Origin of the sequence: Nocardioides sp. BE266 (genome assembly GCF_031457855.1) — a bacterium.
Lineage (GTDB): Bacteria > Actinomycetota > Actinomycetes > Propionibacteriales > Nocardioidaceae > Nocardioides.
This window is the reverse complement of record NZ_JAURTI010000005.1, coordinates 171876-402561: the sequence shown is the minus strand read 5'-3', so window position 1 is coordinate 402561 and position 230686 is coordinate 171876. Positions and strand designations below refer to the sequence as shown.

218 protein-coding genes and 1 riboswitch (2 of these 219 only partly in view) are annotated in these 230686 nt (G+C 71.1%); of the genes, 117 read left to right on the top strand and 101 right to left on the bottom strand.

Translation table 11 applies throughout. The features are described 5' to 3' along the window. Positions 1 to 435, top strand: the 3' portion of a protein-coding gene (locus J2X46_RS17340) for a TRAM domain-containing protein (RefSeq protein WP_310252742.1). Its footprint begins 759 nt before the window's first position; 435 of the gene's 1194 nt are visible here — the last part of the coding sequence; its start codon lies off the left edge, out of view; the stop codon is at positions 433 to 435. 21 nt (positions 436 to 456) lie between these two features. On the opposite strand, the gene J2X46_RS17335 is transcribed toward J2X46_RS17340, so the two are convergent. Together J2X46_RS17335 and J2X46_RS17330 are read right to left on the bottom strand one after the other, a co-directional pair. Then, complete coding sequence (locus J2X46_RS17335) at positions 457 to 1851, bottom strand: MFS transporter (protein WP_310252741.1); 1395 nt, start codon at positions 1849 to 1851, stop codon at positions 457 to 459. Next, entirely contained in the window at positions 1848 to 3137 is a 1290-nt protein-coding gene (locus tag J2X46_RS17330; RefSeq protein ID WP_310252739.1) for an MFS transporter, read from the bottom strand. The genes J2X46_RS17335 and J2X46_RS17330 overlap by 4 nt, the downstream gene beginning before the upstream one ends. Before the next feature lie 255 nt (positions 3138 to 3392). Here J2X46_RS17330 and J2X46_RS17325 point away from each other — a divergent pair, with 255 nt between their 5' ends. The 9 genes from J2X46_RS17325 (at position 3393) to J2X46_RS17285 (ending at position 14061) form a co-directional block, all read left to right on the top strand. Continuing rightward, on the top strand, positions 3393 to 4172 hold the full coding sequence (locus J2X46_RS17325) for a helix-turn-helix domain-containing protein (RefSeq protein ID WP_310252737.1): 780 nt from the start codon (positions 3393 to 3395) through the stop codon (positions 4170 to 4172). Next, complete coding sequence (locus J2X46_RS17320; RefSeq protein WP_310252735.1) at positions 4162 to 7860, top strand: nitrate reductase subunit alpha; 3699 nt, start codon at positions 4162 to 4164, stop codon at positions 7858 to 7860. The genes J2X46_RS17325 and J2X46_RS17320 overlap by 11 nt, the downstream gene beginning before the upstream one ends. A gap of 1 nt (position 7861) precedes the next feature. Continuing rightward, positions 7862 to 9526 (top strand): nitrate reductase subunit beta, encoded by a 1665-nt coding sequence (narH, locus tag J2X46_RS17315; RefSeq protein WP_310252734.1) that lies wholly within the window; start codon positions 7862 to 7864, stop codon positions 9524 to 9526. Continuing rightward, positions 9523 to 10227 carry a nitrate reductase molybdenum cofactor assembly chaperone gene (gene narJ / locus J2X46_RS17310; RefSeq protein ID WP_310252733.1) on the top strand — a complete coding sequence of 235 codons (705 nt, stop codon included), beginning with the start codon at positions 9523 to 9525 and terminating at the stop codon, positions 10225 to 10227. The genes narH and narJ overlap by 4 nt, the downstream gene beginning before the upstream one ends. After that, on the top strand, positions 10224 to 10961 hold the full coding sequence (gene narI / locus J2X46_RS17305; RefSeq protein ID WP_310252732.1) for a respiratory nitrate reductase subunit gamma: 738 nt from the start codon (positions 10224 to 10226) through the stop codon (positions 10959 to 10961). The genes narJ and narI overlap by 4 nt, the downstream gene beginning before the upstream one ends. Next, a complete protein-coding gene (locus tag J2X46_RS17300) occupies positions 10958 to 11437 on the top strand; it encodes a CBS domain-containing protein (RefSeq protein WP_310252731.1) in 480 nt (159 codons plus the stop codon). Before narI ends, J2X46_RS17300 begins: the two co-directional genes overlap by 4 nt. After that, positions 11434 to 11778, top strand: coding sequence for a cupin domain-containing protein (locus J2X46_RS17295; RefSeq protein ID WP_310252730.1), 345 nt, complete (start codon positions 11434 to 11436; stop codon positions 11776 to 11778). Before J2X46_RS17300 ends, J2X46_RS17295 begins: the two co-directional genes overlap by 4 nt. A 410-nt stretch (positions 11779 to 12188) precedes the next feature. Continuing rightward, positions 12189 to 13685, top strand: a complete 1497-nt coding sequence (locus tag J2X46_RS17290; protein ID WP_310252729.1) for a hypothetical protein — start codon at positions 12189 to 12191, stop codon at positions 13683 to 13685. Between the two features lie 19 nt (positions 13686 to 13704). After that, the gene (locus J2X46_RS17285; protein ID WP_310252727.1) at positions 13705 to 14061 is read left to right on the top strand and encodes a hypothetical protein; all 357 of its coding nucleotides are present in this window, start codon (positions 13705 to 13707) and stop codon (positions 14059 to 14061) included. Here the strand turns inward: J2X46_RS17285 and J2X46_RS17280 are convergent. Then, complete coding sequence (locus tag J2X46_RS17280; RefSeq protein WP_310252725.1) at positions 14058 to 14597, bottom strand: AAA family ATPase; 540 nt, start codon at positions 14595 to 14597, stop codon at positions 14058 to 14060. The two genes, J2X46_RS17285 and J2X46_RS17280, sit on opposite strands and share 4 nt — an antisense overlap. A 150-nt stretch (positions 14598 to 14747) precedes the next feature. Here J2X46_RS17280 and acnA point away from each other — a divergent pair, with 150 nt between their 5' ends. From acnA to J2X46_RS17265, 3 genes are all read left to right on the top strand, one after another. After that, positions 14748 to 17441: an aconitate hydratase AcnA gene (gene acnA, locus J2X46_RS17275; protein WP_310252983.1), complete on the top strand. Its 2694-nt coding sequence runs from the start codon at positions 14748 to 14750 to the stop codon at positions 17439 to 17441. 90 nt (positions 17442 to 17531) lie between these two features. Beyond that, positions 17532 to 18224 carry a DUF3105 domain-containing protein gene (locus tag J2X46_RS17270; protein ID WP_310252723.1) on the top strand — a complete coding sequence of 231 codons (693 nt, stop codon included), beginning with the start codon at positions 17532 to 17534 and terminating at the stop codon, positions 18222 to 18224. 30 nt (positions 18225 to 18254) lie between these two features. Further along, the gene (locus J2X46_RS17265; RefSeq protein WP_310252721.1) at positions 18255 to 18554 is read left to right on the top strand and encodes a thiamine-binding protein; all 300 of its coding nucleotides are present in this window, start codon (positions 18255 to 18257) and stop codon (positions 18552 to 18554) included. Between the two features lie 8 nt (positions 18555 to 18562). Here J2X46_RS17265 and J2X46_RS17260 read toward each other — a convergent pair whose 3' ends face one another. Together J2X46_RS17260 and J2X46_RS17255 are read right to left on the bottom strand one after the other, a co-directional pair. After that, a complete protein-coding gene (locus tag J2X46_RS17260) occupies positions 18563 to 19546 on the bottom strand; it encodes a PQQ-binding-like beta-propeller repeat protein (protein ID WP_310252719.1) in 984 nt (327 codons plus the stop codon). 52 nt (positions 19547 to 19598) lie between these two features. Then, entirely contained in the window at positions 19599 to 20588 is a 990-nt protein-coding gene (locus tag J2X46_RS17255) for a helix-turn-helix domain-containing protein (RefSeq protein ID WP_310252717.1), read from the bottom strand. A gap of 38 nt (positions 20589 to 20626) precedes the next feature. Between J2X46_RS17255 and J2X46_RS17250 the strand changes: the two genes are divergently transcribed. From J2X46_RS17250 to dxs, 7 genes are read left to right on the top strand one after another with little or no spacing between them, the layout of a single operon-like run. Further along, positions 20627 to 21151, top strand: a complete 525-nt coding sequence (locus tag J2X46_RS17250) for an SRPBCC family protein (RefSeq protein WP_310252715.1) — start codon at positions 20627 to 20629, stop codon at positions 21149 to 21151. A 9-nt stretch (positions 21152 to 21160) separates the two neighbouring features. Continuing rightward, on the top strand, positions 21161 to 21565 hold the full coding sequence (locus J2X46_RS17245) for a YjbQ family protein (protein ID WP_310252713.1): 405 nt from the start codon (positions 21161 to 21163) through the stop codon (positions 21563 to 21565). Between the two features lie 3 nt (positions 21566 to 21568). Beyond that, positions 21569 to 22165 carry an N-acetyltransferase gene (locus J2X46_RS17240; protein ID WP_310252982.1) on the top strand — a complete coding sequence of 199 codons (597 nt, stop codon included), beginning with the start codon at positions 21569 to 21571 and terminating at the stop codon, positions 22163 to 22165. A gap of 41 nt (positions 22166 to 22206) precedes the next feature. Then, on the top strand, positions 22207 to 22623 hold the full coding sequence (locus tag J2X46_RS17235) for a hypothetical protein (protein WP_310252711.1): 417 nt from the start codon (positions 22207 to 22209) through the stop codon (positions 22621 to 22623). A 20-nt stretch (positions 22624 to 22643) separates the two neighbouring features. Then, positions 22644 to 23921: an NUDIX domain-containing protein gene (locus J2X46_RS17230; RefSeq protein ID WP_310252710.1), complete on the top strand. Its 1278-nt coding sequence runs from the start codon at positions 22644 to 22646 to the stop codon at positions 23919 to 23921. After that, complete coding sequence (locus J2X46_RS17225; protein WP_310252708.1) at positions 23918 to 24832, top strand: SMP-30/gluconolactonase/LRE family protein; 915 nt, start codon at positions 23918 to 23920, stop codon at positions 24830 to 24832. The genes J2X46_RS17230 and J2X46_RS17225 overlap by 4 nt, the downstream gene beginning before the upstream one ends. A 16-nt stretch (positions 24833 to 24848) precedes the next feature. After that, the gene (gene dxs, locus J2X46_RS17220) at positions 24849 to 26753 is read left to right on the top strand and encodes a 1-deoxy-D-xylulose-5-phosphate synthase (protein WP_310252706.1); all 1905 of its coding nucleotides are present in this window, start codon (positions 24849 to 24851) and stop codon (positions 26751 to 26753) included. A 12-nt stretch (positions 26754 to 26765) separates the two neighbouring features. Here the strand turns inward: dxs and J2X46_RS17215 are convergent, their stop codons facing one another. After that, a complete protein-coding gene (locus tag J2X46_RS17215; protein WP_310252704.1) occupies positions 26766 to 27830 on the bottom strand; it encodes a hypothetical protein in 1065 nt (354 codons plus the stop codon). Next, positions 27827 to 28363 (bottom strand): SigE family RNA polymerase sigma factor, encoded by a 537-nt coding sequence (locus J2X46_RS17210; RefSeq protein ID WP_310252702.1) that lies wholly within the window; start codon positions 28361 to 28363, stop codon positions 27827 to 27829. The genes J2X46_RS17215 and J2X46_RS17210 overlap by 4 nt, the downstream gene beginning before the upstream one ends. Positions 28364 to 28493: 130 nt before the next feature. Between J2X46_RS17210 and J2X46_RS17205 the strand changes: the two genes are divergently transcribed. Then, entirely contained in the window at positions 28494 to 29981 is a 1488-nt protein-coding gene (locus J2X46_RS17205) for an amino acid permease (protein WP_310252700.1), read from the top strand. Positions 29982 to 30143: 162 nt separating this feature from the next. Here J2X46_RS17205 and J2X46_RS17200 read toward each other — a convergent pair whose 3' ends face one another. Beyond that, positions 30144 to 32216 (bottom strand): 3-hydroxyacyl-CoA dehydrogenase NAD-binding domain-containing protein, encoded by a 2073-nt coding sequence (locus tag J2X46_RS17200; protein ID WP_310252698.1) that lies wholly within the window; start codon positions 32214 to 32216, stop codon positions 30144 to 30146. Continuing rightward, positions 32213 to 33412 carry a thiolase family protein gene (locus tag J2X46_RS17195; RefSeq protein WP_310252696.1) on the bottom strand — a complete coding sequence of 400 codons (1200 nt, stop codon included), beginning with the start codon at positions 33410 to 33412 and terminating at the stop codon, positions 32213 to 32215. The genes J2X46_RS17200 and J2X46_RS17195 overlap by 4 nt, the downstream gene beginning before the upstream one ends. 118 nt (positions 33413 to 33530) lie before the next feature. On the opposite strand from J2X46_RS17195, the gene J2X46_RS17190 reads away from it, so the two are divergent. Together J2X46_RS17190 and J2X46_RS17185 are read left to right on the top strand one after the other, a co-directional pair. Further along, entirely contained in the window at positions 33531 to 34475 is a 945-nt protein-coding gene (locus tag J2X46_RS17190) for a PAC2 family protein (protein WP_310252694.1), read from the top strand. Then, positions 34475 to 35338 (top strand): acyl-CoA thioesterase II, encoded by an 864-nt coding sequence (locus J2X46_RS17185; RefSeq protein WP_310252692.1) that lies wholly within the window; start codon positions 34475 to 34477, stop codon positions 35336 to 35338. The genes J2X46_RS17190 and J2X46_RS17185 overlap by 1 nt, the downstream gene beginning before the upstream one ends. Positions 35339 to 35342: 4 nt before the next feature. On the opposite strand, the gene J2X46_RS17180 is transcribed toward J2X46_RS17185, so the two are convergent. Both J2X46_RS17180 and J2X46_RS17175 read right to left on the bottom strand, forming a co-directional pair. Then, positions 35343 to 36224 (bottom strand): MaoC/PaaZ C-terminal domain-containing protein, encoded by an 882-nt coding sequence (locus tag J2X46_RS17180; protein WP_310252690.1) that lies wholly within the window; start codon positions 36222 to 36224, stop codon positions 35343 to 35345. Further along, complete coding sequence (locus J2X46_RS17175) at positions 36224 to 37558, bottom strand: 3-oxoacyl-ACP reductase (protein ID WP_310252688.1); 1335 nt, start codon at positions 37556 to 37558, stop codon at positions 36224 to 36226. The genes J2X46_RS17180 and J2X46_RS17175 overlap by 1 nt, the downstream gene beginning before the upstream one ends. A gap of 129 nt (positions 37559 to 37687) precedes the next feature. Here J2X46_RS17175 and J2X46_RS17170 point away from each other — a divergent pair, with 129 nt between their 5' ends. The 4 genes from J2X46_RS17170 to J2X46_RS17155 all read left to right on the top strand — a co-directional run bounded on the left by J2X46_RS17170 (position 37688) and on the right by J2X46_RS17155 (position 41856). Beyond that, positions 37688 to 38968: an acetyl-CoA C-acetyltransferase gene (locus J2X46_RS17170; protein WP_310252686.1), complete on the top strand. Its 1281-nt coding sequence runs from the start codon at positions 37688 to 37690 to the stop codon at positions 38966 to 38968. 127 nt (positions 38969 to 39095) lie between these two features. Beyond that, positions 39096 to 39665 carry a bifunctional pyr operon transcriptional regulator/uracil phosphoribosyltransferase PyrR gene (pyrR, locus tag J2X46_RS17165; RefSeq protein ID WP_310252684.1) on the top strand — a complete coding sequence of 190 codons (570 nt, stop codon included), beginning with the start codon at positions 39096 to 39098 and terminating at the stop codon, positions 39663 to 39665. Continuing rightward, complete coding sequence (locus J2X46_RS17160; RefSeq protein ID WP_310252682.1) at positions 39662 to 40588, top strand: aspartate carbamoyltransferase catalytic subunit; 927 nt, start codon at positions 39662 to 39664, stop codon at positions 40586 to 40588. Before pyrR ends, J2X46_RS17160 begins: the two co-directional genes overlap by 4 nt. Continuing rightward, positions 40588 to 41856 (top strand): dihydroorotase, encoded by a 1269-nt coding sequence (locus tag J2X46_RS17155; protein WP_310252680.1) that lies wholly within the window; start codon positions 40588 to 40590, stop codon positions 41854 to 41856. The genes J2X46_RS17160 and J2X46_RS17155 overlap by 1 nt, the downstream gene beginning before the upstream one ends. 199 nt (positions 41857 to 42055) lie before the next feature. On the opposite strand, the gene J2X46_RS17150 is transcribed toward J2X46_RS17155, so the two are convergent. The 5 genes from J2X46_RS17150 to J2X46_RS17130 form a co-directional block, all read right to left on the bottom strand. Next, positions 42056 to 43711: a hypothetical protein gene (locus J2X46_RS17150; protein WP_310252678.1), complete on the bottom strand. Its 1656-nt coding sequence runs from the start codon at positions 43709 to 43711 to the stop codon at positions 42056 to 42058. A 1-nt stretch (position 43712) separates the two neighbouring features. Beyond that, positions 43713 to 44375: an RNA polymerase sigma factor gene (locus J2X46_RS17145; protein WP_310252676.1), complete on the bottom strand. Its 663-nt coding sequence runs from the start codon at positions 44373 to 44375 to the stop codon at positions 43713 to 43715. Positions 44376 to 44386: 11 nt separating this feature from the next. After that, complete coding sequence (locus J2X46_RS17140; protein ID WP_310252673.1) at positions 44387 to 45691, bottom strand: hypothetical protein; 1305 nt, start codon at positions 45689 to 45691, stop codon at positions 44387 to 44389. Positions 45692 to 45776: 85 nt separating this feature from the next. Continuing rightward, positions 45777 to 46427 (bottom strand): DUF3060 domain-containing protein, encoded by a 651-nt coding sequence (locus J2X46_RS17135; protein ID WP_310252671.1) that lies wholly within the window; start codon positions 46425 to 46427, stop codon positions 45777 to 45779. A 44-nt stretch (positions 46428 to 46471) separates the two neighbouring features. Then, positions 46472 to 47206, bottom strand: a complete 735-nt coding sequence (locus J2X46_RS17130) for a VOC family protein (RefSeq protein ID WP_310252670.1) — start codon at positions 47204 to 47206, stop codon at positions 46472 to 46474. Positions 47207 to 47250: 44 nt separating this feature from the next. Between J2X46_RS17130 and J2X46_RS17125 the strand changes: the two genes are divergently transcribed. Together J2X46_RS17125 and J2X46_RS17120 are read left to right on the top strand one after the other, a co-directional pair. Further along, on the top strand, positions 47251 to 47673 hold the full coding sequence (locus tag J2X46_RS17125; RefSeq protein ID WP_310252669.1) for a VOC family protein: 423 nt from the start codon (positions 47251 to 47253) through the stop codon (positions 47671 to 47673). A 16-nt stretch (positions 47674 to 47689) separates the two neighbouring features. Further along, on the top strand, positions 47690 to 48142 hold the full coding sequence (locus J2X46_RS17120; protein ID WP_310252667.1) for a hypothetical protein: 453 nt from the start codon (positions 47690 to 47692) through the stop codon (positions 48140 to 48142). 4 nt (positions 48143 to 48146) lie between these two features. On the opposite strand, the gene J2X46_RS17115 is transcribed toward J2X46_RS17120, so the two are convergent. Continuing rightward, positions 48147 to 49391: an acetyl-CoA hydrolase/transferase C-terminal domain-containing protein gene (locus J2X46_RS17115; protein WP_310252665.1), complete on the bottom strand. Its 1245-nt coding sequence runs from the start codon at positions 49389 to 49391 to the stop codon at positions 48147 to 48149. 169 nt (positions 49392 to 49560) lie between these two features. Here J2X46_RS17115 and J2X46_RS17110 point away from each other — a divergent pair, with 169 nt between their 5' ends. The 23 genes from J2X46_RS17110 (at position 49561) to J2X46_RS17000 (ending at position 75138) form a co-directional block, all read left to right on the top strand. After that, on the top strand, positions 49561 to 51189 hold the full coding sequence (locus J2X46_RS17110; protein WP_310252663.1) for an ABC-F family ATP-binding cassette domain-containing protein: 1629 nt from the start codon (positions 49561 to 49563) through the stop codon (positions 51187 to 51189). 117 nt (positions 51190 to 51306) lie between these two features. Beyond that, a complete protein-coding gene (carA, locus tag J2X46_RS17105) occupies positions 51307 to 52503 on the top strand; it encodes a glutamine-hydrolyzing carbamoyl-phosphate synthase small subunit (RefSeq protein ID WP_310252662.1) in 1197 nt (398 codons plus the stop codon). 1 nt (position 52504) lies between these two features. Continuing rightward, on the top strand, positions 52505 to 55864 hold the full coding sequence (carB, locus tag J2X46_RS17100) for a carbamoyl-phosphate synthase large subunit (protein ID WP_310252661.1): 3360 nt from the start codon (positions 52505 to 52507) through the stop codon (positions 55862 to 55864). Next, complete coding sequence (locus tag J2X46_RS17095; protein WP_310252660.1) at positions 55861 to 56910, top strand: quinone-dependent dihydroorotate dehydrogenase; 1050 nt, start codon at positions 55861 to 55863, stop codon at positions 56908 to 56910. Before carB ends, J2X46_RS17095 begins: the two co-directional genes overlap by 4 nt. Next, a complete protein-coding gene (locus J2X46_RS17090; protein ID WP_310252658.1) occupies positions 56907 to 57737 on the top strand; it encodes a hypothetical protein in 831 nt (276 codons plus the stop codon). Before J2X46_RS17095 ends, J2X46_RS17090 begins: the two co-directional genes overlap by 4 nt. Continuing rightward, positions 57734 to 58570, top strand: coding sequence for a nitronate monooxygenase (locus J2X46_RS17085; RefSeq protein ID WP_310252656.1), 837 nt, complete (start codon positions 57734 to 57736; stop codon positions 58568 to 58570). The genes J2X46_RS17090 and J2X46_RS17085 overlap by 4 nt, the downstream gene beginning before the upstream one ends. Beyond that, a complete protein-coding gene (gene pyrF, locus J2X46_RS17080; protein ID WP_310252654.1) occupies positions 58567 to 59391 on the top strand; it encodes an orotidine-5'-phosphate decarboxylase in 825 nt (274 codons plus the stop codon). Before J2X46_RS17085 ends, pyrF begins: the two co-directional genes overlap by 4 nt. After that, positions 59388 to 59825 (top strand): hypothetical protein, encoded by a 438-nt coding sequence (locus J2X46_RS17075; protein ID WP_310252652.1) that lies wholly within the window; start codon positions 59388 to 59390, stop codon positions 59823 to 59825. Before pyrF ends, J2X46_RS17075 begins: the two co-directional genes overlap by 4 nt. 126 nt (positions 59826 to 59951) lie before the next feature. Next, positions 59952 to 60275: an integration host factor, actinobacterial type gene (gene mihF, locus J2X46_RS17070; protein ID WP_310252650.1), complete on the top strand. Its 324-nt coding sequence runs from the start codon at positions 59952 to 59954 to the stop codon at positions 60273 to 60275. Then, complete coding sequence (gmk, locus tag J2X46_RS17065) at positions 60272 to 60868, top strand: guanylate kinase (RefSeq protein ID WP_310252649.1); 597 nt, start codon at positions 60272 to 60274, stop codon at positions 60866 to 60868. Before mihF ends, gmk begins: the two co-directional genes overlap by 4 nt. 15 nt (positions 60869 to 60883) lie before the next feature. After that, complete coding sequence (rpoZ, locus tag J2X46_RS17060) at positions 60884 to 61195, top strand: DNA-directed RNA polymerase subunit omega (RefSeq protein WP_056600245.1); 312 nt, start codon at positions 60884 to 60886, stop codon at positions 61193 to 61195. Between the two features lie 13 nt (positions 61196 to 61208). After that, the gene (gene coaBC / locus J2X46_RS17055; RefSeq protein ID WP_310252645.1) at positions 61209 to 62423 is read left to right on the top strand and encodes a bifunctional phosphopantothenoylcysteine decarboxylase/phosphopantothenate--cysteine ligase CoaBC; all 1215 of its coding nucleotides are present in this window, start codon (positions 61209 to 61211) and stop codon (positions 62421 to 62423) included. A 72-nt stretch (positions 62424 to 62495) separates the two neighbouring features. Continuing rightward, positions 62496 to 63698, top strand: coding sequence for a methionine adenosyltransferase (gene metK, locus J2X46_RS17050; RefSeq protein ID WP_310252643.1), 1203 nt, complete (start codon positions 62496 to 62498; stop codon positions 63696 to 63698). A 175-nt stretch (positions 63699 to 63873) separates the two neighbouring features. Continuing rightward, the gene (locus J2X46_RS17045; RefSeq protein WP_310252640.1) at positions 63874 to 66456 is read left to right on the top strand and encodes a M4 family metallopeptidase; all 2583 of its coding nucleotides are present in this window, start codon (positions 63874 to 63876) and stop codon (positions 66454 to 66456) included. A 53-nt stretch (positions 66457 to 66509) separates the two neighbouring features. Next, positions 66510 to 68516, top strand: a complete 2007-nt coding sequence (locus J2X46_RS17040; protein ID WP_310252638.1) for a primosomal protein N' — start codon at positions 66510 to 66512, stop codon at positions 68514 to 68516. Positions 68517 to 68573: 57 nt separating this feature from the next. Beyond that, positions 68574 to 69119 (top strand): peptide deformylase, encoded by a 546-nt coding sequence (gene def / locus J2X46_RS17035; protein WP_310252636.1) that lies wholly within the window; start codon positions 68574 to 68576, stop codon positions 69117 to 69119. After that, a complete protein-coding gene (fmt, locus tag J2X46_RS17030; protein WP_310252981.1) occupies positions 69119 to 70045 on the top strand; it encodes a methionyl-tRNA formyltransferase in 927 nt (308 codons plus the stop codon). The genes def and fmt overlap by 1 nt, the downstream gene beginning before the upstream one ends. 10 nt (positions 70046 to 70055) lie before the next feature. Continuing rightward, a complete protein-coding gene (locus J2X46_RS17025) occupies positions 70056 to 70481 on the top strand; it encodes an MmcQ/YjbR family DNA-binding protein (protein ID WP_310252634.1) in 426 nt (141 codons plus the stop codon). Beyond that, positions 70474 to 71796, top strand: coding sequence for a transcription antitermination factor NusB (locus tag J2X46_RS17020; protein ID WP_310252631.1), 1323 nt, complete (start codon positions 70474 to 70476; stop codon positions 71794 to 71796). The genes J2X46_RS17025 and J2X46_RS17020 overlap by 8 nt, the downstream gene beginning before the upstream one ends. A 140-nt stretch (positions 71797 to 71936) precedes the next feature. Further along, positions 71937 to 72917, top strand: a complete 981-nt coding sequence (locus J2X46_RS17015; RefSeq protein WP_310252629.1) for a hypothetical protein — start codon at positions 71937 to 71939, stop codon at positions 72915 to 72917. A gap of 107 nt (positions 72918 to 73024) precedes the next feature. Next, positions 73025 to 73984: a non-homologous end-joining DNA ligase gene (gene ligD, locus J2X46_RS17010; RefSeq protein ID WP_310252628.1), complete on the top strand. Its 960-nt coding sequence runs from the start codon at positions 73025 to 73027 to the stop codon at positions 73982 to 73984. Positions 73985 to 74011: 27 nt separating this feature from the next. After that, complete coding sequence (gene rpe / locus J2X46_RS17005; RefSeq protein ID WP_310252626.1) at positions 74012 to 74677, top strand: ribulose-phosphate 3-epimerase; 666 nt, start codon at positions 74012 to 74014, stop codon at positions 74675 to 74677. After that, positions 74674 to 75138: a DUF427 domain-containing protein gene (locus tag J2X46_RS17000; RefSeq protein ID WP_310252624.1), complete on the top strand. Its 465-nt coding sequence runs from the start codon at positions 74674 to 74676 to the stop codon at positions 75136 to 75138. The genes rpe and J2X46_RS17000 overlap by 4 nt, the downstream gene beginning before the upstream one ends. 5 nt (positions 75139 to 75143) lie before the next feature. Here the strand turns inward: J2X46_RS17000 and J2X46_RS16995 are convergent, their stop codons facing one another. From J2X46_RS16995 to J2X46_RS16985, 3 genes are all read right to left on the bottom strand, one after another. After that, positions 75144 to 75518, bottom strand: coding sequence for a hypothetical protein (locus J2X46_RS16995; protein WP_310252622.1), 375 nt, complete (start codon positions 75516 to 75518; stop codon positions 75144 to 75146). Positions 75519 to 75630: 112 nt separating this feature from the next. Continuing rightward, positions 75631 to 75858: a DUF5703 family protein gene (locus J2X46_RS16990; RefSeq protein ID WP_310252620.1), complete on the bottom strand. Its 228-nt coding sequence runs from the start codon at positions 75856 to 75858 to the stop codon at positions 75631 to 75633. A 16-nt stretch (positions 75859 to 75874) separates the two neighbouring features. Then, positions 75875 to 76822: an aldo/keto reductase gene (locus tag J2X46_RS16985; protein ID WP_310252618.1), complete on the bottom strand. Its 948-nt coding sequence runs from the start codon at positions 76820 to 76822 to the stop codon at positions 75875 to 75877. Between the two features lie 68 nt (positions 76823 to 76890). Here J2X46_RS16985 and J2X46_RS16980 point away from each other — a divergent pair, with 68 nt between their 5' ends. Then, positions 76891 to 77712 (top strand): undecaprenyl-diphosphate phosphatase, encoded by an 822-nt coding sequence (locus J2X46_RS16980; protein ID WP_397215044.1) that lies wholly within the window; start codon positions 76891 to 76893, stop codon positions 77710 to 77712. On the opposite strand, the gene J2X46_RS16975 is transcribed toward J2X46_RS16980, so the two are convergent. Both J2X46_RS16975 and corA read right to left on the bottom strand, forming a co-directional pair. Then, positions 77678 to 78922, bottom strand: coding sequence for an MFS transporter (locus tag J2X46_RS16975; protein ID WP_310252615.1), 1245 nt, complete (start codon positions 78920 to 78922; stop codon positions 77678 to 77680). The two genes, J2X46_RS16980 and J2X46_RS16975, sit on opposite strands and share 35 nt — an antisense overlap. Then, the gene (gene corA, locus J2X46_RS16970; RefSeq protein WP_310252613.1) at positions 78919 to 79899 is read right to left on the bottom strand and encodes a magnesium/cobalt transporter CorA; all 981 of its coding nucleotides are present in this window, start codon (positions 79897 to 79899) and stop codon (positions 78919 to 78921) included. The genes J2X46_RS16975 and corA overlap by 4 nt, the downstream gene beginning before the upstream one ends. A gap of 33 nt (positions 79900 to 79932) precedes the next feature. On the opposite strand from corA, the gene J2X46_RS16965 reads away from it, so the two are divergent. The 4 genes from J2X46_RS16965 to mshC are packed head-to-tail and all read left to right on the top strand — an operon-like array spanning position 79933 to position 83291. Beyond that, positions 79933 to 80664, top strand: coding sequence for a histidine phosphatase family protein (locus J2X46_RS16965; RefSeq protein ID WP_310252611.1), 732 nt, complete (start codon positions 79933 to 79935; stop codon positions 80662 to 80664). A gap of 10 nt (positions 80665 to 80674) precedes the next feature. Continuing rightward, entirely contained in the window at positions 80675 to 81259 is a 585-nt protein-coding gene (locus tag J2X46_RS16960; protein WP_310252609.1) for a DUF3090 domain-containing protein, read from the top strand. Further along, positions 81249 to 82028, top strand: a complete 780-nt coding sequence (locus J2X46_RS16955; RefSeq protein WP_310252607.1) for an SCO1664 family protein — start codon at positions 81249 to 81251, stop codon at positions 82026 to 82028. The genes J2X46_RS16960 and J2X46_RS16955 overlap by 11 nt, the downstream gene beginning before the upstream one ends. Positions 82029 to 82052: 24 nt before the next feature. Then, positions 82053 to 83291 carry a cysteine--1-D-myo-inosityl 2-amino-2-deoxy-alpha-D-glucopyranoside ligase gene (gene mshC, locus J2X46_RS16950; protein WP_310252605.1) on the top strand — a complete coding sequence of 413 codons (1239 nt, stop codon included), beginning with the start codon at positions 82053 to 82055 and terminating at the stop codon, positions 83289 to 83291. A 149-nt stretch (positions 83292 to 83440) separates the two neighbouring features. On the opposite strand, the gene J2X46_RS16945 is transcribed toward mshC, so the two are convergent. Then, positions 83441 to 84286: a PAC2 family protein gene (locus tag J2X46_RS16945; RefSeq protein ID WP_310252602.1), complete on the bottom strand. Its 846-nt coding sequence runs from the start codon at positions 84284 to 84286 to the stop codon at positions 83441 to 83443. A 130-nt stretch (positions 84287 to 84416) separates the two neighbouring features. On the opposite strand from J2X46_RS16945, the gene metH reads away from it, so the two are divergent. The 7 genes from metH to J2X46_RS16910 all read left to right on the top strand — a co-directional run bounded on the left by metH (position 84417) and on the right by J2X46_RS16910 (position 94984). Then, positions 84417 to 88193, top strand: a complete 3777-nt coding sequence (gene metH, locus J2X46_RS16940) for a methionine synthase (protein ID WP_310252601.1) — start codon at positions 84417 to 84419, stop codon at positions 88191 to 88193. A 6-nt stretch (positions 88194 to 88199) separates the two neighbouring features. Next, positions 88200 to 88844: an HAD family phosphatase gene (locus J2X46_RS16935; protein ID WP_310252599.1), complete on the top strand. Its 645-nt coding sequence runs from the start codon at positions 88200 to 88202 to the stop codon at positions 88842 to 88844. A 139-nt stretch (positions 88845 to 88983) separates the two neighbouring features. After that, positions 88984 to 90606 carry an ABC transporter substrate-binding protein gene (locus J2X46_RS16930; protein WP_310252597.1) on the top strand — a complete coding sequence of 541 codons (1623 nt, stop codon included), beginning with the start codon at positions 88984 to 88986 and terminating at the stop codon, positions 90604 to 90606. A 69-nt stretch (positions 90607 to 90675) separates the two neighbouring features. Further along, the gene (locus J2X46_RS16925; RefSeq protein WP_310252595.1) at positions 90676 to 91704 is read left to right on the top strand and encodes an ABC transporter permease; all 1029 of its coding nucleotides are present in this window, start codon (positions 90676 to 90678) and stop codon (positions 91702 to 91704) included. Beyond that, positions 91704 to 92648, top strand: coding sequence for an ABC transporter permease (locus tag J2X46_RS16920; RefSeq protein ID WP_310252594.1), 945 nt, complete (start codon positions 91704 to 91706; stop codon positions 92646 to 92648). Before J2X46_RS16925 ends, J2X46_RS16920 begins: the two co-directional genes overlap by 1 nt. A gap of 1 nt (position 92649) precedes the next feature. Continuing rightward, complete coding sequence (locus tag J2X46_RS16915; protein WP_310252592.1) at positions 92650 to 93705, top strand: ABC transporter ATP-binding protein; 1056 nt, start codon at positions 92650 to 92652, stop codon at positions 93703 to 93705. Then, complete coding sequence (locus J2X46_RS16910; RefSeq protein ID WP_310252590.1) at positions 93689 to 94984, top strand: ABC transporter ATP-binding protein; 1296 nt, start codon at positions 93689 to 93691, stop codon at positions 94982 to 94984. The genes J2X46_RS16915 and J2X46_RS16910 overlap by 17 nt, the downstream gene beginning before the upstream one ends. A 4-nt stretch (positions 94985 to 94988) precedes the next feature. Here J2X46_RS16910 and J2X46_RS16905 read toward each other — a convergent pair whose 3' ends face one another. Further along, positions 94989 to 95906 (bottom strand): PD-(D/E)XK nuclease family protein, encoded by a 918-nt coding sequence (locus J2X46_RS16905; RefSeq protein WP_310252588.1) that lies wholly within the window; start codon positions 95904 to 95906, stop codon positions 94989 to 94991. Between the two features lie 79 nt (positions 95907 to 95985). Between J2X46_RS16905 and J2X46_RS16900 the strand changes: the two genes are divergently transcribed. From J2X46_RS16900 to J2X46_RS16880, 5 genes are all read left to right on the top strand, one after another. Next, positions 95986 to 97161 carry a site-2 protease family protein gene (locus J2X46_RS16900; protein WP_310252586.1) on the top strand — a complete coding sequence of 392 codons (1176 nt, stop codon included), beginning with the start codon at positions 95986 to 95988 and terminating at the stop codon, positions 97159 to 97161. Between the two features lie 34 nt (positions 97162 to 97195). Further along, a complete protein-coding gene (locus J2X46_RS16895) occupies positions 97196 to 98170 on the top strand; it encodes a tRNA (adenine-N1)-methyltransferase (RefSeq protein WP_310252583.1) in 975 nt (324 codons plus the stop codon). Next, positions 98167 to 98709 (top strand): GrpB family protein, encoded by a 543-nt coding sequence (locus J2X46_RS16890; RefSeq protein WP_310252581.1) that lies wholly within the window; start codon positions 98167 to 98169, stop codon positions 98707 to 98709. Before J2X46_RS16895 ends, J2X46_RS16890 begins: the two co-directional genes overlap by 4 nt. Before the next feature lie 100 nt (positions 98710 to 98809). After that, the gene (gene arc / locus J2X46_RS16885; RefSeq protein ID WP_310252579.1) at positions 98810 to 100555 is read left to right on the top strand and encodes a proteasome ATPase; all 1746 of its coding nucleotides are present in this window, start codon (positions 98810 to 98812) and stop codon (positions 100553 to 100555) included. 7 nt (positions 100556 to 100562) lie between these two features. Further along, a complete protein-coding gene (locus J2X46_RS16880) occupies positions 100563 to 100907 on the top strand; it encodes a hypothetical protein (protein ID WP_310252577.1) in 345 nt (114 codons plus the stop codon). A gap of 155 nt (positions 100908 to 101062) precedes the next feature. Here J2X46_RS16880 and J2X46_RS16875 read toward each other — a convergent pair whose 3' ends face one another. Further along, complete coding sequence (locus J2X46_RS16875; RefSeq protein ID WP_310252575.1) at positions 101063 to 101686, bottom strand: methyltransferase domain-containing protein; 624 nt, start codon at positions 101684 to 101686, stop codon at positions 101063 to 101065. Positions 101687 to 101689: 3 nt separating this feature from the next. On the opposite strand from J2X46_RS16875, the gene dop reads away from it, so the two are divergent. The 4 genes from dop (at position 101690) to prcA (ending at position 105381) form a co-directional block, all read left to right on the top strand. Next, positions 101690 to 103198: a depupylase/deamidase Dop gene (dop, locus tag J2X46_RS16870; protein WP_310252573.1), complete on the top strand. Its 1509-nt coding sequence runs from the start codon at positions 101690 to 101692 to the stop codon at positions 103196 to 103198. 111 nt (positions 103199 to 103309) lie between these two features. Continuing rightward, positions 103310 to 103507, top strand: a complete 198-nt coding sequence (locus J2X46_RS16865; RefSeq protein ID WP_310252572.1) for a ubiquitin-like protein Pup — start codon at positions 103310 to 103312, stop codon at positions 103505 to 103507. A gap of 82 nt (positions 103508 to 103589) precedes the next feature. Beyond that, a complete protein-coding gene (gene prcB, locus J2X46_RS16860; protein WP_310252979.1) occupies positions 103590 to 104390 on the top strand; it encodes a proteasome subunit beta in 801 nt (266 codons plus the stop codon). A 16-nt stretch (positions 104391 to 104406) separates the two neighbouring features. Next, entirely contained in the window at positions 104407 to 105381 is a 975-nt protein-coding gene (gene prcA / locus J2X46_RS16855; RefSeq protein ID WP_310252571.1) for a proteasome subunit alpha, read from the top strand. A 45-nt stretch (positions 105382 to 105426) separates the two neighbouring features. Here prcA and J2X46_RS16850 read toward each other — a convergent pair whose 3' ends face one another. Continuing rightward, a complete protein-coding gene (locus J2X46_RS16850; protein WP_310252569.1) occupies positions 105427 to 105603 on the bottom strand; it encodes a hypothetical protein in 177 nt (58 codons plus the stop codon). 97 nt (positions 105604 to 105700) lie between these two features. On the opposite strand from J2X46_RS16850, the gene J2X46_RS16845 reads away from it, so the two are divergent. Then, positions 105701 to 106618, top strand: coding sequence for a LysR family transcriptional regulator (locus J2X46_RS16845; RefSeq protein ID WP_310252567.1), 918 nt, complete (start codon positions 105701 to 105703; stop codon positions 106616 to 106618). A gap of 3 nt (positions 106619 to 106621) precedes the next feature. On the opposite strand, the gene J2X46_RS16840 is transcribed toward J2X46_RS16845, so the two are convergent. After that, positions 106622 to 107032, bottom strand: coding sequence for a hypothetical protein (locus J2X46_RS16840; protein ID WP_310252565.1), 411 nt, complete (start codon positions 107030 to 107032; stop codon positions 106622 to 106624). Positions 107033 to 107137: 105 nt separating this feature from the next. Here J2X46_RS16840 and pafA point away from each other — a divergent pair, with 105 nt between their 5' ends. The 12 genes from pafA to J2X46_RS16780 all read left to right on the top strand — a co-directional run bounded on the left by pafA (position 107138) and on the right by J2X46_RS16780 (position 118685). After that, on the top strand, positions 107138 to 108499 hold the full coding sequence (pafA, locus tag J2X46_RS16835; RefSeq protein ID WP_310252563.1) for a Pup--protein ligase: 1362 nt from the start codon (positions 107138 to 107140) through the stop codon (positions 108497 to 108499). Between the two features lie 121 nt (positions 108500 to 108620). Continuing rightward, on the top strand, positions 108621 to 109580 hold the full coding sequence (locus J2X46_RS16830) for an FKBP-type peptidyl-prolyl cis-trans isomerase (RefSeq protein ID WP_310252561.1): 960 nt from the start codon (positions 108621 to 108623) through the stop codon (positions 109578 to 109580). A 59-nt stretch (positions 109581 to 109639) separates the two neighbouring features. After that, positions 109640 to 110581 carry a WYL domain-containing protein gene (locus J2X46_RS16825; RefSeq protein ID WP_310252559.1) on the top strand — a complete coding sequence of 314 codons (942 nt, stop codon included), beginning with the start codon at positions 109640 to 109642 and terminating at the stop codon, positions 110579 to 110581. Between the two features lie 70 nt (positions 110582 to 110651). Continuing rightward, positions 110652 to 111689, top strand: a complete 1038-nt coding sequence (locus J2X46_RS16820) for a WYL domain-containing protein (RefSeq protein WP_310252558.1) — start codon at positions 110652 to 110654, stop codon at positions 111687 to 111689. A gap of 5 nt (positions 111690 to 111694) precedes the next feature. Continuing rightward, complete coding sequence (tatA, locus tag J2X46_RS16815) at positions 111695 to 111982, top strand: twin-arginine translocase TatA/TatE family subunit (protein WP_310252977.1); 288 nt, start codon at positions 111695 to 111697, stop codon at positions 111980 to 111982. Then, a complete protein-coding gene (tatC, locus tag J2X46_RS16810) occupies positions 111983 to 112795 on the top strand; it encodes a twin-arginine translocase subunit TatC (RefSeq protein ID WP_310252556.1) in 813 nt (270 codons plus the stop codon). 59 nt (positions 112796 to 112854) lie between these two features. Next, entirely contained in the window at positions 112855 to 113247 is a 393-nt protein-coding gene (locus tag J2X46_RS16805) for a hypothetical protein (RefSeq protein ID WP_310252554.1), read from the top strand. 23 nt (positions 113248 to 113270) lie between these two features. Next, complete coding sequence (locus J2X46_RS16800) at positions 113271 to 114185, top strand: diacylglycerol kinase (RefSeq protein WP_310252553.1); 915 nt, start codon at positions 113271 to 113273, stop codon at positions 114183 to 114185. Further along, on the top strand, positions 114182 to 116986 hold the full coding sequence (locus tag J2X46_RS16795; RefSeq protein WP_310252552.1) for a DEAD/DEAH box helicase: 2805 nt from the start codon (positions 114182 to 114184) through the stop codon (positions 116984 to 116986). Before J2X46_RS16800 ends, J2X46_RS16795 begins: the two co-directional genes overlap by 4 nt. A gap of 21 nt (positions 116987 to 117007) precedes the next feature. Next, positions 117008 to 117946, top strand: a complete 939-nt coding sequence (locus tag J2X46_RS16790) for a 5'-3' exonuclease (protein ID WP_310252550.1) — start codon at positions 117008 to 117010, stop codon at positions 117944 to 117946. A gap of 9 nt (positions 117947 to 117955) precedes the next feature. Continuing rightward, positions 117956 to 118408: an Lrp/AsnC family transcriptional regulator gene (locus J2X46_RS16785; protein WP_310252548.1), complete on the top strand. Its 453-nt coding sequence runs from the start codon at positions 117956 to 117958 to the stop codon at positions 118406 to 118408. A gap of 13 nt (positions 118409 to 118421) precedes the next feature. Then, entirely contained in the window at positions 118422 to 118685 is a 264-nt protein-coding gene (locus J2X46_RS16780; protein ID WP_310252546.1) for a maleylpyruvate isomerase N-terminal domain-containing protein, read from the top strand. 19 nt (positions 118686 to 118704) lie between these two features. On the opposite strand, the gene J2X46_RS16775 is transcribed toward J2X46_RS16780, so the two are convergent. Both J2X46_RS16775 and J2X46_RS16770 read right to left on the bottom strand, forming a co-directional pair. Beyond that, positions 118705 to 119700 (bottom strand): type IV toxin-antitoxin system AbiEi family antitoxin domain-containing protein, encoded by a 996-nt coding sequence (locus J2X46_RS16775; protein ID WP_310252975.1) that lies wholly within the window; start codon positions 119698 to 119700, stop codon positions 118705 to 118707. Positions 119701 to 119917: 217 nt separating this feature from the next. After that, complete coding sequence (locus J2X46_RS16770; protein WP_310252544.1) at positions 119918 to 121384, bottom strand: lysine 2,3-aminomutase; 1467 nt, start codon at positions 121382 to 121384, stop codon at positions 119918 to 119920. 146 nt (positions 121385 to 121530) lie between these two features. Between J2X46_RS16770 and J2X46_RS16765 the strand changes: the two genes are divergently transcribed. The 7 genes from J2X46_RS16765 (at position 121531) to J2X46_RS16735 (ending at position 128635) form a co-directional block, all read left to right on the top strand. After that, positions 121531 to 122586, top strand: a complete 1056-nt coding sequence (locus J2X46_RS16765; protein ID WP_310252542.1) for an L-erythro-3,5-diaminohexanoate dehydrogenase — start codon at positions 121531 to 121533, stop codon at positions 122584 to 122586. Continuing rightward, positions 122586 to 124235 carry a lysine 5,6-aminomutase subunit alpha gene (locus J2X46_RS16760; RefSeq protein ID WP_310252540.1) on the top strand — a complete coding sequence of 550 codons (1650 nt, stop codon included), beginning with the start codon at positions 122586 to 122588 and terminating at the stop codon, positions 124233 to 124235. Before J2X46_RS16765 ends, J2X46_RS16760 begins: the two co-directional genes overlap by 1 nt. Further along, a complete protein-coding gene (locus J2X46_RS16755) occupies positions 124232 to 124969 on the top strand; it encodes an OAM dimerization domain-containing protein (RefSeq protein WP_310252538.1) in 738 nt (245 codons plus the stop codon). The genes J2X46_RS16760 and J2X46_RS16755 overlap by 4 nt, the downstream gene beginning before the upstream one ends. Next, the gene (locus J2X46_RS16750; RefSeq protein WP_310252535.1) at positions 124966 to 125358 is read left to right on the top strand and encodes a hotdog domain-containing protein; all 393 of its coding nucleotides are present in this window, start codon (positions 124966 to 124968) and stop codon (positions 125356 to 125358) included. The genes J2X46_RS16755 and J2X46_RS16750 overlap by 4 nt, the downstream gene beginning before the upstream one ends. A 426-nt stretch (positions 125359 to 125784) precedes the next feature. Continuing rightward, on the top strand, positions 125785 to 127323 hold the full coding sequence (gene lnt / locus J2X46_RS16745; protein WP_310252533.1) for an apolipoprotein N-acyltransferase: 1539 nt from the start codon (positions 125785 to 125787) through the stop codon (positions 127321 to 127323). Continuing rightward, a complete protein-coding gene (locus tag J2X46_RS16740) occupies positions 127320 to 128066 on the top strand; it encodes a polyprenol monophosphomannose synthase (protein WP_397214860.1) in 747 nt (248 codons plus the stop codon). Before lnt ends, J2X46_RS16740 begins: the two co-directional genes overlap by 4 nt. Before the next feature lie 2 nt (positions 128067 to 128068). Then, positions 128069 to 128635 carry an FxsA family protein gene (locus tag J2X46_RS16735; protein ID WP_310252532.1) on the top strand — a complete coding sequence of 189 codons (567 nt, stop codon included), beginning with the start codon at positions 128069 to 128071 and terminating at the stop codon, positions 128633 to 128635. Between the two features lie 20 nt (positions 128636 to 128655). Here J2X46_RS16735 and J2X46_RS16730 read toward each other — a convergent pair whose 3' ends face one another. The 3 genes from J2X46_RS16730 to J2X46_RS16720 form a co-directional block, all read right to left on the bottom strand. After that, positions 128656 to 129036 carry an RNA polymerase-binding protein RbpA gene (locus J2X46_RS16730; protein ID WP_129454004.1) on the bottom strand — a complete coding sequence of 127 codons (381 nt, stop codon included), beginning with the start codon at positions 129034 to 129036 and terminating at the stop codon, positions 128656 to 128658. A 238-nt stretch (positions 129037 to 129274) separates the two neighbouring features. Next, positions 129275 to 130633: an MFS transporter gene (locus J2X46_RS16725; RefSeq protein WP_310252528.1), complete on the bottom strand. Its 1359-nt coding sequence runs from the start codon at positions 130631 to 130633 to the stop codon at positions 129275 to 129277. Beyond that, positions 130630 to 131451, bottom strand: coding sequence for a glycerophosphodiester phosphodiesterase (locus tag J2X46_RS16720; protein ID WP_310252527.1), 822 nt, complete (start codon positions 131449 to 131451; stop codon positions 130630 to 130632). The genes J2X46_RS16725 and J2X46_RS16720 overlap by 4 nt, the downstream gene beginning before the upstream one ends. 118 nt (positions 131452 to 131569) lie before the next feature. Between J2X46_RS16720 and J2X46_RS16715 the strand changes: the two genes are divergently transcribed. Then, positions 131570 to 131821: a zf-TFIIB domain-containing protein gene (locus J2X46_RS16715; RefSeq protein ID WP_310252525.1), complete on the top strand. Its 252-nt coding sequence runs from the start codon at positions 131570 to 131572 to the stop codon at positions 131819 to 131821. Positions 131822 to 131864: 43 nt separating this feature from the next. On the opposite strand, the gene J2X46_RS16710 is transcribed toward J2X46_RS16715, so the two are convergent. Both J2X46_RS16710 and J2X46_RS16705 read right to left on the bottom strand, forming a co-directional pair. Then, positions 131865 to 133388: a UDP-N-acetylglucosamine 1-carboxyvinyltransferase gene (locus tag J2X46_RS16710; protein ID WP_310252523.1), complete on the bottom strand. Its 1524-nt coding sequence runs from the start codon at positions 133386 to 133388 to the stop codon at positions 131865 to 131867. A 59-nt stretch (positions 133389 to 133447) separates the two neighbouring features. Continuing rightward, on the bottom strand, positions 133448 to 134896 hold the full coding sequence (locus J2X46_RS16705; protein WP_310252521.1) for a hypothetical protein: 1449 nt from the start codon (positions 134894 to 134896) through the stop codon (positions 133448 to 133450). An 89-nt stretch (positions 134897 to 134985) separates the two neighbouring features. On the opposite strand from J2X46_RS16705, the gene J2X46_RS16700 reads away from it, so the two are divergent. Together J2X46_RS16700 and J2X46_RS16695 are read left to right on the top strand one after the other, a co-directional pair. Then, entirely contained in the window at positions 134986 to 136002 is a 1017-nt protein-coding gene (locus J2X46_RS16700) for a zinc-dependent alcohol dehydrogenase family protein (protein WP_310252519.1), read from the top strand. Next, positions 135999 to 137765, top strand: coding sequence for an alkaline phosphatase D family protein (locus tag J2X46_RS16695; RefSeq protein WP_310252517.1), 1767 nt, complete (start codon positions 135999 to 136001; stop codon positions 137763 to 137765). The genes J2X46_RS16700 and J2X46_RS16695 overlap by 4 nt, the downstream gene beginning before the upstream one ends. On the opposite strand, the gene J2X46_RS16690 is transcribed toward J2X46_RS16695, so the two are convergent. After that, positions 137752 to 137898: a hypothetical protein gene (locus tag J2X46_RS16690; RefSeq protein ID WP_310252515.1), complete on the bottom strand. Its 147-nt coding sequence runs from the start codon at positions 137896 to 137898 to the stop codon at positions 137752 to 137754. The genes J2X46_RS16695 and J2X46_RS16690 overlap by 14 nt on opposite strands. A 232-nt stretch (positions 137899 to 138130) precedes the next feature. On the opposite strand from J2X46_RS16690, the gene J2X46_RS16685 reads away from it, so the two are divergent. Beyond that, positions 138131 to 139246 carry a DNA glycosylase AlkZ-like family protein gene (locus tag J2X46_RS16685; RefSeq protein ID WP_310252513.1) on the top strand — a complete coding sequence of 372 codons (1116 nt, stop codon included), beginning with the start codon at positions 138131 to 138133 and terminating at the stop codon, positions 139244 to 139246. 4 nt (positions 139247 to 139250) lie between these two features. Here the strand turns inward: J2X46_RS16685 and J2X46_RS16680 are convergent, their stop codons facing one another. From J2X46_RS16680 to J2X46_RS16670, 3 genes are all read right to left on the bottom strand, one after another. Then, positions 139251 to 139874, bottom strand: coding sequence for a CG0192-related protein (locus J2X46_RS16680; RefSeq protein WP_310252511.1), 624 nt, complete (start codon positions 139872 to 139874; stop codon positions 139251 to 139253). Positions 139875 to 139990: 116 nt separating this feature from the next. After that, positions 139991 to 140785, bottom strand: coding sequence for a hypothetical protein (locus J2X46_RS16675; protein WP_310252508.1), 795 nt, complete (start codon positions 140783 to 140785; stop codon positions 139991 to 139993). Positions 140786 to 140796: 11 nt separating this feature from the next. Next, a complete protein-coding gene (locus J2X46_RS16670; RefSeq protein WP_310252506.1) occupies positions 140797 to 141279 on the bottom strand; it encodes a pyridoxamine 5'-phosphate oxidase family protein in 483 nt (160 codons plus the stop codon). Positions 141280 to 141439: 160 nt separating this feature from the next. On the opposite strand from J2X46_RS16670, the gene J2X46_RS16665 reads away from it, so the two are divergent. Further along, a complete protein-coding gene (locus J2X46_RS16665; RefSeq protein ID WP_310252504.1) occupies positions 141440 to 143803 on the top strand; it encodes an excinuclease ABC subunit UvrA in 2364 nt (787 codons plus the stop codon). A 7-nt stretch (positions 143804 to 143810) separates the two neighbouring features. Here J2X46_RS16665 and J2X46_RS16660 read toward each other — a convergent pair whose 3' ends face one another. Further along, the gene (locus J2X46_RS16660) at positions 143811 to 144584 is read right to left on the bottom strand and encodes an MBL fold metallo-hydrolase (RefSeq protein WP_310252502.1); all 774 of its coding nucleotides are present in this window, start codon (positions 144582 to 144584) and stop codon (positions 143811 to 143813) included. A gap of 51 nt (positions 144585 to 144635) precedes the next feature. Between J2X46_RS16660 and J2X46_RS16655 the strand changes: the two genes are divergently transcribed. Then, positions 144636 to 144980 carry an antibiotic biosynthesis monooxygenase gene (locus tag J2X46_RS16655; protein ID WP_310252500.1) on the top strand — a complete coding sequence of 115 codons (345 nt, stop codon included), beginning with the start codon at positions 144636 to 144638 and terminating at the stop codon, positions 144978 to 144980. Here the strand turns inward: J2X46_RS16655 and helR are convergent. Beyond that, entirely contained in the window at positions 144970 to 147156 is a 2187-nt protein-coding gene (helR, locus tag J2X46_RS16650) for an RNA polymerase recycling motor ATPase HelR (protein WP_310252971.1), read from the bottom strand. The genes J2X46_RS16655 and helR overlap by 11 nt on opposite strands. A gap of 67 nt (positions 147157 to 147223) precedes the next feature. Here helR and J2X46_RS16645 point away from each other — a divergent pair, with 67 nt between their 5' ends. Both J2X46_RS16645 and paaK read left to right on the top strand, forming a co-directional pair. Next, positions 147224 to 147664 (top strand): YiiD C-terminal domain-containing protein, encoded by a 441-nt coding sequence (locus J2X46_RS16645; RefSeq protein ID WP_310252499.1) that lies wholly within the window; start codon positions 147224 to 147226, stop codon positions 147662 to 147664. A gap of 67 nt (positions 147665 to 147731) precedes the next feature. After that, on the top strand, positions 147732 to 149039 hold the full coding sequence (paaK, locus tag J2X46_RS16640) for a phenylacetate--CoA ligase PaaK (RefSeq protein ID WP_310252498.1): 1308 nt from the start codon (positions 147732 to 147734) through the stop codon (positions 149037 to 149039). A 128-nt stretch (positions 149040 to 149167) separates the two neighbouring features. On the opposite strand, the gene J2X46_RS16635 is transcribed toward paaK, so the two are convergent. From J2X46_RS16635 to J2X46_RS16610, 6 genes are all read right to left on the bottom strand, one after another. Beyond that, positions 149168 to 149860 carry an alpha/beta hydrolase-fold protein gene (locus J2X46_RS16635; protein WP_310252496.1) on the bottom strand — a complete coding sequence of 231 codons (693 nt, stop codon included), beginning with the start codon at positions 149858 to 149860 and terminating at the stop codon, positions 149168 to 149170. 114 nt (positions 149861 to 149974) lie between these two features. Further along, entirely contained in the window at positions 149975 to 150673 is a 699-nt protein-coding gene (locus J2X46_RS16630; RefSeq protein WP_310252494.1) for a class I SAM-dependent methyltransferase, read from the bottom strand. Continuing rightward, positions 150670 to 151215 carry a PH domain-containing protein gene (locus tag J2X46_RS16625; protein ID WP_310252492.1) on the bottom strand — a complete coding sequence of 182 codons (546 nt, stop codon included), beginning with the start codon at positions 151213 to 151215 and terminating at the stop codon, positions 150670 to 150672. The genes J2X46_RS16630 and J2X46_RS16625 overlap by 4 nt, the downstream gene beginning before the upstream one ends. Before the next feature lie 9 nt (positions 151216 to 151224). Beyond that, a complete protein-coding gene (locus J2X46_RS16620; protein WP_310252490.1) occupies positions 151225 to 151392 on the bottom strand; it encodes a hypothetical protein in 168 nt (55 codons plus the stop codon). A gap of 83 nt (positions 151393 to 151475) precedes the next feature. Next, positions 151476 to 151985 carry an SRPBCC domain-containing protein gene (locus J2X46_RS16615; RefSeq protein ID WP_310252488.1) on the bottom strand — a complete coding sequence of 170 codons (510 nt, stop codon included), beginning with the start codon at positions 151983 to 151985 and terminating at the stop codon, positions 151476 to 151478. Next, the gene (locus J2X46_RS16610) at positions 151982 to 152314 is read right to left on the bottom strand and encodes a metalloregulator ArsR/SmtB family transcription factor (protein WP_310252486.1); all 333 of its coding nucleotides are present in this window, start codon (positions 152312 to 152314) and stop codon (positions 151982 to 151984) included. The genes J2X46_RS16615 and J2X46_RS16610 overlap by 4 nt, the downstream gene beginning before the upstream one ends. A 125-nt stretch (positions 152315 to 152439) precedes the next feature. On the opposite strand from J2X46_RS16610, the gene J2X46_RS16605 reads away from it, so the two are divergent. After that, the gene (locus tag J2X46_RS16605) at positions 152440 to 153279 is read left to right on the top strand and encodes an aldo/keto reductase (RefSeq protein ID WP_310252485.1); all 840 of its coding nucleotides are present in this window, start codon (positions 152440 to 152442) and stop codon (positions 153277 to 153279) included. A 25-nt stretch (positions 153280 to 153304) separates the two neighbouring features. Continuing rightward, positions 153305 to 154027, top strand: coding sequence for a peptidylprolyl isomerase (locus J2X46_RS16600; protein ID WP_310252483.1), 723 nt, complete (start codon positions 153305 to 153307; stop codon positions 154025 to 154027). On the opposite strand, the gene J2X46_RS16595 is transcribed toward J2X46_RS16600, so the two are convergent. Both J2X46_RS16595 and J2X46_RS16590 read right to left on the bottom strand, forming a co-directional pair. Further along, positions 154014 to 154445, bottom strand: coding sequence for an OsmC family protein (locus J2X46_RS16595; protein WP_310252481.1), 432 nt, complete (start codon positions 154443 to 154445; stop codon positions 154014 to 154016). The two genes, J2X46_RS16600 and J2X46_RS16595, sit on opposite strands and share 14 nt — an antisense overlap. A gap of 119 nt (positions 154446 to 154564) precedes the next feature. Next, entirely contained in the window at positions 154565 to 154708 is a 144-nt protein-coding gene (locus J2X46_RS16590) for a hypothetical protein (protein ID WP_310252480.1), read from the bottom strand. A 198-nt stretch (positions 154709 to 154906) separates the two neighbouring features. Here J2X46_RS16590 and J2X46_RS16585 point away from each other — a divergent pair, with 198 nt between their 5' ends. From J2X46_RS16585 to J2X46_RS16565, 5 genes are read left to right on the top strand one after another with little or no spacing between them, the layout of a single operon-like run. Then, the gene (locus tag J2X46_RS16585; protein WP_310252479.1) at positions 154907 to 155734 is read left to right on the top strand and encodes a formate dehydrogenase accessory sulfurtransferase FdhD; all 828 of its coding nucleotides are present in this window, start codon (positions 154907 to 154909) and stop codon (positions 155732 to 155734) included. 60 nt (positions 155735 to 155794) lie between these two features. Then, a complete protein-coding gene (locus J2X46_RS16580) occupies positions 155795 to 156964 on the top strand; it encodes an exonuclease SbcCD subunit D (RefSeq protein ID WP_310252478.1) in 1170 nt (389 codons plus the stop codon). Beyond that, positions 156961 to 159951, top strand: coding sequence for an SMC family ATPase (locus J2X46_RS16575; protein ID WP_310252476.1), 2991 nt, complete (start codon positions 156961 to 156963; stop codon positions 159949 to 159951). Before J2X46_RS16580 ends, J2X46_RS16575 begins: the two co-directional genes overlap by 4 nt. A gap of 25 nt (positions 159952 to 159976) precedes the next feature. After that, on the top strand, positions 159977 to 161497 hold the full coding sequence (locus J2X46_RS16570) for a TldD/PmbA family protein (RefSeq protein ID WP_310252474.1): 1521 nt from the start codon (positions 159977 to 159979) through the stop codon (positions 161495 to 161497). After that, positions 161497 to 162897, top strand: coding sequence for a metallopeptidase TldD-related protein (locus J2X46_RS16565; RefSeq protein WP_310252472.1), 1401 nt, complete (start codon positions 161497 to 161499; stop codon positions 162895 to 162897). Before J2X46_RS16570 ends, J2X46_RS16565 begins: the two co-directional genes overlap by 1 nt. Positions 162898 to 162925: 28 nt before the next feature. Here J2X46_RS16565 and J2X46_RS16560 read toward each other — a convergent pair whose 3' ends face one another. The 17 genes from J2X46_RS16560 to J2X46_RS16480 all read right to left on the bottom strand — a co-directional run bounded on the left by J2X46_RS16560 (position 162926) and on the right by J2X46_RS16480 (position 179830). Continuing rightward, positions 162926 to 163207: a hypothetical protein gene (locus tag J2X46_RS16560; RefSeq protein ID WP_310252470.1), complete on the bottom strand. Its 282-nt coding sequence runs from the start codon at positions 163205 to 163207 to the stop codon at positions 162926 to 162928. After that, the gene (locus J2X46_RS16555) at positions 163204 to 164469 is read right to left on the bottom strand and encodes a hypothetical protein (RefSeq protein ID WP_310252468.1); all 1266 of its coding nucleotides are present in this window, start codon (positions 164467 to 164469) and stop codon (positions 163204 to 163206) included. The genes J2X46_RS16560 and J2X46_RS16555 overlap by 4 nt, the downstream gene beginning before the upstream one ends. Before the next feature lie 19 nt (positions 164470 to 164488). Continuing rightward, positions 164489 to 165679, bottom strand: a complete 1191-nt coding sequence (locus tag J2X46_RS16550) for an SPFH domain-containing protein (RefSeq protein ID WP_310252466.1) — start codon at positions 165677 to 165679, stop codon at positions 164489 to 164491. Positions 165680 to 165757: 78 nt separating this feature from the next. Further along, positions 165758 to 167101 carry a glycoside hydrolase domain-containing protein gene (locus J2X46_RS16545; protein WP_310252464.1) on the bottom strand — a complete coding sequence of 448 codons (1344 nt, stop codon included), beginning with the start codon at positions 167099 to 167101 and terminating at the stop codon, positions 165758 to 165760. 57 nt (positions 167102 to 167158) lie between these two features. Then, complete coding sequence (locus J2X46_RS16540) at positions 167159 to 168445, bottom strand: serine hydrolase domain-containing protein (protein ID WP_310252463.1); 1287 nt, start codon at positions 168443 to 168445, stop codon at positions 167159 to 167161. Between the two features lie 103 nt (positions 168446 to 168548). Continuing rightward, positions 168549 to 171410 (bottom strand): aminomethyl-transferring glycine dehydrogenase, encoded by a 2862-nt coding sequence (gcvP, locus tag J2X46_RS16535; protein ID WP_310252462.1) that lies wholly within the window; start codon positions 171408 to 171410, stop codon positions 168549 to 168551. A gap of 59 nt (positions 171411 to 171469) precedes the next feature. Further along, positions 171470 to 171577: riboswitch (glycine riboswitch) on the bottom strand. Between the two features lie 105 nt (positions 171578 to 171682). Continuing rightward, entirely contained in the window at positions 171683 to 172252 is a 570-nt protein-coding gene (locus J2X46_RS16530) for a MerR family transcriptional regulator (RefSeq protein WP_310252970.1), read from the bottom strand. Positions 172253 to 172491: 239 nt separating this feature from the next. Next, entirely contained in the window at positions 172492 to 172959 is a 468-nt protein-coding gene (locus J2X46_RS16525) for a bifunctional nuclease family protein (RefSeq protein ID WP_310252460.1), read from the bottom strand. Between the two features lie 45 nt (positions 172960 to 173004). Continuing rightward, entirely contained in the window at positions 173005 to 173745 is a 741-nt protein-coding gene (locus J2X46_RS16520) for a MerR family transcriptional regulator (RefSeq protein WP_310252458.1), read from the bottom strand. 3 nt (positions 173746 to 173748) lie between these two features. Next, a complete protein-coding gene (locus tag J2X46_RS16515; RefSeq protein WP_310252456.1) occupies positions 173749 to 174261 on the bottom strand; it encodes an FHA domain-containing protein in 513 nt (170 codons plus the stop codon). Positions 174262 to 174359: 98 nt separating this feature from the next. Beyond that, positions 174360 to 174746 (bottom strand): glycine cleavage system protein GcvH, encoded by a 387-nt coding sequence (gene gcvH, locus J2X46_RS16510; protein ID WP_310252454.1) that lies wholly within the window; start codon positions 174744 to 174746, stop codon positions 174360 to 174362. 46 nt (positions 174747 to 174792) lie between these two features. Continuing rightward, a complete protein-coding gene (locus J2X46_RS16505) occupies positions 174793 to 175575 on the bottom strand; it encodes a DUF881 domain-containing protein (protein ID WP_310252452.1) in 783 nt (260 codons plus the stop codon). After that, positions 175568 to 175900, bottom strand: a complete 333-nt coding sequence (locus J2X46_RS16500) for a small basic family protein (protein ID WP_056907793.1) — start codon at positions 175898 to 175900, stop codon at positions 175568 to 175570. Before J2X46_RS16500 ends, J2X46_RS16505 begins: the two co-directional genes overlap by 8 nt. Beyond that, entirely contained in the window at positions 175897 to 176781 is an 885-nt protein-coding gene (locus J2X46_RS16495; RefSeq protein ID WP_310252449.1) for a DUF881 domain-containing protein, read from the bottom strand. The genes J2X46_RS16500 and J2X46_RS16495 overlap by 4 nt, the downstream gene beginning before the upstream one ends. Next, positions 176774 to 177373, bottom strand: coding sequence for a CDP-alcohol phosphatidyltransferase family protein (locus J2X46_RS16490; protein WP_310252447.1), 600 nt, complete (start codon positions 177371 to 177373; stop codon positions 176774 to 176776). The genes J2X46_RS16495 and J2X46_RS16490 overlap by 8 nt, the downstream gene beginning before the upstream one ends. A 20-nt stretch (positions 177374 to 177393) precedes the next feature. Then, positions 177394 to 178458, bottom strand: coding sequence for a hemolysin family protein (locus tag J2X46_RS16485; protein ID WP_310252445.1), 1065 nt, complete (start codon positions 178456 to 178458; stop codon positions 177394 to 177396). After that, positions 178448 to 179830 carry a hemolysin family protein gene (locus J2X46_RS16480; protein WP_310252444.1) on the bottom strand — a complete coding sequence of 461 codons (1383 nt, stop codon included), beginning with the start codon at positions 179828 to 179830 and terminating at the stop codon, positions 178448 to 178450. Before J2X46_RS16480 ends, J2X46_RS16485 begins: the two co-directional genes overlap by 11 nt. A gap of 253 nt (positions 179831 to 180083) precedes the next feature. Here J2X46_RS16480 and J2X46_RS16475 point away from each other — a divergent pair, with 253 nt between their 5' ends. After that, entirely contained in the window at positions 180084 to 181595 is a 1512-nt protein-coding gene (locus tag J2X46_RS16475) for a sulfatase (RefSeq protein ID WP_310252443.1), read from the top strand. Here the strand turns inward: J2X46_RS16475 and J2X46_RS16470 are convergent. After that, positions 181586 to 182299 carry a hypothetical protein gene (locus J2X46_RS16470; RefSeq protein WP_310252442.1) on the bottom strand — a complete coding sequence of 238 codons (714 nt, stop codon included), beginning with the start codon at positions 182297 to 182299 and terminating at the stop codon, positions 181586 to 181588. The two genes, J2X46_RS16475 and J2X46_RS16470, sit on opposite strands and share 10 nt — an antisense overlap. A 112-nt stretch (positions 182300 to 182411) precedes the next feature. Here J2X46_RS16470 and J2X46_RS16465 point away from each other — a divergent pair, with 112 nt between their 5' ends. Together J2X46_RS16465 and J2X46_RS16460 are read left to right on the top strand one after the other, a co-directional pair. Then, positions 182412 to 183485: an SLC13 family permease gene (locus tag J2X46_RS16465; RefSeq protein ID WP_310252439.1), complete on the top strand. Its 1074-nt coding sequence runs from the start codon at positions 182412 to 182414 to the stop codon at positions 183483 to 183485. 24 nt (positions 183486 to 183509) lie between these two features. Next, positions 183510 to 184436, top strand: coding sequence for a threonine/serine dehydratase (locus J2X46_RS16460; RefSeq protein ID WP_310252437.1), 927 nt, complete (start codon positions 183510 to 183512; stop codon positions 184434 to 184436). A 28-nt stretch (positions 184437 to 184464) separates the two neighbouring features. On the opposite strand, the gene J2X46_RS16455 is transcribed toward J2X46_RS16460, so the two are convergent. The 22 genes from J2X46_RS16455 to J2X46_RS16350 all read right to left on the bottom strand — a co-directional run bounded on the left by J2X46_RS16455 (position 184465) and on the right by J2X46_RS16350 (position 212527). Continuing rightward, a complete protein-coding gene (locus J2X46_RS16455) occupies positions 184465 to 185112 on the bottom strand; it encodes a response regulator transcription factor (protein ID WP_310252436.1) in 648 nt (215 codons plus the stop codon). A gap of 3 nt (positions 185113 to 185115) precedes the next feature. Beyond that, a complete protein-coding gene (locus tag J2X46_RS16450; RefSeq protein WP_310252434.1) occupies positions 185116 to 186204 on the bottom strand; it encodes a hypothetical protein in 1089 nt (362 codons plus the stop codon). A 142-nt stretch (positions 186205 to 186346) separates the two neighbouring features. Next, positions 186347 to 189727, bottom strand: a complete 3381-nt coding sequence (locus J2X46_RS16445) for a hypothetical protein (protein WP_310252432.1) — start codon at positions 189725 to 189727, stop codon at positions 186347 to 186349. Positions 189728 to 190029: 302 nt separating this feature from the next. Beyond that, on the bottom strand, positions 190030 to 191076 hold the full coding sequence (locus tag J2X46_RS16440; protein ID WP_310252430.1) for a hypothetical protein: 1047 nt from the start codon (positions 191074 to 191076) through the stop codon (positions 190030 to 190032). Then, on the bottom strand, positions 191076 to 192494 hold the full coding sequence (locus J2X46_RS16435; RefSeq protein ID WP_310252428.1) for a hypothetical protein: 1419 nt from the start codon (positions 192492 to 192494) through the stop codon (positions 191076 to 191078). The genes J2X46_RS16440 and J2X46_RS16435 overlap by 1 nt, the downstream gene beginning before the upstream one ends. Positions 192495 to 192521: 27 nt before the next feature. Beyond that, positions 192522 to 194726 (bottom strand): phage tail protein, encoded by a 2205-nt coding sequence (locus tag J2X46_RS16430; protein WP_310252426.1) that lies wholly within the window; start codon positions 194724 to 194726, stop codon positions 192522 to 192524. Continuing rightward, positions 194723 to 196597, bottom strand: coding sequence for a hypothetical protein (locus J2X46_RS16425; protein WP_310252424.1), 1875 nt, complete (start codon positions 196595 to 196597; stop codon positions 194723 to 194725). Before J2X46_RS16425 ends, J2X46_RS16430 begins: the two co-directional genes overlap by 4 nt. Then, the gene (locus J2X46_RS16420; RefSeq protein WP_310252422.1) at positions 196594 to 201597 is read right to left on the bottom strand and encodes a hypothetical protein; all 5004 of its coding nucleotides are present in this window, start codon (positions 201595 to 201597) and stop codon (positions 196594 to 196596) included. Before J2X46_RS16420 ends, J2X46_RS16425 begins: the two co-directional genes overlap by 4 nt. A 5-nt stretch (positions 201598 to 201602) precedes the next feature. Beyond that, a complete protein-coding gene (locus tag J2X46_RS16415) occupies positions 201603 to 202004 on the bottom strand; it encodes a GPW/gp25 family protein (protein ID WP_310252420.1) in 402 nt (133 codons plus the stop codon). Positions 202005 to 202006: 2 nt separating this feature from the next. Then, positions 202007 to 202303, bottom strand: a complete 297-nt coding sequence (locus tag J2X46_RS16410; RefSeq protein WP_310252418.1) for a PAAR domain-containing protein — start codon at positions 202301 to 202303, stop codon at positions 202007 to 202009. A gap of 8 nt (positions 202304 to 202311) precedes the next feature. Continuing rightward, positions 202312 to 202950 (bottom strand): phage baseplate assembly protein V, encoded by a 639-nt coding sequence (locus J2X46_RS16405; protein WP_310252416.1) that lies wholly within the window; start codon positions 202948 to 202950, stop codon positions 202312 to 202314. Beyond that, positions 202950 to 204062: a contractile injection system protein, VgrG/Pvc8 family gene (locus J2X46_RS16400; protein WP_310252414.1), complete on the bottom strand. Its 1113-nt coding sequence runs from the start codon at positions 204060 to 204062 to the stop codon at positions 202950 to 202952. Before J2X46_RS16400 ends, J2X46_RS16405 begins: the two co-directional genes overlap by 1 nt. Further along, positions 204043 to 204723, bottom strand: coding sequence for a hypothetical protein (locus J2X46_RS16395; RefSeq protein WP_310252412.1), 681 nt, complete (start codon positions 204721 to 204723; stop codon positions 204043 to 204045). Before J2X46_RS16395 ends, J2X46_RS16400 begins: the two co-directional genes overlap by 20 nt. Positions 204724 to 204730: 7 nt before the next feature. Further along, a complete protein-coding gene (locus J2X46_RS16390; protein ID WP_310252411.1) occupies positions 204731 to 204985 on the bottom strand; it encodes a hypothetical protein in 255 nt (84 codons plus the stop codon). 698 nt (positions 204986 to 205683) lie between these two features. Beyond that, positions 205684 to 206106 (bottom strand): phage tail protein, encoded by a 423-nt coding sequence (locus tag J2X46_RS16385; RefSeq protein ID WP_310252410.1) that lies wholly within the window; start codon positions 206104 to 206106, stop codon positions 205684 to 205686. Positions 206107 to 206115: 9 nt separating this feature from the next. Further along, the gene (locus tag J2X46_RS16380) at positions 206116 to 206298 is read right to left on the bottom strand and encodes a DUF6760 family protein (RefSeq protein WP_310252408.1); all 183 of its coding nucleotides are present in this window, start codon (positions 206296 to 206298) and stop codon (positions 206116 to 206118) included. Then, complete coding sequence (locus J2X46_RS16375) at positions 206295 to 206672, bottom strand: hypothetical protein (protein WP_310252406.1); 378 nt, start codon at positions 206670 to 206672, stop codon at positions 206295 to 206297. The genes J2X46_RS16380 and J2X46_RS16375 overlap by 4 nt, the downstream gene beginning before the upstream one ends. A 16-nt stretch (positions 206673 to 206688) precedes the next feature. After that, entirely contained in the window at positions 206689 to 207132 is a 444-nt protein-coding gene (locus J2X46_RS16370; protein WP_310252404.1) for a phage tail protein, read from the bottom strand. 26 nt (positions 207133 to 207158) lie between these two features. Next, positions 207159 to 208703, bottom strand: a complete 1545-nt coding sequence (locus J2X46_RS16365; protein WP_310252402.1) for a phage tail sheath family protein — start codon at positions 208701 to 208703, stop codon at positions 207159 to 207161. Positions 208704 to 208770: 67 nt separating this feature from the next. After that, positions 208771 to 209463 (bottom strand): hypothetical protein, encoded by a 693-nt coding sequence (locus J2X46_RS16360; protein WP_310252401.1) that lies wholly within the window; start codon positions 209461 to 209463, stop codon positions 208771 to 208773. Then, positions 209460 to 210071 (bottom strand): DUF4255 domain-containing protein, encoded by a 612-nt coding sequence (locus J2X46_RS16355; protein ID WP_310252399.1) that lies wholly within the window; start codon positions 210069 to 210071, stop codon positions 209460 to 209462. The genes J2X46_RS16360 and J2X46_RS16355 overlap by 4 nt, the downstream gene beginning before the upstream one ends. After that, on the bottom strand, positions 210068 to 212527 hold the full coding sequence (locus J2X46_RS16350) for an ATP-binding protein (RefSeq protein ID WP_310252397.1): 2460 nt from the start codon (positions 212525 to 212527) through the stop codon (positions 210068 to 210070). The genes J2X46_RS16355 and J2X46_RS16350 overlap by 4 nt, the downstream gene beginning before the upstream one ends. 225 nt (positions 212528 to 212752) lie before the next feature. Between J2X46_RS16350 and J2X46_RS16345 the strand changes: the two genes are divergently transcribed. Then, positions 212753 to 212989, top strand: coding sequence for a hypothetical protein (locus J2X46_RS16345; protein ID WP_310252394.1), 237 nt, complete (start codon positions 212753 to 212755; stop codon positions 212987 to 212989). A 57-nt stretch (positions 212990 to 213046) separates the two neighbouring features. Beyond that, on the top strand, positions 213047 to 213775 hold the full coding sequence (locus J2X46_RS16340; RefSeq protein WP_310252392.1) for a BTAD domain-containing putative transcriptional regulator: 729 nt from the start codon (positions 213047 to 213049) through the stop codon (positions 213773 to 213775). Here the strand turns inward: J2X46_RS16340 and J2X46_RS16335 are convergent. Continuing rightward, entirely contained in the window at positions 213749 to 214471 is a 723-nt protein-coding gene (locus J2X46_RS16335) for a BTAD domain-containing putative transcriptional regulator (RefSeq protein WP_310252390.1), read from the bottom strand. The two genes, J2X46_RS16340 and J2X46_RS16335, sit on opposite strands and share 27 nt — an antisense overlap. A 350-nt stretch (positions 214472 to 214821) precedes the next feature. Here J2X46_RS16335 and J2X46_RS16330 point away from each other — a divergent pair, with 350 nt between their 5' ends. Together J2X46_RS16330 and J2X46_RS16325 are read left to right on the top strand one after the other, a co-directional pair. Then, entirely contained in the window at positions 214822 to 215610 is a 789-nt protein-coding gene (locus J2X46_RS16330) for a hypothetical protein (RefSeq protein ID WP_310252388.1), read from the top strand. A gap of 1493 nt (positions 215611 to 217103) precedes the next feature. Next, positions 217104 to 218243, top strand: a complete 1140-nt coding sequence (locus J2X46_RS16325; RefSeq protein ID WP_310252386.1) for an NAD(P)/FAD-dependent oxidoreductase — start codon at positions 217104 to 217106, stop codon at positions 218241 to 218243. Between the two features lie 7 nt (positions 218244 to 218250). Here J2X46_RS16325 and J2X46_RS16320 read toward each other — a convergent pair whose 3' ends face one another. The 11 genes from J2X46_RS16320 to J2X46_RS16270 all read right to left on the bottom strand — a co-directional run bounded on the left by J2X46_RS16320 (position 218251) and on the right by J2X46_RS16270 (position 228775). Next, positions 218251 to 219048, bottom strand: a complete 798-nt coding sequence (locus J2X46_RS16320; RefSeq protein ID WP_310252384.1) for an SDR family oxidoreductase — start codon at positions 219046 to 219048, stop codon at positions 218251 to 218253. Further along, positions 219045 to 219899, bottom strand: coding sequence for an enoyl-CoA hydratase/isomerase family protein (locus J2X46_RS16315; protein ID WP_310252383.1), 855 nt, complete (start codon positions 219897 to 219899; stop codon positions 219045 to 219047). Before J2X46_RS16315 ends, J2X46_RS16320 begins: the two co-directional genes overlap by 4 nt. Continuing rightward, entirely contained in the window at positions 219896 to 221485 is a 1590-nt protein-coding gene (locus J2X46_RS16310) for an AMP-binding protein (protein ID WP_310252381.1), read from the bottom strand. The genes J2X46_RS16315 and J2X46_RS16310 overlap by 4 nt, the downstream gene beginning before the upstream one ends. A gap of 133 nt (positions 221486 to 221618) precedes the next feature. Continuing rightward, positions 221619 to 222215, bottom strand: a complete 597-nt coding sequence (locus J2X46_RS16305; RefSeq protein WP_310252379.1) for a TetR/AcrR family transcriptional regulator — start codon at positions 222213 to 222215, stop codon at positions 221619 to 221621. A 369-nt stretch (positions 222216 to 222584) separates the two neighbouring features. Further along, positions 222585 to 223670, bottom strand: a complete 1086-nt coding sequence (locus J2X46_RS16300) for an MBL fold metallo-hydrolase (RefSeq protein WP_310252378.1) — start codon at positions 223668 to 223670, stop codon at positions 222585 to 222587. 1 nt (position 223671) lies between these two features. Further along, a complete protein-coding gene (locus tag J2X46_RS16295; RefSeq protein WP_310252376.1) occupies positions 223672 to 224550 on the bottom strand; it encodes an alpha/beta hydrolase in 879 nt (292 codons plus the stop codon). Positions 224551 to 224646: 96 nt separating this feature from the next. Next, positions 224647 to 225822: a thiolase family protein gene (locus J2X46_RS16290; protein ID WP_310252374.1), complete on the bottom strand. Its 1176-nt coding sequence runs from the start codon at positions 225820 to 225822 to the stop codon at positions 224647 to 224649. Further along, on the bottom strand, positions 225819 to 226094 hold the full coding sequence (locus tag J2X46_RS16285) for a hypothetical protein (protein ID WP_310252372.1): 276 nt from the start codon (positions 226092 to 226094) through the stop codon (positions 225819 to 225821). Before J2X46_RS16285 ends, J2X46_RS16290 begins: the two co-directional genes overlap by 4 nt. Then, on the bottom strand, positions 226091 to 226867 hold the full coding sequence (locus J2X46_RS16280; RefSeq protein ID WP_310252370.1) for an enoyl-CoA hydratase-related protein: 777 nt from the start codon (positions 226865 to 226867) through the stop codon (positions 226091 to 226093). Before J2X46_RS16280 ends, J2X46_RS16285 begins: the two co-directional genes overlap by 4 nt. Positions 226868 to 226871: 4 nt before the next feature. Then, entirely contained in the window at positions 226872 to 227846 is a 975-nt protein-coding gene (locus J2X46_RS16275; protein ID WP_310252368.1) for a zinc-binding dehydrogenase, read from the bottom strand. After that, positions 227843 to 228775 (bottom strand): LLM class flavin-dependent oxidoreductase, encoded by a 933-nt coding sequence (locus J2X46_RS16270; protein WP_310252365.1) that lies wholly within the window; start codon positions 228773 to 228775, stop codon positions 227843 to 227845. Before J2X46_RS16270 ends, J2X46_RS16275 begins: the two co-directional genes overlap by 4 nt. A gap of 124 nt (positions 228776 to 228899) precedes the next feature. On the opposite strand from J2X46_RS16270, the gene J2X46_RS16265 reads away from it, so the two are divergent. Further along, positions 228900 to 229913 (top strand): LLM class flavin-dependent oxidoreductase, encoded by a 1014-nt coding sequence (locus tag J2X46_RS16265; protein ID WP_310252363.1) that lies wholly within the window; start codon positions 228900 to 228902, stop codon positions 229911 to 229913. Continuing rightward, a complete protein-coding gene (locus J2X46_RS16260) occupies positions 229910 to 230665 on the top strand; it encodes an SDR family oxidoreductase (protein ID WP_310252361.1) in 756 nt (251 codons plus the stop codon). The genes J2X46_RS16265 and J2X46_RS16260 overlap by 4 nt, the downstream gene beginning before the upstream one ends. Before the next feature lie 15 nt (positions 230666 to 230680). Here the strand turns inward: J2X46_RS16260 and J2X46_RS16255 are convergent, their stop codons facing one another. Next, positions 230681 to 230686, bottom strand: the 3' end of a protein-coding gene (locus J2X46_RS16255) for a MaoC family dehydratase (protein ID WP_310252360.1). The gene runs 453 nt beyond the window's last position; only the last 6 of its 459 coding nucleotides appear in the window; its start codon lies off the right edge, out of view; its stop codon occupies positions 230681 to 230683.

Sequence of the window (230686 nt, the reverse complement as noted above, 5' to 3'; positions counted from 1 at the left end):
GCGCTCGACCTGTACGCCGGCGTCGGGCTGTTCGGGCGCTTCGTCGGCGAGGCGACCGGTGCCCGCGTGGTCGCCGTGGAGGCGGACCGCACGGCCTGCCAGCACGCCCGCGCCAACCTCGCGCCGCTGAAGCCTGCGGTCGTCGAGTGCGGTCCGGTGGACCGGGTGCTGCGGGGCGGCTTCGACGAGCCGTTCGACCTCGTCGTCCTCGATCCGCCTCGCGAGGGCGCCAAGCGCGCCGTCGTCGAACAGGTGGTCGACCGCCGTCCCCGCGCGGTGGCGTACGTCGCCTGCGACCCCGCCGCGCTGGGTCGCGACGTGGCGATCTTCGCCGAGCACGGCTACGAGCTGGCGGCCATCCGCGCCTTCGACCTCTTCCCGATGACCAGTCACACGGAGTGCGTTGCGCTGCTCGAGCCTGCGACTGATTGCTAGCGGCTGCGGGAACCGAGCGGCTCAGCTGGGGCGCGGGGCTCCCTTGCGTGCGTAGCGCACCCAGGTGATCACGACACACATCACCGCCCAAGCGATCCCCACGGAGTAGAAGGCGGTGGCTCCGATGGTGGTGATCCCGACACCGAAGAAGAACGGCCCGAAGGCGGCGATCGCGGCAGTCCAACCGATCACGCCGCCGGCCTGGCGGCGTTCGAAGATCATCGGCATCTGCTTGAAGGTCGAGGCGTTCCCGATTCCGGCGAAGAGGAAGATCGCGAGCATGCCCCACAGGAACTGGTCGAAGTCAGAGTCGAGGCTGGCGGCCGAGCTGAGGTCCGGGGTCAGCGCGGGGAGGGTGTACGCGATGGACACGATGAGGCCGAGACCGGAGATCAACGTCCACACCGCCCCTCCCATGCGGTCGGTCAGCGGAGCGAAGACCACGCGAGCGCCCGCGCCGATGAGTGGGCCTAGGAAGACGAACTTCACCGGGTCCGGCACGGCGTACCCGTCGACCAGGAGGGTGGCGGTGGCACCGGCGCCGCTCACGATGTCAGCGTTGCCGGAGCCATAGAGGTTCGACATCAACAGCCCGAACTGAGCGGCCAGCCCGGAGAACGTCCCGAACGTCATGATGTAGAGCAGGGTCATCAACCAGGTGTCGGTGTTGTTGAAGATGTCGAACTGCTGGCGGATGTTGGCCTTGATCGGCACCGACTTGAGCATCGTCCACGCCAGTGCGGCGCCGATCACCATGAGCGGGATCCACACGAAGGCGGCGTTCTGGTACCAGACCTCCGTCGATGGCTTGCCTGCGACGGAGAGGTCCTGGCTGTCGCCGAGGAAGGCGAAGAACGAAGCGGCGATCAGGTACGGCGTGAGCAGCTGGACCAGCGAGACTCCGAAGTTGCCGAGTCCGGCCTGGAGACCTAGAGCCGTGCCTTGCTTGTTGCGTGGGAAGAAGTAGGACGTGCTGGGCATGAAGCCGGAGAACGCGCCGCCGCCGATGCCGGCGAGGAAGGCGAGGACCATCAGCTCCCAGTAGGGCGCGGTGGGGGACTGCACGCGTACGCCCCACCCGAGCGTGGATGCGATCAGCAGCAGCGTCGTCAGCGAGACCATCTTCCGGGTGCCGAGGATCGGCGGGAGTGTCATCCACCCGAGTCGGAACAAGCCTGCTGAGAGCCCGGGCATGGCAGCCATCCAGTACAGCTGGGAGCTGCTAAAGTTGTACCCGAGGGCGTTGAGCTTCGGGATGATGGCGCTGGGCAGGAACCAGGCGACGAAGGCCAGGGTCAGACAGAAGGTGGTGATCCACAGGGTCCGCCAGGCGAGTCCCGAGTCCCAGGTCGATTCGTCCTCGGGGTCCCAGGACTCCAGCCACTCTCCGGACGTGGTCGATGTCGTGGAGCTCATACCAGTGTCTCCTCACGGGCCTCGCTCGGCCGCTCGATGTGTCGCGCCAGCTCGGGCGACTCGGTGTGCAACATGTGGACGACAGTCCAGTGCATCCACGCCAGGCAGACGACGGTCAGGACGAACAGGACGAAGAAGGTGCTCGAGGGGAACCCGGACCACGCCTTGGTGTAGGCGAACAGCGGCGGAAGGAAGAAGCCGCCGAGGCCGCCGAGCATCCCGACCAGACCGCCGACGGTGCCGACGTTGTCGGGGAAGTACTCGGGGATGTGCTTGTACACGGCCGCCTTGCCGACGCCCATCGCGCACCCCAGCAGGAAGACCAGGACCGCGAAGGGAGCAAGCCCGATCGCGTAGGCGAGATGCTCGGTCTCGCGGCCGTCGGTGTGATCGATGACGATGTGGCCGTTGGGCATCATCAGCAGCGCCGAGACCAGCAGCATGGTGCTCAGTGACCAGTACATGACCCGGCGGGCGCCGAACCGGTCGGAGAGCCAACCGCCGTACGGGCGCAGCAGCGAGGCCGGGAAGATGTAGGAGGCGGTCAGGTACGCCGCGGTCTGCAGGGAGACGTCGAAGTTGTCCATGTAGTACGTCGGCAGCCAGGCGGCCAGAGCGACGTAGGCGCCGAAGAAGGCCACGTAGTAGAGCGCGAAGCGCCAGACGCGGACCTGCTTGAGGGGTGTGAGCTGTTGGGCCAGTGGTTGTGACGCACCAGGTGCCCGGTCCGCGTGCGGGGCGAGGAACCAGGTCGCCGCGGCCATCATCACCAGCAGAACGGCGTACAGCACCGGGACGAAGCGCCATCCGCCGGGGAAGATGCCCAGGTAGGTCGCCCCGACGGTGGTGCCTGCGATCAGCGGTGGGCCGACGAACTTGGTGACCGAGGCCCCGACGTTGCCGGCACCGAAGATCCCGAGTGCGAAGCCCTGGTGGCGGCGCGGCTGCCAGGCCGAGTTCCAGGCGATGCCAGAGCTGAACGAGTTGCCGGCGAATCCGACGAAGAAGGCCAGCACCAGCAGCATGGCGTAGGAGTCGGCCCTCGAGACGAGGTAGGCCGGCAAAGCAGATCCGAGCAGCAGGAAGGTCATCACCTTCCGGCCACCGATCCGGTCCGTGATCATGCCGGCGGGGAGTCGCCACAAGGAGCCGTTGAGCACCGCCGCCGCGATGATCCACGACAGCTGGACCTCGGACAGACCGAACTCGGCACTGATCGGCTTCCCGAGGATCCCGAACATCAGCCACACCGCGAACATGAGGGTGAAGCCCGCGGTCGAGAGCACGAGCACTCGGGTAGGGCCTGCTCCTACGACGCCATTCGTGCTGTCCTGACCGCGCGCTCGGCTGGGGACCTGACTGGGCGGGCTCACGGACGGCATGGGCTCTCCTGGGCAACGGCTGGCTGCTGCAGCGGCGGGATGAGAAGTGTGCTCCTGCATTTCCTCATCCGTCCGAGTCGGCGGCCACGTCCGAGGGTCCTTTCAATACGGGACTTTGGACCCGTTGCCCGTCCTTCCAATACGGGTGATGGTGAGGGGGTGACCTCCGAGCAGACGCACAGCGCCGTTGCCGGCGCCGGTCTGCTCGCCTCGCCAGCGCGCCGGGCGATCGTTGATGCCTTGCAGCAGCATCATCCGGCCGAGGGCGATGTCGATCCCGGAGGGATGACGGCGGCCCAGCTCGGCGAGGTGCTCGGGCTCCATCCCACCACGGTGCGCTTCCACACCGATCGCCTCGAGGCCGCCGGCATCATCGCCTCGCACCTCACCACCGCATTTGGCGTGGGCCGGCCCCGCAAGTTGTACTCGCTCCCACCCCACGCCCACGACGTGGACAGGGCCACGTACCTACTCCGCCTCCTCGAGCTGATGACGGAGTCATTCAGCACCAATGACACCCCTGAGCAGGCGGGGGAGCGGTGGGCACGCGACCACCTGCCGCTGTCGGCATCTGCTCCGGCGTCGTCTCCCGGAGCATGGCTCGGCAAGATCGGCCCTCTCGTCGACCTGCTCCGGGACTGGGGCTACTCGCCTGAGCTCACCACCAGCGACGGCGGGCGGACGTGCAGCATCGCTCTCGCCGACTGCCCCTTCATGGAGCTCGCGCGCGCCAACACCGCTGTCGTGTGCGGCATCCACCAGGGCCTGCTGCGTGGAGCCCTGCACCAGCTCGGTGAGGACGACATCGGTGTCTCCATCAGCCCTTTCGTCGGTCCGAACCTCTGCCACGCCCAGGTCACCACACGCCAGTCCTTCGCAGACCATCACGTCCACCAGCCAGTCGACCCGCCACGCGAGGAGTCTCCGCATGAGTCTTGACAGCCCGATGCAGCAGGCCCTGATCTCGGGTCGCCAGTTCTTCACCAAGGCGGAGGTCAGCGACGACCAGCGCAGCCTCCACAAGAAGGGCGGCCGCGATGGCGACGCGTTCTACCGGGACCGGTGGAGCCACGACAAGGTGGTGCGCTCCACCCACGGAGTCAACTGCACGGGCTCCTGTTCGTGGAAGGTCTACGTCAAGGACGGCATCATCACCTGGGAGGCTCAGCAGACCGACTACCCCAGCGCCGGCGCCGACCGACCGGAGTACGAGCCCCGCGGATGCCCCCGTGGTGCCGCGTTCTCCTGGTACACCTACAGCCCCACCCGGGTGCGCTACCCCTACGTCCGCGGCGTGCTCCTCGACCTCTACCGCGCCGCCAAGCAGACGTACGGCGACCCGGTCGTCGCCTGGGGTTCCATCGTCCAGGACGAGGAGCAGTCACGCGCGTACAAGAAGGCCCGAGGCAAGGGCGGACTGGTCCGGGCCAGCTGGGATGAAGTCACCGAGATCGTCGCCGCAGCCCATGTGTACACCGTCAAGCGCTGGGGTCCGGACCGAATCGCCGGGTTCTCGCCCATCCCGGCGATGTCGCCCGTGTCCTACACCTCCGGCGCCCGATTCCTCGAACTCATCGGCGCGCCGATGCTGTCGTTCTACGACTGGTACGCCGACCTGCCCAACGCCTCGCCGCAGATGTTCGGCGACCAGACCGACGTCCCGGAGTCGGGCGACTGGTGGGACGCCGGCTACCTGATGATGTGGGGCTCCAACGTCCCCACCACGCGCACCCCGGATGCCCACTGGATGACCGAGGCGCGCTACCGCGGCCAGAAGGTCATCGCCGTCGCCCCCGACTACGCCGAGAGCGTGAAGTTCGCCGACGAGTGGGTCAGCCCGGCGCCCGGGACCGACGGCGCACTCGCCATGGGGATGGGGCACGTGATCCTCAAGGAGTACTACGTCGACAGCACCATCCCGTTCTTCGCCGACTACACCAAGCAGTTCACCGACCTGCCGCACCTGGTGTGCCTCGAGCCGTCCGCGGACGGCTCCTACCGGCCCGGCAAGTTCCTCGTCGAAGGGGACCTCGGCGGGACGAGCGAGAACGCCATGTGGAAGCCGGCGCTCATCGACGCCGGCACCGGCGAGGTGCGGATCCCGCACGGGTCGATCGGAGACCGCTTCGGCGAAGAGGGCGCCGGGAAGTGGAACCTCGAGCTCGGCGACATCGACCCCGCGCTCAGCATGTACCGCGACCACCAAGGCGGCACCCGGGAGGCCGTCGAGGTCGAGCTCCCGCGCTTCGACGCCGCCGACGGCAAGGTCGCCCACGAGCGCCGCGGCGTCCCAGTGGCCCGGGTGGGCGAACGCGTAGTCACCACCGTGCTCGACCTGCTGCTCGCGCAGTACGGCGTGGCACGCGAGGGCCTGCCGGGACAGTGGCCCCGCACCGACGCCGACGACCCGCACGGCTACGACGACCCCGCCGTGCCGGCCACCCCCGCGTGGCAGGAACAGCACACCGGCGTCCCCGCGAGCCAGGTCACCCGGCTGGCTCGGGAGTGGGCGCAGAACGCCATCGACAGCAACGGACGAGGGATGATCCTGCTCGGGGCGGGGGTCAACCACTGGTTCCACTCCGACCAGATCTACCGCGCGATCCTGCTCCTCACCACCATCACCGGCACTCAGGGCCGCAACGGCGGCGGCTGGGCGCACTACGTCGGCCAGGAGAAGATCCGCCCGATCATGGGCTTCCAGCACATGGCGTTCGCCCTGGACTGGCACCGCCCGCCGCGGCACATGAACCAGACGGCGTACTGGTACGTGAACACCTCCCAGTACCGCTACGACACCTTCAGCGCCGACGACCTCGACGCCGGCACGGGGGTCTTCGCGGGGCGATCGGTGATGGACCTGCTGGCCCAGTCGGTGCGCTTGGGGTGGTCGCCGTCGTACCCCACCTTCGACCGCAGCAGCCTGCAGCTCGCCGACGATGCCGAGGCGGCGGGCATGGACGCGCCGTCCTACGTCGCCCAGCAGCTCAAGGACGGTGCCCTCCGCTTCGCGGTGGAGGACCCCGAGCACGAGGACAACCACCCCCGCATCCTGTCGCTGTGGCGCTCGAACCTGCTCGGGTCCTCAGCCAAGGGAAACGAGTACTTCCTGCGTCACCTGCTCGGCACGGACTCGGCGGCGACCGCCGTCGAGGCCCCGCCCGACCAGCGCCCGCTTGACGTGGAGTGGCCCGACAGGGCCGCCGAGGGCCGCCTCGACCTGTTGATGACCATCGACTTCCGGATGACCTCCTCGACGATCTTCAGCGACGTCGTGCTGCCCGCGGCCACGTGGTACGAGAAGCACGACCTGTCGACCACCGACATGCACCCGTTCGTCCATTCCTTCAATCCCGCCATCGCACCCCCGTGGCAGACCAAGTCGGACTGGGACACCTGGAAGGTCATCGCCAAGAAGTTCTCCGATCTCGCCGAGACCCACCTCGGGACGCGCAAGGACGTGGTGGCCAAGCCGCTGTGGCACGACACCCCGGAGGCGATGGCGAGCGAGCACGGCGTGGTGAAGGACTGGAAGACGGGCGAGGTGGACCCCATCCCGGGCAAGACGATGCCGGTGATCGCGGTGGCCGAGCGCGACTACACCGCGATCTTCGACAAGATGACCTCGATCGGCCCGCTCATGGAGAACGTCGGGATGCTCACCAAGGGCGTCGCCTACGACGTCAAGCGGGAGATCGACATCTTGCGCACCCGCAACGGCGTCGCTCGCGGTGGCGCCGGCGACGGGCAGCCCAAGGTCGAGACCGACATCCAGATGGCCGACGCGATCCTCCACCTCGCAGGGGTCTCCAACGGGCACCTGGCGACCCAGGGCTTCCGGTTCCTGGAGAAGCGGACCGGGACGGAGCTCGCCGACCTCGCCGCCGAGCACGAGGGCAAGCAGATCACCTTCGCCGACACCCAGGTCGCGCCTGTGCCGGTGATCACCTCGCCGGAGTGGTCCGGCTCGGAGTCGGGCGGGCGGCGGTACAGCCCCTTCACGATCAACATCGAGCGGAAGAAGCCGTTCCACACCCTCACCGGCCGACAGCAGTTCTACGTCGACCACGACTGGTTCCTCGGGATGGGCGAGATGCTCCCGGTCTACCGCCCACCTCTGAACATGACCCACCTGTTCGGGGAGCCAGAGATCGGCACCACCGGCGAGCTCGGCGTCTCCGTGCGCTACCTGACCCCGCACAACAAGTGGTCGATCCACTCCGAGTACCAGGACAACCTCTTCATGCTCTCGCTCTCGCGCGGCGGGCAGTCGGTCTGGATGTCCGACCGGGACGCCACCAAGGTCGGCATCAAGGACAACGACTGGATCGAGATGGTCAACCGCAACGGCGTGGTCGCAGCGCGCGCCATCGTGAGCCACCGCATGCCCGAGGGCACCGTCTACATGCACCACGCCCAGGACCGGCTCATCGACGTCCCACTCACCGAGCGCGACGGCAAGCGCGGAGGCATCCACAACAGCCTCACGCGCATCCTGATGAAGCCCAACCACATCGTCGGCGGCTATGCCCAGCTGTCCTACTTCTTCAACTACATCGGCCCGATCGGCAACAACCGTGACGAGGTCACCATGATCCGCAAGCGGACCGCGAAGGTGGAGTACTGACATGCGCGTGATGGCCCAGATGGCGATGGTGATGAACCTCGACAAGTGCATCGGGTGCCACACCTGCTCGGTGACCTGCAAACAGGCCTGGACCAACCGCACCGGCACCGAGTACGTCTGGTTCAACAACGTCGAGACCCGACCCGGCCTCGGCTACCCCCGGACCTACGAGGACCAGGACGAGTGGCAGGGCGGATGGGTGCGCAAGCCCAATGGGCGTCTGGCGCTGCGCGCCGGCGGCCGGATGAAGAAACTGCTCACCATCTTCTCCAACCCCAAGCTCCCCTCGATCGAGGACTACTACGAGCCGTGGACCTATGACTACGAGACGCTGCTCAACTCGCCACAGACCGAAACCTTCCCCGTGGCCCGCCCCAAGAGCCTGCTCTCGGGCAAGGACTTGAACGTCGAGTGGTCGGCCAACTGGGACGACGACCTCGGTGGCTCGCAGGAGCACGCGGCGCGCGACGTGATGCTCAAGGGCATCGAGGACAAGGTCAAGCTCGAGTTCGAGCAGACCTTCATGTTCTACCTGCCGCGCATCTGCGAGCACTGCCTCAACCCCTCGTGCGCCGCGTCGTGTCCCAGCGGTGCGATCTACAAGCGAGAAGAGGACGGCATCGTCCTGGTCGACCAGGACCGCTGCCGCGGCTGGCGGATGTGCGTGTCAGGTTGCCCGTACAAGAAGGTCTACTTCAACCACAAGACCGGCAAGGCCGAGAAGTGCACCTTCTGCTACCCGCGCATCGAGGTCGGCATCCCGACCGTGTGCTCGGAGACCTGCGTGGGTCGGCTGCGCTACATCGGGCTGATGCTCTACGACGCCGACGCGGTCCTCGAGGCTGCCGCAGTCGAGGACGAGCACGCCCTCTACGAGGCGCAGCGCAAGGTCTTCCTCGACCCCCGCGACCCCGAGATCGAGCGGGAGGCTCTTGCCGCGGGCATCGAGGCGGACTGGATCGAGGCGGCGAAGAAGTCGCCCGTGCTGCGGTTGATCACCGACTACCAGGTCGCCCTGCCCCTGCACCCGGAGTACCGCACGTTGCCGATGGTCTGGTACATCCCGCCTTTGTCGCCCGTGGTCGACGTGGTCAAGGAGACCGGTGAGGACGCGGAGGACCGGGGCAACCTGTTCGCCGCGATCGACACCCTGCGGATCCCCGTCGAGTACCTCGCCAACCTCTTCACGGCGGGCGAGGTCGAGCCCGTGACCGGGGTGCTCAAAAAGCTCGCCGCGATGCGGTCCTACATGCGCGACATCAACCTGAGCCGTGAGACCGACCCGTCCATCCCCGCCGCTGTCGGCATGACGGAGGAGGAGATGTACGAGATGTTCCGCCTGCTGGCGATCGCCAAGTACGCCGACCGCTACGTCATCCCTCCGGCCCACGCGGAGCAGGCCCACGCGCTCGAGGAGCTGGCCACCGATTGCTCGGTCGACTTCGACGCCGCCGGCTCGTACTACGACCAGGCGCTGCTGGGCGAGGGTGCGGGATACCCGACGCCGGTGGCGGTGGAGAACTTCCGGATGCTCCAGGACCGGCAGACCGCCGACTCGGTCGCCTCACCGGACGACAAGTCGTCGCGGGTGAACCTGCTCAACTGGGACGGCAAGGGGACACCAGAGGGCTTGTTCCCCCCGCGTGAGGGCGGAGGTGACCGATGAGGTTCCGCCGCAGGAGCTCCGCTGATCGTCACGAGGACGCGGCGAGGACCTGGGCCGTCTGCTCGGTCCTGCTCGACTACCCGACCGAGGAGCTGGTCTCCTCCCTCGACCAGCTCGAGGCACTGGTCCCCGACGACGCCTACCTCGCCCCGCTGTTCGCGCACCTCCGTGACACGGACCTGCGCGTGCTTCAGCAGGACTACGTCGCCACCTTCGACCACACCCGCAAGTGCGCGCTCTACCTCACCTACTTCGCCTACGGCGACACGCGCAGGCGCGGAGCCGCCCTGGTGGCGTTCAAGGACGCATACCGCAGCGGCGGCGTCGAGTGGTCCGAGGTGCACGGCGAGCTGCCCGACCACCTGTGTGCCGTGTTGCAGTTCGGCGCCACGGTGGACGCCGCGATCGCCCGGCAGCTGCTCGAGGACCACCGGGCGGGCGTCGAGATGCTGCGCATCGCACTCGCCGGCTGGCGCAACGACGACGGCTCGGTGGGCTCGCCCTGGGCGGGCGCCCTGACGGCTGTCTCGGGCACCCTGCGAGAGCTGGCCGGCGACGAGGCCGAGGCTGTACGCCGACTCGTCGAGCAGGGCCCACCGGCCGAGGAGGTCGGACTGTCCGGCTACGGCGCAGACCCGGCCCTGTCCACCGGCCCGACCCTTATCTCCAGCGCGACGATCCCCGTAGGAGCCCCACGGTGAACACCTTGCTCTGGGTCATCGTGCCCTACCTCTGCCTCGCCACGTTCGTCATCGGACACGCCTGGCGCTACCGCTACGACAAGTTCGGCTGGACCACCCGCTCCTCCCAGCTCTACGAAGACAAGTTGCTGCGCTTGGGCTCGCCGTTGTTCCACTTCGGCATGCTCGGCGTCGTCGGCGGACACGTGATCGGACTGCTCGTGCCCCGGTCATGGACCGAGGCCATCGGCATCGATGATCATCTCTACCACCTCTTCGCCGTCGCCGGTGGTCTCGTCGCGGGCGTCATGGCACTGGTCGGAATGACCATCCTGATCTACCGACGCCGCACGGTCGGCCCGGTCTTCAGCGCCACCACGCCCATGGACAAGGTCATGTACGCCTTCCTCGGCGCCGCCATCGTCCTCGGCATGTGGAACACCATCGCCGGGTCGATCTTCAGCCTCGGCGGGGAGTACAACTACCGCGAGGGCGTCTCGGTCTGGTACCGCTCCTTCCTCGCCTTCAGCCCCGACCCCGACCTGATGGGGGCCGCGCCGATCGGGTTCCAGCTGCACGCCCTCGTCGCCTTCGCCCTCTTCGCCCTGTGGCCATTCACCCGACTTGTCCATGTCTTCTCCGCCCCCATCGGCTACCTCACCCGCCCCTATATCGTCTACCGCTCGCGCGACTCCCGCCCCGGCCAGCCCGGCAGCACGCCTACGCGGCGCGGCTGGGACCAGGTCGGGCGATGAGGTTCGCGAGCCCGCTCGACCACGAGGTGCTCGACGGGACCGATGGCCAGGATCCACCGGAGGTGGGCGTGGCCGGGGACGTCATGGTCACCCATCCCAAGAGCCTGCCAGCGGACGCCTCCATCGACGACGTACGCGCGGCCCTGGCCGACGACCACGTCCACATGATCCTGCTGACCCACGGCGACAAGCTCTGCGGGACGCTGACCCGCAGCGACGCGACGGACGTCCCCGGGGATCATCGGGCCCTGGTCTACTCCGTCCTGTCGGGTCGCACCGTGTCGCCCGACGCGCCCGTCGCTGCCGTACGTGCCTTCCTCGTACAGGCCGAGCAGCGTCGGCTGGCCGTGGTTGATGCAGAGCTCACGCTTCTCGGGCTGGTCTGCCTCAAGCGCTCTGGATCAGGGTTCTGCTCTGACGTCGACGTTGCCTCCAGAGCTGCCGCAACTGCCATCAATGGAAGGACGTCCACGTGAACAGCACCTCCCTGACCGCACTCGTGCTCGCGCACCTGGAGAAGGCGAACAACAGCAGCGCCGGCCGTAGCGCCCACACCCTTCACGGCGGACGAGAACATGCACTTCGCCAGACAGTCGTCGCCCTCGCCGCCGGGCGACGGCTCGGCGAGCACGAGAGTCCCGGCGAGGCGACGCTGCACGTGCTGCACGGCAGCGTCAGGCTTCACGCCGGGAGGGAGACCTGGGACGGTGAGGCAGGCGACCACCTGGTGATCCCGCCGGCACGGCACGATCTCGAGGCGGTCGGCGACGCAGCCGTGCTGCTGACCGTCGCGCTGCCGGGTCAGTCACCAAGCTGACCAGGCTGGAGACGGCGGCAGGATATGGGGAATCCGTTCGAGGTCGGCGATGAGGAGCGCTGGGAGGACCAGTGCTCGACGTACGACGCCCTCCGCGAGGTGCCGGTGCCCGGCCAGGATGGTTGGCTGCAATCGCTTGCGACCGTCGGAGCCCACAAAGAGGAGGGCTCGGAATGGGCTCGCTTTGATTCGCGAAGGCCCGCAACACCGCTCCGTCGCCCGCAAACCGAAGGGACGACATCGCCGCAGGTCAGAGGCCGATTACGCCTCCTGAGTGCAGCCGGCCGCAAAGGATCGCGCTCACGCTCCGGATCTTCGGCGTCTTCCCGATGACCCACCACGTCGAATGCGTGGCCCTGTTGAGGAGAGTCGGCCCCGGAGCGGGCTGATGCGCACCTAGGATCGGGCGGGTGCGTCTCCTCTCGGCTGTCCTCGGCTTCGCGCTGAAGAAGCTGGGACTCTTCGCAGGCGTGGTCCTGACGCTGTTCCTCGGCCTGTTGCTGATGTCGGCGCTGATCCCGGTCCTCCGCGAGGCCGAGGCGGAACGGGACCGTCTCGAGCAGGTGGCACAGCGGCGCGCGGACCTGCAGGCCGAGCTCGACGAGCTGAGCAGCGCCTACGACGAGGCCCAGGCGAAGGCCACGGAGACCCTGACGGCCGAGGTGGAGGCCGAGGTCGATGCGGGAACCGGGCGGGTCGCGGACCAGGAGGCGGAGGTCGACGACCGACGCGGTGACGTCTGCGGCCGGCTCGAGAGCCTGGCGGAGGAGGTCCTGCCCGGCCCGAACCCCTGTGAGGACGCGCAGAAGGCGCTGGACGCGGCAGAGGACGCCCTGGCGACCTTCGAGGAGAACCTCGCGGACGCCCGGGCCGCCGCCGCGGTCCTCGCCGACCCGTCGCTGACGAACGAGCAGAAGCTCGACCGGCTGGGCGAGGACGGAGGTCTCGCGTCCGAGAAGCGAGAGATCGACAACACCTCGTCCGAGCTCGCCCAGGCCGAGGCAGACGAGTCCCGGCTTCGGAAGGCGCAGAACTCCGTGGCCGGACGGGTCGTCGACCTCTGGGCACGGTCGTGGAAGTGGTTGGTGTGGACCGCGCTCCTCCTCGTGCTCGCGCCCGGGTTGCTGCGCGTCGTGAGCTACTTCGTGCTGATGCCGCTGGTGAAGCGGGCCCACCGCCCGATCCACCTGGCCGGCGGCCCCGAGCGCGGGCCGACCGTCCTCCGGACCTCCACAGCCCAGCGCACCCTGACGGTCCGGCTCGACGAGGGCGAGGTGCTCTCGGCGCGCTCGGAGCACGTGCGTCCGGTGCAGGGCCAGATCCGCAGCCGGCTCCTCTACGACTGGTCGGCTCCGTTCATCAGCTTCGCCGCCGGGCTCTACGGCCTGAGCCGGGTCACCGGCGACGGTGACGCCACGTCGGCGACCCTGGCGACGCCCGACGACCCGGACTCGTACCTGATGCGGATCGACTTCGAGGACCACCCCGGCCTGGTGATGCGTCCCCGCCACGTCGTCGGCGTCATCGGCGCCCCGGAGCTGGAGACACGGTGGCGGTGGGGCATCCAGTCCCTGGCGACGTGGCAGGTGCGCTACATCATGTTCGCCGGCACCGGCAGCCTCATCGTCCAGGGCAGCGGTGACGTCGTCGCGACGGATCCAGGGGGCAGGTCCACGCGGATGGAGCAGAACCTCGTGATGGGCTTCGACTCGCGTCTGGTCGTGGGGGTCAACCGGACCGAGGTGTTCTGGCCGTACCTGTGGGGGAGGACGCCGCTCGTCGACGACGAGTTCGCCGGCGCCCACCCGCTCTTCTGGCAGAAGTCCAGCGGCGACGGGCCCAGCAACCCGATCGCCAAGGTCTTCGATGCCTTCTACTCAGCCTTCGGCAAGGTGCTCGGCTTCTGAGTCGTGGCAGGCTGTCGGCATGGCCACCTACGAGGTCAACAAGGACGCCGTCGCCCACGCCCGCCGCCTCATCGACGGGCGGCAGTACGTCCTGGACAGCGACTGGGGCGACGTCCAGCCCGACGCCGAGGCGCAGAACGCCTACCTCGAGAAGCACTCGTGGGACGACTACGCCGCCTGGCACCTCGGCCTGACCGAGGGCGCCAACGACGGGACCAAGGCGAGGTACGCGTTCGTGTACGGCGACCTGCGCCGGGTCCACCGCTCCGGGCTGATCGCGTGCGTCTACCGGGCCGCGGAGTGGCGGCACAAGCAGGTGGAGCTCGCCGCCCACGACCTGCTGCAGCGCCTCGACAAGGTGGCCGGGATCGACTAGGCCAGAGGCCGGGCCAGCCGGCCGAGCGCAGCCAGTGCGGCGTCGCGGTCGGTCGTGTCGACCACGGTCCAACCCTTCTGCGGCGCGAGGTCGAGCAGCTGCTGCCGCCCCTCGAGGACGAGAGGGTCGCCGCCCCGCTCCTCGATGATCCGGGAGACGACCGCGGTCACGGGCGTGACCGGACGCGCGTGCAGGCGCTCGAGCAGCACGTCGGGGTCGACGTCGAGCACCGCGGCGACGTACGACGCCCCGGCGTCCGCCGCGGCCGCCTCGAACCTCTCGACCTGGGCCGGGGTGACGATGAGCTGGGGGAGGACCACGTCGCGTCCCGTGCGGAGGTAGGCGGTCATCAGCGCGAGCGCGGTCTGGCGGACCGCCTCGCCGGTGCCGACGAAGTCGTCCTCCCACCCGGACACCCACGAGCGCAGGTCGTCGATGTCGCACACCAGCGTGCCGGGACGGGCGTCGGCGTACGCGCGGGCGAGCGTCGACTTGCCGACGCCCGAGGGACCGTTGAGGTGGAGGAGTGTCGGCACGCGGGGAGGCTAGTCGAGACGTGGTGCCGGTGTGATATCTTGACGTCAAGATAGTGCGACGTCAGAACTTAGGGTCGCCTTCCTTCCCGTCACTTCCCCGACGACGGCAAGATGGACGCGAACCCGCGAACTCCCGAGGAGATGTGGCTGATGGCCAGTCAGGACAGCTTCGGTGCCAAGGGCACCCTGGACGTGGACGGACAGTCCTACGAGATCTACCGCCTGGACGCGGTGAAGGGTGAGGGCCTCGATGTCGAGAGCCTGCCGTTCTCGCTGAAGGTGCTGCTGGAGAACCTGCTCCGCACCGAGGACGGCGCGGACATCACCGCCGACCACATCAAGGCCATCGCCGGCTGGGACGCGAGCGCCGCGCCCGACCAGGAGATCCAGTTCACGCCCGCGCGCGTGATCATGCAGGACTTCACCGGCGTCCCGTGCGTCGTCGACCTCGCCACCATGCGCGAGGCGATGGCCGACCTCGGTGGCGACGCCACGAAGATCAACCCGCTCGCGCCGGCCGAGATGGTCATCGACCACTCCGTCATCGCCGACGTCTTCGGCTCGCCCGAGGCGTTCGAGAAGAACGTCGAGATCGAGTACGAGCGCAACCGCGAGCGCTACCAGTTCCTGCGCTGGGGCCAGGGCGCCTTCGACGACTTCAAGGTCGTCCCGCCGGGCACCGGCATCGTTCACCAGGTCAACATCGAGCACCTGGCGCGCGTGGTCATGGTCCGCGACGGCGTGGCCTACCCCGACACCTGCGTCGGCACCGACTCCCACACCACGATGGTCAACGGCATCGGCGTGGTCGGCTGGGGCGTCGGCGGCATCGAGGCCGAGGCCGCGATGCTCGGCCAGCCGGTCTCCATGCTGATCCCGCGCGTGGTCGGCTTCAAGCTGTCCGGTGAGCTCCCCGAGGGTTCCACCGCCACCGACCTCGTGCTCACCATCACCGAGATGCTCCGCGAGCACGGTGTGGTCGGCAAGTTCGTCGAGTTCTACGGCGAGGGCGTCTCCGCACTGCCGCTGGCCAACCGCGCCACGATCGGCAACATGAGCCCGGAGTTCGGCTCGACCATCGCCGTCTTCCCGATCGACGAGCAGACCGTCGACTACCTCCGCCTCACCGGCCGCTCCGAGGAGCAGCTCGCGCTCGTCGAGGCGTACGCCAAGGAGCAGGGCCTCTGGCACGACCCGAGCGCCGAGCCGCGCTACAGCGAGCAGCTCGAGCTCGACGTGTCCACCGTGGTCCCGTCGCTCGCCGGCCCGAAGCGTCCGCAGGACCGCGTCGAGGTCAGCAAGGCCCAGGACGGCTTCCAGAAGGCGCTGGCCGACTACACCGAGGACAAGGACGCCAAGGCGACCGTCAGCCTCGACGGCCAGGAGTTCGAGATCGGTCACGGCGCGGTCACCATCGCGGCGATCACTTCGTGCACCAACACCTCGAACCCCAGCGTGATGATCGGCGCGGCCCTGCTGGCCAAGAACGCCGTCGACAAGGGCCTCTCGCGCAAGCCGTGGGTCAAGACCACGCTGGCACCCGGCTCCAAGGTCGTGTCCGACTACTACGAGCGCGCCGGCCTGACGCCGTACCTCGACAAGCTCGGCTTCAACCTCGTCGGCTACGGCTGCACGACCTGCATCGGCAACTCGGGCCCGCTCATCCCCGAGGTCAGCGCGGCGGTCAACGAGGCCGACCTCGCGGTGACCTCGGTGCTGTCGGGCAACCGCAACTTCGAGGGCCGCATCAACCCCGACATCAAGATGAACTACCTCGCGTCGCCGCCGCTGGTGGTCGCCTATGCGCTGGCCGGGTCGATGGACCTCGACCTGTTCAACGACTCGCTCGGCAAGGACCAGGACGGCAACGACGTCTTCCTGAAGGACATCTGGCCGAGCCCGGCCGAGGTCGAGGAGACGATCGCCCGCGCGATCAACTCCGAGATGTTCAACGACTCCTACCAGGACGTCTTCGCCGGTGACGAGCGGTGGCAGTCGCTGCCGACGCCGGAGGGCAACACCTTCGAGTGGGACGAGAACAGCACCTACGTGCGTCGCGCGCCCTACTTCGACGGCATGCCCCACGAGCCCGAGCCGGTCACCGACATCACGGCGGCCCGCGTCCTGCTCAAGCTGGGTGACTCGGTGACCACCGACCACATCAGCCCGGCCGGTGCCATCAAGAAGGACAGCCCGGCGGGCAAGTACCTCGCCGAGCACGGCGTGGACCAGCGTGACTTCAACTCCTACGGCTCGCGCCGCGGCAACCACGAGGTCATGATCCGCGGCACGTTCGCCAACATCCGCCTGCGCAACCAGATCGCGCCCGGCACCGAGGGTGGCGTGACGCGCGACTTCACGACCACCGACGGCGACGTCACGAGCGTGTTCGAGGCGAGCGCCAACTACCAGGCCGCTGGCACCCCGCTGGTCGTCCTGGCGGGCAAGGAGTACGGCTCCGGCTCGTCGCGCGACTGGGCGGCGAAGGGCACCGCGCTGCTGGGCGTGAAGGCCGTGATCGCCGAGTCCTACGAGCGGATCCACCGCTCGAACCTCATCGGCATGGGCGTCATCCCGCTGCAGTTCCCCGCGGGCAAGACGGCCGACGACCTGGGCTTGACCGGCGCCGAGATCATCTCGATCTCCGGCATCACCGAGCTCAACGACGGCACCACGCCCAAGACGGTCACGGTCAAGGTCGAGCCGGCTCCCGGCACCGACCAGGCGCACGGCGAGACCAGCGAGTTCGAGGCCGTGGTGCGCATCGACACCCCCGGCGAGGCGAACTACTACCGCAACGGCGGGATCATGCAGTACGTCCTGCGCAACCTCCTGCGCGGATGACCGCACCTCTCGGCTGAGCACCCGCGGCCGCGTCCAGGACCTCCTGGGCGCGGCCGCGCTGCGCTTTCCGGACGTCGGTAGCCTGACGCCGTGAGCGACCTCGACGAACCCGGCCCGGAGACCCCGGAGGGACTCGTCGAGCCGCCTGAGGACGACGTGGTGCCGGGACTCGACGTCGCGCCCGACGACGACGGCGAGGAGAGGACCCGGCTGCCCCTTGCGCTCGCCGGGGCCGCGGCCGTGCTGATCATGGGCGCGGCGCTGGTCGCACCGCTCGTCGACCAGGTGCTGCGCGGCGACGAGGAGGCGCAGCGCGCGCAGGATCTGAGCCTGGTCGAGACGTGGGACATCACCGACCGCTCCCACACGATGTCCGACGTGCACTACCCCCAGACGCCGCCTGCCGGTGGGCCGCACGCGCCGGTCTGGCTCGCCTGCGGCGTCTACGACGAGGCCGTGCGCGACGAGAACGCGGTCCACGACCTCGAGCACGGCACGGTCTGGATCACCCACGACCCCGGCCTCCCGGCCGACGACATCGAGCGGCTCGCCGCCGAGCTGCCCGACAACGGCATCATGTCGCCGCGCGAGGGCCTGCCCAGCCCGGTCGTGGTGACCGTGTGGGGCGCGCAGCTCCAGCTCGACGGTGCCGACGACGACCGGCTCGCGCTCTTCCTCGAGGAGTACGCCGACGGGCACACCGCACCGGAGTTCGGGGTGACCTGCCAGGGCGGCACCACGGACCCGCAGGGTGGGCTGCCCGAGCAGGGAACCAACGCCTGAACGTCCGACGCCCCTCGCTAGCGTGGCCCCATGATCGTCGCCTTCTCCCTCTCGCCCGTCGCCCAGGACCCGAGCGGGTCCGTCACCGAGGCGGTCGCCGCGGCCGTGCGCGTCGTACGTGAGTCGGGGCTGCCCCACGAGACCAACGCGATGTTCACCAACATCGAGGGGGAGTGGGACGAGGTGATGGCGGTCGTGAAGCAGGCCGTCGACGTCGTGGCCGCGGTGTCGCCGCGCGTGGGACTGGTGCTGAAGGCCGACATCCGACCGGGCTACGACGGCCAGCTCACCGCCAAGGTCGAGCGCATCGAGCAGGCGCTGGGGGACTGACGCCCGCCTCAGGGGACCGGGACGTGGTAGACCCGGTCGGCCTTGAACGAGCTCACCCAGGCCTCGCCCCCGGAGACCGCCAGGTCGAGGTTCGCGCTGTCGTAGAGCGCCGACTCCGCGCCGAGCACGAGCTCGTCGGTCACCTCCGCCGAGGTGGGGGCGATGACGACGAGGCGCGGGCCCTCCTCGGCCACGACGACCAGGCGCCCGTCGTGGGCGGTGATCGAGTCGGGGAGCCCCTCGATCGCGATCGTCCCCGTGCGCTCGAGCGTGGTGGGGTCGACGGACACGACCCGGTCCGCGAACGTGCACGTCACCCACAGGACGCCGTCGAGCTCGACCATGCCCTGCGGACCGCTGCACAGCTTGGGCGACCGCGTCACCTCGAGGGTCTTCGGGTCGACCTTCAGCACGCGGTCGTCGGCGAACGCTGCGACGTACATCGCCTTCGAGCCGGTTGCCACGAGGCGTGACCCGACGCCGATGTCGATCCGGTCCACGACCTTCGCGCTGCGTGGGTCGATGCGCACCAGCCGGCCCGCGTCCTGCTCCACGATCCAGATCGAGCCGAAGCCGGCGGTCACGCCCTCCGGCCCGGCGGCGGTGTCGAGGGTGGCGGTCACCTTCCCCGACGGGGCGTCGATGCGCGCGAGCTGCTCGCCCCGGAACGACGTCACCCACACAGCGTCGCCGTAGGCGACGGCGCGCAACGGCGTGCCCCGGACGTCGACGACGAGGTCGGGCTCGCTCGCACCGGCGGGGATGCGGGAGATCTGGTCGGAGCCGCTGCTGACGACCCAGACGGGTCCGTCATCGGCCGAGGTGACACCCACGGGGCCGGTCCCGACCTCGACGTACGGCGCGACCTCGGGCTCGTCGGTCGTGGCGGACTCCGGCGCGGCCGACGACGGCGTCGGCGCGTCTGGGGTGTCCTCCCCACCGCAGCCGGCGAGCAGTGCGGTGACTGCCAGTGCCGCCAGACGGAGTCGCATGGAGGGAGGCTAGACCCGGTCATGCTCGGTGTCGAGATTTCTCGACACCTGATCAGCTGTACGGAAAGGCCGTCGCTGCGCGGGCCATCGCCTCGAACCCCTCCGGACGGAGCCGGTAGACGTTGGCTTCCCCGTCGATCACCTCGATCGAGACCAGCCCTGCCGAGCGGAGCAGCGCGAGATGGTGCAGGAGGGTGGTGCGCGGGCTCGCGAGCTCGTCGCAGAGCTGGGGGAGCGTGCTGGGGCGGAGCCGCAGCGTGTGCAGCAGCCGGATGCGGGTGTCGTCGCCGACCGCCCGGCCCAGCTCCCGGAGCCGCGCACCGGCGTCGTCGGGCGCTCCGTCGGCCAGCGGCGGGTGCAGGATGACCGTCCGGTCCACCTCGTCGACGACGACCAGGATCGGCGACACGGCCGGCGAGGTCACCAGCACGACGTCGTCGAGGACGCCCGTGCGGTAGGTGACGCCGGGCGCGACTTCGGCCAGCAGCGCCTCGGGGCCGACCTCGGCCAGGCGCTCGCGGATGCGGGGGAGCGGCGTGGCCCGGGCGGGCGCCGGCAGCCTGTCGATGACGTCGAGCAGGGTGGCGCGCACGGTCTCCGGCGGCGTGGCGAGCAGCCAGGGCGCGACCTGGAGGAGCGTGTCGTCCAGGGTGTGGCGCCACCGGGTCCGCGCCGCGCGATCACCGCCCGCCACGGCTGCCGCGATGGTCGTGTCGTCGAGCCGCGACCGCAGCTGGCGGCGCCGCGCCCCGGTGAGGACGCGGACCACCTCGTCGGGCTCGGCGGCGTCCACCCAGCCCCGGAGTGCGTCGGTCGACCAGGCGCCCCGCTGCGCGGTCAGCGGGCCGGCCAGGTTGATCCAGCCGTACCTCCCGAACCTGGTCATGTCGCGCGCGAGCCCGCGGCCGCCGGCGGCCACCACTGCGTCGTACGACGTCGGGCCGTGGTGGAAGACGGCGCGCCAGTCGGGGTCGGCGACCGCGGCGGCCGCCATCAGCAGCTCGACACCGGTGCCGGCGCCGAGGCGGACCCGGATCGACATGGGGGACATCCTGCCCGAGGCGGGTGTAGACACGCGGCATGGACCTGGCGCGCGCCACCGAGGACGAACGTCGTACGGCACTCCCGGGCGACGCGCTCGTCGCGGCCGACGTCGTCATGGATCGCGGGTTCGACCTGCCGGCGCCGCCGGACGTCGTGTGGCCGTGGCTGGTGCAGCTCGGCAAGCGGCGCGCGGGGTGGTACCTGCCACGGTCCGTCGAGCGGTACGTGCCGCGCTCGCGGCGGGCGCTGCGACACCTCGACCAGGAGTTGCTCACGCACGAGGTGGGCGACGTGATCCCCGACTGGGGCGGCGCCAACGCGACGTTCACGCTCGCCGCCATCAAGCCGTCCCACCTGCTGCTCTACACCTCGCGCCGCGGCCGGACCGACCTGACGTGGTGCCTGCACGTCACCCCGACCGACGATGGCAGCAGGGTGCACCTGCGCCTCCGGCTCGGGCCGGTACGTCGTCAGCGCCTCGCCGAGACCGTGGGCGGGGCGTTCGACGCGCTGACCATCGCGGGCCTGGCTGCCGGTCTGCGCGAGCGCGTGTCCGGCTAGCGTGGCCGGATGCACAGCGAGACCAGGACCTATCGCACCGGCGGCGAGGAGGTCGTGCTCGACCTGACCCGCGACGCGGCCGACTTCGTGGCCGACCGGGGCGACGGGCTGCTGCAGGTGTTCGTGCCCCACGCCACCGCCGGGCTCGCGATCATCGAGACGGGGGCCGGGTCGGACGACGACCTGCTCGCCGCGCTCGGCGACCTGCTGCCCGCCGACGACCGCTGGCGGCACCGCCACGGCTCGCCCGGACACGGTCGGTCGCACGTGATGCCCGCCGTGGTCCCGCCGCACTGCACCGTCCCGGTGCTCGGTGGGCGGCTCGCGCTGGGCACCTGGCAGAGCATCTGCCTGGTGGACCTCAACATCGACAACGACCGGCGCGAGGTGCGCTGGTCCTTCCTGGAGGGCTGACCCATCGAGATCCGAGCCGCCCAGCCCGCCGACGCGGCCGGGATCGACGCCGTCGTCCGCGCCGCCTTCGGCGCCGCGGGGCCCGAGCACGGCGACCAGGTCGGCGACCTCTGGGCCGAGGTCCGCGACCTCGGGCTGGTGCTCGCCGAGCTCGTCGCGATCGAGGACGACGAGGTCGTCGGGCACGTCGGGGTGAGCCGCTGCTGGCTCGACGCGCGGCGCGAGCTGGTCGACGTGGCCATGCTGAGCCCCCTGAGCACTCAGCCCGAGCGGCAGCAGGAGGGGATCGGCACCGCGCTCGTGGCCGCCGCGATCGAGGCGGGGCGCGCCACTGGCCTGCCGGCGCTCTTCCTGGAGGGAAGTCCGGCGTTCTACGGCTCGCGCGGCTTCGCCCGCGGCAGTGCGCTCGGGCTCTCGCCAGCCTCTCGTCGTACGCCCGAGGCGGCGTTCCAGGTGGTCACCTTCGAGCCCTTCGAGGACTGGATGACCGGCCAGCTCGTCTACCCCGACGTCTGGTGGCGCCACGACTCGGCCGGGCTGCGCGACCCCGACCTCGCCTTCCTCGAGGACCTCTTCGCCCGGGAGTACCCCGGTCCCTGATCCGGCCAGTCTGTCGAACAGGTGTTCGATAGACTGGCCAGGTGTTCCCGACGCCCCAACCACGCCAGCGGCCCACCCCGCCGCAGGGTCACCGCGGCGTCGCGCCGCCGGGGTGGCCGCGCCAGGTGCGCCCGCCCGATGCGCCCGACTGGGAGGTCACGGCGGCGAGCTGGCTGCTCGACCTGTGCCCGCCGGACTACCGACGCTTCGCCGGGCTGCGCCGCCACGTCGTCGTGCTGGCGCGCTTCGCCGTGCTGCACGTCGAGGCGCAGCAGCTCGCCACGCGGCGCGGGCTGAGCGAGATCCGCGGCGACCTCAAGGACGTGGCCGAGGAGTCCGTGGTCGAGGCGGCCGTGCAGACCTTCCAGCTCGAGGACGCCCGCCTGCTCGCCGTACGACGTGAGGTCGGGCTGGTCGAGGAGGCGCTGCGCGGGCGTCGCTACCGGGTGCGCATGTGAGGGCTGGCTAGGGTCGCCCGATGCACCGCTTCGCCGCCATCGCCGTGTTCGACGTCTTCGGACGACTGCTCGTGCAGGAGCGCGGCGACGACGCGCTCCACGACCCCGGACGCTGGGGCTACCCCGGCGGTGACCTCGAGCCGGGCGAGGACTTCGTGGCCGCGGCGGTGCGCGAGCTGGAGGAGGAGACGAGCCTTCGGGTGGTCCCCGACCAGCTCGAGTCGCTCGGCGTGACCCGGTTCCGGAGCGAGAGCTGCGGCGAGGAGGACGAGCTCGAGCTGTTCGCGGCGCGGCTGGACGTCGGTGAGGACGACCTGGTGTGCGGGGAGGGCATCCGGCTCCGGTTCCTCACGCACGCGGAGGTCGACGGGCTCGACCTCCACCAGGCTGTGCGCCTCACCCTCGGCACCGCGCGCGCGTGGCTCCGCCGCCAGCGCCGCGGCGACTTCGTGTGCCTCACGCTGGTCGACCCGCGCGGCTGGTTCCTCATGCAGGAGCGCGACGAGCACGCGCCGGTGTGGCCCGACACCTGGTGCTTCCCCGGTGGCGGGCTGGAGCCCGGCGAGACCCCGCGTGCAGGTGCCGTGCGCGAACTGGCCGAGGAGACCGGGATCGAGCTCTCGGCCGACAGCCTGCAAGACCTCGGTGCGTTCGAGGTGGACTCCCCGCACGGGCAGTTCGGCTACCACGTCTTCGCCGCGCCGACCGTCCTCGGCAACGGGGACGTCGACTGCCAGGAGGGCCGCCAGATCGTGTTCGTCGACCCCGCCACGATCGAGGGCCTTCCGCTCGTGCAGTCCACGGAGACCGCGCTGGTCGCCGTACGCGACTGGGCGGCCGACCACACCCCCGTCCTGCCGGACGACGCGCGCGGCTTCGCCGGCGTCGTCCTGGTCGACCGGCGCGGCTGGATCCTCCTCCAGGAGCGCGACGAGAACGCCCGGATCGATCCGGAGGTCTGGGGCCTGTCCGGCGGGCACCTGGAGGACGGCGAGGCACCCGACGCGGGCGCGCTGCGCGAGCTCGAGGAGGAGACCGGCGTCGTTCTCGACCCGGCGCAGCTGCGGGAGGTCGGGGCGTTCGCCAACGACCACCGGGCGTCCTACGGAACCTGGGACCGGATGTGGGTCTACGCGGCCGCGGTCGACCTCACCGACTCCGACATCGACTGCAGGGAGGGCCGCCAGATCGTCTTCGTCGACCCCGACGTGGCCCGCTCGCTGCCGTTGACCAAGGGGGCCGAAGGCATCGTGCCGGCCTTCCTCCGGAGCGACGTCTACGCCAGCATGGCGCCATGACCTTCACCGTGCACCCCGTCCCGTCGATGGGCGCCGAGGACGTCCTCGTCGGACCTGACGGCACGGTGTGGAGCGGCACCGAGGACGGCGCGATCTGGGCGCTCGACCCGGCCACCGGCAGCACGCGCCGCATCGCCGACACGGGTGGCCGCCCTCTCGGCATCGAGCTGCTGCCCGGCGGCCACCTCCTCGTGTGCGACGCGAGCCGTGGCCTGCTCGACGTGGATCCCGCGTCGGGTGCGGTGACGGTGCTGCTCGACGCCGAGCGCGGCCTGCCGATGCGCTTCTGCAACAACGCCGCCGTCGCCGCAGACGGCACCATCTGGTTCAGCGACTCCTCGCGCCACTACGGCGTGGACCAGTGGAAGGACGACTTCGTCCAGGACACGCGCACCGGCCGGCTGCTCCGCCGCGACCCGGACGGCACGGTCACCACCGTCCTCGACGGGCTGGCCTTCGCCAACGGCGTCGCCCTCGCGGCCGACGAGTCCTACGTCTGCGTCGCGGAGACGCGCGGCAGGACCGTCGTACGCCTCTGGCTGACGGGGCCGCGAGCGGGGGAGCGCGACCTGCTGGCGAGCGACCTGCCCGGCTACCCCGACAACATCAGCCGCGGCAGCGACGGCCTCATCTGGGTGACGATCGCGAGCCCCGTCGACGGGCTCGTGGAGCGGCTGGGGTCGGCGCCGCTCGCGCTGCGCAAGGTGGTCACGAAGATCCCCGAGGCCATGCAGCCCAAGCCGAAGCAGACGATCCGCGTGCAGGCGTACGACGACAGCGGCAGGCGCGTGCACGACCTCGACATCGACCACCCCGGCTACCACATGGTGACGGGCGTGCGGGAGCACGACGGCAAGGTGTGGATGGGCAGCCTCCACGAGCCCGCGGTGGCCGTCTACGACCCGGCATGAAATAGACTCACGCCCCATGGGACACCTCGATTCGATCGCGTCTCCGCGTGACCTCCGCGGGCTCTCGGCGGACCAGCTCGACGAGCTCGCCGCGGAGATCCGCGACCTGATGATCCGCACCGTCGCGACCAACAGCGGACACCTCGGTCCCAACCTCGGCGTGGTCGAGCTGACGCTGGCGATCCACCGGGTCTTCGACTCCCCGCACGACCGCGTCGTCTTCGACACCGGACACCAGTCCTACGTCCACAAGCTCGTCACCGGACGCCACACCGACTTCGGCACGCTCCGCAAGGAGGGTGGCGTCAGCGGCTACCCGAGCCAGGCCGAGTCCGAGCACGACATCGTCGAGAACTCCCACGCCTCCACCTCGCTGTCGTACGCCGACGGGCTGGCGAAGGCCTACGCGATCCGCGGCGAGGACCGGCACGTCGTCGCGGTCATCGGTGACGGCGCGCTCACCGGCGGCATGGCCTGGGAGGCGCTCAACAACATCGCGATCGCCAAGGACAGCCGCTTGGTGATCGTGGTGAACGACAACGAGCGCTCCTACACCCCGACCATCGGCGGCCTCGCCACCGCGCTGACGTCGCTGCGCACCAACCCGCGCTACGAGCAGGTCCTCGACCTGGTCAAGAAGCGCCTCAACGCCGTCCCCGGTGTGGGCCACGCGGCCTACGACGCGCTCCACGCGGTCAAGAAGGGCATGAAGGACGCCCTCGCCCCGCAGGGCCTCTTCGAGGACCTCGGCCTGAAGTACGTCGGCCCCGTCGACGGTCACGACCGCGCCGCCATGGAGCAGGCGCTCAGCAACGCCAAGCGCTTCGGCGGGCCGGTCATCGTGCACGCGATCACCCGCAAGGGCCAGGGCTACGACCCCGCGCTGCGCCACGAGGCCGACCAGTTCCACGCGCCCGGCCCCTTCGACGTGCAGACCGGTGCCGAGAAGCCCAAGGGCAAGATCTGGACCGACCACTTCTCCGAGGCGATCGTCGAGCTCGGTGAGGAGCGCGAGGACCTCGTGGCGATCACCGCCGCGATGATGCACCCGGTCGGGCTCGACGCCTTCGCCGAGAAGTTCCCCGGGCGCACCTTCGACGTGGGCATCGCCGAGCAGCACGCCGCCACCTCGGCCGCCGGCCTGGCGATGGGCGGGCTGCACCCGGTCTTCGCGGTCTACGCGACCTTCCTCAACCGCGCGTTCGACCAGGTGCTGATGGACGTCGCGCTGCACAGGTGCGGCGTGACCTTCGTGCTCGACCGCTCCGGCGTCACCGGTGACGACGGCGCGAGCCACAACGGCATGTGGGACATGTCGATCCTCCAGGTCGTGCCCGGGCTGCGCCTGGCCGCGCCCCGCGACGTCACCCGGCTCCGCGAGCTGCTCGGCGAGGCGGTGGAGGTCGACGACGCCCCGACGGTGGTGCGGTTCCCGAAGGGCCCCCCGCCCGCCGACGTACCCGCGATCGAGCGCCACGACGGGGTCGACATCCTCGTCAGCGAGGGCTCGCCCGACGTGCTGATCGTCGCCGTGGGGTCGATGGCGACCACTGCGGTCGAGGTCGCGCAGCGCCTCACCGCCCAGGGCATCGGCGTCACCGTCGTCGACCCGCGGTGGGTCAAGCCCGTCGCCCCTGCCCTGATCGAGCTCGCCCGCTCCCACCGGCTCGTGGTCAGCGTCGAGGACAACGGCCGCGTCGGCGGCTGCGGCGCCACCCTGCTCCAGACCCTCAACGACGCGGGCGTGCACACGCCCTTCCGCCTGCACGGCATCCCGCAGGAGTTCCTCGACCACGCCAAGCGCGACGCGATCCTCACCCGGATCGGGCTCGACGCGCAGACGATTGCGCGCGGCATCGTCGAGGACGTCACCGCCCTCGACCAGGGCCTCGCCCCGGTCGAGGTCGACCATCCCGCCTGACGGGCAGGCCTCTCACCGGGCGAGGTGGATGCCCGCAGGCAGCTGCCACTGGCCAACGGCGCCGAGGTGCTCTCCCTCGGCGCACGCACCGGTGAGGGCGTCGCACGTCAGCAGGGAGGCATCCATGACCTCGTCCTCGTTGATCCCGTCGAAGGCCAGCACGGCCACCGTCGTCGCGTCGAGCCACTGGTAGCCGATCGCCCACTCGTGTCCGTGGTCGAGCGTCACCTCGACCCCGCTGTCCGTGTCGACGACCAGCCCGCGGTCCTTGTCCTCCACGGACAGCAGCCCCGCGTCCGGCGAGAGGTCGGCGAACTCACGCGCCGCGACGAGGAGCGTGTCACCGTCACGCTCGAGCACCACGGTCCTGCCGGGCGCGGTGCGCACGAGGGTGCCGTTCTCCGCGTCGAGCACGACGGCGCGCGGGTCCGTGCCGAGCGTCTGGTAGCTGTTCAGCTCGGTCGGGCGCCAGGCGTAGACGCCCTCCGTGTCCGCCGCGTAGACCATCGCGCCGTCGATCGCGGTGACCCGGAGCCGGTCACCCGGCATCGCCGGAGCCCGGACGAGGGTGCCTTCGGTGACGTCGTAGCGCACCAGTCGGTGGTCGGCACCGACCCAGGCGACGAAGGTGCCGTCGGTCACCAGCTCGGCGAGGTCACCCTGCGCCAGCGCCGTGCCGATCTCCCGTTCCACGCCGCCCTGCCAGAGGTGGACCCGGCCGGACGGGTCGGTGTAGACGACCGAGTCGCCGACCCAGACCCATGCCCGGACGTCCGCGTCGAGCTCCACGGTCGCACCGTTCCCGGTGTGCAGCACCCGCCCGCTCGTCCAGCTCAGCAGGTCGAGCTGGGCGATGGGACCGGTCGCCACGACGTCGGTGTCCCTGGCGGGACCGCCGCCGAACAGCGCGGCGCCGGTGACGACAGCGAGCACGGAGGCCGCGGCGACGCCGACGACGGCGGTGCGCCGGCGTCGTACGACGCGGTCCCCGTCGCGGGTGATGGCGGCGAGGTCGACCTCGGGTCCGTCGAGGCGGTCGGCGCGGTCGTGCATCAGGTCGGTCAGCAGCCCGGTCATCGGGTCACCTCCAGGAGGTCGAGGGGGACGAGGTCGGAGTCGGTCGCCCGGTCGCCGAGGCGGGTGCGCAGGCTGCGCAGGCCGGCGGAGACCTGGCTCTTCACGGTGCCCACGGCGCACCCCATGACGTCTGCGGTCTGGGCCTCGGTCAGGTCCTCGTAGTAGCGGAGCACGATGGCCGCGCGCTGGCGCGGCGGGAGCGACTGGAGCGCCTGCCAGAGCAGGTCGCGGGTGGCGACGTCGTCGGCGAGGCCGTCGGCGGCGTGGTCGGGCACGGTGTCGATGGGGCGCTCGCCCCAGCTGCGGCGGCGGTACCACGTGATCGCCGTGGTGGTGAGCGCCTTGCGCGTGTAGGCCTCGGCACTGCCGGGGTCGCGCAGCCGCGGCCAGGCGACGTACGTCTTGGTGAGGGCCTCCTGGAGGAGGTCCTGGGCGAGGCCGCGGTCGCCGACCAGGAGGTACGCCGTGCGGTGCAACGAGGCCGAGCGGGCAGCGACGAACTCGGCGAAGGCCGCCGGATCACGTCGTGTCATCAGTGGGTCCTGTCTGCTCGGGAGCGGGTCACCTCTACCGACGATCCCACCTGCCGGTTTGGTTCGTCCGCGTTCCGACATACCTCCAGCGAGGAGGCGCCGAAGGCGGAAGTGGGTCTACGTTGCTGGGATGGACATCTGGCGCACCAAGTCGGTGGAACACTCGATGGCGGACACCGAGGACCCCGAGTTCAAGCTCAAGAAGAACCTCACCGCACTGGACCTCACCGTGTTCGGCATCGGCGTCATCATCGGCGCCGGCATCTTCACGTTGACCGGCCGGGTGGCGCAGGCCTACGCGGGCCCCGGCGTGGTGTTCTCGTTCCTGGTCGCGGCGATCTGCTGCGGCCTCGCGGCGCTCTGCTACGCGGAGTTCGCCTCCACCGTCCCGGTCTCGGGATCGGCGTACACGTTCTCCTACGCCACCCTCGGCGAGCTGATCGCGTGGATCATCGGCTGGGACCTGATCCTCGAGCTGATGCTCGGTGCGTCCGTCGTGGCGCAGGGCTGGTCGTCGTACTTCGAGACGTTCCTCGGCGAGATCGGCCTCGGCTGGCCCGAGAGCGTGGGCTACGGCGACACCTTCGACCTGCCGGCGTTCCTGCTGGTCGCGATCCTCACCGTGCTGGTCGCCTTCGGCATCAAGGAGTCGCTGCGGGTCAACCTCGTGCTCGTCGCCCTGAAGCTGTTCATCGTGCTCTTCGTGATCGTCGCGGGCATCCAGTTCATCGACACCGACAACTACAAGCCGTTCGTCCCGCCGAGCGCTCCCGGCACGACGGGCGAGGGCTGGCTCCACACCCCGCTGATCCAGACCGTGTTCGGCGCCCCCGGCGTCTACGGCGTCGCGGGCATCCTGTTCGCCGCCTCGCTCGTCTTCTTCGCCTACATCGGCTTCGACGTCGTGGCGACTACCGCGGAGGAGGCGCGCAACCCGCAGAAGGACCTGCCCCGCGGCATCATCGGCTCGCTGGTCGTCTGCACGGTCCTCTACATCCTCGTCGCGCTCGTCATCACGGGCATGGTCAAGTACGACGACATCAACCCCGACGCCGCGCTCGCGACGGCCTTCATCGACCAGGGCAAGGACGGCTACGCCACGTTGATCTCCGCCGGTGCGGTCGCGGGCCTGACGACCGTCGTGATGACGCTGATGATCGGCGCGGTGCGCGTGTTCTTCGCGATGAGCCGCGACGGGCTGATGCCAACCGCGCTCGCCCACGTGCACCCGAAGACCGGCACGCCCGTGCGCATCACGCTCGCGATCGGCCTGGTCGTCGCGGTCGTCGCCTCACTGACCCCGATCGGCAAGCTCGAGGAGATGGTCAACATCGGCACCCTGTCGGCCTTCGCCCTCGTGTCGATCGCGGTGCCGATCCTGCGCAAGAACCGTCCCGACCTCGAGCGGTCCTTCCGGGTGCCGTTCTCGCCGGTCCTGCCCTGGCTCTCGGCCGCGATCTGCGTGTTCCTGATGCTCAACCTCACGGCCGAGACCTGGCTGCGGTTCCTCGTCTGGATGGCCCTCGGGTTCGCCATCTACTTCGGCTACGGCTACAAGCACAGCCGCGTCGGCCGGGGCATCGGCGTGCCGGCGGAGGACTACTCCGCCCGCAGCTGACAGCACCAGCTGGTCGAGTAGCTGCGCGAGGAACGAGCGCCCATCAGGTGGTCGAGTAGCCGCGCGAGGGACGAGCGCGGCGTATCGAGACCCCTCTTCGGAAGCGGGTCTCGATACGCCGCTCGCTGCGCTCGCGAGCTACTCGACCACCTACTGGTGGACTCAGTGGAAGCGCTTGCCCGTGGCCTTCTCGGAGATGCCCTTCACGTCGAGCATGAAGGTCATGCCTCCGTTCCAGAACGAGAACCCGGCGCCGGTGATCATGGCCAGGTCGATGTCCTGCGGTGCGGCGACGACGCCCTCGTCGAGCATCAGGCGCGCCTCCTCGGCAAGGCCGGAGAGGGTCTTCTCACGCACCTCGTCGGCCGTGAGCACCACCGGCGAGGCCGGCTTCTCCAGCAGCGCCTCGACCTCGGGGTCGAGCGCGCCGTCCGGGCCGTAGTAGGCGCCCTTCCTCGCCGCCACGATCCGCTCGAGGGCGGGGGAGACGTAGAAGCGGTCGGGGAACGCGCCCTTCAGCGTCTCGTTGTTGTGCAGCGCGATGGCCGGGCCGACCAGCGAGAGCAGCACGAAGGGCGGCATCGGCGCGATGCCCGCGAAGGCGCCGTCGGCCACGGAGACCGGGGTGCCCTCGTCGACGATGCGGCCGACCTCGCTCATGAAGCGGCCCAGGAGCCGGTTCACGATGAAGGACGGGCTGTCCTTGACCAGGATGGTCGTCTTCTTCAGCGTCCGGCCGGTGGCGAACGCCGTCGCCAACGTGGCGTCGTCGGTCGCGTCGCCCTTGACGATCTCCAGCAGCGGCATGACCGCGACCGGGTTGAAGAAGTGGAAGCCCACGACCCGCTCGGGGTGCTCGAGGTCCTTCGCCATCTCCGTGATCGACAGCGAGGACGTGTTGGTGGCCAGCACGCACTCGGGCGAGACGACCTTCTCCACGTCGGCGAAGACGGTCTTCTTGACCGACATCTCCTCGAAGACGGCCTCGATGACGAAGTCGGCGTCACCGAAGGCGACCTGCTTGTCGGTCTCGCCGGAGACCAGCGCCTTGTGGCGGTTGGCCTTGTCCTGGTTGATCCGGCCCTTGGCGAGGAGCTTGTCGATCTCGGCGTGCACGTAGGCGACGCCCTTGTCGGCCCGCTCCTGGTCGAGGTCGGTGAGCACGACCGGGACCTCGAGGCGTCGTACGAACAGCAGGGCGAGCTGGCTGGCCATCAGGCCGGCACCCACGATGCCGACCTTCGTGACCGGACGCGCCAGCGCCTTGTCGGGAGCCCCGGCCGGACGCTTGGCACGCTTCTGCACCAGGTCGAAGGAGTAGAGCGACGCCAGGAGCTCGGCGGTCTGCGACATCGCCTCGAGGGCGTCGTCCTCGGCCGCGAAGCCGGTGTCACGGTCGGTGTCGCGCGCCGCGGCGATCAGCTCGACGGCCTTCTTCGCGGCCGGCGAGGCGCCACCGGTCTTCGAGGCCACGAGGCCCTCGGCGCGCGCGATGGCGGCGTCCCACGCCTCGCCGCGGTCCACCTCGGGACGCTCGACCGTGACCTCGCCGCGCAGCACGGACGCCGCCCAGAGTAGCGACTGCTCCAGGAAGTCGGCGCCGTTGAAGACCGCGTCGGCCAGCCCGAAGTCGTACGCCGCCTGCCCGCCGAGCGTCTTGCCCTGGTTGAGCGGGTTCTCGAGGATCAGCGTCACCGCCTTGTCGGCGCCGACGAGGTTGGGCACCAGGTAGGCGCCGCCCCAGCCGGGGACCAGGCCGAGCATGACCTCCGGCAGGCCGAGTGCCGGCGCGGAGTCCATCACGGTGCGGTAGGTGCAGTGCAGCGCGACCTCGAGGCCGCCACCGAGGGCGAGGCCGTTGATCAGGCCGAACGACGGCTTGCCGCCGTCCTGGAGCTTGCGGAAGACCGCGTGGCCGAGCTCGGCGACGGTGCGTACGGCGTCGGGGCCGCCACCCTGGATCGAGGTGAGGTCGGCGCCGGCCGCGAGGATGAACGGCTTGCCGGTGACCGCGATCGCGTCGATCGAGTCGTCGGCCAGGGCGGCGTCGATGGCGGTGTTCAGCGCGAGCAGCGAGGCCGGGCCGAACGTGTTGGGCTTCGTGTGGTCCTCGCCGTTGTCGAGGGTGATCAGGCCGAAGGTCGCGCCCGGCAGGCTGACGGTGCGCAGGTGGGCCTGCGTCACGCGCTCGGCGTCGGAGACGATGCCCCGCGCCCGCTCGAAGATGTCGCTCACTTCTTGTCTCCGTTCCAGTGCGGGTTCTCCCAGATCACGGTGCCGCCCATGCCGATGCCGATGCACATGGTCGTGAGGCCGTAGCGGACCTCGGGGCGCTCCTCGAACGCAGCCGCGAGCTGGTTCATCAGGCGTACGCCGGAGGAGGCGAGCGGGTGGCCCATGGCGATCGCGCCGCCGTAGGGGTTCACGCGCGGGTCGTCGTCGGCGATGCCGTAGTGCTCGAGGAAGGCGAGCACCTGCACGGCGAACGCCTCGTTGACCTCGAAGGCCTCGATGTCGTCGATCGTGAGGCCGGCCAGCTTGAGGGCCTTCTCGGTCGCCGGGATCGGGCCGGCGCCCATCACCTCGGGCTCGACGCCGACGAAGGCGTAGGTGACCAGGCGCATCTTGACCGGGAGGCCGAGCTCGCGCGCGGTCTCCTCGTCGGCGAGCAGGGCGGCGGTGGCGCCGTCGTTGATGCCCGCGGCGTTGCCGGCGGTCACGTTGCCGTGCGAGCGGAAGGGCGTCTTGAGGCTCGCGAGCGACTCCAGGGTCGTCTCGGGGCGCATCGGCTCGTCCATCGTCGCCAGGCCCCAGCCGGCGTCGGCCGAGCGGGTCGCGACGGGCACGAGGTCGGGCTGGATCTTGCCGGCGTCGTAGGCGGCCTTGGTCTTCTGCTGGCTGCGGACGGCGTACTCGTCGACGCGCTGCTTGGTGATCGTGGGGTAGCGGTCGTGGAGGTTCTCGGCCGTCTTGCCCATCACGAGGGCGTCGGGGTTGACGATGCGCTCGGAGAGGATCCGCGGGTTGGGGTCCACGCCCTCGCCCATCGGGTGGCGACCCATGTGCTCGACGCCGCCGGCGATGGCGACGTCGTACGCACCGAAGGCGATGCCGGACGCGACGCTGGTCACGGCCGTCATCGCGCCCGCGCACATGCGGTCGATGGAGTAGCCCGGGACGCTCTGAGGCAGTCCGGCCAGCAGCGCGGCGGTGCGGCCGAGGGTCAGGCCCTGGTCGCCGATCTGGGTGGTGGCGGCGATGGCGACCTCGTCGACCTGCTCCGGCGGCAGGGACGGGTTGCGGCGCATCAGCTCGCGGATGCTCTTGATGACGAGGTCGTCGGCGCGCGTCTCGGCGTACTGGCCCTTGGCCTTGCCGAACGGGGTGCGCACGCCGTCGACGAAGACGACCTCACGCTGTGGACGGGGCACTGGAATCTCCCAGGGATGAGAAGAGCAGGACGGCGACAGGTTACCCCCGGGTAACAAGACCTGCCCAGAAGCACGGGTGTGTGTCGGGTCACTGGCGTCGACTCACTAGGGTTGAGCCATGGTCGATCGACTCGTGCACATCGTGGACGACGCGGAGGTGCTCGCCGACGCGGGCGACCTGACGCTCGTCTGCGTGCTGACCGGCTTCCTCGACGCCGGCAAGGCGGCCGAGCTCGCCGCCCGCCACCTCGCCGAGCTGTCGGAGGGCAAGGTGGTGGCCACCTTCGACGTCGACTCGCTCCACGACTACCGCGCCCGCCGGCCACCCGTGACCTTCGTGCGCGACCACTACGAGGACTACGAGGCGCCGCGGCTGGTGGTCCGCGCGCTGCGCGACACCGGCGGTACGCCGTTCCTGCTGCTCGCCGGCCCCGAGCCCGACATCCGCTGGGAGGCCTTCGCCCGCGCCGTGCGCGAGGTGGTCGACCACTTCGGCGTCGCCCGCGTGGTGAGCCTCGGTGCGGTGCCGATGGCGGTGCCGCACACCCGCCCGATCGCGATCACGCCGCACGCCAACCGCGCCGAGCTGGTGCCGGGGGAGAGCCCGTGGCAGGGCGAGCTCCGGGTGCCGGCCAGCGCGCAGGCGCTCCTGGAGATCCGGCTCGGGGAGTGGGGCCTCGACGCCTTGGGCTTCGTCGCCCACATCCCGCACTACCTCGCGCAGATGGAGTACCCCCAGGCCGCGCTCGTCCTGCTCGAGCACCTCGAGATCGGCGGGCACCTGACCATCGACCTCGGCGAGGTCCGCGAGGCCGCCGAGATCACCGAGACCGAGGTCGACCGCTACCTCGCGTCCCACGACGAGGTGGGCGACGTCGTACGTGGCCTCGAGCAGCAGTACGACTCCTTCCGCGAGGCCGAGGCCGCCGGCTCGTCCCTGCTCGCCGGCGACGGGCCGCTGCCGACGGGCGAGGAGATCGGCAGCGCCTTCGAGGCGTTCCTCGCCGAGCTCGACGACCAGCCCAAGGACAACCCCGACGACCCGGGCTGGGAGGAGCGCTGATGGCGGGCAGTGCCGCCGAGCTCACCTCCCTGCTCGAGCTCGAGGAGCTCGAGGTCGACCTCTTCCGGGGCACCCAGGCGCGCACCGAGCGCCAGCGGGTCTTCGGTGGCCAGGTCGCCGCCCAGGCGGTCGTCGCCGCGACGCGCAGCGTCGAGGGCGAGTTCATCCTCCACTCGCTGCACTCCTACTTCCTGCGCCCGGGCGACCCCGCGGTGCCGATCGTGTACGACGTCGAGCGCATCCGCGACGGCCGCTCGTTCTCCACCCGCCGGGTCTCCGCGCGGCAGCACGGCCGGCCGATCTACTACATGACGGCCAACTTCCAGATCCCTGAGCCGGGCCTCGAGCACCAGGACGGCATGCCGGACGTCGTACCTCCCGAGCAGGGCATGCCGCTGGTGGACATCGCCCGCGAGCGCGGTCCCGAGGCGGCCGAGCACTGGGAGCGCGAGTGGTCGGCGCTCGACATCCGCCACGTCGGGATCACCGGGCGCGGCATCCCCGACGACCCGCAGCACCCGGCGCAGGCCAGGCTCTGGATCAAGGTCGACGGCGAGCTGTCCGACGACCCGACCCTGCAGACGGCCGCGTTCACCTACGCCAGCGACCTCACGCTGCTCGGCGCCGCGCTCGTGCCGCACGGCATCCACATCGCCTCACCGCGGCTGATGCCGGCCTCGCTCGACCACACGATCTGGTTCCACAAGCCGTTCCGTGCTGACGAGTGGTGGCTCTACGACCAGTTCTCCCCGTTCGCCGGAGGCGCCCGCGGCCTCGCGCTCGCGCGGGTGTTCACGCAGTCGGGCGAGCTCGTCGCCACGGTCGCCCAGGAGGGCCTGATCCGGCTGCGCGACGACCGCTGATCTCTCAGGCGGGCGTCGTACGCCCCAGCAGGTGGGGCGAGCCGTCCTTCGGACTGGTCATCGCGAAGGTCCAGCGCTCGTCGTCGCGGCGCGCCGCGAAGGCGACCGTCCCCGGGAGGAACACCGGCTTCTTGAAGGCCACCTCGACGGTGACCGCCTCGGGCAGCCGGTTCTCGATGGCCGCCACGGAGCGGGCTTTGGTCCACATACCGTGCGCGATCTGCCGCGGGAAGCCCAGCGCCTTGGCGGTCAGCGGGTAGAGGTGGATCGGGTTCGCGTCGCCCGAGACAGCGGCGTACGTCCGGCCGAGGTCGGCGGGCAGCCGCCACTCGATGCCGCCCGTGGGCGTGTCGACGATCGCGAGGCCCGGGGCCGGCTCGCCGTCGGCCGGTCGGCCTCGGCGGAGGTAGGTCGAGGTCGACTCCCAGGCCGTCGCGCCGTCGGCCGTGACGGTGGTGACGAAGTCGAGGAGGACGCCGCGTGCGTGCGGCCGGGGAGCGCCGACGGACGTGGTGACGTCGAGCGCCTCGCCGACACCGATCGCGCCGTGCGCGGTGATCGTGTTCTCGACGTGCACCATGCCGATCGCCGGGTAGGGGAACGCCGGGTCGCTCATGATCGCCATGTGCAGAGGGAAGGCGAGCAGGTGCGGATAGGTGAGGGGTACGACGTCCTTGCGCGGGAAGCCGCACACGGCGGCGTACGCATCCACGCGAGCGCGCTCGGCGAGGACGGCCTCGCGGGAGAAGGCCAGGCCGGTGAAGTCGTCCGGCCGGCCCTTGCGGACGCCGGGCAGCCGGTTGACCCCCGGGAGTGCCGGGAGGGCCGCCTTGACCAGGGTGGAGAGGCCGCCCGGCTCGCCTGCCAGCGTCTTCGTCTCGGTCATCAGGCGCCCAGCATCATCTGGCCGCAGACCCGGACCACGTTGCCGTTGACCGCGCCCGAGCCGGCGGAGGCGAACCAGGCGATCGTCTCGGCGACGTCGACCGGCAGGCCGCCCTGGGACATCGCGTTGAGCCGCTGACCCACCTCGCGGGTCGCGAACGGCACGGCCGCCGTCATCTGCGTGATGATGAAGCCGGGGGCGACCGCGTTGACCGTGATGCCGTCCTCGAGCTCGTCGCGCAGGCTCTCGACCAGGCCGATCACGCCGGCCTTGGACGTCGCGTAGTTGGTCTGGCCGACGTTGCCGGCGATGCCCGCGATCGAGGCGACGCCGACGATGCGACCGCCGGCGTTGACGACACCGGCGTCGAGCAGCTCACGGGTGATCAGCTCGGGTGCCGTCAGGTTGACCGCGATCACGCTGTCCCAGCGGTCCGCAGCCATGTTGGCGAGCTTCTTGTCGCGGGTGATGCCGGCGTTGTGCACGACGACGTCGACGCCGCCGTGGTGCTCGCGCAGGTGGTGCGCGATCCGCTGCGGCGCGTCCTTGGCCGTGATGTCGAGGACGAGGTGGTCGCCCTCGAGCTCGGTCATCAGGGTCTGCAGCTCGCTGGCGGCCTGCGGCACGTCGACGCCCACGACGGTCGCGCCGTCGCGGTGCAGCACCCGGGCGATCTCCTCACCGATGCCGCGGCTGGCGCCGGTGACCAGCGCGACCTTGCCGGCCAGCGGCTGTGCCCAGTCGGCGACCTCGTCGGTCGTCGTCGAGCCGTGGGCGCCGATGCGCACGACCTGGCCCGACACGTACGCCGACTTGGGGGAGAGGAGGAAGGCGAGGGTCGAGCCGATCGCACCGTCGGCGGCAGGGGCGACGTACACGAGCTGGACGGTGCCGCCGCGACCGATCTCCTTGCCCAGGGAGCGGGTGAAGCCCTCGAGCGCGCGCTGCGCGACCCGCTCGGAGCCCGAGGTCAGCTCCGGCGGAGTCCCGAGCACGACCACGCGCGGGCAGGTCTCGAGCCGGCGCATCAGCGGCGTGAAGAACTCCTGGAGCGCGACGAGCCCGGTCGTGTCGGTGATCCCGGTGGCGTCGAAGACCAGCGCCTTGGCCCGGGCGTCGTCCTCGAGCGCCTGCGACGAGGCGATGCCGAGCCCGTCGAGGGTCGTCGGGAGCACCTCGGCGAGACGCCCGCCTCCGCCGAGGACGACCAGGCCGTCGACGAGGGGAGCACCCTCGGTCCACCGCTCGAGCGGGGTGGGGTTGGGCAGGCCGAGGTTCTTGACCAGCAGCTTGCCGATCGGCGTGGACACGAAGCCCTGGTAGCGGTCGCTCATGGGTGGCAGGTCCTCTTCGTTGTGCGGACGGACAAGGTCATGTAACTCAGGTTTACACTCGGAGTCCACTCTTCGTGACGAGCCCCTCACACCGTTGGCGGGGAGCCGTCCACCGGCAAGGATAGGAACATGCAGCCCACCACCCGTCCCGTCGCCGTCGTCGGCGGCAACCGCATCCCGTTCGCCCGGTCCAACACGGTCTACGCCGGCGTCTCCAACCAGGAGATGCTCACCGCAGCGATCGACGGCCTGGTGGATCGGTTCGACCTGCAGGGCGAGCGTCTCGGCGAGGTCGTCGCCGGTGCGGTGCTCAAGCACTCCCGCGACTTCAACCTCACCCGCGAGTCGGTGCTGGGATCGAAGCTCGCTCCCGAGACGCCCGCGACCGACATCCAGCAGGCGTGCGGGACCGGTCTGCAGGCCGCGATCCAGGTCGCGAACAAGATCGCGCTGGGCGTCATCGACGCCGGCGTCGCGGGCGGCACGGACACGACGTCCGACGCACCGGTCGCGATCAGCGACAAGCTCCGCAAGAAGCTGATGAAGGTGAACTCGGCCAAGGACACCGCGAGCCGCCTCAAGGCGCTCGGCGCGATCCGCCCGGGCGACATCGGCCTCGACATCCCGCAGAACGGCGAGCCCCGCACCAAGCTGTCGATGGGCGAGCACGCCGCCCTGACCGCGCTCGAGTGGCGGATCACCCGCGAGGCGCAGGACGAGCTGGCCGCGCGCTCGCACCACAACCTCGCGCGCTCCTACGAGGAGGGCTTCCAGGACGACCTGATCACGCCGTTCCGCGGCGTCGAGCGCGACAACAACATGCGCCCCGACTCGTCCGTCGAGAAGCTGGCGACCCTCAAGCCGGTGTTCGGCAAGGGCTCGGCCGCCACGATGACCGCCGGCAACAGCACGCCGCTCTCCGACGGCGCCTCGGCGGTGCTGCTCTCCAGCGACGAGTGGGCCGAGGAGCGCGGACTTCCCGTGCTCGCGCACCTCGTCGACGCCGAGACCTCCGCGGTCGACTACGTCAACGGCCACGAGGGCCTGCTGATGGCACCGGCGTACGCCGTCCCGCGGATGCTGGAGCGCAACGGGCTCACCCTCCAGGACTTCGACTTCTACGAGATCCACGAGGCCTTCGCCTCCCAGGTGCTCTCGACGCTGGCCGCCTGGGAGGACCCGGTGTTCTGCAAGGAGCGCCTGGGCCTCGACGCCCCGCTCGGTTCCATCGACCGGGACAAGCTCAACGTCAACGGCTCCTCGCTCGCCGCCGCGCACCCCTTCGCCGCGACCGGCGGCCGGATCGTCCCGGTGGCCGCGAAGCTCCTGGCCCAGAAGGGCAAGGGACGAGCGCTGATCTCCATCTGCGCCGCCGGCGGCCAGGGCGTCGTCGCCATCCTCGAGCGCTGACCGGGCACGAACTGCCCGGCCGAGCCGGCCGACGGGCACGAAGCGCCCGGTCACCTGTAGGGTCGGGGCCGATCGACATCCTTTAACGAGCCGTCCCGTGAGGCGGAGAAGGAGGTCCGGCGCGCAGATGCCTGCCCCCGAAGAAGCCCTGCCCGAGTCCACGAGCGACCGGGCGGACCGCACCGTCCTCGACGCCCGTGACATCTCCCGGGCCCTCACCCGCATCTCGCACGAGCTGCTCGAGCGCAACAAGGGCGCGACCGACCTGGTCCTGCTCGGCCTGCACACCCGCGGCGTGCCGCTCGCGCGGCGGATCGCCGAGAAGATCGCCGCCGTCGAGGGTGCCCCGGTGGCCGTGGGCGAGCTCGACGTGACGATGTACCGCGACGACCTGCGCTCGCAGCCCACCCGGCGCGCGCACAAGACCGCGCTGCCGCCCGGCGGGATCGACAAGAAGGTGGTCGTCCTCGTCGACGACGTGCTCTTCTCCGGTCGCACCATCCGCGCTGCCCTCGATGCGCTCGCCGACCTCGGCCGCCCCTCCGCCGTACGGCTCGCGGTGCTGGTCGACCGCGGCCACCGCGAGCTCCCGATCCGCGCCGACCACGTCGGCAAGAACCTGCCCAGCGCCCTGGCCGAGCGCGTCAGCGTGCGCCTCAGCGAGGTCGACGGCTCCGACGAGGTGACGATCTCGTGAAGCACCTGCTCTCCATCGACGACCTGTCCACCGACGAGGTCCAGCAGCTCTTCGAGACCGCCGCCGACATGCACGACGTGCAGCGCCGCGAGGTCAAGAAGCTGCCGGCGCTGCGCGGTCGCACGGTCGTGAACATGTTCTTCGAGGACTCCACCCGCACCCGGTCGTCCTTCGAGATCGCCGGCAAGTGGCTCTCCGCCGACGTGATCAACATCAGCGCCAAGGGCTCGAGCACGTCGAAGGGCGAGAGCCTGCGCGACACCGTGCTGACGGTCTGCGCGATGGGCGTCGACGGCCTGGTGATCCGCCACCCCGCCAGCGGCGCGGCCGTGCAGGTCAGCGAGTGGGTCGACGCGGCCGTCGTCAACGCCGGCGACGGCACGCACGAGCACCCGACGCAGGCGCTGCTCGACGCCTACACGCTCCAGCGCCACCTCGGCTCGCTCGAGGGGCGCCACGTCGCGATCATCGGCGACCTCACCCACAGCCGGGTCTTCCGCTCCAACGTCCAGTGCCTGACCAAGCTCGGTGCCCGGGTGACCGTCGTCGCCCCGCCGACGCTGATGCCCAGCGGCATCGGTGCGTGGTCGGCCGCAGCGGGCTTCGAGACGTCGTACGACATCGACGCGGTGCTGCCGGAGGCCGATGCCGTGATGATGCTGCGCGTCCAGCGCGAGCGGATGTCCGGTGCGTTCTTCCCGAGCGCCCGCGAGTACACCGTCGGCTACGGGCTGACCCGCAACCGGCTCGCGCTGCTCAAGCCCGACGTCCCGATCTGCCACCCCGGCCCGATGAACCGCGGCCTCGAGATCGCCGCCGACGCCGCCGACGCGGCGCAGTCGGTCGTGCTGGAGCAGGTCTCCAGCGGCCTCGCGATCCGGATGGCCGTGCTCTACCACCTGCTGGCAGGAGAGGAAGCCTGATGGCGCTCGTGATCACCGGAGCCTCGCTGCTCGGCGAGACCACCGCGGACCTGTACGTCGACGACGCCGGGATGCTCGTCGACGAGCAGCCTGCCGGCGCGGAGACCATCGACGCCGACGGCCTGGTCGCCCTGCCCGGCCTCGTCGACCTGCACACCCACCTGCGCGAGCCGGGCCGCGAGGACGCCGAGACGATCCTGACCGGCTCGCAGGCGGCCGCGATCGGTGGCTACACCGCCGTCCTCGCGATGGCGAACACGACCCCGGTGACCGACACCGCCGAGTCCGCCACCCGGGTCTGGGAGCTCGGCCGCGAGGCGGGTCTCGTCGACGTGCAGCCGGTGGGCGCCGTGACCCGCGGCCTCGGCGGGGAGGAGCTCGCCGAGCTGGGCCTGATGAACCGCTCGCGGGCGGGCGTCACGGTCTTCTCCGACGACGGGAAGTGCGTCCACGACGCGCGCGTCATGCGCCGCGCCCTCGAGTACGTGAAGGCCTTCGGCGGCGTCGTCTCGCAGCACGCGCAGGACCCGACACTCGCGGGCTCCAGCGCCTGCTGCCACGAGGGAGAGCTCTCCGGACGCCTCGGACTCCCCGGCTGGCCGGGCATCGCGGAGGAGGTCATCGTCGCCCGCGACGTGATGCTCGCCCGCCACACCGGATCGCGCGTCCACGTCGCGCACGTGTCCACCGCCGGCTCCGTCGAGGTGGTCCGCTGGGCGAAGGCGCAGGGGATCGATGTCACGGCCGAGGTGACGCCCCACCACCTGCTGCTGACCACCGACCTGCTGACGGGCTACGACCCGACCTTCAAGGTGAACCCGCCCCTGCGCCCGCAGGAAGACGTCGACGCCGTGCGTGCCGCGCTCGCCGACGGGACGATCGATGCGGTCGCGACCGACCACGCCCCGCACGCGCGCCACGACAAGGAGCACGCGTTCGTCGATGCCGCCTTCGGGATGCTCGGTCTGGAGACGGCGCTCGGTGTCGTCCGCACGGTGATGGACGACTTCACCTGGGCGGACATCGCGCGCGTCATGTCGGTCAACCCGGCCCGCATCGCCGGGCTGGGCAGCCAGGGCCAGGCGCTCGCGCCGGGGTCGCCGGCCCACGTCGTGCTCGTCGACCCGGACGCCACGACCACGGTGGACCGCGACGCCTCGGCGTCGCTGTCGCGCAACAACCCGTGGCACGGCCGCAGCCTCACCTCGCGCGTCGTGCACACCGTGTACGGCGGCCGGGTGACCGTCCGCGACGGCGCCCTGGCCTGACCTCGGTCGGTCGTCCCCGCGCCGCTGCCCCCTGAACTTCCACCCGAGTGAGTGGAAGTTCAGGGCTGACCTGGCCCCGCCACGCTCAGCACCCGATGAACTTCCGCCCGAGCGAGTGGAAGTTCAGGGCCGACCGGGCCCCGCCACGCTCAACCCCCGATGGACTTCCACGCGCACGCGTGGAAATCCATCGGGCGGGTCAGCGAGTGGCCGCCTGGACGACGACCGCGGTCATCGCGCGGAGGTGGGTGGGCGTGCGCTGCAGGACGAGCCGGTAGCGCACCTGGCGCTTCTCGGGGAGCGGCACCTGGAACCGGACCGACCCGTCCAGGGCCACCGCCGACTCACCGACCGTCGTCAGGACGCCGTCGACCACCGTGCGCAGCAGCACGCGGTCGCCGGTGCGCGCGCCGAGGACCCGGCCGCCGATAACGGCCGACCGCTCGCCGGACGTGACGGTGGTCGACCACTCGGGCTGCAGCTTCAGTCGGACGACCGGACTGCGGAGCTTGCCGACGCGCAGCCGCACACCAGCGTTGCCGTCGATCTGGCCCGCGGCGATGGAGACCGAGCCGTCGTCGCCGCTCGTCGCGGACCCGAGGCGCCGCCACTCGCCACCCGCCTCGCGCAGCATCAGCCAGACCTGGCGTCCCGGCAGGGCGACGCCGTCGGAGCTGACCGTTCCGCTGACGACGACCGTGTCGCCCGGCCCCGGCGTGGTGTCCGGCACGGAGGCCGTCATCGACGTCGGCGTGAGCGGCACGACGCGCAGCGACGTACGGGCGACGGCGTGGGCGCGGGTGCGCGGGAGGAGCGCCACCAGCGTCACCGGCTTGCGCGTCGCGGGCCCCTGGAAGGTCGCGGTGAGGTCGGCGGCGAGCCGGGATCTCGCGACGAGCACGTCCGGTCCGGGCCGCCGGCTGAACAGCGAGACCGGGTCGCCGGCGCGGGCGCCCCGCGCCGTCACCACGAAGCTGGTGCCGCTTGCCCTGGCCATGGTGAGGGTGGGCACCAGCTCGACCCGCCAGGGCTCGCTGGCGAGCTGGTCGCCGATCCCGAGGCGGAACACGGACGTACGGGTGAGCGCGGGAGCGGAGATGCTCACCGTCCCGCTCGTGTCGCTGGTCCCGGTGGCCACCGGGGTCCACGCCGGGCCCTGCCGCTGCAGCAGGTCGACCTGCTGGCCGGCGACGGCCGCTCCGGCCGCGTCCGTCACGGTGCCCGAGAACGCGACGGACTCGTCCGGGGTCGCCCGATGGCTGGTCGCGGCGCCGGAGACGGCTGCCGGCGTGACCGGGGGAGCGCTGGTCGGCGACTCGCTGGGCGTCTCGGTCGGGCTCGGTGACTCGCTGGGGTCGCTGGAGGGGGAGTCCGACGGCTTCTCGGTCGGGTCGTCGGACGGCTTCTCGGTCGGCGCCTCGGTGGTGGGGTCGGTCGTGGGGTCCTCGGTGGCCGACTGCTCGCGGTCCGGTGAGGCACTGCCGGAGCCGGGGGAGGACGGCGTCCGGTCCGCCTGCGGCTTCTCCGGAGCCGGTACGCCGACGGGGCCGAGCACGCCGTGGACCGCCCGCTGGACGGGGTCGGGCAGGTTCTGGGTGTACGCCGCCGCAGCAGCGCCGGCACCGAGGGCGACGGCGACCACGACGGCCGTCCCGCCGCCACCGAGGCGACGGCCGACCAGGCGCAGGCGTCCACGGCCCGACGGGTGCGCCGTCTGGGCGGCAGGCTGCGCGGCACGGAAGGCGGCGAGGAACTCCGACTCACCCGCCAGCTCGTCGTCGGAGCCCGGGGCGCGCAGCGCGCGCACCAGCGGGTCGTCGTTCCACGGGGAGAGATCGTCGTCGTGACCGGTCATCTCACACCACCTTTCCGAGCGCACGTGCACGCGGGTCCTGGGACAGCTTCTGGAGCGCCCGGTGCACGGCGACCCGCACCGTGCCGGGCTTCTTGCCGACGAGCTTCGCGACCGCGGCCACGTCGAGGCCGGCGACCACGCGGAGCATCACCATCTCCGCCTGCTCGAGGGGGAGCGAGGCCACCAGCTGGAGCGCCTCGTCGGTCGCGTGCCTGGCCACTGCGTCCTCCTCTGCGCTCGTGGTGGTGGGGGTCGAGACGTGGTCGGCGGGTGCCGCCACGGGAGTGGCCGGGCGTCGGGACCGGGCCCGGCCGTGGTCGATCGCGCGGTTGCGGGCGATCGTGAAGAGCCAGCCCCGGAAGTCGTCGATGCCGCCGCCGAAGGCCGGCAGGTCGCGCACCACCTGCAGCCACGTCTCCGAGGCCACGTCCTCGCGTCCGTCGGGGCACCGGACCGCGAGGTAGCGCAGCAGGGGTGGGTGGAGCGTGCGCCAGAGCAACGCGAACGCGGTGTCGTCCCCGGCCCGGGCTCCGTCGAGGGCGCGGTCGAGCACCGCGTCCGACCCGGGAGCGGGCGCGCCGTCGAGCGGCCGGACGGTGGCCATGTCGGCACCACCGTCCGGCCGCTCGCGGCGCTCGGTCGCGTCCAGCTCGTGCTCCTCCACTGAAGAGATCGTCAGGAGACGACCGTGCCGCTCACCGTCGGCAGGAAGCGCGCCTCGCCGTCGTAGACGAGACGGTACTGGGTGTCCGCGACGCGGGCCTGGACGAAGTGGACCCGTCCCTTGCCGTTGGTCACGTCCACGCCGACGGGCTCCCAGGCGGTGCTCCCCGGTGACATCGCCTGGAGGGTCACGTTGCGGCCGGGACGCGTCGCACCGGCAGCGCGCAGCTGCCCGTCGACGACGTACCCCTCACCGACGGTGCGGCCGCGGATCGACAGCGAGCTCGACGCGCGCACCAGCACGCGCGCGATCGGGCTGGTCCCACGGGCCACGCCCGGGCTGTGCGTCACCCGGAGGCGGTACGCCGTCGAGCGCTCCGGCGCCACGGTGAACGACACCGTGCCGTCGGCGGCCGTCGTCCCGGTCTGCTCGGCGGCCCACGCGGCGCTGCTCCCGACCTTGCGGGCGAGCAGGGTCACCGAGGCCCCGGGCGTCGCCGCGCCGGACGACGTCACGACGCCGGACACGGTCGAGGACCCGCCCGGGTCGATCACCCCGGGCACCGCCGAGATGGAGACCTCCGAGGCGGTGCGCACCACGACACGGGCGCTCCGCGCGGGCCGCAGCTTCGGCGTGCCGAGGAACGCCAGCCGGTAGGCGGTCTGGCCCTCCGGCTCGACGCCGAAGACCACGCGCCCGCGGCCGTCGGTCCGGGCAGCGCTCTCGAAGCCCCAGCCGTCGGAGGCAGGGGTGCGCGAGACCAGGATGACCCAGCGCCCGCCGAGCGGCATGCCCCGCGCGAACAGCTTGCCCCGCACGACGTCCTGGTCCTGCGGACCGACCTGCTTGAGCCGGACCGACAGCGTCGTACGGATCCGGACGGCGGGGTGCTGCGGGACGCGGACGCGCACCCGGGCGACTCCGCTGACCGCGCGGTCGGCGTCGGCGGCGCCGGCGTAGCGCCAGCGGTAGAGCGTCGTCGTCTCCGGCGTGACCTTGAGCGTCAGCTTGCCGTAGGTGCCGGACGTGGTGCTGGCGACCGGGATGAAGCCCGGCGTGCCCGGGGTGCGGGCCTCGAGCAGCACGTTGCGACCGGCGGGGTCGGCGCCGGGCACGGCCAGGCGTCCACGGATCGTGCTCGACTTCCCCGGCGCGACCGCGGGCTTGACCGCCCGGATCGACAGCGACGTGTCGGCGCGGGTCGCGGTGGTCGCCGACGCGCTGCCGCCGACCAGGGTGGGCACGACCGCGAGCGTCGCGGCCGTCGCGACGACGGCGGTCGACGCCACCAGCCGCCTCAGGATGGTGAGTTGCATGGCACTCCCTCTCGTCTGTCCGAGGGCCCGGTCCCGGGCCACTCACCACGACAGCGGTGGGGAGCGCGAACGCGTTACAACCGGGTCAGCGACGACGGCGCGGACGCAGGTCGAGCACGTTGTCCTGCCCGCGGTCGCGGACGGTGGTGCGTCCCTTGGTGACCGTCACGCCGTTGCGGTCGCCGGTGAGGACCACCCGCACGGCCCGCGTGAAGCCCACCGCGTTGTCCGAGCCGGTGATCCGCGTGCGGAAGGACTTGCGGGCGCTCGCGGTGTCGGATCCACGCATCAGCAGCTCGTTGATGGTGTCTGCGGTGAGGAACGACGACGAGCCGGCGAGCTCGGCGCGCTCGACGAGTCCGCTGACCCTGACCGTGCTCGCGGCGCCGGACAGGGTGAGGTCCTGGATGGTCGGCGCCATGACCTCGTTGCCCGACCCGACCACGGAGACCTCCCCGAGCGGCTTCGCTGTGATCGTGTTGCCGGTGCCCTCGACGACGAGCTGGGTCGCCGCCGGCATCGTCACGGTCGCGTCGTCGGCCGTCACGCGCACCGCCCCGCAGGTGCCCTGGAGGTCGTACGACACGTCGTCCCACGGCAGCAACGTCTCGGTGCCGATCTCGCACTGGACCGGGATCGTGAGGCCGGCCGCCTGCGCCGGGACGGCGGCACCGGTGGTGCCCACGGCGAGGGCGAGGAGGGCGGTGGCGGACAGGGCGTGGCGGAGAGAGGTCACATACCGACAGTACGCACAGCGGCTCGCGCCCGCCGTGGGGTGGGTCACACCCGCGGCGGCACGGTCCCGGTCGACGGGTCGCGGTCGGTCAGGCAGTAGACCTGCCCGCCCGGGGCCTCGAGGACGGTCCAGAAGGAGTTCACCGCGTGCACCCTCGCGCCGAGGTCGACGTGGGCGTCGGTGTCGGCCGCGCGGTCGGCAGTCGCCAGGTCCGGGTGGGCGCGCACCGTGCCGTCGGGCTCGTCCAGGCGCTGCAGCAGGAGCCGCAGCCGGCCGTCCTCGACGAGCCGGACGAACTGCGGCAGGGATCCGACCTGTGGCTCGCGGCCGGTCAGCGCCGACCAGAACGCGACCTCGGCGTCCCAGCGCGCAGCGGGGATGTCGAGGCACACCTGGTCGAGGATCGTCGACCCGTCCCTGCCCAGGTCGGGCTCGTCGGCGACCAGCGTCTGGCAGAAGGTGAAGCCGCCGGGGGAACGCATCACCTCGACGTCGTGGTAGGTCCACGCCGGCGTCGCGCCGAGGTCGCGGGCCCGGGCGATCGCGGCCGGACGGTCGTCGGAGTCGAGGTCGAGGTGGAGACCGACAGGCCCGTCGACGGCCTGCATCTTGAGGTACGACGTCCCTGCCGCCGGCAGCAGCGTGAGGAACTGGCCGTCCTCGCCCCGGCGCGCGGACGGTGCCCACCCGGTGACGGCCGACCAGAAGGCCAGGGCCTCCTCGAACGTCGGCGCGGGAGTGTCGAGGAAGACCTGGATCCAGGCGGGTCGGGACGACATGGCCCGATCCTGACACCTGGTCCCGACACTCGTAGGGTCGGAGGATGAGCGACGACGCACCTGTGGTCCCACAGCTGCTGCACACGGTCCTCGACGCGGTCGACGTACGAGCCGAGGCGGAGTTCTGGCGGCGGCTGCTCGGGCTGGTCTACCGGCCCGGCGACGAGGCCCCGGCGGACGGCGTCGACGACACCGACTGGCTGGTGCTGACGCACGCCGACGGGCGCCGCTGCCTGGCGATCCAGGAGGTCGAGTCGCTCCCCGAGAGCCGGTGGCCCGAGCCCGGCCACCCGTCGGTATCGCACCTCGACACGACGGTGCCCGACCGGGCCAGCCTCGACGCGGCGCACGACCGGGTGCTCGCGCTCGGTGGCGACCTCCGCTTCGACCGCACGGACAATCCCGACGAGCCGCTGCGGGCCTATGCCAGCCCGGCCGGTCACGTCTTCTGCGTCTTCGTCGGCTGAGGGCGATGATGGTCGCGTGACCCCCTCGCTCCCGTACGACGCCCCTGCCGGACGCCAGTCGGGCACGGCCGACTTCCGGCTGATGCCCACCGACGACTTCGCCGGGGGCCCGTCGATGCTCGACGTCGCCGATGCCGCGCTGGGCCGGGCGCTCCGGCTCGACTACACGTGGCTCCACCCCGACGACGGCGAGCAGGCCGGCACGCTGCTGCTGGGCCTCGCAGCGGAGGACGGCTCGGTGAGCGCCGCCTGGGTCGACAGCTGGCACCAGAAGGACCTGACGCTGCTGTCGGGCCGCGGCGACGCGTCGTCGGCCACGGTCGGCTACGACTACGCACCCGGCTGGAGCTGGGAGATCGAGGTCCGCGTCGCCGGTGCCTCCGTCGAGCTGCTCATGCGCAACGTCGTACCCGAGCGTGACGACACCCCCGCGGTGACGTACGAGGTCATGCGGGCGACCTGGGCCTGAGGCCTCACGCGAGCCCGAGCGCCCGCGCCTCCTCCCAGAGGTCGTCGCGGACGCTGGGGTGCGCGGCGTGCTCGATCAGGTTGTGGGCCTGCGTCCGCTCGTCCCGCCCCCACATCCAGGCGATGCCTTGCTCGGTGACGACGGCGCCGTGCTGGAACGACGTGACCGGCTCGTCGACCAGCGGCACGATCGTCGAGACGTCGGCGCGTGGGTGCCAGCTGCGCAGCGCCATGAAGGCGCAGCCGCCGGGTGAGTGGCTTGCGCCGACGGTGAAGTCGGTCTGGCCGCCGAAGCCGCTGTAGATCCGGGTCCCGATCCGCGACGCGTTGGCCTGGTCGAAGAGGTCGACCTGGAGCGCGGTGTTGATCGAGGTCATCGCGGGCTGCCGGGCGATCTGGGCGGGGGAGTTCGTCGTCTCGGTGCGCAGCATCTGCACCCGCGGGTTGTCGTCGACCCAGTCGTAGAGCTCCTGGCTGCCGAACACGAACGACGTGCGCAACGGGGTGCCGCGGTCCAGGGCGCCGGCCTTCTCGAGGGTGAGGACGCCGTCGCTGAACATCTCGGTCCAGATCCGCAGGCCGCGCCGCTCGAGGACCCCGCCGATGGTGGCGTCGGGCACCTCGCCGATGCCGGCCTGGAGGGTGGCGCCGTCGCCGATCTCGGCCGCGACCCTCGCGCCGATGCGGCGCGCGTCCTCACCGGGCGGGCGGGCGCAGTGCGTGGTCAGGGGGGCATCGACCTCGACGCCGAGGTCGATGGCGTCGAGCGGCAGCACGGCGTCGCCGAAGGTCCACGGCATGCGCGGGTTGAGCTGCGCGACGACCAGGGCGCCCCGTTCGCGAGCGGCGTCGATCGCGGCCGGCAGTACGTTGACCTCCAGGCCGAGGGAGACGTGCCCGTCACGGGGCGTGGTGGCGTGCACGACGACCACGTCGGGTGCGAGCGGTCCGTGGAAGAGGCGGGGGACCATCGACAGGCGGCACGGCACGTACGAGAGGCGGGGGTGACGGCGGAACCCGGGCCCGACGAACGTCGTCTCGGGCACGACGCCGTCGTGGATCGGCAGGTCCTTCTGGGCGTTGAGCGCGTGCAGCCGGGCGGTCGGCAGCTCGGCGAGCAGCGGACCGAGCAACGCCGTCGGCGTGGCGAAGTTCCCGCTGGTGACAACGCGCGGCGTGGCTGCCGTGCTCGTGCCGGCGCAGTGATCGGCGACGAGGCGGACGGCCTGGGCGAGGGTGACGACGCGCATGTGGCCAGCCTCCCGAGCGCACCCCGAAATGCGTTGGGCCATCCGGCCCCCAGCGCCTAGGCTTTGGTCATCATGTGGATCCAGGACTGACCCGACTCGCGTCCGCGGCGGCGCCCTCGCGCGCCCTCATGCCCGGCGAGTCCTCTCCAGCTCCTCGAAGGACGCCCGCATGCCTGCTCCCTCCACCTCCTCCTCGCTCGCCCCGCTCGTGGTGTCCGGCCTCTCCGTCGGCTACCCGGGCCGCGCCGTCCTGACCGGCGTCGACCTGCTCGCGCAGCCCGGTCGTCGCATCGGGCTGGTCGGTGAGAACGGCACTGGCAAGTCGACGCTCCTGCGTGCGGTCGCCGGGCGGCTGCCCACCCGCGCGCAGGTCACCGGCTCCGTGCAGGTGCCCGACGACCTCGTGCTCCTCGGCCAGGAGCCCCCCTTCCCCGACGCGGCCACGGTCGCCGACGTGCTTGCGATGACCCTGGCACCGCTCCGCACTGCCGTGGACGATGTCGAGCGGCTAGCCGACGGGGTCGGCACCGCGGAGGGCGACGCGGCGTACGGCCGGGCCCTCGAGGCGGCCCTCGCGCACGACGCCTGGGACGCCGACCGCCGGGCGACCGTCGCGGCGGCGCGGCTCGGGCTGGACGACCTCGACCCGGCGCGTGTCGTGGGCACCCTGTCCGGTGGCCAACGCACCCGGCTCGCGCTCGCGACGATCATGACCACCCGGCCGACCTGCCTGCTGCTCGACGAGCCCACCAACCACCTCGACGACGACGCCATCGAGGTGCTCACCGGCTTCCTGAAGGACCTGCCCGGGGTGGTCGTCCTCGCCAGCCACGACCGCGTGCTGCTCGACGACGTCTGCACCGACCTCGTCGACCTGGACGCCGGAGAGCTCGGCACCGACGGGAGCGGCGGGAAGCGGTTCGGCGGCGGCTGGAGCGCCTACGAGGCGGCCCGCGCGGAGTCGCGCCGGCGGTGGGAGGAGACCTACGCCGCCCAGCAGGAGGAGATCGGCCGGTTGCGCGACGCGACCCGCATCGGCACCAGTGCGATCGCGCACGACCGGGGACCGACCGACGGCGACAAGTACATCTACTCCTTCAAGGGCGGCCGGGTCGACCAGACCCTCGCCCGCCGGAAGAAGGACGCGCAGCGGCGCCTCGAGGTCGCCGAGCGCGAGCAGGTGCGCAAGCCGCCAGCACCCCTGCGGTTCCGCGGCGAGCTCACGGCGACGTCGAGCGGGCGGCTGGTCCAGGTCCGCGACCTGGAGGTGGCCGGGCGGGTGCGGGCCCCGCGGCTCGACCTGGCAGCAGGGGAGCACCTATTGCTCACCGGGCCGAACGGCTCGGGCAAGTCCACGCTGCTCGGCGTCCTCTCCGGGCGGCTGGCGCCGACGGCAGGCACGGTCGACGTCTCCGGCCGACGGGTGCGCGAGCTGACCCAGGACCCGGACGTCTCCGACCCGTCGCGCTCCGCCCTGATGACGTACGACGGCGCGGTGGGCGCGCTCACGGACCCGCCGGCCCTGCGCGACCTCGGCCTGCTGCACCCGCGCGACCACCGCACGCCCGTGGGCAGCCTCTCGGTCGGCCAGCGACGCCGGCTCGGGCTGGCCATCGCCATCGCCGCGGCACCCGACCTGCTCCTCCTCGACGAGCCGACCAACCACGTCTCGCTGGCCCTCGCCGGCGAGCTGGAGGAGGCGCTCGCGACCGCTCCGGGCGGGGTCGTGCTGGCCTCCCACGACCGCTGGCTGCGGCGTCGCTGGGAGGGACCCGAGCTGTCGCTCGCCCCCTGGTGAGACAGCTCTCCGTGTCGTGGACACGATGCCGGACTCGGCCGCCTGCGCTGGTAGGGTCGGCGTCGGCTCGAACATCCTTTAACGATCCGTCCCGTGAGGCGGAGAAGGAGGTACGGCGTGGCTCTGCCTGCCAGGAATCACATCCCAGCGCTCTTGGTCCTCGAGGACGGGCGCACCTTTCGCGGTGAAACCTTCGGAGCCGAGGGTGAGACCTTCGGCGAGGCCGTCTTCTCGACCGGCATGTCCGGCTACCAGGAGACGCTGACCGACCCCAGCTACCACCGCCAGATCGTCGTCATGACGGCCCCGCACGTCGGCAACACCGGGATGAACGACGAGGACCCGGAGTCCTCGCGCATCTGGGTCGCCGGCTACGTCGTCCGCGACCCTGCCCGGGTCCCCAGCAACTGGCGCAGCGTGCGCAGCCTGGCCGACGACCTGCGCGACCAGGGCGTCGTCGGCATCAGCGGCGTCGACACCCGCGCGCTGACCCGCCACCTGCGCGAGCGCGGCGCGATGCGCGTCGGCATCTCCACCACGGAGACCGACCCCCAGCGCCTGCTGCAGCGCGTGCAGGAGTCGGCGCAGATGGCCGGCGCCAACCTCAGCGAGGCGGTCAGCACGGCCGAGACCTACGTCGTGCCCGCGGTGGGCGAGAAGCGCTTCACCGTCGCCGCCGTCGACCTCGGCATCAAGGCCAACACCCCGCGGATGATGAGCGAGCGCGGCATCGAGGTGCACGTGCTGCCCGCGACCGCGACGCTCGCCGACGTCCAGGCAGTCAGCCCCGACGGCCTCTTCTTCTCCAACGGCCCCGGTGACCCGGCGGCCACCACGGGCCAGGTCGAGCTGCTCCAGGGCGCGCTGCGCGCCGGCATCCCGTACTTCGGGATCTGCTTCGGCAACCAGCTGTTCGGCCGGGCGCTCGGCTTCGGCACCTACAAGCTGAAGTACGGCCACCGCGGGATCAACCAGCCGGTGATGGACCGCACGACCGGCAAGGTCGAGGTCACCGCCCACAACCACGGCTTCGCGGTCGACGCCCCGCTCGAGGGCTCGACGACGACCGAGTTCGGCGAGGCCACGGTCAGCCACGTCTGCCTCAACGACGACGTCGTCGAGGGACTCGAGCTCCGCGACGCCGACGGGAGGCTGACGAGCTTCTCCGTGCAGTACCACCCGGAGGCCGCGGCCGGCCCGCACGATGCGGCGTACCTCTTCGACAGGTTCGCTGACCTGATGTCCTCGGTTTCGACACGCTCGCTGGCGCTCGCTGCTCGACCAGCGGACGACGCGGCAGACGGGAGCAACTGACATGCCCAAGCGCACCGACATCCAGAGCGTCCTGGTCATCGGCTCCGGGCCGATCATCATCGGCCAGGCCTGCGAGTTCGACTACTCCGGCACCCAGGCGTGCCGCGTGCTGCGCCAGGAGGGCCTGCGGGTCATCCTGGTCAACTCCAACCCGGCCACGATCATGACCGACCCGGAGTTCGCCGACGCGACCTACGTCGAGCCGATCACGCCCGACTACGTCGAGAAGGTCATCGCCAAGGAGCGCCCCGACGCCCTGCTCGCCACCCTCGGCGGCCAGACCGCGCTCAACTGCGCGATGGCGCTCGACAAGGCCGGCGTCCTCGAGAAGTACGGCGTCGAGCTGATCGGCGCCTCGATCGAGGCCATCGAGCGCGGCGAGAACCGCCAGCAGTTCAAGAAGATCGTCGAGCAGCTCGGCGGCGAGTCCGCAAAGAGCGTCATCTGCCACTCGGTGGACGACCTCCTCGCCGGCGCCGAGGAGCTCGGCTACCCGATGGTCGTGCGGCCGTCGTTCACGATGGGCGGCACCGGCTCCGGCATGGCCTACGACGAGGCCGACCTGCGCCGCATCGGCGGCGCCGGACTCGCCGCGAGCCCGACCACCGAGGTGCTCCTCGAGGAGTCGATCCTCGGCTGGAAGGAGTACGAGCTCGAGGTCATGCGCGACCGCATGGACAACAGCGTGATCGTCTGCTCGATCGAGAACCTCGACCCGATGGGCGTGCACACCGGCGACTCGATCACCGTCGCGCCGGCGATGACGCTGACCGACCGCGAGTACCAGGCGATGCGCGACCTCGCGATCGGCATCATCCGGGCGGTCGGCGTCGACACCGGTGGCTGCAACATCCAGTACGCCGTCAACCCCGCCGACGGGCGCCTGATCGTCATCGAGATGAACCCGCGCGTCTCGCGGTCCTCCGCGCTGGCCTCGAAGGCCACCGGGTTCCCGATCGCCAAGATCGCGGCGAAGGTGGCGATTGGCTACACCCTCGACGAGATCCAGAACGACATCACCGAGGAGACCCCGGCGTCCTTCGAGCCGACGCTCGACTACGTCGTGGTGAAGGTGCCGCGGTTCGCCTTCGAGAAGTTCCCCGAGGCCGACCCGACGCTGACCACGCACATGAAGTCGGTCGGTGAGGCGATGGCCATCGGCCGCAACTTCACCGAGGCGCTCCAGAAGGCGCTGCGCTCGCTGGAGAGCAAGCACGCGCCCTTCGACTGGCACAAGCACTTCGACGACGACCTGGCCTCGACGGAGTCCAAGGCGGCGCTGCTCGAGGAGATCAAGGTGCCTCACGACGGGCGCCTGAAGAAGGTCATGGACGCGATCCGGGCCGGTGCCACGCCCGAGGAGATCTTCGACGCCACGAAGATCGACCCGTGGTTCGTCGACCAGCTCGCGCTGATCAACGAGGTCGCCGTCGAGCTGATCGACGCCACCGAGCTCACGCCCGACCTGCTCCGCCTCGCCAAGCGGCACGGCTTCTCCGACGAGCAGATCGGCCGGATCCGCGGCCTGTCCGCCGACGTGGTCCGCGGCGTGCGCCACGCCCTCGGCATCCGGCCGGTCTACAAGACCGTCGACACCTGTGCGGCCGAGTTCGCCGCGCAGACGCCCTACCACTACTCGTCCTACGACGAGGAGACCGAGGTGCAGCCGCGAGCGGAGGGCAAGGAGGCCGTGATCATCCTCGGCTCGGGGCCCAACCGCATCGGGCAGGGCATCGAGTTCGACTACTCCTGCGTGCACGCCTCGCTCGCGCTGGCCGAGGCCGGCTACGAGACGATCATGGTCAACTGCAACCCGGAGACGGTGAGCACCGACTACGACACCTCCGACCGGCTCTACTTCGAGCCGCTCACGCTGGAGGACGTCCTCGAGATCGTCCACGCAGAGCAGCAGGCCGGCCCCGTGGCCGGTGTCGTGTGCCAGCTCGGCGGCCAGACGCCGCTCGGCCTCGCCCAGGGCCTCGCCGACGCAGGCGTCCCCATCGTCGGCACCCCACCGGAGGCGATCCACCTCGCCGAGGAGCGCGGCGCCTTCGGTCGCGTCCTCGCCGACGCCGGCCTGCCGGCGCCCAAGCACGGTACCGCGACGTCGTACCCGCAGGCGCAGCGGATCGCCCACGAGATCGGCTATCCCGTGCTCGTGCGCCCGTCCTACGTCCTCGGCGGCCGCGGCATGGAGATCGTCTACGACGACGCCGCCCTCGAGCACTACCTCGAGCGCTACGTCGCCAACGGCCTGATCAACGAGCGCCAGCCGGTGCTGGTCGACCGCTTCCTCGACGACGCGGTCGAGATCGACGTCGACGCCATCTTCGACGGCGAGGAGCTCTTCCTCGGCGGCGTGATGGAGCACATCGAGGAGGCCGGCATCCACTCGGGTGACTCCTCGTGCGCGCTGCCGCCGATCACCCTCGGCCGCGAGGAGGTCGACCGGATCCGCAGCTCGACCGAGGCGATCGCCCGCGGCCTGGGCGTGCGCGGACTGCTCAACATCCAGTTCGCCATGGCCTCCGACGTGCTCTACGTCCTCGAGGCCAACCCGCGCGCGTCGCGGACCGTGCCGTTCGTCTCCAAGGCGACCGCGACGCCGCTCGCGAAGGCCGCGGCCCGGGTCATGCTGGGTGAGTCGGTCGCCGACCTGCGCGCCGCCGGCGTGCTCCCGGCCGAGGGCGACGGAGGGCACCTGCCCGACGGGTCGCCGATCGCGGTCAAGGAGGCGGTCATGCCCTTCGACCGCTTCAAGACCGCCGACGGCCGCACCGTCGACGCCCTGCTCGGCCCGGAGATGCGCTCGACGGGTGAGGTGATGGGCTTCGACGCCTTCTTCGGCACGGCGTTCGCCAAGGCGCAGGCCGCGGCCTACGGCTCGCTGCCGCTGTCCGGCCGGGTCTTCGTGTCGGTCGCCAACCGCGACAAGCGGCACATGATCTTCCCGGTCAAGCAGATCGCCGACATGGGCTTCGAGATCCTCGCGACGGCCGGCACCGCCGAGGTGCTGCGCCGCAACGGCGTCGAGGCCACGGTCGTGCGCAAGCACTCCGAGGGCGAGGGCCCCGACGGCGAGCCGACGATCGTCGGCCGGATCTGGGCCCGCGAGGTCGACCTGGTGATCAACACGCCGCACGGCTCCACCAGCGGCGGCTCGCCCCGCGCCGACGGCTACGACATCCGCACGGCGGCCGTGTCGACCGACATCCCGTGCATCACCACCATCCAGGGCCTCGGCGCAGCCGTGCAGGGGCTGGAGGCGATGCGGCGCGGCGACATCGGCGTGCGCTCGCTCCAGGACTGGGCCACGCACGCACGCGCCGGCGCGCCGGCCGTGGAGGTCGCGGCCGAGTGACCCCGCGTCCGTACGACGTCCTCTTCGAGCGGGCCCTGACCCGGGTCGAGCCTGAGCGGATCCACCACGCGGCGTTCCGCGCGATCCGGGCCGCCGCACCGGTGACCAGCCGGGCGGTGCGGCTGCCGTCGGCGCCGGTGCAGGCGCTGGGGCTGACGTTCCCGCACCCCCTCGGGCTGGCGGCCGGCTTCGACAAGAACGCGGTCGGCATCGACGGCCTCGCGGCCCTCGGCTTCGGCCACGTCGAGATCGGCACGGTCACCGGCGAGGCGCAGCCCGGCAACCCGCAGCCGCGCCTCTTCCGGCTCAAGGACGACCGGGCGATCGTCAACCGGATGGGCTTCAACAACGACGGCTCCGAGGTGGTGGCCCGGCGTCTCGCCGGTTGGCGGTCTCGACTGAGCTCGACCAACGGGAAGGCTCCCGTCCTCGGAGTCAACATCGGCAAGACCAAGGTCGTCCCCGAGGAGGAGGCGGCCGGCGACTACGAGAAGTCCGCCGGCCTGCTCGCGCCCTACGCCGACTACCTCGTCGTGAACGTCTCCTCGCCCAACACCCCGGGCCTGCGCGACCTCCAGGCGGTCGAGAAGCTCGAGCCCATCCTCAGCGCCGTACGACGTCGCGCCGACGAGGCGCGGCCCGACCACCGGGTGCCGCTGCTGGTGAAGATCGCGCCCGACCTCAGCGACGACGACGTGCTCGCGGTCGCCGACCTCGCCCTCGCGATCGGCCTCGACGGGATCATCGCGACCAACACCACGATCTCCCGTGACGGGCTCGCCAGCCCTGCCGCCACCGTCGAGGGGATCGGCGCGGGAGGGCTCAGCGGGCAGCCGCTCACCCAGCGGTCGGAGGACGTCGTACGCCTGCTGCGGGGCCGGGTCGGACCCGACCTCACGCTCGTGGGCGTCGGCGGGATCACCACCGTCGACGACGCCCGCCGCCGGATCGCGGCCGGGGCCGACCTGCTGCAGGGCTACACCGCCTTCGTCTACGAGGGCCCGCTGTGGCCACGACGCATCGTGCGGGGGCTGGCCGGCGCATGATTGATGCGCGCGGTGCGGTCCACGGCCCGGTCCACGGCCCAGTTCATGTGGTGGGCGAGGTGGTCGCCACGAAGCGCATCGGCGGCTACCGCCACCTGACCCTGACGGCCCCCGGCGTGCCGGAGGCGTTTCGGCCCGGCAACTTCGTCGCGGTGAGCGTCGCCGGCCACGTCGCCCGCCCGCTGTGGGTGCACCGGGTTCGGGCGTCCAGCGCCTTCGGTCCGACGCTCGACGTCGTCGTCGAGGCGCGGGGCGAGGGCACGACCTGGCTGGCCGCGCAGCCGGTGGGGGCCAAGGTGCCCGTGACCGGTCCACTGGGCCGGGCGTTCGCGCTGCCCAAGGAGGCCGTGTCCTGCCTGCTGGTGGGGGAGGGCTACGCCGCGGCACCGCTCTTCCCGCTGGCCGAGCGGCTGCGCGAGCGCGGCTGCGCGGTGTCGCTCGTGGTCTCCGCTCCCGACGAGTCCCGGCTGCTCTCCGCCCTCGAGGCGCGCCGCTCCGCCCGGTCGGTGACCGTGCTGACCGCCGACGGCTCGGTGGGCCAGCGCGGGACGGTCACCGAGCACCTCGACGACCTGGTGAGGCGCAGCGAGGCCGACGTCGTCTACGCCGCCGGCCCCCACGGGGTGCTGCGCGCTGCGGCGGCCGCGGCGGAGCGCGCCGGTGCCTGGAGCCAGGTCGCCGTCGAGACCGACACTCCCTGCGGCACCGGCCTGTGCCACGGGTGCCCGCTCCCGGTCGTCGGCGAGGACGGCGTGGACCGGGTGGTCCGCGCCTGTGCCGAGGGACCCGTCGTCCGCGGCGATCGCGTCCGTTGGGACGCCCTGTGATCGCGCGTGTCCCCGGGCCGGTCATGGTCGCGGCCGGCTGCGGTGGCACGGGCCGCGAGCTGGTGCCGTACGCCGGTCCCGGCGGGCTGGAGGGTCTCGACTTCGTCACCCGCTCGATCACCCTCGACCCGCGGCCCGGTGGCGCGGGCCCTCGCCTGGTCGAGGTGCCCGGCGGGCTGGTCAACGCCGTCGGCCTGCCCAACCCCGGGCTCGAGCACTTCCTCGCCACCGAGCTGCCCTGGCTGGTGCGCGCCGGCGCGCAGGTCTTCGTGTCGATCGCCGGCAGCACGATGGGGGAGTACGCCGACCTCGCCCGGCGGCTGAGCCGCGCCCCGGGCGTCGCCGGCCTCGAGGTCAACGTCGGCGCCCCCGACGAGGTGGGCGCCCGGCTCTTCGAGGTGCGCGAGCCCTACCACTCCGCGAGCGTCATCGCGGCCGTGCGCCGGGAGTTCCCGGCCGACCGGCCGGTCCTGGCCAAGCTGCGCAGCGACGTCTCGCGGATCGTCGAGGGCGCCCGCTCGTGCCACGAGGCCGGTGCGACCGCGGTCGTCGTCGGCAACGCCGTACCTGCCGCGTTTCCCGACGGTCGCTCCGGTGGCCTCAGCGGCCCCGCCGTCGCCCCGATCGCGCTGCGGTGCGTGGCCGAGGTCCACCGCGCCCTGCCCGACGTGCCCGTGGTCGGCTGCGGGGGCGTGCACGACGTCGCCAGCGCCCGTGCGTACCTCTCTGCCGGTGCCGTCGCCGTCCAGGTCGGCACCGCCCTGCTCCACGACCCCACCACCGTGGCCCGGCTCCGGACCACGCTCGCCCCGCTCCCACAGGAGGACGCATGACCCCCTTCGGCACCCGGCTCGCCCAGGCGATCGACGCCCGCGGGCGCTTCTGCGTCGGCATCGACCCGCACGCCGCGCTGCTGCGCGACTGGGGCTTGACCGACGACGTCGCCTCCCTGGAGCGCTTCGCCCTCACCGTGGTCGAGGCGGTCGCCCCCGTGGTGAGCGTCGTCAAGCCGCAGAGCGCCTTCTACGAGCGGTTCGGCAGTCGTGGCATCGCCGTGCTGGAGCGGGTGATCGCGGAGTCCCGCGCGGCGGGCGCGCTGGTGCTCCTCGACGTGAAGCGCGGCGACATCGGCTCGACCAGCCAGGCCTACGCCGACGCCTACCTCGACCCGTCCTCGCCGCTCGGCTCCGACGCGATCACGGCGAGCCCCTACCTCGGCTTCGGCTCGCTCGACCCGATGGTCGAGGCGTGCCACGAGCACGGCGGCGGGCTGTTCGTGCTCGCCCTGACCTCGAACAAGGAGGGCCCGGAGGTCCAGCACGCCCGCACCGGCGACGGCACGGTTGCCGGCACGGTGCTCGGCCACCTGCGCGCGCTCAACGCGGACGCCAGCCCGCTCGGCTCCTTCGGCGCGGTCGTCGGCGCGACCATCGGCGAGACCGCCGAGGACCTCGCCATCAACGGCCCGTTCCTCGTGCCCGGCTACGGCGCCCAGGGAGGTACGACGGCCGACCTCGCGCGCATCTTCGGGGCGGCCGCCCGGTGGGCGCTGCCCAGCTCCTCCCGCGAGGTGCTGCAGGCGGGTCCCGACGTCACGGCGCTCCGCGACGCCGCGCTCCGCGGCAACGACGCCGTGCAAGGGTTGGGCGCGTGAGACGTCCCCTCCTCGCCGCGCTGCTCCTGAGCGCGACGCTGACCGGGTGCTCCAGCGACCCGACCGAGGGCTACTGCGAAGCGGTGAAGGACCACCAGAAGGACCTCACCGACATCGCCGCCTCCGAGGACACCGGCGCGCTCTTCGACGCGCTGGACACCTACGACGAGCTGCGCGAGAAGGCCCCGCGCGACATCGCCGACGACTGGGCGTCGGTCATCGAGCCGCTGCGCGACCTCGAGGACGCGCTCGACCACGCCGGCGTCGACCCGTCGTCGTACTCCGCCGAGGAGCCGCCCGCCGACGTCTCGGCCGAGGACAAGGCGGCGATCGAGGCTGCCGCGCGCAAGGTCGGCTCGGAGCGCACGGTCAACGCGATGGCATCCGTCGAGCAGCACGCGCTCGACGTCTGCGGCACCCCGCTCTCGCGCTGACGGCCCCGGCCCCATGTCGTACGTCACGTCCTGGCGGGGTGGGCGGCGCCTCGATTGCCTGCCCCGTCGCGTTCTGACTAGATTGAGCCGAACCACCGCCGGACCCACCACATAAGGATCGCTTTCGTGGCCTTGCCCCCTCTGACGCCTGAGCAGCGCCAGGCAGCCCTCGACAAGGCTGCGGCCTCCCGACGCGAGCGGGCCGAGGTGAAGAACCGGCTCAAGAACTCCGGCGGCTCCATCCTCGACGTGCTCCACGAAGGGCAGACCAACGAGGTCATCGGCAAGATGCGCGTCGTCGAGCTGCTCCAGTCGGTGCCCGGCCTCGGCCGCGTGCGCGCGCGCCAGGTGATGCAGCGCCTTGGTATCGCCGAGAGCCGGCGGGTCCGTGGCCTCGGCGTCAAGCAGGTCGCGGCGCTCGAGCGCGAGTTCGGCCCCGACGCATCGTGAGCGGCACCGGCCACCCCCACCGCCGGTCCCGCCTGATCGTGCTCGCCGGGCCCACCGCGGTCGGCAAGGGCACCGTCGCGGCTGCCGTGCGCGAGACGCACCCCGAGGTCTGGATCTCGGTGTCGGCGACCACGCGCGCACCGCGACCGGGCGAGGAGAACGGCGTCCACTACTGGTTCGTCTCCGACGAGGAGTTCGACCACATGGTCGAGCGCGGCGACCTGCTGGAGTGGGCCGTGGTCCACAAGGCGGCCCGCTACGGCACGCCGCGCGGCCCGGTCGAGCTCGCGCTGGCCTCCGGGCACCCCGCGATGCTGGAGATCGACCTCCAGGGCGCACGCCAGGTGCGCGAGACGATGCCCGAGGCGCTGTTCGTCTTCCTCAAGCCGCCGTCGTGGGACGAGCTCGTACGCCGCCTCGTCGGGCGTGGCACCGAGGACGAGGCCGAGCGGGAGCGCCGGCTGGCCACCGCGCGCGAGGAGCTGGCCGCGGAGTCGGAGTTCGACGTCACCATCGTGAACCACGAAGTTCACGCTGCCGCGGACGAGTTGGTAGCCTTGATGGTTGGATCCGCTTCCCCTTCTTCTGACTAGCGAGGCACCTGCACCGTGGCTTCTCCCACCATCGCCGCCGAGGGCGTCACCAACCCCTCGATCGACGACCTGCTCAGCAAGACCGACAGCAAGTACAAGCTGGTGCTCTACAGCGCCCAGCGTGCTCGCCAGATCAACGCGTACTACTCGCAGCTCGGTGAGGGCCTCCTCGAGTACGTCGGCCCGCTGGTCGACACCCACGTCCAGGAGAAGCCGCTCTCGATCGCGCTGCGCGAGATCAACGACGACCTCCTGACGTGCGAGGACATCGACCCCGCCGCCGAGGCCGCTGCCGCCGAGGCTGCTGCCGGCGACGCCACGGAGTGACGCGAGCCTCGCGATGACGACACGCGTCGTCCTCGGGGTCTCCGGCGGGATCGCGGCCTACAAGGCCTGCGAGCTGCTGCGCCGGTTCTCCGAGTCGGGCCACGACGTCACCGTCGTGCCCACCGCAGCGGCACTGCAGTTCGTCGGCGCGCCCACCTGGGCGGCGCTCTCGGGCAAGCCGGTCTCCGCCGAGGTGTGGACCGACGTCCACGAGGTGCCCCACGTCCGCATCGGCCAGAGCGCCGACGTGGTCGTGGTGGCGCCGGCGACCGCCGACGTGCTGGCCAAGGCCGCCCACGGGCTGGCCGACGACCTGCTCACCAACACCCTGCTCACCGCGCGGTGTCCGGTGGTGTTCGCCCCGGCGATGCACACCGAGATGTGGGAGCACCCCGCCACGCAGGCCAACGTCGCGACGCTGCGCCAGCGCGGCGCGATCGTGATCGAGCCCGCCGAGGGCCGGCTCACCGGCGCCGACACCGGCAAGGGTCGGCTGCCCGACCCGGCCGAGATCTTCGAGCTGGTGACGGGCGTGCTCGGGCGCGGTGACGCCGGGACCGACCTGACCGGCCGCAAGGTCGTGGTCTCCGCGGGCGGCACGCGCGAGTACCTCGACCCGGTCCGCTTCCTCGGCAACCGCTCGTCGGGCCTCCAGGGCTACGCCCTCGCCCGGGCCGCCGCCTCGCGCGGGGCGCACGTCACGCTGGTCAGCGCCAACGTGTCCCTGCCCGACCCGGCTGGCGTCAGCGTCGTACGGGTCGAGACGACGGCGCAGCTGCGGGAGGCCGTCGTGGCCGCGACCGCGACCGCCGACGCCGTGGTGATGGCCGCCGCGCCCGCCGACTTCCGGCCGACGTCGGTGAGCGAGGCCAAGATCAAGAAGGCCGACGACGGCTCGTCGCCGGCGATCGAGCTGGCCCAGAACCCCGACATCCTGGCCGAGATCTCCCACGACCGTGCCCGCGAGGGCGCCGTGATCGTGGGCTTCGCTGCCGAGACCGGCGACGCGACGGGGTCGGTCCTCGACCTCGGTCGCGCCAAGCTGGCCCGCAAGGGCTGCGACCTGCTCGTCGTCAACGACGTCAGCGGGGGAGCGGTCTTCGGCAGCGCCGACAACGAGGCCGTGATCCTCGGTGCCGACGGCGGGTCCGTCGAGGTGCCGCACGGCAGCAAGACCGCGCTGGCCCACGTGATCTGGGACGAGGTCTCTCGCCGATTCGTTGGCTGAGACATGCGTCCCGGATGCTGGGCAGCAGGTACGTTTTGACCGAACCGAACGACTGAAGAAGCGAGTGACGACGTGGCTGGACGCCTCTTTACCTCCGAGTCCGTGACCGAGGGTCACCCGGACAAGATCGCCGACCGCATCAGCGACTCGGTGCTCGACCACCTGATGGCCGAGGACCCCGACAAGGCCAACCTGCGCGTGGCCGTCGAGACGCTGCTGACCACCGGCCTCGTCGTGGTCGCCGGCGAGGTGCGCACCACCGCCTACGCGCCGGTCGCCGACATCGTCCGCAAGGCGATCCTCGACATCGGCTACGACTCCTCGGAGAAGGGCTTCGACGGAGCCTCCTGCGGCGTCCAGGTCGCCATCGGCGCCCAGTCCTCCGACATCGCTGCCGGCGTCGACGCCGGCCACGAGTCGCGCGTCGGCGACTCCGACGACGAGCTCGACAAGCGCGGCGCCGGCGACCAGGGCCTGATGTTCGGCTACGCCTGCGACGACACCCCCGAGCTCATGCCGCTGCCGATCACCATCGCGCAGCGCCTCGCCCAGCGCCTCACCGAGGTCCGCAAGGACGGCACGCTCGCCTACCTCCGTCCCGACGGCAAGACCCAGGTCACGATCGAGTACGACGAGGACGACCGCCCCGTGCGCATCGACACCGTCGTCCTCTCGACGCAGCACGACGCCGACGTCGAGCACGCCACGCTCGAGGCCGACATCAAGCAGCACGTGATCGACCCGGTCCTCGCGACCTTCGAGATCCCGTCCGAGGGCTACCGGATGCTGGTCAACCCGACCGGCACCTTCGTCATCGGCGGCCCGATGGGCGACGCCGGCCTCACCGGCCGCAAGATCATCGTCGACACCTACGGCGGCATGGCCCGCCACGGCGGCGGTGCCTTCTCCGGCAAGGACCCGTCGAAGGTCGACCGCTCGGCCGCCTACGCGATGCGTTGGGTCGCCAAGAACGTCGTCGCCGCGGGCCTGGCCCGTCGCTGCGAGGCGCAGGTCGCCTACGCCATCGGCAAGGCCGCGCCCGTCGGTGTCTTCATCCAGACCTTCGGCACCGGCGTCGTGGCGGACGAGATGATCCAGCAGGCCGTCCTCGAGGTCTTCGACCTGCGTCCGGCCGCGATCATCCGCGACCTCGACCTGCTGCGCCCGATCTACGCCGAGACCTCGGCCTACGGCCACTTCGGTCGTGAGCTGCCCGAGTTCACCTGGGAGTCGACCGACCGCGCCGACAAGCTGAAGGCTGCCGCCGGCATCTGAGCACTCCGTCGGGTCCACAGCCCGGCCCGTTGCCCCCGACCTCCACGAGGTCGGGGGCAACGGCAAATTTGGGGGAGAACTTGGCCGAATGGCACCGCCGTCGTCGGACCCTCGTCCTAGGCTGCCGACGCGTGGCCGGGGGGCCTCGCATCAGACCTCCTGGAGGAACCAGATGATGCTGCGCAAGAAGGTGACGGCTGCCCTGGCAACCGCCGCCGTCGTCGCCGGGGGCCAGCTGGCCTGGGCAGGGGCCCAGGCAGCGCCCGACCCGGCCGGCACCGGGCTGTCCCGGCTTCAGGCCGACGTGACGGCCGGACTCAGGATCGAGCGCAACGGGGTGGGGGCAGTCGACTTCGTCGGCACCGCCGCCGGCAGCTCGATCGTCAACCCGGCCGTCTCGGCCGACAGCGGCATCCGCGACGCGGCCCGCGCCCACCTGTCGCGCTACGGCTCGGCCCTCGGCGCCGACGACGCCGACCTCGCGGCGGCCGGCACGACGCGCTCGCCGTCCGGCCAGGACGTCGTACGGTTCCAGCAGGACGTCGCCGGCGCACCGGTCATCGGTGGCCAGGTGGTGGTCAGCCTGCGCGGTGACCGCCAGCTCGGCTCGATCCTCTCCACGCTCTCCACGGTCCGCGCGCTCCCGGCCGCCACCGTCGCCCAGGCCGACGCCCGCAGCACCGCGCTGCGGTCCGCGTCCCGCAAGGCCGACGCGTCGGGCCTCAGCGTGACCTCGCAGGGCCGCCAGGTCTGGGACCCCGCCGTCTTCGGCGCCACCGCGCCCGCGCGGGGCGTGTGGAGCTTCGAGGTCGGTGACGGCGCCGCCGTACGCCGCCTCGTGCTCGTCGACGACACGACCGGCCGGGTGCTGCTCGACATCGACCAGGTCGAGCACCTCGACCGCGTCGTGTGCGACCGCAACAACGTCCGCGGCGACGCGACCGCGTGCACGTCGGGCTTCGCCCGCACCGAGGGCCAGGCCGCGACCGGGATCACCGACGTCGACAAGGCCTACGACTACGCCGGCGAGGTCGCGACGGCCTACCAGCAGCTCGCCGGGATCGACCTGACCGACAAGCTGGGCGTGGACGTCGGCGGCGTCAAGAAGCTCGCCGCCACCGTGCGCTTCTGCTACACCTCCACGACGCAGGACTGCCCCTACGCCAACGCGTTCTGGAACGGCACCCAGATGTTCTACGGCGACGGGTTCGCCGCGGCCGACGACGTGGTCGGGCACGAGATGACCCACGGCGTGGTCGACCAGTACTCCGAGCTCTTCTACTGGGGCCAGAGCGGTGCGATGAACGAGTCGATCGCCGACATCATGGGGGAGGTCATCGACCACCGCAACGGGGCCGACGACGACTCCCAGTGGAAGCTGTCGGAGGACCTCTCGATCGGCGCGATCCGCGACATGTTGGACCCGACGTCCTTCAACGACCCGGACAAGATGACGAGCACCCTCTACAACGCCGACCTCTCCTACACCGACTCGGGCGGGGTGCACACCAACAGCGGCGTCGGCAACAAGACGGCGTACCTCATCTCCCAGGGCGGCACGTTCAACGGCCAGACCATCACCGGCATCGACGGTGCCGACGCCGGCCTGACCAAGACCGGCAAGCTCTACTTCGACGCGATCACCAAGCTCACCTCGGGCAGTGACTACGCCAACCTGGCGTCGGTGCTCGAGCAGAGCTGCGCCGACTTCGTCACCTCCGGCATCGCCGGCTTCACCTCCGCCGACTGCACCAACATCACGAAGGCCGTGGCGGCCACCGAGCTCCGCACCACGCCGACCAACGCCCCGCAGCCCGCCGACGCGGTCAGGTCCTGCCCGACGGGCACGACCATGCGCGAGCTGTTCAACAGCGAGACCGGCTCCCCGAGCACGAAGATGGTCTCGTCGGCGGCCGGCATGTGGGGCTACGGCGTCAACCCGAGCTGGGGCAGCAACGCCACCTCCGGCAAGGACTCCTGGCTCGGCTGGAACCCCGACCCGTCCGCGGGCGACCCGGCAGCGGCCTCGTTGACCACGGCGGCGGGCATCGCGCTCCCGGCTGGCCAGAAGTCGTTCCTGCACTTCCAGCACTGGAACCTCTTCGAGTGGTACCCGGGTCGTGCGAGCGGCCCGTACATGGACGGCGGCACGGTCGAGGTGGACGGCGTGGACACGGCTGGGCTGCCGTGGACCAACGGCCCGTCGCAGACCCTGTCCGCCTACAACGCGTCCAACCCGAACCAGTGGGCCGGGCTCAAGGCGTTCGGCGGTGACAGCTTCGGCTGGTCGGCGAGCCAGGTCGACCTGTCGTCCTACGCCGGCCGGACCGTCAAGCCGTCCTTCACCTCCCGTGGCGACGGTTCCGACGCCTACATCGGCTGGTGGCTCGACGACATCTCGGTCTACACCTGCGACGTCCCGCCCGTGGTCACGCCGCCGGCCCCGACGCCGACGCCGACGCCCGTCGTCAAGCTGAAGTCGACGACCAAGCTGAAGGTCACCACCGGCCACAAGGTCACGATCGTGGCCACGGTGAAGGCGTCCGGTCCGAAGCCGACCGGGAAGGTGAGCTTCACCCTGAAGGGCAAGAAGAAGGTCACCAAGGCGGTCGCGGTCAAGAAGGGCAAGGCCACGCTCGTCGTCACGGGCAAGATCGCGGCCAAGCTGGGGTCCGGCAAGGTCAAGGTGAAGGCCGCCTACACCGGCTCGACCACCGTCCTCGCGAGCACCGCGAAGGCGCGCTTCAACCTGAGGTGACCTCTCGGACGGCGGCTGCCGGCCTGTCGGCAGCCGCTGGTTGAATGCGCCCCATGAGCGAGCACGAGGCCCCGGGAGCAGACATGCTCCCGGGGCTTCGTGCCGCCGTGGACGACGCCAGGGCCAAGGCTGCCGCGACCCGGCGCCGCAAGGCCGCCTCGTGGGAGCCGGCGGAGTCCGACCCGGTCGCGCGGGTGCTGGTCGACATCGCGCTCGCCCACCTCGATCGGCCCTTCGACTACGCCGTCCCCGAGACGATGGCCGCGACCGCCGTCCCCGGCGCTCGAGTGAAGGTGCGCTTCGCCGGCCAGGACGTCGACGGCTACGTCGTCGAGCGGGGCACCGACACCGACCACACCGGGCGCCTCCAGCCGCTGCGGCGGGTGGTGAGCCCCGAGCCGGTCCTGGCCCCCGAGATCGTCCGGCTCAGCGAGACCCTCGCCCAGCGCTACGCAGGCGCACGGTCCGACGTGCTGCGCCTGGCCGTGCCGCCCCGGCACGCCGCCGCCGAGAAGGAGCTTTCGACACCCGCGCCGCCGGTCACTGCGGTGCCGCCGACGGGCTGGGCGCACGTGGAGCACGCCGACGCCTTCCTGCGGCGGCTCGCTGCGGGGGAGTGGCCTCGTGCCGTGTGGTCCGCCGCGCCCGCCGACGACTGGCCGGCGATGGTCGCCGAGGCCGTGGCGACGGCGTACGCCTCCGGGCGGGGTGCGCTCGTGTGCGTGCCCGACCGCCGCGACGTGGCGCGTGTCGACGCCGCCCTCACCGCGCTGCTGGGGGAGGGACACCACGTCTGCCTGACCGCTGACGGCGGACCGGCCCGTCGCTACCGCGACTTCCTCGCCGTCTCACGTGGTGCCCGCCGCGTGGTGGTCGGCACCCGGTCGGCCGCCTTCGCCCCGGTCCACGACCTCGGCCTGGTCGTCCTCTGGGACGACGGCGACGACCTGCACGCCGAGCCACGTGCCCCCTACCCCCACACGCGGGAGGTGCTGCTCGCCCGCGCGGAGCAGCAGGGCACGGCCACGGTCCTCGGCGGCTTCGCCCGCACGCCGGAGGCCCAGCAGCTCCTCGTCAGCGGCTGGGCCCACGAGCTCGCCGTGCCACGTGACGTGCTGCGTCGTCGGGTGCGCGTCGAGGCGGTTCCGGCGGAGGACCGCTCCGTGGGCACCCGCATCCCCCGAGCGGCGTACGACGCCATCCGCCGCGGCCTGGAGTCCGGACCCGTCCTCGTCCAGACCCCGCGCGCCGGTTATGCGGCCTCCCTGGCGTGCGACACCTGCCGGGCTCCGGCCCGCTGCAGCGTCTGCACCGGTCCGCTCGCGGTCCGCGGGCCTGCGGTGCCGCCGCACTGCCGCTGGTGCGGCCACGTGGAGACCGCCTGGGCGTGCCCGACGTGCGGAGGCCGCGGCCTGCGCGCCCCCGTGCGGGGTGAGGCACGCACGGCCGAGGAGCTGGGCCGGATGTTCACCGGCACCACCGTGCGCAGCTCGAGCGGCGAGCGGGTCGTCGACCGGGTCACCAGCCGCCCCGACATCGTCGTCGCCACGGTCGGCGCCGAGCCCGTGGCCGGGGGTGGCTACGCCGCGGTCGTCGTCCTCGACACCTGGCTGAGCCTGGCCCGCGACGACCTGCGCGCGGCCGAGGAGGCGCTGCGGCGCTGGCTCAACGCCGCCGCGCTGGTGCGCGAGGGCGGGCACGTCGTGGCGGTGGGCGACCCGGCCCACCCGGCGCTCCAGGCGCTGGTCCGGTGGGACCCGGCCGGTTTCGCCCGCCGCGAGGCCGACGAGCGGTCCCAGGCCCACCTGCCGCCGGCGGCACGGCTCGCGACCGTCACCGGCGACCTGGGCGCCCTCGACGACGTGCTCCACCTGCTCGACCTCCCCGACGGTGCCGAGGTGCTGGGCCCGGTCGCGGTCGACGACGAGCACCGACTGCTCCTGCGGGTGCCCTGGTCGCGTGGCGCCGCCCTGTCCCAGGCCCTCGGCGACCTCCAGCGGCTGCGCTCCTCGCGCAAGCTCGACCCGGTCCGGATCCAGGTCGACCCGCTCAGCATCTGACCCGTCCCTAGACTTGCCCTTCGCCCGACCACCCCCGCTTCGCTCCCAAGGAGATCCGTGGCCGTCCAGCCCATCCGCCTCTTCGGCGATCCCGTGCTCCGCCAGCGCGCGATCGAGGTCGACAGCTTCGACAAGGAGCTGGAGCGGCTCGTCGCCGACCTCACCGACACGATGCTGGCCGCCCCCGGCGCCGGCCTCGCCGCCCCGCAGATCGGCGTCGGCCTGCGGGTCTTCACGTGGAACGTCCACGGCGATGTCGGCCACCTGGTCAACCCCACGCTCCAGCTCTCCGACGAGACCCAGGACGGTGCCGAGGGGTGCCTCTCGCTGCCGGAGCTCACCTACGACTGCCTGCGGGCGCTGTCGGTGGTCGCGACCGGCTTCGACGTGCACGGCGAGCCGCTGCGGATCGAGGCCTCCGAGCTGCTCGCCCGGGCCATGCAGCACGAGACCGACCACCTCGACGGGATCCTCTTCATCGACAAGCTCGACAGCGACGCCCGCAAGGCGGCGATGAAGGAGATCCGCGAGTCCGACTGGTTCGGCGTGGAGAAGCCCACCGTGCGGGTCAGCCCCCACCGCACATTCGGCCTCGGCCTGTGATGCGCGTCGTCTTCGCCGGCACCCCCGAGGTCGCCGTGCCCGCCCTCGACGCGATCGCGGAGAGCCGCCACGAGCTCGTCGGCGTGGTCACCCGGCCCGACGCCCCGAGCGGCCGCGGGCGCCGGCTGGTGGCCAGCCCGGTGGCGCTGCGCGCGGAGGAGCTCGGCGTACCCGTCCTGAAGCCCGAGCACCCGCGCGACCCCGACTTCCAGGCGGCCCTCGCGGACCTGCGTCCCGACGCCTGCCCGGTCGTGGCCTACGGCGCCCTGCTGCCGCAGTCGGCGCTCGACCTCGTCCCGCACGGCTGGATCAACCTGCACTTCTCCGTCCTCCCGTCGTGGCGGGGCGCGGCGCCGGTGCAGCACTCGCTGTGGGCCGGTGACGAGGTGACCGGCGCGACGACGTTCCGGATCGTCAAGGAGCTCGATGCCGGTCCCGTCTTCGGCGTGATGACCGAGCGGATCCGGCCCGCCGACACCGCCGGCGACCTGCTCGCGCGCCTCGCCGAGGGCGGCGCGGGCCTGCTGGTGCAGACGCTCGACGGCATCGAGGACGGCTCGCTGGAGGCCCGCGACCAGCAGGAGGACGGCGTGTCCTTCGCCCCCAAGATCTCGGTCGACGACGCGCGCATCGACTGGACGCACCCCGCAGTCGCCATCGACAGGCAGGTCCGAGCGTGCACCCCCGCGCCCGGCGCGTGGAGCACGTTCGAGGGCGAGCGGATCAAGATCGGACCGCTCACGACTGCCGACCGCCCGGCGCTCGGGCCCGGCGTCCTGGAGGTCACCAAGAACGCCGTGTTCGTCGGCACCGCGACCGGGCCGCTCCAGCTCGGTGACGTGAAGGCGTTCGGCAAGAAGCAGATGCCGGCAGCCGACTGGGCGCGTGGCGTGCGGCTCGAGTCCGGCGTCCGGCTCGGCGACTAGGGTCGACCCGGTGAGCACCCCCGCCGACCGGCCGGCCCGCCCCGAGGACATCGACGAGATCTGCGGCAGCCTGCCCGAGACCGAGCTCGGCACCTCCTGGGGCGACCGACCGACCTGGAAGGTGCCGCGTGGCCCCAAGGGCAAGGGGTTCCTGCTCTACCGCGCCCCCGGGCCGACCGCGGTCGACCCCGAGACGGGGGAGCGCTACGACGACCTCGTGGTGATCACGACGCCCACCGAGGTGGAGAAGAACGCCCTCGTCGAGGACGAGTCGACGCCGTTCTTCACCATCGACCACTTCAAGGGCTACCCCGCGGTCCTGGTCCAGCAGTCCCGGCTCGGGGAGATCGGGCGTGACGAGCTCGTCGAGGTGATCACCGAGGCGTGGGCGGCCAAGGCCCCGAAGAAGCTGGTCAAGGAGTACTTCGGTGAGTGACCGCCGCCGCCAGGTGGACCGTCCCCGGCGTGCGGCACTCGACGTGCTCACCGCCGTGCGGGTCGACGAGGCCTATGCCAACCTGGTGCTGCCGCAGGTGCTGCGCAAGCACCGCCTCGAGGGTCGCGACGCCGGTCTGGCCACCGAGCTGGCCTCGGGCGTGATCCGGATGCAGGGGCTCTACGACCCGGTCATCGACCGGTGCCTGACCAAGCCGCGGCTCCAGGCCGCGGTGCGTGACGTGCTGAGGCTCGGGGTGCACCAGCTGCTGTCGATGCGCGTCCCCGACCACGCGGCGATCTCGACCAGCGTCGACCTGGTCCGCGCCTCCGTCGGACAGGGCCCCGCCGGGCTGGTCAACGCCGTGCTCCGCAAGGTTGCCGCACGCGACCTCGAGGCCTGGGTGGCCGAGGTGGCGCCGGACCGCACCGAGGACCTGCACGGGCACCTCGCCATCGCGCAGTCCCACCCGCGGTGGGTCGTCGAGTCGCTGGCCGAGGCGCTCGACGGCGACGACGCCGAGCTCGAGGCCCTGCTGGCGGCCGACAACGCCGCCCCGCGCGTCACCCTGGTCGCCCGCCCCGGGCTCGCGGAGGTCGCCGAGCTGGAGGCCGCCGGCGCGACCCGCTCCGCCCTGTCGCCGTACGCCGCCGTGCTGGCGGGTGGCGACCCGTCGGGCGTCCCGGCCGTGGCCGAGGGCCGCGCCGGGGTGCAGGACGAGGGCTCCCAGCTCGTCGCGCTCGCGATGGCCGACGCCCCACTGGCCGGTCGCGACCAGCGCTGGCTCGACCTCTGCGCCGGTCCGGGCGGCAAGGCGGCCCTGCTGGCCGCCCTCGCGGCGCAGCGCGGCGCCCACCTGGTCGCCAACGAGCGCCAGCCGCACCGGGCCGCCCTCGTCGCGTCGGCGATGCGGGCCGTCCCGCACGGTGCCGTGGACGTGGTGGCCGGTGACGGCGCCCGGCCGGCCTGGCCGCCGGGCACCTTCGACCGGGTGCTCGTCGACGCCCCGTGCACCGGTCTGGGTGCGCTGCGTCGACGCCCCGAGTCCCGGTGGCGCCGCAGCCCCAGTGACATCGACGTCCTCGTCGGCCTGCAGAAGGTGCTGCTCGACAGCGCCATCGACTCGGTCCGACCGGGTGGCATCGTCGTCTACGCCACCTGCTCGCCCGTGCTCGCGGAGACCTCCGGCGTGGTCGCGGCCGTGCTGGGGCAGCGCGACGACACCGAGGAGGTCGACCACTTCCAGCTCTGGCCCCACCGTGAAGGCACGGATGCGATGTTCGCCGCCACCCTGCGGCGCCGACCGCTGGCCTGAGGCGTCGGCTCGTTCAACTGAGTACGAAGAATTGGTCATGTCCGCGTCACCTGTTCCCAACGTTGGCGTACCCGCGCATGATGGGATCCAGCACGGTGCGCCGGAGGGGTGCGCCGTGCGACGGGGAGAGAAGACGAAGCATGCGGTTGCGGTCCACGCTCGTGACGGTCGGAGCGGCCGCGCTGCTCAGCGCGCTGGCGGTGGCCCCCGCGCACGCCGACGGGGTCCAGACCCTGACCGGGCCCGCCACAGGTGATGCCGCGGTCTACCTGACCTACGTCGACTGCACCAGCCTCTTCAGCCCGGGCACCGCCCCTGCGTCCCGCCTCAACCTGGGTCCGTTCGCCGCGCCGATGGGTCGCCGCTCGCTGGGGCTCGTTCCCGCCGGTGGTGGCACCGCGTCGGGACCCGTCGTCTGGTTCGACTCGCTCGCCTCGGTCGGGTCGTCCTTCTCCGTGGCGTCCACCGGCGGCAGCACCGGGGCGTCGTACGTCCTCGTGATCACGCCCGACGCGCCTGCCGGTGCGGCCTGGCTGGGCCGCACGACGCTGTCGGTGCCCAGCGGTGGTTGGCAGCAGGTGTCGGCCAGCGCCCTCACCTACGACTGGTCGCTCGTCGACCTCACCTCGCACGCCCCCCTCGGACCGGGCGGCACCGCGACCCCTGCGGAGTTCGCGGCTGCCCACGGTGACGGCAAGGGCCTGGTCGTGAGCGGGTTCGGCTGCGACGGCGGCGCCTTCAACCTCGACGCGGTGCAGGGCGGTGACTCGACCTTCGACTTCGAGGGCATCGCGCTCACCACGTCCCTGACGGTCGATGGCCAGAAGGCCGACGCCGGCGACACCGTCACGATCACGGGTCGCGTCACCGACGCGCGGTCCCGGGTCACCGGCGACCCGCTCGTGCTCGAGTCCCGCGCTCCCGGCGGCGCCTGGAAGGCGGTCGGCGGCCCGGCGCTCGCCGGCGCCGACGGCCTGGTCCACGTCGACGTACCCGTCACCGAGACCACCGAGTTCCGCTGGCACCGTCCCGAGAGCCAGTACGCCGACGAGGGCTGGTCCGACGCCGTGACCGTCACGGTCGCGCCGACCGTCGAGCCCACGACTCCCACAGAGAAGTAGTCGGTCTCGATACGCCCTGACGCGCCCTCGTGCCTCGGCCGCGGGGCTACTCGACCTCGTTCGCCACGCCGGGCGCGACTGCGTCGCGTCCGGCTAGGCTCCTTGACATGGCGTCGCCCTTCACCGAGATCGAGGTCGACGACCGCGTCGTGAAGGTGACGAACCCCGACCGCGTCTACTTCCCGGAGAGCGGCGCGACCAAGCTCGACCTGGTCGAGTACTACCTGTCGGTCGGGGACGGCATCGTCAACGCGCTGTTCGAGCGCCCGTGCATGCTGCACCGCTTCCCGAAGGGGCTGGCGGGCGACAAGGTGCACCAGAAGCGGCTGCCGGCAGGCGCCCCCGACTGGGTCGAGACGGTGCAGCTGTTCTTCCCGCGGTGGAAGCGCACGGCCGACGAGCTGTGCGTGACCGAGCTCGGCAGCGTCATCTGGGCCGTGCAGATGTCGACGGTGGAGTTCCACCCGTGGAACAGCCGGCGCTCCGACACCGAGAAGCCCGACGAGTGGCGCATCGACCTCGATCCCGGTCCCGAGTGCGAGTGGGCCACCGTCCAGCGCGTGGCCCACGTCGCCCACGAGGTGCTCGACGAGCTGGGCGCCGTGGGCTTCCCCAAGACCAGCGGCGGCTCGGGACTGCACATCTACGTCCGGATCCCGCCCGACCACGGCTTCCAGGACGTACGACGCGGCGCGCTGGCGTTCGCGCGCGAGGTGGAGCGACGGGCCGGGGGAGAGGTGACCACCGCGTGGTGGCGCAAGGACCGCGACCCGGCGCAGCTGTTCGTCGACTACAACCAGAACGCCCGCGACCACACGATCGCGGCGGCGTACTCCGTGCGCGGTGTGCCGAACGCCCGCGTCTCGGCGCCGGTCCGGTGGGACGAGGTCGACGGCTGCACGCCCGACGACTTCACCATCTTCACGATGCCGGACCGCTACGCCGACCTCGGCGACCTGCACGCCGACATCGACGGCCACCCCTTCGACATCGCCCCGCTCCTGGCATGGGCCGACCGCGACGAGGCCGAGGGTGAGGACGTGCCGCCGGAGCCCGAGGAGCAGTAGCGCCGGCGACTCCCTAGGATCGTCCCCGTGGGCATCCAGATCACTCCGAGCATCCTCAACGCCGACCTCTCGCGCCTGGCCGACGAGGTGGCCCGGATCCCCAGCGCCGACTGGGTGCACGTCGACGTGATGGACAACCACTTCGTGCCGAACCTGACGCTCGGGCTGCCGGTGATCGAGGCGCTCAGCCGCCACGCGTCACAGCCGATCGACGTGCACCTGATGATCGAGGACGCCGACCGGTGGGCACCGGCGTACGCCGAGGCGGGCTGCGGGTCGGTGACGTTCCACGCCGAGGCCGCCAAGGCGCCCGTGCGGCTGGCGCGCGAGATCCGCGCCCAGGGCGCCCGCGCTTCGATGGCGCTCAAGCCGGCGACGCCGATCGAGCCCTACGAGGCACTGCTGCCCGAGCTCGACATGCTGCTGATCATGACCGTCGAGCCGGGCTTCGGCGGCCAGAAGTTCCTCGACCTCTGCCTGCCCAAGATCCGCACCGCCCGCGAGCTGATGCGCAAGCACGACGTCGAGACCTGGCTCCAGGTCGACGGCGGGGTGTCGCTGGAGACCATCGAGCGCTGCGCCGAGGCCGGCGCCGACGTCTTCGTCGCGGGCTCCGCGGTCTACTCCGCCGACGACCCGGACGCCATGGTGACCGCGCTCCGCGAGCGCGCCGAGGCGGCAGTCGCGTCATGACCGAGTCGGTGTGGGACTACCCCCGACCGCCGCGGGTCGAGGCCAGCAGCGAGCACGTGGTGGTCACGCACGGCGGCGTGGTCGTCGCCGACACCACCGCGAGCGTGCGGGTGCTGGAGACCAGCCACCCGCCGACGTACTACCTGCCCGTCTCGTCGTTCGCCGAGGGCGTGCTGCGGCCCACCGAGGGAGCGTCGTGGTGCGAGTGGAAGGGCCAGGCGGCCTACCTCGACCTCGTCGTCGGCGACGACGTCGTCCGGGCCGTGGCGTGGACGTATCCCGACCCGTCGAAGGGCTTCGAGGCGCTCCTCGACCACGTCGCGCTCTACCCGGGCCGCGTCGACGCGTGCACGGTGGACGGTGAGGTCGTGCAGCCGCAGCCCGGCAGCTTCTACGGCGGCTGGATCACCTCGCGGGTGACCGGCCCGTTCAAGGGCTCCCCGGGCACGTCCGGCTGGTAGCCCGGTCAGTGCAGGCCGCGGTCGTCGGCCTGCTGGCTGCGCAGGTGCGAGCCGTGGCGGCTCTGCCGGTCGACGCGGCGGTGGTCGGCGACCCAGCTCTCGCCCTCCAGCTCGTCTGCCAGGGACTGGGCGCGCTCGAGACGGGCGTTCCACGCGTCGCGCTCGCGGGCCACGTCGTCGAGCCGCGCGTCGGGTACGACGATGGCGTCCCCGACGGCGTGCAGCCCGGGCTCCACGGCCGCCAGCCCGGCGACCTCCCAGTCCGTCAGCGGGCGGGAGAGCCGGATCGTGACGGGATAGGTCCGCCGGTCGACGTCGGCCGGGTCGACGGCGAGCTCCATGATCCCGAGCTCGGTCCTGTGCTTGCGTCGGATGGGCATCGCGGTCGTCCCCTCACCGGGGTCGCTCGACCCCGTCACCTCGAGTCGAGCACCCGGGGGAGCGGAGCGACATGGGGTCCGCACCCCATCCGACTGCCCCTCGGGTGGAGCGTCAGCCGGCGAAGAGGGTCAGCCGCTGCCGGATGATCTTGCGACGCAGCACCACGCGCCGCTTGCCGTCGTTGCCGATCCGCAGCCGGTCCAGCTCCCAGCCGCCGTGCTCCGCGCGCTCGACGAGCATCCGGGTGACGACGTTGCGGGAGAAGTCCTTGGGCAGCACGAGCGTCTCGAACTCCCACTCGACACCGCGTGCGGGTGGACGACGCTGGATCCGGGCCATCGACTACCTCCTGCTCTCAGTCTGCCGACACGTCGTCGAGCGCGTCGACGATCTCCGCAGGAAGCGTGAGCTCCTCGACCCCGAGCGCACCCTTGAGCTGGGCGGCGGTGCGGGCGCCCACGATGGGCGAGGTGACGCCGGGCCGGTCGCGCACCCACACCAGCGAGACCTCCAGCGGCGACCAACCGAGGCCGTCGGCGGCGCGAGCGACCGCCTCCACGATGCCGCGGCCGCGGTCGTCGAGGTAGGCACCGACGAATCGGGCGAAGTGCTCTGTCGCGGCGCGCGAGTCGGACGGCGTACCGGTGCGGTACTTGCCGGTGAGGACGCCGCGCCCGAGCGGCGACCACGGCAGGATCCCGAGTCCGAGCGCGTGCGCCGCAGGCACGACCTCGTGCTCGACCTGACGGTTGAGCAGGGAGTACTCGACCTGCGTCGAGGCCAGGGGGGTGCGGCCCGGGACGGCGCGCTGCCAGGTCGCGGCCTGGGCGGTCTGCCAGCCGGTGTAGTTGGAGATGCCGACGTAGGACGCGCGCCCGGAGGACACGGCGAGGTCGAGGGCCGAGAGCGTCTCCTCGACGGGCGTCTCGTCGGTCCACACGTGCACCTGCCACAGGTCGACGTGGTCGACCCCGAGCCGCTTGAGCGAGGCGTCGAGCGTGGACAGCAGCGTGCCGCGCGAGGTGTCGGTGACCCGCTCGCCCGTACGACGCGAGATGCCGGCCTTGGTCGCCAGCACGATCTCGTCGCGCGCGACCACGTCGCCGATGAGCGTGCCGATCAGCTCCTCGCTCGCCCCGTCGCCGTACCCGGCCGCGGTGTCGACGAGCGTGCCGCCGGCCTCGGCGAAGGAGATCAGCTGGTCACGGGCCTCGTGCTCGTCGGTGTCGCGGCCCCACGTCATGGTGCCCAGGCCGAGGCGGGAGACCTTCAGGCCGGTGGCGCCGAGCAAACGCTGCTGCATGCAGGTGAGAGTAGCCACGGGCCCGTCAGGTTCGGTGCAGGGACGCGCCCGTAGGCTCCTGCCCTGTGATCGATCTCCTCAAGGCCGTGGTCCTCGGTGTCATCCAGGGGCTCACCGAGTTCCTGCCGATCTCCAGCAGCGCGCACCTGCGGATCTTCCCCGAGCTGTTCGGCTGGGGCGACCCGGGAGCGGCGTTCACGGCGGTCATCCAGATCGGCACCGAGCTCGCGGTGCTCATCTACTTCCGCAAGGACATCTGGCGCATCGGCAGTGCCTGGGTGCGCTCGCTCTTCCAGCCGGAGTTCCGCGGCACGCTCGACTCGCGGATGGGGTGGTACATCATCGTCGGCTCGCTGCCGATCGTGGTGCTCGGCGTGCTCCTCAAGGACGTCATCGAGCGCGACTTCCGCAACCTGTGGATCATCGGCTGCACGCTGATCGTGCTGGGCATCGTCCTCGGCATCGCCGACCGTGTCGGTCGCACCGACCGCGGCCAGAGCAAGATCACCCTCAAGGACGCCGTCGTGATGGGCGGTGCGCAGGCGCTCGCCCTCATCCCCGGCGTCTCCCGGTCGGGCGCGACGATCTCGGCCGGCCGGTTCCTCGGGCTCGAGCGCGAGGCCGCCACCCGCTTCGCCTTCCTGCTCGCCATCCCGGCCGTCGTCGGCGCCGGCCTGTTCGAGCTCAAGGACATCCCCAACGGCCACAACGACTTCGGTTGGGGACCGACGGCCGTCGGCACCGTGGTGTCCTTCGTGGTCGGATACGCCGCCATCGCCTGGCTGCTGCGCTACGTCAGCACGCGGTCCTACACGCCGTTCGTGATCTACCGGATCGTGCTCGGCGCAGCGACGCTCATCCTGCTCGGCGCAGGCGTGCTGACCGCCTGAAGGTGTCGACCAGCAGTCCCAGCGCCAGCGCCTGCGTGACGGCCACGACGACCACGAGGGCGAGCAGGGACCGCTCGTAGAGCCAACCGGCCGCGACGCCACCGACGATCGCGAACATCCCCTGGATCCCTGCGAACACGCCGTAGGCGGTCGCGCGTCGCGGTCCCTCCACGAGGTCGGCGACGACCGCCTTGATCGTCGAGTCCTGCACACCCTGCGCGAAGCCCCACGCCACCACGCCGACGAGGGCGGCCGCGAGGGCCGACCCGAGTGCCAGCGCCGGCACGACGGCCACCAGCACGGGCACGACCAGCAGGACGCGGGTGCCGGTGCGGTCGTAGACCGACCCGACGAGCAGCGCGGCCAGCGCCTCGACCGCCATCGCCGCCGCGTAGACCACCGGCACCGCGGCGACGGGCACGAGGCCCTCGACGGTGAGGTGGTAGCCGATGATCCCGAACGTCACGAGGGCGCCGGTGGTGAGGGAGGCGGCGAACGCGTAGCGGAAGAAGTCGCCCGAGAGTCCGGCGCCGACGGCCTCGGCCCACCAGCCGCGGCGCTCGCCCGGATCGGCAGCCGCCGCGGGGGCGTCGTCGTACACACCGGGGTCGGGGACGCGGCGCCGCAGGGTGAGGAGCAGCACCATCGCGATCGCGCCGGGGACGGCCAGCACGGCCATGCCCCACCAGATCGAGGCGACCGCGACGACGCCGGCGACGAGGAGCGGGCCCGAGAAGGCACCCACCTGGTCGAGGGCCTTGTGCACGCCGAACCCGCGTCCGCGCCCGACGGCGGCGGCGACGTGCGCCAGCAGCGCGGACTTCGAGGGGGACCGGATCGCCTTGCCGAGCCGCTCCAGCAGGATCATCGTCGCGGCGAACGCGATGCCCGCACCACCGAGGCGCGGCGACAGCGCCAACAGCGACACGCAGACGGCCGTGAGGCCGTAGCCGATGATCGTCAGCGACCAGTAGCGCCCCGTGCGGTCGGCGATCGGACCGAAGGCCAGGCGCAGCACGAGCGCCACGGCCTCGCCGGCGCCGGTGACCAGGCCGACGACGACCGCCGAGGCGCCGAGGGCGGCCAGGAGCGGTCCGTAGACCGACCGTGCGCCCTCGTAGACCATGTCGGCGGCCAGGCTGACGAAGCCGAACCACCAGACCACCCGCCAGGCAGGGGGAGCCGACCGCGTGGGAGCGGGATCGCTCACAGCCACCCGGACTTCTTGAACCAGGTGAACAGCGCGACCACCATCCCCGCCATCAGCAGCAGGGCGAACGGGTAGCCGTAGGTCCAGTGCAGCTCGGGCATGTGGTCGAAGTTCATGCCGTAGACGCCCGCCACCAGGGTGGGTACGACGACCAGCGCGGCGCCCGCCGAGATCTTGCGCATGTCCTCGTTCTGCTGGACCGAGATCCGCGCGAGGTGGGCGTCGAAGGCGGTGGACAGCAGCTGGTCGAGGCTGTCGATGACCTCGGCGACTCTCTGGAGGTGGTCGGCGACGTCGCGGAAGTAGGTCGCCGTCTCCGCGGAGATGTCCGGGTGCACGCCCATCGCGAACTTCCGCATCGGCTCGCGCAGTGGCAGCACCGCGCGGCGTACCTCCGCGATCTCGCGCTTGAGGACGTAGATGCGCGTCGAGTCGTTGGTGCGGGCGGGGGAGAAGACCGACTCCTCCACCTCGTCGACGTCCTCCTCGAGGGCGGCGCCGACCTTCTCGTACTCGTCGACGACGCGGTCGCAGATCGCGTAGAGGACCGCCATCGGGCCGTGCTCGAGCACCTGCGCGCGCTTCTCGAGGTCGCGCCGGGAGTTCGCGAGGTCGATGCCCTTGCCGTGGCGCACGGTCACCACGAAGTCACGGCCGACGAACATGTTGATCTCACCGGTCTCGACCGCGTCCTCCTCGTCGACGTACCAGAGGGTCTTGAGCACCAGGAAGAGCGTGTCGTCGTAGCGCTCGAGCTTCGGCCGCTGGTGGGAGTCGCCGGCGTCCTCGACGGCCAGCGGGTGCAGGCCGAAGGTGCGCGCGATCAGGTCGAGCTCGTCGGGACTGGGGTCGTGGATGCCGATCCACTGGAAGTCGCCCGGGTCGCACGGGACGCGCGCCGCGCCGAGGCTCTGGTCGTCCCCGCCGCCCAGTGGGACCCGCTTCCCCCGGTGGTAGAGGGCGTTGTCGACGATCACGCGATCAGGCTAGTCCCACTAACCTGCGGTTCCATGGCAACCGTCATCCTCGTCCGACACGGTCGTTCCTCGGCCAACACCGCCGGCGTCCTCGCCGGTCGCACGCCCGGGGTGCACCTCGACGAGACCGGGGTGACGCAGGCGATCGCCGTGGGCGACCGGCTCGCCGGCGTACGCCTCTCGGCCGCGGTCACCAGCCCGCTCGAGCGCTGCAAGGAGACCGCGAAGGAGATCACCTCGCGCCAGGCGCAGTCACTGCGCGCCGGCACAGACAAGCAGCTCTCCGAGTGCGACTACGGCGAGTGGCAGGGCCGGACGATCAAGGAGCTGGCCAAGGAGAAGCTCTGGAAGACCGTCCAGGCGCAGCCGTCCGCGGTCACCTTCCCCGGCGGCGAGTCGATGCGCGCGATGCAGGACCGGGCGGTCGCCGCGATCCGGCGGCACGACGCCCGGGTCACCGCGGAGCACGGGGACGGCGCCGTGTGGTTGGCCGTCAGCCACGGCGACCTGATCAAGTCGATCCTCGCCGACGCGCTCGGCACGCACCTCGACCTCTTCCAGCGCATCCACGTCGACCCCGCGTCGGTCTCGATCATCCGCTACGGCGAGAGCCGACCGTTCGTCCTCGGCACCAACACCCACGCCGGCGACCTCTCCTGGCTGACGCCCCCGGCGAAGACCCGGCGGCGCCGGTCCGGGGATGCCGAGGTGGGTGGGGGAGCAGGCCCCGGGGCGCAGACAGGGCCGCAGACAGGGAGGTCCTAGGGTGAGTGACATGCCCGTCGTGCACCGCTTCGACCCGCCCGAGCGCTTCGTGTCCGGGACCGTTGGCGAGCCCGGTCAGCGCACCTTCTTCCTCCAGGCGCGCGAGGGCACCCGGCTGATCAGCGTGTCGCTGGAGAAGCAGCAGGTCTCCGCGCTCGCCGAGCGCATCGACGAGCTCCTCGACGAGCTGATGGGCGCGGCCGGCGACGACCTGCTCATCCCGGCGATCGCCCCGCGCGACCTCACCGACAACCAGCCGCTCGAGCAGCCGATCGAGGAGGAGTTCCGCGCCGGCACGATGACGCTGTCGTGGGACAGCGCCGACGAGCGCGTCGTGATCGAGGTCTTCCCCTTCACCGAGGCGGCCGTGGTCTCGCCCGAGCAGCTCCAGGAGGACCTCGAGGACCTCCTCGAGCCGGAGCCGGAGGAGATCTTCCTGGTCCGGATCACCGCCGCGGCGGCCCGCTCCTTCGTGGAGCGCTCGCGCTCCGTGATCGGTGCCGGTCGGCCCGACTGCCCGTTCTGCGGCGAGCCGATCGACCCGGACGGCCACCTGTGCGTGCGGGCCAACGGCTTCCGGCGCCGTGATCCCTGACGAGCTCCGCCCGGTCGTCCCGGCCGGTGAGCTGACGCTGCACGGTCGGGTGCTTCCTGCCTCCAACGCGACCTTCGTCGGCGAGGTCGACGGCGTCCGCGTGGTCTACAAGCCCATCGCGGGCGAACGACCGCTCTGGGACTTCCCCGACGGCACCCTCGCGGCGCGCGAGGTCGGTGCGTACGCCGTCTCCGAGGCGCTGGGCTGGGACATCGTCCCGACCACCGTCCTGCGCGACGGGCCGCACGGGCCGGGGATGGTGCAGCTGTGGCGCGACGAGGTGGACGACCAGTCACCGGTCGACATCGTGGGCGAGGGCGAGGTGCCCGACGGCTTCCGCCACGTCTTCGACGGCCTCGACGCGCACGACCAGCCGGTCTCGCTGGTCCACGAGGACTCACCGCAGCTGCGCCGGATGGCGCTCTTCGACGTGGTCGTCAACAACGCCGACCGCAAGGGCGGCCACGTGCTCCCGATGGCCGACGGCCACCGCCACGGCGTCGACCACGGCCTCACCTTCCACGTCGAGCACAAGCTGCGCACGGTGCTCTGGGGGTTCGTCGGCGAGCCGATCACCGACGAGGAGGCCGAGGGCCTCCACCGCCTGTCCTCCGCCCTCGACGGCGAGCTCGGCGCCACCCTCGCCGACCTGCTCACCCACGACGAGGTCGTGGTGACCGCGCGACGGCTCCGCCGGCTGCTGTCCGACGGCACGTTTCCGCCTCCCGCCACCTCGGCGTACCCGGTCATCCCATGGCCACCCTTTTGAGGCCCCACCGATAGGCTGCGGCGCATGCGTTCCTGGTCGTCGCCCGACGTTCCCCGACTCCCCGTGACGGGCCCCGCGGTGCGGGTGCACGACACCGCGAGCAACGGGCTCGTCGAGACCCGTCCCGAGGGCCCGGCGCGGATGTACGTCTGCGGCATCACGCCCTACGACGCCACCCACATGGGCCACGCGGCCACCTACGTCGCCTTCGACCTGCTCAACCGGGCCTGGCGCAACGCCGGCCACGACGTGACCTACGTCCAGAACGTCACCGACGTCGACGACCCGCTGCTCGAGCGCGCCGAGAAGGTCAAGGTCGACTGGGTCGAGCTCGCCGAGCGCGAGACGCAGCTGTTCCGCGACGACATGGAGGCGCTGCGGGTCCTGCCGCCGGAGCACTACATCGGCGCCGTCGAGTCGATCCCGCAGGTCATCGAGCTGATCCAGCGGCTCGAGGAGGCCGGTGCGGTCTACCGCGTCGAGGACGACCTCTACTTCTCCGTCACCGCCGACGACGCGTTCGGCTCCGTCTCGGGCTTCGACCGGGACACGATGCTCACGATCTTCCCCGAGCGCGGCGGCGACCCCGACCGCGAGGGCAAGAAGGATCCGCTCGACTGCCTGCTGTGGCGTGCCGAGCGGCCCGGTGAGCCGTCGTGGGAGAGCCCGTTCGGGCCGGGGCGCCCCGGCTGGCACATCGAGTGCACCGCGATCGCGCTCGACCACCTCGGCACCGCCTTCGACGTCCAGGGCGGCGGCAGCGACCTGGTCTTCCCGCACCACGAGATGTCGGCCGGCCACGGCCAGGTGGCGCACCCGGGCGAGAAGTTCGCGCGCGCCTACGCCCACGCCGGGATGGTCGCCTACGACGGCGAGAAGATGTCGAAGTCCAAGGGCAACCTGGTCTTCGTCTCGGCGCTGCGGATGAGCGACGTCGACCCGATGGCGATCCGCCTCGTGCTGCTGCGCCACCACTACCGCAGCGACTGGGAGTGGACCGACGCCCAGCTCTGGGACGCCGTCGACACCCTCGCCGACTGGCGACGTGCCCTGGCCCTCGGCTACGGCGCCGACGCCGCTCCGGTGGTCGAGCGCGTCCTGGCCGCGCTGGCCGACGACCTCGACGCTCCGACCGCCGTCGCCGCGGTCCAGGAATGGGTCGAGGCCACCCTCGGCACCACCGGCCTGGCCGACACGACCGACCACGAGGCCGCGACGACCATCCACCGCCTCCTCGACGCCGCCCTCGGCCTCTCCCTCTGACGTACCCCACTCGGGCGGTGCGTGGACACCTTCCCGGCGCCCAGTACCTGCGTCACTCACCGCTCACCGGTGTACGCCGCGCTGGTGGGCGGTGGTCGACCTACGTTCGGACGGCCCAGAATGTGGGTGGACCACCGCCCGAACGACGGTCAGTCGGTGTCGCGGCGCTTGAGGTAGCGCTCGAACTCGCGGGCGATGGCCTCGCCGGAGGCCTCGGGGAGGTCGGCGGTGTCGCGGGTCTCCTCGAGGGCGCGGACGTAGTCGGCGACGTCCTCGTCCTCGGCGGCGAGCTCGTCGACCCCGCGCTCCCACGCCTTGGAGTCGTCGGGCAGGTCGCCGAGCGGCATCGGGGCCTGGAGCAGCTCCTCGAGCTGGCCGAGGAGGGCGAGGGTGGCCTTGGGGCAGGGCGGCTGGGCGACGTAGTGGGGCACCGCGGCCCAGTACGACACCGCGGGGATGTCGAGGTGGGTGCACGCGTCGTTGAAGACGCCGACGATGCCGGTCGGACCCTCATAGCTGGACTGCTCGAGGTTCAGCCGGTCCACCAGCTCGGGCTCGCTGGCGCTGCCGGTGACCGGGATCGGGCGCGTGTGTGGGGTGTCGGCGAGCAGCGCGCCCAGCGTCACCACCAGCTCGGCCCCGAGGTCGTCGCAGGCGGCGAGGAGCTCGGCGCAGAACTGCCGCCACTTCATGTTCGGCTCGATGCCGCGGACCAGGATCACGTCGCGGTCGAGCTCGGCGGGCCGCGCGACGGCGATCCGCGTGGTGGGCCAGGTGAGGCGGCGGTGACCGTTGGCGTCGGTGCCCACGATGGGACGGTTGACCTGGAAGTCGTAGAACTCCTCGGGGTCCACGGCGCCGATGACGTCGGCCTTCCACTGCTCCATCAGGTGGTCGACCAGGCCGGAGGCCGCGTCAGCGGCGTCGTTCCAGCCCTCGAAGGCGGCGATCACCACCGGGGACACGAGATCCTGCACGTCGTCGAACTCGATCACCGCACCAGACTAGCCAGCAGTCGTGATTTCGTGCGTCAGGTCCGCCGGTGCCACGATGTGGAAACCGCGTCCAGCACGCGGACGACGTTCCTAGGCTGGCTTTCCGCCACCGAGAGATAGGCCGAGACCTGTGAATCCGCAGCACCGCCCTGACGCCACCGACGCCCTCACGGCGATCATGAGCGAGCGGATCATGGTGCTGGACGGTGCGATGGGCACGGCCATCCAGCGCGACCGGCCCGACGAGGCCGGCTACCGCGGCGAGCGCTTCGCCGACCACCCCAGCGACCTGGTCGGCAACAACGACCTGCTCACGATCACCCAGCCGCAGATCATCCGGACCATCCACGAGGAGTACCTCCGGGCCGGCGCCGACATCATCGAGACCAACACCTTCAACGCCAACGCCGTGTCGCTGGCCGACTACGGCCTCGAGGAGCTCGCCTACGAGCTCAACTACGAGTCGGCCCGCCTCGCCCGTGCGGCCGCTGACGCCGTGGCGAGCGACGACCGGCCGCGCTGGGTCGCCGGCGCCCTCGGCCCGACCACCCGCACCGCCTCGATCTCGCCCGACGTCAACGACCCGGGCGCGCGCAACGTCTCCTTCGACCAGCTCGCCGACGCCTACCTCGTCGCCGCCCGGGGCCTGGTCGACGGCGGCGCCGACCTGCTGATGATCGAGACGATCTTCGACACCCTCAACGCGAAGGCCGCGATCTTCGCGGTCGAGACGCTCTTCGAGGAGCACGACCGCCGCTGGCCGGTGATCATCTCCGGCACCATCACCGACGCCTCCGGCCGCACCCTCTCCGGGCAGGTGACCGAGGCCTTCTGGGACTCCGTACGCCACGCGCGTCCGCTGGCGGTCGGCCTCAACTGCGCCCTCGGCGCGCGCGAGATGCGCCCCTACGTCGCCGAGCTCTCGCGGCTCGCCGACTCCTTCGTCTCTGCCTACCCCAACGCCGGCCTGCCCAATGCCTTCGGCGAGTACGACGAGACCCCGGACCAGACGGCCGCGGTGCTGGCCGAGTTCGCCGAGGCCGGCTTCCTCAACCTGGTCGGCGGCTGCTGCGGCACGACGCCCGACCACATCGCCGCGATCGCCGCGGCCGTGGAGGGCAAGGAGCGGCGTACGCCCTCGGAGCACCAGCCGGTCATGCGTCTCTCCGGCCTCGAGCCGCTGACGATCACCGAGGAGAGCCTGTTCGTCAACGTCGGTGAGCGCACCAACATCACCGGCTCGGCCCGCTTCCGCAAGCTGATCAAGGACGGCGACTACGACACCGCCCTGAGCGTCGCCGCGCAGCAGGTCGAGGCGGGCGCGCAGGTCATCGACGTCAACATGGACGAGGGCATGATCGACGGCATCGCCGCGATGGACCGCTTCCTCAAGCTCATCGCCGCCGAGCCAGACATCAGCCGCGTCCCCGTGATGGTCGACTCCTCGAAGTGGGACGTCATCGAGGCCGGCCTGAAGTGCGTGCAGGGCAAGGCGATCGTCAACTCCATCTCCATGAAGGAGGGGGAGGAGCCCTTCCGCGCGCACGCCCGCCTGTGTCGCAAGTACGGCGCTGCCGTGGTCGTGATGGCCTTCGACGAGGACGGCCAGGCCGACAACCTCGAGCGGCGCAAGGCGATCTGCGAGCGGGCCTACCGGATCCTGGTGGACGAGGTCGGCTTCCCGCCCGAGGACATCATCTTCGACCCCAACGTCTTCGCCGTCGCGACCGGCATCGAGGAGCACGCCGCCTACGGCCAGGACTTCATCGAGGCCACCCGCTGGATCAAGCAGAACCTGCCCGGCGCCAAGGTCAGCGGCGGCATCTCCAACGTGTCGTTCTCCTTCCGCGGCAACAACCCGGTGCGCGAGGCGATCCACGCGGTCTTCCTCTTCCACGCGATCCGCGCGGGCCTCGACATGGGCATCGTCAACGCCGGCGCGCTGGTCGTCTACGACGAGGTCGACGCCGAGCTGCGCGAGCGCATCGAGGACGTCGTGCTCAACCGGCGGCACGACGCCGCCGAGCGGCTGCTCGAGATCGCCGAGCGCTTCAACGTCGCCGCCGACGCGGTCGAGGAGTCCGAGGACGAGTGGCGCGCGCTGCCGCTGCGCGAGCGCATCACCCACGCGCTGGTGAAGGGCATCGACGCCCACGTCGAGGCCGACACCGAGGCGCTCCGCACCGAGATCGCGGAGGCCGGCGGCCGCCCGATCGAGGTGATCGAGGGCCCGCTGATGGACGGCATGAACGTCGTCGGCGACCTGTTCGGCGACGGCAAGATGTTCCTGCCGCAGGTGGTCAAGAGCGCTCGCGTGATGAAGAAGGCCGTCGCCTACCTGATCCCCTTCATCGAGGAGGAGAAGGCGAACGACCCCTCGCTCGCCGAGCAGAAGGACACCAACGGCACCATCGTCATGGCGACCGTGAAGGGCGACGTCCACGACATCGGCAAGAACATCGTCGGTGTGGTGCTCCAGTGCAACAACTACGAGGTCATCGACCTCGGCGTGATGGTGCCGGCGCAGAAGATCCTCGACGCGGCGCAGGAGCACGGCGCCGACATCATCGGCCTCTCCGGCCTGATCACGCCCTCGCTCGACGAGATGGTCAACTTCGCCTCGGAGATGCAGCGCCTGGGCCTCGACATCCCGCTGCTGATCGGTGGTGCCACCACCTCGCGCGCCCACACCGCGGTCAAGATCGACCAGAAGTACGACGGCCCCGTGGTGTGGGTGAAGGACGCCTCACGCTCGGTGCCCACCGCCGCCTCGCTGCTCAACCCGACGCAGCGCGAGCAGCTGATGAAGGACGTCCAGGCCGACTTCGACTCGCTGCGCACGCGCCACGCTGCCAAGCACGACCGCCCGATGGTCCCGCTCGAGCAGGCCCGCGCCAACGCGACGCCGATCGACTGGAGCGGCTACCAGCCGCCGAAGCCGCACATGCTGCTCCAGCAGGACCACACGGTCTCGCCGGTCATCGGCACGCAGGTCACCCAGCACGTCCGGGTGCTCCGCGACCACGACCTCAGCACGCTGCGCAAGTACATCGACTGGCAGCCGTTCTTCAACGCCTGGGAGATGAAGGGCGCGTTCCCCGACATCCTCAACAACCCGAGCTCGGGCCCCGCCGCCCGCAAGCTGTACGACGACGCGCAGGCGATGCTCGACCAGCTGATCGAGGAGAAGTGGATCCGCGCGCACGGCGTGGTCGGCTTCTTCCCGGCCAACAGCGTCGGCGACTCCGTCGAGCTCTACCTCGACGGTGACCGGACCAACGTCCACACCACCCTCCACCACCTGCGGCAGCAGGGCGAGCACCGCGACGGCGTACCCAACCGGTCGCTGGCCGACTACGTCGCGCCCAAGGAGAGCGGCCTGCGCGACCACGTCGGTGCCTTCGCGGTCACCGCGGGGGACGGGGTGACCGAACGGGTCGAGGCGTTCCGCGAGCAGCTCGACGACTACAACGCGATCCTGCTCGAGTCGCTGGCCGACCGGCTCGCCGAGGCCTTCGCCGAGCGGCTGCACGAGCGGGTCCGCAAGGAGCTGTGGGGCTACGCGCCCGACGAGCAGCTCGACAACGTCGGGTTGATCAAGGAGCAGTACGACGGCATCCGCCCGGCCCCCGGCTATCCCGCGTGCCCCGAGCACACCGAGAAGCAGACCCTCTGGGAGCTGCTCGACGTCGAGGAGCACACCGGCATCAAGCTCACTGAGTCGATGGCCATGTGGCCCGGTGCGTCGGTGAGCGGCTTCTACTACTCCCACCCGCAGTCGCAGTACTTCGTGGTGGGCCGCCTCAACCGCGACCAGGTCGCCGACTACGCCGAGCGCAAGGGCTGGACCCTCGCGGAGGCGGAGCGGTGGCTCTCGCCCAACCTCGGCTACGACCCGGAGGACTGAGTCCACGTGAAGGCAGTGCTCTGGGACATGGATGGCACGCTCGTCGACACCGAGCCCTACTGGATCGCCACCGAGTTCGAGATGGCCGAGAAGTACGGCGGCACCTGGTCGGAGGAGCACGCCCTCAACCTGGTCGGCAAGGCGCTGCTCGACTCCGGTGACTACATCCGCGTCCACATGGACATCGACCGCACCCCGCAGCAGATCGTCGACGAGCTGCTCGACGGCGTGGTGGCCCGGGTCGAGGACCACATCCCGTGGCGGCCGGGCGCGCGCGAGCTCCTCGAGGACCTCAACGCGCAGGGCGTGCCCTGCGCGCTCGTGACCATGTCGTGGCAGCGCTTCGTCGACCCGATCCTGGCGCAGATGCGCGCCGGCACCTTCGCGAGCGTGGTGACCGGCGACCGCGTCGAGTTCGGCAAGCCGCACCCCGAGCCGTACCTCACCGCCGCCGCCGAGCTGGGACTCGCGCCCGAGGAGTGCGTGGCGATCGAGGACTCCAACACCGGCGCCAAGTCGGCCGTCGCGGCCGGCTGCACGGTGCTGTGCGTGCCCAACCACGTGCCGATGCTGGAGGGGGAGGGGCGCGTGTTCGCGGACACCCTCAGCGGCCTCGACACCGACGGCCTGCGCACGCTCACCACACGCTGATCGGTCGCCGCCCGGCATCCTTTTGGTCACGGATCGGCGACGCTCCGGGATCAGAGTGGCGTGGCTCACCCTCGCGGAGTACGTTCCCAGACCGGAGCGAACACCGACGTCCGGCTTCCGGACGGAGAGCGGAGGAAACATGCGTCGACAGAATCTCGTCCGGCTGGGGGCAGTCGCACTGCTCGCCGGAAGCCTGGCCGCCTGTGGCGGCGGTGACTCGGACGACGGCGACGGCGGTGGTGGCTCCGGTGGCGGAGGCGCACCCTGGATCCTCGGCACCACCGACTCGGTGACCGCGCTCGACCCGGCCGGGTCCTACGACCTCGGCTCGTCGACGCTGGAGTACAACCTCTACCAGAACCTGCTGACCGTCCCCGCGAACTCCTCGGAGATCGTCGGCGACGCCGCCGAGTCGTGCGACTACGACGACCCGCAGACCCTGACGTGCACGCTCAAGTCCGGGCTGAAGTTCTCCAACGGCGACGACCTGACGTCGTCCGACGTGAAGTACAGCTTCGAGCGGTCCATCCAGATCCAGGACCCGAACGGTGCCGCGATCTACCTGCTCGGCAGCATCACCAGCACCGACAAGGACGGCTTGGTCACCCTCGACGAGGGCGCGATCGAGACCCCCGACGACACCACCGTCGTCTTCCACCTCAACAAGCCCGACACGACGTTCCAGTACGTCCTCACCTACCCGGGTGCGGCCGCGATCGTCGACGAGGACGTCTTCCCCGCCGACGAGAAGCTCGCCGACGAGGAGATCATCGGGTCCGGCCCCTACAAGCTGAGCCAGTACAAGGCAGGCGAGCAGGCCGTGCTGGAGATCAACGACCAGTACACCGGTGAGAACGTCGGCACGTCCGAGCAGGTCTTCGTGAAGTACTACTCCGAGCCGTCCGCGCTCAAGCTCGCCGCCGAGAACGGTGAGGTCGACGTCGCGTGGCGCAGCCTCAGCCCGACCGACATCGCCGACCTGCAGAACAACGACGCGGTCACCGTCGCCACCGGCAAGGGCTCGGAGATCCGTTACTGGACCTGGAAGGTCGACGGCCCAGTCGGCAAGCAGAAGGCGATCCGCCAGGCTGCCGCCCAGGTGATCGACCGCGAGGCGATCGCCCAGGACGCCTACGACGGCACCGTCGACCCGCTGTACTCCATCGTCCCGCCCGGCTACGCCGGCCAGAAGGACGCCTTCCAGGAGAAGTACGGCGACCCCGACCCCGCCAAGGCCAAGCAGATCCTCGCGGACGCGGGCATCAAGACCCCCGTCGACCTGACCGTCGGCTGGACGCCCACCCACTACGGGCCCAGCACCGAGGACGAGGCCAACGAGCTCAAGCGCCAGCTCGACGAGAGCGGCCTGTTCAACGTGACGCTCAAGAGCACCGAGTGGGAGCAGTACCAGACGATCTACAAGGAGGGCGCCTACGACCTCTGGATCCTCGGCTGGTTCCCGGACTACCCCGACACCGACGACTACCTGTCGCCCTTCATGGTCGACGGCGGGTTCTTCCAGAACGGCTACCAGAGCGACGAGGCCAACAAGCTCGTCGACGAGGAGCAGGGCACCGACGACCAGGCCACGCGCGAGGAGGCCTTCGGCAAGCTCCAGGACCTCGCGGCCGAGGACGTCCCGTTCATCCCGTCGTGGGTGGGCCAGAACACCGGCGTCTACGGTGCTGGGATGGAGGGCGTGGAGGACACGCTCGACCCGGCGTTCATCTTCCGCTTCTGGCTCGTCAGCAAGAGCTCCTGACCAACGCAGCGGCCGTGGGGTGCAGCCCGAGAGGGCTGCTCCCCGCGGCGCCTGCGTGGAGAGCAGCACATGTCACGTTCCGGTTCCGGATCACTCCCGCGCTACATCCTCCAGCGCGTCCTGCTGGTCATCCCGATGATCTGGGTGATCCTCACCCTCGTCTTCGTCGTCCTGCGGGTCGCCCCCGGTGACCCGGTGTCCGCGGCGCTCGGCGGCAAGCTCAACGCCGACGCGCTCGAGCAGCGACGCCAGGCCCTCGGCTTCAACCGCCCGCTGATCGAGCAGTACTGGGAGTACCTCTCCGCGGTGATGCGGCTCGACTTCGGCACGACCTTCAGCGACAACCAGCCCGTCCTGCACGTCGTACGGGACAAGGGCGGGGCGACGCTGAGCCTGACCCTGGCCGCATTCGCCATCGCGCTGGTGGTCGGCATCCCGCTCGGCCTCCTCGCCGGGCGCTACCGCGACTCGGTCGCCGACGTGCTGATCCGCTTCTTCGGCATCCTCAGCTATGCCGCGCCGATCTTCTTCATCGGCTTCCTGCTGCAGGTCTACGTCGCGCAGCCGCTCGGCCTGCCCACCTCCGGCATGGCCAGCCCGATCACCGTCTTCACCGTCGAGCCCAAGACCCACATCCTGCTGATCGACGTGTTCTTCAGCGGTGACGGCACCGCGATCACCGACGTGCTGAAGCACCTCCTGCTGCCCGCGGCGACCCTCGGGCTGCTGATCTGCGGGGTGTTCATCCGGCTGGTGCGCGTCAACATCCTGCAGACGATGCAGTCCGACTACGTCGAGGCGGCCGAGGCGCGGGGCATCTCGCCGAGCAAGGTCACCCGCAAGCACGCCTTCCGCAACGCCCTCGTGCCGGTCATCACGGTCGTCGGCCTCCAGTTCGCGCTGCTGCTCGGCGGTGCGGTGCTCACCGAGTCGACCTTCAACTGGCCGGGCCTGGGCAACGAGCTGGTGAAGTACATCAACGACCGCGACTACGGCGCGGTGCAGGGGATCATCACGATCTTCGCCGTCGCCGTGGTGCTGATCAGCCTGCTGGTCGACATCGTCAACGCCCTCGTCGACCCCCGAGTGAGGTACTGATGCGTGGCGTCCTGAAGCTCATCGCCAAGCCCTTCACCGACACGGTGGGCCTGGCCCGCTGGATGCTGGTGATCGGCGTCGTGCTGACCGCGGTCTTCGTGGTGTGCGCGATCTTCGCGCCGTGGCTGGCGCCCTACGGCTTCGCGCAGTCGTCCGTCGACGGCGCCCGCTTCCCCAAGGTCGGCGCACCCAGCGGCACCCACTGGTTCGGCACCGACCGGCTCTTCTTCGATGTCTTCTCCCGCGTGGTGTGGGGAGCGCGTACGGCGATCCTGGTCGTGGTGCTCTCGATCCTGTTCTGCGTGGTGATCGGGGTGCCGCTCGGCCTGGTCTCCGGCTACTTCGGCGGCTGGCCCGACCGGATCCTGGTGCTGGTCATGGACGCGATCTTCGCGTTCCCGTCGTTCCTGCTGGCGATCGTCTTCTCGTTCCTGCTGACCGGGATCATCGGTGGCAGCGTGATCGCGGTGGCGCTGTCGCTGACCGCGATCTACATCCCGCAGTACTTTCGCGTGGTCCGCAACACGACCGTCAGCGCCAAGGAGGCGACCTACGTCGAGGCGGCGCGCGCCATCGGTGCCACCGACGGCGTCGTGATGCGGCGCTACCTCTTCGGCAACGTCGTGCAGAGCGTCCCGGTGCTGGCCACCCTCAATGCCGCCGACGCGATCCTGACCCTCGCCGGACTCGGCTTCCTCGGCCTCGGCATCCAGTCGACCGACGCCGCCGAGTGGGGCCACGACCTCAACCGCGCGCTCGCCGACGCCGGATCCGGCGTGTGGTGGACCGGTCTCTACCCGGGCCTCGCCATCGTGCTGCTGGTGACCGGCCTGACGCTGGTCGGCGAGGGGCTCAACGAGACCCTGAACCCGACCCTGCGGCGCCGCCGGCTGCTGCCGGTCGTGCTGCCCGCCCGCACGACGACGTCCGAGGAGGTGCGCTGACATGGAGCTGCGCGACGAGTCCGACGCCCACAGCACCGAGCCCGTGATCTCGGCCCGCGACGTCCGCGTCTGGTACGGCACCACCCGCGGCGCGATCCGCGCGGTCGACGGCGTCAGCTTCGACCTCGCGCCGGGGGAGACCCTCGGCCTGGTGGGGGAGTCCGGCTGCGGCAAGTCCACGCTCGGGCGTGGTCTCATCGGGCTGCTGCCCGAGGGTGCCAAGCGCGACGGCGAGGTGGTCTTCAACGGCAAGGACGTCCTGTCGATGACGCCCAAGGAGGCCTATCGCCTGCGCGGCCGCGAGCTCGGGATGATCTTCCAGGAGCCGCTGACCCGGCTGAACCCGCTGATGCGCATCTCCGAGCACTTCGAGGAGACCATCACGCAGCACGAACCCGACCTGGGCAAGGAGGAGGTACGCCGTCGCGGTCTCGAGGCGCTGCGCCTGATGGGCATCCCGCCCACGCGCTACAAGTCGTACCCGCACGAGTTCTCCGGTGGCATGCGGCAGCGGCTGATGATCGCGCTGGCCCTGGTGCTGCGGCCGGCGTTCGTGGTGGCCGACGAGCCCACCACGGCGCTCGACGTCCTGGTCGAGGCGCAGATCGTGCGGATCCTCAACGACCTCCGCAAGAACTTCAACACGTCGCTGCTGCTCATCACGCACAACGTCGGGATCGTGGCCGAGGCCTGTGACCGCGTCGCGGTGATGTACGCAGGTCGCATCGTCGAGCAGGGTCGGGTCGAGGACGTGTTCCGCAACCCGCAGCACCCCTACACGCGCGAGCTGCTGCGGTCGACGATCAGCCTCGACACGACCGGTCTCGACTTCATCCCCGGCGCCCCGCCGGACCTCGTCGACCCGCCGGACGGCTGCCGCTTCCACCCGCGCTGCCCCGACGCGATGCAGGTGTGCGCGACGAAGAACCCGATCGACGTCGAACGGGCCGGTGGCGGGCGCGTGGAGTGCTGGCTGCGCGGTCCCGAGGCGGAGATCCCGGCCGGGGGCACCCAGCCGCTGAAGCAGGAGGAGCTGGCCGTTGCCGACGAAGCCTGAGACCACCACCCCCGCCGAGGTCGGCAGCGACACGGTGATCGACGTCCGCGGGCTGTCGGTCCACTTCGGCCTGCGCGGCGGCAGCCTCTCGCGCCTGGTCGGTCGCGACAGCGGCACCGTCAAGGCCGTCGACGGCGTCGACCTCACCCTGCGCCGCGGCGAGGTCGTCGGCGTCGTCGGCGAGAGCGGAAGCGGCAAGTCGACGCTCGGACGGGCGCTGATGGGGCTGGTGCCCGCCACAGACGGACAGATCGTCTTCGACGGCCGTGACGTGGCCTCGATGCGTCGCCGCGAGCTGCGCGAGGTCCGCCGCCACATCCAGATGGTCTTCCAGGACCCGAGCGCCGCGCTCAACCCGGCGATGACGGTGGAGGAGGCGATCGGCGACGCGCTGCGCGTGCAGGGCATGCGGTCGGCATCGGAGCGTCGTACGCGTGTGGTGGAGACCCTCGAGCGGGTCGGCCTCTCGCCCGTGGAGCTGTTCCTCGACAAGTACCCCCGCGACCTCTCGGGTGGCCAGAAGCAGCGGGTCGTGATGGCGCGCGCGATCGTCATGGGCCCGAGCGTGCTGGTGGCCGACGAGCCGATCTCGATGCTCGACATGTCGGTGCGGGCCAAGATCCTGCAGCTGATGCTCGACCTGAAGCAGCAGCTCGACCTGAGCTACGTCTACATCACCCACGACCTGGCCAGCGCGAAGTTCTTCTGCGACCGGATCGCGATCATGTACCTCGGTCGGATCGTGGAGATCGGCGACACCGAGGAGATCTTCGCCAACCCCCGCCACCCGTACACCAAGGCGCTGCTCAAGGCGATCCCCAACCCGGACCCGTCGGTCCCCGTCGCGCGCGACCTGCCGCGCGGCGAGATCCCCGACGCCGCGCGCCCGCCGCTCGGGTGTGCGTTCCACCCCCGGTGCCCGGTGGCCACGCCGACCTGCGGCTGGGAGTCGCGCGACCTGCGCACCGTGCTCGAGGAGCACTGGCTGCGCCAGGGCGGCGAGGTGTACGCCGAGGAGTCCCGTGTGCTGGGCGACCTCGACGTCCTCGACGAGCCGTCGACGTCGGTGGTGCTCGGCAAGGGCGACCCGGCGGCCGCCACCCAGCTGCTGGCCCGGATCCGGAGCGAGAACCCCGACGAGCCGATGTGGCAGGGCGTGACCTCGATCGACCAGACCAGTGGCGGCGTCGCGGTGGAGTTCCACGCCGGCGAGGACCCGGCCCTGCGTCGGGCGGGCGGCGTCGACGTGGCGTGCGTCCTCTACGGCGAGGACGACTGAGGCCTCATTCCGCGGACTCGTCGGTCGACGCGTCGGTGGCCGGGGGAGTGCGCTCGGGCAGGGGCGGCACGGTGCCGCCCTTGGTCGGGCAGAACTGGTGGTAGGAGCACCAGTCGCACAGCCTGGACGGGCTCGGGCGCCAGTCGCCGGTCTGCTGGGCGAGCTGGATGGCTGCCCACAGCGCCTCCACCTTGCGCTCGGTGGCGCGCAGGTCGGCCTCGTCGGGCTCGTAGCGGACGATCTCGCCGTTGCCGAGGTAGATCAGCTGGAGCACCGAGGGCACGACCCCGCGCAGGCGCCAGATGACGAGCGCGTAGAACTTCATCTGGAACAGCGCCTTGGCCTCGAAGCCCTCGCGGACCGACTTCCCGGTCTTGTAGTCGCTGATCCTGATCCGTCCGTCCGGAGCGACCTCGATGCGGTCGATGAAGCCGCGCAAGAGCAGCTTGGAGTCGAGGAGGGCCTCGACGTAGAGCTCGCGCTCGGCGGGCTCGAGACGGCGGGGGTCCTCGAGGTCGAAGTAGCGGTCGAGGACCGTGCGGCAGGAGGTGAGCCACGACGCGACGTCGGGGCCCTCGTCGCCGAACATCTCGGCCAGACCGGGCTCGGCCTCGAGGATCGCGTCCCACGCCGGCACGAGCATGTCGCCAGCCCGCTCGGGCGTGCGGTCGAGCGCTGGGAGGTCGAAGAGGTCCTCGAGCACCTTGTGGACCACGGTGCCGCGCACCGCGTCGGGAGAGGGCTCCTCGGGAAGCCGGTCGATGGTGCGGAAGCGGTACATCAGCGGGCAGGTCATGAAGTCGCCGGCCCGGCTCGGCGAGAGCGCCCCGAGCACGTCCACGCCGTCCACCGGCGTGGAGATCCGCTCGGCCGGGGACTCGGCGGGCTCGGTGGGAGAAGACGGTGCAGCGGGGATCGACATGACGCGGTCACCCTAGGCGAGGCGTACGACAGTGCCCGCGACGCGGCTCGGCGTGGGTGCCATTCGTTAGGGTCGTACCGTGCCTGATGACACCCCTGGTCCGCCACCTGCCGAGGGGCAGTCCACTCGCCGCGCCCCGCGCCCGCCCGGCACGCTGCGCATCGGGTCCATCGCCGGCATCGACGTGCTGATCACCAGCTCGTGGTTCATCGTGGCGCTGCTGATCTCCATCACCTTCGCGCCGCGCATCGAGCAGGTGGAGCCGGGCCTCGGCTTCTGGAAGTACGTCGCCGGCCTGGTGTTCGCCGTGGTGCTCTACCTCTCCGTGCTGCTCCACGAGGCCTCGCACGCCGTCACCGCCCAGCGCTTCGGCTACGGCGTCACCTCGATCACCCTCCACTTCCTCGGCGGCATGACCGAGATCGACGGTCAGTCGCGCCGGCCACGCCACGAGTTCTGGATCGCCGTGGTCGGCCCGCTCACCTCCATCGCGGTCGGGCTCGTCGCGACCGGGCTCTGGTTCGTGGTGCCCGCGGGGCTCGTCCGGGAAGCGGTGTGGAGCCTGGCGGCAGCCAACCTCGTCATCGGTGTCCTCAACCTCGTCCCGGGCCTCCCGCTCGACGGCGGGCGCGTGCTCAAGGCGATCGTGTGGGGTGCCTCCGGCAACCAGCACCGCGCCACCATCGTGGCGGGGTGGGGCGGGCGGGTGGCTGCCCTCGCACTCCTCGCCTGGCCGCTGGTGCAGGAGCCGCTGACCGGGGTCGAGCCGGCGGTCATGGACCTGATCCTCGTGTTCATCCTGGGCCTGTTCCTGTGGACCGGCGCGACGGCCGCGATGGCCCACGCGCGCCTGCGCCAGCGGCTTCCCGCTCTCGTCGCACGCCCGCTCGCGCGTCGTACGCTCACGGTCCCGGGCGACCTCCCGCTGGCCGAGGCCGTGCGCCGCGCCCAGGAGGCCCAGGCCGGGAGCATCGTCACCGTCTCAGCCGACGGCCGCCCGCAGGGCATCGTCAGCGAGGCCGCCGTGACCGCGATGCCGGAGGAGCGACGTCCCTGGGTGGCCGTCTCCACGGTCGCGCGGGCGATGGAGGAGGGGCTCACCCTTCCCGCCACGGTCGCCGGTGAGGAGCTGATCCTCGCCATCAGCCGGCGCCCTGCGGAGGAGTACCTCCTGGTCGAGGACGACGGCCGGATCTACGGTGTGCTGTCCACCGCCGACGTCGACCGGGCCTTCCGCGAGAACGCCGCCGGCTGAGTGAAACGGCCCTCCGGCCACTAGTCTGCGCGGCATGTCCGAGCAGTCTCCCGACGTCCCCGCCGAGGCCTGGTCCGGCGTCCACCGCGGCCCCCTGAGGGTGGGTGAGTGGGTGCGGCTGACCGACCAGAAGGGCCGCAAGCACAACTTCGAGCTCGTCGAGGGCAAGCGCTTCTTCTCCAACAAGGGCCACCTCGACCACGACGACATGATCGGTCGCGACGAGGGGTTCACGATCACCTCGTCGGCCGGCGGGCAGTACCTCGTCTTCCGCCCGCTGCTCAACGAGTTCGTCGTCTCGATGCCGCGCGGTGCGGCCGTCGTCTACCCCAAGGACGCCGCCCAGATCGTGGCGCTCGCCGACATCTATCCCGGCGCCCGCGTCGTCGAGGCCGGAGCAGGCTCGGGTGCGCTCACCTGCTCGCTGCTCCGCGCGGTCGGTCCCTGGGGTCGCGTGACCTCGTTCGAGCTGCGCGAGGAGTTCGCCGACGTCGCGCGTCGCAACGTCAACCAGTTCTTCTCCGCGCCCGAGGGGCAGACGCACCCTGCGTGGGACCTGCGCCTGGGCGACCTGAAGGAGGGCCTGCCCGCGCTCGGCACGCAGGTCGACCGGATCATCCTCGACATGCTCGACCCGTGGAACTGCGTCGACACCGTCGCCGACGCCCTCGTGCCCGGCGGCATCGTGTGCGCCTACGTCGCGACCACCACGCAGCTCTCCCGCGTCGTCGAGACCCTGCGCGCCCACGGTGGCTTCACCGAGCCGCAGCCGTGGGAGTCGCTCGTGCGCGACTGGCACGTGGAGGGCCTGGCGGTCCGCCCCGGCCACAAGATGATCGGCCACACCGCGTTCCTGGTCACTGCCCGTCGGATGGCGCCGGGGGAGAAGCCGCCGCGCAAGACCCGTCGTCCGGCGCCCGGTGCCTACGGCCCCGACTACACCGGCCCCCGCCCCGCCGACGTACCTCCGCTCGAGGCGACCGACGGCCACCCCGACATCGACCTGTGAGCGGCATCGAGGTCGTCGAGTGGACGCCACGCTGGGCCGAGGAGTTCGAGGCGGTCGCCGCCGTCCTGCGTGAGGCCCTGGCCGACGTCCCGACCGCCGTGGTCGAGCACGTCGGCTCGACCTCGGTGCCGGGGCTCGCGGCCAAGCCGATCCTCGACATCGACGTCATCGTCGCCGCCGACGACGCGTCCGCGGCGATCTCCGCACTGGAGTCGGTCGGCCACGAGCACCGCGGGGACCTCGGGGTCCGGGGCCGCGAGGCGTTCCACGCACCCGGACCGCCCCGCCGCAACGTCTACGTCTGCACTGCGGGCACGCCCAACGTCCGCAACCACCTCGCGGTCCGCGACGTGCTGCGCAGCCACGACGACCTGCGCGACGCGTACGCCGACGTGAAGCGGGCGCTGGCCGACGACCCCACCATGGACATCGACACCTACCTCGCCGGCAAGTCCGCCGTCCTGCAGCAGGTGCTCGAGGCCTCCGGGGAGTTCAGCGAGGCGGAGCTCGATGCGATCCGGCGGCTCAACGGCGGCTGACACCCCGGCAACGGCGACGTTGCGAAACGGTGATCAACACGACGAGATATCCACTTCCGTCCCGTGCGTTCATGGGTAGTGTCGAAACAGGAGGTGCGAGATGACTGAGCCGACACGCGAGCAACTTGCCACTCAGGTGCGCTACCTGGAGGCCGAGGTCACCGACCTGCGCCGCCGCCTCGACGACGCACCCGGGCAGTCCCGCGGACTGGAGACCCGGCTGGCCGACGCGCAGCGATCGCTGGCCGCCGTCTCGAGCCAGAACGAGCGCCTCGCGCAGACGCTGCGCGACGCGCGTGACCAGATCACCACGCTCAAGGAGGAGGTCGACCGGCTGGCACAGCCGCCGGCAGGCTTCGGCACCTTCCTGACGCGCAACGAGGACGACTCGGTCGACGTGTTCACCGGAGGCCGCAAGCTGCGCGTCAGCGTGAGCCCGGCGGTGGACCTCGACGGGCTGGTGCGTGGCCAGGAGGTCATGCTCAACGAGGCCCTCAACGTGGTGTCCGCGCTCGACTTCGAGCAGGTCGGCGAGGTCGTGATGCTCAAGGAGATCCTCGCCGACGGCGACCGCGCGCTGGTGATCGCCAATGCCGACGAGGAGCGCGTCGTGCGGCTCGCCGAGCCCCTGCGCGCCGAGGACGTCACCATCCGCGCCGGCGACTCGCTCCTGCTCGACACCCGCTCGGGCTACGTCTACGAGGTCGTGCCCAAGTCCGAGGTCGAGGAGCTGGTCCTGGAGGAGGTGCCCGACATCGACTACACCCAGATCGGCGGCCTCACCACCCAGATCGACGCCATCCGCGACGCGGTCGAGCTGCCGTACCTCCACCCCGAGCTGTTCAAGGACCACGAGCTCAAGCCGCCGAAGGGCGTGCTGCTCTACGGCCCGCCCGGCTGCGGCAAGACGCTGATCGCCAAGGCGGTCGCCAACTCGCTGGCCAAGAAGGTCGCCGAGCGCACCGGGGCGTCGGGGAAGTCGTACTTCCTCAACATCAAGGGCCCCGAGCTGCTCAACAAGTACGTCGGCGAGACCGAGCGCCACATCCGCCTGGTCTTCCAGCGGGCGCGGGAGAAGGCCTCGCTCGGCACGCCCGTCATCGTGTTCTTCGACGAGATGGACTCCCTCTTCCGCACCCGCGGCTCGGGCGTCTCCTCCGACGTGGAGAACACGATCGTGCCGCAGCTGCTGAGCGAGATCGACGGCGTCGAGGCGCTGGAGAACGTGCTCGTCATCGGCGCCTCCAACCGCGAGGACATGATCGACCCCGCGATCCTGCGGCCCGGTCGTCTCGACGTGAAGATCAAGATCGAGCGCCCCGACGCCGAGTCGGCGCGCGACATCTTCTCCAAGTACCTCACCCCGACCCTGCCGCTGCACGCCGAGGACCTCGCGGAGTTCCACGACGACCGCGGGGCGACCGTGAACGCGATGATCCGGGCGACCGTGGAGCGGATGTACACCGAGTCGGAGGAGAACCGCTTCCTCGAGGTCACCTACGCCAACGGTGACAAGGAGGTCCTCTACTTCAAGGACTTCAACTCCGGGGCGATGATCCAGAACATCGTCGACCGCGCCAAGAAGATGGCGATCAAGGACTTCCTCGACAGCGACCTCAACCCCGCCCAGCGGGGCCTGCGGGTCCAGCACATGCTCCAGGCGTGCGTCGACGAGTTCAAGGAGAACGAGGACCTGCCCAACACGACCAACCCCGACGACTGGGCGCGGATCTCGGGCAAGAAGGGTGAGCGCATCGTGTTCATCCGCACCCTCATCACCGGCAAGCAGGGCACCGAGCCCGGCCGCTCCATCGACACGGTCGCCAACACCGGTCAGTACCTGTGAGTCCTCGTTGACCAGGGAGGACGACCTCGGGCACAGCGACATCGAGGCTGCCCTCGCCACCCGTCGCGAGCTCGGCGCCCGCTACGACGCCGAGCTCGTCGACGGCTTCGCGGAGCGCATCGAGCGGGCTGTCGAGCGGCGGGTGGCCGACCAGGTCGCGCTCCAGCGCGGACGGTCGGCTGCGGTGGCAGGCGGCGGCGCTCGGCAGCTCGCGCTCGGCATCATCTCCCTGGTCGCCTTCATCCCGATCAGCATCGCGCTCGGGGTGAACGACCAGTTCCTGGCGCTCCTCGTCACGCTGGCCGGGATCGTCGCGGTCAACGTCGCGCACGCCTGGCAGTCGCGGCAGTAGCCGGCGCCTCACCCGCCGGGAGGATCCCGCAGGGCCGCGCTCGGGTCTAGGTTGAGCAGATGCGAAGCATCCTGATCATCGTCGTCATCGTCATCGTGGTCATCTTCCTGCTGGGGTTCCTCCGCCGCGGGCGCTGAGGACCCTCAGCACGGACGTCAGTCCGCGAGCAGCCGGTAGCCGTAGGTCCACGGCCGGCTCGCGGCCGGGCCCGGCAGGTACTCCTGCTGGACCTCCGTGACGTGCCACCCGGCCTCCGCCACCATGGCCGGCACGTCACGGGTGAGGTGGCAGCCTCCCGCGATCGCGCGCTGCACCGGCTCGACGCGCCGCTGCCAGCGTCGTACGGACTCGTCGGGCGCCAGCCCGTGCTCCAGCACGTGCAGGCGACCGCCCGCGCGCACCACGCGTCGCGCCTCGTGCAGCGCCAGCACCGCGTCGGGGATCGTGCAGAGGCTGAAGGTCACCAGAGCGCTGTCGTGGGAGTCGTCGGGCAGGTCGAGCCGCTGGCCGTCGAGCCCGGCCCGCTCGATGGGGAGGGTGGTGCGCGCCCGACGTCGCTCGGACAGCCGCCACCCGACGTCGGACGGCTCGATCGCGGTGACGCCCGTGACCTCGGACGGATACCACCGGACGTTGAGCCCGCTGCCGAAGCCGATCTCGAGCACCCCACCGGTGAGGCCGGCGCACGCGACCTCGCGCAGCTCACCCACCTCGTGGCCGCGCAGGCTCAGATCGGTCAGTCGTGGCACGACGCGTTCGTCCCACAGCCGTAGGCTCATGCCATGAGCGTACGACGCGTGATGGGCACCGAGGTCGAGTACGGCATCTCGGTGCAGGGGCAGCCCGCGGCCAACCCGATGGTGGCGTCGTCCCAGATCGTCAACGCCTACGCGTCCTCGACGGTCAAGGCCCGGCGGGCCCGCTGGGACTTCGAGGAGGAGTCGCCGCTGCGTGACGCGCGTGGCTTCGACATGGCCCGCCAGATCGCCGACCCGAGCCAGCTCACCGACGAGGACCTCGGCCTGGCCAACGTGATCCTCGGCAACGGAGCCCGGCTCTACGTCGACCACGCCCACCCGGAGTACTCCTCGCCCGAGGTGACCACGCCTCTCGACGTGGTGCGGTGGGAGAAGGCGGGGGAGCAGGTCATGCTCGACGCGTCGCGGATGGCCGCCCAGATCCCCGGCAGCACGCCGATCCTGCTCTACAAGAACAACACCGACAACAAGGGCGCCTCCTACGGCGCCCACGAGAACTACCTGATGCGGCGCTCCACGCAGTTCGCCGAGATCGTGCGCCACCTGACGCCGTTCTTCGTCTCGCGGCAGGTCGTCACCGGCGCCGGCCGGGTCGGCATCGGCCAGGACGGGCGCGACCACGGCTTCCAGATCAGCCAGCGAGCCGACTACTTCGAGGTCGAGGTGGGCCTGGAGACGACGCTCAAGCGGCCGATCATCAACACCCGCGACGAGCCGCACGCCGACCCCGCGATCTATCGCCGCCTCCACGTCATCCTCGGTGACGCCAACCTCGCCGAGATCTCCATCTACCTGAAGTCGGGCACCACCTCGCTCGTGCTGGCGATGATCGAGGACGGCTTCATCGACGCCGACCTGTCCGTCGAGGGCGCGGTCCGGGCGCTGCGCGACGTCTCGCACGACCCGACGCTGCGCCACCTGATCACGCTGCGCGACGGGCGCAAGCTGACCGCCGTACAGCTGCAGCTGGAGTACCTCGACCTCGCCCGCAAGTTCGTCGAGGACCGCTACGGCGCCGACGCCGACGAGCAGACGCTCGACGTCCTGCAGCGCTGGGAGTCCGTGCTGACCCGCCTCGAACGCGACCCGATGGAGTGCGCCACCGAGCTCGACTGGGTCGCCAAGCTCAAGCTGCTCACCCAGTACCGCGACCGCGACGACCTCGACTGGGACGACGCCAAGCTGCACCTCATCGACCTCCAGTACGCCGACATCCGGCCCGACAAGGGGCTCTACCACCGGCTCGCGGCCTCCGGCCGGATCCAGCGGCTGCTCGACGACGCCTCGATCGAGGCGTCGATGCACGAGCCGCCCACCGACACGCGCGCCTACTTCCGCGGCCGCTGCCTCGACAAGTACGCCGACGCGGTCGCGGCCGCCTCGTGGGACTCGGTGATCTTCGACCTCCCGGGTCGCGAGTCCCTCCAGCGCGTGCCCACCATCGACCCCCTGCGGGGCACCCAGGCCCACGTCGGCGACCTCATCGACCGCAGCGACACCGCCCAGGCGCTGGTCGCCGCGATCACCCGCTGACGCCCACGTCGCTGGTGGAGCAGCGAGCGCCGGCGAGCGTGTCAAAACCGAGACGTCCTCTCGGTGGGCAAGTCGCTTGTGACGTCGGCGGGAGTGGATAGGGTCACTGGTATGGCCCAGGAGCAGAAGCAGCCGCGCAAGTCCTCGCAGGAGGAGACGGCGACCGAGGAGGTCGTCGAGAGCGACGTCGCCGAGCGCAAGGAGATGATCGACGAGGACGTCGACGCGATCCTCGACGAGATCGACGAGGTGCTCGAGACCAACGCCGAGGACTTCGTGAAGTCGTTCATCCAGAAGGGCGGCGAATGAACACCCCATCGAAATCCTCGCTCCGCTGCGGTTTCGACAGGGACCCCGAGTGAGCGACGAGTCTCGGCTGCCCGCGTCCTACATGACACCGGGCACGTCGAGCTTCGCCGACTTCCTCGGAGCGCAGGCGCCCGAGCTGCTCCCGTCACGCCGCGCCGTGCCCACCGGCGACGCCGGTGACCTGGCGCCCCACGGCACCACGATCGTGGCCGCGACCTTCGCCGGCGGCGTGGTGATGGCCGGCGACCGGCGCGCCACGATGGGCAACATCATCGCCCAGCGCGACATCCAGAAGGTCTTCCCGGCCGACGAGTTCTCCGTCGTCGGCATCGCCGGCACGGCCGGGCTCGCCGTCGAGATGGTGCGGCTCTTCCAGACCGAGCTCGAGCACTACGAGAAGATCGAGGGCACCACGCTGTCGATGGACGGCAAGGCCAACCGGCTCGCCGCCCTGATCCGCGCCAACCTCGGGCTGGCCATGCAGGGCCTGGCCGTCGTCCCGCTCTTCGCCGGCTACGACCTCGCGGCCGGCCAGGGTCGGATCTTCAGCTACGACGTCACCGGCGGCCGCTACGAGGAGACCGCGTTCCACTCGGTCGGCTCCGGCTCGCTGTTCGCCCGCGGCTCGCTGAAGAAGCTCTACCGCGACGACCTCAGCGAGGAGGAGGCCGTCACCGCGGTCATCCAGGCGCTCTACGACGCCGCCGACGACGACTCTGCGACCGGCGGTCCCGACCTCACGCGCCGGATCTTCCCGGTCGTCCACCTCATCACGCCCTCCGGCGGCCGACGGATGCCCGAGGAGGAGGTCTCCGCGATCGCCGACCGGATGATCGCCGCCCGGATGCAGCGTCCCGACGGCCCCGCCGCGGCCCTGGTCTGAGCAGGAGCCCTCCCACATGAGTATGCCGTTCTACGTCTCGCCCGAGCAGCTGATGAAGGACCGGGCCGACTTCGCCCGCAAGGGCATCGCCCGCGGCCGGTCCGTCGTCGCGATCCAGTACGCCGACGGCGTCCTGTTCGTCTCGGAGAACCCCTCCCAGGCGCTGCACAAGGTCAGCGAGATCTACGACCGGATCGCCTTCGCGGCGGTCGGGCGCTACAACGAGTTCGAGAACCTCCGCATCGCCGGCGTACGCCTCGCCGACATGCGCGGCTACGCCTACGACCGGCGTGACGTCACGGGTCGCGGGCTGGCCAACGCCTATGCCCAGACCCTCGGCACGATCTTCTCCTCGGGCGGCGAGAAGCCCTACGAGGTCGAGATCTTCGTCGCCGAGATCGGCGACGTGGTCGAGGACGACCAGCTCTACCGCCTGACCTACGACGGCCAGGTCGCCGACGAGCACGGTTATGCGGTGATGGGTGGCGCGGCCGACGTCGTCGCGGGCTACCTCGAGGAGCACTACGAGGCCGGTGCGCCGCTCGAGACGGCGCTGCGGCTCGCGGTCGCCGCGCTCGGCCACAGCGAGACCGACGACCGGGTGATCCCGGCCGATGACCTCGAGGTCGCGGTGCTCGACCGCACCCGGACCCAGCCGCGCAAGTTCCTGCGGCTGCGCGAGCAGCGCCTCACCGAGATCCTCGGGGAGCGTGGCGCGACCGAGCCCGCGGCCACCAACGCGGAGGACGCGGTGGCGGGCGCGGCCCCGCAGCAGAGCGGCCAGGACGACCCCGCCGACCCGACGGACCAGGTCAGCGGCGCCACGCCGCCGCTGGAGAACCCGGTGACGGGGGAGCCCCCGGTGGCACCGCCCGTCGCCCCGCCGGTGGCGCCGCCGGCGCGTCCCTCCGAGCAGGGACCCACCGACCCGGCGTCGCCGGGCGAGGCACCGCCGCCGGCTCCGCAGCCGCCGATCGACCCGCTGGGCTGACCGGCGGCCCGTCCGCCGCATGCGGAGCCGTTGCAACGGCTCCGCTCAGGCGGCGATCTCGTGACCGACTGGCGTGGCCCGGCCGGTCAGCTGCTTCTGCTCCGTGCCGCACCAGCACGTGAACGTGACGACGATGCCGTCGTCGGTGTTGGCCAGCGACGTGAGCTGGCTCGGGAAGATGAGCACTCGGGTGCCACACACCTGGCAGTTGTTGTCGAACATCGCTTGACCTCCTCAGATCGGTTGCGTGCCTCCATGATCGTGGCTGCCCTCCGACAGGAATAGCCTCTGTTACCAGAGGCTTCCCAAGGAGGTTCCTATGCTTTCGCTGCACCAGCTGCGGTGCTTCCTCGCGACGTACGAGCACGGCTCGCTCACCGCTGCGGCCGAGGAGCTCGGCTACGCCCAGCCCTCGGTCTCGGAGCAGGTGCGCGCGCTCGAGAAGACCCTCGGCGTCGTGCTCTTCCGGCGGGTGGGCCGCGGCGTGACACCGACGACGCTCGCCGACACGCTCCGCCCGTACGCCGAGCAGGCGATCGCCGCGGCGGCGGAGGCGCGCAAGGCCGTGCAGAGCGCCGCGTCGCTGGAGAGCGGCACCATCCGCTTCGGGATGTTCGGCGCCGCACGGTTGTACGCCGGTGCGCAGATCGTCGCTGACGTGCTCGAGCGCTATCCCGGGGTCCGCGTCGAGCTGATCGGCCAGCACTCCAACGAGGTCCAGGAGCAGCTCCGGCGCGGCCACCTGGAGGCGGCGATGATCGCGGTCACCAGCGTCGAGAGCGAGGGCATGACGGTCATCCCGGTGGCGCGCGACGAGCTGGTCTACATCTCGGCGGACCCCGAGCGCCTCGCCACGCCCGTGACGCCGGCGCGGCTCGCGCAGGCCTCGCTGATCATGCCGGAGACGACGTGGCGCGCCAGCGACTCGGTCCGGACGGTGCTGCGGCGCTTCCTGCACGAGGCCGGGCACAACCCCCAGACCCGCATCGAGGTCGAGGAGGTCGAGACGGCGGTGGACCTGGTCGGCCGTGGCTACGGCGACTCGGTCATCCCGCGCGGAGGCGCCGAGCAGCTCATCCCGCAGATCGCGCCCCACGTGGGCTACGTGTCGCTGCGGCCGCGCCAGCACGACGTGATGGCGATCGTGCACCGCAGGGGCGCCGTCCTGTCGCCGGCCGCCCAGGTGATGATCGAGGTGGCGACGCGCCACATCCAGTCGATCGCCGAGCCGCTGTGAGCCTCAGCGCAGGTTGAGCCCGGGCCAGTCGGACGTCGCCACCGTGGGGATGCCCCGCAGGCGCCGCTGGTAGCGCACCAGCGGCGCGAACTCGTCGAGGGCGCCCCACAGCCGCTGGTGCGCGGCCCACGGCAGCGGGCCGGTCGGGCGGACGTTGCCGTCGGGGCCGAACTCGTGCCACGCGGCGCCGAAGCCGATCCACACCGGTGTCCATGCGGCGGCGTCGTCCCACTCACCACGGCGCTGCTCGACGAGCCGCCGCCGCAGCTGGAACTCCATCCGGGGCCCGTCCACGACGACGGGAGCCGTGCGCACCGGCCAGAGCCACAGGTCGTCGGTCATGACCCGCAGCTCGAGGTCCTCCACCGCGCTCGGCTCGACCAGCACGGTCGCGACGAGGTGACGAGGTCCCATGGAGGAACGCTCACCCGCGCGGGGGCCGGCCGTCAAGCGCGGTCCGACGGGTGTCGGAGTCCGGAAGTCCGTGGCGGATGACCCCGGCGAGACTAGGGTGGCAGTGTGGACCGGCGGATCTTCGGCATCGAGAACGAGTACGGCGTGACGTGCACGTTCAAGGGTCAGCGCCGCCTGAGCCCCGACGAGGTCGCCCGCTACCTCTTCCGCAAGGTCGTCAGCTGGGGTCGCTCGTCCAACGTCTTCCTCCGCAACGGCGCCCGGCTCTACCTCGACGTGGGCAGCCACCCGGAGTACGCCACGCCCGAGTGCGACGACATCGTCGACCTGGTCACCCACGACAAGGCCGGCGAGCGGATCCTCGAGGGCCTGCTGCTCGACGCCGAGAACCGCCTCCACGAGGAGGGCATCTCCGGCGACATCTACCTCTTCAAGAACAACACCGACTCCGCGGGGAACTCCTACGGCTGCCACGAGAACTACCTCGTCGGCCGGGCGGGGGAGTTCAGCCGGCTCGCCGACATCTTGATCCCGTTTCTCGTGACGCGGCAGATCGTGGTCGGCGCGGGCAAGGTCGTGATGACGCCGCGCGGGGCGTCGTACAGCGTGAGCCAGCGCGCCGAGCACATCTGGGAGGGCGTCAGCAGCGCCACCACGCGCAGCCGCCCGATCATCAACACCCGCGACGAGCCGCACGCCGACGCCGAGCGGTTCCGCCGCCTCCACGTGATCGTCGGCGACTCCAACATGAGCGAGACGACCACCATGCTCAAGGTGGCCTCCTGCGACCTCGTGCTGCGGATGATCGAGGAAGGCGTGGTGATGCGCGACCTCACGATGGAGAACCCGATCCGGGCCATCCGCGAGATCAGCCACGACACCACGGGGCGCCGCAAGGTGCGGCTGGCCAACGGCCGCGAGGCGAGCGCGCTGGAGATCCAGGCGGAGTACCTCGGCAAGGCCCGCGACTTCGTCGACCGTCGCCAGATCTCCACGCCCACCATCGAGCGTGCCCTCGACCTGTGGGAGCGCGGCCTCAAGGCCGTGGAGTCCGACGACCTCGGCCTCGTCGACCGCGAGATCGACTGGGTCATCAAGCTCAAGCTGATCGAGCGCTACCGCGCCAAGCACGGCCTCTCGCTCGGCGACGCGCGCATCGCGCAGCTCGACCTCGCCTACCACGACATCCACCGCGGCCGCGGCCTCTACTACCTGCTGGAGAAGCGCGGCGCGGTCGCCCGCGTGACCAGCGACCTGAAGATCTTCGAGGCCAAGAGCGTCCCGCCGCAGAACACCCGCGCCCGGCTGCGCGGCGAGTTCATCCGCAAGGCCCAGGAGCGCCGTCGCGACTTCACCGTCGACTGGGTGCACCTCAAGCTCAACGACCAGGCGCAGCGCACCGTGCTGTGCAAGGACCCCTTCAAGGCGTACGACGAGCGGGTGCAGCGGCTCATCGACGGGATGTGACCCCGCCAGGACGGCCTCGAGACCACCTCGGGACGTTCTGTGGGCGGTGTCGTCACCCGATGCGTAGGTGTCGCTGGATAGGGTGACCCGGCAACGCTGTCCGATTGATGAGGTTGAACCCGTGTCCCGTGTACGTTCCGCTGCCCTCAGCAGCATTCTCGCCCTCAGCCTGCTCGGCCTCGCCGCCTGCGGATCCGAGGCGAGCGACTCCGACGAGGGCGGCGCCTCGCTGAGCTCGGTGACGATCGAGGGCAAGCAGGGCGAGGAGCCCAAGGTCACCTTCGACGGCCGCCTCGACGGCTCGAAGGAGGAGACCGACGTCCTCGTCGAGGGCGACGGCGACACCGTCGCCGACGGCGACACGGTCGCGGCGAACTGGTGGATCGGCAACGGCTTCACCCAGAAGGAAGCCCAGAGCACCTACGCCAAGGGCGGCGCGACGCAGTCGGTCGAGCTGTCGAAGGACATCCTGCCGTTCCTGCGCGAGGCGATGATCGGGCACAAGGTCGGCGACCGCGTGGCGCTGCTGACCTCCGCCGAGGACGCCTACGGCGAGTCCGGCAACCCCACCATCGGCATCGGCAACAAGGACTCCGTCCTCGTGGTCGTGGACATCATGGGCCGCTCCGACACGATCCCGGCCCTCGACGGCCCGCAGGGCGAGGACAAGAAGCCCGCGAGCTGGGCGCCGACGCTGATCGAGAAGGACGGTGTCATCACCGGCCTCGACTTCACGAACGCGCACGAGCCGAGCGGCAAGCTCATCGCCACCACGCTGGTGAAGGGCGACGGCGCCAAGGTGAAGTCCGGCCAGACCCTCACGGTGGACTACCTCGGCCAGGTCTACGACGCCAAGGCGCCCTTCGACGAGTCCTACAGCGGCGAGCCGGCTGAGTTCCCGATCGGCGTCGGCCAGGTCATCAAGGGCTGGGACGAGCGCCTGGTCGGTCGCACCGTCGGGTCGCGGGTGATCCTCGAGATCCCGCCGGCCGACGGCTACGGCAAGACGGGCAACGAGCAGGCCGGCATCAAGGGCACCGACACCCTGTTCTTCGTGGTCGACATCCTCGCCGCGAAGTGATCTCACCGGACCGGACGTAGGGGGAGCGGAGGATGGCGCAGCCACGTGCAGAACGGCTGATGAACCTGCACATCCTCCTGCTCGGGGCGAAGCGGTTCATCGGCAAGGACGCGATCCGCGAGGCGTGCTACCCCGAGCACGCCCGCGGACCTGCCGGCGACGAGGCCTTCGAGCGCGCCTTCGAGCGTGACAAGGACGCCCTGCGCCAGATCGGCGCCGTGATCGAGGTCGGCAGCGCCGACGCGTTCTTCGACGACGAGATCGGCTACCGGATCCCCACCGAGCAGACCTCGCTGCCCGAGATCCGCTTCGAGTCCGACGAGGCGGCCGTCCTCGGCCTCGCAGCGCAGGTCTGGCAGCAGGCCACCCTCGCCAAGGCGACCGGCCGTGCACTGGCCAAGCTCAAGGGGCAGGGCGTCGAGATCGACCCGTCCCGCCTCGAAGTGGTCGCCCCGTCCATCAGCGCCGACGAGCCGGCCTTCGAGCCGCTCTGGGACGCCGTGGGCAAGCGCCGCCAGGTGAGCTTCCCCTACCAGCGCGCCAGCGAGACCGCGCCGACCGCGCGCCGCGTGCAGCCGTGGGGCCTGGCGCGTTCGTCGGGCCGCTGGTACGTCGTCGGCTACGACGTGGACCGCGGGGCAGAGCGCGTCTTCCGGCTCTCGCGCATCGTCGGCCCGGTCCGCGCGACCGGGAAGTCCGGGGCCTACGACGTCCCGGCCGGCACCGACGTGCGCGCGGTCGCCCGCCGGCTGTCGCCGTCGTACCCGAGCGTGCGCGCCGAGCTGCAGGTGCGCCAGGGGACCGGGGTCGGCCTTCGCCGTCGCGCCGAGTCCGTGGCCGCTGACGCCTCCGGCTGGGACACGCTGGTCGTCGAGGGGCCCGTGCACGAGCTCGCCGACGAGGTGCTCACCTACGGCGCAGACGTCGTCGTCCAGGCTCCGGAGGCGTTGCGCGACGAGGTCGTCACCCGCCTGCGCTCGATCGTGGAGGGGGCCCGATGAGTCACCCCACGGAATTCTCGAGCTCCCCCGCTTCGCTCCTCCGCTCGACAATCCCGAGGGGACCCCGACGATGACCACGCAGCCGGCCGACACCGCGCCCGACCAGGTCGCCCGACTCCTGGCCCTGGTGCCCTACCTCCTCGCCCGTGGTGAGGTCCGGCTCGACGACGCGGCCGCCCACTTAGGCACCGACGCCGCGCAGATCGAGCGCGACCTGCGCCTGCTCTTCATGACCGGCCTCTCGCCCGGACTGCCCGGCGACCTGATCGAGGTGGACCTCGACGCGCTCGAGGGCGACCGGATGATCCGCGTCGACAACGCCGACTACCTCGCTCGCCCGGTCCGGTTCTCCCCGGCCGAGGCCACCGCGCTGGTGGTGGCGCTGCGCACGATGGCCAACTCGGCGCCCGAAGGCGCCGCCGACGTGATCCAGCGGACCCTCGCCAAGCTCGAGGCGGCCGCCGGGGCCGACGGCGAGGACCTCCTGCGCCTGCACGTCTCGCCGACCCCGCTCGAGAGCAGCGCCGTCGTGCCCGTGCTCGAGTCCGCGATCGCCCGCGGCCACCAGGTGGAGATCACCTACCACGTGCCGTCGCGCGACCAGGAGTCGCTGCGGACCGTCGACCCGCGCGGGCTGGCCCGCGTCGAGGACCTGCTCTACCTAGACGCGTGGTGCCACACCGCGCAGGGCGACCGGGCCTTCCGCGTGGACCGCATCCTCGCCGCCCGCGAGCTCGACACCGACGTGGTCGACAAGGGCGCCCGTCCGCGCGACCTGACCGGCGGGTGGTTCACCGACGCCGAGACCACCACGATCACGCTCCGGCTCGCGCCGCCGGCCCGCTGGGTGGTCGAGTACTACCAGGTGACCGGCCAGCGTCCCGGCCCCGACGGCACGATCGACGTGGACCTCGAGGTGGCCAGTGAGCAGTGGGCGCAGGCGCTCCTCTTCCGGCTCGCGCCGCACGCCACCCTCCTCGCACCAGCGGCGTACGCCGACACGTTCACAGCCAGTGCACGGGAAGCGCTCAGCCTCTACGAGGACGACGGCGTAGACTTTCGACGTACTGCAGCACCCATCGCACGGACCCCAGAAGTGACGGAGTGACTTCCATGATCAACCCGATGATCGGCATGCCGCAGGGTGCGGAGTGGCTGGTGATCCTCTTCATCGTCGTACTCGTGTTCGGTGCGGCCAAGCTGCCCGACCTCGCCCGGAGCTCGGGCCAGGCGCTCAAGATCTTCAAGGACGAGACGAAGAACCTCCGCGACGACAAGGACCCCAAGGACGCCAAGGCTGCGCCCGAGGAGCTCCAGACCCGCGAGGAGACGCAGGCCGAGGCGCACAACGAGACCTCCGGCGAGGTGCTCCGTGAGCGTCGCGACGACACCACCGCCTGAGTGAGGCTCGGAGGCCTCGTCGGCCTGTTCAGGGGTGGCCCGCGCCACGACGTCGGGCCCGACGGGCGGATGGCGCTGTCCGACCACTTCCGGGAGTTCCGCGCCCGGCTGCTGCGCTGCCTGCTCGTGTTCGTGGTCGCGTTCGCGATCGCGCTCTACTTCCGCCACTACCTCCTGGACGGCGTCTTCGGGCCCTACGAGGACGCTCAGGAGAAGCTGCCCAACGGCATCACCGAGGCGACGACCAGCGGTGCTGCCGCCGGCCTGATGCTGTGGCTCAAGCTCGCCGGCTTTGCAGCGATCGTCGTCACGGCTCCCTACTGGCTCTACCAGATCTGGGCCTTCGTGCTCCCCGGGCTCTACTCCCAGGAGCGGAAGATGACCCGGATCTTCGTCGCCGTCGCCGGGCCGCTGTTCCTGGTCGGCGTGGCGCTGGGCTACTTCACGCTGCCGGTGGCCCTCGAGGTCCTCATCGGGTTCAACCCCGACGGCGTCACCAACCTGATCGACTTCAACGACTACCTGCAGTTCTTCACCCGCACGCTGCTGGTCTTCGGGCTGTCCTTCAACATCCCGGTCTTCGTGGTGCTGCTCAACTTCGCCGGCGTGGTCAAGGGGCGCCAGCTCGCGGCGTACCGACCCTGGATCGTGATCGGCACCTTCATCTTCGCGGCCGCGGCCACCCCGTCGACCGACCCGTTCTCGATGTGCCTGATGGCGGTGCCGATGATGGTGCTGTTCTTCGCCTCCGAGGTCATCGCCCGCCTCAACGACCGGCGCCGGGCACGCACGGCGGCCGCCAAGCGGCTCTAGCCCCGACGACCTCGCACCGCTCCGACAGGCCACCCGACCCGGTCTGACAGGGTGGACCCATGCAGGCCGTGATCACCGACATCGATCCGTTCGACCTGCCCGAGTGGCTCGGCACCCACGACGTCGTCTGGCACGCCGAGGCCGGTCTCCGCACCGGTCACCTGGTCAGGGGACGACTCGTCGCCGAGGGCGAGACCGACCTGGTGTGCGACCTCCTCGCCGTGGACGAGGCCTATCCCGAGCCGGTGGTCGACGACGCGACCCGGCTCCGCGTGCACCAGGCCTGGCGGCACGGTCAGGTCGTCGTCGGCGACCTCCGCGGCCGGATGGTGCTCGCCGTCCCCGGCACCGGGTTCGGCCCCGAGCTGGTCCTGGACGCCCTCGGCCGGCTCGCTCGCGCCGTCGGCGCACACGCCGAGCGCTACGCGGCGCTGCTGCGACTGAGCGTGTAGGTCACGGGGATAGGGTCGCGCACATGCACGACCCGTCTGTGCCCGCACCCGTGCGGGGCCGCGAGATCGCCCTCCTGACCAACCCCACCTCCGGCAAGGGCAAGGGCGCCCGCAACCGCGACGTGGCGCTCGCCCGGCTGCGCGAGAGCGGATTCGTCGTCCGCAACCTCCAGGGACGTGACGCCGACGAGGCGTCCGACCTGGCCCGGGCCTGCGTGGCCGACGGGGTGGAGGCGCTGGTGGTCTGCGGCGGTGACGGTCTGGTGCACCTCGGAGCGCAGGCCGTGGCCGGCACCGGCGTGCCCCTGGGCCTGATCCCGAGCGGCACCGGCAACGACGTCGCGCGCTACCTCGACCTGCCGCGCACCGACCCGGTCGCCGCGGCCGACCGCATCATCGCCTCGCGCCGGCGCAGGATCGACCTGGCCCGCAGCGGTGACCGCTACTTCGTGACCGTGCTGGCCGCCGGCTTCGACGCGATCGTCAACGAGCGCGCCAACGCGATGACCTGGCCCAAGGGGCAGATGCGCTACAACCTCGCCACGCTGGCCGAGCTGCGCACGTTCCGGCCGCTTCCCTACGTCCTCCAGCTCGACAGTGGTTCAGGGGCTGAGACGATCGAGCACGAGGCGATGCTGGTCGCCGTGGGCAACGGTCCGTCCTTCGGCGGCGGCCTGCGGATCACCGAGGGCGCGCTCCTCGACGACGGGCTGCTCGACGTCGTGGTGATCACCCGGATGAGCAAGACCAAGCTGGTCCGCTCCTACCCGCGTCTGTTCACCGGCAAGATCGACGGCGTCGCGGAGTACGTCCACCGGCGGGTGCGGTCGGTCACCGTCGCCGCGCCCGGCATCGTGTCGTACGCCGACGGGGAACGCTTCGGGCCGCTGCCCCTCACCGTGGAGTGCGTCCCCGGCGCCCTCGAGGTCATCGCATGAGCGAGGACCAGCACGAGCAGGGCCCGGCCGAGCGCTACGCGTCCTTCCAGCGGAGCAAGGACTTCCCGATGCTGCGCGACTTCTCCGGCCTCTACGGCTTCGAGCTCGACGACTTCCAGGTGCGCGCCTGCCAGGAGATCGAGGGCGGGCGAGGCGTCCTCGTCGCGGCGCCCACCGGCTCCGGCAAGACGATCGTGGGCGAGTTCGCCATCCACCTGGCGCTCCAGACCGGCCGCAAGGCGTTCTACACCACGCCGATCAAGGCGCTGTCGAACCAGAAGTACCACGACCTCGTGAAGCGCTACGGCGCCGACAACGTCGGCCTGCTGACGGGGGACAACGTCGTCAACGGCGAGGCGCCGGTGGTCGTGATGACCACCGAGGTGCTGCGCAACATGCTGTACGCCGGCTCGCGCACGCTGCTGGGCCTGGGCTACGTCGTGATGGACGAGGTGCACTACCTCGCCGACCGGATGCGTGGCGCGGTCTGGGAGGAGGTGATCATCCACCTGCCGGAGTCGGTGACGCTCGTGTCGCTGTCGGCGACGGTGTCCAACGCCGAGGAGTTCGGCGAGTGGCTGGCCACGGTGCGTGGCGAGACCACCACGATCCTGGAGGAGAAGCGGCCGGTGCCGCTGTTCCAGCACGTCATGGTGGGCCGTCGGCTGCTCGACCTCTTCGCGTCCTCCGACGTCGACGCGAGCGCGGGCTTCGTCAAGGAGGGCGCCCCGGTCAACGACGAGCTGACCCGGATCGCCCGCGACGACTGGGCCAGCACCCGGCTGATGCGCGACCGGCGCTCGCCGCGCAAGGGGAAGCCGGGCTCGTCGAAGAACCCGCGCTCGGTCGGCAACGGCCGCCGGGTCTGGATCCCGAGCCGGGTCGACGTGGTCGAGCGGCTCGACCGCGAGGGCCTGCTGCCGGCGATCGTCTTCATCTTCAGCCGCGCCGGCTGCGACGCCGCGGTGACCCAGCTGGTGCAGGCCAACACCCGGCTCACCACGGCGGCCGAGCGCGACGAGATCTTCGCCCGCGTCGAGGAGGCCTCGCGCTCGCTGCCCGAGGAGGACCTGCACGTCCTGGGCTACCACGAGTTCCTCGACGGCCTCACCCGCGGCATCGCCGCCCACCACGCGGGGCTGCTCCCGGCGTTCAAGCAGGTCGTGGAGGAGCTCTTCCAGGAGGGTCTGGTCAAGGTCGTCTTCGCGACCGAGACCCTCGCGCTCGGCATCAACATGCCCGCGCGCACCGTCGTCATCGAGAAGCTCTCGAAGTGGAACGGCGAGAGCCACGCCGACCTGACGCCGGGGGAGTACACCCAGCTGACCGGTCGAGCCGGCCGTCGCGGCCTCGACATCGAGGGTCACGGCGTCGTGCTCTACCAGCCCGGGATGAACCCGCGCGAGGTCGCCGGCCTCGCCTCGACGCGCACCTATCCGCTCCGCTCCTCATTCCGGCCGTCCTACAACATGGCGGTCAACCTGGTGCACCAGTTCGGTCGCGCGCGATCGCGCGAGCTGCTGGAGCAGTCGTTCGCGCAGTTCCAGGCCGACAAGGCCGTCGTCGGGCTCGCCCGGCAGGTGCACAAGGCCGAGGAGGCGCTCGACGGCTACGCGGAGGCCGCGACCTGCCACCTCGGCGACTTCATGGAGTACGCCGGGCTGCGTCGCCGCATCTCCGACCTCGAGAAGGGCGCCGCCCGCGAGCGCCGGCAGGACCGTCGTGGCGAGGCCGCCGCCTCGCTGGGCAAGCTCCGCCCGGGTGACGTGATCCAGGTGCCCGCCGGCAAGTTCAGCGGGCTCGCGGTGGTCATCGACCCGGGCACCTCGGGCGACGAGCCGCGCCCCTACGTCGTCACCGCGGACCGGCAGGCCCGCCGGCTGGCGATGATGGACTTCCCGGTGCCGGTCGAGTCGATCGGGCGGCTGCGGATCCCCAAGTCGTTCAACGGCCGCAACCCGGCCCAGCGGCGCGAGCTCGCCAATGCGCTGCGCTCGCGGGCCGACTCCTTCGACGCGCCCGCCCAGCGTCGTACGAAGCAGCGGGACTCGTTCAGCGACACGGCGGCCGACCGCGAGATCGGCCGGCTGCGCGCCGACCTCAAGTCGCACCCGTGCCACCAGTGCCCCGACCGCGAGGACCACTCGCGGTGGGCCGAGCGGTGGTTCAAGCTGCAGCGCGACACCGAGACCCTCAAGCGGCGCGTGGAGAACCGCACCAACACGGTCGCGCGCACCTTCGACCGGGTCTGCGACGTGCTGACCGCACTGGGCTACCTTGAGGGCGAGAAGGTCACCGAGCAGGGCGGCCACCTGCGCCGGATCTACACCGACATGGACCTGGTCGCCGCGGAGGCGATCCGGGCCGGGATCTTCGACGAGCTCGCTCCCTCCGAGCTGGCCGCGGTGCTGTCCGCGCTGGTCTTCGAGGCACGCCGGGCCGACGACGCGTCGTCGCCGAGGCTGCCCGGGGGCAAGGTGCAGCCGGCCCTGGCCGAGCTCGTCCGGCTCTGGGGCCAGCTCGACGCCCTCGAGCGCGACCACAAGCTGGACTTCCTGCGCGAGCCCGACCTCGGCTTCGCGTGGGCGGCCTGGCGCTGGGCCGAGGGCGACGACCTTGACGACGTCCTCATGGTCACCGGGTTGTCCGCGGGCGACTTCGTGCGCTGGATGAAGCAGCTGCTCGACCTCTGCGGGCAGGTGGCCGATGCGGCCGGCGACAGCCCGCTGCGGGGTGTCGCGCGGAGCACCGCGGCGTCCCTCAAACGTGGCGTGGTGGCGTACTCCGTGCTGGCCGAGTAGGGCTGTGGCAGGCTCACCTGCGTGACCGACTCCGGCCAGCGCCTGCTGCTCCTCGACACCGCGTCCCTCTACTTCCGGGCCTTCTTCGGCGTGCCGGACTCGATGCGGGCGCCCGACGGCACCCCCGTCAACGCCGTGCGCGGGCTGATGGACTTCATCAGCCGACTGGTGGGGGAGTACGACCCGACCCACCTCGCCTGCTGCTGGGACGACGACTGGCGCCCGCAGTGGCGCGTCGACCTGATCCCGTCCTACAAGGCCCACCGAGTGGTCCGCGCGATCCCCGGCCCTCGGCCCGACGTCGAGGAGGTCCCCGACCCGCTCGAGACGCAGATCCCGATCATCCAGTCCGTGCTGGCGGCCTACGGCATCCCCGTGGTGGGGCACGCCGAGATGGAGGCCGACGACGTGATCGGCACCCTCGCCACGGGCGCCGGGATGCCGGTCGACATCGTCACCGGCGACCGCGACCTCTTCCAGCTCGTCGACGACGACGCTGCCGTGCGGGTGCTCTACGTCGCGCGCGGCGTCAGCAAGCACGAGCGCGTCGACAACGCCTGGGTGCGCACCAAGTACGGCGTCGACGCGAAACAGTACGCCGACCTGGCCACGCTGCGCGGCGACGCCTCGGACGGCCTGCCCGGAGTGGCCGGCGTGGGGGACAAGACCGCAGCCACGCTGCTCAACCGCTTCGGCACGGTCGGTGCGATCGTCGAGGCCGCGCTCGACCCGGACTCCGACATGGGGCCCGGACCGCGCGGGAAGATCAAGGCCGCGGAGGACTACCTCGCCGTCGCGCCCCAGGTGGTCGCCGTACGCCGCGACCTGGACCTGGGCTCGCCCGACCTGACCCGGCCGCGGACCCCGGTCGACCACGCCGCGGTGGTCGCGCTCGACGAGCAGTGGGACCTCGGTTCATCTGCCGTGCGCCTCGTGGAGGCACTGTCCGGGTCCGACTAGTCTGCCCCCGTGAGTTCTTCCGAGGTCGAGTCCAAGGACCGGCAGATCCTTTCCCTGCTGGCCGCTGACGGCCGCATGTCCTTCACCGACCTCGGCAAGGCGACGGACCTGTCCACGTCGGCGGTGCACCAGCGCGTCAAGAGGCTCGAGCAGCGCGGGCTGATCAAGGGGTACGGCGCGACCGTCGACCACGACCAGCTCGGGCGTCCGCTGACCGCGTTCATCTCGATCACCCCGATCGACCCCTCCCAGCCCGACGACTACCCGGACCGCCTCGTCGGCATCCAGGAGATCGAGTCGTGCTGGTCGGTGGCCGGCGAGGAGTCCTACATCCTCAAGATCCGCGTCGCCACGCCCCTCGCGCTCGAGGAGCTGCTGGCCCGGATCCGGGCGTCCGCGAGCGTCTCGACCCGCACCACGATCGTGCTCTCCACGCCCTACGAGAACCGTCCCATCAGCTGACCCTGGAGGCGCCATGACCGAGCTGACGGACATGGTGAGATCCGAGCGCGACGCGCTCATCGGCACCCTGGAAGGGTTGACCGAGGAGCAGTGGCAGACGCCGTCGCTGTGCGGCGAGTGGCGCGTGCTCGACATGGCCGCGCACCTCGCCTGGGCGCCCGTGCTCGGTCCTGCGGCCGGCGTCGCCCCGCTCGCGGACCCCCGCCCTCGCGACGGCCCTGGCCCTTCCGTCCCACCTCCCCGCCAACTGACGACCACCCGAGTGATCCCCGGCTGACCGGGGATCACTGAACTTGTCAGGCTGTGCAAGGGCCGACAACTTCAGCGACAGCCTGACAACCCGGCTCACGCGGCTGGCTGCTGAAACAGGTTGCGGATGCGAGCCGCAGTGTCTGCTGGCTTGTAGAGGTCCGCCCACACGATCCGGAGCAACGCCATCCGGTCAGCTCGCAGATGCGCGACTCACGTTGCTTCTCCCGGAGGACGCAGTCCACCACTGACTCGCCCTTGCGCCGGTGTTCCTGATACTTCGTCTTTCCGTCGAACTCCAGGAACACGCCGAGTTGTGGCCATGCCAGATCGACGCGCGCAATCTCGACGCCGCGCTCGTCGTGGATCGGATAGTTGGGGATCGGCGCTGGAAGGTGCTGTGCCCAGCAGAGGAAGCGCGCCCGTGTCTCTCCAACAGACTCCGACCGCTCGTCGGCGAGGCGCAGCACCAGGTCGGTGGTGAGGCTCCGCGGCCAGTGGGCCATGGACTCGTAGCGAAGTCGCAGCTTCTCCAATGTGGTGAATCCGTTGTGGAGCAGGTAGTCGATCTCGACCAGCGCGTGTTCAACGTCGAGCACCAGGGTGAGCTCGAGCGCAGTACGGGTACCGCTCATGACCTCGCGTCCGTTGCGGGTCACGACGTCACCCTCGGCGATCACTCCGCGATGCTGGACGATGCCTGCCTCTGCACGCCCGGCGCGCTCGTCGGGCCGGGTGAGGTGCACTGTGGTGAGGTCGCACTCCCACAGCGGCGTGCCGTACTCGTTGGCCGAGCTCGTGTGGCTCAGGACTACTCGCGTGTTCGCCTGACGGACGGCCGCGCGACACAGCAAGGCGTACCTCTGATTCACGCTCAGGTCTGCCCAACCGTCGCCGAAGACATACGCTCCACGCCGCACTCGTACCCAAGCGCCGGCCTTGATCAGACCGGCGATGGCGTGGTCGTGGTAGCCGGCGACGAGGGCATCCTTGCGCGTGAACACACCATGCTCGGCCACCAGAGCTCGTAGTCGTGCCTCCATGGGGTCCACGGTGGCCGCCTCTGGTGGCCTGTCGCGAGCCGCGTACCAACTGCCTGTGGACGAGGGCCCGAAACGCGCGCCTGTGGAGACCTGGTGGAACATCAACAGCGGGTGGACACCCTAGTTGTCAGGCCATCGCTGAACTTGTCAGGCCGTGCAGGGGCCGACAAGTTCAGCGATCCCCGGTCAGCCGGGGATCACTGATCTAGACAGCGGCTCAGTAGGCCTGGAGGGCAGCCGTACGACGAGAGGCCTCGGCCATCTCGGCGGCCTTGAGGGAGGCCTCGTCGAGGCGGCCGTGCTGCTCCCACCACTGCTGGCCGGCGGCGGGGAGGGTGTGGATCGGGTCGTAGTACTCGTAGTAGCGCGACAGCGCCTCGGCGTCGTCGGCCTCGATCGAGGTGCGGTAGTTCTTGGTCCAGTAGGAGATGCCGTGCTCGGTGTCGTAGTCGGCGTTCTGGTGGACCCAGCGCTTGCCGACGAAGGGCACGTCGCACACGATGCGCGGCGTCGCGAAGCCCGGCAGGTAGCCCATGATGTGGTGCTGCAGGCGCTGCGCGTCGGCGAGCGAGACCCGCCAGTGCTCCGAGAACGGGATCATGTCGCACATGTAGAAGTAGTAGGGCATGATCTGCGCGCCGTCGAGCAGGCGGAAGCACAGGTCGAGGAGCGCGTGCGGGTCGGCGTTGACGCCGTTGAGCAGCACCCCCTGGTTGCGTACGTCGCGCAGGCCGGCGTCGAGCATCGCGCGCGAGGCCTCGGCGACGATCGGCGTGACGGAGTTCGCGTGGTTGGCGTGGGTGTGCATCGCGAGCGAGACGCCGCGCGAGCGGGCGACGGCGGCGACGCGCGAGACGCCCTCGACGACCTCGGGCTGCAGCCAGTGCTGGGGGAGGCCGATGAGGGCCTTCGTGGCGAGGCGGATGTCGCGGATGTTCTCGACCTCGAGCACCGACATCAGGAACGCCTCGAGGCGGGGCCACGGCATGTTGGCCACGTCGCCACCGGAGACGACCACGTCGCGCACGGACGGGGTGCGCTGGAGGTAGGCGATCATGTCGCCGATCCGGTCGTTGGGCTTGCCGGCGAACTTCAGCTTGTCGATGACCGGCGTCGAGTTGCCGACGAGGTCCATGCGGGTGCAGTGGCCGCAGTACTGCGGGCACGTCGGCAGCAGCTCGGCGAGCACCTTGGTCGGGTAGCGGTGGGTGAGGCCCTCCGTGGCCCACATGTCGTGCTCGTGCAGCGAGTCGCGGGTCGCGTGCGGGTGCGAGGGCCAGTCGGTGCGACGGTCGCTGAAGACCGGGATCATGTAGTGGCGCACCGGGTCGGCGTAGAACGCCTCGGTGAGCGAACCGGCGCCGGCGGGGGAGACCGTCGGGACCATCGTGTTCATCATCTGCGGCGGCACGAGCATCGACATCGTGGCCCGCTCGGCCTGGTCGCGCTCGAGGTCGGCGTAGAAGCGCTCGTCGAGCAGGTCGCCCATCAGCTCACGCAGCTGCTTGACGTTCTTGATGCAGTGGGCACGCTGCCACTGCACGGAGGCCCAGTCGGCCGCGGTGACGTCGGCCCACCCGGGGAAGCGCGTCCAGTCGGGCTCGACGAGCTCGACCCGCTGGTAGGGGTAGGGCTGGCCGGTGTCGAGTGCCCCTCCCAGTGAGATGGCGGTCTCGATGCTCATGAGGTCTCCTTGAAGCTCGCGTGACGGCGCGCCGGTTGTGTGTGCGGCGACACATCTGGAAGAGTACGCGGAGAACGTCCGGCGAGTCCAATGGCGCGCCGGAAGATTTACGGCTCAAGAGCGTGCAACAAGAAGGATGGCCCGAATTGACCACCCACACGGACATCCGGACCGGTGATCCCACCGGCCTGCACCGCGTCCTGGACGACCGCACCGTCCTGCCCCAGGCCGCCCAGCGCCTCGACACCCGCGCCGAGCTCTGGCCCGACGAGGTGCGCGTGCGCGTCGAGCGGCTCAACCTCGACGCCGCGTCCTTCCGCCAGCTCGAGGGCAAGCACGACCACGACGGCGACGCCGTCCGTGCCGAGGTGCTCGACATCGTCGCCACCCGCGGCAAGATGCAGAACCCCGAGACCGGCTCCGGCGGCATGCTCGTCGGCACCGTCGAGGAGGTCGGCCCCCAGTCGCCGCTCGGGCTCCAGGTCGGCGACCGCGTCGCCACCCTGGTGAGCCTCACGCTGACCCCGCTCGTCATCGAGGACGGCCTCGCCGAGTGGGACGGCCGCAGTGAGCAGGTCCCGTGCGACGGCCACGCCGTGCTCTTCGGTCGCTCCATCGCCGCGGTCATCCCCGACGACCTCGACCCCGCCCTCTCGCTCAGCGTGATGGACGTGTGTGGCGCGCCCGCGCTGACCGCCCGCGTCGTGCGGGAGTACGTCGCCCGCGGCAAGGAGCCGGTGGTCGCCGTCATCGGTGGTGCGGGCAAGTCCGGCTCCCTCAGCCTCGCCGCCGCCCGTGAGGCCGGCGCGGCGCGCACCATCGGCGTCGTACCTCACCAGGGTGAGCACGACCTGCTCACCGGAGCGGGCATCGCGGACGCTGTCACCATCGCCGACGCGCGGGACCCGATCGCGCTGCGCGATGCCGTCACGGCCGCCGGCGGTCCGGCCGACGTCACCGTCGTGTGCGTCGACGTCCCCGGCTGCGAGGGCGGCGCGATCCTCGCCACCGCCGAGGGCGGCACCGTCATCTTCTTCTCGATGGCCACCAGCTTCAGCGCCGCGGCGCTCGGCGCCGAGGGCCTGGCCGCCGACGTCCGGATGCTCGTCGGCAACGGCTACGTCCCCGGCCACGCGGCCTATGCCATGGAGCTGCTGCGCGCCGACGCCGGCGTGCGCGGGCTCTTCGAGCGGAGGCTCTGATGGCGACCGCAGTCAACAAGGCGAAGAGCCAGCTCGGCATCGACCGGGCCGAGGTCCGCCGCGCCCGCACGCTCGCGCGCCAGGTCGGCAAGCCGATCGTCGACCTCGCCACCCAGCACACCACCGTCAGCGTCGAGCGGGCCACGCTGCGCCTGGCCGGCCTCGGCGGCGCCGACCCCGACGGCACTCCGTGGGTCAACCGGCTCGCCGACGCCGTACGAGCCGACGTCGGGCTCGAGCACGGCGTCAGCCTCCCGGTGTGGGACGCGCTGCTCCGGGGTGAGGGCGACGACCTGCTGACGCTCGCGCAGAAGGCCGCGGCCGGCTCGGTGACGTTCCGGGTCCCCGAGGGCAAGGATGCCACCCGCGCGGCTGCTGCGTCCCGCAAGGCCGTCGCCGCCGGCATCAAGCAGATCGACCGCCAGCGCGTCGCGCGCGAGAAGATGGTCGCGAAGGTCGGCGACGCGCCGAGCAAGCCGTGGATCTACCTCATCGTGGCCACCGGCGACATCCACGAGGACATCCCGCAGGCCCAGGCCGCGGCCCGCGAGGGCGCCGACGTCATCGCGGTGATCCGCTCGACCGGCCAGTCGCTGCTCGACTTCGTGCCCGAGGGCGCGACCCGCGAGGGCTTCGCCGGCACCTACGCCACCCAGGAGAACTTCCGCCTGATGCGCGCGGCGCTCGACGAGACGTCGAAGGAGCTCGGCCGCTACGTCCGGCTGACCAACTACGCCTCCGGCCTCTGCATGCCGGAGATCGCGACGCTGGCCGGCCTCGAGCGGCTCGACATGATGCTCAACGACTCGATGTACGGCATCCTCTTCCGCGACATCAACCCGATCCGCACCTTCGTGGACCAGCGCTTCAGCCGCCAGATCCACGCGCGCGCCGGCATCATCATCAACACCGGCGAGGACAACTACCTCACCACCGCCGACGCGATCGAGGCCGCCCACACGGTCACCACGAGCCAGCTGCTGAACGAGTACTTCGCCAAGGAGGCCGGGCTCGAGGACTGGCAGCTCGGCCTGGGTCACGCGTTCGAGATCGACCCGGAGGTGGAGGACTCCTTCCGCCTCGAGCTGGCCCACGCGATGCTCGCCCGCGAGCTGTTCCCCGACGCACCGCTGAAGTGGATGCCGCCGACGCGTCACATGACCGGCGACATCTTCAAGGGCTACCTCCTCGACGGCTTCTTCAACCTGGTCGGCGCCCTCACCGGGCAGGGCATCCTGCTCGTCGGCATGATGACCGAGGCCGTGGTGACGCCGTGGATCTCCGACCGTGACCTCGCGCTGCAGAACGTCCGCTACGTCATGAACGCGGCCGGCAAGCTCCACGAGGACTTCCGCCCCGCCCCGGACGGCTTCATCGCCAACCGTGCGCGCGAGGTGCTCGGCGAGGCGATCGGCCTGCTCGAGGAGATCAAGGCCGACCGCAGCGTTCCCGGTGAGCCGCCGCTGCTCTCCGCGATCGCCGACGGCACCTTCGGCCTGATGAAGCGGCCCGCCGACAAGGGCAAGGGCCTCGACGGCGTCGCCCGCAAGGCCGCCGGCTACTACAACCCGGCCACCGAGATCCTCGAATCTCCGTTGGTTGAGGAGCGAGCGCAGCGAGCGTCTCGAAACCGAGGAGCGAAGCGATGACACTGATCCGCCCCTACGGCGACACCACCGGCGACGGCATGGTGCAGCTGTCCTTCACCCTGCCGATCGAGCACTCCAAGGTGGCCGAGGGCGCCGCGGTGCAGCTGGCCAACAAGATGGGCATGGACCCCGCGCTCGTCGTCCACGCCAAGCCGATGGGGGAGGGCTTCACCTTCTTCGTCGTCTACGGCCGGGTCAACCACCTCGTCGACCCCAGCACCGTCGAGGTCGTCGAGCGCGACTACCCCCTCCTCACGCCCAAGGAGGCCAACGCCGCGATCAAGCGCTCCATGCGTCGCCGCCTCGTGGTCGTCGGCGGCTGCATCGGCACCGACGCGCACACCGTCGGCATCGACGCGATCCTCAACATCAAGGGCTTCGCGGGGGAGAAGGGCCTGGAGTACTACCGCGAGCTCAAGGTCGTGAACCTCGGCGCCCAGGTCTCCGTGCCCCAGCTCGTCGAGGCGGCAGCTACGGAGAAGGCCGACGCCGTCCTCGTCTCGCAGGTCGTCACCCAGCGCGACGCCCACCTGCTCAACACGCGCGAGATGTCCGCGGCCTTCCGCGAGGCCTACCCGGCCGCCAAGCGACCGCTGCTGGTCGTCGGCGGTCCGCGCTTCGACGAGACGATGGCCGACGAGCTCGGCGTGGACCGCGTCTTCACCAGGGGTACGACGCCGGGCGAGGTCGCCTCGTTCATCGTCCACCGACTCACGAACAGGACCGCCTCATGACGCAGGATCGCACCGGCACCGTGGTCACCCACCGCCGCTACGTGCCGTACTCCCACGCCCACTACGCCGGCAACCTCGTCGACGGCGCCTACAGCCTCGGCCTGTTCGGCGACGTGGCCACCGAGATGTGCATCCTCCTCGACGGCGACGAGGGCCTCTTCGCGTCCTACTCCGACGTCCAGTTCAAGGCCCCGGTGCGGGCCGGCGACGTCCTGGAGATCACCGCGACGCTGGTCCGGGAGGGCACCCGCAGCCGGGTGATGGACTTCGCCGTCCAGGTCGTCGGCCGCGGTGCCCCGACCGCCGAGGCGCCCGGCGCGGCCGAGGTCCTCGACCCGCCGGTCGTGGCGACGACGGCGACCGGGACGGTCGTCGTACCTCCCCGTTAGGGCACCGCCCGCACGGGCCTCCGGCGTGTCTGCAACGACACGCCGAGGGCCTGCAATTTTTGTCCGACGACTTTCAACCGAAGTGCAGCCCGTTGACCTGCATGAACGCGCGTCCATGCAGGTCAGGAGCGTGTTGACAGCACCGCGCTCGGGAGGGAGGGTTCCCGGGTCCGCCTGTGCAGCCCGCGGGTGGCGCGTTCGGCAGAGGGGAGCTCGACGTGTGGGTCGCGAAGCCAGCGATGCCCACCGTTCGGCGACCCGTCGATGGTGCCCCGCGGTGGCTGGATGCGGGAGGGACCTCGGGGCGCTAGACAACTTCGTGCGATCGTCAGCCAGGCGGTCGTGTGTTGGTCCGAAGCCCCCTCGTCCCTCCCGCACCGCTGCAGGCTCTCCATGTCGTGAGCAGCCGTCGGCTACGGTCTGTCCGTGCCGCTGCGCTGCCTCCTCGCCCTCGTCGGCGGACTCGTGCTGGCGGCTGCCTTCGAGCCGATCGGCTTCGCCTGGCTGATGCCGCCGGCGATCGCCGCGCTCGTCGTCTCCGTGCGCGGCCTGCGGCCGGGCCGGGCCTGGTTGCCCAGCCTGCTCTTCGGCTTCACGTTCACCTACGCCGTCATGGTGTGGATGCGCTCGGTGGGCACGGACGCCTGGATCGCGATGTGCGCCATGGAGACGGCGTTCTTCGTCCCGCTGGGACTCGGGCTGTCGTGGAGCATGCGACACCGCCTGTGGCCGCTGTGGACGGCGCTGTGGTGGGTCGGCGTCGAGACGTGGCGCAGCGGCTGGCCGTTCAGCGGGATGCCGTTCGGCCGGCTCGCCTACGCGACCGCCGGCACCCCGTGGGGCGACGCCCTGCCGTGGGTCGGGATGACCGGCGTCAGCATGCTCGTCGCCCTCAGCGGTACGACGCTCGCGTGGCTGCTCCTCGAGCGTCCTCGCCCCTCACGCCGGGTCGTCGCCGGCGTCGGAGGCCTGGTTGCCGCGTCGCTGGCGCCCGCTGTGGTGGCGTACCCGATCAGCCAGGACGGCACGGCCACGGTCGCCGCGGTGCAGGGTGACGTGCCGGGCACCGGGCTCAACGTGCCCGCCGTGCACCGCGAGGTGACCGCCAACCACGTGCGCCTCACCGAGGACCTGGCTGCGTCGGTCGACGCGGGGGAGACGCCACGCCCCGACTTCGTCGTGTGGCCGGAGAACTCCACGGCCGTCGACCCGTTCCTCGACGCGGGCGTGCACGCCGGGATCGTCGCCGCGTCCGACGCCATCGACGTCCCGATCATCGTCGGCGGGACCAACACCAACCCGCTCGACGACACCGAGGTGCTCAACCAGGGCATCGTCTACCAGCCCGGCACCGGCGGGGCCGACCGCTACACCAAGCGCCACCCCGTGCCCTACGGGGAGTACATCCCCTTCCGCGACGTCAGCTGGATGCCCTCGACCTACGGCCGGCTCACCGAGGTGCCGCGCGACATGGTCCGGGGGACGAGCCTGGAACCGATCACCGTCGCCGGCGTGAGGCTCGCCGACGCGATCTGCTTCGACGTGGCGTACGACGACGGCATCGGCGGTCAGGTCGCCCGCGGCGCGCAGCTGGTCACCGTGCAGACGAGCAACGCGATGTTCAGCCGCACGGCCCAGCTCGACCAGCAGTTCGAGATCAGCCGGCTGCGCGCCCAGGAGACCGGGCGCTGGGTGGTCGTGGCCGCGATCAACGGCATCTCCGGCGTCGTCGGCCCCGACGGTCACGTGGTGGCCTCGGTGCCCCGGCGCGAGCAGGACGTGCTCGTCGAGGAGGTCGGCCTCAGCACCACGCTGACCCCGGCCGTGCGGGCGGGCCTCTGGCCCGCGCGGTTCACGCTGGTGTTCCTCGTCTGTCACACGGTGCTCGTGCTCGTGACCTATCGTCGTCGCCGACGGAGCGACCGCCCGTCGCCGCAGCCTGTGGAGCGAGGTATCACCGCGTGAGTGTCGAAGGCCTCGGCCGTGTCGTCATGGTCATCCCGACCTACAACGAGTCCGAGAACATCGAGTGGATCGTCGGCCGGCTCCGCGCCGCCCAGCCGGGCGTCGACGTGCTGATCGTCGACGACAACAGCCCCGACGGCACCGGCGCCATCGCCGACCGCCTCGCGGCCGACGACGAGGCGATCAACGTCGTGCACCGCACGGAGAAGGCGGGCCTCGGCGCGGCCTACCTCCATGGCTTCGACGTCGCGCTCGCCGCGGGCTACGACGTGATCGGCGAGATGGACGCCGACGGCTCCCACCAGCCCGAGCAGCTGCACCGCCTGCTCGACGCGCTCCGCTCCGCCGACCTGGTCATCGGCTCGCGCTACGTCCCCGGCGGCTCGGTCGTGAACTGGCCCGTGCTGCGCCTGGCGCTCTCGCGCGGCGGCAACCTCTACGTCCGGCTGCTCCTCGGCATCAGGGTCAAGGACGCGACCGCCGGCTACCGCCTGTTCCGCCGGACCACGCTCGAGAAGATCGACCTTGGCACCGTGAGGTCTACTGGATACGTGTTCCAGACCGACCTCGCCTACCGCACGCTCAACCACGGGCTGCGGCTGACCGAGGTGCCCATCGAGTTCATCGAGCGCGAGCGCGGTGACTCCAAGATGAGCGGCCAGGTCGCGCGCGAGTCCCTCCAGCTGATCACCCGCTGGGGACTGGCCGAGCGTCGCGCGCAGCTGCGCCGTCGCCGGAGGTAGCCGTGTCCCAGCCCCACCCCCAGCCGAGGTCCCCGCGCACGACCCGCCGGCGCCGTCGCGGGTGGGTACGCCCCGTGCTGGCGGCGGCGTTCGTCGTCATCCCGCTCGCCGAGATCTGGGCGATCCTCCAGGTCGGCCAGCTGGTCGGCCCGTGGTGGACCATCCTCCTGCTGGTGCTCGACAGCATGATCGGCGCCTGGCTGATCAAGCGCGAGGGCGGCCGCGCGTGGCGTGCCCTCAGGGAGGCCCTCCAGGGTGGCCGGATGCCGGCGCGCGAGCTCGCCGACGGTGCGCTGATCCTCATCGGTGGCACGCTGATGCTCAGCCCGGGCTTCCTGCTCGACGCGGTCGGGATCCTGCTGATCCTGCCCTTCACACGACCGGTCGCCCGGCGGCTGCTCACCACGGTCGTGGAGCGCCGGCTCGTCGTCGTACCGGGTGCGGCGCAGTTCGGCGCCGGCGGATCCGGCTTCGGGCCGGGCTTCGGGCCCGGCTTCGGGCCCGGAAATGGACGACGCCCCGGACCGGAGGCCGGAGGGCCCGTGGTCCGAGGCGACGTGGTCGAGTGAAGCTCGACTGAGTCAGAGCGTCAGGAGACGCGCTTCTTCTTGTTGGCGCGGTGCAGGTGCGCGGGGCCGATCTCGCCGCCGCGGAGCAGCTCGAGTCGCTCCTTGAGGATGTCCTCGAGCTCCTTCTCGGAGCGACGCTCCAGGAGCATGTCCCAGTGCGTGCGCGCCGGCTTCTCGACCTTCTCCTCGGGCAGGATGCCCGCCGTGCTCAGCGCCTCGGCCCCACACCGGGGGCACTCCCACACGGCCGGGATGTCGGCCTCGACCGACATCGTGACCTCGAAGTCATGTCCTTGCTTGCATCGATATCCGACCTGCTGACGAGCCGCGAACTCGATGCCGCGCTCGTCCTCAAAACTCTGGCCGCCGAGCCTCGCGCCACGCAGTGTGCGCTCCGCCACCGTGCCCACCTCCAGTTGGGTTGCTGACCCCGTTGCGTTGTGTACCGGGTTGTAGGTGAGACGGGCCAGAACCGAGTTCGTGACGCCGCTCGTGACGACGCGGCCCATCCCCTGTGATCCTTCAACGGTAGCGGGGCGCCCCACATTCCGCGGATTCGTGACCCGGGAATCCACGCTCAGGCGAGACGAACTTCACCCCCAGGGGTGCAGTCCACCGAGGTCACGGCCCCGGAACGGGTCAGATGACGGCTGGTACGTCGTTGCCGGCGTCGCGGATTCCCTTGGCGGTGTCGACCCGCATGAGCAGCAGGCCGCCGAGCACGAAGAAGATGATCAGCGCGAAGATGGCCGGCCGGTAGGAGTCGGTCATCTGGTAGACCACGCCGAAGACGAGCGTGCCGAACCACGACGTACCGCGATCCATCGCGTGGTAGAAGCTGAAGTACTCGGCTTCCTTGCCGCGGGGGATCAGCAGCGAGAAGTACGACCGGGCCAGCGCCTGGGTGCCGCCGAGCACGATGCCGATCGCGACGCCGAGGACCAGGAACGGCACCAGGCCTTTCTCGGGCAGGAACAGCGCCGCGGTGACGATCACCATCCAGATCGCCAGCCCGCCCAGGATCGTGTGCTTGGCGCCGAACCGCTTGGCCAGCCGGCCGAAGACCAGCGCGCCGCCGAAGGCGACGAACTGGACGAGCAGGATCGTGCCGATCAGGACCGAGTCGCCGAAGCCCAGCTCCTCCGAGCCGTAGGTCGACGCGGAGGCGATGACGGTCTGGATGCCGTCGTTGAAGAACAGGTAGGCCAGCAGGAAGTTCAGCGCAACGGGGTACTTCGGGAGCTCGCGCAGCGTCTTGGCCAGCTGACCGAAGCTCTCGGCGAAGATGCCCTGCTTGCCGCCGTCGCTCTCGGCGAGCGCGACCGGCTCGTGGTCGTTGAGCCGGAAGAAGGGGATGAGCGTGAACGCCGCCCACCAGATGCAGGCCGAGAGCATGCTGATCCGCGCGGCCTCACCCTTCTCCAGGCCGAACGGCAGCAGCGTCACGAGGGCCAGGTTCACCGCGAGGAGCAGGCCACCGCCGAGGTAGCCCCAGGCCCAGCCGCGCGAGGAGACCCGGTCGCGGTTCTCCTCGTCGGAGATCAGCGGCAGGATCGAGTCGTTCACGACGAGTGAGGCGCCGAGGAAGATGTTGGCGAGGAAGAAGCCGACCGCGCCGATCTGCCAGTTGTCGCCGGTCGCGAAGAAGATCAGCGACCCGGACAGCGCGCCGAGCCAGGCGAAGATCGCGAGCAGGCGCTTCTTGTTGGCCGTCCGGTCGGCGACAGGGCCCATCAGCGGCAGCACGATCGCCGAGAAGATGGTGGAGATCGTGACGAGGTAGGACGGGAGCGAGCCCGGTGCCACCGAGATGCCGAGCAGCGAGATCCGGTTGTCGACCGCGGCTTCCTTGGCGATCGCGATGATGTAGGGCGCGAAGAGCACGGTGCCGACCGTGGTGACGTACGCGCTGTTGGCCCAGTCGTACCAGTACCAGGCCTTCTGCTCCTTGGCCTGCGCCAGCGGCTTCAGGTTCGCGATGCCGTCAGTAGCGCTCATGACTCACCTTCCCGGCTGCCGTCGGCGCCGTTCCACTGTCCGCGGGCGCGGAGCACGTCCCTGAGTATGTCCGTGCGATCGGTCATGATGCCGTCGACACCACGGTCCAGGAGGGCGTTCATCTCATTTGGGTCGTCGATGGTCCAGACGTGCACCTGCAGGCCTGCGGAGTGCGCACGTCGTACGAGCGAGCGCGACGCCACCGTGAGAGCGCCCTGCTTGTGGGGGATCTGCAGCGCGACCGGGCGTCCGCGCGTCAGCAAGCGCGCCAGCCGGCCGCTGGGGGAGAGGACGAAGGCGACCACCTCGAGCGGCACCGCGGACGTTGCGACCCGCCCGCCCGTACGACGCCGGAACGCCGCCATGCGACGACCCGAGAACGAGCCGACCAGCACCCGGTCCCACGCCTCCCGCTCCTCGACGAAGGCGGCGAGCGCCTCGACGGCGCCCTCCGACTTGAGGTCGATGTTGAAACGGGCGGTGGGGAAGGCGTCGAACAGCGCCGCCAGCGTCGGCACCCGCTCCTGACCGCCGATGAGGGCCTCCTGGACCTCCGCCCACGTGCTCTCGGCGATGCTGCCCGTGCGGTCGGTGACGCGGTCCAGCACCGTGTCGTGGAAGGCCAGCAGCACGCCGTCGCTGGTCACGTGGACGTCGGTCTCGAGGTAGGTGTAGCCGAGCTCCACGGCGTGCCCGAAGGCCACCAACGTGTTCTCGAGCCCCTCGATGTCGGGGTGGTAGGCACCGCCCCGGTGGGCGAACGCGAGGGGGAGTGGCTGGTCGAGGTAGCCCGATCTGGTGGGGCGCGGCGCGGTCATCTCGGGGTCCCTGCGGCGTTGTCGGCTGGAGGAGCGAAGCGGGGGAAGACGAGAACGCCGTGGGGTGTGTTCACGGGAGAAGTATGGGTGCGCGGAGTACCTTCAGGGGATGGAGAGCATGACGTGTCCCCGATGTGGCGCCCAGATGGACGAGCGGAACCTCGGTGAGGCCACCGTCAACCAGTGTCCCGAGGGCCATGGGGTGTTCCTCTCCCGCGCCGACCTCGGCCTGCTCGTCGAGGCCGAGAACGACTGGCACCGCAACGCCGGCCAGCACACCGCGCCCATGCCCCGCATCACCGCCGACATGACCGCCCCGCCCGCCGTCGGCAAGGTCTCGCGGGCGTGGGTCGAGACCCTCTTCAACTGAGCCGGTGCTGAGCGGGCCCGCTGCTCAACCAGCGGGGAAGCCCTCAGATGTCTCTGAAGGTCTCGATGTTCGCGCCGAGCTCGTTCAGCCGCTCGGCGAGGTCCTCGTAGCCGCGGTGGATGACGTAGGTCGAGCGGAGCACGCTGCGGCCCTTGGAGGCGAGCATCGCGATCAGGAGGACCACGGCGGGGCGGAGGGCGGGCGGGCAGACGATCTCGGCGCCGGAGAAGTGGGTGGGGCCCTCGACGAGCACGCGGTGCGGGTCGAGGAGCTTGACCTGCGCGCCGAGCTTGTTGAGCTCGGTGAGGTAGATCGCGCGGTTCTCGTAGACCCAGTCGTGCAGGAGGGTCTGGCCGTCGGCGACGGCGGCGATGACCGCGAAGAACGGCAGGTTGTCGATGTTGAGGCCGGGGAACGGCATCGGGTGGATCTTGTCGAGCGGCGCGACCAGGTCGGACGGGTGGGTGGTGAGGTCGACCAGGCGGGTCTCGCCGTTGTTGGCGACGTACTCCTCGGAGCGGTCGTACTGGAAGCCCATCTCCTCCAGGGTCGCGAGCTCGATCTCGAGGAACTCGATCGGCACCCGGCGGATGGTGATGGAGGAGCGGGTCACGATCGCGGCGGCGAGCAGCGACATCGCCTCGATCGGGTCCTCGGAGGGGGAGTAGTCGACGTCCACGTCGATGGAGGACTTCCCCGTCACCTTGAGGGTCGTGGTGCCGATGCCCTCGACACCGACCCCGAGCTTGCGCAGGAAGAAGCAAAGGTCCTGGACCATGTAGTTGGACGAGGCGTTGCGGATGACGGTGGTGCCCGGGTGCAGGGCTGCGGCCATCAGGGCGTTCTCGGTGACGGTGTCGCCCCGCTCGGTCAGCACGATCGGCCGGCCCGGCTCGATCGCCCGGTTGACGCTGGCGTGGTAGGCCCCGTCGGTCGCCTTGACCTCGAGGCCGAAGGGACGCAGGGCCGACATGTGCGGCTCGACGGTGCGCTCGCCGAGGTTGCAGCCACCGGCGTAGGGGAGCTCGAACTGATCGACGCGGTGCAGCAGCGGGCCGAGGAACATGATCACCGAGCGGGTGCGGCGGGCCGCGCCCTCGTCGATGTCGGCGAGGTTGAGCTCGGCCGGCGGGATGATCTCGAGGTCGTTCTCGTCGCCGACCCAGCGGGTGGCCACGCCCAGGGAGTTGAGCACCTCGAGCAGTCGGTTGACCTCCTCGATGCGCGCGACCTTGCGCAGCGTCGTACGCCCCTTGTTGAGCAGCGACGCGCAGAGCAGGGCGACGCCGGCGTTCTTGGACGTCTTGACGTCGATCGAGCCGGAGAGCGTGGTGGGGCCGTCGACGCGCAGGTGCGTCGGTCCGGCGCCGAGGGCGACGATCTCGGAGTCGAGGGCTGCGCCGATCCGCGCGAGCATCTCGAGGGAGAGGTTCTGGTGGCCCTTCTCGATGCGGTTGATCGCGCTCTGGCTGGTGCCGAGCAGGTCGGCCAGCTGGTGTTGCGTGAGGCCGCGGTGCTTGCGCGCGTCACGGATGAGGTTGCCGATGCGGCCCTTGTAGTCAGCCATGCCGACCACGGTATCTCAAATATGAGATAAAGCCATCCGGCTCGCCGCGGTGGTCCTCGTCACCGCGCCGGTCGGGCCGAGATCCGCACCACGACCTGATCGCGGACCAGAGGCGCGATCCGGTCGCGGTACGTCACCACGAGCCGCGCACGGCCCGGGTCGAGGCCACGCACGCGCAGTCGGAGGCGCCCGTCGGCAGCGGCTCGCAGTCGCCTGGCCGTGAGGATCCGGTGGTGCCCCGCGCGACGTACGACGACGCTGCCGGCGGGTGCGGTGCGGTCCGAGCGGCGCACGGCGATCCGCAGCACCACGGGCCGGGCGTGCGTGACCGGTCGGTGCGGGGCACGCACGCGGAGCGACGCGGTCATCGGTGCCGGGGTGGTCGGCACGGGCGTGGTGGACGGCGGTGGGGCGGACGGCCCGGCGCCGTAGGTGCCACCCGCGAGCAGGAGCTTGGAGTAGGCGATCTGCCCGAGGTCGTTGGGGTGGTACCAGAGGTTGGTGTCGGCACCGCTGAACGCCTCGTTGATCCACGTCTGAGGGTTGGTCGACTGGGCGTCCGGCTCGTGCCCGGCGAACTTCGTCGTGACCCCTCCGACGAAGGTCATCTGGCCGGGGTGGCCGACGTTGGCGGCGGCGGGGACCGTCGCGAGCGCTGCCGTGGCGTCGGTGATGAGGCTGCGCACGGCGTCGCCGGCCGGGTAGGGAGTGAGCGGGTCAGCGGGGTCGGGGAGGCTGAAGCCGTTGTCGACCTGCAGCCAGGGGTAGCCGAGCTGGACGATCCGCGCGTCCTCGCGAAGGCCGTGGGCCCGGAGCGCGGCGACGTCGTCGAGGAGCCGCTGCCTGATCGTGGGGATCAGGCCGCGAGCGGTGTCGACCGCCGACCGGCAGGCCGCCGCCGAACGGGTCACCGAGACGAAGCAGCCCTGGACGATGGTGCTGAAGCCTGCGTCGTTGCCACCCATGGTGAAGACCACGAGGTCGGTGCCGCCGGTGACGAAGTCGGCCTGCGGGCGCAGGGTGCGGGTGCAGTCGTAGGTGATCGTGCCGCCCGACACGGAGGTCGCCCGGTAGGTCCAGAACTCCTCGGCCGGGAAGGCGTGCGTGTTGCAGGGGTCGGCGCTGCGGAGGTGGGCGTCGGCCTGGTCGGTGGTCGTCACGTCGGCGGGCGCAGCCGTGGTGCGGCCCGTCTGGGTGTCCATCGGTCGCGGGGTGTGCACGTCCGGCGTGCGGCCGCCGCTGCAGGCGTGGTTGGCCACCGTCACCGGGTGGCCCTGGCTGCGCAACCCGGAGGCGTACCTCTCGCTCCAGTGCGTGGTGTTGCGGTAGCACCCGGAGGGCCCGTACGCCGTCCCGGTGGCGCCGTTGCCGGCGGAGTAGGAGTCGCCGATCACCAGCACGTCGATGGCCTGGTCGGCAGCGGCGGGTGCCGCCTGGGCCGGAGCCACGGACGCTGCGGCGAGCGCGAGGACGAGCGCGAGGACGAGCGATGTCAGGCGTCGGATCACATCGACAGTCAACGACGGCCGAAGGTCGTACGTCACGGCCCCGCAGGGGTGGGTTCGCAGTCCCCGGGGAGCGTGGCAGGATCGCGAACATGCGAGCAACCACGATCCACGCCCCCGGAGACGTCCGCTTCGAGGAGGTGCCCGACCCCACGATCGAGGAGCCCACCGACGCCATCGTCAAGGTGGTCGCCGGCTGCATCTGCGGCTCCGACCTGTGGCCCTACCGCGGCGCCAACGACATCACTGCCGGCTCCACGATCGGGCACGAGTGCGTGGGCGTCGTCGAGGAGGTCGGAGCCGACGTCACGGACTTCTCGGCCGGCGACTTCGTGATCGTGCCGTTCTGCCACAGCGACAACACCTGCGCCCACTGCCGGGCCGGTGTGCAGTCCGCGTGCGAGCACAGCGGCTTCACCCAGAGCGGGCAGGGGGAGTACACCCGTGTGACCCAGGCCGACGGCAGCCTGGTGAAGACCGACGGGATGCCCGACGAGGCGCTCCTCCCGTCGCTGCTGACCCTCTCCGACGTGCTGCCCACCGGTTGGCACGCGGCCGTGTCGGCCGGGGTGAGGCCTGGTGGCACCGCGGTCGTCATCGGCGACGGAGCGGTGGGTCTCTGCGGTGTGCTCGCCGCGGCCCAGCTCGGCGCCGAGCGCGTGGTGGCGATGTCGCGCCACGAGCCCCGCCAGGAGATCGCCCGGGCCTTCGGCGCGACCGACATCGTCGCCGAGCGCGGCAAGGAGGGCAGCGCCCGGATCGCCGAGCTGACCAACGGCGTCGGCGCCGACTCCGTGCTGGAGTGCGTGGGCACCGACGAGTCGATGAAGACCGCCTTCGCCATCGCCCGTCCGGGCTCCACCGTCGGCTTCGTGGGCGTGCCGCACGGCGTCGAGCTGCCGGTGCGCCGGATGTTCCAGAAGAACATCGGCCTCGCCGGCGGCGTCGCTCCCGTGCGCAAGTACCTCCCCGACCTCCTCGAGCGTGTGCTCTCCGGCGCGATCGACCCGGGCAAGGTCTTCGACCTGACGCTCCCGATGTCGGAGTCGCCCGAGGGCTACCGGGCCATGGACGAGCGCCGCGCGATCAAGGTCCTCCTCCAGCCGTGACCGGCACCGACGGCCCGCTGGTGCTGGGCCCGCTGCTCCGCTATGTCGACGACACCTCGGCCGCGGTCTGGGTCGAGACCCGCGTCCCCGCGTCGGTGTCCGTCACGCGCGGGGATGGCACGGCGACTGCGCGGACGTTCGCCGTGCACGGCCACCACTACGCGCTGGTCGAGCTCACCGACCTCGCCCCGGGCAGCAGCGAGACCTACACGGTCGACGTCGACGGCGAGCAGGTGTGGCCCGAGCCCGGGTCGCCCTTCCCGGCCCCGGTCATCGCCACCCTCGAGCCCGGCCGGCCGCTGCGGATGGCCTTCGGCTCGTGCCGTACGTCGGTGTCGCACGACGAGGCCGGCAACTCCACCCACGGCGTCGATGCCCTGCGGGCCTGGGCGCTGCGGATGGCCGACCAGGTCGCGCCCGCCGACCCGGACGACCCCGACCTGGCGCCGCAGCTCCCCGACCTGCTGCTCTTCCTCGGCGACCAGGTCTACGCCGACGAGACAACCGACGAGATGCGGGCCTTCATCGAGTCGCGCCGCGACATCGAGCAGCCGCCGTGGACCGAGCTGCAGGACTACGAGGAGTACGCCCACCTCTACAGCCTGGCGTGGTCCGACCCCGCCAACCGGTGGCTGCTCTCGACGGTCCCGAGCTCGATGATCTTCGACGACCACGACATCCGCGACGACTGGAACACCTCGCTGGAGTGGCGCCGCGAGATGGAGGCCACGTCGTGGTGGCACGGGCGCATCGTCGCCGGGCTGGCGTCGTACTGGGTCTACCAGCACCTCGGCAACCTCTCGCCGGCCGCGCGCGCGGACGACGAGATCTGGCAGCACGTGGTCGCCCACGCCGGTGACGACGAGTACGACCTCGGCGAGGTGGTCGACGCCTTCGCCGACCGGGTCGACCAGAAGCCGGAGACCTACCGCTGGAGCCACGTCCGCGACTTCGACACCCAGGCCCGCCTGGTCGTCGTCGACTCCAGGGCCGCGCGCGACCTCCATCCCGAGTCCCGGGCGATGCTCGACCCCGACGAGGCGGCCTGGCTCGACGAGCAGCTGCGCGGCGACGTCGACCACCTGCTGGTCGGCACCTCGCTGCCGTTCCTGCTGGCACGCGGCCTGCACCACCTCGAGGCCTTCAGCGAGGCGCTCGCGGACGGCGCGTGGGGCGAGCGCGGCTCGCGGGCGGGCGAACGGCTGCGCCAGACCGTCGACCTCGAGCACTGGGGCGCGTTCCAGCGGAGCTTCCAGGACGTCTCACGACAGACGATGGAGGTGGCCGCAGGGGAGCGGGGCCGGGCCCCCTCGACGGTGACCTTCCTGTCCGGCGACGTGCACCACAGCTACGTCAGCGAGGCCCGCCCGGCGCGGCACCGCCGACCGTTGCAGTCGACGATCCTCCAGGCGGTCTGCTCCCCGATCCGCAACCCGCTCTCGCGCAACATGCGCTTCGCGACCGCCGTGCTGTCGTACGGCGTCGCGGGGCCGGTGGGACGGCTGGCGTCACGCTCGACGAAGGTCCCCGACTCGCCACTGACGTGGCACTACGCCGAGGGGCCGTGGTTCGACAACAACCTGGCCTGCCTGCAGGTGAGGGGACGGAGCCTGCGGATGTGGTGGGTGACGGGCGAGGTGGTCGACGACCACGCACGACCGCGGCTGGCGAAGGTGGCGACCTACGAGCTGGACGAGCAGGGGAACCCGCCGCCGCGGGAGCGCGTGGCGACGAAGGTCCGCAAGCGGATCAGAGGACGCTGAGCACCCGGTCGCGCCCGTGGGCGCAGTCGCACGTGTCGGAGCACGGCAGGTAGGTGTGCATGGCGTGCCCGCACCCGTTGCACGGCAGGTCGTGCGAGAGATGGACCGAGCTGGTCTCGACGGTGTCCCACATGGTTGCCCCCCACGGCATTTCTGGCAGTTCCGAGATGTCTTGCTGGTATGACGTCGAGAGTCGCACCGCATGACGCCGCTCACGGGCGAACACCCCGGAAGTGACCGATATTGGGGCACGAATGGCCCTTTGTGACTAGACGGGCGTGATCAGTCGACACCGCGGTCCGCTGACCGTTCGGTGTGGGTGCGGTGCCCTACGCTCCGGGGCATGGGTCCGGGGTGGGTGTGACGTGTCGGCCGCACGGGTGAAGCCCCACGAGCTGAGCCGCGCGCAGGCGCGCCGGATCGCCGTCCGGGCCCAGCTGCTCACCGCCGACCGACCCGACGACGTGCTCGAGGTGCTCCGCCACCTCGGCTTCCTCCAGGTCGACCTCACGCGGGTCGTCGCCGAGCACGCCGACCTCGCGCTGTGGACCCGCATCGGGTCGTCCTACGACCCCGGGGACCTCGAGGACCTGGTCGGCGACGGTGCGGTCGTGGAGCACAAGGCACACCTGCACCCGGCCGAGGACGTCGCGCTGTTCCAGGCCGACATGGACGCCTGGCCCGGGGTGCCGCCGCTCAAGGAGTGGCAGGAGGACCTCGCCGACTGGGTCGCGGCCAACGACGGCTGCCGCCGCGAGATCCTCGCGCTGCTGCGCAGCGAGGGACCGACCGCGGCCCGTGACCTGCCCGACTCCTGCGAGGTGCCGTGGCGCTCGTCGGGGTGGACCAACAACAAGAACGTGATGAAGCTCCTCGAGTGCATGGAGTCGCGCGGCGAGGTCGCCGTCGCGTCCCGTGAGGGCCGCGAGCGTCGGTGGGACCTGGCCGAGCGGATCCACCCCGGCGACCCGGCGGTGCCGGGGGAGGAGGCCCACCGCACCCTGGCCGCACGGCGGCTGCGGGCGCTCGGGCTGGCGCGGCCGCGGGCGCTGGAGGCGTGGCACGAGCCCTACGACGTACGGGACGCGGGCGAGAGCGCGCGCGTCGAGGGCGTCCGCGGGCTCTGGCGGGTCGACCCGGCGCTGCTGGACGACGACTTCGAGGGTCGGGCCGCGATCCTCTCGCCGATCGACCGGCTGGTCTTCGACCGCAAGCGGATGGAGGACCTCTTCGCGTTCGACTACCAGCTCGAGATGTACAAGCCGGCCGACCAGCGGCAGTGGGGCTACTGGGCGATGCCCGTCCTCGACGGCGACGAGCTGGTCGGCAAGGTCGACGCCACCGCCGACCGCGAGGGCGGGGTCCTCATCGTCGACGCCGTCCACGAGGACGGCGACTGGTCGGCACGACGGCGGGCCCGCGTCGACACGGAGCTGGACGCTCTGGGCGAGTGGCTCGGCGTCGAGGTCGCCCGGGCGTGACGCCTCAGGGCGTGCGCAGGACGGCCAGGACGCTGCTCTCGCCGGACTCGACGACCGTCCCGGTCAGCTGCTCGCCCTCGCCCAGCGGCGCACCGACGACGCGGGCCAGCGCGATCACCGTGCCGCCGGCGGACACGGTCGTGACGTCGCCGTCGTCGCCCACCGCTTCGACGCGGTCGACCGACTCGGAGGCCGCCGCGCTGCCGCTGCCGCGGACCTCCATCCGGGCGGGGATGTCGACTCGCTGGCCGTCCTGCTCGAGGAACATCTGCGACTGTGACCCGCCGGTGCGGATCGCGGCCACGAGCGTGGTGGCCCACACCGGGTCGCCGCACCCGTCGTACACCCAGCGCTCACCGAGCACCGAGTGGTCGGTCGTCCCGACGAGGTGCGCCTCGGCGCCGGCGAGCGGCTCGGCGCGGTAGGTGAGCGGCGTCTGGATCACCGCTCCGTCGTCGGTGCGCCACAGGATGGTCTCCACGCCGACCTCGCCGGCCGGGTCGTCGAGGCGGTACTCCGCGACCTTCTCGGCGATCGTCCGGCCCGCGGCCCAGCCGCGCGACGGCAGCCAGGCCTCGACGAGCTCCTGCTTGGACGGCGTCAACGTGGCCCTGTGCACGATTCCCATGTCACGACCCTAGTCGCGGGCGACGAAGGAGCGCGCGGCTAGACAGGGCGGGAGGTCGAGTAGCTCCACGGCTGAGCCTGCGAAGCCGTGACGGGCGTATCGAGACCCGCGACTTGTCAGACGTCGAGGCCGAGCGCCTCCGCGAGCCCCTCGGGGTCGGCGACCGAGATCGTGGCGCCGGGGTGCGTGATGGTCGCCGTCGGGTCGATGGAGGGGACCGGCTCGTGGAAGGTCAGGCAGAGGGCGCGGTCGCCGTTGGTGGTGAACGAGATCCCGCGGTCCTCCAGCGACAGGTGGGGCGGGCCTGCGGTCTTGATCCAGGCGAAGCCGCCGGCGACCTCCGCGGAGGCCACGTTGTCCACGGGCGTGACGAGCCGCCAGGGCCCGTAGGCGACGTAGAGCCACTGCGGGCCGACCTCGACGGTGGCCGTGGCCGGGGTGATGCCGAACGCGCGCCCCGCAGCGGCGTACGACGCCGCGAACGCGAAGTCGAACACGCGCACGTCCTCGACCGACCCGTCCCCGCCCGGCTCGGCGACGAGGCGTCGCAGGGCGCGGGTTGCCGGCAGCCGGTAGGGTTGGAGCACCGCGGAGGACCGGCCGGGCACGCGCAGCACGGCGCGGGTTCCGCCGCCGGGCGCGGGCAGGACGAAGTGGTCCATCGCCGACTCGGCGAACCGCGGCCCCACGGTCCACGACCAGGAACGCAGCTCGGCGTCGAGCGCCGTGACCGTGAAGCCCACCGGGACGCCACCGGGCCCGTGGATGGTGCCGGTGCTGCCCACCGCGAGCACGTCGTCCGAGCAGTCCACGCCCTGGATCAGGTGCGCCCACGTCTGCCAGGTCTGGGGTCCGGTGAAGCGACGCCAGACGTCATCGGGGAGGGAGGGGCCGTGCGCGTCGACCAGCATGGGGAGAAGGTTTACAGGTCGACGGTGTCGTTGTCCCCGAGATCGGGCTGACCGTCGCCGATCAGTCCCTTGGCGACCTGGATCGCCGCGGCCACCTTGCCCGGGGACTCCCAGTACTCCGCGGTGCGCCCGTCGATGCGCAGCAGCACGTTGGACCGGTCCTCCGGCCCGCCGGACATGAAGACGCCGGCCGAGGCGTCCCAGAGCTCCTCGAGCTTCGCCCGGTCCTCGCTGACCGTCGCGGTGCCGGTCAGCGAGACCCAGCCGGAGCCGCTGGAGTAGCTCACGTTGACGCGCGGGTCGGCCTGGATGGCGTGCACCTTGTCGGTGTTGCGCTCGGTGAGGAACCAGACGGTGCCGGGGTCCACGAAGTCCTGGGTGCCCATGGGGGTGGACACGAGGGTGCCCTCGAGCGAGAGGTAGGTGAGGACCGCGATGCGGGTGTCCTTCATGATCTGCGCAACGGTCCCGAGCTGGTCGTCGTCAGTGGTCATGCCTCCGACCATCTCAGGCGCCTCGCGACCGGCGCCTCATCCCCACGGGCGGTCGCGCGTCCGAGACCTCCGGTCACACTCGGGGCCGCCCGTTCGTCGGGCTGGCAGGATTGCCCCGCAGCCGAGGGAGCGATCGACACCACAGGGGAGACGAGCACGCATGACGACCGCACATCCAGCCGACGAGCACGACCTGATCCGCGTCGAGGGGGCCCGCGAGAACAACCTCAAGGACGTCTCGGTCGACCTGCCCAAGCGCCGGCTCACGGTCTTCACGGGGGTCTCCGGCTCGGGCAAGAGCTCGCTGGTCTTCGCCACCATCGCGGCCGAGTCCCAGCGGATGATCAACGAGACCTACAGCGCCTTCGTGCAGGGCTTCATGCCGACGCTGGCCCGGCCGAACGTGGACCACCTCGAGGGCCTGACCACCGCGATCATCGTCGACCAGGAGCGGATGGGCGCGAACCCTCGCTCGACGGTCGGCACCGCGACCGACGCCAACGCGATGCTGCGGATCCTCTTCAGCCGGCTCGGCGACCCCTACGTCGGTCCGCCGACGGCGTACTCCTTCAACGTGCCGACCCGCAAGGCCAGCGGCATGATGACCACCGAGAAGGGCGGACGCACCGAGCGCCGGATCGCCAAGCAGGAGGTCTACCTCGGCGGCATGTGCCCCCGCTGCGAGGGCATGGGCAAGGTCAACGACATCGACCTGACGGCGCTCTACGACGAGAACAAGGCGCTGAACGACGGTGCGCTGACGGTGCCCGGCTACTCGATGGACGGGTGGTACGGCCGGCTGTTCGAGGGCATGGGCCTGCCGATGGACAAGCCGATCAAGTCCTTCACCAAGAAGCAGCTCGAGACGATGCTGTGGTCCGAGCCGACGAAGCTCAAGGTCGAGGGCGTCAACCTGACCTTCACGGGGATGATCCCGCAGATCCAGAAGTCGATCCTGTCGAAGGACCCCGAGGCGATGCAGCCGCACATCCGGCGCTTCGTGGACCGCGCGGTGACCTTCCAGACCTGCCCCGACTGCGAGGGCACCCGGCTCACCCCCGAGGCGCGGAAGTCGAAGATCAACGGCAAGTCCATCGCCGACCTGTGCGAGATGCAGATCAGCGACCTGGCCGGGTGGATCCGCGACCTCGAGGAGCCGTCGGTCGCTCCTCTCCTCAAGGGGCTCCAGCACCTGCTCGACTCGTTCTCCGAGATCGGCCTGGGCTACCTCTCGCTCGACCGTCCGGCCGGCACGCTGTCGGGCGGCGAGGCCCAGCGCACCAAGATGATCCGGCACCTCGGGTCGTCGCTGACCGACGTCACCTACGTCTTCGACGAGCCCACGATCGGTCTGCACCCGCACGACATCGAGCGGATGAACAACCTGCTGCTCCAGCTGCGCGACAAGGGCAACACCGTGCTCGTCGTCGAGCACAAGCCCGAGACGATCGAGATCGCCGACCACATCGTCGACATCGGCCCCGCGGCCGGCGCGGGCGGCGGCACGATCTGCTTCGAGGGCGACATCGAGGGCCTGCGCGGCAGCGGCACGATCACCGGCAAGCACCTCGACGACCGCGCGCGGCTCAAGGAGTCGGTCCGCACGGCGAGCGGGAAGATCGAGGTCCGGGGGGCGTCGACGCACAACCTGCGCGACGTCGACGTCGACGTGCCGCTCGGCGTGCTCACCGTCGTCACCGGCGTCGCCGGGTCGGGCAAGAGCTCGCTGATCCACGGGTCCCTGGCCGGGCACGACGAGGTGATCGTGATCGACCAGGGCGCGATCAAGGGCTCGCGGCGCAGCAACCCGGCGACCTACACCGGGCTGCTGGAGCCGATCCGCAAGGCCTTCGCCAAGGCGAACGACGTGAAGCCGGCGCTCTTCAGCTCCAACTCCGAGGGCGCCTGCGAGACCTGCAACGGCGCGGGCGTGATCTTCACCGAGCTCGGCCCCATGGCGACCGTCGAGTCACCGTGCGAGGAGTGCGAGGGCCGCCGCTTCAAGGCGGAGGTGCTGCAGTACACCCTTGGCGGCAAGGACATCGCCGAGGTGCACGAGATGTCGGTCGTCGACGCGCGCGAGCTCTTCGGCGACGGCGAGGCGAAGATCCCCGCCGCGGTGAAGATCCTGGACCGGCTCGCCGACGTCGGCCTCGGCTACCTCTCGCTGGGCCAGCCGCTGACCACGCTCTCCGGCGGCGAGCGCCAGCGGCTCAAGCTGGCCACCCAGATGGGCGAGAAGGGCGACGTCTACATCCTCGACGAGCCGACGACCGGCCTCCACCTCGCCGACGTGGAGAACCTCCTCGGCCTGCTCGACCGGCTCGTCGACGCCGGCAAGTCGGTGATCGTGATCGAGCACCACCAGGCCGTGATGGCCCACGCCGACTGGATCATCGACCTCGGCCCCGGGGCCGGCCACGACGGCGGCCTCGTGGTCTTCGAGGGTCCGCCGGCCGACCTGATCTCGGCGAAGAAGCCCACCCTGACCGGCAAGCACCTCGCGGACTACGTGAGCGCCTGACCGCGAGTCACCAGTCGGAGGCGCCGCCCGGCTCGAGCGGCACGAGGCGGTCCGACAGACGCTGCCTCGCGAGAGCCGCGGCGAAGCGGCGACCGGGCTCCGACAACCAGGCGGGCCAGCGGCGCGACACACCCGGTGCATAGGTGCCCCAGTGGATCGGCAGGACCGCCGCGGGGTCGATCAGGCGGACCGCGTCGGCCGCCGTCTCGGGATCGAGGTGTCCCTTCGACACGCTGCGCCACCACCCGGAGATCGGCACGCAGGCCAGGTCGAGGGGGCCGAGCGCGGCCATCTCGTCGAAGAGGTCGGTGTCGCCGGCGAAGTAGCAGCGTCGTCCCGCGCCCTCGACGACGTACCCGACGGCGGGCATCGCGGGGTCGACGAGCTTGGTGCGTCCGCCCGGGTGCACCGCGCGCGTGACGGTCAGCTCCACCCCGGCAACGGTCAGCCGGTCACCGGGGGAGACCTCGTGGACCTGGCCGAGCCCCAGCCCTTCCACGAACCTGCGCGCGTTGGTGGGCACCACGACGGGGATCCCGGGCGAGGACTCGGCCAGCCGGCGGAGCGATCCACGATGCAGGTGGTCGGCATGCGCGTGGGAGATCACGACCAGGTCGACGTGGTGCAGGGTCCGTCCCGGCACCGGGTGCCGGCGATGCAGGTGGGCTACGCGGGTGGTCAGGAGGGGGTCCGCGAGCACGCGAACCTGGCCGAGGTCGAGGCGGGTCGCCGCGTGCCCGACCCAGGTGACACGGCAGGCGTCCGGGGACGAGGTCGCCACGGGTCGATGCTCCCACAGCCAGGGCTCTCATGGGGGTGCCACACTTCGACCATGGCCGAGCGCTCGCACCCCCACGAGGGTCAGGTGGTCACCGTGTTCCGCAACCGGCTCCGCGAGCCCGCGCTGGACGCGTACGCCGCCGAGCTGGAGGTCGTCGCCGCCCTCGCCCGGTCGATGCCAGGCTTCGTCGAGACCAAGACCTTCGTCGCCGAGGACGGCGAGCGGGCCACGGTCGTGACCTTCGCCGACCCCGACTCCCACCGCGCCTGGCGCGACCACCCGCGCCATCGCGAGGCCCAGCGCCACGGCATCTCCGACTACTACTCGGAGTACTCCATCGCGGTCGGCACGACGTCGTACGCCAGCGCGTTCGTGCGGGACGACATCAGCTCCTGAGGACGACCAGCCGCTGCGTGGCCCGCGTCATCGCGACGTAGCGGTCCACCGCGCCGGTCACGCCCTCGCCGAACCGGTCGGGATCGACCAGCACGACGAGGTCGAACTCCAGGCCCTTGGCGAGCTCCGGCGTGAGCGAGCGGACCCGCTCTGTCCCGCCGAACGACGGGTCGCCGATCACCACCGCCGTACCCTCCGCGTGCTCGGCCAGCCACGCCTCGAGGATCGCGTCGCGATCCGACGCGGGCGAGTGGAGCACCGGGATCCCGCTCTCCCGGATCGAGGTCGGCACATTGGCCTCGGGCAGCGCGGCGCGGATCACCGGCTCCGCCTCCGCCATCACCTCGGCGGGCGTGCGGTAGTTGATCGTCAGCGGTGCGACGGTGGCGTCCGGCAGCCCGATGCGGGCCAGTCGCTCGGTCCACGACTCGGCGAAGCCGTGCCGCGCCTGGGCGCGGTCGCCGACGATGGTGAAGCTGCGCGAGGGGTTGCGGCTCAGCAGCATGTGCCACTCCGCGTCGGTGAGCTCCTGGGCCTCGTCGACGACGACGTGCGCGAACGGTCCGGCCAGCACGTCCGCATCCGCAGTGGGCAGCGCGCCCTCGTCGACCAGCGCGGTCTGGAGGTCGCCGTGCACGAGCATCGACACGAGCCCGTCGCCGAACTCGTCGGCCCCGGTCTCGCGCGCCGTGGTGCGCAGGTCGTCGATGATCTCGCCCATCCGGGCCCGCTCGCGCGCTTCCGCGGCCGCCGTACGACGCCTCCGCCGCGAGGCCTCGGGGTCGCCGAGCCGCAGCCGGGCGGCGTCGAGCAGCGGCAGGTCGGCGTACGTCCAGGCCTCGGGGTCGCGGCGCCGCAGCGCCTGCACGTCGTCGGGCTCGAGCCACGGGGCGCAGTGGCGGAGGTAGGCCGGGACGGTCCACAGGTCGCCGACGAGGTCGGTGTGCTCGATGAGCGGCCAGGCCCGGTCGAAGGTGTCGCGGAGGGCGCCGTGGCGCTCGAGCACGGACCTGAAGTCGTCGGGGGAGACCTCGTCGCTGTCGAGCTTGTCGACCAGGATCGTGACGACCTCGTCCCAGACGTCGTCCCGGGCGAGGTTGTGGGGCGTGCCGGGGTCGGCGGAGCCGAACGCCTCGGCCCATTCGGCCACGGTCAGGCGCACGTCGGCCCACGGTGTCTCGACGACCAGCGGCTCGGTCGGCGGCTCCTCGTAGAGCGCGACGGCGGGCTCGATGGCCGCGACCATCCGCGCGTCCGCCTTCAGGGCGGCCACGCGGTCGTCGGCCTCCGGACCGGCCAGCGGCGCCTCCGGCACGAGGTCGCGCACCGTGCAGGTCTGCACGCCCTCCTCGCCGAGGCTGGGCAGCACGTCGCTGACGTAGGCGAGGTAGGGCTGGTGCGGTCCGACGAACAGGACGCCACCGCGTCGGTGCCCGAGCCGCGGGTCGGCGTAGAGGAGGTACGCCGTGCGGTGCAGCGCGACGACCGTCTTGCCGGTGCCCGGGCCTCCGTCCACGACGAGCGCGCCCTTGCTGCCGGCGCGGACGATGGCGTCCTGGTCGGCCTGGATGGTGCCGAGGACGTCGCGCATCCGCGCGGTGCGGCTGCCGCCGAGGGTCGCGATGAAGGCGGACTGGTCGTCGAGCGCGGCGGTGTGCGTCAGGCCTTCCTCGGTGAACGCCTCGTCCCAGTAGTCGACGATGCGACCGTTGGTCCACCGGTAGCGGCGCCGGCTGACGAGGCCCTGCGGGTGGGCGTGGGTGGCGGCGAAGAACGGCTCGGCGGCGGGGGAGCGCCAGTCGACGAGCAGCCGCCGGCCGTCGGGGTCGGCGAGGCCGAAGCGCCCGATGTAGGTCGGTTCGTCCTCCTCACCGTGGGTGTCCTCGTGGACGTTGCGCCCCAGGCACAGGTCGAGGTCGTAGCGGCGCAGCGCCCGCAGCCGGGCGGTCAGGCGGTGCACGTCCTGGTCGCGCTCGAGGGCGGCGGTGCCGTAGCGCGCGGTGGTCTGCTTCGTCTCGGCCAGGCTCGCCTCGAGCTCGGCGACGGTGTGCTCGAGGCTGGTGGCGATCGCGCGGAAGTGGGCGCGGTCCTGGTCGATGAGGGTGGGGTCGGTCTTGGCTGCGAGGGAGTCGGGAAGGGCGAACGGTGCGGTGTCGAGCTGTGGTCCGGGGTGCATCACGCCGTGCAGTGTGGGCCACCACCGGGGCCTTGCGGCAAGCCCCCTGATGGCCTATACGTTGAGAGTGGAGGCAGTCCAGGCCGTCGGATCCGTGCCGATCCTCGAGGCCATGGGGATCCGCGTCGTGGAGGTCCGTCCGGGCTTCGCCGCGGCCGAGCTCCCGCCCGAGCCCAACGTCAACCACTTCGGGGTGACCTACGCCGGGTCGCTGTTCAGCGTCGCCGAGATGCTCGGCGGCTTGCTGGCCCTGACCACCTTCGACTTCGAGGGCGAGCTCGCCGGGTGCGTGCCGCTCGTCAAGGAGTCCACGATCAGGTTCCGGCGGCCCGCGCTGGGCGTCGTACGCGCCTCGGCGTCGTTGTCGGAGCCGGAGATCGCCCGGGTGCGGGCCGACGCGCTGGCGAGCGGCAAGGGGGAGTTCGTGCTGGAGGCGACGCTCACCGACGCCCAGGGCGAGGTGGTGGCCTCGACCGTCGGGACCTACCAGGTCCGTCGGCTGGGATGAGCAGCACCCGGGGGAGCACCCCGGTGCAATACTGACCGGAAGGTCAGGAAGTCAGCAGGAGGTCGCCGTGCCCGCACCCGTCCCGCCCGACCACGGGCTCGAACCGATCGAGCAGGCCTCCGTCGACGAGCTCCGCGCCGTCCAGCTCGAGCGGCTGCAGTGGTCGGTCCGCCACGCGTACGAGCACGTCGACCACTACCGGTCGGCACTCGACGAGGCGGGGGTGCACCCGGACGACATCGGGGAGCTCGCCGACCTGGCGAAGCTGCCGTTCACCACCAAGGAGACGCTGCGGCAGAACTACCCGTTCGGGATGTTCGCCGTGCCGCGCTCCGACGTCGTACGGCTGCACGCCTCGAGTGGTACGACGGGCAAGCCGACCGTCGTGGGCTACACGCGGGCTGACCTCGACGTCTGGGCGACCGTCGTCGCGCGGAGCATCCGGGCGGCCGGCGGCCGGCCGGGGGACATCCTCCACAACGCCTACGGCTACGGCCTCTTCACCGGCGGACTCGGCGCGCACGCGGGTGCCGAGAAGCTCGGCTGCACCGTCGTACCCGTGTCAGGCGGGATGACCGAGCGGCAGGTGCAGCTGATCGCCGACTTCGAGCCCGACGTGATCATGGTGACTCCGTCCTACATGCTCAACATCGTCGACGAGATGGAGCGCCAGGGCCTCGACCCGCGGGTGAGCTCGCTGCGCGTCGGCATCTTCGGCGCCGAGCCGTGGACCAACGAGATGCGCACGGCGGTCGAGGAGCGCCTCGACATGCACGCCGTCGACATCTACGGCCTGTCCGAGATCATCGGCCCCGGCGTGGCCCAGGAGTGCGTGGAGACCAAGGACGGCCTGCACGTGTGGGAGGACCACTTCTACCCGGAGATCATCGACCCGGTGACCGGTGACGTGCTGCCCGACGGCGAGGAGGGCGAGCTGGTGCTCACCTCGCTGACGAAGGAGGCGATGCCAGTCCTGCGCTACCGCACCCGCGACCTGACCCGGCTGCTGCCCGGCACGATGCGGCCGATGCGACGGATCGAGAAGATCACCGGCCGCACCGACGACATGATCATCCTGCGCGGGGTGAACCTCTTCCCGACGCAGATCGAGGAGCTCGTGCTCGGCGTGCCGGAGCTGACGCCGCACTTCCAGTGCGTCCGCGGCCGCTCGGGCAACCTGGACACCCTGACCGTGCGGATCGAGCGCCGCGAGGACATCGGCGTCGACGCGGGGGAGGCCGCCGGCCGGCACGTCGCCGACCTGGTCAAGCGCGTCATCGGTGTCACCGTCGGCGTCGAGGTCGTCGAGCCGTTCGGCATCGAGCGCTCCGTCGGCAAGATGCGGCGGATCGTGGACCAGCGCCCGACGTCCTGACGCCCACACGTGTCCACGAAGCCGCCCTCGAAGCCGCGATCCGGGGGCGAGAAGTCGGACACGTGTCGACGTACGGCGCCGGGGGAAGCGTCCGCCGACGTTATGTCACTTCGCGCGGGTTGACAGTGTCAGTCGCGCAGTGCCCAGCGGAGGGCGTCCGGGAGGAGCACGCCGGCGTCGTGGCTGTCGTGACCACCGTCGCCGAGCTCGAGCCGGACGTCGTACCCGGCCTCGTGGAGCGCGGCGGCGGTCCGGAGGTTCTCGGCGACCCAGTTGTCCTCGGGCTCGTCCCAGCCGAGGTCGCGCCGACCCACGTGCAGGAACACCCGGATCGGCCTGCGCGCCTCGGTGGCCAGCAGCCGTGGGAACGGGTTGCCGCCGCACACCTGCGGGAAGCTCGACGAGAAGCCGACGACGGCACCGAAGGAATCGGGCCGGTGCCACGCCGCGGTCAGCGAGGCGTTCCCGCCGCTGCTGAAGCCGCAGAGAGTTCTCTGAGAAGGATCCTCAGCGAGGTGGACGTGCTCACCGACCAGCGGGAGCACCCGATCAGCCAGGAGATCGGCGTAGGTCGCGTCGAAGGCGTCGTACTCGCCGTTGCGGTCCTCGGCGGCGTCCACGAAGACGCCGACGGTCGGCCTGATGGACCCGGAGGCCACGAGGTCGCCAAGGACGATCCCGGCGCGCAGGTCGTCGTCCGGGTCGAGGAACCCGGCGCCGTCCTGGAACACGACGCACGCCCAACCGTCGGGAGCCTCCGCCTCGGGCACGTGCAACCAGACCCGCCGATCGTCGAGGTCGAGCAAAGTCGTGCGTCCCATGCGCGAGAACCTACCGAGAGGGGCTCAGGAAGGGGTTCTTGAGTGTGGATATATCGCCGATAACTGACATTATGTCAGATAGCCCGGATTCCCGGCGCCGAGAGGGGCTCCCCCTCAGACCGCCTCCAGGACGAAGAACAGGAAGCACAGGAACGACGTCCGGTCGCCGATGCCGTCGGGCAGCAGCTCGCGCGGCGTGTCCGGCGCGTACGGCGGCTCGCTGACGACCGAGATCCGGAAACCGGCGTCGGTGAACGCGTCGGTCATCGCGTGCAACGGCCGGTGGAAGAACGTCAGCGGCACGACGTGTCCGTCGAACGTGTAGTCCTCGGTGTAGGCCGTCGTGGCGAAGTAGTCCTCGTCCGGGTAGACCACGGGACGGATCACCGGGTGGTTCACGACCACCACGAGGCGGCCTCCCGGCCGCAGCACCCGGCGCAGCTCGGCCAGCGGTCCCGACCAGTCCTCCAGGTAGTGGAGCACCAGCGACGCCACGGCGTCGTCGAACTCCCCCGTGCCGAACGGCAACGGCTGGGTGAGGTCGGCCACGAGCAGCGTCGCGTCGTCGCCCAGGCGTCGACGTGCGATCTCCACCATCTCCGGGCTCGCGTCGAAGCCGGTGACGTCCGCGCCCCGCTCGACGAAGTCCGCCACCAGCGGCCCGGAGCCGCAGCCGGCGTCGAGGATGCGACGCCCCGAGACGTCGCCGAGCAGGTCGAGCACCGCCGGACGTGCGTAGTGGGCGTTGAACAGCCCGGTCTCGTTCTCGCGGGCGTAGGCCTCGGCGAACCCGTCGTAGTGGTCGGCCTTCATGTCATCCACTCCTCCTCCGGCACGCGCGGCCGTCCGTCCGGGTTGCGCGGTCCCCGCAGCCCCGAACGCTGTACGACGCGCTGGATCGCGAGGTCGCGCTGGTCCACGCGACCGACGTACCGGATGTCGCGCAGGCCCTGCTCCTGGGCGGCCGACTCGAAGCAGAAGTGCCCGAAGCCGAGCAGCCGCCCGTGCAGCGGCTTGCGGACCGTGATGTCGAGGATCCGCGACAGCGGCATCGTGGCCAGCTGCTGCGAGAGCACCCCGTGCACCCGGAAGACGCGCATGTTGGTGACCACGAACCGGTCCATGTGCTCGCGCATCGCCCGCCACCAGGCGTGCACGAGCACGACCATGCCGACCGAGAACGGCAGCCAGGCGAGGTCGGCGCGCACGACGGCACACCACAGCACCAGCGCCACCCCGACAGCCGCCTCCAGCGTTGGGAGGACGTAGACGATCCCGTGGTGCCGGACCTCGTCCACGACCACCTCCCCCTCCTCCCGCAGGAGGTGCCTCCTGATGTCAGGCCCGGACAGCATCGGCGCGTCCTAGAGCGCGCCGAAGAAACGGATCAGAGCCTGGAACAGCTGCGTTGCCATCCCCCAGGCCGCATCGGCGCTGGTGCCGGCGGTGTCAGCGAGCCCCTTGGGGTCGTTGAACATCCAGAACCCGAGGAAGACCACCCCGAGGGCAAGCAGAAGCTTCTTGGCGTCCATGAAAGGGTGACTCCCGAGTGTGTCGACGACATGGGCCGCGGACATGCCTACCAGAACTGCCGCTCGCATCGGGTCAGGCACGCCTAGGCCTCCGCACTCCCCTGCTCCAGCAGCCCGGCGTACACCGGGACCATGTCGACCCAGCGCGCCTCGTCGGCGTCCCGCTCCCTGCCGGCGACGTGCGAGGCGAGGTCCTCCGCGTGCACCTGCCACCCCGCGCCGTAGGCCGCGAGCTGGTCGACGGGCATGCCACGCTCCTCGATCACGAGGCGGGTGCCGCCGTCGACGGAGGTCAGGATCGCCTCGATCGTGGACTCCTGGTCGGGACTCTCGTCCTCCCACGTCGTCACGAGCAGCCTGTGCGGACGCTCGCACACGTCGACGCGACCGGAGCCCTCCCAGCCGCTGGTGAAGCGCGCGGTGAACGACCCGCCCACCGCCATCTCCCCCGAGACGTCGGCGATCCACCGCACCAGCCGGTCGGGATCGGTGCAGGCCTGCCAGAGGTCGTCGATGTCGGTGGCGTAGACGTCCTCGACCCGGACCGCTCCCCTCTGGTCGTCGAGCCGGTGCAGCGTCCCCAGTGTCCTCACGAGTCCTCCTCGGTCCGTCGCGCGCGCCTGCCGCGCGCGACCTCGGTGTGCAGTGCGTCGAGCCTGTGCTGCCAGAGGGCCCGGTAGCCCTCCAGCCACTCGTCGACCTCGATCAGCGCCTCCGGGCGGAGGCTGTAGATGCGGCGCTGGGCGTCCTGCTCGACCGAGACCAGCCCGGCCTCGCGCAGCACCCGCAGGTGGCGCGAGACGCCCGGCCGCGCGATCGGCAGCGCGTCGGCGAGCTCGCCGACGGTGGCCGGGTGGTCGCGGAGGATCTCCAGCATGGTGCGACGGCTCCCGTCCCCCAGTGCCTGCAGTACGGCGTCCATGGACCGAATGTAACAGGTGTGGTACGTACCCGCAAGGGTACGCACTGCAGCATGCGGAGCGGCCACGCCGGCCGTGGGCGGCGACCCGCACGCCGGCCTCTTGCCGGGCGTCCTACGTTGGAGCCATGGCCACCACACCGACGTACACGCTCAACGACGGCACCACGATCCCCGCGATCGGCTTCGGCACCTACCCGTTGAAGGGGGAGGACGGCACTGCCGCGATCGTGGGCGCGTTGGAGGCTGGCTACCGTCTCGTCGACACCGCGGTGAACTACGAGAACGAGACCGAGGTGGGCGAGGCGATCCGCCGCTCCGGACTCCCTCGTGACGAGGTCCTCGTCGCCAGCAAGATCCCCGGTCGCCACCACGCGTACGACGACGCCATCACCTCCGTGCGCGAGTCGCTCGGCCGCCTCGGCCTCGAGCGCACCGACCTCCACCTGATCCACTGGCCCAACCCGAGCCAGGGGAAGTACGTCGAGGCGTGGCGCGCGCTGGTGCAGCTGCAGAAGGACGGCCTGGTCCGCTCGATCGGTGTCTCGAACTTCACCGAGGAGCACCTGGAGCGGATCATCGACGACACCGGGGTCGTGCCGGCGGTCAACCAGGTCGAGCTGCACCCTCGCTTCCCGCAGGAGCGCATGCGCGAGGTGCACGCGAGGCTCGGGATCCGCACCGAGGCGTGGAGCCCGATGGGCAAGCGGCGCGCACCGCTGGAGGAGGACGCCGTCACCGCGGCGGCGCAGGCCCACGACGTCACCTCCGGGCAGGTGATCCTGCGCTGGCACGTGCAGCTCGGGTCGTTGCCAATCCCGAAGTCCGGCGACCCGCAGCGTCAGGCGCAGAACCTCGACGTCTTCGGCTTCGAGCTCACCGACGCCGAGGTGGCGGCGATCTCCGGGCTCGGGGAGGACGACGGGCGGCTCTTCGGGGGCGACCCCGACACCCACGAGGAGATGTGAACGGGCGCTGGCTATCCTCGGCGCCATGCTGAAGCGCCTGGCCACCGTCGCCGCCTGCCTGTCCGTCCTCGCCCTCGCCGCCTGCGGCAACGAGAGCGACGGTGCCGACTCGGCCAAGGACACCTCCTCGGCGTCCCCGTCCGAGTCGACGTCCGAGTCCACGGACGCGGGGGCCACGGGCAAGACCACCTCGTGCGAGTACCCCTCCGACGGCCAGGAGCCGGCCAAGAAGGTCGACCCGCCGAGCGAGGACGCGCAGGCCGAGGGCACGGTCACGGCCACGATGACCACCAACTTCGGCGACATCGGGCTCACCCTCGACGCCGGCACCACCCCGTGCACGGTGAACTCCTTCGTGTCGCTGGCCGAGCAGGCGTTCTACGACGACACCCCGTGCCCGCGCATCGGCGACCAGGAGGGCTTCGGCATCCTCCAGTGCGGCGACCCGACGGGCACCGGCGCCGGTGGCGCGGGCTACTCCTTCGCCGACGAGCTGAGTGGCGAGGAGACCTACCCCGCGGGCACGCTGGCGATGGCCAACGCCGGGCCCGACACCAACGGCTCGCAGTTCTTCCTGGTCTTCCGCGACTCGCAGTTCCCGCCGAGCTACACGGTCTTCGGCACGATCGACGACGAGGGCCTCAAGACGATCGACGCGATCGCCAAGGAGGGCAACGACAACTCCAACCCGGCCGGCGGCGGTGCCCCCAACAAGGAGGTCACCATCGAGAAGGTCACGATCGGCTGACCTGCTCGTAGTCGATCCCGGCGCCGAGCTGCACCGTCCGGGAGACGGTGCACAGGCGGTCGTGCGACATCTCGATGGCGCCCGGCACCCGCTCGCGCGCGGCATCGCCCTCGGCCCCCTCCGGGAACCGGACGTCGAAGGTGACGCGCAGGTCGACCAGGTGGTTGCCGTGCTCGTCGCGGACCTTGCGGCCCTCCGCGTGGGCGTCGTACGTCGTGCTGGAGACGCGCTTGTGCGTGATCGCCTCGACGTCGAGGGCGCTGCAGCCGGCGATGGCGGCCAGGAGCAGCTCGACCGGCGTGAAGTCGGAGTCGTCTCCCCCGGTGCCGAAGAACGTCTCGCCGCCGCGGGCGTTGGTCGCCTTGAAGCGGGCCGGACCGATCCGGGTGAGCTCGACGCTGCGCAGGTCGTCAGTCATGACCGACACCCTGCCAGAGGGGGGATCGGGCAGGGTGCCGGCTGCCGCGCCGCCCGGCGTGCGGCCGGGCGTGCGGCTGGGTCCGACGTTGGGGGCGTCGGACGAGGGGCCGCGCTGGGTCAGCGGGTGGCGCGACGCGCGGCGCGACGGGCGCGGCGCTCCTCACGGCGGGCGATCTCCACGGTGCGCAGGAGGGCGCGGTCCTCCGCCGAGTGAGCCCGTGCGTCGACGAGGCTGAAGGCGAGGTGCAGCTGCGTGGTCATGGAGATCTGTCCTTTCGAGGGGGGACCCTCACGTGATGAGCACTGGAAGTCCTACACAGCGATGTGTAAGAAGTAGCCGCTCCTTTGCGGCTCTTACATTCTACGGCCGCAGAATGTCCCGTCCCCCATCCACGACGGGGTGATCTCGGACACCAGTCCCGGGCCTCGCGCGGGGGTCCTCCGGCTAGGGTCGGGGGCGTGACGAGCGAGCGGGTACGACGGCCGGGACCGTCCGTGCGCACCCGCGTCGTGGAGCACTCCGACGGGTCGGAGGTGCCGCGCGAGGACCGGCTGATCACCGAGGAGCCGCTCGAGATCCGGGTCCGCCCCGACGGCCTCGAGGCGCGTCGGGTGTGGGTCACCATGCGCACGCCCGGCCACGACTTCGAGCTCGCCGCCGGCTGGCTGGTCAACGAGGGCATCGCGACGCCCGCCTCGATCGCCCAGGTCGCCTACTGCACCGACGCCGACCTGGCGCCCGAGCAGGAGTTCAACGTCGTCACGGTCGCCCTCACGGGCGCCACCGACGTGCCCCACCGGCACGTCGCCGCGTCCGCCGGGTCCTCCGCCTGCGGCGTGTGCGGCAAGGACAGCGTGACGGAGGCGCTGGCCGTCCGGGCCGCTGCCCCGTGGACGGGTGACCTCCCCGGCGCTGACGTCGTACGACGCCTGCCGGACGCGCTGCGCGAGCGTCAGTCCCTCTTCGACCGCACCGGGGGTGTGCACGCCGCCGGGCTCGCCGAGGCCGACGGCACCCTGCTCGTCGTCCGGGAGGACGTCGGCCGGCACAACGCCGTCGACAAGGTCGTGGGCGCACGCCTGCTCTCCGGCGAGTCCGCGGCCGCCGCCTGCCTGGTCCTCAGCGGCCGCGTCGGCTTCGAGCTCGTCCAGAAGGCCGCCGCCAGCGGGATCGGCTCGATCGTCGCCGTCGGCGCCCCGACCAGCCTCGCAGCGAGTCTCGCCCAGGAGGCCGGCATCGCGCTGTGGGGCTTCACCTCGCCGGGTCGGACCGTCCAGTACGTCTGAGCCCTCGGTGGCCCGGCGTGGTGGCCCGGCGCTGTCGGTGCGGCCGCCTAGGTTCGTGGTGTGCGCATCCTCCACACCTCCGACTGGCACCTGGGAAGGTCCTTCCACCGTGAAGGGCTGCTCGGGCACCAGGCGGCGTTCGTGGACCACCTCCTCGAGGTGGTGGAGTACGAGGGGGTCGACGTCGTGGTCGTCTCCGGCGACGTCTACGACCGCGCCCTCCCCCACGTCGACGCGGTGGCACTCGCCGACGAGGCGTTCGCCCGGCTCGCCGCGTCGCGGGCGCAGGTCGTGGTGAGCAGCGGCAACCACGACAGCGCTCAGCGTCTCGGCTTCGGCTCGCGCCTGATGGATGCCGCCGGTGTCTTCGTGCGCACCGACGCCGGCACGGTCGGCACTCCCGTCCTGCTCGGCGACGAGCACGGCGACGTCGCGATCCATGCCCTTCCCTACCTCGACCCCTCCGCGCTCCTCGAGCCCTGGGGACTCACGCACCGCAGCCACGAGGCAGCGCTGTCCGAGGCGATGACCCGCGTGCGGCGCGACCTCGCCGCCCGCCCTGCCTCGACCCGGTCGGTGGTGCTCGCCCACGCCTTCGTCGCCGGCGCGACCCCCAGCGAGTCCGAGCGCGACATCAGCGTCGGCGGGGTGTCCCGCGTGGCGACGAGCACGTTCGACGGCATCGACTACACCGCACTGGGCCACCTCCACGGCCCGCACGTCCTGTCCGACGCGCTGCGCTACTCCGGCTCGCCCCTGGCCTACTCCTTCTCCGAGGCCGAGCAGGTCAAGGGTTCCTGGCTCGTCGAGCTGGGCGCCGGTGGGTTCGAGTCCGCCCACTGGGTCGACGCGCCGGTGCCGCGGCGGCTCTCGCGCATCCGCGGCTCGCTCGACGACCTGCTGCTCGACCCTGCGCTGGCCGACCGCGAGGACGACTGGGTGCAGGCCGTCGTCACCGACGTGCCACGACCCGCACGAGCGATGGAGCAGCTGCGGCGACGCTTCCCCCACACCCTCGTGCTGCAGTTCCCGGCGGCCGCCGTCGAGGCGAACACCCCTGCTCCCCCGGCGCCCGGGCGCAGCGACCACGGCATCACGCTCGACTTCCTCGCGCAGGTCCGCGGCGTGCCGGCCACCGACGCCGAGTCCGCCCTGCTCCTGCAGGCCGTCGACGCGTGCTGCCACGACCCCGACCAGGACGTCCTGGTGTCCGCCGGGAGTGGCGCGTGAGGCTGCACCACCTCGAGGTCACCGGCTTCGGCCCCTTCGCCGACCGGGTGCGCATCGACTTCGACACGCTGTCCGACGCCGGACTGTTCCTGCTCAGCGGCCCCACTGGCGCGGGTAAGTCGAGCGTGCTCGACGCCGTCTGCTTCGCGCTCTACGGCGACGTCCCGGGCGATCGCGCCACGGCGAAGCGGCTGCGCTCCGACCACGCCGGCGACGACGTCGTGCCGCGCGTGGTCCTCGAGGCCACCCTGTCCGGCCGGCGCTTCCGCATCGACCGGTCACCGGCGTGGACCCGCCTGAAGAAGCGCGGCACCGGGCGCACGACCGAGCAGGCGCGCGTGGTGATCTCCGAGCGTCGCCCCTCCGCCGAAGGCGACGACGCCTTCGAGTGGCACCCGCTGAGCACCCGCCTCGACGAGACCGGCCACTTGGTGACCCGACTGGTCGGGATGACCCTCCCGCAGTTCTGCCAGGTCGCCCTCCTCCCGCAGGGGCGGTTCCAGGCCTTCCTCCGGGCGCGCTCCGAGGAGCGGCACACCCTGCTCCAGCAGGTGTTCCAGACCGAGCGCTTCGACCGGGTCGAGCGCTGGCTGCGCGACCGCAGGGTCGAGCTCCGGCGGACGTCCGAGACCCACCAGGCGGCGCTCGCCGACCTGGTGAGCCGGGTCAGCGAGGTCGGTGCCGCGGAGCCTCCCGACGACTGGGCGGCGGATCCGGTGCTCCTCACCCCCTGGATCGAGCAGCTGGCCGCCGGCACCACCGCCTCGGCCACCGCCCAGGAGATCCAGGTGGCCGCCGCCGAGTCAGCCGAGGCCGCCGCTGGCGAGGCCTCGACGGCCGGCCACGAGCTGGCCTCCCTGCGCGCGGCCCACGCGTCGGCCCTCCGCGCCGCGTCCGCGCTCGAGGCCGAGCACGTCGCCCACCTCGCCCGGCAGGACCAGGCGTCCGCCGCCCAGCGCGCCCTCGCCGTACGACCCCTCCACCAGGTCGCCATCGCCGCGCGCCGGGCCGAGGAGCAGGCCGCGGCGGACTTCCAGCAGGTCCGCCTGGCGCTGGCGGAGCTCGTCGGCGAGGGCGACCTCGACGACCACCAGGTCGCCGACCACCTCCGCTCGGCCACCGCGACCCTCACCGACGTGGCCCGCATCAGGCCCCTCCAGCAGGAGGTCGACGCCCTCTCCGTCGAGCTCGACGGCCTCGCTGCGTCCCGTGACGAGGCGCGCAGTGCGCTCGCACGCCTCGCGGCGCGCGCCGAGGAGCTGCCCGCCCGGTTGGCAGCACTCGCCCCGCAGCTCGAGGAGGCCACCGCGGCGGTGGCCCGCGCCGCCAGCCTCGAGGCTGACGTCCAGCTCGTCGACACCCGGATCGCGGCAGCACGGGCGGCCGAGCGGCTCACGACCGAGCTGGCCGGCGCGGAGCAGGCGCTGCGCGAGGCGACCGAGGCCCGGCTCGAGGCGCGCGAGGTCCTCGTCGTCATCCGCGAGCGCCGGCTCGACGGCATGGCCGCTGAGATCGCCGGCAAGCTCGCCGTCGGCGCCTGCTGCCCGGTCTGCGGATCGGCCGACCACCCCTCGCTCGCCGCCCCGGCGCCGGGCGCACCCGACGAGGTGGCCGAGCGGGAGGCCCGACGCGGGGTCGACGACCTCGAGGCCGTTGTCGAGGCCCACGCACAGCAGGTGCGCGGCCTGGTGGCCCGGCAGGCCGCGGCGCTCGCCGAGGCCGGCGACACCGTCGAGCGCCTCGCGGCCTCGCGCAGCGACCTCACCGCCGCGCTCGACGAGGCGCGGCGCGACGCGGGTTCGGTCGACTCGCTCGCGGCTCGGCGCACGGCCCTGGCCGACGAGCTCGATGTCCTCGTCGGTGAGCGCGACGACCTGACGGCCGCGGCGACGCGGCTCGACACCGACGCAGCGGTCCTGGCGTCACGGCTCGACGGGCTGCGCGACCAGGTCGCCGCCGTGCTCCCCGACGGCACCGACCTCGACTCGTTCACGGCAGGGCTCCAGGCGATCGAGGCGCTGGCCACCCGGTGCCTCGACGCCACCGCCCACCTCGAGCGTGCCCGCGCCGAGGCCGAGCGCGCGGACTCAACTGCTGAGACGTCGGCGGTCGACGCGGGCTTCGAGAGCGCGGACGACGCCAGTGCCGCCTGGTTGTCGACGAGCGACCTCGCAGCGCTCCGGCACCTCATCGAGCAGCACGACCGGGACGTTGCCCGGATCGACGAGCAGCTCGCCGACCCCGACCTGGTCCGGGCTGCCTCGGCCGAGCCACCCGACCTCGAGCGGCTGGCCCGCGACCTCCACCGCGCCCGGGAGGAGGCCACAGCCGCCCGCGCGCTCGAGGCCCGGCTCCACGACCGCCGCCGACGGCTCGACGGACTCGCCGACGAGATCAGGTCCGCGCTCGCCGCCTGGCTGCCGGTGCGCAGCGACCTCGACCTCGTCGCCGACCTCGCCGCGATGGTCGAGGGGAAGCATCCCGACAACCACCTCCAGATGCGGCTCTCGGCCTATGTCCTGGCCCACCGGCTCGGCCAGGTGGTCGACGCGGCCAACCTGCGGCTCTCCACCATGAGCGACCAGCGCTACTCCCTGGTCCACACCGGCAGGCGCGGCGCGGGCGAGACCCGCGGTGGCCTGAGCCTGCTCGTGCGCGACGACTGGACCGGCGACAGCCGCGACCCGGCCACACTGTCCGGCGGCGAGACCTTCGTGGTGTCGCTGGCGCTCGCGCTGGGCCTGGCCGACGTGATCACCGACGAGGCCGGCGGCGCCGACCTCGACACGCTGTTCGTCGATGAGGGCTTCGGCTCGCTCGACGCCGAGACCCTGGAGGACGTCATGGACACCCTCGACACCCTCCGCGACGGCGGCCGCGTCGTCGGCGTGGTGAGCCACGTCCCCGAGCTCCAGACCCGGATCCCGACGCAGCTGCGGGTGCACCGCGGGCGCCACGGCAGCCGGACGTCCCTGCAGACCGCCTGACATCCTCTTTCGATAGGTTCCTTTCATGAGTGCGCCCGGGCTCGACCCGACCTTCACCGACCTGCCGCACCGTCGCCTCGGCGACGTCGCCCTGGCCCGAGCCCAGGAGCTCGGCGCCAGCCACGCGGACTTCCGGTTCGAACGCAACCGCTACCAGTACCTCGGCGCCCGCGACGGCGTGCTGCAGACGGCGAGCGACGCCGAGGACCTCGGGTTCGCGGTCCGCGTGGTGCACGGCGGTGCGTGGGGCTTCGCCTCCGGCGTCGTGCTGACCGACGACGAGGCCCGGCGAGTGGCCGAGACGGCCGTCGCCGTCGCGAAGGTCGCCGCCGCGATGACCACCGTGCCGGTCGAGCTCGCGCCCGAGCCGGTCCACGACGACGTCACGTGGGTCTCCGGCTACGACGTCAACCCGCTCGACGTACCCACTCCGGAGAAGGCGGCGCTCCTCGTCGAGTGGACCGAGCGCCTGCGAGCCGGAGCGGCGGTCGCCCACGCGACCGCGTTCCTCCAGCAGGTGCAGGAGAACAAGTACTACGCCGACCTCACCGGCACCCGCACCACGCAGCAGCGGGTGCGGCTCCAGCCGGGCTTCGAGGCGACCGGCGAGGACGCCAAGACGGGCATCTTCGACTCGATGGCGTCGATCGCCCCGCCCGTGGGTCGCGGCTGGGAGTACCTCACCGGCGCCCACTGGGACTGGGACGCCGAGCTGGCCGAGGTGCCCGACCTCCTGGCCGAGAAGCTCAAGGCGCCCAGCGTGGAGGCCGGCACCTACGACCTCGTCGTCGACCCGTCCAACCTCTGGCTCACCATCCACGAGTCGATCGGCCACGCCACCGAGCTCGACCGCGCCCTGGGCTACGAGGCCAACTACGCCGGCACCTCGTTCGCGACCTACGACAAGCTCAACACCCTGCGATACGGCGCCCCGGTGATGAACGTCCAGGGCGACCGCACCCAGGACCACGGCCTGGCCACCATCGGCTACGACGACGAGGGCGTGCAGACGCAGGCCTGGGACATCGTCCGCGACGGCGTGCTCGTCGGCTACCAGCTCGACCGGTCGATGGGCCACCTCAAGCCCGAGCTCAACGAGGGCCGCTCCAACGGCTGCGCCTACGCCGACTCCCCCGGCCACATCCCGATCCAGCGGATGGCCAACGTGTCCCTGATGCCCGGCACCGACGGGCTGTCGACCGACGACCTCATCGGCAAGGTCGAGCACGGCATCTACGTCGTCGGCGACAAGTCGTGGTCGATCGACATGCAGCGCTTCAACTTCCAGTTCACCGGCCAGCGGTTCTACAAGATCACCGACGGCAGGCTCGACGGGATGCTGCGCGACGTGGCCTACCAGGCAACCACGACCGACTTCTGGGGCTCCATGGAGGCGGTCGGCGGCCCGGACACCTGGGTCCTCGGCGGTGCCTTCAACTGCGGCAAGGCCCAGCCGGGCCAGGTCGCCTCGGTCAGCCACGGCTGTCCGTCCGCGCTGTTCCGCGGCGTCAACATCCTCAACACCATCGACGAGGCAGGCAACTGATGACGACCTCCCCGGGCAGCACCGCACAGCAGCTGGTCGAGCACGCGCTGGCGACCTCGACGGCCGACGACTGCATCGTCCTCGTCCACGAGGTGACCAGCGCCAACCTCCGGTGGGCCAACAACACGCTCACGACCAACGGCGTGATGACCGGGGTCTCGGTGACCGTGGTCAGCTTCGCGGCCGTCGCCGGGGGCATCGCCACCGGCTCGGTGTCGGGCAGCGCGGCGACCACGGAGCAGGTCACCGCCCTCGTGGAGGCCGCGGACGCGGCCGCTCGCGCCGGCTCCCCCGCGGAGGACGCCGCCGAGCTGCTCGCCGACGTCACCTCCCCCGACTGGGACCTCGAGGCCGAGACCACCGACATCGGGGTCTACGACGCGTTCGCCCCCGCGCTCGGCGACGCGTTCGGGCAGGCGGCCGCCGAGAACCGGCTGCTCTACGGCTTCGTCAACCATGACGTCACCACGACCTACCTCGGCTCCACCCGCGGCCTGCGGCTGCGCCACGTGCAGCCGACGGGTCACTACGGCTGCACCGGCAAGGACGCCTCGCTGACCCGCAGCGCCTGGGTCGGCGGCGCCACCCGCGACTTCCGCGACGTGGACGCCACCCGGATGGCCGAGTCCGTCGCCCAGCGGCTCGCGTGGGCCGAGCGCCGCATCGACCTGCCCGCCGGACGCTACGACACGATCCTCCCGCCGTCAGCGGTGGCCGACGTGATGATCGACGCCTACTGGGGCGCCGGCGCACGTGTGGCCCACGAGGGCGAGTCGGTCTACAGCCGTCGCGGTGGCGGCACCCGCATCCACGACAAGGTCGCCGCCCCGGGCGTGAGCCTGTTCTCCGACCCGGCCTACCGCGGCCTGGAGTGCGCCCCGTTCGTGGTGGCGGGCGCGTCCGACAACACCGACTCGGTCTTCGACAACGGCCTGCCGCTCGAGCGCACCGACTGGATCCGCGACGGCCTGCTGACCGGCCTCCTGCAGACCCGTCACTCGGCGGGGATGACCGGGCAGCCCGTCACGCCGATGATCGACAACCTGGTCCTCGAGGTCGGCGACGGCGCCGGCACGATCGACGAGATGGTCGCCGGGATGAAGAGCGGCCTGCTGCTCACCTGCCTCTGGTACATCCGTGAGGTGGATCCCCAGACGATGCTCCTCACCGGTCTGACGCGCGACGGCGTCTACGTCGTCGAGGACGGCGAGATCGTCGGCGCGGCCAACAACTTCCGCTGGAACGAGAGCCCGATCGAGCTGCTCAACCGCTTCAGCGCGGCCACCACGACGGTGCCCAGCTTCAGCCGCGAGTGGGGCGACGACTACTTCTCCCGCACCGCCACGCCTGCGCTGCGGATCCCCGACTTCAACATGTCGAGCGTCTCGCAGGGCGTCTGAGGCCCGACCTGAGTCGGGCCGTACGACGTCAGCGCAGGCGTCGTACGCGCTCGCGGTGGCGTGAGCTGTTGTCGCCGTCGATCCCGGACTTGCGGGTCTTGGAGATGTGGTCGATCTTCTCCCGGCCGCCCTGCACCGGCTTCGCGTCGATGAGGGTGTCGCGCTCGTAGGCGTGCGACTTGTCGGTATTGCGGTAGTAGCGGAACAGCGCCCAGTAGGTCGCCACCGCACCCGCCGGCCCGGCGGCGAGCAGCCAGACGGGCGGTCCGTCGGTGGCCATCACCACGACGTCCACGACGAGCCCGCTCACGAGAACGCCACCAGCAGGAACCCGGCGAGGCCCTCGAGCACCGTGCCGACGGTCATCGCGGCCAGCACGAGCCGCCACTGCGAGACCGGCACGCTGCCCATGGTCTCGCCCGTGCGGGCGTTCACCGCGATGTAGTGGAGCATCTTCGTGTCCTCCTGGAAGTAGGAGTAGATCCACACCGGGAGGTACATCGAGACCCACCGGGAGCCGCCGACGTCGAGGCCCTCCTGCTCCCAGCGCACCCCGCGGTCGAACTCGGAGATCGAGCCCTCGACCTGCGACCGACCGATCGAGAGCAGCTGGGTCTCCAGGATCGGCTGGAGGTCGGCGACGTCGAGGTCGCGCTTCTCGCTGGTGAACCCGACGAGATAGCTGGAGTTCCACTTGACGGCGTTCTTGGTGTCGAACGGCAGCACGGTGTTGACGATGTTGTTGGTGGTCGACCCGCCGAAGTCGGCCCGATCGGCGGCGCCTTCGATGGTGAGGTCGTCGACGTTGAAGGCGACCGTCCGGTCGACCCGGAACACGTCGGCGGCGTAGTAGGTGACGGTGTCGTCGCCGTTCTTCTCCGTCCAGCGCCGGGTCTGCACCTCCCCCGTGCCGGTGTACGACGCCTCGGCGCGCGCGTCGATCACGAGGTAGGGCAGGTAGACGCCGAGCACGTTCTCGGGGACGAACTCCTTCTTGAACCGCGGGTGCGCGAACAGCTGGCGCTTGGACGCGAACTCGCGGATCTTCGCCACGGCCTCGTCGTGCGTGAGCCGGAACGGCAGGACCGCGTCGGGCACGGCCCCGTTGGGCGTCTGCTGCTGGATGTTGAGCGTGTGGCGGCACCAGTGGCAACGCGCGTTCATCGCGTGCGCCGTGTCGATGACCACCTCGGCGCCGCAGCCGCCGCACTTCAGGGTCATCACGTCGCTCGCGTCGACGGCGATGTCCTCCGCGCCGCCGGCGATCACCGTGCCCTGGAGGTCGTCGATCCCCTCACCGAGGCCGAACTCCTCCTCGACCCGCGCCTCCTGCCACTCGTGGCGGCAGAACAGGCAGACCAGCATGCCGGTCGACCCCCGCAGCCGTACGTCGGTGGAGCCGCACTTCGGGCAGCGGTTCAGGCCGTCGGCGAGGGACTCGTTGACGGTCGCGATGTCCGGACCGGGCTCGGGCTCGGCGCGCGCGGCGGCGAGCTCCTCCTCCAGGGACAGCGGTGGGCCGTCGAACGGAGAGCTCCCCGGCTCGCGGGGAGGTGTGGCGTCCTGCGTCATCTCACGTGTTCCTCGTGGGTCACAGACCGAGCGCCTTCGCCTTCGCCGCGTCGTAGTCCTCCTGGGTGATCAGGCCGGCGTCGAGCATCTCCTTGGCCCGCTTGAGCACCGCCACGGGGTCGTCCGCGGCCGGGGCCGCAGGTGCCGCCGGGGCAGCAGCCGGGGCGGCGGGCGCGGCGGGCTGGCCGGCAGGCTGCTGGAGCCCGCCGAGGCCCATGCCGCCGGTCGCCATGCCCATGCCGATCAGGCCGCCGGGACCCGCGTTCTCACCGGCCGACTCGATGCCCGCGGCGACCGAGGCCTGCAGGTTGGAGTTGCCGCGCGAGCCCGAGAGTGCGTCGGCACGCTGGACGTTCTTGAGCAGCTCGCGGGTGTTCTCGTCGTACTCGATCGAGATGATCGCAGTCTTGACGATCTCCAGGCCGCGGTCGGTGCGCCACTTGTAGTTCTCCTCGACGGCGGCCGAGAGCGACTGTGCGAAGCCGATGGAGTCCTGCTGGAGGCGGGCGATCCGGTTCCCCTTGGCGGGGTCGTTGGTGTACATCGAGAACGCCGGTGCGAGCGAGCCGACGACCTCGTTGAACAGCTGCTCACCGGCCGGGTTGTCGATGTCGGTGAAGTCGAACACGGCGTGGCCGCTGATCACGGCGGCGGAGACGAAGTTGCGGATGAAGGTCAGCGGGTCGGTGATCTTCAGCGTGTAGGTGCCGCGCGTGATCGCGCCGACCTGCGTGTTGAGGAACGCGTCGTCCCAGTAGATCTCCGACTGGGTGCCGAACTTGTTGTTGGGCAGCTCCTTGAGCGCGACGAAGATCGCCGTCTGCTGCGAGCCGGGGCGGCCGCCGAACTTGAAGCGCTCCCAGCTCTGCTTGATGATCGAGTCGACCAGGCCGCCGCCGGAGAAGACCGACTGCGAGGCGGTCTCCTCGGAGTCCCAGATGTAGCCGCCGGGCTGGGCGGCGAAGCCGGTGAACGCACCGTCCTCGACCAGCACCAGGCCGTAGCCCTCGGGCACGACGATCTTGGAGCCGTTGGTGATGACGCCGTCGGACGCGCCCGCGTTGGCACCGCGTCCCTCGTTCTGGTCCCGGCGCACCGCCGGGAACAGCGCGGCCGTGGCCGGAAGACCGTCGGGGACGGTGTAGAAGTCGAGCCACTGGTCGGCGAGCGTCCCGCCGATGGCTCCGCTGACAGCCTGGAAGAGTCCCATGCCCGTTCCCCTCTGGTGGATGCAGTAGGCGGCGGCAACACTAGCGCCCGTAGAGGCACCCGGGCAGGTGAATCGCGGTCAGCCTTCGCCGGCCTGGAGCGCTGCCCAGGTCTCGGGCGTCACGACGCCGGTGGGGTCGAGGCCGACCCGCCGCTGGAGGCGGGACACGGCGGTGGTCGTGCGGACGTTGACCACGCCGGTCGCCTTCACGGCGCGAGCCCCTGCTGCCCGGAGCGCGCGCTGGAGTCGCAGGGCGGACTCGCCCGCCGAGCCGACCTTCATCAGCGGCGTCGACCCGGCGCTGAACAGGACGGTCCACGTGGCACGGTCGGCCTTGCCGGTCGGGCGCAGGTCGTGGCGTCGCTGGAACCTCGTCACCGCCCGCACGACGTCGCGGTCGTAGCGTCCGTCGAGCTTCGAGTGGTAACGGGCACCCTTCCTGAGCAGGCACTGGAGCGCCGCGACCCGGGGGCCGCGACTTCCTGTCCTCAGCCGCGGGTAGGAGCCGAAGTCGAGGCGCGTCCGACCACAGCCGAGGAACGAGCGAGGCGGCTGCGAGCCGCCGTCGAGCTCGAGGTAGTTGCGGTCGATGGTCAGGAGGACCCCGCCGTAGAGCGCCGGGACGTGGGCCTCGTACTGGTGGATGCGCTGGCCGGCCCAGGTGCTGCCACGCACCCACTGCGGATCGATGTCGGCGGTCGCGCGGCCGTTGTACCAGGCGTACCAGACCTGGTCGGGCATCTCGTAGGAGCCGGGCGAGAGGTTGTCGGCGTTGTCGAGGGCGTGGATGCCGGCCGAGACGCTCGAGTAGACGCCGGACCGGAAGCCCAGGGCGTGCAGCTGCGAGGTCCAGCCGCTCAGGAACCGGAGGGCCGAGCGACGGCAGTCGTCGTTCGCCACGTCGAAGCCGCCCTCGAGGTCGTACCAGAGCGTGGTGCGGGACGGGAGGCCGAGCTCCCCGGCCCGCGCCACCGCGGCCGAGGCCTCGGCGCGCCCCTGGGCGTCGGCGGCCGCGTAGGCACCCGTCGGGTCCGGGGTGATCAGGTCGCCGTAGCCGGTCTGGCACGAGGCCTGCGGTCCGACCCAGATCGGCAGCACCCGCCAGCCGTGCGCACGCTGCGCGGCCACCCAGGTGGCGTCGAGGTGCGGCTGCCCCGGGTCAGTGGGGGTCGGGCGGCACGAGAGCGTCGACCCACCGATGTAGACACCGACGCCCCAGAAGGGCGACGACGTCAGCCACGCGTCCATCTGCTCCTGCGTCGGTGCGCAGCGGGCGTCGAAGGCATAGCCGGTGAGCCCGTCCTTGCGTCGTTCGGCGGCGTCGGCACTGCCGGCCGTGAGCAGGGTGGCGCAGAAGGCGACGAGCACCGCCACGACGACAGACGTGCGGGCGCGGGCGTGACCGGTTGGGCCGAGGCGCATGAGTTTCTCCCCCGAGAAGTTGGCGTGCGCAGACCCTAGCCGACGCCTGCGAGCCGCTCAGCGAGGGTGGCCGCCTGGGATCTCGACGTCGGGGTCGTAGGGCGTGCGCGTGTAGACGAACGTCGCGCACTCCAGGTTGCGGATGGTCCCGTCCGGTCGTCGTACGACGTGCAGGGTCTCGCCGCGGTGGTAGCCGAGCACGCCGACCAGCTCCCCGTCGACCAGCTCGAACCGGTCGGTGACCACGCCACCGCGCGCCATCGCCCGCAGCTCGAGTCCGTCGTTGTGCCAGCGCACGTCGTAGGCCGTGTTGCCCCAGAACCACAGGCCCGGCACGCCGTGGACCTCTCCGGGCAGCACGATCGTCGGGCGCCACGGAGCCGGCCGGTCGTCGTCGGCGTCGGGGTCGCCCTCGATCAGCGAGACGGCGAGGTCGCGCGGGTTGACGCCCGTGGTCGCGTTGGTCAGCACCACCGCTCCGATGCCGCTGCCCGGGTCGACGTGCAGCGCCGCGAGAAAGCCCGGCATCGAGCCGTTGTGCCCGACCAGGCGCCCGCCGGGGTGCAGCCCGAGCATCAGTCCGAGACCGTAGTCGGCGGTCACCGGCTGCTGCATCTCCGCCAGCGTGGACGGGGCGATGACCTCCGGCCGCGCACCGCCCAGGACCTGGCCCCACGTCACCAGGTCGACCAGCGTGGACCAGAGCTGGCCCGCCGGTGCCATGGCACCGGTGTCGGTCAGCGGCTCGTGCACCCGGATTCCGGTGAAGTGGTCGACGCTCCAGCCTGGCTGCGCACCCGGCCGAGGGAGGTACGACGTCGCCCGCATCTCCAGGGGCTGGAGCAGCCGTTCGGCGACGAGGTGGCGCCACGGCGCGCCGAGCCGACGGGCGACGAGCTCGCCGAGCAGGCCGTAGCCGAGGTTGGAGTAGTGGAACCACTCCCCCGGGCCGGCCACCCGGCCGGCGCCGTCGTTCGCCGCGGCGAGCGCGGCGAAGTCGCCGCCGCGGCTGCGCTCCCACCACGGACCGCGGGGCTCGCTCTGCATGCCCGAGGTGTGGGCCAGCGCATCGCGGACGGTGGCCTCGCCGTAGCCGACGTCGCCCAGGTGCGCCGAGAGCGGGTCGGACAGGTCGAGCATCCCCTCGTCGCGCGCCTGCATGACCAGGACCGCGGTGAGCGTCTTGGTGATCGACCCGATGCGGTACTGCCCGTCGAGCCCGGGAGCCTGCCCGGCGCCACCGGCCCACACCGCGCCGTAGCGGTCGAAGACCGCGCCGACCACGGAGGTCAGCCGGCCCTCGGCCTGCGCGACGTCGAGCAGTCGCTGGCGCTGAATACTCATGCACGTACTCGCTTCGCTCCGTGCGCGCACGAGGCACGTGTCACGCTGTGCTCGATGGCTCGCTCGCTCCGCTCGCTCACGCCAGCGACCCTAGAGGCAGCAGTCAGTCCTGCGCGAACGCCTCCGGCGGCGGGCAGGCGCAGACCAGGTTGCGGTCGCCGTAGGCCTGGTCGATCCGGGCGACCGGAGGCCAGTACTTGTCGGGGTCGATGCCCTGCGGGAAGACCGCGAGCTCGCGGGAGTAGGACCGGTCCCATTCGCCGACCAGCGCGCGGGCGGTGTGCGGCGCGTGGCGCAGGGGCGAGTCCTCGGGCGTCCACTCACCGGCCTCGACCCGGGCGATCTCGGCGCGGATGGCGATCATCGCGTCGCAGAACCGGTCGATCTCGGCGAGGTCCTCGGACTCGGTCGGCTCGACCATCAGCGTGCCGGCGACCGGGAACGACATCGTCGGGGCGTGGAAGCCGTAGTCGACCAGCCGCTTCGCCACGTCGTCGACGCTGACGCCGCTGGCCTTGGTCAAGCCGCGCAGGTCGAGGATGCACTCGTGGGCCACCAGGTCGCCGTGGCCGCGGTAGAGCACGGGGAAGTGCTCCTCGAGCCGGTGCGCGATGTAGTTGGCCGAGAGCACCGCGACAGCGGTCGCGCGGGTCAGGCCCTGCGCGCCCATCATCCGGATGTAGGCCCAGGTGATCGGCAGGATGCCCGCGGAGCCGTACGGCGCCGCGCTGATCGGGCCGATGCCCTCGCGCTTGGCCGTCTCGGGGTGCCACGCGTGCGAGGGGAGGTACGGCGCGAGGTGCTCGCGCACCGCGACCGGCCCGACGCCCGGACCGCCGCCGCCGTGCGGGATGCAGAACGTCTTGTGGAGGTTCAGGTGCGACACGTCGCCGCCGAACTCACCGGGCCGCGCGTAGCCGAGCAGGGCGTTGAGGTTGGCGCCGTCGACGTAGACCTGGCCGCCGTGGTCGTGGACCACCTTGCACAGGTCGGTGATGGTGTCCTCGTAGGCACCGTGGGTCGAGGGGTAGGTCACCATGATCGCCGCCAGCGTTTCGGCGTGCTGCTCGCACTTGGCGAGCAGGTCGTCGAGGTCGACCGAGCCGTCGTCGGAGGCCTTGACCACGACGACCTTCATCCCGGCCATCACCGCCGAGGCGGCGTTGGTGCCGTGGGCCGACGACGGGATCAGGCAGATGTTGCGGTCCAGGTCGCCGTTCGCCCGGTGGTAGCCGCGGATCGCAAGCAGGCCGGCCAGCTCGCCCTGCGAGCCGGCGTTGGGCTGCACGGAGACCGTGTCGTAGCCGGTCACCTCGGCGAGCCAGCCCTCGAGGTCGTCGACCAGCTCGCGGTAGCCGGTGGCGTCCTGGGCCGGGGCGAACGGGTGCAGGTCGGCGAAGCCCGGCAGGCTGACCGGCTCCATCTCGGTGGTGGCGTTGAGCTTCATCGTGCACGAGCCCAGCGGGATCATGCCGCGGTCGAGCGCGTAGTCACGACCGGAGAGCTTGTGCAGGTAGCGCAGCATCTGCGTCTCGCTGTGGTGCGAGTTGAAGACCTCGTGGGTGAGGAAGTCCGTGGTGCGGCCGAGCTCGGCGGGCAGCCCCGAGTCAGCCTCGTCGACCGCGGCCACGCCGAACGAGCGGAGCACCGCGGCCACCGTCGAGGTGGACGTGCGCTCGGAGGTGGACAGCCCGACGTGGTCGTCGTCGATCAGCCGCAGGTGGAGGCCCATCGAGCGCGCGGCGGCGACGACCTCGCCGGCCCGGCCGGGCACCGAGACGGTGAGCGTGTCGAACCAGGTGTCGTTGACGACCTGCACTCCCCCGGCCCGCAGCGCGGTCGCGATGCGCGAGGCGTGGACGTGGGTGCGCTGCGCGATCCGCCGCAGGCCCTCAGGCCCGTGGTAGACGGCGTACATCGACGCGACGACGGCGAGCAGCACCTGCGCGGTGCAGATGTTGGAGGTCGCCTTGTCGCGGCGGATGTGCTGCTCGCGGGTCTGGAGCGCGAGGCGGTAGGCCGGGCGACCCTCGGCGTCGACCGAGACACCGACGAGCCGGCCGGGCAGGTGGCGCTCGAGGCCGGCGGAGACGGACATGAAGCCGGCGTGCGGGCCGCCGTAGAAGAGGGGTACGCCGAAGCGCTGCGACGAGCCGACGACGACGTCCGCACCGAAGGCGCCGGGCGCCTCGAGCAGGGCGAGGGCGAGGAGGTCGGCGGACACGACGGCCAGCGCGCCGCGCTCGTGGGCCGCATCGATCACGGGACGGGGGTCGGCCACGGCGCCCGAGGCGCCGGGGTACTGCACCAGCACGCCGCACAGCTCGCCCTCGGGCAGTCCGTCGCTGAGGTCGGCCACGACGACGTCGATGCCCATGCCCTCGGCGCGGGTGCGGACCACGTCGATGGTCTGCGGCAGCGCGTCGGCGTCGACGACGAACGGACCGGCCGCGTTGCGCTGCGCACGTCGTACGAGCGTCATCGCCTCGGCGGCGGCCGTGCCCTCGTCGAGGAGGGAGGCGTTGGCGGTGGGCAGGCCGGTCAGGTCCGCCACGACCGTCTGGAAGTTCAGCAGCGCCTCGAGGCGCCCCTGGGAGATCTCGGGCTGGTAGGGCGTGTACGCCGTGTACCAGGACGGGTCCTCCAGCACGTTGCGGCGGATGACGGGCGGCGTGATCGTGCCGTGGTAGCCCAGGCCGATCATCGCCTCGGCCGGCCTGTTCTGCGAGGCGAGGGTGCGCAGGGCGCGCGCGGTGGACTCCTCGTCGAGCGGGTCCGGGAGGTCGAGCGACGCCGCGGTGCGGATGCCGCCGGGAACGGCGGCGGCCATCAGCGACTCGAGCGACTCGTGGCCGATGGCGGCCAGCATGTGCGCGACGGCCGCGTCGTCAGGTCCGATGTGGCGGGGCACGAACTCACCGAGGGTGGTCGTCGTCTCGCTGCTGGTCGAGGTGGCGTCGGGCACCGGGGCTCCTAGAGGTCACTGACAGGACCTCCCCTCTGTCGGCCGGTGCCTCCAGATTGCCAACCCGTGCGGTCCGGGTGCCTGAGAGGTTCCGGGAGGAATTGCCCCTTCGGCGCACTGCGGACGGGCTGCTCGCCCGACCGTCGTGACTCTCCCGCACGGGATGTCAGCAGGCCCCAGTCTAGCGATACGCAACAGAAATGGCCGAAGCCGCCCGGTGTCGCGGGCGGCTTCGGACCAGATGTCTGGAGGTGTGGAGCAGGACCGGAGGGTCAGCCGGTCTGGCGTGCGGCCCGGCGGGCGGCGAGCATGTCGCCCTCCACCGGAGCGGCGGGCTCGTCGGCGGCACGCTCGCTGGGCAGCTCGGCCAGGGTGCCCTCGATCTCGCGCCAGACTCCCCCGATCGCGATACCGAAGACGCCCTGGCCACCCTGGAGCAGATCGATGACCTCGTCGTTGCTGGTGCACTCGTACACCGAGGCGCCGTCGCTCATCAAGGTCACGCGGGTGAGGTCGTCGGTGCCGCGCTCACGCAGGTGGGCGGTGGCGGTGCGGATCTGCTGGAGCGAGATGCCGGCGTCGAGGAGACGCTTGACGACCTTGAGGATCAGGATGTCTCGGAAGGAGTAGAGGCGCTGCGAGCCGGACCCGGCGGCACCGCGCACGCTCGGCTCGACGAGGCCGGTGCGAGCCCAGTAGTCGAGCTGGCGGTAGGTGATGCCGGCGGCGTTGCACGCGGTCGGACCGCGGTAGCCGGTGTCGCTGGGCAGCGGCGAGACGTCGTCGTCGAAGAGCAGCCCCTGCTCCTCGGCGAGGTCGGCAGCCTCCGCGGCAGCCTTCATCCCGGCGGCGTCGGCGCCCTGTTCGTTCTCGTTGCTAGCCACTGCGACCCTCCAGGTCATTTCCTCCGTTGTGCGGTAACTCCCGGGGGGAAGGGCCCGCCGCGGCGTCGGTGACAACCACAGCGGTGGAGTTACAACAGAGACAGTTCAAGGTAAGCCTGAGACTTCGGCTTGTCCATCCACGGGTCGGCGTGTCGCAACCCTCAACCTCAACTTGAGGGTGAGTGTTTCGCGTGAGGTCAGTGGGACTCGAAGTCGTCGGGCGAGACGTGGTCGAGGAACTCGCGGAACCGCTCGACCTCGTCCTCCTGCTCGGCCGGCACCGCCAGGCCCGCCTCCTCGAGCACGGACTCCGCGCAGACGATACGGGTGCCGGTGCGCAGCGCCAGGGCGATCGAGTCCGAGGGCCGCGCGCCGACCTCGGCTCCCCCGTCGAAGACCAGCTGGGCGTAGAAGATGCCCTCCTGCATGTCGACGATGCGGACCTCGTCGAGCCGCTGGCCGGTGGCCTCGAGCACGTCGCGCATCAGGTCGTGGGTCAGCGGCCGCGGCGGCGTGACCCCCTGCTGGGCGAAGGCGATGGCCGTGGCCTCCACGGCACCGATCCAGATCGGGAGGTAGCGCTCCCCCGTCACCTCGCGCAGCAGCACGATGGGCTGGTTGGAAGGCATCTCGACACGGACACCGACGACGTCCATTTCCCGCATGCCACCACCCTACTCACGTGCCGTGAGGCGGGGCGGCGAGGTCGTTCAGCCGCGGTCGAGGCCGACCTTCACCAGCGTCGCGTGCAGGCGCACGGAGAGGGCCGCGATCTCCGAGGTGGCGTCCTCGGCACGCCCCCGCGCGGCCGCGTCACGACCCCTGGCGAGGGGTGCGACGACCTGCTGGACCAGGCCGACCTCGCGGTCGGCGGCGGTCTTGAAGGCGCGCAGGTGCCGCGGCTCGAAGCCGAAGTCAGCGAGCTCGCGGGCCGTCTGGGCGACGACGAGCGCGTCGCTGTCGAAGTGCCCGGTGCCGGTGCGGGCGCTGACCAGGCCGAACTGCTCGAGCTGCGAGAGCAGGTCCTCGGAGATGTCGGCGACCTTGAGCAGCTCGCGTCGCGAGAGCCGCAGGTCGCTCGTACGGCGGAACGACTCGGGGCTCGGCAGGCCGTCGGCGCTCAGCGCCACCTTCGGCACCGTCGGCACCACCGACTCGATCGGCGGTGGCTCCATCCCCCGGTCGATGGCGTCGAGGTGGTCGCCGATGACCTTGAGTGGGAGGTAGTGGTCGCGCTGCATCAGCAGGATGTAACGCAGCCGGGCGACGTCGTCGCCCGAGAACTTCCGGTAGCCCGCGGCGGTGCGCTCGGGCTTGACCAGCCCCTTGTCCTCGAGGAACCGGATCTTGGGGATCGTCACCCCGGGGAAGTCGGGCCGGAGCTGGTCGAGGACCTGCCCGATGTTGAAGCGGGCCCCGCGACTCGCGCCGGCGGGCGTCGAGGCACTCACGGATCAGTTGTCCGGGTGGGACGAGAAGAAGACGAGGCGGTACTTGCCGATCTGGACCTCGTCGCCGTCGTTGAGCTCGACGGAGTCGATGCGGTCGCGGTTGACGTAGGTGCCGTTGAGGCTGCCGACGTCGCTCACCGAGTAGCCCGGGCCGGAGCGGCGGAACTCGGCGTGGCGACGGGAGACGGTCACGTCGTCGAGGAAGATCTCGCTGTCGGGGTGGCGGCCGGCACCCACCACCTCGGTGTCGAGGAGGAACCGCGAGCCGGCGCTCGGTCCGCGCTGCACCACGAGGAGCGCGTGCCCGGCGGGCAGGGCGTCGACGGCCGCGGCGTCGACCGCACTCAGCTGGCGGTCCGAGGACTCGCGCTGGTCCGGGGCACCGAACGTGATGGTGGCGGTGGTCTCGACCGGCGTCGCGCCGGTGTCTTCCCCGCCGAGCAGCTTGGTGCCGCACTGGGCACAGAAGCGGGCATCGTCAGGGTTCTGCTTGCCACAGGCGGTGCAGAACGGCATGGAAACTCCTCGACGGATCGACACTGAACCCTCAGCCGAGGGTTGAGGTTGACGGTTGCTCCGAACCTACCAGCCCCTGGCTGAGGAACGACGGCGAATCAGCCGTCGAGGCCTGCCTGGTAGGCCGCGGCGTCCATCAGGCCGTCGACCTGGGAGGCGTCGGACACGGAGACCTCGAACAGCCAGCCGGCCTCGTAGGGGTCGCTGTTGACCAGCTCGGGCGTCTGGTCGAGGGCGGCGTTGGTCGCCACGACCTCGCCCGTGACGGGTGCGTAGATGTCGCTGACCGACTTCGTCGACTCCAGCTCGCCGCAGGTCTCCCCGGCGGTCACCGCGTCGCCGACCTGCGGCAGGGAGACGTACACGATGTCGCCGAGCGCGTCCTGCGCGAAGTCGGTGATCCCGATCCGGACCGAGCCCTCGGCCTCGCCGGGCGTGCGGACCCACTCGTGCTCGCTGGTGTACTTCAGGTTCTCCGGATACACGGTGGCTCCTCGATGGTTCCTGGGGTCTGGTCGTCTGTCGGGCAGGCTACTCACCCGTGCCGGACTCCGCATACTCGGGTCGCGGGGCCTCCCGGACGCTGCGGATCTCGACCTGCTCGAGCTCGTCGATGTCCACTGTCGCCCCGTCCTCGAGCTCGAGCGTCTCGACCGGACCGGTCGAGAAGGTGAGCGCGGTCTTGAGGATGTGCGGGTCGCCGATCACGTCGAGGACGTACGGCGGCTCGAGCAGCTGGTCGTCGAGCTCGATCCCCCCGACGGCGTTCTGGAAGGAGCTGTCGGCGCCGAGCCGGATCTCGTCGTTGAACTCCATCGCCTCGGCCCCCGCGGTGCGGAGCTCCTGGACGGTGTCGAGCAGCGAGCCGACGTTCACCCGGCTGGTCGACTCGGTGATCGTGATCCGCAGGCCCTGCCCCGACACCGGCACCAGCCCGGCGATGATGTTGAGGGTGCGCACCCGCTTCTCGGCCTCGTCGAGCGCGGCCGAGCGGGCGCTGGTCTCGTCCTGGAGCTCGTCACGGCGGGTCTCGAGCCGGTCGACCTCCCGCCGCGCGCGCTCCGCGGTGCCGGTCAGGCCGTCGAGCACCTGGATCAGCTCGCTCTCGCGCAGGCCGGCGTAGGTGTCGTTGGCCTTGGTGTCGCGCACCTGCACGACGAAGGCGAAGCCGAGCACGGCGAGCAGCACCGCGACGACGGCTTGCCGCCGTGAGGGCTTCAGGAGCGCGCCGCGCAGCCGCTCGCGGCCCGGCTCGTCGCGCTGGGACCCGCCGTCAGGGGCTGGTGCCGAGGAGTCGGACTCGTCGTCAGGCATGGAAGACGTGTCTCCGGATGGCAGCGACGTTGGAGAAGATCCGGATGCCGAGCACGACGATCACGCCGGTGGTGAGCTGGGCGCCGACGCCGAGCTGGTCGCCGAGGTAGACGATCGCGGCGGCGATGACGACGTTGCTCACGAAGGAGACGACGAAGACCTTGTCGTCGAAGATGCCGTCGAGGTAGGCACGCAGGCCGCCGAACACCGCGTCGAGCGCCGCCACCACCGCGATGGGCAGGTAGGGCTGCAGGCTCAGCGGGACGTCGGGCGCGAAGACGAGTCCTGCGATGATGCCGAACAGCAGGCCGAGGGCAGCAATCACGGCGCGCTCCCCCCTCCTGTTTGTCCGTCGGGATCTGCGTTGAGCTCGATCACATCACGCAGGTCGGGCTGCGGCGCAGCCGGCAGGCGGATGTCGTCGACATTCTCCGCCGAGTAGTCGAAGTCGAGGCCGTTGACGAGCGCGAACCACTCCTGCCCCTCGCTCGACTGGAGCAGACGGGCCTGGAGGGTGCGGTTGTCGCCGATCACGGAGACGACGTAGGGGGCGTTGACCGGCCGTCCGTTGACGTGGACCGCGCGGTTGGTGTTGCGGATGCCGCCGAGCAGGTTGATCCGCTGGTCGTTGATCGCGATCGCCTCGGCACCCGCCTCCCACAGCCCGTCGACGAGGAACGCGAGGTCCTCGTCACGGATCTCGCTGTCGACGTCGACGCCGGGCTTGTTGTCGACCGTGATCCGCACGCCAGGGCCGTGCACGGCGGTGTAGCCGGTGGTCAGCTCGGAGCGGCGTACCCGTGCCTGGAGGTCGTCGAGCTGCCCCTGGGTCCGGGTGCTGGCGGCGGCGACCGACTGGTTCGAGCCGGTGAGCTCGGCGACCTGCGACTGCAGGTCGCGCACCTCGTCGCGCAAGGTGTCGATCTGCTGGGTCAGCGCGGCGCGGCTGAGCTCGTTGACCGCGGCCTCGCGGTCGGTCTGCGCGGCCACGACGGCGCCGAGGATGCCGAGTGCGGCCACCGCCACCAGGCTGATCCAGTGCGGGCGGTTGCCCTGCGCCGGCCGCTCCCCCGCCGCCGCACGCTTCTGGGCGACGTGGGCGTAGTCCTCGTCCATCGACCGAGCGGTGATCAGCGTCAGCAGCGGGGTGGTGACGTGGTCGGGGAGCCGGCGCCCGGTGGCCGGTTGCTCGCGGGTCTCAGCCATGGTCGGTCGCGGCTGACGTACGACGTGGGGTGTCGCGCAGCAGCGTGCGCACCTGCCAGGCGTACAGCACCCCCGCCCACCAGTACAGCCCGATCCCCCACCAGGCGAAGGCCCAGCCGAAGTTGCGGGCCAGGGTCGCGACCACGCCCGTGCCCTCGCCGAGGAGCAGCAGCGGGAAGGCGTAGAGCAGGTTGAACGTCGCGGCCTTGCCGAGGAAATGGACCGGCAGCGACGAGAAGCCACGGGTGCGCAGGAACGGGACCAGGCCCCAGAGGAAGGCGTCACGCAGCGGCAGGGCCACCGCGAACCACCACGGGATGATGTCGCGCAGGAAGAGACCGACGACGACGGCGAGGATGTACAGACGGTCGGCGACGGGGTCGAGGATCTCGCCGAGCTTGGAGTACTGGTTGAGCCGGCGGGCCAGCCAGCCGTCGAGGAAGTCGGTGAACCCCGCGATCATCAGCACGGCGAGCGCGATGGCGTCCTGCTCGGGTCCGAGGACCAGCCACAGGAACAAGGGGACGCCTGCGAGCCGCACCAAACTGATGACGTTGGGCACGGTCCAGATGCGGGTCGCTTCCTCGGACACGTCCCGACCCTATCCAGCGCTCAACCGAGGTCCGCGCCTGACACGTCGTGGTGTGCCGCGTCGCGGATCTCGCCCACGAGCTCCTCGAGGACGTCCTCGAGGGTGACGAGTCCGATGACGGCGCCGTCGCGCTGCACCACGCGCGCCATGTGGGCGCCCTTGACCTGCAGGCTCTCGAGGGCGTCGTGGAGGAGGTCGTCGGGGTGGACGGAGGCGAACGGGCGGACCCACTTGCCCTCGATGACGCGCGAGCGCTTGTCGTCGTCGGACTCCAGGGCATCTTTGATGTGGAGGTAGCCCAGCAGCGAGCCGTCGGGCGCCTCCACCGGGAACCGGCTGAAGCCGGTCGAGGCGCACAGGGCCTCCACGTCGGCCACCGTCGAGCCGGGGGTCACCGTCGCAAGGGTGTCGGGCGTCATCAGGATCGAGGCGACCGACTTCTCGGTGAAGCCGAGCGCGCCGGCGAGCCGGTCGTACTCCTCGGCCTCGATCAGGCCCTCGCCGCGTGACTCCTCGACCAGGGCGGCGACCTCCTCGCGCGTGAAGCTGGAGCTCACCTCGTCCTTGGGCTCGATCCGCAGCGTCCGCAGCACACCGTTGGCGACCATGTTCATGCCCGCGATGACCGGCCGCAGGACGGTGACGATGGCCATCATCGGCGGGCTGAGCACCAGCGCGGCGCGGTCGGGGCCGGCGAGCGCGATGTTCTTGGGCACCATCTCGCCGAGCACCACGTGCAGGTAGACCACGATCGACATCGCGACGAGGAACGAGATCGGGTGCAGCAGGTCGTCGGGGATGTGGAGACCGTGGAAGACGGGCTCGAGCAGGTGGGCCACCGCGGGCTCGCCGATGGCACCGAGGCCGAGCGAGCAGACGGTGATGCCGAGCTGGGCACCGGCCATCACGAGGGAGACGTTCTCCATCGCCCGCAGGGTCGTGCGGGCGGCGCGTGAGCCCTCCTGGGCGCGCGGCTCGATCTGGCTGCGGCGGGCCGAGAGGAGCGCGAACTCCGCGCCCACGAAGAAGGCGTTGAAGGCGAGCAGGACGACGGCGAGCACGACGCCGAAGAGGTCACCGTTCATCGTCGGCCCCCTCGGCCGCAGTGTCGGCCGCGGTCTCGGCCGGCGTCACGAGGCGGAGGTCGAGGCGGTCGATGCGCAGGCCTTCCATCCGCTCGACGGTCAGCGTGACCAGCCGCTCGCGCAGCTCGTGCGGGTCGCTGCGGTCGGGGACCGGCACCTCGATCCGGTCGCCCGGCGCGGGGATCTTGCCGAGCTCGCGCATGACGAGGCCGGCCACGGTGTCGTAGTCCTCGTGGTCGGGCAGCTCGATGTCGGTGGCGTCCTCGACCTCGTCCGGGCGCAGCAGGCCGGAGAGGGTCCAGCTGCCGTCGCGCCGCTGGCGGATGCGAGCGCCGAGACGGTCGTGCTCGTCGGAGATGTCGCCGACGATCTCCTCGACGACGTCCTCGAGCGTCACGATGCCGGCGTGGCCGCCGTACTCGTCGAGGACGATGGCCATCTGGAAGCCGTCCTGGCGCAGCAGCGCGAGCAGCGGGTCGAGGCGGAGGCTGTCGGGGACGACGACCGGCTTGACCATGATGTGCTTGATCCGGGTGGTGGCCCGCTCGTGCACCGGCACGGCGACGGCGTGCTTGACGTGGACCGTGCCGACCACGGTGTCCTCGAGGTCGAGCACGGGGAAGCGCGAGTGGCCGGTCATGCGGGCGAGCTCGATGACCGAGGAGACCCGGTCGCCGTCCTCGACCGTCGTCGTACGGACGCGGGGGGTCATGATCTCGCCGGCGGTGCGGGTGCCGAACTCGACCGAGCGCTCGACGAGCTCGGCGGTCTCGGCGTCGAGGGTGCCCTGGTCGGCGGAGCGCTGGACGAGCGAGGCGAGCTCCTGCGAGCTCCGCGCCGAGCGCAGCTCCTCCTGGGGCTCGATGCCGAGGCGGCGCACGATCAGGTTGGCGGAGCCGTTGAGCGCGCGGATCGGGCCCTTGGTCAGCGCCGTGAAGCCGCGCATGAAGCCCTGGGTGGTGCGCGCGGTCTGCAGCGGGCGGGCGATGGCGATGTTCTTGGGCACCATCTCGCCGAAGATCATCGTCAGCACGGTGCCGAACGCGAGGCCGAGGCCCAGCGACAGCGGCGTGACCACGCCCTCGGGCATGCCGGCCGCGGCCAGCGGGTCGTCGATCAGGTCGGCGATCGCGGGCTCGGCGAGGAAGCCGATCGCGAGGTTGGTGACCGTGATGCCGACCTGGGCGCCGGAGAGCTGCGTGGACAGCGAGCGGAGCGCGAGCTGGACGCCGCGCGCGCCCTCGTCACCGCCGGCGGCAGCGCGGTCGACGGTGGGGCGGTCCACGGTCACGAAGGAGAACTCGGCGGCCACGAAGAGGCCGCAGGCGGCCACGAGGGCCAGCGAGACGAGCAACAGCACGACGGGGGTCACGACGCGCTCCTGGTGGTCAGGGCGGTCGTGCGGGGACTTTGACTCTCCATGGCGGGTGCTGCGGGTTCCTGTTCGTCGGCGTCTCTGCGGCGTCGGATCACCGCGTCGGCGAGCCCACAGAGTAGCGGTTCGGCCAAGGTTCGCCCCACTCGTCGTGTCGCTTTGGGGAGGGGTGGCCCGGCGTCCTACTCTTGGCGCGACATCGGGGCGGTATGTGCGCCTTCAAGGCTTCGGGCGAAGGAAATTGGCGTAGATGCGTGGGTGGGCCCAGTCGATCACGGCTGCTCTGCTGGTCGTGCTGGTCGCCACCCTCGCGACGGTCACCGCCAACGGCGACACGAGCAGCGCGGACTCGGTCAGCCTCGTGCAGACCACGCAGAACCCGTCGCGTACGCCGGACGCGAAGCCGTCGCGACCCAACATCGTCTTCGTCCTGACCGACGACATGCGCGACGACGACCTCGACCACATGCCGATCACGCGGCGGCTCCTCGCCGACCAGGGCATGGAGTTCACCGACGCGATCTCCCCGCACCCGCTGTGCTGCCCCGCGCGCGCACAGCTCGCGACCGGCCAGTACGCCCAGAACAACGGCGTCCAGCACAACCGGGGCGTGCACGGCGGCTTCCAGGCCCTCGACCCGACCCACGAGGCGAGCTCGTGGTTCCGTGACGCCGGCTACCGCACCGGCTTCGTCGGCAAGTTCCTCAACGGCTACCACCCCAACGACGTCCGCCCTGCCGGCTGGACCCGCTGGGACGCGCTGACCCGCGGCGTCTACGACTACGTCGACTTCACCATGACCGGTGACGGTGACCCGCAGGACTACACCGACAGCTACATCACCTCGGTGATCGAGAAGCACGCCAACGACGACATCCGCGACTTCGCCGCCACCGGTGACCCGTTCGTGGTCTACGCCTGGCACCTCGCGCCCCACTACCGGATCTCGCCCGAGGGCGGCCGGGGCCTCCCGCCGGCCGCGCCGCAGGACGAGGGCCTGTTCGAGGACGACCGGCCGGCGTCGTTCGACGACCCGGCGTTCAACGAGGACGACGTCACCGACCAGCCGGCGTACCTCCGCCACCTCTCCCCCGTCGAGCCCTCCGAGGTGAAGGCCGAGAACACCGCCCGCCTCGAGGCGCTGCAGTCCGTCGACCGCGCGGTCGGCTCGCTGGTGCAGACGCTCGACGAGCAGGGCGTGCTCGACAACACCTACATCGTCTTCTCCTCCGACAACGGCTACTCGCTCGGCGAGCACCGCTTCGTCGGCAAGGACGTGCTGACCGACGAGGCGCTCCAGGTGCCGCTGCTGGTCCGCGGCCCGGGCATCGCGCCGGGCTCCACCTCCGACCTTCCGGTGACGCTGGTCGACCTGCCTGCGACGTTCGCCGGGCTGGCCGGCGTGACGCCGGCGTGGATGGTGGACGGCACCTCCCTCGTGCCCACGCTCCACGGCGAGACCCAGGCCTTCCGCGACACGACCCTCATCCAGACCGGACGCACGCTGGGCAACGGCTGGTCGCACCGTGGCGTGCGCACCGACCGGTACCTCTACGGCACCGACGGCGCCGACGGGTTCCTCTACGACCGGCTCCTCGACCCCGAGGAGATGGTCAACCGGATCGACGACCCGGCCTACGCCGAGGTCCGCGCTGCCCTCGAGCTGCGCCGCAGCGAGCTCGTGGCGTGCGCGGGCTGGACGTGCAACCAGGACTTCGGCCCCGTGCCGGACCCGGTCGCCGTCCTCCGCCGTCAGCGGTGACGCACCGAGACCAGCTCGAACACCTCGTCACCGCCCGTGAGGTCCTGCTCCCGGACGATGCCCAGCCCCGGTGCGTACAGCTTCACCGAGACGACCCCCTTCTCCAGGCGGCTCCACTCGAACGTGCGCACCACGTCGTGGACCGCGCCGTACGGCACTCGGGTGGTCACGCCACGCTCGACGACCCAGGCCTGGTCCTCCGCCTCGTCGCGGAGGTACTCCTGACGGTAGGCGTCGGTGGGCGCCGGGTCCGCCGGCATGATGATGCCGGCGACGGCACCGTCGACCCCCGCCTGCCACGATCCCTCGCGGCTCGCCACGTGCCCGCGCCCGTCGTACGTCGCCGTGTCCTCGCCGAAGTACCAGACGTTTCCCGCGTCGTCGGCGGCGTACCAGTCCTCCGTCCTCTCCGAGAGCGTGCCGTCCGCCCGGCGCACGACGTCGCGCACGACCGTCGTGGTGACGCCCTGGATCACTTTCGTGCGGGCCGTGACGACGACGCGTTCGCGGAAGTGCCGGCCCTCGTCCGTGCCGCGGTACGTAGCGAGGGTGCCGGGCACGAGCGGGAAGTACGCGTTGGCGAGCGGCCGGTCGAAGTCGGCCGGGTCCGCGGTCGTCGGCGGCGTCGTGCCGACGCTCGCGGCGGACACTCCGCCCACCAGCGTGACGGCCGCGGCGAGGAGTGCGGTGTGGATGGTCCTCATGGCGTCCTCCGGGTGCGGGCTCTGGTCGGACACCAGCCTGCGATGTCGTGGCTGAAGCCAGCCTGAACCCCCGCTGTCGCCGCTGTCGCACCCAGCCGTCATCCTGATCCACGTGTCCGAGGTCCTCCACCAGGTCGTGCCGGTCGCGGTCTTCCTGGTCGCGATCACCGTCACTGCCGAGGTCGCCCAGCTGGCCGGCGTCTTCGACGTCGCCGCGCATGCGATGGCGCACCGGGCGCGACACCGCGTCGTCCTGCTCTGGCTGACCTTCGCAGCGCTGGCCGTGGTGAGCACGATCGTGCTGAGCCTCGACACGACCGCGGTCCTCCTGACACCGGTGGGCCTGGCGATCGCTCGGCAGACCGGGATCGCGCCGATGCCGTTCGCGCTGACGACTCTGTGGATCGCCAACACCGGCTCGCTGCTGCTTCCGGTCTCCAACCTCACCAACCTGCTGGCCGTCCACCGGTTCGAGGATCTCGGCGCCAGTCACGGCGACTACGTCCGCACGGCGGCGCTGCCTGCGGCGACCGCCATCGTGGCCACGCTCCTCCTGATCGCCTTCCTCCAGCGCCGCGCGCTCCGCGGGACGTACGACGTCGACCCGCCCGCCGACCCCCATGACCGCACCCTGCTGGTGATCTCCGGCGTGGTCTGCCTGGCCGTCGGCCCGCTGTTCGCGGTCGGCATGGAGCCCGCCGTGGTCGCCCTCGCCTCGGCTGTGGTCCTGACAGCAGCACTGCTCTGGCGGGCGCCGTCGATGATCCACGAGGTGAAGCCGCCGTGGTTGATGGCCGGTGCCTTCGTGCTCGTCGCCGGCCTGCTGCGCGCCGCGCAGACCGAGGGCCTGCTCGACTGGCTCGCGCCCGCGGTCGGCACCGGCACCCGGCCGCTCGACCTGCTGCACCTCTCCGGCGCCTCCGCGCTCGCGGCCAACCTGGTGAACAACCTGCCGGCCTACCTGGTCGTCGAGCCCGCTGCCGCGGACGACGTACGACGTCTGGTGGCCACGCTCGTCGGCGTGAACGCCGGAGCGCTCGTCACGCCGTGGGCGTCGCTGGCGACCCTGCTCTGGCTCCAGCGCTGCCGCTCCGCCGGCCTCGAGGTCCCCCTCCTGAAGCTCGCCGGCTGGGGCGCGATCTGCGCCGTGCTCTGCGTGACGACCGCGACGCTCGCGATCCGCTGACGCAGCTCCGGGATACTGGGAGTCGTGCTCCTCACCCGTGACGACGTGCTGGCCGCCGGCGAGCGGATCGGGGGGCGCATCCGTCGTACTCCCCTGCTGGGACCGGGCGGGAGCGACACCCTCTGGCTCAAGTGCGAGCACCTGCAGCACTGCGGCGTCTTCAAGACCCGCGGCGCCTTCAACCGACAGCTCGCCGCCCTCGAGCGCGGTGAGCTCGGCGACGCCGGCATCGTCGTCGCTTCCGGCGGCAACGCCGGGCTGGCCCAGGCCTTCGCCGCGAGCGAGCTCGGCATCCGCGCCACGGTGTTCGTCCCGGAGGCGGCGCCGGAGGTCAAGGTCCGGCGCATCGAGGCGTACGGCGCCGAGGTGCGCCGCGTCGGACGTGAGTACGCCGAGGCCTACGAGGCCGCCGTCGCGTTCGGCGAGGAGAGCGGCGCGACCTTCGCCCACGCCTACGACCAGCCCGACGTGGCCGCCGGAGCCGGCACGCTGGCCGAGGAGGTCCTGGAGGACGAGCCGGGCATCGACACGATCGTCGTCGCGGTGGGCGGCGGCGGGCTGTACGCCGGCGTGGCCGCCGCCGTACGCGATCGGGCCCGGGTCGTGGCGGTCGAGCCCGAGCTCGCCCCCACGCTGCGCCGGGCGATGGAGGCCGGGGCGCCTGTCGACGTCGCCGTGTCCGGCGTCGCCGCCGACTCGCTGGGCGCGCGGCGCCTCGGCGACCTGGCGTTCGCCGCCGTGCAGGCCGAGCCACCAGTCTCGGTGCTCGTCAGCGACGACGACATCATCGAGGCACGCGCCCGCCTCTGGCAGGACTACCGGATCGTCTCGGAGCACGGCGCCGCCACCGCGATGGCAGCCCTGCTCTCGAGCGCCTACGTGCCCGCGCCAGGCGAACGGGTCGCGGTTGTCATCTGCGGGGCCAACACGGACCTGGCCACGCTGGGCTGAGAAGACGGCGACGTAGAGGGCACGGCGGTCACGCCGAGCGCAACAGCCAGGGCTTCCTGCGGACGAGGTCGCCGACCTGGGCCCGTCGCGTCAGCTCCAGCTTCGAGAGCACGGCGTGCACGTGGTTCTTCACCGTCGCCACGCTGAGATGGAGCTCGACCGCGATCTCCTTGTTCGTGTAGCCCTGCTCGATCAGGCGGACCGTCTCGGCCTCGCGCCGGGTGAGCAGCTCGGCCGCCTCGACGACCTCGCTGGACTCGCGCCGCCTGCGGAGCTCGTCGACCAGTGACCTCGTCACCCTCGAGTCGCAGGACGTCTCGCCTCGAAGCGCCATCGCCAGCACGCCCACGAGCTCGTCCAGGGTGGAGTCGCGCGGGACCCACGCCACCAGCCCGGAGTCGACGTACGCGATCACGTCGTCGGCGTCCGGCGAGGCGGTGAGCGCGACCACCGGTAGCTCCATCAGCTGGTCCGTCAGGGCGCGCACCGCGGCGAGTGCACCGCCCGCCGTGATGTCGTAGAGCACGATGTCGACCTGGGAGCCACGTGCGGTCCCGGCGACGGCCAGCGCGTCGTGGACGACCACCACACCGTCAACCAGCTCCTCGCGCCGCAGGCACGCGCCGACGGCCTCGCCGAACAGCTGGCCCGTCGCGTACAGCAGGACCCGAGCCACGGCTCAGCTCTGCGTCGTCGTCGGCTCGCCGGAGGGCGGGGCGCCCTCACCGGTCGGAGGTGCCTGTTGGGTCGGTGACTGGTCTCCCTTCCCGCCCTCCCCTCCGTAGGGGTCCGGCTCGGGGGTCGGCTGCGGCTCCGGCTGCGGCTCCGGCTGCGGCTCCGGCTGCGGCTCCGGCTGCGGCTCGGGCACGTCGGGACACGGGTCGAGCTCGTCGACCTCGTCCATGTCGTCGGCGGGTGGGGGGGTCGGCTCCTTCTGCTTTGCGCACCGGAGGACCTCGTCGATGAGCGCGCTCTCGGCGTCCGTGCCCTGGGCTTGCTCGTCGGCGAGCTGGGCCTTCTTCTCGAGGAAGGCGATGGCACCCGCGACGCACACGTCATAGGAGTAGAGGGTGAAGAGCTCGTCGAGGAGGTCGTAGATCCGACAGACGAACGTGGTCGGATCGGTGAGCTGGTGGCGGAGATCGACGTAGGCCCGGCGGTAGTGCAGCTGCATGACGAAGGCGCGTTCGGGCTCGATCACCTTGTCGCAGATCCTGGTGTTGAGCTCCTTGACCTTCGCAGCCAGCTGGTCGACCTTCGCCTTGATCCCCGATGGCAGCCCGGTCAGCTCGTCGAGGGCACGCTTGCGCGCGTCGATCGCCTTGGTGATCGCGGTCTGCGCGGTACGCAGCGACTCGAGGTCGTCGGGATCCCGCTCGGAAGCCATCGGGCACGGGTCGTCCGGCATCGGTAGCGGCGACGAGCCACCCGGCGCCTTCTCCCACGTGCAGAAGCATTCGAGGAGGTCGTCCTGGTCAGTGACCAGGCACTCGACGGTCTTCCTGATCGCCTTCAGGTCTTCGAGCAGCTGGACGAGCGCGGGCATCTGCGCGGCCTTCGCGTCCTCGTAGGCGACCTGGATGCCCGTGATCGCGGCCATGCGCGCCTTCATGTCCTCGAACGCCTTCTTGCGCCGCTCGGTCACCGCGACGTCGTAGGCGTTGAAGCACTGCAACGTGACGTAGGCAGGAGCCGGATCCGTGCAGGTCTGACCCGAGCTGCCGGTCTGCGCCGGGTTACTGGTTCCGGAACTGCCTTCTGTCGCCATGGACCCCGCCTCTCCACTGGCGCCGGCTCGGCACGGCGCACCCGGACCTCGAGGCTTCCAGCGCCCCGTCACGCCACCGTCGCCGCGCCGTCACCAAAGACGGTCTCGTACGCCTACTACTCAACGCGCGACACAGAACCGGCTACTTCTTCGCCACGATTGCCCAGGTGATTTCAAGTCGTGGAGTCGTCCGCGAATACATCGACAGAAGATCGTTGACCATCTTCTTGCTGTCCTTTGAAGGATCCTGATCCGTGATGATGGTGTAGTGAACGAGCGTGACCACTCGGCCCTGCTTGGCGGCGTTCTTCACAACGCCGTTCATCGCGTTATCAACGGTGTAGAACAGTTGCTGTGCCTTGATCTCCTCCGTCGGACGGCGGTCGTCCTCGATTGGCTTCATCTCCCCATAGGACTTGGAGCCGAGCGTCGGATCGAACATGTGGATCTCATCGGTGCGATCTCCCACGGGTACCACCGATGTGTAGTCGGGAATGCGTACCCCTACGGTCTTGCGCCCGCTCCGCATTGCCCTTCGTTTGTCGATCCGAGTCTTGTCAAAGGTCGACCGCCCGCGGCCCCGAGATCCGGGCAGTGTGTAGCCGGGAACAACCGGGCGATCGCCGATTCGTTCCTGCATCATCGTTTCCACGACACGCGCGGCCTGTCCCTCGTACGAATGCCATTCATCTTCCGTGCCGGAAACGTCTTTCGGGATCGTGATCGCCTCTGGACGTCTCTCAACCCAGGTGGGATCGAGCTTCAAGAGCGCGCCACCCTCGCCGGACTTTGGTAGTTCCGCCTTGTTCTTGACGTCTGAGGCGACGACGTGGAAGTGCCACGAGTCTTCTGCGTCCACCACCTCGACCTGCTTGAGTATGGGGTGCGCACTCTGCACTTGAACGGCGATCGCCTCGGCGTCGGACCGGGCGGCCTCGCCACCCGTCCTTTGGGCCACAGCCTCCTGGAGCGCGACCAGCGCCGCCGACACCTGGGCATCGTGCTCCGGCCCCTCCTTCGAACCCTCCTCCTTCCCGATCCCCAGCAGCTTGCCCGCCGCCTTGACGAGGTCGACGGCCTTCCCGATGAGCCACCGGATGGCTTCCTCGACGGGCTTGCGGATCTTCTTGATGAAGGTGGAGATGGTCTCGCTGAGGTCGCCGAGGCCGAGGAGGTCTGCAAGGAAACCGATGGCCACCGGGATCGCCCTGGCAAGGGCGTCCTCCACCCGTTGCGCGGCCGCGCCGAGCGAGCCCTTCGCGATCGCACCGATGGAGGAGGTGACGGCCTTGACGAGGTCGGCGATCTGCTGCGCCTTATCGACGAAGAACATGACGATGTCGTAGATGGCCATGCACGCCTTGATGAATGCACCGGCAGGCGTCAGGAGCCCGATGATCCACTTGATGCCGGCCTCGACCACGTTGGTGATCAGCCAGCTCTGGATCTCCTCGAGCAGCATCGACTTCAGGTCGGTGAGCTTCTCCTTGATCCACTCCCACAGGCCGGCCGGCCCCTCCCGGACGAGCACGATGACCGGCTCGGCGAACATCTCCAGCCCGCGGACGATCGGCTCGCCGACCATCTCGACGGCGATGCGGCGGATGTTCTGCCACGTCAGCCCGAGGATCTGCAGGACCAGGCCCAGGATGCCCTGGAGGTCGAACTTCGCGGGCATCTGGATCCCGGCACCGGCGACGGCTCCGAAGATCCAGTCGAGCAGACCCTTCTCGAGGTGTTCGACGATGTGGTCCTTGAAGTTGGTGACCCCCTGCATCACCGCCTCGATGAGGTTCGAAAGGAACCCGATCGGGTCCTCGATGATCAGCGTGATCACCGAGGCGGCCTCGGCGAGGGCCGACAGCAGCATGTCCTTGAACTCGAGGATCTTCTTGATCAGCCCCACCGTGGCGTCGTAGACGCGCTGCCAGAGCGACTTGTTCTCCTCGCGCAGCCGGTTCTCCGTCTCTGACATGCGCTGGTAGGAGTCGCGGTACTGCTGGGTCAGGCGCTGGACGAGGCTGTCCCTCCGGTCGTCGATCGACGACTCCAGCGCGTCGAAGTCGGCGCTGACCAGCTGACGTGCCTCCTCGCCGGCCGAGCGCAGGCTCTCGTCGAGCCCGGCGACGTACGAGTCCAGCTCGGCGCGTCCGGCCGCCACGCGTTGCTTGGCCGCGGCCAGCCTGGTCTCGACCAGGGTCGCGACCTCGTCGATGGCCCTGCCCACGCGCGCGAGATAGGCCGCGCGACCGGTCGCGAGGGCGTCCTCGATGAGTCGTTCCCAGTCGTCCCCCCACTCGGTGAGCCAGTTGCCGACGCCGCCCTTGGCCTCCTCGAAGGCGTCTTCGTACGCCGCTTCGGCCTCGCGCAGCCCGACGTCGAAGATCGCGACGGCGGCAGCATCCATCGCGGCGAGGATGACGTCCACGTCGTTCCTGGTCGCCTCCTTGATGGCGGTCACCCGCTCGGTGACGAGGCGGCGCTGCTGCGACTGGTTCGTGCTGGTGGACTGCTGCTCCCCGACGACCTGTCCGACCAGGTCGAGCCGTTGCGCACGCATCCCGGCGAGGCCGCCGCCGATCCGTTCCTGCGCCTGCGCCCGCGACTCGCCTCGCACCGCAGCTTCGTCCTCCCTGTACTGGGCCCCGGCTGCGGCCTCGTGCGTCTCGGCCGTCGATCGTGCCTCGAGCGCCGGCGCGAACTCGGGCTCGTTCCCGCGCTGGAGCTGCTCGGTGCTCACACCGGCCCCAGCCATGGCCTGGTCCGTCGCCGACCGGTCCGAGGAGTAGTCCAGGCGCTCGGCCGGCAGAGGCGCTGGGACGACTGCGTCCGGCCCGACCGGGTCGGGCGCGGGACCGGGTGCCTCAGGCACGAGTGCGGGCGCCGGCGTCCCGGCTGCGGGATCGGGCGCGGCCTCGGTCTGGGCTGTGGACCGGAGCGGGCCGGCCGCCTCTTCCCGCTGGACACCGAGCTGCGCGTTGATCCGCGCGCTCGCGTCGGTCGCCCCCTGGGCCATCACACGGTCGGCCTCGTCCTCAGTCTTCGGCTTCGGTGTGGCCTCGTCGATGGCCTGCCGCAGTGCTTCCTTGAAGGACTGGCGAGGCACCTCGCCAGCCGGCACGGAGTCGATGGCGTCGACCGTGCGCTCAGCGGCGGAGCGCTGCTGCTCGACCGCTGGCTGGCGCGCCGACGCACTTGCGTTGGCCACGGGTGCCTCGGCGGGCGGATGGGTCCGCTGTCCGCGCGCCCGGTCGGCCACGGCGTGCACCACCGGCGCCACCGCCTCCTCCGGCGTCGGCACCGCAGGCACCTCGGCCGCTTCCGGAGCCGCTGTGCCTGCGGGCGCAGCGGTCGTTGCGGCGTCGGACGTCGGGGCCGGTGGCGCGACCGGTGGCGCCGCTTCCGGAGCCGCCGCTGGTACGTCGCCGGGCGGAGCGAGCGTGCCCGCGCCCGAGACGTCCACCACCGGCGTGCGGTCGTCGACCGTCCCGGGAGCGGACGGCGCACCCCCCGTCTCCGCCATCCAGGCTGGCGTGCCCCCGACCAGCTCGGGAAGAGCGACGACCGCGGGAGCGGTCCCTGGACCCACTACGGGTTCAGCTGAGATCGGTTCGGGCAGTGGAGCCATGGTCGGCGGGGTGTTCGGCAGCCCCCCGTCCCCCGTCGCGCGGGCCAGGAGCCGGGAGGTCCCCCGGTTGCCCAACCGCTGCTGCAGGTCGGCCGGCGCCGGTGGGCGCACGCCCGGGGACGCGACCCGCCCGACCACGGGCGGCCGCGGTCGGGCGCCCGGGCGCTGGACGCGCTGCCGTGTGACCGCCATGGACGTCAGGAGCCACCCTTCGTGGCCGCGACCTTCGACGCTGCCGCTGCGGCCTTCACGGCTGCCGCCTTCGTCGCCGCTGCTTTCGAGGACGCTGCCTTCGACGCCGCCCCTCCCGCCTTCGTGGTCACCGGCTTCGACGCTGCCGCTGCCGCGGTGGTGTCGGTCATCTCAGCTGTCTTCGTCGCAGTTGCCCGACGGTGCGTCCGGCAGCACTCGATCGGCTTGACGTACTTGCGACCCGTGGAGTCGACCTGGCTCAGCGTGTAGCCGGACTCGCACCCGTCGTCGGGCGCCGGGATGACGGTGACGCACGCCAGCAGCACCCAGCTGCGCTCGGCGCAGCATCGCTCGGCGCAGGCAGTCAGGCACGCGCACTCGTCCTCGGCGTCCTCGTCGGCGCCTGCGTCCATCGTGCCGGCCACCGCCTTCGTCTTCGGCGAACCTGAGCCCGCTCCGGCGTCGTCCTTGGCGCGGTCCTTGGCGTTGTCCACCGTCGTCTCGCACACGTGGTCACGCACGTCGTCCAGCCCGGTCCGGTCGACCGCCTTGATGAGGACCTGGTCCCGCACCCGGTTGCAGTCGTCGTGGGCTCCCTCGGAGCACCCGCACCCGCCACCACTGCCGCCACCACAGCCGCCACCGCACCCGCCACCGCACCCGCCGCCGCAGGACCGTCGAGAGGCGTCCTCGGACGTCGCCCGACGCATCAGGATGCAGAGCGTGCGGGGCTCGGTCTCACAGGCACACGGGTCGGGAGTGAGGTCGAGCACCACCTCGCGGCAGAGCTCGAGAGGGTAGCCGTGGCAGTCGACCATCACGCCCGGACGGATGCGGACGCACGCCCGCTCCTCGTCCGGCTGGACGACTTCCAGGCCGCACACGATGCCGCAGCCGAGGTAGGAACGCAGCACCACCTGCAGTAGCGAGACCGGGAACATCATGGCTGCGGTGAGGGCGTCGGCGTCGACCAGCTGGCCATCGCGGAACTGGACGCGCTCGGTCGAGGTGGGCACGAGCCTCTGGGGGTCGGCAGTGGTCTGGGTGCTCATCACGATTCTCCTGTTCGTGTCGATTCGTTCTGGCCCGGCGCGCCCCCGGAGTCGTACGGCGCACGTTTCCCGACCTCGAAGGCCCAGATCAGGTCGTCGCCGGGGCGGCGCTGGCAGCGCGTGCAGTCGACGTCGGTGGGTACGGCGTCGAGCATGTGGCCGCAGTCGTCCCTGAGGAGCTGGCCGCGGAGGGTGATCTCTAGCCGGAAGCCGCCGGTCAGCGACGACCTCCTGCCGGTGACCTCGGCGGCGAGCCACTCGCTGTCGGCGACCAGCTGCACGCCGCGCGCCACCTCGCCGACGAGCTCGAGCGGGCGCACCTCGATCGGGACGCGCCCCGACTCCCAGTAGTCCGCCAGCTCCTCCTGCCTGAAGGCGGTCAGGAGCACGGATGCCGTGGTCAGCGTGTCGGCCCGGACGGGACGGGTGAACCAGATCGCGAACCCGTCCGCGGCGCGGCTCTCGTCGCCGACTTGGACGCGGGTCGAGAACTCGTCCCAGGGAACGCCGCCGGGCGGCCCGGTCCACTCCGACCAGGAGACCCTCTCGACACGGGGAAGGGTGACGTCGCAGCAGTTGAGCAGCTCCAGCAAGAGCGGGTTCCGGTAGACGTGGGGCACGGGTGAGCACTCGTCCGTGCAGACCTCCTCGATCACGAGACAGCGCGCGTCGGGCGCCGACGAGCCGGTGCCTCGGGCCCTCGTGTGGCCCGCGACTGGGGTGGCGTCGGGCTTCCCGCCCCGCTCGCGGATCTCCACGCACGCGATCGGGACACCCGCGGCCGGGTCGTAGCACCAGGAGCCGCACCGCGTCGCCCGCAGGGAGCCCGGACGCTCGCACGCGTGATCGAGGTCCTTCGACCGGTCGGGCACCTTCCCCCTCACCGACCCGATCCTGCGACGGACGTAGTCGGTCCGGGACAGGCACTCGCCCTCCGGCAGCGGAGGACACCTGTCATCGTGCGGCTCGCATCCGTGCTGCAGCGTGTAGACGACGTCGTACTCGCGCCACTGGGGACCGGTGCCGCCGCACGAGTCACCATGAGGCGGATCGAGGCGCTCGGCGTGGTGCGCGACGAGCGTGTACCTGCCGCCGGACTTCGGTGGCGGGCCCTCGACGTCGTTGAGGGAGAGCCAGCGATCATCGGTGCGCAGCATCCGTCCGAAGGGGTCGAGCGCCACCCCGCAGCCGACGAGGAGGCGTTTCCTCGGCTGCTGGCCGTCGCGGCCGAGCTCCCGGACCTCCACGCCGAAGCCGGAGACGACGCCCCACCCGTGGAGGGCGAGGTTGAGGACCCGTTGGCGCTCGAGCTCGTCGTCCAACGCGGCGTTGAGGCGAGCGGCGTCGAGGAGCTGTCGGGGAGCGAACAACGGTCGCTTCGACCAGGGCTCGTGGTGTGCGGCGACGGTGGTGTTCATGATCGGCTCCTTGGTGGTGGGGCGTCGTCAGGTCAGGTGGGTCGGGTCGTCGCCCAGCACCGCGGCGTCGAGCACGGCGACTCCGGTGGTGGGCGCCGGGAGGGACCAGGCGCCGAGCTCCGTGCTGGCGCCGAGACGCCAGTGCTCGTCGCCGTGGAGGCGGGAGTCCGGTCCGTCCGAGGGGGACCCGGCGAGGTGCAGGTCGACGCCGATCGCCCGGGAGCCGGACAGGCCCGGCCCCGGTCGGTCGTCGATGAGGACGCGGCAATGGGCGGGCGCGAACACGGTGAGGATGCGGTCGACGATCGGACGCGTTGCGGCGCGCTCATCGGCGGGCAGCTCGACGCGGATCTCGACGAGTCCGTTGCGCTCGTCGATCACGCGTCCCGGGTCGACGCATGGGACGCCGAGCGGGCTCTCGCCGAGGATCGCGGCGCCGGCATGGAACGGCTGCGGCATCGCACCAGCGACGACGGTGTCGACGCCCAGCCGGGCACCGATGGGCCGACCGGCGCGTGGGAGGAACCACCACGCCGCCTCGTCGCCATGGTCGCGCACGCGGACGGTGCTCCCGGTCACGATCTCGAGCGCACGCACGAGGGCGCCTGGGGTGCCCCGGTCCTGCTGGAGCCGCGGCAGCTCGCGCAGGAGCGCGCGTCGCCGGTCCGGGACGAGATCCTCGAGGAGCGGCATGCCGAGCCACCCGAGCAGCACCGTCGTCCACTCATCGTCCGCCGTCGCGGGGTCGATCCGCGCCGGCAGCCTGTCAATGCGCGCGTCGAGCCCGTCGAGGAGCACCTCGAACGGGGCGAGCAGCCGCCGCAGCTGGGAGGCCGAGGCCGCGTCCTCGCAGTAGACGGCCGGGAGGTCGTCGAGGAGCGACGTCGACGGGTACGACACGTGCAGGCCGGCGAGGGTCGGTGGCTCGGCCCCGACCGCGGTCGTGAGGGTGACCCGCACCCAGAGGTACGGCTCGGGTCGGTCGATCGTCGCCGCCAGCCGCTCGGCCACAGTGACCGCGCCGTCGTCGACCTGTGCCGACTCGTAGACCACGCGGTCCTGCGTGTGCCACAGGAGCAGCGAGTCGAGCGCCGCCAGCCGGTCCCCGGGGGAGAGGCTGGCGTCGGCGAGGACGGAACCGGTCTCCTGGACGACCGCCTCCTGGTCCGTCGCCGCCCACGCCAGCTCCAACGTCGTACCCCATGGCAGGGCGACGTCGACCTCGGCACGGTTCCAGCCCCCGAGCATCTTGCCGCGCCGCCCTCCCGGACGGCTCCGGCCCAGCGGGGAGTGCAGCGCCGGCGTCACGAAGGTGGAGACCCGCCGTGTGGTCGAGGTGGACGACGGGTCGAGCAGTGCGAGACCACCGGCACCGACGAGTGCCAGCTGCTGACCGGCGACCACGGCCGACACGGGTCCGAACCCGCGGGGCAGCTCGACGACGTGCCGCTCGTCCTGGTCGCCGTCGATCGTGATGATCTCCACCACGGCGCCGGCGTCGTCGGCACGCAGCAGGACCACGCGGTGCTCGCGATCGAGAGCGACCGCGAGCACGTCGGGACCGGCCGCCAGGGGCACCGGTCGCACGTCGGCGGTCGGGTGAGGACGGACGAGCACAGCCACGCGCGACGACCGCGACGGTACGACGACGACCCTGCCGTCCGGAGCGGCCGCCACAGTGCCGGTGAGGTCGCCGGCGAGCGGCACCCGAAGCGGGCGGCCGACCACGGCGCCCCAGCAGTCGAGGTGGACCAGCGTCAAGCAGCCCGACTGCCGCGCCACGAGCACCCAGATCCCGTCGGCACCGTCGCGGCACACGCCGATCGGACGCAGGTCCGTCCCCGCCACGTGGTGCGTGGTGACGCCCAGTCGTTGCAGGTCGTGCGCGTCATGACGCTCCACGCCGCGTGGCGTCGCCAGCCAGAGCAGGCCACCGTTGATCGCCAGCGCCACCGGAGTCGGGCCGCGGACCAGCCTGCCCACCTCCGCGACGCCTAGGTCCTCCCACCGTCGTACGGACCGGTCACCCGGACGCACCCACACCAGGCGACCACAGGCGTCGACGGCGGTCCGTGCGCCGCCGTCCGCCGGGCCGGACCCCTGCAGCGGCAGCGCCCGGAGAGCGTCCAGCGGACGCACGGCACCACCGTGCACCCTCAGCCCATCGCGAAGTCCGGCACGCCACTGGGCCTCGGTGGCGAAGTGGTAGGCGAGGTCCGGCGAGCGACTCATGGCCTCAACACCTCCAGCAGCAGGTCGGGTTCCCCGAGCACCGCGACCTCGTCCGGATGAAGGACGATCGGCCCCTCGCCGCGCGGCTCCCCCGACCGACTGATCGCGCAGGACTCGACCGCGAGCACGCCTTCGCACCCGATCGCGAGTGAGGCCACCTCCTCGCACGTGACCGTCCTGCCGAGGGGCCACGGAGCGACGGCGTCGTCGCGACCGACGTCGGTGAACCGGGCCAGCAACCGCCCGGTGACCCGGGCCCGCACGGCATCCGGCAGGACACCTGGGTCCACCCGGACGGTCAGGTCCACGGCCACTTCCGCAACGACATGGCCTGCGATGACGAGCCGCTCGCCGAGCACCCGCCGGTCGGCGAGCAAGCGACGGACCGCGGCCAGGTACGCCGGTCGAGCCGACGCCGCGGGATCCTGGCTGCGCCGCTGTGGGATGACGACGAGGGTCCTGGTGCCGTCGGTCCGCCGGTCCGGTACGTACGGGTGGAATCCGTCGATCACCTCGGCGCGAGCCACCGCGAACCCGGGCAGGGCGCGGGCGGCGATCGCGAGCTCGTCGTCGGTGAGCAGCGCGTGGCGCTCGGTGGCCGTGCTCCGGGCCGTCGCCAGCAGATCAGCGAGGTCGGACGGCCCCTGGCCGCCATCGATCGGGGCGATGTTGGTCGCGAAGGCCGGGCCGTCCGATCCGAGGGCCGGGAGATGCCACGTGAGCCCTGCGCGGACGCGGGCCCGGTCGCCCCGCGTCCGGGTGATCGGGCCGCGCTGGATCGCCGACTCACGGGGCGGGACGCGACCGTTGACGCCGTTGCCGAACACGATCTCGCTCGCCCCGCGGACGAACACGCGGTCATCGGGTCCGGCGTTCTCCAGCGTCGGTATCTGCTGCCACACCTCTTCTCCGACCCGGATCTCGAGGGCATCGGCATCGACCAGATCGGTGCTGTCGAACGCCACCGACTGGTCGGGCAGGCCGGTGCCGGGGGGGACGAACGTGGCGGCCACCTCGGTGGCCTGCTGGACGACGGGGAGCACGTTGAGCGCGACCCGGGTGATCCGCCGCTCGAGGGGCACCAGGTCGGCGTCGAGCACCAGCCGGAGCTCGGACGGATCGGGCGACGCGCTGGTGTCGTCGCTGGGCACGCGGACGACCAAGGCACCCGCGCACGCCAGCGCTGCGGTGTCGTCGGTGACCACGTCGGCGCGAGCCCACGCCTCGTTGCCGCGCCGATGCTCGACACGGAGGGGACCCCATCGGTGCTTGCCGGAATCGGGGGGCGGTCCGGGTGGCGGCTCGACGACGAAGCCGATCGACACCTGTGCCGGCGGCACGGCGACCAGCGGCCGGTCGAAGCGCAGGACGAGGGTCGCCCGACCGCCAGGGGCCGAAGGGACGAGTGAGAACGGCGTGGTGCGCTCGCCCTCGTGGGCGATGACCACGGGTTCGTCGCTGCCGCCACCACCGACGACGAGCTCGGTGAGTCGCGCCGGCGAGAGATGGAGCGTCGTCGACAGCTGGAACGGCAGGTCCGGGTCCGTCGCGCAGGTCACCCCCGTGCCCACCGCGACCACTCGTTCGGCGTCGATCGACCGCCGCGGCCAGAGCAGCCCGCGGGCCGGGGAGGGACCGTGAGCCCGCGCGTCCAGCAGGGCGGCGAATGCCTCGAGGTGGTGATCGCCGACGAAGCCGGTGCGATACACCTGCTGGTCGATGATCCACGCCAGGAGGTCGAGCAGGGTGATGCCCGGGTCGTGCAGGTTGTGGTCGGTCCACTCGGGTGCGTATCGCGGGATCAGACCGCGGGCGCGCTCGACGAGCTGCTCGAAGGTCGTGGTGTCGAGGTCGGGAACGATGGAGGTCATGGGTCGACCACCAGCTCGACCTGGACGTCCACGTCCGCCGCCGCGGCCCAGACCAGACCGTCGGCCGGCATGTCCGCGAGCGCACGCCCGTCGACGCGGCGAAGCTCGACGCCGTCCACCCGGTCGATGCCGTCGACCGCGCCGAGGGTCCGCAGCACGTCGCTCTCCCAGAGACGGCGCCCGAACGGCCACCCGCTGCCGTCCGGTCCCCCGTCCGAGGGGTGCAGCAGCGCGAGGAGCCCGTCCGTGGCGGCCTGCTCGACCTGCGCGGCGAGCGCGGCCGAGGCCCGCAGCCTCGCGGTCACCGCGACGGCGACGTACGTCGGTGGCTCGACGACGAGCCGGCGAGGGGGGAGGCCGCCCCACCCGGCGGAGCGCAGCCTCCGTGCCACGGCAGTCCGAAGGGCGAGCGTCGGCATCGGGCGACGGGTACCGTCGCGGACGACGATCGCCACCCGGATCGGGTCACCTGCGCGCGTGGGCGGGGTACAGCGGGCGCGGACGACCTGTGCCGCGGCCGCGACGGCCTGGGACTCGTAATCGGCAGCCGAGACGACCCGGCCCGCGGTGCGCAGGCGTGCAGGCGCATTGTGCAGGAGCGCGACCGGGCTCGGACTGTCGACTCCCCCGGCCGCGTCCACCGGCAGCACCGCCGACTCGATGCCCTCCAGCGCCGACTTCACCGCCACGGCGCTCCACGCGGCCGCGTTCCCGCCTGCTCCCCCGCCTTGCTGGTAGCGGAAGGCGCGGACCGCGTCGCTCCCGGCCGGCGGGACCTTCCCCTGCCGTCCGTCGCCGAAGGACACCCGCCCGGTCCCCGGATCGAGCCGGTACGCACGGGCGTCCCCATCGGTGCCGATGAAGGAGTCGACGCGGCGCCAGAGCACCCAGGCTCCGTCGACACCCGGCACCGTCGCGACGACCGGCGGTGCCTCAGCCGGGCGACCGGTGATCCGGATGGAAGGGCGGCGCTCCTCCTCGAGCGCCTCCCGCTCGTCCTCGCTCAGCTCCTCGCGCACCCGGAGCTCCACGGTCTCCGGCAGGACCGGGACCTCGGCGAGCTCGAGGACGAGCGAGGGCTCGCCCAAGCTGGAGCCGAGGATCTCCTGGACGACGGTCCTCGCCTGCGTGGCAGGTACGCCGTTCACGAACAGGCCGCGCACCACCGGCCGCCACGCGCCGGAATCCATGCCCTCCGCGTCGGGCGCGGGTCGGAGCCGCAGCCAGAAGCCGTCCCGGCCGAAACGCGTTGCCCGGGCGAGCGGCGTCGACAGGAAGACCTGGACGAGGCCGGTGCGGCGGAGCGCGTCGCTCTCGTCCTCGACGGTCGCGCGCCGCCATCCACCAGCGGTCAACGCTTCCACCGCGAGGGTCCCAGGGATGGGCTGGTCGTCGGCCACCGCGAGGAGCACCAGCGGACTCACAGGCTGGCGGCTCAGGCCCACGTAGATCGCCGGACCATCGACTCCGGGGTCGATGTCGCGGGCGCCCACGAACAGGCGGAAGCGTGCCTGGTCGGCAGCGCTGGCCCCCGTCTGGTCGAGAGCGGCCAGGTTGTCGACGACCAGGACGCTCTCCGGCGCCGTCTCACCGTCGAGGACGAATCTCGCCTCGATCGACTCGATCTCCGGCGGGTGCAGGTCGCTCGTGTCGACGCTCGTCGACTGGGTGACGGTGGTCCCGACCGTCGTCGACGTGACGACGTACTTCGGTCGCCCGTAGTCGCCGCCCACCAGCCGGGCCCGGATCCAGAGGTCCTCCCGACCCCCGATCTCGGTGGCAGCCAGGGTGGCCGGCACCCGGAACGAGATCGTTCCACTCGTCGCCAGCTCTCGGGTCCCGTCGACGAACCCGCTCTCCAGCAGGCGCCACCCGTCGCCGTCGAAGAACTCCCACGAGAGCGCCGGATTGTCGTAGCCGCGCTCGAGCGCTCGCACGGTCCACTCCCCCACGGTCGGGTCGCCGAGCACCTCCGCAGCTGCCCGCGTCGGAGTCGTCGTCCACGGCTGTCCCAGCCGCCACCACCGACCGCTGGTGCTCAGCGAGTCGGCGGCTACGACGTGCTGGCGGGGATTGCCGTCGGTGAATCGGACGACATCGCCGTCCTCGACGGCCGGAGTCACGTGCACCAGCGTCCGGATGTCGGCCGCCTCCACGGGCGCGAGGGCGCTGAGCTGCCGCGTCGGGGTGTACGTCACGTGAGCGTTGACCGGGACGCCCGTCAGAGGAGGGTCCAGGGTCGCGACCCGGCGTACCGGCGCCGTGAGATCGGTGATGACGGTGACGTGGTACGAGCGGTCGCCGATGAACAGCCAGTGGTCGATCTGAGTCGTCTGGTCGGTGTCGTCCAGCTGCAGTTGTCCGCTGCTTCGCGCCGTGCCGTCGAGGTCCTCGACGGCGGCGTCCACACGCCGGAGGAATCGGTACTGCTGGGCCCCGCGGAGGCCACCCGGGACCTCGTAGACGCGGTCGGGCACATGCGTGATCCTGGACGCCTCGAGCTCCGTGGTCCCGGGCGCCGAGCCGCCCACGAGGTCCAGGTAGTGGGAGGACTCCGGCTCGTTGCGGATGACCAGCCCGTCGCGGAGCACTGTGCTCACCTCCTCGTCCGGGAGCTGGTCCACAGTGGCCGCCACCAGTGCCTCGCCGGTCGCGGGGAGGACCAGGAGTGGTCTCGCCGATCCCGGTTCCGCCGGCGTCTCGACGATCACCAGGTCGGTGGGCGGCTGATCGGTCGTGTCCCGTGGCAGCATCGAGCGGTCGGCCGACCCTTCGTCGAACCAGACGAGCACCGAGCGGTGGCCCAGGTTGTCGCGGGCCACGGCCGCGGTGACCGGTTGCGTCGTGGACGGCTTCCACGGCTGTGTCCCGACCTGCACGGAGCTCCCCGCCACGGCGGAGAACCCTGGGCTCGCGGCGACGCGCACATCACCACCGGCTCCGTCGGTCGGTCCCCACCAGCCGGCCACACCGTGGTTGGTATCGGCCCACGCCACCCAGAGGTGGGTGTGACCGTCCGGGAGCCGCACGTGGGTGGCGGCCGGGCGTACGTCGGCGCGGGCGCTCGCAGTGGGCAGCTGCTTCCAGGTGACCCCGAGGCCCGCGGGCGCCGTTCCCAGGCGCCCGAACCACACCGTCCCGTCCTCAGCGGCAAGGACGACGTCGGTCCCACCCTGCCCCGGCGCCCGACTCACGGGAACGAGCGAAACACCCTGGTCGAGGTCGGGACCGGTCCCCGAGGTCGCCACGGTCACCCAGGACGGGGCTGGTCCACCGGCCCCGATCGGGAAGGCCTGGAGCTGGCCGCCATCCACTCGGAGAAGGCCGACGGTGCTCGAGCCGCCCGCGCCGGCGGTCGGCACCAGCACCAGGTCGCGGATGGGGGTCTCGAGGTCAGCGGGGAGCTGCTGCCACGCGCCGGTGAACTGACCGACGATCCCGATGTACCAGAGCTTCCCATCGCGATCGCGGGCCACGAGGAGGTCCAGGACCAACGACCCGAACGAGGTGCCCACGCTCGCGGCGAGCATCCCGGCCGACCCGTCCAGCAGCACCGGCGGACCCTCGGGGCTCACCGGGGTGGGCAGCCCCCGCCATCGCACGTCGGACTCGGCCGAGATGGTGAGGGAGTAGGGCAGGCCGTTGGCACCGATCCCGTACGCGGTCGTGCCCGACGGGCCGACCTGCCGGTTCAGAGGCGCCACGAGCGTGAGCAGCGAGGCGTCGGCGAGGCGGACCTCCAGGTCGACGCGGGCACCCGGCTTGGAGAGGGCCTCCGGCGCCGCGAGCGAGAAGATGTCGAAGCGGGCTGGCGTCGGCCCGAAGGGCAGGAACCGCCCGGTCACGGCCAGCGGCGCGGCATTGTGGAAGGCGTTGGTGATGGTGGTGCTGCCAACCAGCGCCGACGGAGTCGCGGGCGCAGGCGGCGCCTCGGACGCGACCCGCAGCGCGACGTGGTCGACTGGGGCCGTGACGTCGACGGTCGCGATCGGCACCGGGTGCACGATCCGGAGCCAGCGGTTCTTCCGGCCGTCGACGGCGACCTTCTCCACGGTTCCCGTCCATCGCTTGCGCAGGGTCAGCGTGGTGGACGAACCCCCGACGAGCTCGAGTGCGTGCCACGCCGGTGCGTCGGCGCCCTTCAGGGTGCCCCACATCGCGTACTGGAGGTCGAGCCGCGCCAGCTGCCGGGCGAGGCCGGCCGGCGTGAGCACGAGCTCGATCCGTGCCGGCTGTTCGAGGTTCAGCAGCGAGCTGTGACCCACGTACACCGCGTGCTCCTGGAGGTTGCGCAGGGTGAAGGTCTCCAGCGCCTCGATGCGATCGAGCTGGGTCGCGGCGGGGACCGCGGACTCCAAGGGGTCGTGCAGGGTCACCAGGTCACGGTCCACGCCGGCGACGCGATAGGCCGAACCCAGGATGCGGACCTGGTCGCCCGGCTCCAGCCCGATCGCCGGGGCGACCTGCAGCACCGTGCTGCCCGCCGAAGCAGCCGTCACCACTTGGTGACCCGCGACGGGCTCTGGCGGCGGCTCGGTGGACACCACCCGTCCGGGTGCTCGCTCGAGGTGGTCGGCGCCGGGGTCGACCGCGATCACGTCGGTGATCCGGAGCGGGCTGGACTGCAGTGCCCGCACCGTCTCGAAGACGACCTCCTGGTCGCCGACGGTCACGCCGACCTGCGTCCGAGGGGGGATGTACGTCGCCGAGGACCGCGACTCCTCGGGAACGAGGACCAGTGCGGCGGTCGCGGCCTGAGGTGACGGCGACGGGATGTCGAGGGTGTCGGCGAAGGCCAGTGCGTCACGCTCGGCGGTGCGGTCGAGCTGGGTCGTGGTCACCTCGGCGAGGGCTGCCGCGATCTCGAGGAGAGCACGCCCGAAGGAGTCCGGCGCTGTCGCGACCTCCCACCCGGGCGTGGTGGCCGCCCCCACCCGGTCGAGCTCGGCACGCAGCTGCCCGGCCCGTCGTGGGTCCGTGCCCGGCAGTGACCTGGCCATCGTCCTCACGCCTCCCGGAAGTAGAAGGGGTAGACGTAGTTGCCGGTCTGGTTGGTCGCCCGCACGCGGTAGTCGATCTCGACGTCCAGCCGGCCGACGTCCAGGGCCCGGGTCCCGACGGCGACGCGCAGGACCTCGATCCGGGCCTCGTAGGTCCGCAGTGCGTCCTCCACCTCGCGTCGTAGCCGGGTGATCAGCTGCGTGCTGACCGCGGCGAACACCAGGTCGTGGATGCCGCACCCGAAGTCCGGTCGCATGACCCGCTCACCCTTGGCAGTCGCGAGGATCAGCTGGATCGACTGTCGGACGTCGTCGTCGCCGCTCACCGCGCCGATCGCGCCCGCGTCGATCGTGACCGGGAAGGCCCACCCGGTCCCGCGGAAGTCGTACGACGACAGCTCGGTCATGGCTACCCGATCAACACCGTCGGAGCACCCGCGGCGATCACGTTCGGGGCGCTCGCCTCGACCACCTGGTCGCCCTGCCGGGCCGCTGGGAGGCCGCCGATGAGAACGGTGGCGCTCCCCATCGCCACCACGCCACCGACGTGGGGCTTGGGTCCATCGGAGAGCGGGCACGTGTGGGCGTCCGATCCCGCCCGCCATGCCGGCATGCCGCCGACGAGCACGGTTGCCGAGCCCGGCCCCGGTCCCAACGGCGTGCCGTGACTGGTCTGGTCACCGACCCGTGCAGCTGGCTGTCCCATCGTTCCTCCTAGTTGATCTGGACCGTCGCGCCCTTGAGCGTGAGCGTGCCCGTCGCCGTGACCTCCGCAGAGGCGTCGGCGTCGACAGAGACCGTCGAGGCCTTCAGGGAGACCTCCTGCGAGGCCGTGATCTCGATCGTTCCGGAGGACCCGATCGAGATGGAGTTCCCGTTGCCCGCGTCGATGAGGACACCGTCGTTGTCGAGCCGTATGTGGGCGCCGTCCTTCAGCGCGAGGTCGATCTCCGGTGCCGCCTCGTCGTCGACGAAACGCAGCCGGTGTCCCGATCGGCTGTGGATCAGTCGCTCGTTGTTCTTGCCGTCGTCGTTGGACGTCGGCGGCTTCGCCTTGCCGTTCCACAGCGAGCCGAGCACGTAGAGGTGCGACGGGTCGCCCGCCTCGGCGATGACGAGCACCTCGTCGTCGACCTCGGGGAGGAAGTACGTGCCCCGAGCGTCTCCGCCCATCGGCACTGCCAGCCGGGCCCAGTAGCTGGTGGACCCGTCCTCGTACCACGGCAGGCGCACCCGCACCCGGGCCAGCCCGTCCGGGTCCTGGTTGTCGGTCACCACGCCCGCCATCGGACCGCTGAGGTAGCCGTCTGCCTCGCGCTCGGTCTGGTCGCTGCCACCGAAGATGCCGTGCATCACACCGTCGTCTCCTGCACCTTGAACGACGTGCTGTAGCCGCCGCCGTCGAGCTTGTGGGTGGCCTCGGAGACCCAGTACGTCTTGCTGAAACCTCGGCCCATGCCACCGAGCTCGATGTTGACGTCGGGGACGATCTCGGGCAGGCCGATGCACTCACCACTGCCGGTGACGAAGTCCTGGGCCCGCTCGTCGAGGATCGCCTTCGCGCGCTCGTCCGCCTCGGCCTGGGTGTGGACAGGAGCCCGGACGCTCAGGACCGGCGAGGACGAGAGCGCCTTGACGACCCGCTCGGCACCGCTGGAGGCCCGGGAGTCGCGACCGGTCTCGTCGCCGCGCTTCGCGGTGCCCACGATCTCCTTCCCCTCGGTGGCCGACCTGCCGTGCACCTGGACCTCGGTGACCTGACGAGCGAGGTTGGCCTCGGGGGCGAACGAGACGAGCCCGAAGCCCCACGAGAGCGACACGACGGCGCTGTCCTGGCTGTGCCGACGACCGAAGTAGAGCTGGTCCCCACGCATGTAGAACGTCGCCTGGTTGCGCTCGGCCAGGAGCTCGATGAACGCCATGTCCGTCTGCTGGCTCTGGTCGATGCGCGGCCTGACCGGCTCGGTGCGCTCGGGATCGGCCGCGACCCCGCGGCTCCGGGCGACGTCGGTGACGGCGTCGCTGTCGCGCCGGCCCTCCCAGTTCCTGGTGCTCTTGCCGATCGTCAACGGGTAGAGCGCGTCGAATCCCTTGATCGTCAGCTCCGGCGTCCCTCCGGACGTGAAGCTCGTCGAGAGCTCGGTCACCAGACCCGACAGCTCGACGGCGGGGCCGGAACCGTAGCCGAGACGGACCCGCACCGGGCTCCCGAACGCGAAGAGCTCGAACAGGTCGATCGGCCGGTCACCGCGCATCGCCTCGAACTCGCGGCGCTCGAGGTCGAACGCGTTGGCGACGGTCAGGGAGAACTGACCCGGCGTGCGCTCCTTCAGGTCCAGCTGCACGCTGGACACGGTGAGGAACAGGTCGCGTACGACGTCGCGCTCCCCCACCGTGACGGTGAAGGTCGGCACGTAGAAGTCCGCGTGCTCCCCCGCCAGCTCGTCAAGCGCCTTGGCTGCCACGCCGCACCTCCACCGTCTCGTCGTCGAGGGGCGGGAGCACCAGGACGGTCCCTGTCGCCAGCCGGCGCGGGTCGTCGATCCGGTTGGCCCGGGCGATCGTGCGCCAGTGGGCAACGTCGCCGTACTCGCGGTCGGCGAGCAGCCACAGGCTGTCCGGGCCTTCGACCACCCGGTGCTTGGTCTTGTCGGCCGAGTTGCGCCGCGGCTGCTCCAGCTGGTCCTGGATGGTGCGGTACTGCGTGAACGTGACCGAGAGCGTCGCGCGGACCGGCGTGCCGTCGGCGCGGAACATCGTGAACCTCTGGGTCACCTTCTCGATGACGGCGTCGAAGAGGAACACCCCCCACGAGAACCGGACGGTCGGCGGTGCATGGAGGTCGCCGTCGATGTGGACCAGGTCCGTGAGCTGGCGGGTGAGCTCCGACACGTCCTCGCCGCCACCGTCGGTGTAGGTGTCGAACAGCAGGTCCATGGTGAGGACCTGCGCGTTTCCGTTGACGAACTGGGTGATGGGGTTGTCGAGGCCGGGCGGGGCGGTCTGCCCGAAGCTGGCGGAGTGCTCGACGCTGTACTCGGTGGGGTTGAAGAGCACCTCGACGATCGTGCCCTGCGCGCTCCCCGCGAGGACCTCGACCGTTGCTCGTGTCAGCTGCTGCCGCATGGCGACCTCACGCCCGCCCGCGACGCTCGCGCTCGGTGCGGGCGCGCTTCTCGAACCGACGCCAGAGCTCACGGTCGAGGTGGTCGATGTCGATGGTCGGATGCGCCGCGGGTGCGTCGAGAGAAGGCGTCGACGGCCGCGCCGGCGTCGTGACCTGTGACGACGGCTGCTGACGGTAGACGGTCGCGACCGGGGCGACGTGCGGAGCGTGACGCAGCTCCTGCCGGGCCGGCCTACCTAGCGCGAGCTCGACGCGTGGCATCGCGCGGCGCGCCGTGGGACCGGGGGGTCCGCCGGCGTCTCGCATCCCCGCCCGATCCCGTGCCGGCAGCTCCAGGGCCTTCCGTCGTGGGTGGAGGTGCTCGGTGAGGTCGAGCCCGCGTCGACGGCGGCGGGCCGAGATCTCGCCGGTGTATGCCGGACCCGGTCGGCGGCCCGGAGCAGACGTGGGGACGTCGCTCGACCACCAGCCGGTGGTCGCCCGCGGCCCGACGGGGGCTGGGCTCGGCACACTGGTGGTCGCGCCGGACCAGACAGGCGGCCGGTCGACCGAACTCGACGGAGCGGGCGTCGCGCGTCGTGAGAGCAGCTGCGCAACCGTGGTGCGATGCACCAGCAACGCGGTCGGCCGCCCCGGCCAGGGCGCCGCCTGGGCCCGGCGCTCGTGCACGACAACCGACCGTGCGGCCGTGCCTCGGGTCCCGGTTGCACGCTGACGACCATCGGCGGCCGGTCGCTCGGGACGGTCCACCACCGCGGCGGCGGCGAGGAACTGCTGGAGGACCACCGTGAAACGCGGCGCCAGCGTGACGGTGACCTGGTCACCGGCACGAATCGTCTGCCGTGGAGCGGCGGGCTCTGGTCGCGACGGACCTCGGAAGACGAGCGCGACCGGGCGGCGTCGTACCCGCCGGTGCCGGAGTGGCCGGCCAGCGAGCCGGAACGGGAGTGCCGGGGGGTTCATTGGCGCCTGATCCCGTGGTGCACGAGCTCGACCGACTCGGTGGCGATCGACCCGGACACCGCGTCGAGGTCGGCGCCGGACCACTTCGAGGGAAAGGCACCCTGACAGACCCAGCGCCACGCCTGCTGGCCGGACTCGTCGAGAAGCTCGATGGTGATGTCCCGCCGGGTGACCGAACCGTCGATCACCTCCTGGTGCCAGTCCCACAGCGTCGACTCGACGAGGCCACGCTGCAGGGTGAGCGGCGGGAAGGTCGTCTGGACGACCAGCTGGTGCTCGAAGTCGTTCACGCCGCCCTCGCGGTACGGCTCGACGGTCGTGGTCCTCTCCATGCCTCCCACCGAGCGGAACCCGCCCTGCACGAGTCCTTGGATCTCGATCCGGAAGCGGAAGGCCCGGTAGGGGTCGGGGCGCGCCATGACCGGACCTCACACCACGTCGAGCAGGCTCGGGGCCCGGTCGTTGAAGCGACGGTTGATCGACGAGATCTCCTCGCACCAGCGACGTCGCTCGCCGTGCTCGAGGGCCATCAGCTCGTCGCGCGACCAGTGGAAGTGGAAGGCGATGAACGCCATCTCCTCGTAGAGCTGGTCGACCGGGTAGAGGATCACCGGACGACACCTCCAGCCGTGTCGAACCCGTTGAGCCCGACCGGCTCGCGTGGGTCTGCCTCCTCGCCCGGGGCGAAGGCATCGGTCGAGTCGCCGTTGAGCCGTTCGTAGAGGCCCTGGAGGTGGCTCAGGTCCGACGCGAAGAGGCCCTCGACGACCTTGGTGTTGATCGACTGGACGGAGCCCAGCCGGGTGATGACCCGTGCCAGCACGATGATCGTGAGGTAGGCAGGATTCTGCTGCACCCGGGGGTCCTTGAGCGGCAGGATCTCGTCGGCCGCGGTGGCCAGGCGCATCACACCGTCGCGGTGGAGCGACCCCTCGTCGTCCAGGTAGCCCTTCGGCAGGGTGAACTCGACCTCTGTCTGGAACATCTCGTCCCACCTCCTCTCACTGGATCCGCTTGATGCCCTCGTTGCACAGCTCGAGCGTGTCGATGGCGACCTCGTTGCCCTTGCCGTTCAGGTCGGTGGGGTCGTACTTGCACGGCCACGCCTTGGTGAGCTCCCACGCCGCCTTGTCCTGGCCGGCCTCGTCCTGGAGCCGGATCACGACGCTGCGCCGGGCGTCGTCGAGCGGCGTGACGCCGTCGACGACCAGCTGGTGCCAGTTCGCAAGCTCGAGGTTGTCCGTGACGCCCCACTTGAGTGTCACGTTGGCGTACTTGGTCAGCCCGTTGAGCTTGCGCACCGTCATGAAGCTCTCGTCGCCCTCGCGGTACTCGATGGGCTCGTTGGAAAGATCTCCGATCGCCACCTCCGCGAAGCCGGCCTGCTGGATCTGGTCGATCTCCAGTCGGTACCGGAAGTTCCGTAGTGGGTCTTGGCGTGCCATGGGGTTGCTCCGTTCTCGGGTCCGGGCTACGAGGTGGCTTCCTGGGTCTGCTGGTAGACCCGGAAGATGACGAACTCGGCGGGACGGACGGGCGCGATGCCGATCTCGACGATCAAGCGGCCGTTGAGGATGTCGTCCTCGGTCATGGTCGCCCGACCGACGACGACCCGGAACGCCTCCTCCTCCTTCTCGCCGAACAGCGCTCCCTCGCGCCACTGGGTGCGCAGGAAGAGGGTGATGGTCTGCTGGACCCGGGCCCACAGGCGGGGGTCGTTCGGCTCGAAGACCACCCACTGGGTCGAGTAGTAGATCGAGGCCTCCAGGAAGATGAACAGCCGCCGGACGTTCGTGTACTTCCAGAGCGGGTCGCTGGAGAGCGTCCGGGCACCCCACACGCGGATGCCGCGGCCCGGGAAGCGTCGGATGGCGTTGACGCCCCGCGGGTTGAGCACCTCCTGCGTGCCGGTGGTGACCTCGTACTCGAGATCGATGGCCCCGGCCACCACCTCGTTGGCCGGCGCCTTCCACACCCCGGTGGTGTTGTCGGTCAGAGCGTAGATCCCGCAGACCGCGCCGCCCGGCGGGATCTTCCTGCGCGCGCCGCTTCGCGGGTCGCTGACGAAGATCCACGGGTAGTAGAAGGACGCATAGGTGCTGTCCCGGAGGGTGGTCCGTGGGTCCAGGTTGCTCGCGTCGGCCTGGTCGGCGTCCGAGTCCACGACGGCGAAACGGAACCGGTTGCGCTCGCAGTGGGTGATCACCGCCTGGACGACGTCGGACGCCGCAGCGGGGGCGTGGACGATGGCGACGTCGCGATAGCGGTCCAGGGCGAGCGCGGCGAGCCCGGTCCGCTGGTTCGGGTCCTGGGCCTCGCCCAAGAAGCTCGGGAGCGTCAGCGCGTCGTCGTCGGCTCCGTCGGCGAGCACCGCTGACGTCGCGCCGCCGGGGAGCTGAGGAGGTGCGGCACCCGACGCCTCGATCTCCACGAACGCCGAGTTTCCGTTGACCCGCTTCTCGAAGTACGACGGCGACGCGGGGTCGATGCTGAGGTCGTCGAAGTCCTCGGTCACGTTCGGCCGGGGGCCGGGCGGGTCACCGCCGGCGTCGTCTGCGGCCTGGACGTCGTACGGGATGTTCGGCGCGGCCTTCGCCCAGTACCAGACCCGTAGCCGGAACCCGATCGGGTCGCCCGCGGCGTTGCGCGTCGTGCCGGGCTCGATACGAGCCTGCACCCGGTGGTACGCCGTGCCCACTCCGGTCGCGGTCAGGGTGAAGCCCGCCAGGTCGACGTTCGCCGCGACGGCATTCGCCCCGCTGATGCGGGCGATGTAGACCCGGCGGCCGCCGTTGTCGAAGAACGCCCGCACCGAGTACGGAAGGAAGGCGCTGTCGCTGAAGATGTCACCGAAGTAGCGCAGGTACTCGCTGTAGCTGGTCACGAGGCGGGGGCGGCTCGGCCCCAGCTCGGTAGCGCCGAGGAACGCGGCCGTGCTGGTGGCGACCCCTTCGATGGGCTTGGGGCCACGTTCGATCTCCTCGACGTAGACACCGGGTGCTAGGTACTCGGGCATCAGTTACCTCCTCGGGAACGGGATGGACGGGTGGGTTGGCCGGTCGGGATGCGGGTGTCGGCCACGGTCAGGACCCGTCCGTGAAGGGCGGCTCGTTGGCGCCGTCGAGGACGAGGGGGTCGGCGAACACGTGCTCGCGGCCGTACCGGAGCTGCACGACCAGGTCACGGCGCGGGTTCGCGCCACGGTTGAGGGTGATCGTGGTCTCGACCGGGTCGGCCAGGTCCCCGTCGTCGGCCGGCTCCAGACGCAGGGCCACGGCGAAGCCGCCACGCGCGTCGGTGATGCCGACGAACTCGGGATCGCCGGCCGCGGGTGCTGCGCCGTCACCCCGGCGTGGCACTGCCACGACCTCGATCCCGGACGCCGACGCGCCGGCAGCACTCCGGGTGACGACACCTCGCACCGTGGTCGTGCCCGGGTCGATCGAGGAGTCCGAGCGGCTGGCCAACCACACGATCCGCCGGCGGCTCGCCTCGACCGGTCGGAAGGTCACGGGGAACGGCCCGGCGTAACCGGCCGCGGTCGGGTCGATCCGGAACGTGTAGTCCTGCCCGAGCGGCCGGTTGAGCAGCACCAGCCCGCCGCTCTGGTTGCGGATCATGCGATCCGGGAGCGCGCGGTCGGTCGTCGGGTCCCAGAGCACGGCCGTCACCCCGGACGTCACGGCCCGCCGGCTCGCCCGGTCGGCCGGCACCAGCACGGCCGTGACCTCGTCGACCCGCGGGCCGAGGGCCGGGAACTCGATCGCGCCCGTCACGGTCCGACCTCCGGGAGCGAGCGGTCACGGAACACGTTCCCGGTGCCGGTGAGCACGCCGCCACGGAGGCGTCGCTGGGTGACCGGCGCTGCGGGTGTCGGCGCCGCGAAAGTGATGACGACGGGGCTCGCCAGGTACACGATCGACGACTGGTAGGGCGTCGTGGGGAACAGTCCCCAGACCCGACTCATCTCCTCCATCGGGTACGGCTCTGGCGTGAGGCGCACGGTCTGGCCGGGGAGCACAGGGTCGGTGTACGTCGGCTGCGCGGCCAACGCCTGCACGAGCTTCCCGAGCACCCGCAGCTCCACCGGGTCGGCGGCGTTGGGCGGTCGACGGAAGACCGAGACGACGTAGCGCAGGTCCAGCGGCAGACCCTCGGACACGGCCAGCAGGTCGTCGGGTCCACCGCCGGGCGGGTCGACGTACTGGTCGACGTTGCGCAGCTCCCGGTTGGGCTCGACGTGGAAGAGGAAGAGCGTGATCGACTCCGCTGCGGTGAGGTCGGCGCCGACCGGGGGTCCGACGTGCACTGCGCCGGCTCCCACGACGGCCTCGATGCGGACGCGGATCGCCGAGGTCAGGTCGGCGATCGCATCGGCGCTCATGCCGCACCTGCCCGTGCCGCGCGACCTTCGAGTGCCCGTCCGGCATCGAACATCCCGAGCTTGTCCAGCTCACGCTGGGTCGCGGCCAGGACGTGGCGCATCTCGATGGCTCCACCGTCCACCGCCGCGAAGGCGGCGTGCAGCGCGATCTGTTGGATCGTCCCACCGGTCAGCTGCAGGCGACGCCCCAGGAAGCCGAAGTCGATGTCGTCCGCCAGCGGGGCACGGACCGGGAACGCCTGGCGCCAGATGACCTCTCGCGCCGCGGCGTCGGGCAAGGGGAAGTCGACGAGGAAGCGCAGGCGCCGGAGGAAGGCATCGTCGATGTTCTGCTTGAGGTTCGTCGTGAGGATCGCGATGCCCTCGAAGGCCTCCATCCGCTGGAGCAGGTAGGCGACCTCCACGTTGGCATGCCGGTCGTGTGCGTCCTTCACGTCGGACCGCTTGCCGAACAACGCGTCCGCCTCGTCGAACAGCAGCAGTGCGCCGCGCCGTTCCGCCACGCGGAAGGCCGTGTCGATGTTCTTCTCGGTCTCGCCCAGGTACTTCGACACGGTCCGTGAGAGGTCGACGAGCAACAGCTCCACACCCAGCTCGCGCGCGAGGACCTGGGCCGCCATCGTCTTACCGGTCCCGCTCGCACCGCTGAACAGCGCCGACACCCCCCGTCCATAGGTCAACCGGTCGACGAAGCCCCACCGGTCGAGCACCGAGGCCGACCAGGTGAAGTGGGCCGCGATCGAGCGCAGCTCGGTCTTGGCCTTGTCCGCCAGGACCAGGTCGTCCCAGGTGAACCTGGTCGCGACGCACCTCACGCTCGGCGGTAGCGCGTCCTTGTCCTGGTCGACGGCGATGTGCCGCAGGAGCGGGGCGATCGGCTCCCCCGCTTCCCGTGGCTGCCGCGCGAGACTGGCGACGGCGTCGGCGATCTCGGACGGGCCGAGCGGGAGGGTCGAGGCCAGCGCGGTCGCGTCGACCTCGGAGAGGACGAGCCCGTTGCTGGCAGCCGCGGCTGACCACATGTCGATGCGCTCGACGACGTCCAGCTCCGGTCGGGACAGCACGACTGCCCTGGTGTCCACCTCTGCCTCGGGGCACGGTCCGTCGTACGCAACCGCGACGACCGACCCGTCGAACGCGCCGAACGACTCACCCAGGCGCCGGCGGTCGGGCGCTGTCAGCTCGCGCACCCCCCGCAGCTGGAGCCCGGCACCGGTCAAGGCCGCGCAGCAGAGCCAGCCGGCGACGACCTCGTCCACCGGGAGACCCTCCACCGCGGCAAGATCACCGTCGATCAGCATGAGCCCCGCAGCGGACGCAACTCGTTCGAACCACGGTCCACCGGGTTCGGCCAGGCGTACGAGCGCAGTGCGGTCGGCTGCCTCGACGGCGGCGACCAACCGCTGGGCCGTCAGCCCCTCCGCGCGGCTGGCCGTGACGACGGCGCCTCGGGACGACACGAGGCGGGCCCCGGTCGCCCGGACCGCCATCTCGGCGGTCGGCGCGTACAGCGCCGCGACCAGCGCGGGGAGGGGCAGCAGACCCGCCTCGACCAGGGGGACGGTCGGATCCCGTCGATCCGGGAGCAGGAGCCGACGGTCCAGAAGTGACCCGGGGGCGCCGAGCTCCTGCCGGCAGTGCCACGCGCCGGATCGTGTCGTGAGGAGCTCGTCGAGCAGCGTGAGGCTGGGCCTACGTCGGTTCAGGTCGTCATGGAGGACCCCGATCGCGACCCCGAACCGGCCATCGAGCTCGGGGGCCAGCGCCAGCAGCAGCGCCCGCAGCTCGCCGTCGCCCAGCCCGAAGACGCGGGCGGCCGTCGTGAGGACATCGGGGAGTCCACGCCGATCGACGACCAGGTCACGATCGACGTCGGCCAACCGGCCTCTCAGCTCGTCGATGGAGCAGGCCGCGAGCCCGAGTCCGGCAAGGGCGTCACCCGGCGAGGCCGTCCACCCGGCGAACGATGGCTCACCGGCCTGGTCCGCCCGCTCCAGCAACCGCGCACCGAGGACCAGCTCGAGCCACGTCACCATCGGAGCGAGGTCGGCCGGAGGGGTGCCGGCCGGGGTCGGGTCGGTGTCGCCCGGGTGGTCGGTGGACTCGACGTCTCCCGACGGCGTGGATCCGTCTCCGGTGCGGGACGGATCCACCAGGTGCAGACGTGCGCCCCTCCGCGTGCCGGCGCCCGCGGCGTCCCTGCCACCCAGCTCCTCGATGAGCCGCACCAGGTGTTGGGCGCTGGGATCGTCGACGGCGATCACCGCCCGTCTGCCGGCGTCGTTGAGAAGGACGACCGACACGTGCTCGGCGCGGTCCAGCAGGTCGAGCGCCCAACCCAGCTCGACACCCTCTCCGATGACGACGACGGGGCGGTCCCCCACGATCAGGTCGTCCACGGCGGCATGGTCGGCGGCTTCCACCGTGTCGAACTGGCCCGAGTCGGCAAGGAACATGCGAAGGCCGTTCGCGAACGGTGAGCTCGCGAAGGGTCCAGCGATGATGGCGCGCGTTCGGCTCATGGAGGCGGTCTTCCCGGACGGTCAGCTCGGTCACACGATCGTGCGGCGGGCCACCCCCGGCGAGCCATGGATCGCAGGATCCAAAACCGATCCAGGAGGATCCAGCCGTGGTCCCGGTCCGGTGACGCGCGTGTGACGCGCCTCCCCCACAGTGCGTCGGTGCCTCCAGACCGGCCCATGGACCACGACGTGATCGTGGTGCTGCGACTCTGGACGGAGGCCCACGACCCGCGACCCCGTGCGCGTCTGCTGACCGGCGCCGGCGAGGCCGGCGAACCGTTGATGGGCACCACCGCCATCCTCGAGGCGCTCGAGCGGGTGGTGCGGTCCTTCGAGCTGGACGCGACGTCCGGTGACGGCGGGCACGCTGAGACGCGGGTGCAGCGTCCGCGGTGACGCTCCCGAGGCGCCTGTCGGGGCATCCTGAACGCTCGCTGCGACCGAGGGGGCCGAATGCCCGACGTTCGACTTCACCTGCTGGGCGGGTTCGAGCTCACGATCGACGGCCACCGCGCCCCGACGCTGCAGCCCGGTGTGCAGCGGCTTCTCGCGTTCGTCGCACTGACCGCTCGTGGCGTCGAGCGGGACTTCGCCTCCCAGCAGCTGTGGCCGGACAGCTCGGAGCCGCGCGCGCGGGCCAACCTCCGCTCCTCGCTGTGGCGACTGCGGAGGCTGGACGTGGAGCTGATCGAGACGAGCCCGACCCGGCTCAGGCTGGCGGAGTCCGTGTGGGTCGACACACGTGACGTCGTCGGCGAGCTGACGGCGTCCGCGAAGGGCGGGCTCGACAACCCGGTCGCCTTCGACTTCCTCTTCGTCGATCTGCTACCGGACTGGTACGACGACTGGCTCACGATCGAGCGCGAGAAGGTGCGTCAGCTGACCCTGAGGGTGCTCGAGACCCAGGCCCGGCGCGCGCTCGCCCGTGGTGATGCGTCGGAGGCGATCCAGCTGGCGTTGACGGCCATGGCGATCGACCCGCTGCGCGAGACCCCGTGCCGGCTGGTGATGGAGGCACATCTCTCCGAAGGCAACGAGTTCGACGCGCAGCGCACCCTGGACAGCTACCGGCAGCGACTGGCCTGCGATCCGCGGCTCGCAGGGTCGGCCGACGCCCTGACGCTCCTCGCGCGAACGCCCCGCCCGCCGGCCCTGTCATTCGGCGAGTCCGTCGCGGGGTGAGCGTCCGGCGACCAGGGCACTCAGCACCGGCGACGGTCGCACGCCGAGGTCCCTCGAGAGGAGGTCGCAGAACGCGGCGAACTGCCGTCGCGCGTCCGCTGCGTTCCCCTCGGCCAGGTGCGCCTCGATCAGCACGCGCTGGGCGCTCTCCCGCAACGGGTCCGCGGCCACAGCGGCCAGGCCCGCCTCGACGGCCTCGGCATGACGGTTCTCTCGACTGAGCCGGACCGACATCGCCTCGATCGCGTGGATCCGCAACTGCCTGACCCGCTCACGCTCGAAGACCACCCAGTCGTCCTCCCAGCTGGGGAGGACGTCGTTCGAGAACAGCTCGAGGAGCTCGGCCGACTCCGCAGGCTCGCCGACGCGCGTGTCCCGGGCGACATCCAGCAGCTCCCGGGCCCGATCCAGGACGTCGGCCACGTCGACGCCCACGTCGAGGCGGAGGGAGAGCCGGTCCGTGGGAGCAGCGATGACCCGCTCCCTGATGGCGTGGAGCTTCCACAGGGCAGCCCTGAGGTTGGCGATGGCACGCTGGTCCGTCATCTCGTGCCACAGGATGCGAGCCACGTGGGGGCGCTGCTGCGGTCGCGTGTGCAGGCCGAGGAACGCCAGCACGCGCTGGCTGCTCGCTGGCACGACCACGCCCTCACCGTCGATGACGAGCTGGAACCCCCCGAGGAGGCTCAGCCGCACGTGAGGTGCGTCCGTCCGCCCGACCGTGCCGAGCGTGGCCGCCCGACTCCGGGTGTCAGTCCCGGGCGGATCGGGTGCGGCGCCTTCATGGCCCATCGCAATCGCCCCCGAAGGCATCCCTCGTCACGGCGGTGGCGCCGCGGCGTCGCCCCGCTCCACTCCCAATGGCTGGTCGACTCTCATCTGACACGATGCCGCTAGGTAAAGAGATGGTCAATGCGAGCGACCACCTGCTCTGGACCAGCCTTGACGGACGGCGCAACACCCGCCCCTGACGGGGTCGTGACGGCGGCGTGACGCCGGGTCCCGAGACTCGTGCTCCCGCTGTCCCCTGGACGGGAGAAGGTCAGATGCCCATTGATCCCACACTCCCGGTCGTCGCGATCTTCGGCAGCAACTTCGGTGACCCGGCCCCGCCCCAGGAGGTCATGGCGGCCGAGCTGCTGGCGGCTGAGCTGCTGGCAGCGGCGATCCACCGCGCGGGCGCCCTGGTGCTCTGCGGTGCCGCGCCTGTAGATCCGTACGACGACAAGCCCGACACGGTCAAGGACCGGGCGGCCTACACCCTGAGAGACTCAGGCGACGGGGAGCGGGCTGCGTGGATCGGCGTCGCCAGCTCCGGCAAGGCCCGAGCGCCCCTAGATCACGGGACGTCGGGGGTGGTGGTCACCCCGGGAGGGAGACACCGACGGAACTTCGTCGAGGCCTGCCTGTGCGACGCCGCCGTTGCGATCGGCGGCACCAGCCCCGGGACCGCCTCGGAGGCCCTGTTCTCCCGGTACCTACGGCGCCGTGTGGCGCTCGTGGCACACCAGCCTGACCCAGCGCGGACGCTCGGCGACCTGAGGGACCGGATGGGCGACCGAGTGCTGCCGAAGGGCGACCGGCAGGTCCTGGACCGCGGGATCGCCCGCGCCCTCAGGTGGGCCGAAGCGTCCACCAAGCACATCAAGGAGCGGGCGCTGCCCACCGACGACGCCAGCGCCGACCAGATCGTGGCGAAGCTGCTCCGCAACCTCGAGATCCGTCAGCCCAGACCTGACTACCCGACTCTCGTCGACGAGTCGACATGGGACGACTACCTGCGCCTGGCACTCGTCACGGCGATCCCTTCGCGCACAATGCCGAACCGGCTCTGACCAGCGTTTTCGCTGGCCAGAGCCGGTTCACTCGGTCGGGCTGACAGGATTTGAACCTGCGACCCCCTGATTCCCGGCCACCGTCGATGCCGTACCAAGACATGTGCCCTGTTTTGCTCCGATGTGGCTCTGACCTGCGACAACTGCGCGTACTCCCCCACTACCTCCTCGGCGTGTGCGTCCCCCTCCGTTCCCGTATGCGCGGATTTGAGCGGGGTTTACGGTCCATAAACGTGCCACGGTTCAAAAGCGTCCACGCTCCAACCCAGCACTGCCTCGGCGGGCTAACGGCCGCACCACCAATTGTTGGCCCAGTGCGCGGAAGCTCCGGTCAGCGTCGCGCACAACGAAGCGCGACGCCGGGCCCGCGAGGTATCGGCGAGAACGTCGGCGCCAACGAGTTCAGCCGGCCATCGGCGTCCCGCGACTTTCTCCTGGATGACTCCTACTCCCCCGGCGGCGTCGTCCTCGGCGGCGGATACATCCGCCGCAACCTTGCCGCCTCGCGGCCGCTCAACTGCCCTCCACACCACTCCACGGCTTCGGCCATGGGAACACCCTCGACTCTCGCCATCTGGTCAATCGCAGCAGCCGCGCGAGACTCGGCTGTCGCAACAGCAGCATCTCGATCCGCCAGCGCCGTGAGGACTTCAACAGCGAGATCTTCGAGTCGCTTAGCTCTTGCAAGGAGTGACGCTCTCCGCCGGGACGCGACAGTTCGTGCCTCACGACGAGCGCGCTGTCTGTCGACCTGCTGACTCACGACCGCCCTCCACAGTCCGGGTTGCAGACCTACGTGTCCGTCGCGGCGGCTGCGTTCAGTCACCCAAGAGAAGGCCGAGCAGCAAGCGCTCGATTTCGATGAGCTCTGGGTGCGCAGTTGACTTTGCCTGCACGGCCCCCGGTTCTCCCCTGACCGACTCACCCCGGATGGGACGCGCGACTGATCGAGACAAGCATCTGCATGGGGTTCCTGTCGATGCCACGAACTAGCCCGTCGATGCCCGGGGCCGCCATATGGGAACTTCTCATGCCGTCGTCGCCTGGGCTTTCCCGGCAGCCTTTTGGCGATGCGCTCGTGCTGCGAAGCCTTGGTCCGCAGTTCTACCAACAATCTCATCCTGCATAGCCACCACAGGATTCGCGCGCAGACGCCGGACGTAGATCCGGGCGCCCTGGTGACGACCTGCCCAAGATGCTCTTCAGCCGAAGGCGAGGCGCACGCGCCGCCGCCCGGAGGTCCCGACCGCGTGCGAACAATTCGCACGCATGGCGCCACTACTACGCATCGGTCTTGCTGGTCGCAGGCAAGAACAGGCCCTGGGCAATGCCTCGGTCACCCCCGACCCCGAATTCACCATGAGGACGTACACCCACCTGATGCCGAAGTGCTCGGAGCACACACGGGCAGCAATCGATGCCGCCTGGGTTGAAGAAGGACCACATCCGACATAGCGTCTATTTCATCAACCGATGAAATAGGAGTGGATCCTATGAAACCGTCTGTCCTCGTGGCTGGTGCAGGTCCCACAGGTCTCACCGCCGCACTCGAGCTCGCACGAGCGGATCACGACGTCATGATCGTGGACGCAAAGCCGTCCGGAGCAAACACCTCTCGTGCCGCTGTGATCCACGCACGAACCCTGGAGGTCCTCGAACCGTCCGGGGTGACGAGTGAGCTGATCGAACGCGGGTTGAAGGTCTCCACGTTCACCGTCCGCGACCGCGATCGCTCGCTTCTCTCGATCGGGTTCGGGAACCTCGACACGGCGTATCCCTACACGTTGATGCTGTCCCAGGCAGAGACTGAGTCCGTCCTGGTCAGCGCACTCGCCGACCACGGAGTCGCGGTGCGCCGGCCAGCCCGGGTCGTCGGGGTGAGCCAACGATTGACTGGCGTGCAGGCCATGCTGGAGGACGGATCCGTCGTGGCGGCGGACTACCTCGTGGCAGCCGACGGTGCGCAGAGCACGGTCCGCGATGCTTTGGGCATCCCGTTCACGGGAGGCACCTACGACGAGTCCTTCGTGCTGGCTGACGTACGCCTGACCGGTGGGATGCCGCGCGACCAGGTCTTCTTGTTCTTCTCCCCGGCTGGACTCGTGGTCGTGGCTCCGCTGCCTGGTGGATTCCACAGGGTCGTTGCCACGGTGGACGAGGCGCCGGAGTCCCCGGGCATCGAGTTCGTGCAGTCCATCCTCGACACTCGAGGACCGGTCCAGCAGCCGGCCTCGGTGCAGCAGGTGCTCTGGGGCTCCCGCTTCCGCGTCCACCACCGGGTCGCAGACCGGTTCGGCGAGGACCGCATCCTCCTGGTCGGAGACGCAGCACACGTGCACTCCCCGGCGGGCGGCCAAGGTATGAACCTCGGTATCGAGGACGGTTCGCTGGCTGCAGCGGCCGTGGATCTGGCGGCTGCCGGGCACCCTGATGCGATGTCTCGTTACGCGACCGACCGACCGCAGGTCGCAGCGTCGGTGGTCTCGCTTGCGGACCGGCTCACGCGGCTCGCCACCGCACCGCACATCGTCCGTCCCGTCAGGAACACAGCCATCGGGCTGCTTGACCACTCATCACGGTTCAAGGACACCCTGGCCCAACAGCTGGCCGGTCTCTCGAGAGGCGTTGCCTGATTCGCGATCAGACGGCTGAGATGCCCCCGTTGACGCTGATGGTCTGTCCGGTGAGCTTCGCGGCGGCGGGCCCAGCCAGGTAGACCACGAGGGCCGCGACGTCCTTGGGCTCGCACACACCCAGATGCGCCTGCTCAGCCGCCTTCTCGAAGAGCTTCTTGCTGAAACCCGTCTCGAGCACTTTGGCGGTCGTCTCGGTCCCCATGACCAGGGAGGGCGTCACGGTGTTGACTCGGATGCCGTCCCTCTTGCCCTCGACGGCGGCCACCCGACTGAACATGCAGATCGCGGCCATGCCGGCACCGATGGCGGCCTCTCCGGGCGTTGCCGTCTTGCCGGCGTCCGAGGCCACGTTGATGATGCTTCCACCCCCCTGCCGACGCATGATCGTCATCGCGGCATGCGTGAGCACGAGTGCGGGATCGGCAAACGCCGCCACGGTCGCCACGATCTCTCCTGCGCTTTGACGGAGCAGGAGCTCCGGACGGACGTCCGGGGCGACGGAGCAGACCACGACGTCGACGGCTCCGAAGTGTTTTTCGACGTCTCGGAAGGTAGCCGACACCTCGTCCGGGTCGGCGGCGTCTGCCGACAGGAAGAGGACTTCCGCCTCGGGGCACGCCGCTGCCACCTCGTCGCGCGCGACGACGCCACGTTCGGTGCGTCGACCGAGGAGGACCAGGCGTCGTACGCCGGCGGCGGCGAAGGCGTGGGCGCTGGCCAGACCGATTCCCGAGGTCCCGCCAGCGATCACGACCACGGCGTCGGAATAGTCGCGAACCACGACCGCGCCGGTGCCTGTCATGCGAGTTCCGTCGGCGTGCTACCCGTACGCCCTTTGTCGACCCGGTCGAAGAACTCCTGCGACCGACCCATCACCGCGGGATTGGAGGCACACAGGGCGTATCCCCACATCGCCTCGACGCGGAGCTGGTCATGGAGGGGTCGGCCGATGATCTCGAGGATTGTCTCCTTGGCCGACTCGACCGCGGCCTGGTCGCACCGGAGGATGTTGTCGACGACCTTCTGCACCTCGTCCATCAGCTCGTCGTGGGGTACGACGGCGTTGATCATGTTCGCCGTGTAAGCACGTTCGGCCGACACAGGGTTGCCCGTCAGGAGGAGCTCCATCGCGAATCCGACACCGCAGCTGTTGACCAGGCGCACGATCCCCCCGTCGGCCGGGTGCATTCCGCGGCGCACCTCGAAGGTCCCGAACTGGGCTCGGTCGCTCGCGATGCGCAGGTCGCACGCCATCGCGAGCTCGACGCCGTGACCAACGCACCACCCGTTGATGGCGGCGACGATCGGCTTCTTGATGCTGGCGAGAGGACCCCGGGTGATGCCGCTGACGCCGTCGTCAAGTCGCTCCCGACCGACCATGGGCCCCACCGTCTGCCACTCGGGTGCGTGGGTTCGCAGGTCTGCTCCTGAGGTGAAGGCATCGCCCGCACCGGTGATGACGGCCACGCGCAGGTCTTCGTCATCGCGGAAGTCTGCCCATATCTCACAGAGACGCTCGTGCGCCTCGATGTCGACGGCATTCTTCACTTCTGGCCGGTTCAGCGTGATCCAGGCGATCGGTCCGCGCTTCTCGTAGAGCACCTTCTCGGTCGACGCGTCCGTGCGTCCATCGGCGGATACTTCTGTCGTCACTGTGATGTCATCCCTTCACGCACGGCCTGCTGCCGTAGCTCGACCTTGCGGACCTTGCCGGACGAGGTCATCGGGAGCCCGTCGACCACATGGATCACCTTCGGGACCTTGTAGGCGGCGATGAGGCTGCGTGTGTGCTCCTTCAACTCCTCCGCGAGCTCGGCGGGATCGGCTTCAGTCGCGGACGGCGACGGCACGACGTACGCCGTGACCACCTCACCCCACTTCTCGTCGGGCGAACCAACGACCGCGACCATCGCGACCTTGTCGCTCCGCTGCAGCGCGCGCTCCACCTCGACCGAGTACACGTTCTCCCCTCCGGTGACGACCATGTCCTTGAGCCGGTCCACCAGGAAGAGGTAGCCGCCCTCGTCGAGGTAGCCGAGGTCACCCGTCGCGTACCAGCCGTCGTTCATGACGTTCGCGGTCTCGCTCGGCTTCCCGAGGTATCCCGCCATCACCATCGGCGACCGGACGAGGACCTGGCCGGTCACCCCCACCCCGACCTCGGCACCGTCGAGGTCGACGACCTTGATCTCGACAAGGGGTACGGGCTTGCCGGCCGATGCCTTCACGGGGAGTCGTTGCTCGTCGGTGGTGGCGTGGTCGTCGGGCCGCAGGATGGAGATGATGTAGGTCTCGGTGGTTCCGTAGAACTGCCGGAGCTCGCAGCCCAGCACCTCGAGGGCCCGGTCGATGACGCTCGTCGGCATCGGCGACCCCGCGTAGATCAGTGTGCGCAGGCTGGAGAAGTCGGTGGACGAGGCCGCGTCGCTCCCGACCAGGAACTGGATCGCCGTCGGCACCAGGCACGCCACCGTCGGGCGCCATCGCTCGACGGCAGCGAGGACTGCTGCGGGCTCGAAGGCAGGCACCATGGCAACGGTCGCGCCGTGGTAGAGCGCTGGGAGCGAGACCCAGGTGCCGGCCAGGTGGAAGTTCGGCATGACCATGAGGAGAACGTCGTCCGGTGACCACGAGATGGTCGGCTCCAGCTCGTCGCTGAGGATGCTGAGGCTGAAAGCCTCGTTCAGCACCATCGCGCCCTTGGGACTGCCAGTGGTTCCCGAGGTGTACGCGAGCAGTGCAACGTCGTGTCCGCGGGCAGGCGTGACCTCTCCCCCTGCTCGGCTACTCGCCCAGGGGGCCAGGCCGGGTCCGGAGTCCGCGACCGAGGTGAACGGCACGACCTCGATGTCGTCTTCAACGATCGCGGCGACAGCCTGCATCGTGTCGGCGTGGTCCGCATCGACGAAGACCACACCTGGAGCTGCATCGCGGACGACGTCGGCGAGCTCGGCCACGGGGCTACGCCAGTTGAGGGGTACGAACGGAAGACCTGCGCGCCCGGCGCCGAACCAGACCTCCCACACCTCCGGGACATTCTTGCCCAAAAAGCCCACCGGACGACGCACGTCCGCACCCGCGCGCCCTGTCAGCGCTGCGGCCAGCCCGGCGACGCGTGCCTCGAGCTCGGCGTACGTGACGTCAGCATGGCCTGCCCGGACCGCCACCTTGTCGGGGGTCCGGTCCTTCCAATAGGCCGGAATCTGGTGAAGTGCCCTGATCTCGGGGTGCAGCCACATGACCGATCTCCTGTCGCCGAAAACTGAATCCAGATTCAGTTATCTCGTCGAGTGTCGACCGGCTGGCTTCGGCGCGCAAGGAAGCCGAGGGTCGCGGACTGTGACGATCTACACCGGTACGTATCGACCGGGTTCATGCAGTCGTGGACAACGTGCGGAGAGCAAGCCCCACGAGGAAGGTCTTCAACTCTTCGTCGTCCATGTGCGACCGGTACTGCAGGGTCGACTGCACCGTTCCAATGGCAGCGTGAACCAGGGCCGCGACAGTCGCGTGCTCTACCTCCGGACGCAGGTCGCAGACCAGCTCCACGAGGCCGTCGACGTATGCGCGCTGCTTCCCGCGCAGGCGCCGAAGGTCGTCCGGAGCCAGGCTCGTCGCCTCCCGGTAGTAGACCTGCGCAAAGCCACGCTCGTCCACGACGAAGTCGACCTGCCGCGCGACGATCTCCTGCAAAGCCTCCAGCGTGTGACCCGACCGCATCAGGATCTCCCGCTGCTCGGACACCAGGCGGTCCATGCACTGGTCGAACAAGCTCACCAGCAGCTGCTGCTTGCTCGGGAAGTGCCAGTACAGCGCGGATGCGGCGACCCCGACCTCCGCGCCGATGTCCGCCATCGAGACGCCGACGTAGCCACGTCTGGCCAGCAGCAGAGCGGCGGCGTCGAGGATCGACTGACGGCGGTTCGGATCGCGCTTCCGCGCCCTCGGGCCGGGGGTGGTCGAGGCCATGACTCGATCCTAGGGAAGGGAGCTCAGCTGTGCTGGCTCAACTGACGGCCCGCTGGGGCTGGCTCTCGCGGCTCGCCGCCACGGCATCGACACACCCCTGGCAGAGTGGGCCTCCCGCAGCATCGAAGGGCACCTCCCAGAGCTTCGGCCACGAGATCGCCAGCTCGCCACACGCGGTCAGGGATGTCCCCATCCGCTTGGCGTGGAACGGGCCGCCCTCTGCAGCGAGTCCCCCATCGCTTGTCGCTCCCACTCGCGCCGCGGGGGCAGTGACGAAGAAGGTCGCGAGCGTGCCGGCTGGGGGGACGATTCCGCGCTGACCGAGCCAGGGGAACTCTCGTCCGGCCGGACGTGACCGACGAGATCGCGTCACTGGGCCTCCTGACTGACGAGCTTTCCTGTCGTTCGGTACGTCATCAGGCCGTCGTCCGCCACCGACTCGACGATGGCCGTGCGGGCGACCAGCACCTCGAGATGCGCGTGCGTCTCGAGGATTGCCATCCCCTTGTTGAAATGGTCCAGCTCGGTGAGGTCGCGCTCGTGCCTGGTCCATGTGAGCTGCCGTGCGACCTGCGCAACCGTCAGCTCACCGGAGCCGATGGCTTCGAGGCATTGGTCCAGCCGATGTTCGTGGTGCTCGAGAAGCTCATCGACCCGTGCGTGCGACGAGGGTGCAATGGGACCGTGCGCGGGTAGCACCTGGAGGTCCGGCAGGGACCGCACCTTGGCGAGAGACCTCATGAAGTCGCCCAGCGGATCCCTGGGCGGCGGGAAGATGAAGCCGATCGACGGTGTGATCGTGGGGAGTACGTGATCTCCAGCGAAAAGTGTGCGAGCGCCGTCGTCGACGAAGACGTAGTGGCCAGGGGTGTGGCCCGGGGTGTGCACGGCCCTGAGCTCGCGGGCGCCTGCATCCACGGGGCCCTCACCCAGCCAGGTGTCCGGATAGCTCCACCACGCTGACGCCTGGTCGGGCGCCGTCGAGTGCTTCGCCCACTGCTCGGCGACCTCGGGCGCACCGCATGCGACGAGGTCCACGACGAACGGCGCCGGGCCAGTCGCGTCGAACTGCTGGAGCGCGTCGATGCCCGGCTTCTCCTCGAGCCCCATCGAGACGTGGATCCCGAGCTCTGTGCCGAGCACCCTCGCCATCGAGTAGTGATCGCGGTGCATGTGGGTGACCAGGAACGAGGTGATGTCCCCGAACCCCGCGTCGAGGAGCCGCAGAGAACGCTCGAAGACCTCGCGAGCCTCGGGGATCGCCCAGCCGCCGTCGATCAGCGTGAGGCCGCGGTCATGCTCGAGGACATAGACGTTCACCGCCCTGAGGCCGTCCATCGGCAGGGGCAGCGGGATGCGATGCAGGCCCGGCGCGACCTCCCACGCGCCCTCGAAGGTCCACAGCTCGCCGGAGTCCTCCGATATGGATCGGCTGGTGGAGCTCGAAGTCGTCACGTCAGGCCGGGAGCACCCGGTCGAGCCAGGCCAGCACGCCGGCCACGACCTCGTCGCGGTTGGACTCGTTGAAGACCTCGTGGCGCGCGCCCGGCCAGGTCACCAGCGTGACGTCCTCCAGACCCGCCTCCTCGTAGCGTCGTACGAGCTCGTTCACGAGCGCCAGACCACCGTTGACAGGGTCCATGTCCCCCACCACGACGTACAGGGGGAGGTCCTCGCGCATCCGTGACACCTGGCTGGGGTCGGCCATCCGGCGGGCGCCGGCGAACATGGCCTTGCCCCCTAGGATGTCGAGCCCGAAGCCGCACCAAGGGTCGGCGATGTAGGCATCGACCTGGGCCTCGTCCCGACTGAGCCAGTCGAACTCGGTGCGCGGCGGGTCGAAGGGAGCGTTGAACGCACTCAAGTCCATCGGCTCGTCGAGGTTCATGGCCGGCTCGAGGAGGTCGATCACCGCCGTGCCGGAGAGCACGACTGCCGTCACGTCATCGCTGTGGTCGAGCAGCCACTGCTGGGTCGCGAAGCTGCCCAAGCTGTGCGCAACCAGTGCCAGCGGGAGGCCGGGGTGATCCTGCTGGGCGACCTCGCCCATGCGCCCGATGTCTGCCACCAGCTCCGACCAGCCGTCGTCACCCAGCATTCCGAACTCCTCGGGCGTGGCGGCTGTGTTCCCGTGGCCGCGGTGGTCGTGGCTGTACACGACGTAGCCGCTCGCGAGCAGTGCTGCCACCAGAGGCTCGTACCGACGCGCGTACTCCCCCACGCCGTGGGCGATCTGTGCGATCGCGCGCGGGTCCCCCTCCGGGTCCCACCGGTAGGCCGCCACCTGCACGCCGCCGGTGCTCTCGAAGTCGACGCGAGTGGGTTCGGCTGTCATGTCTGCTCCCAGCGTTGGCAATGGTCGTACCTTTCGTGGTGATACTCGTCGCCCGTCCGAGCCGAGTCAACGATCCCGGACCGCGGCGTCGACTGGTCAGATGCGTCTGAACAGCGCGGCGAGGGCCTGACCGCCGCCGATGCACATCGTCACCACTCCGAGCTCGCCGTCGGTGCGAGCGAGGTGCTTGGCCATCCGCAACGTGAGGATGGTCCCGGTGGCGCCAACGGGATGTCCCAAGGCGATCGCGCCGCCGTTGGGGTTCGTCGTCGCGGGATCGAGACCAGCGTCGCGGATGACCGCGATGGCTTGCGCTGCGAAGGCCTCATTGCACTCGACGACGTCGAGATCAGCCGGCGTGGTGCCGGTCTTCTCGAAGAGGGCGTTCAGGGCGAGGACCGGGGCGTAGCCCATCAGGTGGGGTTCCATCGCACCTGTGGCAACGGCCTCGAGCCGAACCAACGGCTTCAGTCCCCGTTCTTGCGCTGCGGACTCGGTGGCGAGCACCACAGCTGCTCCCCCGTCGTTGATGCCGGAGGCGTTGCCTGCGGTGACCGTGCCATCGCTCTGGAACGCCGGACGCAGACGTGCCAAGTCGTGGACGGTGGTCGACGGCTTGGGGTGCTCGTCCTTGCTGACGGTGACCGGCTTGCGGGCGCCGTCCTCCACAGGGACGATCTCCTCTGCGAACGCGGCCTGTGCCTCAGGCGTCGCGGCACGACGCTGCGACTCAGCAGCGAACTCGTCCTGCTGCTCGCGCGAGACGCCGTACTTCGATGCGACGTTCTCGGCGGTCACGCCCATGTGGATGCCGTGGAACGGGTCGGTCAGCATCATCACGGTGCCATCAGTCAGCGACCGGTCGCCGAGCCGATATCCACTGCGGGCACCGAAGTCGTAGAAGGGCATGCGGGTCATCGACTCAGCGCCACCGGCGACGGCCAGGTCGAGGTCGTTCCACCGCATCTCCATCGCCGCCGACCAGATCGACTGCAGTCCCGACCCGCAGAGCCGGTTGACGGTGTAGGCCGGAGTCCTGAAGGGCAGCCCGGCAGCGATCGCGACGCGCCGCGCCAGGTAGGCATCCGATCCCACCTGGCCGATGCAGCCCATCACGACTTCTCGGACCTCGTCCCCGGCAACCTGGCTGCGCTCGAGGGCAGCTCTCGTCGCCGCGGCTCCGAGCTCGTGCGCCGGCACGTCCTTGAGCGCCCCGCCGAAGCTACCCACCGGCGTGCGCGCTCCGTCCACGACCACGATCGGCTTGCTCATGCACTTCCCTCCCTGACTGCTACATGCCGAGCCCCCTGCGTACGGGCCCTCCGCTCCTCCGACACCGCCACGAGGCAGGCGCGGCAGTTCTCACCTGCGAAGGGGAACGGGACCTCGAACAGCTTCTTCATCGTGGTCGTGAGCTCCCCGCATGCCGCTGACGTGCCGCCCAGTCGCTTCGCGTGGGCGACCGAGGCCGGCCACAGTCCCGTGCCCTGCTGGCCGGGGCGCGGGTAGGCGACCTTGCAGGCCACGAACCAGTCGATCTTCATCGCATCCGCCATTCCGGTGACCGCTTCTCGCGGAAGGCCGCGACGCCCTCCTTGATGTCCTCCGTGGTGAACGCGAGGGCGAGCTGCGAGCGGAGTGCCGACAGCGCATCCGGGAGGCTCATGTCCCGCGTGGCCTCGATGGCGTCCTTGCCGAGGCGCATGAGGAGCGGGGACTTGGCGGCCACCCTGTGTGCCCACTCGGTGACGGTCTCGTCGAAGTGCTCGGCCGGCACCACCGCATTCACGAACCCCAGCCGCTCGGCCTCGGTGGCGTCGACGAGGTCGCCGAGCATCATCAGCTCGTTGGCCTTCATCCGGTCGATGTTGCGGTAGATCAGGGCGGAGATCATGAAGGGGAACACCCCGACGTTGATCTCCGGACAACCGAAGCGGACGCCTTCCTTGGCGATGACCAGGTCGCAGGCCAGTGCGAGACCGAACGCTCCGGCGAGGACGTCTCCTCCCGCCGCGCAGATCACGGGCTTGCCCATCCCACCGATGAGCTCGTAGAGCTTGGGGAAGCGGTCGAGGCCGGCGTACTTGGTGATCGTCGCGGAGTCCGACGCGAAGGCCTTGAGGTCGCCGCCTGCAGAGAAGACCCGGTCGTGCGACGAGCCGATGACGACGACGCGCACGTCATCGTCGTCGCGCGCCTCGCGCAGGCGCTCGAGCAGGTCGTCGAGCAGCTCATCGCCGAGGGCATTGCGCGTCTCCGGGTTGTCGAGGACGACGAAGGCGGCCCCCTTCTCGTCGACGTCGTAGCGAACTGGCACTGCGTCACACCTCCAGGACGAGCTTGCCGAACGCCTGTCCGCTCTCCAGGCGTTGGTGGGCGGACACGACGTCGTCGAGCGGGAGGACCCGGTCGATGACCGGGGGCGGCACGTCGTGGTCACGAATGAAGGCAAGAAGGTCGGCGAAGTCGGCCGGGCTCCCCATGGTGGTCCCGAGGATCGAATACTGGCCGAAGTAGTACGGACGGACGGCGAGGTCGGCCTGCTCGCCGCGTGAGGCACCGAGGACCACGAGCCGTCCGCCCGGCCTGAGCGCCCGCAGGGACTCGGACCAGGTTCCGACCGAGTCGAGCACGACGTCGAAGCCCCGACCGCCGTTCACCTGGCGAGCTGCTTCCGGCCACCCTTCAGCGTCGTACCGGACTCCCCCGAGGGCGCCGAGACCCTGCGCCTGCTCGATCTTCTCTTCGCTGGAAGAGGTGACGACGACACGGGCGCCCAACGCCGCCGCGAGCGAGACAGCCATCGTGGCGACCCCACCTCCGGCCCCCAGGACCAGCAAGGACTCCCCTGACTGCAGCCCACCGCGGGAGAACAATGCTCTGTAGGTCGTCACGCCGACCAATGGCAGCGCAGCAGCCTCGGCCCAGGAGAGGCCGACGGGCTTCGGAAACACGCACTCGTCGGGTACGGCGACCAGCTCGGCGTAGGTGCCTGGCCTGTGGTCCCCGAGGATCTCCCACGACTCGCCGGGCGCCGACTCGTCGCCGCCCCACCAGAGGGAGGGCAGCACGACGACCTCGTCACCGGTCCCGTCCACGACACCGGCGCCGTCTGCGCCCGGGACGTGCGGAAGTGGCGAGCCGTACTGGCCGCGACGGACGAGCACGTCGTGCCAGTTGAGCGCCGCCGCGCGGAGTCGTACGAGGGTCCACCCGGGTCGGGCTGTCGGATCGGGGACGTCCTCGACCTGCAGCACCTCGGGCCCCCCGTAGGAACGCTGGACTGCAGCCCTCATGCTTGGCGCTGCTCCGTCAGCAGGCGGCGTACCTCGCCGGAAAGCTCGATCGCGGTGTGCACGTCGCTGGAGACCGGGATCAGGGTGATGGTCCGTGCGCCCGCCTCGACATACGGCGTCAGGAACTGCACCACGTCCTCCGGTCGCCCAGCAGCAGTGACGTGCTGGAACTTCTCCGGGGGAAGGTTGTAGAGAGCGGACATGCGCTCACCGAGCTGCGCCCGGGCGGTGGCGGCGTCGTCGCCGAGGCCGACCCACATGTTGAGCCCCGCGAAGGTCGGGGCGCCACGGCCGGCGTCGACGAAGGCCTCGAGGATCTGCTGGTGCGTGGCGCCGTACCGGCGGGCTGAGCACCACATGCCGAGCCAGCCGTCGCCGTAGGCAGCAGTGCGCTTGACCGCGACGTCCCCGGCGCCGCCGATCACGATCGGCACACGTGGCTCGAGCGGCGGCAGGATTCGCGCCGACTTGAGCGAGAAGAACTCACCCTCGTGGTTGATGGCATCACCGCTGGCCAAACGCCTCAGTAGCCCGAGGGTCTCGTCCATCCGGCGACCGCGGGTGGCGGGGTCCACGCCCATGTTGCTGACCTCGGTGCGGTCCTCGCCCGCCACGCCAACACCCAGGGTCAGGCGTCCGGGTGCCAGTGAGCTGAGCGTGGACAGCGACCGAGCCGTCGCCATGGGGTGCCTCAGTCCCGCGAGGTAGACGCCGATGAGCACCTTGAGCGTGTCGTGTGACGCGAGGGCGGTCGTCGCCGCTACGAAGCCATCGAACCCCGTGCCGCCGTGGAAGCTGATGTGGTCCCCCACAGTGAGGTGGTCGAGCCCAACCTCGCCCATGTGCGACAGGAGCGCACGTCGCGCACCCGGGTCGGGGTTGAAGAGCTCGTCGTTGACGGCGATTCCCAGCTGCAGGGTGTTGTCCACCGTCGCATCGTGCCTGCATCGACGACACCTGGCCACGGTTTGGCCTGACCAAAACTGGTGACCTCTCCAGCGCAGCCGCCACACGTTGCTTGCCGGAGACCTCGACGCCCTCGATGCTGAGCCCGTGACGACCAGAGGAATCACCGTTCTCGCCGGAGGTCTGAAGGACACCCGGGACATCACCGTCCGCGCCGAGCAGGCGGGCTTCGACGCCGCCTGGTCGGGCGAGTTCCTGAACCGGTCGGCGGTGGTGTCGGTCGCGGCCATGGCGGCCGCCACGTCCCGCATCGGTGTGGGATCGGCCATCGCCTATGCCGTCGGGCGCTCCCCGCTCGTCCTCGCCAACGACGCCCGCTTCCTCGACGAGCTCAGCGAGGGACGCTTCACCCTCGGCCTCGGCACCGGCACCCGCGGCATGATGGTCGGCTGGCACGGTGTCACCGATCCGGACGGTCCGGCGACTCGGATGGAGGAGCTGATCCCCCTCTTGCGCCGGCTGTGGCACCTGCACGAGGAGCCGGTCCAGCACGAAGGTCGCTTCTACTCCTGCAACATCACGCCCACCGCCGACATCGAACCGCCGTTCCGACCAGACATCCCGATCTACACCGCCGGGGTGAACGCCAGGATGATCGAGGTGGCGGGCCGCGTCTCCAACGGGCTCATCTGCCACCCCACGATCACGGACACCTACCTCGACGAGGTCGCCCGCCCCGCCATCGAGCAGGGCGCGACCAAGACCGGACGCTCGGCCTCGGACGTCGCCCTCAAGGGCGTCATCATCACCGCGATCGCCGACAACGCCGAGCAGGCCCGCCGGGAGGCTGCAGCCCAGATCGCCTTCTACGTCGCCCCTAAGGCCTACACGCCCGTCATGGAAGCCTCCGGCTTCGGCGCCGAGACGGAGGCGATCCAGTCGGCCTTCCGGGCCAAGGACCACGACGCGATGGTCGCCGCCGTGTCGGACAGGATGCTCGACGAGATGGCGGCCGCCGGCACGCCGGACGACGTGCGCGACCAGGTCGCCCGCCTCGAGAAGCGCTACGACCACGCTGCTCTCTACTCCCCCAGCTTCACCCTCAGCCCCGAGCGCGTGGACGAGAACACGACCGCGATCATCGAGACCTTCGCGCGGTGAGCACCGGGCTCGCGGGCACCGTCGCTCTCGTCACGGGTGCGACGAGCGGCATCGGCTATGCCACCGCCGTCGCGCTGGCGGATCGTGGCGCGTCGGTGGTGGCCGCCGGCCGCCGCGGTGACCGCCTCGACGAGCTCGTCGCGAGGATCGGCGGAACGACGTGCGTGGCGGCCCGCGCAGACATCACGGTGCGGGCAGATGCCGAGCAGGCCGTGTCGCTCGCGGTCGACCGATTCGGCCGACTCGACACGGTGGTCAACAGCGCTGGGGTGATGCTGAACGGCCCGAGCCTCGAGGCCGACGTCGAGGACTGGGAGGCCATGGTCGACCTCAACCTCAAGGGCCTGATGTACGTGACGAAGGCGTCATTGCCCCATCTCGTGGCGTCGGCGGCCGAGGGGCCCAGGGGCGTGGCAGACATCGTCAACGTCTCGTCCATCGCAGGTCGCTTCGCCAACCGCAACGTGGCGATCTACAACGCCACGAAGTTCGGTGTCACGGCGGCCTCCGAGTCATGGCGCCAGGAGTTCTCACCGCTCGGAGTCCGCGTGTCGGTGGTGGAGCCGGGTGTCGTTGACACCGAGCTGTTCGGCCACCAACGTGAGTCTGTCCAGGAGCACTACGACCGGCTGTTCGCCGAGGTCGAGCGCCTGCACCCCGGCGATGTCGCCGACGTGATCGCCTACATCATCGACGCGCCACGCAGGGTGGCGGTCGCTGAGGTGGTGGTCCGACCGACGGATCAGGCCTGAAGCTCGAGCGGACACTCAGGC

Coding starts and splice junctions, on each gene's coding strand:
- J2X46_RS17285 (WP_310252727.1), top strand. CDS start 13,705: ATGGCCACCTACGAGGTCAACAAGGACGCCGTCGCCCACGCCCGCCGC.
- J2X46_RS16720 (WP_310252527.1), bottom strand. CDS start 131,451: ATGACCGCGCCGCGCCCCACCAGATCGGGCTACCTCGACCAGCCACTC.
- J2X46_RS16430 (WP_310252426.1), bottom strand. CDS start 194,726: ATGAGTCGCTCGCCGGACCTCGCCTACCACTTCGCCACCGAGGCCCAG.
- J2X46_RS16485 (WP_310252445.1), bottom strand. CDS start 178,458: ATGAACGGTGACCTCTTCGGCGTCGTGCTCGCCGTCGTCCTGCTCGCC.
- J2X46_RS17215 (WP_310252704.1), bottom strand. CDS start 27,830: ATGACCGGGCTGCTGACCGACCTGATGCACGACCGCGCCGACCGCCTC.
- J2X46_RS16555 (WP_310252468.1), bottom strand. CDS start 164,469: ATGACGCAGGACGCCACACCTCCCCGCGAGCCGGGGAGCTCTCCGTTC.
- J2X46_RS16665 (WP_310252504.1), top strand. CDS start 141,440: ATGACGACCGCACATCCAGCCGACGAGCACGACCTGATCCGCGTCGAG.
- J2X46_RS16545 (WP_310252464.1), bottom strand. CDS start 167,101: ATGCGCCTCGGCCCAACCGGTCACGCCCGCGCCCGCACGTCTGTCGTC.
- J2X46_RS16770 (WP_310252544.1), bottom strand. CDS start 121,384: ATGAGCATCGAGACCGCCATCTCACTGGGAGGGGCACTCGACACCGGC.
- J2X46_RS16515 (WP_310252456.1), bottom strand. CDS start 174,261: ATGCCGTTCTGCACCGCCTGTGGCAAGCAGAACCCTGACGATGCCCGC.
- J2X46_RS16475 (WP_310252443.1), top strand. CDS start 180,084: ATGCGTGGGTGGGCCCAGTCGATCACGGCTGCTCTGCTGGTCGTGCTG.
- J2X46_RS16750 (WP_310252535.1), top strand. CDS start 124,966: ATGACGCAGGATCGCACCGGCACCGTGGTCACCCACCGCCGCTACGTG.
- J2X46_RS17130 (WP_310252670.1), bottom strand. CDS start 47,206: ATGTCGTCCCGACCCGCCTGGATCCAGGTCTTCCTCGACACTCCCGCG.
- J2X46_RS16470 (WP_310252442.1), bottom strand. CDS start 182,299: ATGAGGACCATCCACACCGCACTCCTCGCCGCGGCCGTCACGCTGGTG.
- acnA (WP_310252983.1), top strand. CDS start 14,748: ATGGCCAGTCAGGACAGCTTCGGTGCCAAGGGCACCCTGGACGTGGAC.
- J2X46_RS16275 (WP_310252368.1), bottom strand. CDS start 227,846: ATGAGGGCTGCAGTCCAGCGTTCCTACGGGGGGCCCGAGGTGCTGCAG.
- J2X46_RS16570 (WP_310252474.1), top strand. CDS start 159,977: ATGAGTGCGCCCGGGCTCGACCCGACCTTCACCGACCTGCCGCACCGT.
- J2X46_RS16905 (WP_310252588.1), bottom strand. CDS start 95,906: ATGTCGATCCCCGCTGCACCGTCTTCTCCCACCGAGCCCGCCGAGTCC.
- J2X46_RS16495 (WP_310252449.1), bottom strand. CDS start 176,781: ATGGCTGAGACCCGCGAGCAACCGGCCACCGGGCGCCGGCTCCCCGAC.
- J2X46_RS16410 (WP_310252418.1), bottom strand. CDS start 202,303: ATGGGACAGCCAGCTGCACGGGTCGGTGACCAGACCAGTCACGGCACG.
- narJ (WP_310252733.1), top strand. CDS start 9,523: ATGAGGTTCCGCCGCAGGAGCTCCGCTGATCGTCACGAGGACGCGGCG.
- J2X46_RS17000 (WP_310252624.1), top strand. CDS start 74,674: ATGACCGAGTCGGTGTGGGACTACCCCCGACCGCCGCGGGTCGAGGCC.
- J2X46_RS17190 (WP_310252694.1), top strand. CDS start 33,531: ATGGTCGATCGACTCGTGCACATCGTGGACGACGCGGAGGTGCTCGCC.
- J2X46_RS16550 (WP_310252466.1), bottom strand. CDS start 165,679: ATGGGACTCTTCCAGGCTGTCAGCGGAGCCATCGGCGGGACGCTCGCC.
- pyrF (WP_310252654.1), top strand. CDS start 58,567: ATGACCCCCTTCGGCACCCGGCTCGCCCAGGCGATCGACGCCCGCGGG.
- J2X46_RS16840 (WP_310252565.1), bottom strand. CDS start 107,032: ATGGGACCTCGTCACCTCGTCGCGACCGTGCTGGTCGAGCCGAGCGCG.
- coaBC (WP_310252645.1), top strand. CDS start 61,209: ATGACGACACGCGTCGTCCTCGGGGTCTCCGGCGGGATCGCGGCCTAC.
- J2X46_RS16825 (WP_310252559.1), top strand. CDS start 109,640: ATGAACCTGCACATCCTCCTGCTCGGGGCGAAGCGGTTCATCGGCAAG.
- tatA (WP_310252977.1), top strand. CDS start 111,695: ATGATCAACCCGATGATCGGCATGCCGCAGGGTGCGGAGTGGCTGGTG.
- J2X46_RS17180 (WP_310252690.1), bottom strand. CDS start 36,224: ATGACCGAGACGAAGACGCTGGCAGGCGAGCCGGGCGGCCTCTCCACC.
- J2X46_RS16805 (WP_310252554.1), top strand. CDS start 112,855: ATGCAGGCCGTGATCACCGACATCGATCCGTTCGACCTGCCCGAGTGG.
- J2X46_RS16700 (WP_310252519.1), top strand. CDS start 134,986: ATGCGAGCAACCACGATCCACGCCCCCGGAGACGTCCGCTTCGAGGAG.
- J2X46_RS16540 (WP_310252463.1), bottom strand. CDS start 168,445: ATGAGTATTCAGCGCCAGCGACTGCTCGACGTCGCGCAGGCCGAGGGC.
- prcA (WP_310252571.1), top strand. CDS start 104,407: ATGAGTATGCCGTTCTACGTCTCGCCCGAGCAGCTGATGAAGGACCGG.
- J2X46_RS16440 (WP_310252430.1), bottom strand. CDS start 191,076: ATGAGCACCCAGACCACTGCCGACCCCCAGAGGCTCGTGCCCACCTCG.
- J2X46_RS17140 (WP_310252673.1), bottom strand. CDS start 45,691: ATGCAACTCACCATCCTGAGGCGGCTGGTGGCGTCGACCGCCGTCGTC.
- J2X46_RS16960 (WP_310252609.1), top strand. CDS start 80,675: ATGCCCGTCGTGCACCGCTTCGACCCGCCCGAGCGCTTCGTGTCCGGG.
- J2X46_RS16340 (WP_310252392.1), top strand. CDS start 213,047: ATGCCCGACGTTCGACTTCACCTGCTGGGCGGGTTCGAGCTCACGATC.
- J2X46_RS16915 (WP_310252592.1), top strand. CDS start 92,650: ATGGAGCTGCGCGACGAGTCCGACGCCCACAGCACCGAGCCCGTGATC.
- J2X46_RS16285 (WP_310252372.1), bottom strand. CDS start 226,094: ATGAAGATCGACTGGTTCGTGGCCTGCAAGGTCGCCTACCCGCGCCCC.
- J2X46_RS17265 (WP_310252721.1), top strand. CDS start 18,255: ATGATCGTCGCCTTCTCCCTCTCGCCCGTCGCCCAGGACCCGAGCGGG.
- J2X46_RS16725 (WP_310252528.1), bottom strand. CDS start 130,633: ATGAGCGCTACTGACGGCATCGCGAACCTGAAGCCGCTGGCGCAGGCC.
- J2X46_RS17335 (WP_310252741.1), bottom strand. CDS start 1,851: ATGAGCTCCACGACATCGACCACGTCCGGAGAGTGGCTGGAGTCCTGG.
- J2X46_RS16325 (WP_310252386.1), top strand. CDS start 217,104: ATGAAACCGTCTGTCCTCGTGGCTGGTGCAGGTCCCACAGGTCTCACC.
- J2X46_RS17260 (WP_310252719.1), bottom strand. CDS start 19,546: ATGCGACTCCGTCTGGCGGCACTGGCAGTCACCGCACTGCTCGCCGGC.
- J2X46_RS16850 (WP_310252569.1), bottom strand. CDS start 105,603: ATGTTCGACAACAACTGCCAGGTGTGTGGCACCCGAGTGCTCATCTTC.
- J2X46_RS16670 (WP_310252506.1), bottom strand. CDS start 141,279: ATGACCACTGACGACGACCAGCTCGGGACCGTTGCGCAGATCATGAAG.
- J2X46_RS16320 (WP_310252384.1), bottom strand. CDS start 219,048: ATGACAGGCACCGGCGCGGTCGTGGTTCGCGACTATTCCGACGCCGTG.
- J2X46_RS16655 (WP_310252500.1), top strand. CDS start 144,636: ATGGCCGAGCGCTCGCACCCCCACGAGGGTCAGGTGGTCACCGTGTTC.
- J2X46_RS17185 (WP_310252692.1), top strand. CDS start 34,475: ATGGCGGGCAGTGCCGCCGAGCTCACCTCCCTGCTCGAGCTCGAGGAG.
- J2X46_RS16530 (WP_310252970.1), bottom strand. CDS start 172,252: ATGAAGGCTGCCGCGGAGGCTGCCGACCTCGCCGAGGAGCAGGGGCTG.
- J2X46_RS16845 (WP_310252567.1), top strand. CDS start 105,701: ATGCTTTCGCTGCACCAGCTGCGGTGCTTCCTCGCGACGTACGAGCAC.
- J2X46_RS16625 (WP_310252492.1), bottom strand. CDS start 151,215: ATGCTGTCCGGGCCTGACATCAGGAGGCACCTCCTGCGGGAGGAGGGG.
- J2X46_RS17090 (WP_310252658.1), top strand. CDS start 56,907: ATGATTGATGCGCGCGGTGCGGTCCACGGCCCGGTCCACGGCCCAGTT.
- J2X46_RS16875 (WP_310252575.1), bottom strand. CDS start 101,686: ATGAGCCTACGGCTGTGGGACGAACGCGTCGTGCCACGACTGACCGAT.
- J2X46_RS16995 (WP_310252622.1), bottom strand. CDS start 75,518: ATGCCCATCCGACGCAAGCACAGGACCGAGCTCGGGATCATGGAGCTC.
- J2X46_RS16385 (WP_310252410.1), bottom strand. CDS start 206,106: ATGGCGCGCCCCGACCCCTACCGGGCCTTCCGCTTCCGGATCGAGATC.
- J2X46_RS17045 (WP_310252640.1), top strand. CDS start 63,874: ATGCTGCGCAAGAAGGTGACGGCTGCCCTGGCAACCGCCGCCGTCGTC.
- J2X46_RS16295 (WP_310252376.1), bottom strand. CDS start 224,550: ATGACAGCCGAACCCACTCGCGTCGACTTCGAGAGCACCGGCGGCGTG.
- J2X46_RS16395 (WP_310252412.1), bottom strand. CDS start 204,723: ATGCGGCAGCAGCTGACACGAGCAACGGTCGAGGTCCTCGCGGGGAGC.
- J2X46_RS17125 (WP_310252669.1), top strand. CDS start 47,251: ATGAGCGACGACGCACCTGTGGTCCCACAGCTGCTGCACACGGTCCTC.
- J2X46_RS16965 (WP_310252611.1), top strand. CDS start 79,933: ATGGCAACCGTCATCCTCGTCCGACACGGTCGTTCCTCGGCCAACACC.
- J2X46_RS17300 (WP_310252731.1), top strand. CDS start 10,958: ATGAGGTTCGCGAGCCCGCTCGACCACGAGGTGCTCGACGGGACCGAT.
- J2X46_RS16415 (WP_310252420.1), bottom strand. CDS start 202,004: ATGACCGAGCTGTCGTCGTACGACTTCCGCGGGACCGGGTGGGCCTTC.
- J2X46_RS16365 (WP_310252402.1), bottom strand. CDS start 208,703: ATGCCCGAGTACCTAGCACCCGGTGTCTACGTCGAGGAGATCGAACGT.
- J2X46_RS16310 (WP_310252381.1), bottom strand. CDS start 221,485: ATGTGGCTGCACCCCGAGATCAGGGCACTTCACCAGATTCCGGCCTAT.
- J2X46_RS16330 (WP_310252388.1), top strand. CDS start 214,822: ATGCCCATTGATCCCACACTCCCGGTCGTCGCGATCTTCGGCAGCAAC.
- J2X46_RS16990 (WP_310252620.1), bottom strand. CDS start 75,858: ATGGCCCGGATCCAGCGTCGTCCACCCGCACGCGGTGTCGAGTGGGAG.
- J2X46_RS16355 (WP_310252399.1), bottom strand. CDS start 210,071: ATGAGCGCCGATGCGATCGCCGACCTGACCTCGGCGATCCGCGTCCGC.
- J2X46_RS16865 (WP_310252572.1), top strand. CDS start 103,310: ATGGCCCAGGAGCAGAAGCAGCCGCGCAAGTCCTCGCAGGAGGAGACG.
- J2X46_RS16590 (WP_310252480.1), bottom strand. CDS start 154,708: ATGACCACGCAGCTGCACCTCGCCTTCAGCCTCGTCGACGCACGGGCT.
- prcB (WP_310252979.1), top strand. CDS start 103,590: ATGACACCGGGCACGTCGAGCTTCGCCGACTTCCTCGGAGCGCAGGCG.
- J2X46_RS16775 (WP_310252975.1), bottom strand. CDS start 119,700: ATGGAGGCACGACTACGAGCTCTGGTGGCCGAGCATGGTGTGTTCACG.
- J2X46_RS16595 (WP_310252481.1), bottom strand. CDS start 154,445: ATGACTGACGACCTGCGCAGCGTCGAGCTCACCCGGATCGGTCCGGCC.
- J2X46_RS17110 (WP_310252663.1), top strand. CDS start 49,561: ATGCCTGCTCCCTCCACCTCCTCCTCGCTCGCCCCGCTCGTGGTGTCC.
- J2X46_RS16925 (WP_310252595.1), top strand. CDS start 90,676: ATGTCACGTTCCGGTTCCGGATCACTCCCGCGCTACATCCTCCAGCGC.
- J2X46_RS17150 (WP_310252678.1), bottom strand. CDS start 43,711: ATGACCGGTCACGACGACGATCTCTCCCCGTGGAACGACGACCCGCTG.
- J2X46_RS17040 (WP_310252638.1), top strand. CDS start 66,510: ATGAGCGAGCACGAGGCCCCGGGAGCAGACATGCTCCCGGGGCTTCGT.
- J2X46_RS16290 (WP_310252374.1), bottom strand. CDS start 225,822: ATGAGCAAGCCGATCGTGGTCGTGGACGGAGCGCGCACGCCGGTGGGT.
- helR (WP_310252971.1), bottom strand. CDS start 147,156: ATGCACCCCGGACCACAGCTCGACACCGCACCGTTCGCCCTTCCCGAC.
- J2X46_RS17170 (WP_310252686.1), top strand. CDS start 37,688: ATGCAGCCCACCACCCGTCCCGTCGCCGTCGTCGGCGGCAACCGCATC.
- J2X46_RS16780 (WP_310252546.1), top strand. CDS start 118,422: ATGACCGAGCTGACGGACATGGTGAGATCCGAGCGCGACGCGCTCATC.
- pyrR (WP_310252684.1), top strand. CDS start 39,096: ATGCCTGCCCCCGAAGAAGCCCTGCCCGAGTCCACGAGCGACCGGGCG.
- J2X46_RS17320 (WP_310252735.1), top strand. CDS start 4,162: ATGAGTCTTGACAGCCCGATGCAGCAGGCCCTGATCTCGGGTCGCCAG.
- J2X46_RS16985 (WP_310252618.1), bottom strand. CDS start 76,822: ATGCAGCAGCGTTTGCTCGGCGCCACCGGCCTGAAGGTCTCCCGCCTC.
- J2X46_RS16795 (WP_310252552.1), top strand. CDS start 114,182: ATGAGCGAGGACCAGCACGAGCAGGGCCCGGCCGAGCGCTACGCGTCC.
- J2X46_RS16675 (WP_310252508.1), bottom strand. CDS start 140,785: ATGCTGGTCGACGCGCACGGCCCCTCCCTCCCCGATGACGTCTGGCGT.
- J2X46_RS17175 (WP_310252688.1), bottom strand. CDS start 37,558: ATGAGCGACCGCTACCAGGGCTTCGTGTCCACGCCGATCGGCAAGCTG.
- carB (WP_310252661.1), top strand. CDS start 52,505: ATGCCCAAGCGCACCGACATCCAGAGCGTCCTGGTCATCGGCTCCGGG.
- J2X46_RS16305 (WP_310252379.1), bottom strand. CDS start 222,215: ATGGCCTCGACCACCCCCGGCCCGAGGGCGCGGAAGCGCGATCCGAAC.
- J2X46_RS16600 (WP_310252483.1), top strand. CDS start 153,305: ATGCTGAAGCGCCTGGCCACCGTCGCCGCCTGCCTGTCCGTCCTCGCC.
- J2X46_RS16680 (WP_310252511.1), bottom strand. CDS start 139,874: ATGGGAATCGTGCACAGGGCCACGTTGACGCCGTCCAAGCAGGAGCTC.
- J2X46_RS16605 (WP_310252485.1), top strand. CDS start 152,440: ATGGCCACCACACCGACGTACACGCTCAACGACGGCACCACGATCCCC.
- J2X46_RS16405 (WP_310252416.1), bottom strand. CDS start 202,950: ATGCACGGCATCTTCGGTGGCAGCGACCAGACCGAGCGCGAGGCAGAC.
- narH (WP_310252734.1), top strand. CDS start 7,862: ATGCGCGTGATGGCCCAGATGGCGATGGTGATGAACCTCGACAAGTGC.
- J2X46_RS17245 (WP_310252713.1), top strand. CDS start 21,161: ATGCACAGCGAGACCAGGACCTATCGCACCGGCGGCGAGGAGGTCGTG.
- J2X46_RS16610 (WP_310252486.1), bottom strand. CDS start 152,314: ATGGACGCCGTACTGCAGGCACTGGGGGACGGGAGCCGTCGCACCATG.
- J2X46_RS16370 (WP_310252404.1), bottom strand. CDS start 207,132: ATGGCACGCCAAGACCCACTACGGAACTTCCGGTACCGACTGGAGATC.
- J2X46_RS16350 (WP_310252397.1), bottom strand. CDS start 212,527: ATGTTCCTTGCCGACTCGGGCCAGTTCGACACGGTGGAAGCCGCCGAC.
- J2X46_RS17225 (WP_310252708.1), top strand. CDS start 23,918: ATGACCTTCACCGTGCACCCCGTCCCGTCGATGGGCGCCGAGGACGTC.
- J2X46_RS16425 (WP_310252424.1), bottom strand. CDS start 196,597: ATGACCTCCATCGTTCCCGACCTCGACACCACGACCTTCGAGCAGCTC.
- J2X46_RS16690 (WP_310252515.1), bottom strand. CDS start 137,898: ATGTGGGACACCGTCGAGACCAGCTCGGTCCATCTCTCGCACGACCTG.
- J2X46_RS16920 (WP_310252594.1), top strand. CDS start 91,704: ATGCGTGGCGTCCTGAAGCTCATCGCCAAGCCCTTCACCGACACGGTG.
- J2X46_RS17210 (WP_310252702.1), bottom strand. CDS start 28,363: ATGACACGACGTGATCCGGCGGCCTTCGCCGAGTTCGTCGCTGCCCGC.
- J2X46_RS16760 (WP_310252540.1), top strand. CDS start 122,586: ATGGCGACCGCAGTCAACAAGGCGAAGAGCCAGCTCGGCATCGACCGG.
- dop (WP_310252573.1), top strand. CDS start 101,690: ATGAGCGTACGACGCGTGATGGGCACCGAGGTCGAGTACGGCATCTCG.
- J2X46_RS16450 (WP_310252434.1), bottom strand. CDS start 186,204: ATGGCGACAGAAGGCAGTTCCGGAACCAGTAACCCGGCGCAGACCGGC.
- J2X46_RS16630 (WP_310252494.1), bottom strand. CDS start 150,673: ATGAAGGCCGACCACTACGACGGGTTCGCCGAGGCCTACGCCCGCGAG.
- J2X46_RS17205 (WP_310252700.1), top strand. CDS start 28,494: ATGGACATCTGGCGCACCAAGTCGGTGGAACACTCGATGGCGGACACC.
- J2X46_RS16525 (WP_310252460.1), bottom strand. CDS start 172,959: ATGCGGGAAATGGACGTCGTCGGTGTCCGTGTCGAGATGCCTTCCAAC.
- J2X46_RS17230 (WP_310252710.1), top strand. CDS start 22,644: ATGCACCGCTTCGCCGCCATCGCCGTGTTCGACGTCTTCGGACGACTG.
- mshC (WP_310252605.1), top strand. CDS start 82,053: ATGCGTTCCTGGTCGTCGCCCGACGTTCCCCGACTCCCCGTGACGGGC.
- J2X46_RS17155 (WP_310252680.1), top strand. CDS start 40,588: ATGGCGCTCGTGATCACCGGAGCCTCGCTGCTCGGCGAGACCACCGCG.
- J2X46_RS16800 (WP_310252553.1), top strand. CDS start 113,271: ATGCACGACCCGTCTGTGCCCGCACCCGTGCGGGGCCGCGAGATCGCC.
- J2X46_RS17255 (WP_310252717.1), bottom strand. CDS start 20,588: ATGTCGATCCGGGTCCGCCTCGGCGCCGGCACCGGTGTCGAGCTGCTG.
- J2X46_RS16620 (WP_310252490.1), bottom strand. CDS start 151,392: ATGGACGCCAAGAAGCTTCTGCTTGCCCTCGGGGTGGTCTTCCTCGGG.
- J2X46_RS16755 (WP_310252538.1), top strand. CDS start 124,232: ATGACACTGATCCGCCCCTACGGCGACACCACCGGCGACGGCATGGTG.
- J2X46_RS16895 (WP_310252583.1), top strand. CDS start 97,196: ATGTCCGAGCAGTCTCCCGACGTCCCCGCCGAGGCCTGGTCCGGCGTC.
- J2X46_RS16390 (WP_310252411.1), bottom strand. CDS start 204,985: ATGCCACGCGTCGAGCTCGCGCTAGGTAGGCCGGCCCGGCAGGAGCTG.
- J2X46_RS16635 (WP_310252496.1), bottom strand. CDS start 149,860: ATGGGACGCACGACTTTGCTCGACCTCGACGATCGGCGGGTCTGGTTG.
- arc (WP_310252579.1), top strand. CDS start 98,810: ATGACTGAGCCGACACGCGAGCAACTTGCCACTCAGGTGCGCTACCTG.
- J2X46_RS16565 (WP_310252472.1), top strand. CDS start 161,497: ATGACGACCTCCCCGGGCAGCACCGCACAGCAGCTGGTCGAGCACGCG.
- dxs (WP_310252706.1), top strand. CDS start 24,849: ATGGGACACCTCGATTCGATCGCGTCTCCGCGTGACCTCCGCGGGCTC.
- J2X46_RS17115 (WP_310252665.1), bottom strand. CDS start 49,391: ATGCGCGTCGTCACCCTCGCCCAGGCCGTCCGCCTCGTCGCCGATCAC.
- J2X46_RS17015 (WP_310252629.1), top strand. CDS start 71,937: ATGCGGTTGCGGTCCACGCTCGTGACGGTCGGAGCGGCCGCGCTGCTC.
- J2X46_RS16715 (WP_310252525.1), top strand. CDS start 131,570: ATGACGTGTCCCCGATGTGGCGCCCAGATGGACGAGCGGAACCTCGGT.
- fmt (WP_310252981.1), top strand. CDS start 69,119: ATGCGCGTCGTCTTCGCCGGCACCCCCGAGGTCGCCGTGCCCGCCCTC.
- J2X46_RS16930 (WP_310252597.1), top strand. CDS start 88,984: ATGCGTCGACAGAATCTCGTCCGGCTGGGGGCAGTCGCACTGCTCGCC.
- J2X46_RS16820 (WP_310252558.1), top strand. CDS start 110,652: ATGACCACGCAGCCGGCCGACACCGCGCCCGACCAGGTCGCCCGACTC.
- J2X46_RS17250 (WP_310252715.1), top strand. CDS start 20,627: ATGGACCTGGCGCGCGCCACCGAGGACGAACGTCGTACGGCACTCCCG.
- J2X46_RS16435 (WP_310252428.1), bottom strand. CDS start 192,494: ATGAACACCACCGTCGCCGCACACCACGAGCCCTGGTCGAAGCGACCG.
- J2X46_RS16375 (WP_310252406.1), bottom strand. CDS start 206,672: ATGTTCCAGACAGAGGTCGAGTTCACCCTGCCGAAGGGCTACCTGGAC.
- J2X46_RS16420 (WP_310252422.1), bottom strand. CDS start 201,597: ATGGCCAGGTCACTGCCGGGCACGGACCCACGACGGGCCGGGCAGCTG.
- J2X46_RS16505 (WP_310252452.1), bottom strand. CDS start 175,575: ATGCCTGACGACGAGTCCGACTCCTCGGCACCAGCCCCTGACGGCGGG.
- ligD (WP_310252628.1), top strand. CDS start 73,025: ATGGCGTCGCCCTTCACCGAGATCGAGGTCGACGACCGCGTCGTGAAG.
- J2X46_RS16710 (WP_310252523.1), bottom strand. CDS start 133,388: ATGGCTGACTACAAGGGCCGCATCGGCAACCTCATCCGTGACGCGCGC.
- J2X46_RS16445 (WP_310252432.1), bottom strand. CDS start 189,727: ATGGCGGAGACGGGGGGTGCGCCGTCCGCTCCCGGGACGGTCGACGAC.